Annotated in this window: 221 protein-coding genes, 3 tRNA genes, 4 pseudogenes and 1 riboswitch (2 of these 229 only partly in view); of the genes and pseudogenes, 73 read left to right on the top strand and 155 right to left on the bottom strand. The window is 70.9% G+C overall.

Translation table 11 applies throughout. The annotated features are described in order from the left end of the window. The 5 genes from OG505_RS31635 to OG505_RS31615 form a co-directional block, all read right to left on the bottom strand. Positions 1-237, bottom strand: the 5' end (the start) of a protein-coding gene (locus OG505_RS31635; RefSeq protein WP_405429608.1) for an ABC transporter substrate-binding protein. Its footprint begins 1,506 nt before the window's first position; 237 of the gene's 1,743 nt are visible here — the first part of the coding sequence; it begins with the start codon at positions 235-237; the stop codon falls past the left edge of the window. A gap of 146 nt (positions 238-383) precedes the next feature. Beyond that, entirely contained in the window at positions 384-1,370 is a 987-nt protein-coding gene (locus OG505_RS31630; protein WP_405429607.1) for an ABC transporter permease, read from the bottom strand. A gap of 10 nt (positions 1,371-1,380) precedes the next feature. Continuing rightward, positions 1,381-2,388: an ABC transporter permease gene (locus OG505_RS31625; RefSeq protein ID WP_405429606.1), complete on the bottom strand. Its 1,008-nt coding sequence runs from the start codon at positions 2,386-2,388 to the stop codon at positions 1,381-1,383. Then, positions 2,385-3,458, bottom strand: a complete 1,074-nt coding sequence (locus OG505_RS31620; RefSeq protein ID WP_405429605.1) for an ABC transporter ATP-binding protein — start codon at positions 3,456-3,458, stop codon at positions 2,385-2,387. Before OG505_RS31620 ends, OG505_RS31625 begins: the two co-directional genes overlap by 4 nt. Continuing rightward, a complete protein-coding gene (locus OG505_RS31615; protein WP_405434833.1) occupies positions 3,455-4,510 on the bottom strand; it encodes an ABC transporter ATP-binding protein in 1,056 nt (351 codons plus the stop codon). Before OG505_RS31615 ends, OG505_RS31620 begins: the two co-directional genes overlap by 4 nt. A 320-nt stretch (positions 4,511-4,830) precedes the next feature. On the opposite strand from OG505_RS31615, the gene OG505_RS31610 reads away from it, so the two are divergent. From OG505_RS31610 to OG505_RS31585, 6 genes are all read left to right on the top strand, one after another. Continuing rightward, the gene (locus OG505_RS31610; RefSeq protein WP_405429604.1) at positions 4,831-5,379 is read left to right on the top strand and encodes a Uma2 family endonuclease; all 549 of its coding nucleotides are present in this window, start codon (positions 4,831-4,833) and stop codon (positions 5,377-5,379) included. Positions 5,380-5,411: 32 nt separating this feature from the next. After that, positions 5,412-6,848 (top strand): TldD/PmbA family protein, encoded by a 1,437-nt coding sequence (locus OG505_RS31605; protein WP_405429603.1) that lies wholly within the window; start codon positions 5,412-5,414, stop codon positions 6,846-6,848. A gap of 102 nt (positions 6,849-6,950) precedes the next feature. Continuing rightward, positions 6,951-8,357, top strand: a complete 1,407-nt coding sequence (locus OG505_RS31600; protein ID WP_405429602.1) for a TldD/PmbA family protein — start codon at positions 6,951-6,953, stop codon at positions 8,355-8,357. A 246-nt stretch (positions 8,358-8,603) separates the two neighbouring features. Then, on the top strand, positions 8,604-9,410 hold the full coding sequence (locus OG505_RS31595; RefSeq protein WP_405429601.1) for a hypothetical protein: 807 nt from the start codon (positions 8,604-8,606) through the stop codon (positions 9,408-9,410). Positions 9,411-9,422: 12 nt separating this feature from the next. Beyond that, positions 9,423-11,351, top strand: a complete 1,929-nt coding sequence (locus OG505_RS31590; RefSeq protein ID WP_405429600.1) for a fumarate reductase/succinate dehydrogenase flavoprotein subunit — start codon at positions 9,423-9,425, stop codon at positions 11,349-11,351. Continuing rightward, positions 11,348-12,415, top strand: coding sequence for a succinate dehydrogenase/fumarate reductase iron-sulfur subunit (locus OG505_RS31585; protein ID WP_405429599.1), 1,068 nt, complete (start codon positions 11,348-11,350; stop codon positions 12,413-12,415). Before OG505_RS31590 ends, OG505_RS31585 begins: the two co-directional genes overlap by 4 nt. Positions 12,416-12,541: 126 nt before the next feature. Here the strand turns inward: OG505_RS31585 and OG505_RS31580 are convergent, their stop codons facing one another. Next, positions 12,542-12,982 carry a (deoxy)nucleoside triphosphate pyrophosphohydrolase gene (locus OG505_RS31580; RefSeq protein ID WP_405429598.1) on the bottom strand — a complete coding sequence of 147 codons (441 nt, stop codon included), beginning with the start codon at positions 12,980-12,982 and terminating at the stop codon, positions 12,542-12,544. Between the two features lie 183 nt (positions 12,983-13,165). On the opposite strand from OG505_RS31580, the gene OG505_RS31575 reads away from it, so the two are divergent. Next, the gene (locus OG505_RS31575; RefSeq protein ID WP_354857066.1) at positions 13,166-13,474 is read left to right on the top strand and encodes a 4a-hydroxytetrahydrobiopterin dehydratase; all 309 of its coding nucleotides are present in this window, start codon (positions 13,166-13,168) and stop codon (positions 13,472-13,474) included. Here OG505_RS31575 and OG505_RS31570 read toward each other — a convergent pair. Together OG505_RS31570 and OG505_RS31565 are read right to left on the bottom strand one after the other, a co-directional pair. Then, positions 13,461-13,874: a VOC family protein gene (locus tag OG505_RS31570; RefSeq protein ID WP_405429597.1), complete on the bottom strand. Its 414-nt coding sequence runs from the start codon at positions 13,872-13,874 to the stop codon at positions 13,461-13,463. The two genes, OG505_RS31575 and OG505_RS31570, sit on opposite strands and share 14 nt — an antisense overlap. Before the next feature lie 5 nt (positions 13,875-13,879). Next, positions 13,880-14,233, bottom strand: a complete 354-nt coding sequence (locus tag OG505_RS31565; protein ID WP_405429596.1) for a DUF1801 domain-containing protein — start codon at positions 14,231-14,233, stop codon at positions 13,880-13,882. Between the two features lie 113 nt (positions 14,234-14,346). Between OG505_RS31565 and OG505_RS31560 the strand changes: the two genes are divergently transcribed. The 4 genes from OG505_RS31560 (at position 14,347) to OG505_RS31545 (ending at position 17,268) form a co-directional block, all read left to right on the top strand. Next, positions 14,347-15,306 (top strand): LysR family transcriptional regulator, encoded by a 960-nt coding sequence (locus tag OG505_RS31560; protein ID WP_405429595.1) that lies wholly within the window; start codon positions 14,347-14,349, stop codon positions 15,304-15,306. Continuing rightward, positions 15,260-15,622: a PH domain-containing protein gene (locus OG505_RS31555; protein WP_030337500.1), complete on the top strand. Its 363-nt coding sequence runs from the start codon at positions 15,260-15,262 to the stop codon at positions 15,620-15,622. The genes OG505_RS31560 and OG505_RS31555 overlap by 47 nt, the downstream gene beginning before the upstream one ends. Before the next feature lie 231 nt (positions 15,623-15,853). Further along, entirely contained in the window at positions 15,854-16,585 is a 732-nt protein-coding gene (locus OG505_RS31550; RefSeq protein ID WP_405429594.1) for a class I SAM-dependent methyltransferase, read from the top strand. A gap of 281 nt (positions 16,586-16,866) precedes the next feature. After that, positions 16,867-17,268 carry a hypothetical protein gene (locus OG505_RS31545; RefSeq protein WP_405429593.1) on the top strand — a complete coding sequence of 134 codons (402 nt, stop codon included), beginning with the start codon at positions 16,867-16,869 and terminating at the stop codon, positions 17,266-17,268. Positions 17,269-17,502: 234 nt separating this feature from the next. On the opposite strand, the gene ychF is transcribed toward OG505_RS31545, so the two are convergent. The 3 genes from ychF to OG505_RS31530 form a co-directional block, all read right to left on the bottom strand. Further along, a complete protein-coding gene (gene ychF, locus OG505_RS31540; protein WP_405429592.1) occupies positions 17,503-18,588 on the bottom strand; it encodes a redox-regulated ATPase YchF in 1,086 nt (361 codons plus the stop codon). A gap of 69 nt (positions 18,589-18,657) precedes the next feature. Continuing rightward, positions 18,658-19,392, bottom strand: coding sequence for a Type 1 glutamine amidotransferase-like domain-containing protein (locus OG505_RS31535; protein WP_405429591.1), 735 nt, complete (start codon positions 19,390-19,392; stop codon positions 18,658-18,660). A 60-nt stretch (positions 19,393-19,452) separates the two neighbouring features. Then, positions 19,453-19,959 carry a hypothetical protein gene (locus OG505_RS31530; RefSeq protein ID WP_405429590.1) on the bottom strand — a complete coding sequence of 169 codons (507 nt, stop codon included), beginning with the start codon at positions 19,957-19,959 and terminating at the stop codon, positions 19,453-19,455. A gap of 139 nt (positions 19,960-20,098) precedes the next feature. Between OG505_RS31530 and OG505_RS31525 the strand changes: the two genes are divergently transcribed. The 7 genes from OG505_RS31525 to valS all read left to right on the top strand — a co-directional run bounded on the left by OG505_RS31525 (position 20,099) and on the right by valS (position 29,684). Continuing rightward, on the top strand, positions 20,099-20,608 hold the full coding sequence (locus OG505_RS31525; protein WP_405434831.1) for a SigE family RNA polymerase sigma factor: 510 nt from the start codon (positions 20,099-20,101) through the stop codon (positions 20,606-20,608). Next, entirely contained in the window at positions 20,605-21,102 is a 498-nt protein-coding gene (locus OG505_RS31520) for a hypothetical protein (protein ID WP_405429589.1), read from the top strand. Before OG505_RS31525 ends, OG505_RS31520 begins: the two co-directional genes overlap by 4 nt. A gap of 187 nt (positions 21,103-21,289) precedes the next feature. Continuing rightward, on the top strand, positions 21,290-22,762 hold the full coding sequence (locus tag OG505_RS31515; protein WP_405429588.1) for a DNA-3-methyladenine glycosylase 2 family protein: 1,473 nt from the start codon (positions 21,290-21,292) through the stop codon (positions 22,760-22,762). Further along, complete coding sequence (locus OG505_RS31510) at positions 22,759-23,268, top strand: methylated-DNA--[protein]-cysteine S-methyltransferase (protein WP_405429587.1); 510 nt, start codon at positions 22,759-22,761, stop codon at positions 23,266-23,268. The genes OG505_RS31515 and OG505_RS31510 overlap by 4 nt, the downstream gene beginning before the upstream one ends. Before the next feature lie 37 nt (positions 23,269-23,305). Further along, positions 23,306-25,186 (top strand): ABC transporter ATP-binding protein, encoded by a 1,881-nt coding sequence (locus OG505_RS31505; RefSeq protein ID WP_405429586.1) that lies wholly within the window; start codon positions 23,306-23,308, stop codon positions 25,184-25,186. Next, positions 25,183-27,063, top strand: coding sequence for an ABC transporter ATP-binding protein (locus tag OG505_RS31500; RefSeq protein WP_405429585.1), 1,881 nt, complete (start codon positions 25,183-25,185; stop codon positions 27,061-27,063). Before OG505_RS31505 ends, OG505_RS31500 begins: the two co-directional genes overlap by 4 nt. Before the next feature lie 56 nt (positions 27,064-27,119). Beyond that, complete coding sequence (gene valS, locus OG505_RS31495; protein WP_405429584.1) at positions 27,120-29,684, top strand: valine--tRNA ligase; 2,565 nt, start codon at positions 27,120-27,122, stop codon at positions 29,682-29,684. Between the two features lie 60 nt (positions 29,685-29,744). Here the strand turns inward: valS and OG505_RS31490 are convergent, their stop codons facing one another. From OG505_RS31490 to OG505_RS31470, 5 genes are all read right to left on the bottom strand, one after another. Beyond that, entirely contained in the window at positions 29,745-30,389 is a 645-nt protein-coding gene (locus OG505_RS31490; RefSeq protein WP_405429583.1) for a hypothetical protein, read from the bottom strand. A gap of 93 nt (positions 30,390-30,482) precedes the next feature. Further along, entirely contained in the window at positions 30,483-31,193 is a 711-nt protein-coding gene (locus tag OG505_RS31485; RefSeq protein WP_393052836.1) for an ABC transporter permease subunit, read from the bottom strand. Positions 31,194-31,197: 4 nt separating this feature from the next. Continuing rightward, entirely contained in the window at positions 31,198-32,109 is a 912-nt protein-coding gene (locus tag OG505_RS31480; protein ID WP_405429582.1) for an ABC transporter ATP-binding protein, read from the bottom strand. Further along, entirely contained in the window at positions 32,109-33,014 is a 906-nt protein-coding gene (locus OG505_RS31475) for an ABC transporter permease (protein ID WP_405429581.1), read from the bottom strand. Before OG505_RS31475 ends, OG505_RS31480 begins: the two co-directional genes overlap by 1 nt. Further along, entirely contained in the window at positions 33,007-33,921 is a 915-nt protein-coding gene (locus tag OG505_RS31470) for an ABC transporter ATP-binding protein (protein ID WP_405429580.1), read from the bottom strand. The genes OG505_RS31475 and OG505_RS31470 overlap by 8 nt, the downstream gene beginning before the upstream one ends. 238 nt (positions 33,922-34,159) lie before the next feature. Here OG505_RS31470 and OG505_RS31465 point away from each other — a divergent pair, with 238 nt between their 5' ends. The 4 genes from OG505_RS31465 (at position 34,160) to galT (ending at position 39,302) form a co-directional block, all read left to right on the top strand. After that, the gene (locus tag OG505_RS31465; protein ID WP_405429579.1) at positions 34,160-35,548 is read left to right on the top strand and encodes a glycosyltransferase family 2 protein; all 1,389 of its coding nucleotides are present in this window, start codon (positions 34,160-34,162) and stop codon (positions 35,546-35,548) included. A gap of 214 nt (positions 35,549-35,762) precedes the next feature. After that, positions 35,763-37,292 carry an adenylyl-sulfate kinase gene (cysC, locus tag OG505_RS31460; protein ID WP_405429578.1) on the top strand — a complete coding sequence of 510 codons (1,530 nt, stop codon included), beginning with the start codon at positions 35,763-35,765 and terminating at the stop codon, positions 37,290-37,292. A gap of 112 nt (positions 37,293-37,404) precedes the next feature. Further along, positions 37,405-38,229 carry a DeoR/GlpR family DNA-binding transcription regulator gene (locus tag OG505_RS31455; RefSeq protein ID WP_405429577.1) on the top strand — a complete coding sequence of 275 codons (825 nt, stop codon included), beginning with the start codon at positions 37,405-37,407 and terminating at the stop codon, positions 38,227-38,229. Beyond that, the gene (galT, locus tag OG505_RS31450; protein WP_405429576.1) at positions 38,226-39,302 is read left to right on the top strand and encodes a galactose-1-phosphate uridylyltransferase; all 1,077 of its coding nucleotides are present in this window, start codon (positions 38,226-38,228) and stop codon (positions 39,300-39,302) included. The genes OG505_RS31455 and galT overlap by 4 nt, the downstream gene beginning before the upstream one ends. Positions 39,303-39,643: 341 nt before the next feature. On the opposite strand, the gene OG505_RS31445 is transcribed toward galT, so the two are convergent. After that, entirely contained in the window at positions 39,644-40,861 is a 1,218-nt protein-coding gene (locus tag OG505_RS31445; RefSeq protein WP_405429575.1) for an NADP-dependent isocitrate dehydrogenase, read from the bottom strand. A gap of 138 nt (positions 40,862-40,999) precedes the next feature. On the opposite strand from OG505_RS31445, the gene OG505_RS31440 reads away from it, so the two are divergent. Next, positions 41,000-41,890, top strand: coding sequence for an MBL fold metallo-hydrolase (locus tag OG505_RS31440; RefSeq protein ID WP_405429574.1), 891 nt, complete (start codon positions 41,000-41,002; stop codon positions 41,888-41,890). Positions 41,891-42,048: 158 nt separating this feature from the next. Here the strand turns inward: OG505_RS31440 and OG505_RS31435 are convergent, their stop codons facing one another. Both OG505_RS31435 and OG505_RS31430 read right to left on the bottom strand, forming a co-directional pair. Then, positions 42,049-42,999 carry a malate dehydrogenase gene (locus OG505_RS31435; RefSeq protein WP_405429573.1) on the bottom strand — a complete coding sequence of 317 codons (951 nt, stop codon included), beginning with the start codon at positions 42,997-42,999 and terminating at the stop codon, positions 42,049-42,051. Between the two features lie 128 nt (positions 43,000-43,127). Continuing rightward, positions 43,128-43,988, bottom strand: a complete 861-nt coding sequence (locus tag OG505_RS31430; protein WP_405429572.1) for a bifunctional methylenetetrahydrofolate dehydrogenase/methenyltetrahydrofolate cyclohydrolase — start codon at positions 43,986-43,988, stop codon at positions 43,128-43,130. A gap of 445 nt (positions 43,989-44,433) precedes the next feature. On the opposite strand from OG505_RS31430, the gene OG505_RS31425 reads away from it, so the two are divergent. From OG505_RS31425 to OG505_RS31405, 5 genes are all read left to right on the top strand, one after another. Beyond that, a complete protein-coding gene (locus OG505_RS31425; protein WP_405429571.1) occupies positions 44,434-46,038 on the top strand; it encodes an ABC transporter substrate-binding protein in 1,605 nt (534 codons plus the stop codon). A 200-nt stretch (positions 46,039-46,238) separates the two neighbouring features. Beyond that, complete coding sequence (locus tag OG505_RS31420; protein ID WP_405429570.1) at positions 46,239-47,177, top strand: ABC transporter permease; 939 nt, start codon at positions 46,239-46,241, stop codon at positions 47,175-47,177. Between the two features lie 72 nt (positions 47,178-47,249). After that, positions 47,250-48,206, top strand: coding sequence for an ABC transporter permease (locus OG505_RS31415; RefSeq protein WP_405429569.1), 957 nt, complete (start codon positions 47,250-47,252; stop codon positions 48,204-48,206). Between the two features lie 7 nt (positions 48,207-48,213). Next, the gene (locus OG505_RS31410; RefSeq protein ID WP_405429568.1) at positions 48,214-49,251 is read left to right on the top strand and encodes an ABC transporter ATP-binding protein; all 1,038 of its coding nucleotides are present in this window, start codon (positions 48,214-48,216) and stop codon (positions 49,249-49,251) included. Continuing rightward, complete coding sequence (locus tag OG505_RS31405) at positions 49,235-50,269, top strand: ABC transporter ATP-binding protein (protein WP_405429567.1); 1,035 nt, start codon at positions 49,235-49,237, stop codon at positions 50,267-50,269. Before OG505_RS31410 ends, OG505_RS31405 begins: the two co-directional genes overlap by 17 nt. A 94-nt stretch (positions 50,270-50,363) precedes the next feature. On the opposite strand, the gene purH is transcribed toward OG505_RS31405, so the two are convergent. Further along, positions 50,364-51,935, bottom strand: coding sequence for a bifunctional phosphoribosylaminoimidazolecarboxamide formyltransferase/IMP cyclohydrolase (gene purH, locus OG505_RS31400; protein ID WP_405429566.1), 1,572 nt, complete (start codon positions 51,933-51,935; stop codon positions 50,364-50,366). Beyond that, a complete protein-coding gene (gene purN, locus OG505_RS31395) occupies positions 51,932-52,552 on the bottom strand; it encodes a phosphoribosylglycinamide formyltransferase (protein ID WP_405429565.1) in 621 nt (206 codons plus the stop codon). Before purN ends, purH begins: the two co-directional genes overlap by 4 nt. A gap of 207 nt (positions 52,553-52,759) precedes the next feature. Here purN and OG505_RS31390 point away from each other — a divergent pair, with 207 nt between their 5' ends. Beyond that, complete coding sequence (locus OG505_RS31390; protein ID WP_405429564.1) at positions 52,760-53,305, top strand: DUF4190 domain-containing protein; 546 nt, start codon at positions 52,760-52,762, stop codon at positions 53,303-53,305. A gap of 74 nt (positions 53,306-53,379) precedes the next feature. Here OG505_RS31390 and OG505_RS31385 read toward each other — a convergent pair whose 3' ends face one another. Further along, positions 53,380-54,699, bottom strand: coding sequence for a DUF6350 family protein (locus OG505_RS31385; protein WP_405429563.1), 1,320 nt, complete (start codon positions 54,697-54,699; stop codon positions 53,380-53,382). A 198-nt stretch (positions 54,700-54,897) separates the two neighbouring features. Between OG505_RS31385 and OG505_RS31380 the strand changes: the two genes are divergently transcribed. After that, the gene (locus tag OG505_RS31380; RefSeq protein WP_355247036.1) at positions 54,898-55,164 is read left to right on the top strand and encodes a DUF4190 domain-containing protein; all 267 of its coding nucleotides are present in this window, start codon (positions 54,898-54,900) and stop codon (positions 55,162-55,164) included. A 63-nt stretch (positions 55,165-55,227) separates the two neighbouring features. Here the strand turns inward: OG505_RS31380 and sucD are convergent, their stop codons facing one another. The 3 genes from sucD to OG505_RS31365 form a co-directional block, all read right to left on the bottom strand. After that, positions 55,228-56,115 (bottom strand): succinate--CoA ligase subunit alpha, encoded by an 888-nt coding sequence (gene sucD, locus OG505_RS31375; RefSeq protein ID WP_405429562.1) that lies wholly within the window; start codon positions 56,113-56,115, stop codon positions 55,228-55,230. Between the two features lie 2 nt (positions 56,116-56,117). Continuing rightward, on the bottom strand, positions 56,118-57,296 hold the full coding sequence (gene sucC, locus OG505_RS31370) for an ADP-forming succinate--CoA ligase subunit beta (protein ID WP_405429561.1): 1,179 nt from the start codon (positions 57,294-57,296) through the stop codon (positions 56,118-56,120). A gap of 455 nt (positions 57,297-57,751) precedes the next feature. Further along, complete coding sequence (locus OG505_RS31365) at positions 57,752-58,156, bottom strand: cobalamin B12-binding domain-containing protein (protein ID WP_393052800.1); 405 nt, start codon at positions 58,154-58,156, stop codon at positions 57,752-57,754. 441 nt (positions 58,157-58,597) lie between these two features. On the opposite strand from OG505_RS31365, the gene OG505_RS31360 reads away from it, so the two are divergent. Next, complete coding sequence (locus OG505_RS31360) at positions 58,598-59,305, top strand: M23 family metallopeptidase (RefSeq protein WP_405429560.1); 708 nt, start codon at positions 58,598-58,600, stop codon at positions 59,303-59,305. 273 nt (positions 59,306-59,578) lie between these two features. Further along, positions 59,579-60,346, top strand: coding sequence for a M23 family metallopeptidase (locus OG505_RS31355; protein ID WP_405429559.1), 768 nt, complete (start codon positions 59,579-59,581; stop codon positions 60,344-60,346). Positions 60,347-60,452: 106 nt separating this feature from the next. Here the strand turns inward: OG505_RS31355 and pcrA are convergent, their stop codons facing one another. Then, positions 60,453-62,858 (bottom strand): DNA helicase PcrA, encoded by a 2,406-nt coding sequence (gene pcrA, locus OG505_RS31350; RefSeq protein WP_405429558.1) that lies wholly within the window; start codon positions 62,856-62,858, stop codon positions 60,453-60,455. A 313-nt stretch (positions 62,859-63,171) separates the two neighbouring features. Between pcrA and OG505_RS31345 the strand changes: the two genes are divergently transcribed. Beyond that, complete coding sequence (locus OG505_RS31345) at positions 63,172-63,561, top strand: chorismate mutase (RefSeq protein WP_405429557.1); 390 nt, start codon at positions 63,172-63,174, stop codon at positions 63,559-63,561. Between the two features lie 133 nt (positions 63,562-63,694). On the opposite strand, the gene OG505_RS31340 is transcribed toward OG505_RS31345, so the two are convergent. The 8 genes from OG505_RS31340 to OG505_RS31305 form a co-directional block, all read right to left on the bottom strand. After that, positions 63,695-64,708, bottom strand: a complete 1,014-nt coding sequence (locus tag OG505_RS31340) for an ABC transporter ATP-binding protein (protein WP_405429556.1) — start codon at positions 64,706-64,708, stop codon at positions 63,695-63,697. Next, positions 64,701-65,729 carry an ABC transporter ATP-binding protein gene (locus OG505_RS31335; RefSeq protein WP_405434829.1) on the bottom strand — a complete coding sequence of 343 codons (1,029 nt, stop codon included), beginning with the start codon at positions 65,727-65,729 and terminating at the stop codon, positions 64,701-64,703. Before OG505_RS31335 ends, OG505_RS31340 begins: the two co-directional genes overlap by 8 nt. A gap of 25 nt (positions 65,730-65,754) precedes the next feature. After that, on the bottom strand, positions 65,755-66,714 hold the full coding sequence (locus tag OG505_RS31330; protein ID WP_405429555.1) for an ABC transporter permease: 960 nt from the start codon (positions 66,712-66,714) through the stop codon (positions 65,755-65,757). Then, positions 66,707-67,633 (bottom strand): ABC transporter permease, encoded by a 927-nt coding sequence (locus tag OG505_RS31325; RefSeq protein WP_405429554.1) that lies wholly within the window; start codon positions 67,631-67,633, stop codon positions 66,707-66,709. The genes OG505_RS31330 and OG505_RS31325 overlap by 8 nt, the downstream gene beginning before the upstream one ends. Before the next feature lie 149 nt (positions 67,634-67,782). Further along, positions 67,783-69,423: an ABC transporter substrate-binding protein gene (locus OG505_RS31320; RefSeq protein WP_405429553.1), complete on the bottom strand. Its 1,641-nt coding sequence runs from the start codon at positions 69,421-69,423 to the stop codon at positions 67,783-67,785. Positions 69,424-70,086: 663 nt separating this feature from the next. Continuing rightward, complete coding sequence (locus OG505_RS31315; protein WP_405429552.1) at positions 70,087-71,250, bottom strand: thioester domain-containing protein; 1,164 nt, start codon at positions 71,248-71,250, stop codon at positions 70,087-70,089. A 190-nt stretch (positions 71,251-71,440) separates the two neighbouring features. After that, positions 71,441-72,127, bottom strand: a complete 687-nt coding sequence (locus OG505_RS31310) for a response regulator transcription factor (protein ID WP_039906898.1) — start codon at positions 72,125-72,127, stop codon at positions 71,441-71,443. Between the two features lie 2 nt (positions 72,128-72,129). Then, positions 72,130-73,395 (bottom strand): PspC domain-containing protein, encoded by a 1,266-nt coding sequence (locus OG505_RS31305; protein ID WP_405429551.1) that lies wholly within the window; start codon positions 73,393-73,395, stop codon positions 72,130-72,132. Positions 73,396-73,554: 159 nt separating this feature from the next. Here OG505_RS31305 and OG505_RS31300 point away from each other — a divergent pair, with 159 nt between their 5' ends. The 3 genes and pseudogenes from OG505_RS31300 (at position 73,555) to OG505_RS31290 (ending at position 77,592) form a co-directional block, all read left to right on the top strand. Continuing rightward, entirely contained in the window at positions 73,555-75,507 is a 1,953-nt protein-coding gene (locus OG505_RS31300) for a PspC domain-containing protein (RefSeq protein WP_405429550.1), read from the top strand. Then, positions 75,504-75,687: pseudogene (locus tag OG505_RS31295) on the top strand (hypothetical protein); the annotation flags it as partial. The gene OG505_RS31300 and the pseudogene OG505_RS31295, both read left to right, overlap by 4 nt. A gap of 651 nt (positions 75,688-76,338) precedes the next feature. Next, the gene (locus tag OG505_RS31290; RefSeq protein ID WP_405429549.1) at positions 76,339-77,592 is read left to right on the top strand and encodes a phosphatidylserine decarboxylase; all 1,254 of its coding nucleotides are present in this window, start codon (positions 76,339-76,341) and stop codon (positions 77,590-77,592) included. A gap of 57 nt (positions 77,593-77,649) precedes the next feature. Here the strand turns inward: OG505_RS31290 and OG505_RS31285 are convergent, their stop codons facing one another. From OG505_RS31285 to OG505_RS31275, 3 genes are all read right to left on the bottom strand, one after another. Next, entirely contained in the window at positions 77,650-78,588 is a 939-nt protein-coding gene (locus OG505_RS31285) for a CDP-alcohol phosphatidyltransferase family protein (protein WP_405429548.1), read from the bottom strand. 348 nt (positions 78,589-78,936) lie between these two features. Continuing rightward, positions 78,937-79,827: an NUDIX hydrolase gene (locus OG505_RS31280; RefSeq protein WP_405429547.1), complete on the bottom strand. Its 891-nt coding sequence runs from the start codon at positions 79,825-79,827 to the stop codon at positions 78,937-78,939. 143 nt (positions 79,828-79,970) lie between these two features. Continuing rightward, entirely contained in the window at positions 79,971-80,921 is a 951-nt protein-coding gene (locus tag OG505_RS31275; RefSeq protein ID WP_357494390.1) for an NUDIX domain-containing protein, read from the bottom strand. 144 nt (positions 80,922-81,065) lie between these two features. On the opposite strand from OG505_RS31275, the gene OG505_RS31270 reads away from it, so the two are divergent. Next, positions 81,066-81,422: a PspC domain-containing protein gene (locus OG505_RS31270; RefSeq protein ID WP_405429546.1), complete on the top strand. Its 357-nt coding sequence runs from the start codon at positions 81,066-81,068 to the stop codon at positions 81,420-81,422. A gap of 7 nt (positions 81,423-81,429) precedes the next feature. Here OG505_RS31270 and guaA read toward each other — a convergent pair whose 3' ends face one another. Next, positions 81,430-82,986, bottom strand: coding sequence for a glutamine-hydrolyzing GMP synthase (guaA, locus tag OG505_RS31265; protein ID WP_405429545.1), 1,557 nt, complete (start codon positions 82,984-82,986; stop codon positions 81,430-81,432). 65 nt (positions 82,987-83,051) lie between these two features. Continuing rightward, on the bottom strand, positions 83,052-84,749 hold the full coding sequence (locus tag OG505_RS31260) for an FAD-dependent oxidoreductase (RefSeq protein WP_405429544.1): 1,698 nt from the start codon (positions 84,747-84,749) through the stop codon (positions 83,052-83,054). Between the two features lie 144 nt (positions 84,750-84,893). On the opposite strand from OG505_RS31260, the gene OG505_RS31255 reads away from it, so the two are divergent. Then, a complete protein-coding gene (locus tag OG505_RS31255) occupies positions 84,894-86,018 on the top strand; it encodes an LCP family protein (protein ID WP_405429543.1) in 1,125 nt (374 codons plus the stop codon). A gap of 104 nt (positions 86,019-86,122) precedes the next feature. On the opposite strand, the gene OG505_RS31250 is transcribed toward OG505_RS31255, so the two are convergent. Then, on the bottom strand, positions 86,123-87,583 hold the full coding sequence (locus OG505_RS31250) for a M1 family metallopeptidase (protein ID WP_405434827.1): 1,461 nt from the start codon (positions 87,581-87,583) through the stop codon (positions 86,123-86,125). Between the two features lie 107 nt (positions 87,584-87,690). Further along, complete coding sequence (locus OG505_RS31245) at positions 87,691-89,112, bottom strand: M1 family metallopeptidase (protein WP_405429542.1); 1,422 nt, start codon at positions 89,110-89,112, stop codon at positions 87,691-87,693. Between the two features lie 392 nt (positions 89,113-89,504). On the opposite strand from OG505_RS31245, the gene OG505_RS31240 reads away from it, so the two are divergent. Further along, entirely contained in the window at positions 89,505-90,626 is a 1,122-nt protein-coding gene (locus OG505_RS31240) for a sugar phosphate isomerase/epimerase family protein (protein WP_405429541.1), read from the top strand. Next, positions 90,623-90,811, top strand: coding sequence for a hypothetical protein (locus tag OG505_RS31235; RefSeq protein WP_405429540.1), 189 nt, complete (start codon positions 90,623-90,625; stop codon positions 90,809-90,811). The genes OG505_RS31240 and OG505_RS31235 overlap by 4 nt, the downstream gene beginning before the upstream one ends. A gap of 68 nt (positions 90,812-90,879) precedes the next feature. Here the strand turns inward: OG505_RS31235 and OG505_RS31230 are convergent, their stop codons facing one another. Together OG505_RS31230 and guaB are read right to left on the bottom strand one after the other, a co-directional pair. Next, on the bottom strand, positions 90,880-91,998 hold the full coding sequence (locus OG505_RS31230) for a GuaB3 family IMP dehydrogenase-related protein (RefSeq protein ID WP_405429539.1): 1,119 nt from the start codon (positions 91,996-91,998) through the stop codon (positions 90,880-90,882). Between the two features lie 27 nt (positions 91,999-92,025). Then, positions 92,026-93,588, bottom strand: a complete 1,563-nt coding sequence (gene guaB / locus OG505_RS31225; RefSeq protein WP_405429538.1) for an IMP dehydrogenase — start codon at positions 93,586-93,588, stop codon at positions 92,026-92,028. 194 nt (positions 93,589-93,782) lie between these two features. Here guaB and OG505_RS31220 point away from each other — a divergent pair, with 194 nt between their 5' ends. After that, positions 93,783-94,202 (top strand): DUF5319 domain-containing protein, encoded by a 420-nt coding sequence (locus OG505_RS31220; RefSeq protein ID WP_357494406.1) that lies wholly within the window; start codon positions 93,783-93,785, stop codon positions 94,200-94,202. 25 nt (positions 94,203-94,227) lie between these two features. On the opposite strand, the pseudogene OG505_RS31215 reads toward OG505_RS31220, so the two are convergent. Both OG505_RS31215 and OG505_RS31210 read right to left on the bottom strand, forming a co-directional pair. Continuing rightward, positions 94,228-94,434 (bottom strand): annotated as a pseudogene (locus OG505_RS31215) (response regulator transcription factor); the annotation flags it as partial. Between the two features lie 68 nt (positions 94,435-94,502). After that, positions 94,503-95,046: pseudogene (locus OG505_RS31210) on the bottom strand (helix-turn-helix transcriptional regulator); the annotation flags it as partial. A gap of 256 nt (positions 95,047-95,302) precedes the next feature. Here OG505_RS31210 and OG505_RS31205 point away from each other — a divergent pair. Beyond that, entirely contained in the window at positions 95,303-95,686 is a 384-nt protein-coding gene (locus tag OG505_RS31205; protein ID WP_405429537.1) for a WhiB family transcriptional regulator, read from the top strand. A gap of 166 nt (positions 95,687-95,852) precedes the next feature. Here OG505_RS31205 and OG505_RS31200 read toward each other — a convergent pair whose 3' ends face one another. The 3 genes from OG505_RS31200 to groES form a co-directional block, all read right to left on the bottom strand. Then, complete coding sequence (locus OG505_RS31200; protein WP_405429536.1) at positions 95,853-97,481, bottom strand: molybdopterin-dependent oxidoreductase; 1,629 nt, start codon at positions 97,479-97,481, stop codon at positions 95,853-95,855. A 125-nt stretch (positions 97,482-97,606) separates the two neighbouring features. Continuing rightward, positions 97,607-99,247, bottom strand: a complete 1,641-nt coding sequence (gene groL, locus OG505_RS31195; protein ID WP_405429535.1) for a chaperonin GroEL — start codon at positions 99,245-99,247, stop codon at positions 97,607-97,609. 70 nt (positions 99,248-99,317) lie between these two features. Beyond that, positions 99,318-99,632 (bottom strand): co-chaperone GroES, encoded by a 315-nt coding sequence (gene groES / locus OG505_RS31190; protein ID WP_030330046.1) that lies wholly within the window; start codon positions 99,630-99,632, stop codon positions 99,318-99,320. 258 nt (positions 99,633-99,890) lie between these two features. Here groES and OG505_RS31185 point away from each other — a divergent pair, with 258 nt between their 5' ends. The 8 genes from OG505_RS31185 to OG505_RS31150 all read left to right on the top strand — a co-directional run bounded on the left by OG505_RS31185 (position 99,891) and on the right by OG505_RS31150 (position 107,485). Continuing rightward, positions 99,891-101,087: a THUMP-like domain-containing protein gene (locus tag OG505_RS31185; protein ID WP_405429534.1), complete on the top strand. Its 1,197-nt coding sequence runs from the start codon at positions 99,891-99,893 to the stop codon at positions 101,085-101,087. 10 nt (positions 101,088-101,097) lie between these two features. Continuing rightward, positions 101,098-101,577: a Cys-tRNA(Pro) deacylase gene (gene ybaK, locus OG505_RS31180; RefSeq protein ID WP_405429533.1), complete on the top strand. Its 480-nt coding sequence runs from the start codon at positions 101,098-101,100 to the stop codon at positions 101,575-101,577. A 179-nt stretch (positions 101,578-101,756) separates the two neighbouring features. Continuing rightward, positions 101,757-102,851 carry a sugar ABC transporter substrate-binding protein gene (locus OG505_RS31175; protein WP_405429532.1) on the top strand — a complete coding sequence of 365 codons (1,095 nt, stop codon included), beginning with the start codon at positions 101,757-101,759 and terminating at the stop codon, positions 102,849-102,851. A gap of 115 nt (positions 102,852-102,966) precedes the next feature. Beyond that, positions 102,967-103,785, top strand: coding sequence for an ATP-binding cassette domain-containing protein (locus OG505_RS31170; protein WP_405429531.1), 819 nt, complete (start codon positions 102,967-102,969; stop codon positions 103,783-103,785). After that, positions 103,782-105,044 carry a sugar ABC transporter permease gene (locus OG505_RS31165; protein ID WP_405429530.1) on the top strand — a complete coding sequence of 421 codons (1,263 nt, stop codon included), beginning with the start codon at positions 103,782-103,784 and terminating at the stop codon, positions 105,042-105,044. The genes OG505_RS31170 and OG505_RS31165 overlap by 4 nt, the downstream gene beginning before the upstream one ends. A gap of 22 nt (positions 105,045-105,066) precedes the next feature. Beyond that, the gene (locus tag OG505_RS31160; RefSeq protein ID WP_405429529.1) at positions 105,067-106,248 is read left to right on the top strand and encodes an ROK family protein; all 1,182 of its coding nucleotides are present in this window, start codon (positions 105,067-105,069) and stop codon (positions 106,246-106,248) included. A gap of 19 nt (positions 106,249-106,267) precedes the next feature. Then, positions 106,268-106,576 carry a DUF1707 domain-containing protein gene (locus OG505_RS31155; protein ID WP_405429528.1) on the top strand — a complete coding sequence of 103 codons (309 nt, stop codon included), beginning with the start codon at positions 106,268-106,270 and terminating at the stop codon, positions 106,574-106,576. Positions 106,577-106,744: 168 nt separating this feature from the next. Continuing rightward, the gene (locus OG505_RS31150; protein WP_405429527.1) at positions 106,745-107,485 is read left to right on the top strand and encodes a DUF4142 domain-containing protein; all 741 of its coding nucleotides are present in this window, start codon (positions 106,745-106,747) and stop codon (positions 107,483-107,485) included. A gap of 22 nt (positions 107,486-107,507) precedes the next feature. Here OG505_RS31150 and OG505_RS31145 read toward each other — a convergent pair whose 3' ends face one another. Genes OG505_RS31145 through tsaB form a run of 4 tightly spaced genes read right to left on the bottom strand, consistent with a single transcriptional unit; the run spans position 107,508 to position 109,975 of the window. Continuing rightward, positions 107,508-107,762, bottom strand: a complete 255-nt coding sequence (locus OG505_RS31145) for a hypothetical protein (protein WP_039906914.1) — start codon at positions 107,760-107,762, stop codon at positions 107,508-107,510. Positions 107,763-107,776: 14 nt separating this feature from the next. After that, entirely contained in the window at positions 107,777-108,823 is a 1,047-nt protein-coding gene (gene tsaD / locus OG505_RS31140; protein ID WP_405429526.1) for a tRNA (adenosine(37)-N6)-threonylcarbamoyltransferase complex transferase subunit TsaD, read from the bottom strand. Then, positions 108,816-109,301: a ribosomal protein S18-alanine N-acetyltransferase gene (gene rimI / locus OG505_RS31135; RefSeq protein ID WP_405429525.1), complete on the bottom strand. Its 486-nt coding sequence runs from the start codon at positions 109,299-109,301 to the stop codon at positions 108,816-108,818. The genes tsaD and rimI overlap by 8 nt, the downstream gene beginning before the upstream one ends. Continuing rightward, positions 109,298-109,975, bottom strand: coding sequence for a tRNA (adenosine(37)-N6)-threonylcarbamoyltransferase complex dimerization subunit type 1 TsaB (tsaB, locus tag OG505_RS31130; protein ID WP_405429524.1), 678 nt, complete (start codon positions 109,973-109,975; stop codon positions 109,298-109,300). The genes rimI and tsaB overlap by 4 nt, the downstream gene beginning before the upstream one ends. Positions 109,976-110,452: 477 nt before the next feature. Between tsaB and OG505_RS31125 the strand changes: the two genes are divergently transcribed. Continuing rightward, complete coding sequence (locus tag OG505_RS31125; protein ID WP_405429523.1) at positions 110,453-111,157, top strand: helix-turn-helix domain-containing protein; 705 nt, start codon at positions 110,453-110,455, stop codon at positions 111,155-111,157. A 113-nt stretch (positions 111,158-111,270) separates the two neighbouring features. Here the strand turns inward: OG505_RS31125 and ung are convergent, their stop codons facing one another. The 6 genes from ung to OG505_RS31095 form a co-directional block, all read right to left on the bottom strand. Further along, positions 111,271-111,972, bottom strand: a complete 702-nt coding sequence (gene ung, locus OG505_RS31120) for a uracil-DNA glycosylase (RefSeq protein ID WP_405429522.1) — start codon at positions 111,970-111,972, stop codon at positions 111,271-111,273. Between the two features lie 76 nt (positions 111,973-112,048). Continuing rightward, complete coding sequence (gene tsaE / locus OG505_RS31115; RefSeq protein WP_355068245.1) at positions 112,049-112,531, bottom strand: tRNA (adenosine(37)-N6)-threonylcarbamoyltransferase complex ATPase subunit type 1 TsaE; 483 nt, start codon at positions 112,529-112,531, stop codon at positions 112,049-112,051. Next, entirely contained in the window at positions 112,528-113,631 is a 1,104-nt protein-coding gene (locus tag OG505_RS31110) for an alpha/beta fold hydrolase (RefSeq protein WP_405429521.1), read from the bottom strand. The genes tsaE and OG505_RS31110 overlap by 4 nt, the downstream gene beginning before the upstream one ends. Before the next feature lie 173 nt (positions 113,632-113,804). Further along, positions 113,805-114,926 carry an alanine racemase gene (alr, locus tag OG505_RS31105; protein ID WP_405429520.1) on the bottom strand — a complete coding sequence of 374 codons (1,122 nt, stop codon included), beginning with the start codon at positions 114,924-114,926 and terminating at the stop codon, positions 113,805-113,807. A 90-nt stretch (positions 114,927-115,016) separates the two neighbouring features. After that, positions 115,017-116,486 (bottom strand): NAD(P)H-hydrate dehydratase, encoded by a 1,470-nt coding sequence (locus OG505_RS31100; RefSeq protein ID WP_405429519.1) that lies wholly within the window; start codon positions 116,484-116,486, stop codon positions 115,017-115,019. 54 nt (positions 116,487-116,540) lie between these two features. Next, a complete protein-coding gene (locus tag OG505_RS31095) occupies positions 116,541-116,903 on the bottom strand; it encodes a holo-ACP synthase (RefSeq protein WP_405429518.1) in 363 nt (120 codons plus the stop codon). 173 nt (positions 116,904-117,076) lie between these two features. Between OG505_RS31095 and OG505_RS31090 the strand changes: the two genes are divergently transcribed. Together OG505_RS31090 and OG505_RS31085 are read left to right on the top strand one after the other, a co-directional pair. Further along, positions 117,077-117,373 carry a hypothetical protein gene (locus tag OG505_RS31090; RefSeq protein ID WP_405429517.1) on the top strand — a complete coding sequence of 99 codons (297 nt, stop codon included), beginning with the start codon at positions 117,077-117,079 and terminating at the stop codon, positions 117,371-117,373. Further along, positions 117,370-118,959, top strand: a complete 1,590-nt coding sequence (locus tag OG505_RS31085) for an alpha/beta hydrolase (protein WP_405429516.1) — start codon at positions 117,370-117,372, stop codon at positions 118,957-118,959. Before OG505_RS31090 ends, OG505_RS31085 begins: the two co-directional genes overlap by 4 nt. Before the next feature lie 107 nt (positions 118,960-119,066). Here OG505_RS31085 and glmS read toward each other — a convergent pair whose 3' ends face one another. Continuing rightward, entirely contained in the window at positions 119,067-120,980 is a 1,914-nt protein-coding gene (gene glmS / locus OG505_RS31080) for a glutamine--fructose-6-phosphate transaminase (isomerizing) (protein ID WP_405429515.1), read from the bottom strand. A 238-nt stretch (positions 120,981-121,218) separates the two neighbouring features. On the opposite strand from glmS, the gene OG505_RS31075 reads away from it, so the two are divergent. Both OG505_RS31075 and OG505_RS31070 read left to right on the top strand, forming a co-directional pair. Then, positions 121,219-122,151 (top strand): MmpS family transport accessory protein, encoded by a 933-nt coding sequence (locus OG505_RS31075; protein ID WP_405429514.1) that lies wholly within the window; start codon positions 121,219-121,221, stop codon positions 122,149-122,151. Between the two features lie 40 nt (positions 122,152-122,191). Next, positions 122,192-123,382 carry a pyridoxal phosphate-dependent aminotransferase gene (locus OG505_RS31070; RefSeq protein ID WP_405429513.1) on the top strand — a complete coding sequence of 397 codons (1,191 nt, stop codon included), beginning with the start codon at positions 122,192-122,194 and terminating at the stop codon, positions 123,380-123,382. Between the two features lie 29 nt (positions 123,383-123,411). Here the strand turns inward: OG505_RS31070 and glmM are convergent, their stop codons facing one another. The 9 genes from glmM to OG505_RS31025 form a co-directional block, all read right to left on the bottom strand. Continuing rightward, positions 123,412-124,770 carry a phosphoglucosamine mutase gene (glmM, locus tag OG505_RS31065; RefSeq protein ID WP_405429512.1) on the bottom strand — a complete coding sequence of 453 codons (1,359 nt, stop codon included), beginning with the start codon at positions 124,768-124,770 and terminating at the stop codon, positions 123,412-123,414. Positions 124,771-124,887: 117 nt separating this feature from the next. Continuing rightward, positions 124,888-125,364, bottom strand: a complete 477-nt coding sequence (rpsI, locus tag OG505_RS31060) for a 30S ribosomal protein S9 (RefSeq protein WP_357112444.1) — start codon at positions 125,362-125,364, stop codon at positions 124,888-124,890. 20 nt (positions 125,365-125,384) lie between these two features. Next, positions 125,385-125,828: a 50S ribosomal protein L13 gene (gene rplM / locus OG505_RS31055; protein ID WP_007465158.1), complete on the bottom strand. Its 444-nt coding sequence runs from the start codon at positions 125,826-125,828 to the stop codon at positions 125,385-125,387. Between the two features lie 209 nt (positions 125,829-126,037). Continuing rightward, positions 126,038-127,420, bottom strand: coding sequence for a nitrate/nitrite transporter (locus tag OG505_RS31050; protein ID WP_405429511.1), 1,383 nt, complete (start codon positions 127,418-127,420; stop codon positions 126,038-126,040). A 128-nt stretch (positions 127,421-127,548) separates the two neighbouring features. Beyond that, positions 127,549-127,842 (bottom strand): hypothetical protein, encoded by a 294-nt coding sequence (locus OG505_RS31045; RefSeq protein WP_151488090.1) that lies wholly within the window; start codon positions 127,840-127,842, stop codon positions 127,549-127,551. Beyond that, positions 127,832-128,089 (bottom strand): DUF6364 family protein, encoded by a 258-nt coding sequence (locus tag OG505_RS31040; RefSeq protein ID WP_405429510.1) that lies wholly within the window; start codon positions 128,087-128,089, stop codon positions 127,832-127,834. The genes OG505_RS31045 and OG505_RS31040 overlap by 11 nt, the downstream gene beginning before the upstream one ends. Positions 128,090-128,177: 88 nt before the next feature. After that, complete coding sequence (locus OG505_RS31035) at positions 128,178-128,873, bottom strand: class I SAM-dependent methyltransferase (protein ID WP_405429509.1); 696 nt, start codon at positions 128,871-128,873, stop codon at positions 128,178-128,180. 139 nt (positions 128,874-129,012) lie between these two features. Continuing rightward, the gene (locus OG505_RS31030) at positions 129,013-129,213 is read right to left on the bottom strand and encodes a DUF397 domain-containing protein (protein WP_139582589.1); all 201 of its coding nucleotides are present in this window, start codon (positions 129,211-129,213) and stop codon (positions 129,013-129,015) included. Further along, positions 129,204-129,971 (bottom strand): helix-turn-helix domain-containing protein, encoded by a 768-nt coding sequence (locus OG505_RS31025; protein WP_405429508.1) that lies wholly within the window; start codon positions 129,969-129,971, stop codon positions 129,204-129,206. The genes OG505_RS31030 and OG505_RS31025 overlap by 10 nt, the downstream gene beginning before the upstream one ends. 365 nt (positions 129,972-130,336) lie before the next feature. Between OG505_RS31025 and OG505_RS31020 the strand changes: the two genes are divergently transcribed. The 7 genes from OG505_RS31020 to OG505_RS30990 all read left to right on the top strand — a co-directional run bounded on the left by OG505_RS31020 (position 130,337) and on the right by OG505_RS30990 (position 138,546). Next, positions 130,337-130,615 (top strand): hypothetical protein, encoded by a 279-nt coding sequence (locus tag OG505_RS31020; protein ID WP_405429507.1) that lies wholly within the window; start codon positions 130,337-130,339, stop codon positions 130,613-130,615. Continuing rightward, positions 130,612-130,887, top strand: coding sequence for a hypothetical protein (locus OG505_RS31015; protein WP_139582586.1), 276 nt, complete (start codon positions 130,612-130,614; stop codon positions 130,885-130,887). Before OG505_RS31020 ends, OG505_RS31015 begins: the two co-directional genes overlap by 4 nt. Positions 130,888-131,026: 139 nt before the next feature. After that, positions 131,027-133,147, top strand: coding sequence for a molybdopterin oxidoreductase family protein (locus tag OG505_RS31010; protein ID WP_405429506.1), 2,121 nt, complete (start codon positions 131,027-131,029; stop codon positions 133,145-133,147). Further along, positions 133,144-134,583 carry an FAD-dependent oxidoreductase gene (locus OG505_RS31005; RefSeq protein ID WP_405429505.1) on the top strand — a complete coding sequence of 480 codons (1,440 nt, stop codon included), beginning with the start codon at positions 133,144-133,146 and terminating at the stop codon, positions 134,581-134,583. Before OG505_RS31010 ends, OG505_RS31005 begins: the two co-directional genes overlap by 4 nt. Next, positions 134,580-137,114: a nitrite reductase large subunit NirB gene (gene nirB / locus OG505_RS31000; protein ID WP_405429504.1), complete on the top strand. Its 2,535-nt coding sequence runs from the start codon at positions 134,580-134,582 to the stop codon at positions 137,112-137,114. The genes OG505_RS31005 and nirB overlap by 4 nt, the downstream gene beginning before the upstream one ends. After that, a complete protein-coding gene (nirD, locus tag OG505_RS30995) occupies positions 137,111-137,458 on the top strand; it encodes a nitrite reductase small subunit NirD (RefSeq protein WP_405429503.1) in 348 nt (115 codons plus the stop codon). Before nirB ends, nirD begins: the two co-directional genes overlap by 4 nt. Beyond that, entirely contained in the window at positions 137,458-138,546 is a 1,089-nt protein-coding gene (locus OG505_RS30990; protein ID WP_405429502.1) for a uroporphyrinogen-III synthase, read from the top strand. The genes nirD and OG505_RS30990 overlap by 1 nt, the downstream gene beginning before the upstream one ends. Positions 138,547-138,589: 43 nt before the next feature. Here the strand turns inward: OG505_RS30990 and OG505_RS30985 are convergent, their stop codons facing one another. The 4 genes from OG505_RS30985 to OG505_RS30970 all read right to left on the bottom strand — a co-directional run bounded on the left by OG505_RS30985 (position 138,590) and on the right by OG505_RS30970 (position 143,281). Continuing rightward, a complete protein-coding gene (locus OG505_RS30985) occupies positions 138,590-139,213 on the bottom strand; it encodes an ATP/GTP-binding protein (RefSeq protein WP_007465172.1) in 624 nt (207 codons plus the stop codon). Beyond that, positions 139,194-139,559, bottom strand: coding sequence for a DUF742 domain-containing protein (locus tag OG505_RS30980; RefSeq protein WP_007465174.1), 366 nt, complete (start codon positions 139,557-139,559; stop codon positions 139,194-139,196). The genes OG505_RS30985 and OG505_RS30980 overlap by 20 nt, the downstream gene beginning before the upstream one ends. A gap of 90 nt (positions 139,560-139,649) precedes the next feature. Further along, a complete protein-coding gene (locus OG505_RS30975) occupies positions 139,650-140,057 on the bottom strand; it encodes a roadblock/LC7 domain-containing protein (protein WP_007465177.1) in 408 nt (135 codons plus the stop codon). Further along, positions 140,054-143,281, bottom strand: coding sequence for a nitrate- and nitrite sensing domain-containing protein (locus tag OG505_RS30970; protein ID WP_405429501.1), 3,228 nt, complete (start codon positions 143,279-143,281; stop codon positions 140,054-140,056). Before OG505_RS30970 ends, OG505_RS30975 begins: the two co-directional genes overlap by 4 nt. A 446-nt stretch (positions 143,282-143,727) precedes the next feature. Between OG505_RS30970 and OG505_RS30965 the strand changes: the two genes are divergently transcribed. Then, a complete protein-coding gene (locus OG505_RS30965; protein WP_405429500.1) occupies positions 143,728-144,909 on the top strand; it encodes an ABC transporter substrate-binding protein in 1,182 nt (393 codons plus the stop codon). Between the two features lie 188 nt (positions 144,910-145,097). On the opposite strand, the gene OG505_RS30960 is transcribed toward OG505_RS30965, so the two are convergent. Then, positions 145,098-145,958 (bottom strand): ABC transporter permease, encoded by an 861-nt coding sequence (locus tag OG505_RS30960; protein ID WP_405429499.1) that lies wholly within the window; start codon positions 145,956-145,958, stop codon positions 145,098-145,100. A gap of 100 nt (positions 145,959-146,058) precedes the next feature. After that, complete coding sequence (locus tag OG505_RS30955) at positions 146,059-147,090, bottom strand: ABC transporter substrate-binding protein (protein WP_405429498.1); 1,032 nt, start codon at positions 147,088-147,090, stop codon at positions 146,059-146,061. 270 nt (positions 147,091-147,360) lie between these two features. Here OG505_RS30955 and OG505_RS30950 point away from each other — a divergent pair, with 270 nt between their 5' ends. The 4 genes from OG505_RS30950 (at position 147,361) to OG505_RS30935 (ending at position 152,610) form a co-directional block, all read left to right on the top strand. Further along, positions 147,361-148,143, top strand: coding sequence for an ABC transporter ATP-binding protein (locus tag OG505_RS30950; protein ID WP_405429497.1), 783 nt, complete (start codon positions 147,361-147,363; stop codon positions 148,141-148,143). Between the two features lie 5 nt (positions 148,144-148,148). Continuing rightward, entirely contained in the window at positions 148,149-149,099 is a 951-nt protein-coding gene (locus OG505_RS30945; protein WP_405429496.1) for an LLM class F420-dependent oxidoreductase, read from the top strand. Then, positions 149,096-149,404: a cupin gene (locus OG505_RS30940; protein ID WP_405429495.1), complete on the top strand. Its 309-nt coding sequence runs from the start codon at positions 149,096-149,098 to the stop codon at positions 149,402-149,404. Before OG505_RS30945 ends, OG505_RS30940 begins: the two co-directional genes overlap by 4 nt. A 77-nt stretch (positions 149,405-149,481) precedes the next feature. Then, on the top strand, positions 149,482-152,610 hold the full coding sequence (locus OG505_RS30935; protein ID WP_405429494.1) for a hypothetical protein: 3,129 nt from the start codon (positions 149,482-149,484) through the stop codon (positions 152,608-152,610). 123 nt (positions 152,611-152,733) lie between these two features. Here the strand turns inward: OG505_RS30935 and thiC are convergent, their stop codons facing one another. The 7 genes from thiC to thiE form a co-directional block, all read right to left on the bottom strand. Next, positions 152,734-154,326, bottom strand: a complete 1,593-nt coding sequence (gene thiC, locus OG505_RS30930) for a phosphomethylpyrimidine synthase ThiC (protein WP_405429493.1) — start codon at positions 154,324-154,326, stop codon at positions 152,734-152,736. 17 nt (positions 154,327-154,343) lie between these two features. Further along, positions 154,344-155,129, bottom strand: coding sequence for a bifunctional hydroxymethylpyrimidine kinase/phosphomethylpyrimidine kinase (gene thiD, locus OG505_RS30925; protein ID WP_405429492.1), 786 nt, complete (start codon positions 155,127-155,129; stop codon positions 154,344-154,346). Beyond that, complete coding sequence (locus tag OG505_RS30920; RefSeq protein WP_405429491.1) at positions 155,126-155,872, bottom strand: thiamine phosphate synthase; 747 nt, start codon at positions 155,870-155,872, stop codon at positions 155,126-155,128. The genes thiD and OG505_RS30920 overlap by 4 nt, the downstream gene beginning before the upstream one ends. Continuing rightward, positions 155,869-156,648 (bottom strand): thiazole synthase, encoded by a 780-nt coding sequence (locus OG505_RS30915; protein WP_405429490.1) that lies wholly within the window; start codon positions 156,646-156,648, stop codon positions 155,869-155,871. The genes OG505_RS30920 and OG505_RS30915 overlap by 4 nt, the downstream gene beginning before the upstream one ends. Beyond that, positions 156,645-156,845: a sulfur carrier protein ThiS gene (gene thiS / locus OG505_RS30910; protein WP_234583421.1), complete on the bottom strand. Its 201-nt coding sequence runs from the start codon at positions 156,843-156,845 to the stop codon at positions 156,645-156,647. Before thiS ends, OG505_RS30915 begins: the two co-directional genes overlap by 4 nt. Continuing rightward, positions 156,836-158,008 carry a glycine oxidase ThiO gene (gene thiO / locus OG505_RS30905; RefSeq protein WP_405429489.1) on the bottom strand — a complete coding sequence of 391 codons (1,173 nt, stop codon included), beginning with the start codon at positions 158,006-158,008 and terminating at the stop codon, positions 156,836-156,838. Before thiO ends, thiS begins: the two co-directional genes overlap by 10 nt. Then, positions 158,005-158,628: a thiamine phosphate synthase gene (gene thiE, locus OG505_RS30900; protein ID WP_405429488.1), complete on the bottom strand. Its 624-nt coding sequence runs from the start codon at positions 158,626-158,628 to the stop codon at positions 158,005-158,007. Before thiE ends, thiO begins: the two co-directional genes overlap by 4 nt. Further along, a riboswitch (TPP riboswitch) is annotated at positions 158,623-158,732 on the bottom strand. (Overlaps the previous gene by 6 nt.) 290 nt (positions 158,733-159,022) lie before the next feature. Here thiE and OG505_RS30895 point away from each other — a divergent pair. Continuing rightward, positions 159,023-164,872 carry a ThuA domain-containing protein gene (locus tag OG505_RS30895; protein ID WP_405429487.1) on the top strand — a complete coding sequence of 1,950 codons (5,850 nt, stop codon included), beginning with the start codon at positions 159,023-159,025 and terminating at the stop codon, positions 164,870-164,872. Between the two features lie 71 nt (positions 164,873-164,943). Then, positions 164,944-165,483: a hypothetical protein gene (locus OG505_RS30890; protein WP_405429486.1), complete on the top strand. Its 540-nt coding sequence runs from the start codon at positions 164,944-164,946 to the stop codon at positions 165,481-165,483. Positions 165,484-165,577: 94 nt separating this feature from the next. Here the strand turns inward: OG505_RS30890 and OG505_RS30885 are convergent, their stop codons facing one another. From OG505_RS30885 to OG505_RS30875, 3 genes are all read right to left on the bottom strand, one after another. Further along, positions 165,578-166,540 (bottom strand): aldo/keto reductase, encoded by a 963-nt coding sequence (locus OG505_RS30885; RefSeq protein WP_405429485.1) that lies wholly within the window; start codon positions 166,538-166,540, stop codon positions 165,578-165,580. Positions 166,541-166,607: 67 nt separating this feature from the next. Then, on the bottom strand, positions 166,608-168,287 hold the full coding sequence (locus tag OG505_RS30880) for an ABC-F family ATP-binding cassette domain-containing protein (RefSeq protein ID WP_405429484.1): 1,680 nt from the start codon (positions 168,285-168,287) through the stop codon (positions 166,608-166,610). Positions 168,288-168,328: 41 nt separating this feature from the next. Further along, the gene (locus tag OG505_RS30875) at positions 168,329-168,934 is read right to left on the bottom strand and encodes a class I SAM-dependent methyltransferase (RefSeq protein WP_405429483.1); all 606 of its coding nucleotides are present in this window, start codon (positions 168,932-168,934) and stop codon (positions 168,329-168,331) included. Positions 168,935-169,036: 102 nt separating this feature from the next. Between OG505_RS30875 and OG505_RS30870 the strand changes: the two genes are divergently transcribed. Continuing rightward, positions 169,037-170,089 carry a hypothetical protein gene (locus tag OG505_RS30870; protein WP_405429482.1) on the top strand — a complete coding sequence of 351 codons (1,053 nt, stop codon included), beginning with the start codon at positions 169,037-169,039 and terminating at the stop codon, positions 170,087-170,089. A gap of 71 nt (positions 170,090-170,160) precedes the next feature. Here the strand turns inward: OG505_RS30870 and truA are convergent, their stop codons facing one another. From truA to OG505_RS30580, 58 genes are all read right to left on the bottom strand, one after another. Continuing rightward, positions 170,161-170,991: a tRNA pseudouridine(38-40) synthase TruA gene (truA, locus tag OG505_RS30865; protein WP_405429481.1), complete on the bottom strand. Its 831-nt coding sequence runs from the start codon at positions 170,989-170,991 to the stop codon at positions 170,161-170,163. 71 nt (positions 170,992-171,062) lie between these two features. Next, complete coding sequence (gene rplQ / locus OG505_RS30860) at positions 171,063-171,623, bottom strand: 50S ribosomal protein L17 (protein WP_405429480.1); 561 nt, start codon at positions 171,621-171,623, stop codon at positions 171,063-171,065. 34 nt (positions 171,624-171,657) lie between these two features. Next, positions 171,658-172,680: a DNA-directed RNA polymerase subunit alpha gene (locus OG505_RS30855; protein WP_007465227.1), complete on the bottom strand. Its 1,023-nt coding sequence runs from the start codon at positions 172,678-172,680 to the stop codon at positions 171,658-171,660. 98 nt (positions 172,681-172,778) lie between these two features. Further along, positions 172,779-173,405: a 30S ribosomal protein S4 gene (gene rpsD / locus OG505_RS30850; RefSeq protein ID WP_007465229.1), complete on the bottom strand. Its 627-nt coding sequence runs from the start codon at positions 173,403-173,405 to the stop codon at positions 172,779-172,781. Between the two features lie 13 nt (positions 173,406-173,418). Beyond that, on the bottom strand, positions 173,419-173,826 hold the full coding sequence (gene rpsK / locus OG505_RS30845) for a 30S ribosomal protein S11 (protein WP_030329919.1): 408 nt from the start codon (positions 173,824-173,826) through the stop codon (positions 173,419-173,421). Positions 173,827-173,844: 18 nt separating this feature from the next. After that, positions 173,845-174,225 (bottom strand): 30S ribosomal protein S13, encoded by a 381-nt coding sequence (gene rpsM, locus OG505_RS30840; RefSeq protein WP_007465236.1) that lies wholly within the window; start codon positions 174,223-174,225, stop codon positions 173,845-173,847. A gap of 261 nt (positions 174,226-174,486) precedes the next feature. Then, positions 174,487-174,600, bottom strand: coding sequence for a 50S ribosomal protein L36 (rpmJ, locus tag OG505_RS30835; protein WP_089005225.1), 114 nt, complete (start codon positions 174,598-174,600; stop codon positions 174,487-174,489). A 90-nt stretch (positions 174,601-174,690) separates the two neighbouring features. Then, positions 174,691-174,912 carry a translation initiation factor IF-1 gene (gene infA / locus OG505_RS30830; RefSeq protein ID WP_007073013.1) on the bottom strand — a complete coding sequence of 74 codons (222 nt, stop codon included), beginning with the start codon at positions 174,910-174,912 and terminating at the stop codon, positions 174,691-174,693. A 352-nt stretch (positions 174,913-175,264) separates the two neighbouring features. Continuing rightward, positions 175,265-175,801 carry a DUF1707 domain-containing protein gene (locus OG505_RS30825; RefSeq protein ID WP_405434824.1) on the bottom strand — a complete coding sequence of 179 codons (537 nt, stop codon included), beginning with the start codon at positions 175,799-175,801 and terminating at the stop codon, positions 175,265-175,267. Between the two features lie 140 nt (positions 175,802-175,941). Further along, the gene (gene map / locus OG505_RS30820) at positions 175,942-176,793 is read right to left on the bottom strand and encodes a type I methionyl aminopeptidase (protein ID WP_405429479.1); all 852 of its coding nucleotides are present in this window, start codon (positions 176,791-176,793) and stop codon (positions 175,942-175,944) included. An 88-nt stretch (positions 176,794-176,881) separates the two neighbouring features. Then, positions 176,882-177,535: an adenylate kinase gene (locus OG505_RS30815; protein WP_007465256.1), complete on the bottom strand. Its 654-nt coding sequence runs from the start codon at positions 177,533-177,535 to the stop codon at positions 176,882-176,884. Beyond that, a complete protein-coding gene (gene secY / locus OG505_RS30810) occupies positions 177,536-178,864 on the bottom strand; it encodes a preprotein translocase subunit SecY (protein ID WP_405429478.1) in 1,329 nt (442 codons plus the stop codon). Positions 178,865-179,095: 231 nt separating this feature from the next. Next, positions 179,096-179,539 (bottom strand): 50S ribosomal protein L15, encoded by a 444-nt coding sequence (gene rplO, locus OG505_RS30805; protein ID WP_088987584.1) that lies wholly within the window; start codon positions 179,537-179,539, stop codon positions 179,096-179,098. Then, the gene (gene rpmD / locus OG505_RS30800; RefSeq protein ID WP_405429477.1) at positions 179,539-179,721 is read right to left on the bottom strand and encodes a 50S ribosomal protein L30; all 183 of its coding nucleotides are present in this window, start codon (positions 179,719-179,721) and stop codon (positions 179,539-179,541) included. Before rpmD ends, rplO begins: the two co-directional genes overlap by 1 nt. After that, positions 179,721-180,335, bottom strand: a complete 615-nt coding sequence (gene rpsE, locus OG505_RS30795) for a 30S ribosomal protein S5 (RefSeq protein ID WP_074314587.1) — start codon at positions 180,333-180,335, stop codon at positions 179,721-179,723. Before rpsE ends, rpmD begins: the two co-directional genes overlap by 1 nt. Before the next feature lie 33 nt (positions 180,336-180,368). Beyond that, a complete protein-coding gene (gene rplR, locus OG505_RS30790) occupies positions 180,369-180,746 on the bottom strand; it encodes a 50S ribosomal protein L18 (RefSeq protein WP_355068567.1) in 378 nt (125 codons plus the stop codon). Positions 180,747-180,754: 8 nt separating this feature from the next. After that, a complete protein-coding gene (rplF, locus tag OG505_RS30785) occupies positions 180,755-181,297 on the bottom strand; it encodes a 50S ribosomal protein L6 (protein WP_007465267.1) in 543 nt (180 codons plus the stop codon). 16 nt (positions 181,298-181,313) lie between these two features. Next, positions 181,314-181,721 carry a 30S ribosomal protein S8 gene (rpsH, locus tag OG505_RS30780; protein ID WP_007465270.1) on the bottom strand — a complete coding sequence of 136 codons (408 nt, stop codon included), beginning with the start codon at positions 181,719-181,721 and terminating at the stop codon, positions 181,314-181,316. Positions 181,722-181,837: 116 nt separating this feature from the next. Next, positions 181,838-182,023 carry a type Z 30S ribosomal protein S14 gene (locus OG505_RS30775; RefSeq protein WP_007073023.1) on the bottom strand — a complete coding sequence of 62 codons (186 nt, stop codon included), beginning with the start codon at positions 182,021-182,023 and terminating at the stop codon, positions 181,838-181,840. Position 182,024: 1 nt separating this feature from the next. Then, positions 182,025-182,591, bottom strand: a complete 567-nt coding sequence (gene rplE, locus OG505_RS30770) for a 50S ribosomal protein L5 (protein ID WP_074314595.1) — start codon at positions 182,589-182,591, stop codon at positions 182,025-182,027. Then, the gene (gene rplX / locus OG505_RS30765; RefSeq protein ID WP_172899047.1) at positions 182,591-182,911 is read right to left on the bottom strand and encodes a 50S ribosomal protein L24; all 321 of its coding nucleotides are present in this window, start codon (positions 182,909-182,911) and stop codon (positions 182,591-182,593) included. Before rplX ends, rplE begins: the two co-directional genes overlap by 1 nt. After that, complete coding sequence (gene rplN / locus OG505_RS30760) at positions 182,908-183,276, bottom strand: 50S ribosomal protein L14 (RefSeq protein WP_015619002.1); 369 nt, start codon at positions 183,274-183,276, stop codon at positions 182,908-182,910. Before rplN ends, rplX begins: the two co-directional genes overlap by 4 nt. A gap of 101 nt (positions 183,277-183,377) precedes the next feature. Further along, positions 183,378-183,656: a 30S ribosomal protein S17 gene (gene rpsQ / locus OG505_RS30755; RefSeq protein ID WP_053653938.1), complete on the bottom strand. Its 279-nt coding sequence runs from the start codon at positions 183,654-183,656 to the stop codon at positions 183,378-183,380. After that, the gene (rpmC, locus tag OG505_RS30750; RefSeq protein ID WP_007465283.1) at positions 183,653-183,889 is read right to left on the bottom strand and encodes a 50S ribosomal protein L29; all 237 of its coding nucleotides are present in this window, start codon (positions 183,887-183,889) and stop codon (positions 183,653-183,655) included. Before rpmC ends, rpsQ begins: the two co-directional genes overlap by 4 nt. After that, positions 183,889-184,314 carry a 50S ribosomal protein L16 gene (gene rplP, locus OG505_RS30745; RefSeq protein ID WP_121653126.1) on the bottom strand — a complete coding sequence of 142 codons (426 nt, stop codon included), beginning with the start codon at positions 184,312-184,314 and terminating at the stop codon, positions 183,889-183,891. Before rplP ends, rpmC begins: the two co-directional genes overlap by 1 nt. A 3-nt stretch (positions 184,315-184,317) precedes the next feature. After that, on the bottom strand, positions 184,318-185,187 hold the full coding sequence (gene rpsC, locus OG505_RS30740; protein ID WP_007465294.1) for a 30S ribosomal protein S3: 870 nt from the start codon (positions 185,185-185,187) through the stop codon (positions 184,318-184,320). After that, positions 185,187-185,645 (bottom strand): 50S ribosomal protein L22, encoded by a 459-nt coding sequence (rplV, locus tag OG505_RS30735; protein WP_007465297.1) that lies wholly within the window; start codon positions 185,643-185,645, stop codon positions 185,187-185,189. The genes rpsC and rplV overlap by 1 nt, the downstream gene beginning before the upstream one ends. Before the next feature lie 41 nt (positions 185,646-185,686). Beyond that, positions 185,687-185,968, bottom strand: coding sequence for a 30S ribosomal protein S19 (gene rpsS / locus OG505_RS30730; protein WP_007465299.1), 282 nt, complete (start codon positions 185,966-185,968; stop codon positions 185,687-185,689). A gap of 12 nt (positions 185,969-185,980) precedes the next feature. After that, the gene (rplB, locus tag OG505_RS30725; protein ID WP_007465301.1) at positions 185,981-186,820 is read right to left on the bottom strand and encodes a 50S ribosomal protein L2; all 840 of its coding nucleotides are present in this window, start codon (positions 186,818-186,820) and stop codon (positions 185,981-185,983) included. A 12-nt stretch (positions 186,821-186,832) separates the two neighbouring features. Next, entirely contained in the window at positions 186,833-187,135 is a 303-nt protein-coding gene (gene rplW, locus OG505_RS30720; RefSeq protein ID WP_088998352.1) for a 50S ribosomal protein L23, read from the bottom strand. Next, positions 187,132-187,782 carry a 50S ribosomal protein L4 gene (gene rplD, locus OG505_RS30715; RefSeq protein WP_234583436.1) on the bottom strand — a complete coding sequence of 217 codons (651 nt, stop codon included), beginning with the start codon at positions 187,780-187,782 and terminating at the stop codon, positions 187,132-187,134. The genes rplW and rplD overlap by 4 nt, the downstream gene beginning before the upstream one ends. Further along, positions 187,779-188,444 carry a 50S ribosomal protein L3 gene (rplC, locus tag OG505_RS30710; protein ID WP_030329888.1) on the bottom strand — a complete coding sequence of 222 codons (666 nt, stop codon included), beginning with the start codon at positions 188,442-188,444 and terminating at the stop codon, positions 187,779-187,781. Before rplC ends, rplD begins: the two co-directional genes overlap by 4 nt. Before the next feature lie 11 nt (positions 188,445-188,455). After that, a complete protein-coding gene (gene rpsJ / locus OG505_RS30705) occupies positions 188,456-188,764 on the bottom strand; it encodes a 30S ribosomal protein S10 (protein ID WP_007073037.1) in 309 nt (102 codons plus the stop codon). A gap of 350 nt (positions 188,765-189,114) precedes the next feature. Further along, positions 189,115-190,308 carry an elongation factor Tu gene (gene tuf / locus OG505_RS30700; RefSeq protein WP_405429476.1) on the bottom strand — a complete coding sequence of 398 codons (1,194 nt, stop codon included), beginning with the start codon at positions 190,306-190,308 and terminating at the stop codon, positions 189,115-189,117. Positions 190,309-190,520: 212 nt separating this feature from the next. Then, positions 190,521-192,617 (bottom strand): elongation factor G, encoded by a 2,097-nt coding sequence (fusA, locus tag OG505_RS30695; RefSeq protein ID WP_405429475.1) that lies wholly within the window; start codon positions 192,615-192,617, stop codon positions 190,521-190,523. 74 nt (positions 192,618-192,691) lie between these two features. After that, positions 192,692-193,162 (bottom strand): 30S ribosomal protein S7, encoded by a 471-nt coding sequence (gene rpsG, locus OG505_RS30690; protein WP_007465317.1) that lies wholly within the window; start codon positions 193,160-193,162, stop codon positions 192,692-192,694. Between the two features lies 1 nt (position 193,163). Continuing rightward, complete coding sequence (gene rpsL, locus OG505_RS30685) at positions 193,164-193,538, bottom strand: 30S ribosomal protein S12 (protein WP_393521886.1); 375 nt, start codon at positions 193,536-193,538, stop codon at positions 193,164-193,166. Positions 193,539-194,017: 479 nt separating this feature from the next. Then, the gene (locus tag OG505_RS30680; RefSeq protein WP_405434822.1) at positions 194,018-194,398 is read right to left on the bottom strand and encodes a hypothetical protein; all 381 of its coding nucleotides are present in this window, start codon (positions 194,396-194,398) and stop codon (positions 194,018-194,020) included. 556 nt (positions 194,399-194,954) lie between these two features. Then, a complete protein-coding gene (locus OG505_RS30675) occupies positions 194,955-195,323 on the bottom strand; it encodes a hypothetical protein (RefSeq protein WP_405429474.1) in 369 nt (122 codons plus the stop codon). 92 nt (positions 195,324-195,415) lie between these two features. Beyond that, positions 195,416-199,303 carry a DNA-directed RNA polymerase subunit beta' gene (locus OG505_RS30670; protein ID WP_405429473.1) on the bottom strand — a complete coding sequence of 1,296 codons (3,888 nt, stop codon included), beginning with the start codon at positions 199,301-199,303 and terminating at the stop codon, positions 195,416-195,418. A gap of 80 nt (positions 199,304-199,383) precedes the next feature. Continuing rightward, complete coding sequence (locus OG505_RS30665; protein WP_405429472.1) at positions 199,384-202,815, bottom strand: DNA-directed RNA polymerase subunit beta; 3,432 nt, start codon at positions 202,813-202,815, stop codon at positions 199,384-199,386. A gap of 573 nt (positions 202,816-203,388) precedes the next feature. After that, positions 203,389-203,772: a 50S ribosomal protein L7/L12 gene (gene rplL / locus OG505_RS30660; RefSeq protein ID WP_007465324.1), complete on the bottom strand. Its 384-nt coding sequence runs from the start codon at positions 203,770-203,772 to the stop codon at positions 203,389-203,391. 52 nt (positions 203,773-203,824) lie between these two features. Next, positions 203,825-204,373, bottom strand: coding sequence for a 50S ribosomal protein L10 (gene rplJ, locus OG505_RS30655; protein WP_405429471.1), 549 nt, complete (start codon positions 204,371-204,373; stop codon positions 203,825-203,827). 339 nt (positions 204,374-204,712) lie between these two features. Continuing rightward, entirely contained in the window at positions 204,713-205,402 is a 690-nt protein-coding gene (locus tag OG505_RS30650) for a hypothetical protein (RefSeq protein WP_405429470.1), read from the bottom strand. Then, entirely contained in the window at positions 205,399-206,253 is an 855-nt protein-coding gene (locus OG505_RS30645; protein ID WP_405429469.1) for an ATP-binding cassette domain-containing protein, read from the bottom strand. Before OG505_RS30645 ends, OG505_RS30650 begins: the two co-directional genes overlap by 4 nt. Positions 206,254-206,334: 81 nt before the next feature. Beyond that, entirely contained in the window at positions 206,335-207,051 is a 717-nt protein-coding gene (gene rplA / locus OG505_RS30640; RefSeq protein WP_405429468.1) for a 50S ribosomal protein L1, read from the bottom strand. A gap of 76 nt (positions 207,052-207,127) precedes the next feature. Further along, entirely contained in the window at positions 207,128-207,559 is a 432-nt protein-coding gene (gene rplK / locus OG505_RS30635; RefSeq protein ID WP_405429467.1) for a 50S ribosomal protein L11, read from the bottom strand. A 186-nt stretch (positions 207,560-207,745) separates the two neighbouring features. Next, complete coding sequence (gene nusG, locus OG505_RS30630; protein WP_234583445.1) at positions 207,746-208,468, bottom strand: transcription termination/antitermination protein NusG; 723 nt, start codon at positions 208,466-208,468, stop codon at positions 207,746-207,748. Between the two features lie 41 nt (positions 208,469-208,509). Continuing rightward, a complete protein-coding gene (gene secE / locus OG505_RS30625; protein ID WP_405434820.1) occupies positions 208,510-208,902 on the bottom strand; it encodes a preprotein translocase subunit SecE in 393 nt (130 codons plus the stop codon). A gap of 212 nt (positions 208,903-209,114) precedes the next feature. Continuing rightward, positions 209,115-209,187: transfer RNA gene (locus OG505_RS30620), tRNA-Trp, on the bottom strand. Between the two features lie 129 nt (positions 209,188-209,316). Next, positions 209,317-209,709 carry a MaoC family dehydratase gene (locus OG505_RS30615; RefSeq protein ID WP_405429466.1) on the bottom strand — a complete coding sequence of 131 codons (393 nt, stop codon included), beginning with the start codon at positions 209,707-209,709 and terminating at the stop codon, positions 209,317-209,319. A gap of 1 nt (position 209,710) precedes the next feature. Then, the gene (locus OG505_RS30610; RefSeq protein ID WP_007465337.1) at positions 209,711-210,157 is read right to left on the bottom strand and encodes a MaoC family dehydratase N-terminal domain-containing protein; all 447 of its coding nucleotides are present in this window, start codon (positions 210,155-210,157) and stop codon (positions 209,711-209,713) included. 125 nt (positions 210,158-210,282) lie between these two features. Beyond that, positions 210,283-210,450 (bottom strand): 50S ribosomal protein L33, encoded by a 168-nt coding sequence (gene rpmG, locus OG505_RS30605; protein WP_007073056.1) that lies wholly within the window; start codon positions 210,448-210,450, stop codon positions 210,283-210,285. Between the two features lie 132 nt (positions 210,451-210,582). Further along, positions 210,583-210,655, bottom strand: a tRNA-Met gene (locus OG505_RS30600). Positions 210,656-210,679: 24 nt separating this feature from the next. Then, a tRNA-Thr gene (locus tag OG505_RS30595) sits at positions 210,680-210,752 on the bottom strand. 93 nt (positions 210,753-210,845) lie between these two features. Further along, on the bottom strand, positions 210,846-213,371 hold the full coding sequence (locus tag OG505_RS30590; RefSeq protein WP_405429465.1) for a putative bifunctional diguanylate cyclase/phosphodiesterase: 2,526 nt from the start codon (positions 213,369-213,371) through the stop codon (positions 210,846-210,848). Positions 213,372-213,433: 62 nt separating this feature from the next. Next, the gene (locus OG505_RS30585) at positions 213,434-213,607 is read right to left on the bottom strand and encodes a hypothetical protein (RefSeq protein WP_405429464.1); all 174 of its coding nucleotides are present in this window, start codon (positions 213,605-213,607) and stop codon (positions 213,434-213,436) included. 415 nt (positions 213,608-214,022) lie between these two features. Beyond that, positions 214,023-214,262 (bottom strand): hypothetical protein, encoded by a 240-nt coding sequence (locus tag OG505_RS30580; RefSeq protein WP_405429463.1) that lies wholly within the window; start codon positions 214,260-214,262, stop codon positions 214,023-214,025. Positions 214,263-214,335: 73 nt separating this feature from the next. Between OG505_RS30580 and OG505_RS30575 the strand changes: the two genes are divergently transcribed. Beyond that, positions 214,336-214,749 carry a contact-dependent growth inhibition system immunity protein gene (locus tag OG505_RS30575; RefSeq protein ID WP_405429462.1) on the top strand — a complete coding sequence of 138 codons (414 nt, stop codon included), beginning with the start codon at positions 214,336-214,338 and terminating at the stop codon, positions 214,747-214,749. A 125-nt stretch (positions 214,750-214,874) separates the two neighbouring features. On the opposite strand, the gene OG505_RS30570 is transcribed toward OG505_RS30575, so the two are convergent. Both OG505_RS30570 and OG505_RS30565 read right to left on the bottom strand, forming a co-directional pair. Next, positions 214,875-216,227 carry a pentapeptide repeat-containing protein gene (locus OG505_RS30570; protein ID WP_405429461.1) on the bottom strand — a complete coding sequence of 451 codons (1,353 nt, stop codon included), beginning with the start codon at positions 216,225-216,227 and terminating at the stop codon, positions 214,875-214,877. Positions 216,228-216,376: 149 nt separating this feature from the next. Next, the gene (locus OG505_RS30565) at positions 216,377-216,616 is read right to left on the bottom strand and encodes a hypothetical protein (protein WP_405429460.1); all 240 of its coding nucleotides are present in this window, start codon (positions 216,614-216,616) and stop codon (positions 216,377-216,379) included. Positions 216,617-217,521: 905 nt separating this feature from the next. On the opposite strand from OG505_RS30565, the gene OG505_RS30560 reads away from it, so the two are divergent. Continuing rightward, the gene (locus OG505_RS30560) at positions 217,522-218,442 is read left to right on the top strand and encodes a pentapeptide repeat-containing protein (RefSeq protein WP_405429459.1); all 921 of its coding nucleotides are present in this window, start codon (positions 217,522-217,524) and stop codon (positions 218,440-218,442) included. A gap of 48 nt (positions 218,443-218,490) precedes the next feature. On the opposite strand, the gene OG505_RS30555 is transcribed toward OG505_RS30560, so the two are convergent. From OG505_RS30555 to OG505_RS30520, 8 genes and pseudogenes are all read right to left on the bottom strand, one after another. After that, the gene (locus OG505_RS30555; RefSeq protein WP_405429458.1) at positions 218,491-219,927 is read right to left on the bottom strand and encodes a tyrosine-type recombinase/integrase; all 1,437 of its coding nucleotides are present in this window, start codon (positions 219,925-219,927) and stop codon (positions 218,491-218,493) included. Then, entirely contained in the window at positions 219,924-220,109 is a 186-nt protein-coding gene (locus OG505_RS30550) for an AlpA family transcriptional regulator (protein ID WP_030329852.1), read from the bottom strand. Before OG505_RS30550 ends, OG505_RS30555 begins: the two co-directional genes overlap by 4 nt. Next, positions 220,106-221,860, bottom strand: a pseudogene (locus OG505_RS30545) (replication initiator). Before OG505_RS30545 ends, OG505_RS30550 begins: the two are co-directional and overlap by 4 nt. Next, a complete protein-coding gene (locus OG505_RS30540; protein WP_405429457.1) occupies positions 221,857-222,393 on the bottom strand; it encodes a DUF2637 domain-containing protein in 537 nt (178 codons plus the stop codon). Before OG505_RS30540 ends, OG505_RS30545 begins: the two are co-directional and overlap by 4 nt. Next, on the bottom strand, positions 222,390-222,578 hold the full coding sequence (locus tag OG505_RS30535) for a hypothetical protein (RefSeq protein ID WP_091402447.1): 189 nt from the start codon (positions 222,576-222,578) through the stop codon (positions 222,390-222,392). The genes OG505_RS30540 and OG505_RS30535 overlap by 4 nt, the downstream gene beginning before the upstream one ends. A gap of 3 nt (positions 222,579-222,581) precedes the next feature. Then, positions 222,582-222,848, bottom strand: a complete 267-nt coding sequence (locus OG505_RS30530) for a hypothetical protein (RefSeq protein ID WP_112726482.1) — start codon at positions 222,846-222,848, stop codon at positions 222,582-222,584. Continuing rightward, positions 222,845-224,440 (bottom strand): FtsK/SpoIIIE domain-containing protein, encoded by a 1,596-nt coding sequence (locus tag OG505_RS30525; RefSeq protein ID WP_405429456.1) that lies wholly within the window; start codon positions 224,438-224,440, stop codon positions 222,845-222,847. The genes OG505_RS30530 and OG505_RS30525 overlap by 4 nt, the downstream gene beginning before the upstream one ends. 175 nt (positions 224,441-224,615) lie before the next feature. Beyond that, on the bottom strand, positions 224,616-225,011 hold the full coding sequence (locus OG505_RS30520; protein ID WP_091402451.1) for a transcriptional regulator: 396 nt from the start codon (positions 225,009-225,011) through the stop codon (positions 224,616-224,618). A 986-nt stretch (positions 225,012-225,997) separates the two neighbouring features. Here OG505_RS30520 and OG505_RS30515 point away from each other — a divergent pair. Continuing rightward, positions 225,998-226,435, top strand: a complete 438-nt coding sequence (locus OG505_RS30515; RefSeq protein ID WP_405429455.1) for a hypothetical protein — start codon at positions 225,998-226,000, stop codon at positions 226,433-226,435. Here the strand turns inward: OG505_RS30515 and OG505_RS30510 are convergent. The 3 genes from OG505_RS30510 to OG505_RS30500 form a co-directional block, all read right to left on the bottom strand. Beyond that, positions 226,425-227,201 (bottom strand): glycosyltransferase family 2 protein, encoded by a 777-nt coding sequence (locus OG505_RS30510; RefSeq protein WP_405429454.1) that lies wholly within the window; start codon positions 227,199-227,201, stop codon positions 226,425-226,427. The genes OG505_RS30515 and OG505_RS30510 overlap by 11 nt on opposite strands. After that, complete coding sequence (locus OG505_RS30505) at positions 227,189-228,010, bottom strand: GntR family transcriptional regulator (protein ID WP_405429453.1); 822 nt, start codon at positions 228,008-228,010, stop codon at positions 227,189-227,191. The genes OG505_RS30510 and OG505_RS30505 overlap by 13 nt, the downstream gene beginning before the upstream one ends. A 149-nt stretch (positions 228,011-228,159) precedes the next feature. Further along, on the bottom strand, positions 228,160-228,268 hold the end of the coding sequence (locus tag OG505_RS30500; protein WP_112726490.1) for a precorrin-4 C11-methyltransferase. It continues 137 nt past the right edge of the window; 109 of the gene's 246 nt are visible here — the last part of the coding sequence; the start codon falls outside the window, past its right edge — the gene reads right to left on this strand; the stop codon is at positions 228,160-228,162.

Raw genomic sequence — 228,268 nt, 5'->3', positions numbered from 1 at the left:
CTGCGGGTCCAGGTGGGAGATCGGCGACTCCCGGATGATGGTGAAGGTGCCGCCCTTGGCGGCGCCGCTCACCTCGGCAGCCGGGCCCTGCGAATCCTTCGGGTCGGTCGCGATGACCCCGGTCTGCTGCCGATCGGTGTCCACAGTGGTGCCCTCGCCCGTGTTCTTCGAGCACGCACCCAATGCCACCACCAGAGCGATCGCGCCGCCTGCGGCAGCCACCACGCGTGGTCTCATGAAGTACCCCCTTCACCCATGTGCCGTGCGGTTTCGCCGGGGCGAGAACCGCCGACGTCCCGAGGATCGTAAGGAAGAAAACCTACGAGTTGTGTAACAGTTGTCGATAAATTTCGCCACCAGCCACCCGCCGGGCATCGGCCCGGTCAGCGCAGCCGGACCCGCGGGTCGATCGCCGCGTAGAGCAGGTCCACCAGCACGTTCGCCACCACCACGAAGACGGCCGCGATCAGCACGGTCGCCATGATGGTGGGCAGGTCGCCGGACTTCACCGCGTCCACCGCCGTACGCCCCAACCCCTGGATGCCGAACGTCGTCTCGGTGATCACCGTGCCGCCCAGCGCCCCGCCCACGTCCAGGCCGGCGATGGTCACTACCGGGGTGATCGCCGCGCGCAGCGCGTGCCGCCCGTACACCGTGGGTTTGGCCAGGCCCTTGGCCCGCGCGGTCCGGACGAAGTCCTCCGACAGCGTCTCCAGCATCTGCGCCCGCGACAGCCGGGCGTAGATGGCCGAGAAGAGGAAGGCCAACGCCACCCAGGCGAGCACCAGCCCACTGGCCCACTTCGCCGGATTGTCGAACAGGGACGTGTAGCTGGGCACCGGCAGCAGCCGCAGGTTGTAGACGAACACCAGCAGCAGCACCGCGCCCACGAAGTAGAGCTGCAACGAAGCACCGGTCAGCGAGAAGCCGATGGCCGCGCGGTCCAGCCAGGTGCCCCGGCGCAACGCGGACACCATGCCCAACCCCACCCCGAGCAGCAGCCAGAGGATCGCCGCCGGGATCACGATGCTCAGCGTCACCGGCAGCACCCGGGCGATGGTGTCCGAGACCGCCTCGTTGGAGACGTACGACCAGCCCAGGCAGGGGGCGTCACACCGGCCGCCCTGGGCGCTGCCCAGGTCACGACCGGTGACGATGCCCTTCATGTAACCGGCGTACTGGCTGATCAGCGGGTCGTTGAGGCCCAGGTCGTCGCGGACCCGCTCGAGCCGCTCCGGGTTGCAGTTCTTCGGGCACATGCCGGTCACGGGGTCACGCGGCAGGGCGAAGAACATCAGGAAGGTCAGCACGCTCACCGCGAACAGGGTCAGCGTCGCGGAGAACAGCCGCTTGATCAGAAACCGTGACATGAGTCCACCCCTACCGGGACGACTTCGGATCGAGCGCGTCCCGCAACGCGTCGCCGAAGAGGTTGAAGGCGAACACCAGCGCGAAGATCGTGATGCCCGGGAAGAACACGTACGCCGGGTCGGTCTGGAGGAAGTCCAGACTGCGGTAGATCATCCGGCCGAAGCTCGGCGTCTCGTCGCTGAGGCCGACGCCGATGAACGACAGCGCGGCCTCGCTGGTGATGAACTGCGGCACGGCGAGGGAGAACGAGACCAGGATCGGCGCCCAGATGTTCGGCAGGAGCTGCCGGAAGATGATGTGTCCCAGCCCGGCGCCGCTGGCCTTGGCGGCCTCCACGAATTCCCGCTCGCGCAGCGCGATGACCTGCCCGCGTACCAGCCGGGCCGTGCTGGTCCAGCCGAAGATGGCGAACACGGCGATCAGCACGCCCACTCCGAAGGCGGACGACACCTGCCCCCGCTCGCCGTAGAAGCGCAGCGTGATGGTGGGGGTGAGCGCCAGCGCGATGATCAGGAACGGCATCGCGAGGGTCAGGTCGGTGATCCAGTTGATCACCGCGTCGAGCCAGCCGCCGAGGTAACCCGCGAGCGCGCCGAGCACGATGCCGATCGTGGCGGTGATCAGCGCGGCGGCGAACGCGATGAACAGCGACGTCCGCAGCCCGTAGATCAACCGGATGAAGATGTCCCGGCCCAGCCCCGGCTCCAGCCCGAACCAGTGGTCCCCGGTGACACCGCCGACGTAACCCAGCGGCATGCCGAAGCCGTCCAGCAGGTTCTGGAACTGCTCGCGCGGCCCGATCCCGTAGACCATCTCGATCAGCGGGGCGGAAAGCCCCAGGAGCAGGAAGAACACCAGGAGTCCACCGCTGACCACTGCCGTCCGGTCACGACGCAGCCGAAGCCAGGCGAGCTGACCGGGCGAACGCCCGACGACGCCCTTGGTCTCGGGCCCGCCCGCGTCCGCGCTGGACTCGATCTCGGCGAGCGCCACACCCTCCACCGGGGACAGGCTCACGACGACACCTCCTCGACAGTCGCGTCAATCGCCCCGACGGCCGCCGCACTCTCCGGGCTCGTGCTGGCCACGTCCCCTTCGGGGCTCGATCCGGCCGTTTCCCCTTCCGGGAAGTGACACGCGGTGGCCTGCCGGCCGCCGTCGCGGGGCACCGGCGCCGGCTCCTCGGTGGCGCAGATGTCCTGCGCCTTCCAGCACCGGGTGCGGAACCGGCAGCCCGACGGCGGGTCGAGCGGGGTGGGCACGTCGCCGGTCAGCCGGATCCGGCCCGCCGGGCCGAGCTGCGTGACGTCCGGGATGGCCGAGAGCAGAGCCCGGGTGTACGGATGCTGCGGGCGCTCGTAGATGTCCGCCCGGTCGCCGATCTCGACGATCCGCCCCAGGTACATGACCGCCACCCGCTGGCAGAAGTGTCGGACCACGGCGAGGTCGTGCGCGATGAACACGAACGCGAGGCCCAGCTCCCGTTGCAGGTCGCGCAGCAGGTTGACGACCTGCGCCTGGATCGAGACGTCCAGGGCGGACACCGGCTCGTCGGCGACGATCAGCTTGGGCCGCAGGGCCAGCGCGCGGGCGATACCGATGCGCTGACGCTGGCCGCCGGAGAACTCGTGCGGATACCGGTTGTAGTGCTCCGGGTTCAGCCCGACCAGCTCCAGCAGCTCCTGCACCCGCGCCTTGATCCCACCCGGCGGCTTGATCCCGTTGACCTGCAACGGCATCGCCACGATCCGACCCACGGTGTGGCGGGGGTTCAGCGACGCGTACGGGTCCTGGAAGATGATCTGGAGTTCCTGGCGCAGCGGGCGCAGCTCCCGTCGCCCGGCGTGGGTGATGTCCCGCCCGTCGAACTCGATGCTGCCGGCGGTCGGCTCCAGCAGCCGCACCAGCATCCGGCCGGTGGTCGTCTTGCCGCAGCCGGACTCCCCCACCAGGCCGAGCGTCTCGCCGGGGCGCACGTCGAAGTCGAGACCGTCGACCGCCCGCACCAGGCCGGTGCCGCGCAGCCCCTGACGGACCGGGAAGTGTTTGGTCAGCCCGCGCACGCGCAGCAGTGGTTCAGCGGTCATCGGGCCACCCCCACGGATGCCACGTTCTCGGCGTAGATCGCGGCGCGTTCCTCGGCGCTCAGGTGGCAGGCCACCAGGTGGCCGTCGGCCCCGGCCGGGCGCAGCTGGGGCACCTCGGTGCGGGACCGGTCGCCGACCCGGTCGTCGTAGCGGCAGCGTGGATGGAAGGCGCAGCCGGTCGGCAGGTTGATCAGGCTGGGCGGGTTGCCGGGAATGGGCACCAGGTCCGCGTCCGCGTCGCCGTGCAGCGACGGCACGCTGGAGAGCAACCCCCAGGTGTACGGATGCTGCGGCGAGCGGAGCACCTGCTCCACGCTGCCGTGCTCGACGGCCCGCCCGCCGTACATCACCAGCACCTCGTCGGCGACCTGGCCGACGACGCCGAGGTCGTGGGTGATCAGGATGATCGCGGAGTGGAACTCGGCCTGGAGGTCGGCGAGCAGGTCCAGGATCTGCGCCTGCACGGTGACGTCCAGCGCGGTGGTCGGCTCGTCGGCGATCAGCAGCGCGGGGTCGTTGACCAGGGACATCGCGATCATCGCCCGTTGACGCATCCCGCCGGAGAACTCGTGCGGGTACGCCTCGAAGCGGCGGTCCGGCTGCGGGATGCCGACCCGGTCCAGCATGTCCACCGCACGCTGGCGGGCCGCGCGCCGGTTGACCTTCGGGTGGTGCACCCGGTACGCCTCGGCGATCTGCCGGCCGACGCTGTAGTACGGGTGCAGCGCGGACAGCGGATCCTGGAAGATCATCGCCATGTCCCGGCCGCGCAGCCGGCGTACCTCCTCGTCGGGCAGGCCGACCAACTGCCGGCCGTCGACGGAGATCTCGCCGGTGATGGTGGCCCGCTTGGGGTCGTGCAGGCCGAGGATGGCCAGCGACGTGACGCTCTTGCCGGAACCGGACTCGCCGACGATGCCGAGAGTGCGGCCCCGCTCGACGGCGAACGACACCCCGTCGACCGCGCGCACCACGCCGTCGGAGGTGTCGAACCGGACCCGCAGGTCGCTCACCCGCAGGTAGGCGTCCTGGTCGGAGCGCTGCGTCGGCACGTCGGAGCGCTGCGTCGGCACGTCGGAGCGCTGTGCCGGCACGGCGGGGCGGTCGTCCGGGTCCCCGGACGGCGACGGTTCCGAGCTGTCCACGGCCACCTCCCTCAGTGACGAAGAGAACTTACAACAAAGTCCCGAGGGTGAAAATAAGCTACAAAGTCGGCACGTGTCAGCGGGCCCGAGCGTAACGAGTCGGCATCGGCCCCGCACCCCCGTCACCTCGCCATCCACGCCCATTCATCTCGTGATCGCACGTCGGGTGCGACGATGATGGCAGCAGCGCCCGGGAGGATTCCCGCTGGCACGAGGTGGAGGTGACGATGACCGCGGCGGTGTTCAACCACGAAGGCCCGTGGACCGAAGAGGAGTACCTCGCCCTCGGCGAGACGCAGCAACGCGTCGAACTCTTCGACGGGAGCCTCCACGTGACCCCAGCCCCCACCCCCCGACACCAACGCATTTCCCGCAAGCTCGGCAACATCCTCGAGACAGCCTCCGAGGCAGCCGGCCTCGAGCTACTGGAGGCGGTGAACGTCCGACTCCGGCCCGGACGGATACCGATCCCTGATCTCGTCCTCACCAACCCGATCGATCTCGACGAGCTCACCATCGAGGCGACCGACGTTCAACTGGTCTGCGAAATCATTTCGCCGAGCAACGCGTCCACGGACAAGGTGCTCAAGATGCACTATTACGCGGCTGCCGGCATCGGGTGGTACCTGCTGGTGGAGCAGGAAACCGGCACGCTGCGCCTCTACCGGCGCCAAAACGGCCACTACGTCGAAGCGGCGGACGCAAAGCGCGGCGAGGTGTTGGAGTTGACCGAGCCAGTGCGGGCCACGATCCGGCCGGAGGATCTCGTCCCCTGACGGGTGTCGGTCGGCTGGCCTAGGGTCGGTCCATGACCGAGTTCGACGCGGCCGCCGCCGCCGTCCAGGCCGCCCTCGACGCGGGAGCGCGGTACGCCGACGCGCGGGTGATGCACCGCCGCTACGAGTCGATGACCGCGCGCAACGGCGACGTGGAGGAGCTGACCCAGGACGAAAGCATCGGGCTGGGCGTCCGGGCGCTGGTCGGCGCGAGTTGGGGCTTTTTCGCCGTACCCGATCTGTCGGACGCCGCCGCCCGCGACGCCGGCCGGCGCGCGACCCGGACCGCGATGGCGAGCGCGCGAGTGCCCGGCCCGTCGGTCGACCTGGTCGCGGTCGAGGCGGTCGCGGCGAGCTGGGCCTCGGACTGCCGGATCGACCCGCTCGGGGTGCCCCTGTCAGACAAGGGTGACCTGCTGGTCGCCGCGACCCGCACGATGGCCGAGCACGGCGCCGACCTGGCCGAGGGGCTGTACCAGATCTGGGACACCGCGAAGTGGTTCGTCTCCAGCGAGGGCCACCGGATCGACCAGCGGATCCGCGAGTGCGGCGGCGGCATCTCGGCCACCTCCATCGGTGACGGCGAGACGCAGCGGCGCTCCTGGCCCAGCTACCGCGGGCAGTACGGCACCACCGGCTGGGAGCTGGTCGAGTCGCTCGACCTGGCCGCGCACGCCGCGCAGATCGCCGAGGAGTCCCGGGCGCTGCTCACCGCGCCGCCCTGCCCGGCCGGCGAGACGGATCTGATCCTCGGCGGTGAGCAGTTGGCCCTGCAGATCCACGAGTCGGTCGGGCACGCCATCGAACTGGACCGGATCCTCGGCTGGGAGGCCGCGTTCGCCGGCACGTCCTGGCTGGACCTGACCCAGCTCGGCTCGCTGCGCTACGGCTCCGAGCTGATGAACATCACCATCGACCCGACGATCCCCGGCGCGCTGGGCAGTTTCGGCTTCGACGACGAGGGCTCCCCCGCGGTCAAGCGGGACGCGGTGCGCGACGGTCGCTGGGTGGGAGTGCTCGCCGGTCGGGACTCGGCGGCCGTGGCCGGCCTCGACTACGGCGGCAGCGTCCGGGCCGACGGGTGGGCCCGACTGCCGATGGTGCGGATGACCAACGTCGGCCTGGAACCCGGCCCGCACACCCTGGAGGAGATCATCGCGGCCACCGACGACGGCGTGTTGATGGATCTCAACCGGTCCTGGTCGATCGACGACAAGCGGCTCAACTTCCAGTTCGGCTGCGAGGTCGGTTGGGAGATCAAGAAGGGTCGCCGGGGGCGGATGCTGCGCAATCCCACGTACACCGGGATCGGCCCGTTGTTCTGGCGCTCGATGGACATGCTCTCCGGCGAGACGGTGCCCTGGGGGACGCCCAACTGCGGGAAGGGCCAGCCGGGCCAGATCGGGCACACCGGCCATCCGGCCGCGCCGGCCCGCTTCCGCAACGTCCGCGTGGGGGTGTCGGCGTGAGCGCAAGGAGTGAGCCGGGTTTGCGAGCCCCGCAGTCGCGAACGGAAGGTGGTTCCGCGTGAACGCCGTACGAGCCGCGCAGTCGCGACTGAAGGAGCTGCCGTGAGTGGGTCGACGGAGTTGGAGCTGGCCGGGCAGGTCATCGAGCTGGTTCGGCGTCTCGGCGGGCCGGCCGCGCAGGCCGAGGCGGTGGTGACCCGGGCAGACCTGGCGCTGACCCGGTTCGCCAACTCGGCCATCCATCAGAACGTCGCCGAGTCCACGATCGGCGTCCGACTGCGGGTGCACGTGGACGGACGCACCGCCGCCGGCAGCGGCAGCGTGGTCACCACCGACGGGTTGGGCGCGCTGGTGGAGCGCACCCTGGCGGCGGCGCGGCTCTGCCCGCCCGACCCGGGCTGGCCGGGGCTGACCCCGCCGATGCCCGCGCCGGACGCCCCGCCCGTCGACGAGGCCACCGCCCACGCCGAGCCGGACCAGCGGGCCGACCGGGTCGGCGCGTTCGTGGCCGCCGCCGGGGGCCTCACCACGGCGGGATACTGCCGCACCGCGCACCGCTCGTCCGCGTTCGCCAACTCGGCCGGGCACACCGCGTACGGTCGCTCGGCGGAGGCGGCGATGGACGGCATCGCCCGGCGCGACGGCGCGGACGGGGTGGCCCGACGCTGCGTCGACCGGCTGTCCGACCTCGACGGTGCGGAGCTGGGCGTGCACGCCGCCGCGAAGGCGCAGGCGGCGGCCGACCCGGTCGAGCTGCCGCCGGGGCGCTACGAGGTGGTGTTCGAGCCGGCCGCCGTGGCGGACCTGCTGCAGAACCTCTCCTGGTTCGGCTTCAACGGCAAGCGGTACGCGGAGCGGCAGTCCTTCGCCGAGCCGGGCGCGGCCCAGTTCGACCGACAGGTGACCCTGGTGGATGATCCGCTGGGCGCGTCGGGGCTGCCGTTCGACGCCGAGGGCACCGGCCGGCGGGCGGTGACCCTGGTCGAGGCGGGCACCACGCGGGCGGTCGCGCACGACCGCAGGACCGCCGCCGAGGCGGGCGCGCAATCCACCGGGCACGCGATCGCGGGGGCCGCCACCTGGGGCCCGATGGCCCGCAACCTGCGGCTTACTCCCGCGGCGGCGGGCCCGGCCAGCGCCGTGGGCCGGAGCACCACGGGCGCGGCGGCCGGCGCGGTGGTGGACACGGACACCGCGGCGCTGGTCGCCGGGGTGCGGCGCGGGCTGCTGGTCACCGATCTGTGGTACACGCGGGTGCTCGACCCGAAGAGCCTCGTCGTCACCGGGTTGACCCGCAACGGGGTCTGGCTGATCGAGGACGGCACGGTCGTCCGGGCGGTCCGTGACCTGCGGTTCACCGAGTCGTACCCCCGGGCGCTCGGGCCGGGCGCGGTGCTCGGGCTGGGCTCGCGGGCGGTGCGTCAACCGGACCGGGTGGACGGCACCTGGTGGGCGGCGCCGTCGGTGCGGCTGGCGTCCTGGCACTTCACCGGCGGCGCCTCCGGCTGACGTTCTCGACGACGCGCCGCAAAACCCGCGCGCTGAGGGCTTTTCCGCAGGCCAGACACACGGGACACTACCTTGCGCGGACTGCCCGCAGAGATCGGCGTAACGTGTGTCACTTAGCTGCGTCGGTCGATCCGGCGTGGTCGTTGGTGTGCGCATGACGTGGCAGCGGGTGCGGGTTCGCCGGTCCGCGTGCCGACCGGAGAAAGATCAGCCCGCCCGTACGGGCCCGTCGAGGAGACGACTCGAATGACTTCAACGGCAACGAGGCCGCGGAGAGCGCGGGCGCGCGCCGCCATCGCGGCGAAGACGTTGCGTACCGACCGCTGGTGGTTCGCCCCGCTGATCACGGTGATCGGGCTCAGCGCCTGGGTCGCGTACGCGACGGTCCGGGTCTTCATGCACGACTTCTACTGGGTCGCGGAGCACCACTACCTGACCCCCTTCTACTCGCCCTGCGTCACGGAGCGGTGCATCGAGGGCGCCTCGCACTTCGGCCGGTTCCTGCCGGGCTGGTGGATCATCCCGGACGCCGCGCTGACCCTGCCGTTCCTGCTGCTGTTCCGGCTCACCTGCTACTACTACCGCAAGGCGTACTACCGGTCGTTCTGGCTGTCGCCGCCGGCCTGCGCCGTGCCGGACGGCCACAAGGAGTACGGCGGGGAGACCCGCTTCCCGCTGCTCGGCCAGAACCTGCACCGCTACTTCTTCTACGCCGCCGTGATCATCTCGCTGATCAACTCCTGGGACGCGGTTCTCGCCTTCCACTCGCCGAAGGGCTTCGGCTTCGGGCTGGGCAACATCATCCTGCTGTTCAACGTGGTGATGCTCTGGGCGTACACGATCTCCTGCCACTCCTGCCGGCACATCATCGGCGGGCGGCTCAAGCACTTCTCCAAGCACCCGGTGCGCTACCGGGCCTGGACCTTCGTCTCGGCGTTGAACGTCCGGCACATGCAGCTCGCCTGGATCACCCTCGGCACCCTCGCGCTGACCGACTTCTACGTCATGGCGCTCGCGGCCGGCTGGTTCCCCGACCTGCGGTTCATCAACTAAAGGGCCCCTGACATGACCACTACCACTCGCATCGAACGACACCACTACGACGTCGTCGTCATCGGGGCCGGCGGCGCCGGCCTGCGCGCGGCCATCGAGGCCCGGCTCGCCGGCAAGAAGACCGCGATCATCTCCAAGTCGCTGTTCGGCAAGGCGCACACGGTGATGGCCGAGGGCGGCGCCGCCGCCGCGATGGGCAACGTGAACAGCCGGGACAGCTGGCAGGTGCACTTCCGCGACACCATGCGCGGCGGCAAGTTCCTCAACAACTTCCGGATGGCCGAGCTGCACGCGAAGGAGTCGCCGCAGCGGATCTGGGAGCTGGAGACGTACGGGGCGCTCTTCGACCGCACCAAGGACGGCAAGATCTCCCAGCGCAACTTCGGCGGGCACGAGTATCCCCGACTGGCGCACGTGGGCGACCGGACCGGCCTGGAGCTGATCCGCACCCTCCAGCAGAAGATCGTCTCGCTTCAGCAGGAGGACAAGCGCGAGTTCGGCTCGTACGACGCCCGGATCCGGGTGTTCTCCGAGACGACCATCACCGAGCTGCTGCTCGACGGCGACCGGGTCGCGGGCGCCTTCGGCTACTACCGCGAGTCCGGCGAGTTCATCCTCTTCGAGGCGCCGGCCGTGGTGCTGGCCACCGGCGGCGTCGGACGCTCCTACAAGGTCACCTCGAACTCGTGGGAGTACACCGGGGACGGGCACGCGTTGGCGCTGCGCGCCGGGGCGACGCTGATCAACATGGAGTTCCTCCAGTTCCACCCGACCGGCATGGTCTGGCCGCCCTCGGTCAAGGGCATCCTGGTCACCGAATCGGTGCGTGGTGACGGTGGCGTCCTGAAGAACTCCGAGGGCAAGCGGTTCATGTTCGACTACGTCCCCGACGTCTTCCGCAAGCAGTACGCGGAGACCGAGGAGGAGGCGGACCGCTGGTACACCGACCCGGACAACAACCGGCGTCCACCGGAGCTGCTGCCCCGCGACGAGGTGGCCCGCGCGATCAACAGTGAGGTCAAGGCCGGTCGGGGCTCCCCCGCGGGCGGCGTCTTCCTGGACATCGCGAGCCGGCGCTCGGCCGAGGAGATCCGCCGCCGACTGCCGTCGATGTACCACCAGTTCAAGGAGCTGGCCGACGTCGACATCACGGCCGAGCCGATGGAGGTCGGGCCGACCTGCCACTACGTGATGGGTGGCGTAGAAGTGGACCCGGACTCGGGTGCCGCCTTCGGCCACGTACGCGGTCTGTTCGCCGCCGGTGAGGTCTCCGGCGGTATGCACGGCTCCAACCGCCTCGGCGGCAACTCGCTGTCCGACCTGCTGGTGTTCGGCAAGCGGGCGGGTGGGCACGCGGCCAGCTACGCCGACGGGCTGGCCGCCCGGCCGAAGGTGGCCGTGGACGCGGTCGAGGCGGCCGTGGAGACCGCCCTGGCGCCGCTGCAACGGGACACCGGCGAGAGCCCGTACACCCTTCAGCAGGACCTCCAGGCGGTCATGGGGGATTTAGTCGGAATCATCCGACGCGAGGGCGAGCTGGCCGACGCGCTGGTGCGACTGGCCGAGCTGCGCGAGCGGGTGGCCAAGGTGAGCGCCGCCGGCGGCCGGCGCTACAACCCGGGCTGGCACCTGGCCCTGGACCTGCGCAACATGCTGGTGGTCTCGGAGTGCACCGCGAAGGCGGCGCTGGAGCGGCAGGAGTCGCGCGGCGGGCACACCCGCGAGGACTATCCGGCGATGGAACCGAAGTGGCGGCAGGTCAACCTGGTCTGCTCGCTGGACGGCGACAGCGTACGGCTGACCCGCAAGCCGCTGCCGAAGATGCGGGCGGAGCTGATCAGCCTCTTCGACCGGGCCGAGCTGGCCAAGTACCTCACCGACGAGGAGCTCGCCGACTTCGACGCTTCCGTCGCCGACGCTGGAGAGGCGGACAACCGATGAGCGCGAAGCGTCAGTTCCGGATCTGGCGGGGCGACGAGACTGGCGGCGACCTGCAGGATTACATGGTCGAGGTGAACGAGGGCGAGGTCGTCCTCGACGTCATCCACCGCCTCCAGGCCACCGACGCGCCCGACCTGGCCTGCCGGTGGAACTGCAAGGCCGGCAAGTGCGGCTCCTGCTCGATGGAGATCAACGGCAAGCCGCGGCTGGGCTGCATGACCCGGATGTCGACCTTCGGCGAGGACGAGACGGTCACGGTGACCCCGCTGCGCACCTTCCCGGTCATCCGGGACCTGGTCACCGACGTCTCGTTCAACTACGAGAAGGCGCGGGAGACCCCGGCGTTCGCCCCTCCGGCGGACGTCGCCCCGGGCGACTACCGCATGCAGCAGGTCGACGTCGAGCGCTCGCAGGAGTTCCGCAAGTGCATCGAGTGCTTCCTGTGCCAGACCGTCTGCCACGTGATCCGCGACCACGAGGAGAACAAGCAGGCGTTCTCCGGCCCGCGGTACTTCATCCGGGCAGCCGAGCTGGACATGCACCCGCTGGACGCCCGGACCGACCGCAAGGAGTACGCGCAGGCCGAACAGGGCCTCGGTTTCTGCAACATCACCAAGTGCTGCACCGAGGTCTGCCCCGAGCACATCAAGATCACCGACAACGGGATCATCCCCATGAAGGAACGCGTCGTCGACCGCAGGTACGATCCCCTTGTGTGGCTTGGTAGCAAGATCTTCCGTCGGGGCGAGACGCCCCAGACCAGCGTGACCACCGCCCGTCAGGGCTCGGCGACGTCGTCGGGTGCGACCCGGGGCGGGGTGCACTCGCACGCGGGTGGCTCGCACGACCAGCGGGCCGAGGCGCAGGCGCAGTCCGGCGTCAACTGGGACCGGGAGGTGCCCCACCCGACCGCGCCGGCGGTGGACGACCGGGGCAGGCTGCCGCTGACCGAGCTCACCTTCGACCGGGCCGCCGCGCCGTCGCCGTTCGGCGACGACGTGACCTTCCCGCTGCCTCCGGAGCACCTCAACTTCGCGCACCCGGATCAGGACGACAAGCACTGAGCACGACCACCCGAACGGGGGCCCCGGCTGCCGCCGAGGCCCCCGTTCACATACCCCCACCCCCCGCCCCGTTGATCATGAAGTTATTGCCCTAGCGACCGGCGTGTCGCCGCAATAGCTTCATGATCAACGAGCGAGGAGGCGGGGGCGCAGGGCGGCGACGATGGGTGCGTCGGCGGGGAGCCAGGTGACCGAGTCCAGCTCGTCGGCGGCGAGCCAGCGCAGCGCCTGGTGCTCCAGCGCCAGCGGCTCGTCGTCGTGCAACAGGCGGGCCGCGTACACCTTGAGCACCGAGCGTCCGTGCGCCATCCGGACGTTGCGGCCGACCCGGTCGCCGACCTCCACGCGTACGGCCAACTCCTCGGCGCACTCCCGGATCAGCGCCTCGGCCTCCCCCTCCCCCGGCTCGACCTTCCCGCCGGGGAACTCCCACATTCCGGCCACCTCGGGCGGGGCGGAGCGCGCACACGCGAGCACCCGTCCGTCCCGGATGATCGCCGCTCCCACGATCACCTTCGGGTCCCGTCGTTCGGCCTGCCCGCCGCCATTAGCCCGTTCGGTCTGCACGGGCGTCCAGGGTGCCAGATCAATCGGCGGTTTGGGTACCGACGCCATCCGCTAGGCCAATAGAACACGGAAGTGTGGGCGTGGACACCTTTACCGAGCGACGACAGACTAGAAGGCACCGACAAGACACGGGATGGCGACGATTTGGCCACAAGCCGGCAACGGCGCTTGGGGGGTGCGGTGATGCGCGTGCTGTTCAACAGCCGAGCCAAGCACGACTACCTGTCCGACGCGTTGACCTTGCTAACCGGTTGGACGCGGGAGGGTGAACAGATCCGGCGGACGCTCGTGATCGACGATACCCAACACGCGGCGCTGACTGAACGGGTCAAGGTCGTCGCCGACGCTCTGCACCTGCGTCCCGAGATCAGCCGCCGGTCCGACAGCACCCAGATCCGGGTCGGGCACGGCAACGACGAGCCGCTGACCGAGGGCGAGGTCCTGCTGGCCGCCCGCATCGAGGACGCCTACCGCGCGGTCACCGAGGCCTGAGGGCCGCGTCCCGGACCACCTCCGCATCCTGGGGATACCAGCGCAGCTCCACCGAGTTGCCGTCCGGGTCCCGCACGTAGATCGAGGTCGCCACACCGCGGGCACCGAACCGGCTGACCGGGCCGGCCGACACCGTGAAAGCCCCCGAGTCGATCACCTGCGCCCAGTCCAGTGGTGCCACCACCAGGCAGAAATGGTCCAGGTTCGCACCCTGCCGGTCACCGCGGACGAGGTCGATGATGCTCTCCGGGCCGATCCGCGCGGACGGAAACGGTGCGGTGCCGGCCCGCCACTCGTCGACCCGTACGGGTTCCAGCCCGAGCCGGCCGCAGTAGAAGTCCAGCGCCCGCTCCACATCGGCGACGGTCAGCACCAGATGGTCGAACCCGGTAACCCGCACCGTGCTCACTCCTTTTCCAACGTGGCCGCGGCGTGGAGCCAGTCGGTGAACAGCGCCGGGTCGACGTCCGCAAGCTCGTGCAGCTTCACCGCCGCCATCGCCCGTGCGCCGGGCACCAGTCGCCGGGACGGATCGGTGATCTCCTGCCCGCGCCACAACCCGAAGGTGACGTCCGTCCGGTACGCCTTGAGCAGGCAGACCGGACGCAGTCCTGGCCGGTCGCCCAGGCTCCAGACCGGGTGGCCGTGCCACATCGCGCCGGTCGCCCCGGGCAGGGCCGCCGCGATGACGGGTGTCAGCTTCTCCCCGATCTCGCGCAGCGGGCCGGGCAGGCCGGCCAAATAGTCGTCGACGGTCATCGCGTAGCCCTTCGGTCGGTGGTTTGTTGCCGTTGACGATCCGCCAACGGGGGACGCCGACCAAGACCTCATACCGCTACGATCGTTGCCCTCAGGTCAACGGTGGGAGTCAGGTGCTGGAGCGGTACGAGATCGAGACGTTCCTGACCCTCGCTGAGGAGCTGCACTTCGGCCGGACCGCCGAGCGGCTGGGCATCAGCACCGGCCGCGTCAGCCACGTGATCAAGAAGTTGGAGCGCCAGATCGGTGCGCCGCTGTTCGCCCGGACCAGTCGCGTCGTCCAGCTCACCCCGATCGGGCGGCAGCTCGCCGACGACCTGGCCCCAATGGTGGCCGGGATCAACGAGGCGGTCCGACGTGCGGTCGACGCCGGGCGGGGCATCACCGGGACACTGCGGGTCGCGTTCCTCGGCGAGTGGACCGCGCCGGTGCTGCTGCGGGCGGTTGCCCTGTTCACCGAGCGACACCCCGACTGCCAGGTCGAGGTGCACGAGGCGCAGCTGTCCACCACCCGTTCCGGTTTGCTGGACGGCTCGACCGACGTACTCATCGCCTCGTTCCCCTTCGACGAGATGGCCGCCGGTCCGGCGCTGCTCTCCGAGGACCGGGTGCTGGCGGTCGCGGCGGGCCATCCCCTCACCCGGGAACGGTCCGTGTCGCTGGAGGTGCTCGCCGACCACCCGGTTGTGCAGTACCCGACCGTGACCTCGGTGGAGTTCAAACGGGACCGCACACCGGAGCACACCCCGTCCGGCCGACCGGTGCCGAAGGGTCCCTGCGGGAACACCTTCTCCGAGATGTTGTCGCTGGTCGCACTGGGCCGGGGCGTACTGCCGGTGGGCGAGCACACGCGGCGCTACTATCCCCGCCCCGACGTGGCGTACGTGCCGATCCACGACGCGCCGCCGATCAAACGAGGGCCGGTCTGGCTGCCCAGCAACACCACTTTCCGGGTACGCGAGTTCGTCCGCGCTGCGGCCGACGCGAACGCCGGCCCGTTGGCACCGGCTTTCTACCCTGGATCACATGGCGAACATCGCGTACGACCGCAAAGAGCAGGTCCAGCAGATTGAGAGTGGCCTCCTCGAAGGCGAGCAGATCATCGCCGTCTACGACGCCGTCGGCACCGGCACCGGGTTCATCGGGCTGACCGACCGCCGCGTGATCATCCAGGACCGGTCCTTCGTCGGGAAGCGGTTCGCGATCACCAGCATCCCGTACTCGAAGATCACCAGCGTGAGCGTGGTCAGCAACAAGTCGTGGGGTGGATCGTTCTTCTCCACCGGCGCCATCGCCATCCACGTCGGCACGCACACCTATGAGGTGGAGTTCCGCGGCGCGCAGAAGAGCCACCACGTGCACAACGTGATCCTGCACCACATCTCCTGACCCTGCGACCGTGGGCCCGGCGGGCGAAATTGCCTTGCCGGGCCCACGGCGTCTCTGGTGTCCTCGGTCCACAGCCGCGCGAAAGGAGCAGCCGACATGCCCCACTCGACGAAGTCCCTCCGACCCGACCTCATCCGATCCGAGGAATCGAGACTTCGTGAGCAGAACTGCTCCCCTGATCCCGGCGCTGCGGTGCGCCGCTGACCTTTTGACCCGAACCGGAGGCCGCTGATGTCGGTCTTCGACGATCCCGGCCTCTTCGGCCGGTTGTGGTCCGCCGGCTACGACAGCGGGACCAATCCCGATCCCCTGCCGGCCGTGGACTTCCTGGCCGATCTGGCCGACGGCGGCCCGGTCCTCGAACTGGCGATCGGCACCGGCCGCGTCGCGCTGCCACTGGCGGAGCGTGGCCTCAGCGTGCACGGCATCGAGGGGTCCGAGGAGATGCTGGCGCAGATGCGGGCCAAGCCCGGCGGCGACCAGATCCCCGCGGTCGTCGGCGACATGGCCGACGTAAATGTGCGGGGCCCGTTCCGCCTGGCGTACCTGGTCTTCAACACGCTGTTCAACCTGGTGGACGCCGAGCGGCAGGCGGACTGTTTCCGCAACGTCGCCCGGGTGCTGTCGCCGGGCGGAGCGTTCGTCATCGAGACGTTCGTACCCGACCCGCGCAGCTTTGACGCCGATGAGCAGGTGCAGGTCCGCGAGGTGACCGAGGACTCGGCGACGATCCGACTGCACCGGTACGACCGGCCGGCGCAGCGGTTCATCCGGCAGACGATCACCTTCGACGGTGACGGTGTGCACCTGAAGCCGTTCGCCATGCGCTACGCCTGGCCGCACCAGATCGACGAGATGGCGCGGCAGGCCGGGCTCCGGCTCACCGAGCGGTACGCCGACTGGCACCGCCGACCGTTCACCGCGGACAGCCCTTCGCACATCTCCGTCTACCGCGCGGAGTAGCGGCGGTACAGCGTGCGGCGTCCCGGCCCACTGTCGGTGAGCATCGCCGGGCCAGGTCACGCGATCTCAGCGGCCATCCTTTCTGGTTGCTTGCCGACGAACGATCGCGCGGAGTCGGCCGGACCAAACAAAGGCGGAAACCGCTGGGCTCATTCATTCGGATCCACCAACAGAACCCCTGGTCAAGCCATGTTTATCGATCCGTTACCAAGAGCGGACTTCGTAGACACAGCGCGACCTATACGGTCAAACTTAGAACACGTACAGATAAGGAGTAATTCATGAGGAAAGCAACGGCGAAGCGACTCGCAGCGGCGGGTGGGGCATTCACACTCGCGTTTTCCGGCATTCTTTCTATCGCGGCACCGGCATCCGCAGCGGTCGAATCCGTGCCGAGCGCAGCGGCGAACGAGACGGGCGCCGTACTGACGGACGTCGGAATCATGGCCTCATGCTCGGACTGGACGCCGCATATGAGGCGAGTCATCGTCGGTAGCGCTGCGGTACACACCAGCTATTCGGGGTCGTCCCCGGTGATCGCCCACTGGAAGTCCAAGACGCTTTTCCGTATCGACAAGCGCTGTGTGAACGATGCCGGAAACCTGTGGTGGCACTCCGACTGCTGCACCGGCGTCAAGGGCTGGATCTGGAACGACTACACCGAGTTCGCCCACTACAACTAACAGCGTCCACCGATAGGCGCAGCAACGACGGGGTGATCAGGTAACAGCGCAGGTGATCACCTGCGATTGGCCGCACACCCGAAGGTGAAGTGGTCGGGGCGACAAGGTGGAACGTCCTGCCGGACATCCAACCTTGTCGCCCCGGCCCCTCGGGTCTTGGTCCCACCCTCACCTCGCGCCTGGCGCGGATCGAAAGGCAGTCCGCGCCGCAGTCCCTGCGGCAACGAGCTGGATTCAGACGTTGAAACGGAACTCCACCACGTCGCCGTCCTGCATGACGTACTCCTTGCCCTCGATGCGGACCTTGCCCGCCGCCTTGGCCGCCGCCATCGAACCGTGCTCGACCAGGTCGTTGTAGGAGACCACCTCGGCCTTGATGAATCCGCGCTGGAAGTCCGAGTGGATGACACCCGCGGCCTCCGGCGCGGTGGCGCCGACCGGGACGGTCCAGGCGCGCGCTTCCTTGGGGCCGGCCGTGAGGTACGTCTGGAGCCCGAGCGTACGGAAGCCGACGCGGACGAGCTGGTTGAGGCCGGGCTCGTTCTGCCCGATCGACTCCAGCAGCTCGCGGGCCTCCTCCTCGGGCAGGTCCACCAGCTCTGATTCGATCTTGGCGTCCATGAAGACGGCCTCGGCGGGGGCGACCAGGGCACGCAGCTCGTCGAGGAACGTCTCGTTGGCCAGCTCGGCCTCGTCGACGTTGAAGACGTACAGGAAGGGCTTGGTGGTGAGCAGGTGCAGCTCGCGCAGGTGCTCCAGCTCGATCTTCGCGGCGGCGGCCCCGGAGTAGAGGGTGGTGCCGCCGTCGAGCACCTCGATCGCGGCCTTCGCGGCGGCGACCGCAGCGGCCCGGTCCTTGCGGAGCTTGGCCTCCTTCTCCAACCGGGGCAGCGCCTTGTCCAGGGTCTGCAGGTCGGCGAGGATCAGCTCGGTGTTGATCGTCTCGATGTCGTCGGCCGGGGAGACCTTGCCGTCGACGTGCACCACGTTCGGGTCGGAGAAGGCCCGGACCACCTGGCAGATCGCCGAGGCGTCGCGGATGTTGGCCAGGAAGGCGTTGCCCCGCCCCTGCCCCTTCGACGCGCCCCGGACCAGGCCGGCGATGTCGACGAACGACACCGGGGCGGGCAGCACCTTCTGCGAGGAGAAGATCTCGGCCAGCTTGCCCAGCCGCTCGTCGGGCAGCCCGACCACGCCGACGTTGGGCTCGATGGTGGCGAACGGGTAGTTCGCCGCCAGCACGTCGTTCTTGGTCAACGCGTTGAAAAGCGTGCTCTTGCCGACGTTGGGCAGGCCGACGATGCCGATGGAAAGACTCACGACCGGCCAGCTTACGCCGGTGCCGACCGGGCCGGTCCAGGCGGCTCCGATCTGGCCGCGCGCCGATGCTCAGCCGAGCAGGCGTGGGGCGATGACCGCCTCGCGGACGCTGCCGTCCGCGCCACGGCTGACCTCGTACGTCGAGACGCCCTCGCGGTCGGCGACCGCCTCGACCAGCCGGGTCCCCCGGTAGATGAGGCCGACCCCGTCGTCGGTGCAGTGGCTGGTCGGCAGCCTGCCGTCGCCGACCAGTTCGTGCATCGACGGGCGGCGCTGGGCCTCGCTGTCGTAGTGCACGCCGTTGCCGTACGGCAGCCAGCCCAACGCCTCGGTGAACCCGCGCAGGCGGGGGCCGAAGCTGTCGGTGGCGCCGCCCACGTGCCAGCAGATCGAGCCGGCCGAGACGCCGGCCAGCACCACGCCGGCCTGCCAGCACTCGTGCAGGATCTCGTCGAGCCCGTGCACCCGCCAGATTGCGACGAGGTTGGCGACGCTGCCGCCGCCGACCCAGATCACGTCCTGGGCGAGCAGGTGGGCGCGGACGTCGTCGACGTTCGGCATCGGGAACAGCGCGAGGTGCGACAGGCGGAACCGGGTGTCGGCGAACGCGCCGAAGACGGCGGCGAACGAGGTGGGCTGGTCGCCGACGGCCTGCCCGAGGTAGCAGATCCGCGGCTGCGGACCGGCCTCGGCCAGCTCGGCGGCCAGCTCGAAGATCGGGCCGGGGCGCAGGTCGGCCGGGCCGCGGTCGCCCCGGAAGAAGCCCATGCTGGTGGCGAGGATGGTCGGGTCGCTGGCGGGCATCGGGGCGTCCTTCCGTCGGGGCGGTACCGCGTCATCCTGCCGCAGCCACGGGGAAGCCGGTCACGCGCCCGCGTGCCGGCCGCTGCGCTGGCGGGGCACCTCGACCTCCGGCCAGTGGCCCTCGGGCGGCCGGTCGGCCGGGGGCAGTTGCGCCGCGGCGGCACGGGGCAGGGTGAACCGGTCGGCGGCGGCCGGGCCGGCCGAGAACGACTCGCGCAGCATCCAGCGCACCTCGTCGGCCGTCCAGCCCAACTCGGCCCGCGCGGCGATCTCGCGCACCAACCGCCGACCGACGCGGGTGTCGTCGTCGTAGAAGCGCATGCACCAGTGGTGGGTCCACATCCCGAGCGCGCGCAGGCCCGCGTCGTCGAGTGAGCCGACCAACCGGCCACAGGCGGTGTCGGCGAAGACCTGCTCGGGGTCGGCCGCCCGGTCCCGTTCGATGGCGCCGACGGCGGCCGGCGCGACGGCCCGCATCCGGCGGTAGAAGGACTGTGCCACCGCGCGGGGCAGCGGCGGGAACGCGCCCGGTGTCGACGCCGCCGCCCAACCCGCCACGCTCGTCATGTCCCGCATCCCTTCTTCAGTTGGTGGCCGGACGGTACCCGTCACGACCGACACTCTCGGGCCGGAAAAACACCCCGGATCGCGGATAGCGACGATGACCTGGGGCGTCTGTATGGGTGACAACGAAACGGGGTGGTGGGTGGACGAGGACGAACGCGCTCGGCTGGCCGAGTTCGTCAGCAGCCGGACACCGGCGCTGATGCGGGTCGCGTACCTGCTGACCGGGGACCGCAACGCCGCCGAGGACCTGTTCCAGTCGGCGTTGGCGCGGACCATCCCGAAGTGGGAGACCATCCGACACGCCGATCCCGAGGGATATCTGCGCGTGGTGATGTACCGCGAGCAGATCAGCTGGTGGAGGCGACTTCGCCGACGGCGGGAGACACCGCTCAACCCGGCCGACGAGCCGGTCGGCGCCGACCCGAGCGGTGGCTCCGACGTACGGCTGGCGATGCGTGCCGCGCTGCGCCAGCTGCCACCGGCACAGCGGACGGTGGTGGTCCTGCGCTACTACGAGGACCTACCCGAAGCCCGGGTGGCCGAGCTGCTCGGCTGCTCGGTGGGCACCGTGCGCAGCCGTACGCATCGGGCGGTCGAGCGGCTGCGCGACCTGCTGCCGGAGATCGAGTTGCTGGAGGTACGGCGATGATCGATCCCATCGAGAGCCTCATCCGATCCACCCTCACCGACCTGGCCGAGGAGGCACCGATCGTGCATGACCAGTTGAACCGAGCGGAAGGGCGGGTCCGCAACAGACGCCGCGCCACGGTGACGATGGGGGCGGTGGGCACGCTCGCGGCGATCCTGATCGCGGCTCCGATCGCCCTGGCCGCGAGCGGCTCGGACGGGCCTCCGCCAGCCGTGCCGAGCCCAGCGGGCCCGGCGGCCGTACCCAGCCCGCCCGGCGTGCCGAGCCCGCCCGACCTACCGGCTACGGGGCCGTTGCCGGCGACCTCGAACGAGCCGGGACTCCCCGGCGTGCCGAGCAGGCCGGACCAGCCCGCCCCGCCGGGTGTCCCAGGCCAGCCGGACGAGCAGGGGCCGACCACGGGTGGTGCGCCGGGCGTTCCGAGCCCGCCGGCCCCCCCGACGATCAAGCCCACCCCGCCCGGGCCGATCACGGGGCCCAGCCCCGCGAGGTGATCGGGTCCGGTCCGACCGAGGTGATCTCCACGCCTCGGTCGGACCGGCCCGAACGCCCTCGTCGGCGAGTGGTCGGACGGAGATTGCGGTCACTACGACCGGACACATGTCCCCGACCGTGCGGGGCGCACGCCGAGGTCCGATTCCCGCCAGTCGACGGTGCACCGAGCGAGGCATCATCGGTGACGTGGAGATGGACTTCGAGCGGTGCTACCGGGCGGTGGACAGCCGTGACCAGCGGTTCGACGGCTGGTTCTACACCGGCGTGACGTCCACCGGCATCTACTGCCGGCCGTCCTGCCCGGCGACCACCCCCAAGCGGCAGAACGTCCGGTTCTTTCCGTCCGCCGCCGCCGCGCAGGGGGCCGGGCTGCGCGCCTGCCGCCGCTGCCGGCCGGACGCCGCGCCCGGCTCGCCCCAGTGGGACGTCCGCGCCGACGTGGTCGGCCGGGCGATGCGGCTGATCGCCGACGGGGTGGTCGACCGGGACGGCGTGCCCGGTCTGGCCGCCCGTCTCGGCTACACCGAACGGCACCTGCACCGGATGTTGCGCGCCGAGATGGGTGCCGGACCGCTCGCGCTGGCCCGGGCCCAGCGGGCGCAGACCGCCCGGATCCTGATCGAGACGACCGGCCTCGGCATGGCCGAGATCGCGTTCGCCGCCGGGTTCGGCAGCGTGCGGCAGTTCAACGACACGGTCCGCGAGGTGTACGCGAGCGCGCCGTCCGAGCTGCGGACGGCCCGTGGCCGGCATCCGGCGGCGATCGGGGCGGGAACCATCACGCTCCGGCTGGCGTACCGTCCGCCGCTGCACGCCCGGGCGCTGCTGGACTTCCTCGCGGTGCGCGCGCTGCCCGGGGTGGAGGAGGTTCGCGACGGGACGTACCACCGGGGGTTGCGGTTGCCGCACGGCGCCGGCCAGGTGGCGTTGACCCCGGCGGACGGGCACGTGGCGGCGACGCTGCGCCTTGCCGACCTACGTGACCTCGCGCCGGCGGTGGCCCGCTGCCGGCGCCTGCTCGATCTGGACGCGGACCCGGTCGCGGTCGACGCCACGCTCGCGGCGGACCCGGCGCTGACCCGGGCGGTGGCCGCCGAGCCCGGCATCCGCGTCCCCCGCGCAGTCGACGGCTTCGAGATGGCCGTCCGCGCGATCATCGGCCAGCAGGTCTCCGTCACCTCCGCGAGAACAACCCTCACCCGCCTCCTGGCCGCCCGCGTTGATCATGAAGTTGTTGCCTCCGACGACGGCGTGTCGCGACTACAACTTCATGATCAACGGACTGACCTGCGGGGGTTTCTCAGCCCTGAGGAGGTTCTGGCCCTTCCGGACGGCGCGTTTGGGATGCCCGTTCGGCGGCGGGAGACCATTCGTGGGCTCGCCCTCGCCGTGGCGGACGGGACGGTGGACCTGGCGCCGGGTGGTGACCGGGAGGAGACCGTACGGCGACTGCTCGCGCTGCCCGGCATCGGCCCGTGGACCGCCAGTTACCTCGCCATGCGCGCCCTCGGCGACCCGGACGTCCTCCTCGACACCGACCTCGCGATCCGCCGCGGCGCAGCAGCGCTCGGCCTGCCCGAGGAGACCCTCACGGCGCACGCCGAACGGTGGCGCCCCTGGCGGTCCTACGCCACGATCAGACTCTGGAGAGCGGCATGAGCATCGACAGCACCGTGCTGACCACCCCGACCGGCCCGCTGAGCATCCTCGCCGGCAGCGACGGCGAGGTCCTGGCGGCCGGTTTCACCCCGGACCCGGCGGCGCTGCTGCCCCTGATCCACCCGACCCTGCGGGCGCCGCTGCGGCAACGCGCCGACCTCGGGCCGGCGACCGCGGCCGTCCGGTCCTACCTGGACGGCGACCTCACCGCCATCGACTCGGTGCCGGTACGGCAACACACCGGCGGCGAGTTCATGGCGCACGCCTGGCAGGTGCTGCGGGAGGTTCCGCCGGGCACCCCGGTCACCTACACGGGGTACGCGGCGCTGGCCGGCCGGCCACCGGCGGTGCGCGCCGCTGCGGCGGCCTGCGCCCGCAACGCGGCGGCGCTCTTCGTGCCCTGCCACCGGGTGCTGCGCACCGACGGCACGCTCGGCGGCTACCGCTGGGGGCTGGACGTCAAGAAGTGGCTTCTCGGTCATGAGCGGCGGTTGACGGGAAGCTGACAGCAGCATCGACACCTATTGACGCTACCGTCGGGTAGTGCCTGTGGAGAGCGACGGCGATCGGGCCGCCCCGGTCGCCGCGGGCCGCCACCCCGTGCACAACCTCTGGCGGCTGCGCCGCTACCTGCGCCCGTACGCCGCCGAGTTCACCTGGTTGCTGGTCGCGGGCCTCGCCGGCACGGCCGCCGGGATCGCCGTACCGCTTGTGGTGCAGCGCGTGGTGGACGGGCCGGTGGCCCGGCACGAGCCCGCCGGCCTGCTCCAGCTCGGCGGCCTGGCGTTGCTGCTCGGCGTGGTCGAGGCGGTGCTCATCTTCATCCGGCGGTGGGTGCAGTCCTCCTCGGCGGTGGGCATGGAGGCGGCGCTGCGCGCCGACGTCTACGCGCACCTGCAACGGCTCCCGGCCAGCTTCCACGACCGCTGGCAGTCCGGCCAACTGCTCTCCCGGATCACCAGCGACCTGTCGGTGATCCGCCGGTTCCTCTCGTTCGGTGTCTTCTTCCTGGTGCTCAACCTGACCACCTACGTGGTGGTGGTCCTGCTGCTGATCCACCTGCACGCGGCGCTCGGGCTGCTGGTCGCGGCCAGCGCGGTGCCACTGCTGCTGATCACCCGCCGCTTCGGCCGGCACTACCACACCGCGTCCCGACGGATGCAGGACCAGCAGGGCGACGTGGCGACGCTTGTCGAGGAGACCGCGCAGGGTCTGCGCACCATGAAGGCGTACGGCCGGGGGCCCGAGCTGGCGGCCCGCTTCGCCGCCGGGACCCGGACGCTGCACGACACCGGCGTGGGCAAGGGCCGACTGCTGGCGAACACCGCGGCGCTGCTCGACCTGGTGCCCAACGTGACCCTGGGCGTGGTGCTGGTGGCCGGGGCTGCCGCCGCCGCGCAGGGCGTGCTCACCATCGGCGAACTGGTGGCGTTCGCCAGCCTCCAACTGATGCTCATCTGGCCGGTGCAGTCGCTGGGCTGGATCATCGCCAACGGTCAGGAGGCGGCCACCGCCGCGGACCGCATCCAGGAGGTGCTGGACACTCCGCCGCAGATCGTGGACGCTCCGGACGCGCGCACGCTGGCCCGCGACGCGGTCCACGGCCGGCTCCGCTTCGAACGAGTCGACTTCCGCTACCTGGGCGCCCCCACCGCCGTACTGCACGGAATCGACCTGACCATCGAACCGGGCGAGACGTTGGCCCTGGTCGGGGCCACCGGCTGCGGCAAGAGCACGCTGCTCTCCCTGGTGCCCCGGCTGCACGAGGTGACCGGCGGCCGGATCACCCTGGACGGGCACGACCTGCGCGAGCTGCGGCTGGCCTCGCTGCGCCGACTGGTCGGGGTGGCGTTCGAGGAGCCCACGCTCTTCTCCATGTCGGTGCGGGAGAACCTCACCCTGGGTCGACCGGACGCCGACGACGAGGAGGTCCGGGCGGCCCTCGCGCTGGCCCAGGCCGATTTCGCGTACGACCTGCCGTGGGGTCTGGCCACCCGGGTGGGTGAGCAGGGGTTGTCCCTCTCCGGCGGCCAGCGGCAGCGGTTGGCGTTGGCGCGGGCGGTCCTCGGCCGACCGGCGCTGCTGGTGCTCGACGACCCCCTGTCCGCCCTCGACGTGCACACCGAGGCGCTGGTGGAGGCGGCGCTACGGCAGGTCCTGCGGGCCAGCACCGCGCTCCTGGTGGTGCACCGGCCGTCGACGATCGCGCTGGCCGACCGCGTCGCCCTGCTCGACCGTGGACGGATAACCGCGATCGGTCGGCACTCGGAACTGCTGGCCAGCGTGCCCGCCTACCGGGCGTTGCTCGCCGCCGAGCCGCCGCCCGCGCAGACGGCCGGGACCACCGGCCCGGAACCGGGGCGTATCGGGCCGGCGGGACCCGGCGCGTCCACTCCGGACGGCTGGGGGCTGGTGCGCTCGTGAACTCCCCCCAGCAGGTCGACCCGCCTCCCGCCGAGGAGCCGGAGCTGACCCGCTGGCGGGGAACGGCCACCGACCCGGAGGCCGACCGGAGCCGGGCCGAGGAGACCACCCCGGAGGCGGTGGCCCGGCTGCGCCGGCACAGCCGGGCCCTGCTGGCTGATCTGCTCCGCCCGCACCGAGGGCGGCTCGCCGCGGCGGTCGGCCTGCTGCTGGCGCAGAACGCGGCCGCGATGGCCGGTCCCTACCTGGTCATGGTCGGTATCGACCGGGCCATCGCGCCGCTGCGCGCCGGGAACGCGGCCCCGCTGGCCGCCGTCGCCGGTGCGTTCGCCGTCGCCGCCGTGACCGAGTACGCGGCCCGCCGCGGTTTCCTGACCCTCTCCGCCCGGATCGGCCAGGCGGTCCTTCTCGACCTGCGGCAGCGAGTGTTCGGGCACTTCCTGCGACTGTCGGTGGGCTTTCACGAGCGGTACACGTCGGGCCGGATGGTGTCCCGACTCACCAGCGACCTGGACTCGATCGCCGAACTGGTCGACGGTGGGATCGACAGCCTGGTGCTGGCCGCGTTGTCGATCCTGTCAGTGGCCGCGATCCTGCTCTGGCTGGACCTGCCGCTGGCCGCGGTGACGCTGTTCGCGTTCCCGTTCCTGTTCTACCTCTCCCGCTGGTTCGCGCGGGCCTCGGCCGGCGCGTACCGGCGGACCCGGGAGGCCGTGGCGCTGGTCATCGTGCACTTCGTCGAGTCGATGCGGGGCATCCGAGCGGTGCAGACGTTCCGCCGGGAGCCCCGCAACCAGCGAATCTTCGTGGCGCTCGGGGACGACTACCGGCGCACCAGCCTGCACACGTTCCGGCTGATCGCCACGTACTCGCCGGCGATCAAGCTGATCGGCAACGCCACCGTCGCGGTCGTGCTCTGCTACGGCGGATGGCGGGTGCTCGGTGGGCGGACCGAGGTCGGAGTGCTCGCCGCGTTCCTTCTCTACCTGCGCCGCTTCTTCGAGCCGATGCAGGAGCTGAGCCAGTTCTACAACTCGTTGCAGTCGGCGACGGCGGCGCTGGAGAAGCTGGCCGGGGTGCTCGACGAGCGGCCCGCCGTGGCCGAACCCGCCCGGCCGGTATCGCTGCCGACCGGCCCCGGTCACGGCGAGCTGACCTTCCGGGGCGTCTCCTTCGGCTACCGCGCCGACACGCCCATCCTCGCCGGGCTGGACCTGACCGTGCCGGCCGGGCAGACGGTGGCGCTGATCGGGTCGACCGGCGCGGGCAAGTCGACGATCGCCAAGCTGGTCGCCCGGTTCCACGATCCGGACGCCGGCGCGGTCCTGCTCGACGGGATCGACCTGCGCGAGGCGGCCGACGCCGACCTGCGCCGGGCGGTCGTGCTGGTGACCCAGGAGAACCACCTGTTCAGCGGCACCGTGGCGGAGAACATCCGGTTCGGCCGGCCGGACGCCGACGACGTCGACGTGCGGGCCGCCGCCGAGGCGATCGGCGCGCACGACTTCATCGCCGCGCTGCCCGAGGGGTACGCGACGCAGGTGCACCGGCGCGGCGGCCGGCTCTCCGCCGGGCAGCGGCAACTGGTCGCGTTCGCCCGGGCGTTCCTGGCCGATCCGACCGTGCTGATCCTCGACGAGGCGACGTCGTCACTGGACGTGCCGACCGAGCGGCTCGTGCAGCGGGCGCTCGGCACCATCCTGCGGGACCGGACCGCGTTGGTGATCGCGCACCGCCTCTCCACTGTGGAGACCGCTGACCGGGTGCTCGTCCTCGACGGCGGGCACGTCGTCGAGGACGGCCCACCCGCGGTGCTGGCCGCCACCGACGGTCGCTACGCGGCCCTGCACCGGCAGTGGCGCGACTCGCTCGTGTAGAACCGGCGATGCGCAAGTCCGTGGCTCGACACCCTGCTGATGCCTACGATCGGCAGATGACCGATACGGCGAGGACGGCCCGCGCCGGCGTTCCCGAGCGTCCAAATCTGGACGGGCTCGAGGAGCGCTGGGCGCACCGCTGGCAGGAGGACGGCACGTACGCGTTCGACCGCTCGAAAAAGCGTGTTGACGTTTACTCGATCGACACCCCGCCGCCGACCGTATCGGGCGAGCTGCACATGGGGCACGTCTTCTCGTACACGCACACCGACACCGTCGCCCGCTACCAGCGGATGCGCGGCAAAGCCGTGTTCTACCCGATGGGCTGGGACGACAACGGCCTGCCCACCGAACGTCGGGTGCAGAACGTGTACGGGGTGCGCTGCGATCCGGCCCTGGCGTACGACCCGGTGTGGCGGCCCCCGGCCACCCCGGTCGACGAGGCCGCGCGCCGCAACCCCACCCCGATCTCGCGGCGCAACTTCATCGAGCTGTGCGAGCGGCTGACGGTCGCCGACGAGCAGGTCTTCGAGGCCCTCTGGCGGCGGCTCGGGCTCTCGGTGGACTGGTCCCTGACGTACACGACGATCGGTCGGGTGGCCCGCGCCACCAGCCAGCGGGCGTTCGTGCGCAACCTGCTGCGCGGTGAGGCGTACCAGGCGGAGGCGCCGACGCTGTGGGATGTCGGCTACGCCACCGCGGTCGCCCAGGCCGAGTTGGAGGACCGGGAGCGCCCCGGCGCCTACCACCGGCTGCGGTTCACCGGGCCGGGCGGGCGCGAGGTGCTCATCGACACCACCCGGCCGGAGCTGTTGCCGGCCTGCGTCGCGCTGGTCTGCCACCCCGACGACGAGCGGTACGCCGACCTGGTGGGCACGACGGTGCGCAGCCCGCTGTTCGGCGTCGAGGTGCCGGTGCGCGCCCATCCGCTCGCCGACCCCGCGAAGGGCACCGGCATCGCCATGGTCTGCACGTTCGGCGACCTTGCCGACGTGACCTGGTGGCGGGATCTCGACCTCGACACGCGGGTGGTCATCGGCCGCGACGGCCGGCTGGTGCCGGAGCCGCCGGCCGGGGTGCCCGCGGCGCCGTACGCGGCGCTGGCCGGGCAGACCGTCAACGGCGCCCGCCGGGAGATCGTCGGGATGCTCACCGACGCCGGTGACCTGATCGGCGAGCCGCGCCCGATCACCCACCCGGTGAAGTTCTACGAACGCGGCGACCGGCCACTGGAGATCGTCTCGACCCGCCAGTGGTATCTGCGCAACGGCGGGCGGGACGCCGACCTGCGGGCGACGCTGCTGGCCCGGGGCGCGGAGCTGCACTGGGTGCCGGCGCACATGAAGCACCGCTACGACAACTGGGTGGGCGGCCTGACCGGGGACTGGCTGGTCAGTCGGCAGCGCTTCTTCGGGGTGCCGGTGCCGGTGTGGTACCGGCTCGACGACGCTGGCGAGCCGGACTGGACCCACCCTCTCACGCCCGACGAGTCCGCGCTGCCAGTCGACCCGTCCAGTGATCCGGCGCCCGGCTACGACGAGTCGCAGCGCGGCCAGCCGGGCGGTTTCCTCGGTGACCCGGACGTGCTGGACACCTGGGCCACCTCGTCGCTGACCCCGCAGATCGTCGGTGGCTGGGAGACCGACCCGGCCCTGTTCGCGCAGGTCTTTCCGATGGACCTGCGCCCGCAGGGACAGGAAATCATCCGGACCTGGCTGTTCGACAGCGTGGTCCGATCGCACTTCGAGCACGGGGTGCTGCCCTGGCGGGACACCGTGCTGTCGGGCTGGATCCTCGACCCGGACCACAAGAAGATGGCCAAGTCCAGGGGCAACGTGGTCACACCGCTGGCGCTGCTGGAGCAGCACGGCTCGGACGCGGTGCGCTACTGGGCGGCCAGCGGCAAGCCCGGCATGGACCTGGCCTTCGACCCGGCGCAGATCAAGGTCGGCCGGCGGCTGGCCACCAAGCTGCTCAACGCGTCGAAGTTCGCGCTCGGCCTGGGCGCCGGGGACGCGTTGCGGGCGGTGGCGACCGCCCCGCTGGACCGGGCCATGCTCGCCGAGCTGGGCACCGTGGTCAGCGCCGCGAGCAGCGCCTTCGACTCGTACGACCACACGGCCGCGTTGCAGGCCACCGAGGCGTTCTTCTGGCGCTTCTGCGACGACTACATCGAGTTGGTCAAGGAGCGGGCGTACGGCGCCGGAGCGGCGGCCGACTCGGCGCGGGCCGCGCTGGCCTGCGCGCTGTCGGTGCAGCTACGGCTGTTCGCCCCGGTGCTGCCGTACGTCACCGAGGAGGTCTGGTCATGGTGGCGGTACGGGTCGGTGCACCGGGCGCCCTGGCCCACCACCTACGAGGTGGCCCGGACGATCGAGGGGACGCCAGAGCCGGCGCTGCTGCGGCTCGCCGGTGACGCGTTGGGCCAGGTGCGGCGGGCCAAGTCGGAGCGGAAGCTGTCCATGAAGGCGGAGGTGCCGCTGGCCGAGGCACTGGGCCCGGCGGCGCTGCTGGAGCAGCTCACCCTGGTCGCCGACGACCTGCGGGCGGCCGGCCGGATCGGCAAGCTCGACCTGCTGCCCGACCGCACCCCGGAACTCGTCATCGCCTGCGCGTTCTGAGCCGCAAGGAAGGGCCCCTTCTTAACGCCTGGTGTATAGGAAGGGGCCCTTCCTAACAGCTCACCAGCCGCGCAGAAAGCGCAGGCCGAGCAGGATGGCCGCCACGGCGGGGCCGACCAGCAGGGTGATCGCCTGGAGCCGGTACGGCATCCGATGCCGGGTCAGCTCGCCCGCGTTACCCAGCACGATCGCCCCGGCCAGCATCAGGAACACGCCCCACCAGCCCGTCTTCAGGTCGACGAGACGGATGTGGATCAGTTGCAGGGTCACACCGAGCAGCGCGCCGGTGAGCGCGAGCAGCGCCACCGCGCGGTGCAGGCCACGGGCCAGCGGGTGGGCGGCCCGCCAGCCGTACGTGCCGGCGACCGCCAGGCAGGGCAGCACCACCAGCAGCGGCCAGCCCTTCCCCATCGCCCCGAACATCAGCAACGCGCCCACCACGAACACCAGCGTGCCGACGCAGGCGATGACGTACCCGGCGAAGGCCCGGCCGCCGCCCCGGGCCAGCAACGGCCCGCCGCTGGCCGCGATCAGCGCGGCCGGGATCAGGATGAAGACGGCCCACCAGTGGAACCGGCCGCTGCCCTGGGCCGCCGTCGCGACCGTCGCGCACGCCAGACCGGCGACCGCCAGGCTGGTGAGCCACGGCCGGCTGCTCCGGGAGTACGGCTCAGCCAACGATGTCCACTCCGCTTCGACGCTCACACCCACGAGCCTGGGCTTCGGCACCCCGTCCGGTCCATCCGGCCAGCCCTACCCGTCGCGGGGGGCTGGCCGGAACCGTACCCCGCACCTGCCTCAGCTCGTCTCGCCGGCCACGCTGAACGAGCGCAGGCGGTCGATCGCCAGCACGGTGAAGCCGACGCTGACCAGCGCGGTCATCACGGAGGCGACCGGCACCGACACGGTGGTCTCCAGCAGTCCGCTGGGGGCGAGCCGGTCGGCGAGGGCGATCACGTACTGCTGGATGGAGAGCACCTTCGTGCCGCTGACGAAGTTGCCCAGCAGCCCCTCCCAGATGAGCACGTAGACGAGGCCGAGCAGCACCGGACGCCGGGTGACGAGGCTGAGCGCGAGGAACAGCGCCGAGTACGCCAGCGCGCCGAGCGCCGCCGCGAACGCCAGGGCCAGACCGAGGCGTACCGAATCGGCCAGCACGCCCGCGACGTAGAGCGGCACCGCGACGGTGGCCGCGGTGACCCCGGCGGCGACCGCGAGCTTCGGCAGCACGATCTGCCAGCGCGGCAGCGGCTTGGTCAGGATGTGCACGACGGTGCCGTCGTCGATCTCCGCGCCCAGCACGCCGGTGCCGATGATCAACGCAACCACCGGCAGCACCACCGCCAGGCCGAGGCCGACCAGCACCGGCGGCCCCCACTGGCCCGGGTCGACGCCCAGCGACCGGCAGAGGATGGCCAGCCCGAGCAGCACCAACGGCAGCGGGAGCAGCAGCAGGAACCGACGCCGGCCGAACAGCCCGCGCGCGGTGATCCAGGTAATGGTCGACATGTTCTCAGGCCTCCACCAGGTAGGAGAAGACGCTCTCCAGGGACTCGTCGGACGGCACCAGTTGGCGCACCCGGATGCCCTGGTTCAGGGCGATCCGGGGCAGCGCCCGGGTGAAGGCGCCGTAGTCGCCGGCGCGTACGGTCAGGCCGGTCCGGTCCAGCTCGACGCCACTCACCGACGCCTCGGCGATCAGGGCCACGGCCAGCGCCCGGTCGTCGGTGGAGCGCACCGCGAAGACGTGCGGGCGGTTGGTCATCAGCCGACGGATGGTCCGGAAGTCACCGGAGGCCGCCAGTCGACCGGCCACCATCACCTGCACCGTCCCGGAGACCTGCTCGACCTCCTCCAGGATGTGCGAGCTGAACAGAATCGTCCGGCCGGCGTCGCCGAGGGTGTGCAGCAGATCCATCATGTGCAGCCGCTGGCGCGGGTCCATGCCGTTGAACGGCTCGTCGAGCAGCAGCACCTGCGGGTCGTGCACCAGCGCCGCGGCCACCCGGGCCCGCTGGCGCATGCCCTTGGAGTACGTGCCGATCCGGCGGTCCTGCGCCGACTCCAGCTCCACCAGGTCGATGGCCCGTCGCGCCGCCGCCGCCGGGTCGGCCAACCGGTGCAGCTTCGCGCTGGCGAGCACGAACTCGTACGCGGTCAGGAAACTCTGCACCGCCTCCCGCTCGCTGACCAGCCCCAGCCGGCGGTAGACGTCGGGATTGCGCCAGGTCGGCTCGTCGTCGAGGGTCACCGTGCCGCGCGACGGGGCGAGGAACCCGGCCATCATGTGCAGCAGCGTGGTCTTGCCGGCGCCGTTCGGACCGAGCAGACCGGTCACGCCCGGCCCGAGGGCCATGCTGATGTCGTTGACGGCCACCACGTTGCCGTACCACCGGGACACCCCGGTCAGGCTCAGCGTGCTCATCAGGAGGCGACCTTCCGGTAGCGGGCCAGCAGGAGGGCTGTCGCGCCGGCGACCAGCAGCACCGCGACCAGGGCGTAGACCGGGCCGAACCCGCCGATCATCATCTCGCCCGGATCGCCCTCGACCAGCAGGTCACCCAGCGACCAGATGCCCACCCCCTGCACCAGCGTGGAGGGCGAGGCGAGCCCGGCCAGTTCGTTGGCCGTATGCGACGGCAGGATGCTCAGCACCCCGACGATCGGCGTGGTCATCAGGAAGACCGCGACCACCCCACCGGCGGCGAAGGCGCGCTTGCCGGTCAGCGAGGCGACGAGCAGCCCCACCGAGGCGAAGACGACCGCCCACAGCCCGGCGTAGAGCAGGCCGGGAAGCAGGTCGAGCAGCTCGTTCCACACCCCGCGCATGCCCTGCTTGGTGGTGAACGCGGCACCCAGGAACATCACCAGCTGCGGCCCGCCGAGCAGCAGCCAGAGGCCGGTGACCAGCGCCAGCAACTTGGCGAGCGCGTAGTCGGCGCGCGGCAGCGGTCGGGAGAAGTACAGCGGCAGCACACCGCTGCGCAGGTCCCGGGAGACCAGCTCCGGCGCCGCCACCGCGACGAAGAACAGGACCAGCCAGCTCATCGCGTCGGCGAACTGGGCGTACGTGGCGACCGGCTCGCCGAGCTGGCTGCGTACGGCGGCCAGGGCCACCGCGACCAGGGTGACGATGCCGACCACCAGCCACGGGAAGATCTTGGCCTTGGCGCTGCGCCCGAACCCGAAGATGGTGCGCAGCCCGTGCAGGTAGAGCGCGCCGAAGACGTGCCGGCGGCCCAACCGTGGACCCTCGTAGCGCTGATAGCCGATGTCGTGGATGACGCCGGTCGGTGTGGGCCGCACGGCGGCGGATGACAGCTCAGGCATGGGTGAGCTCCCTCGTGGCGAAGAGTTCGGCCACCCGGTGCCGGCGCTGGTCCAGCCGGTGCAGAGGCAGGTCCAGTTCGGCGACCGCGCCGAGGATGAGGTCGTAGGTGCTGTCGTCGGCGAGCGGCACGAGCAGCAGCCGGCCGTCGCGCGCCACCGGCAGGTCGAGCGCCGCGAGCCGGGCGGCCAACTCCTCGGCGCCCTCGCTGACCTCGACGGCCAGCACGTCGGTGGCCGAGGTCATCGCCGAGATGTGATCCGCCCGCAGCAGCCGGCCACCGTCGATGGCGATCAGCGTGTCGCAGATCCGCTCGACCTCGCCCAGCAGGTGTGAGCACACCAGCACGGAGATGCCGAACTCGGTGCCGATCCGGTGCACCAGCGCCAGCATCGCGTCCCGACCGGCCGGGTCCAGCCCGTTGGTCGGCTCGTCGAGCAGCAGCAGGTCCGGGTCGTGCACCAGCGCCTGGGCCAGCTTGACCCGCTGCTTCATGCCGGTGGAGTAGCCGCCGACCGGGCGGTAGCGCTCCTCGTAGAGCCCGACGTGGCGCAGCGCCTCCGAGGCGCGCTCGCGGGCCGCGGTGCGCGGCAGGCCACTCATCCGGCCGAGGTGGGTCACCAACTCGGCGGCGGACAGGTCCGGTGGGAGGCAGTCGTGCTCGGGCATGTAGCCGACGCGGGCACGGACCGCCGCCGGTTCGGTGGTCGGGTCGATGTCGAGCACCGAGACCTGACCGCTGGTCGGGGCGATCAGGCCGAGCAGAATCTTGATCAAGGTGGATTTGCCGGCGCCGTTCGCGCCCACCAGGCCGATGATCCCGGGCTCGACGGCGACGGTGAGGTCGGCGAGCGCGGTGACCCGACCTCCGTACGTCTTGGTGAGCGACTGGGTCGCGATCAGTGTCACGACGCCAGCGTAGGGAGTCGATGCCCCCCACCGACACCGGCGCGCCCCCGGTGCTCCCCTGATCCTCGCGGCGGCCCACCCCTAAGGTCCGCCGCCGGCAACGATGAACGTTTGCGCCGGTCGTGCGTTCGACCAGACTCCGCTGCCGGAAAGACCCCTCCCGGGTGGCACGATTCACTTCCCGTTCACCGGGCAGTGTTCCGGGGGATATTCGACCGCCAAAGCGGGAAGGATCGTGATGGTCGAGGTTGGCGTCCCCAAGGTGAGTGTCGTGGTGCCCGCGTACAACTGCGGCCCGCACATCGAGAAGCTGGTGGCGTCGCTGCTGCGCCAGTCGCTACCGGCCGACGAGTTCGAGGCGATCTTCGTCGATGACGGGTCCACCGACGACACGGGCAAGCGGCTGGACGAGCTTGCCGCCAAGCATCCGCACATCCACGTGGTGCACATCGAGAACTCGGGCTGGCCGTCGCGCCCCCGCAACCTCGGCATCGAGCGGGCCCGCGGTGAGTACGTCTTCTTCGCCGACGACGACGACTGGTTCGCCGACCAGGCGCTCGAACGGCTCTACGACTGCGCGAAGACGTACGACGCGGACCTGGTGATCGGCAAGATGGCCGGGCACGGGCGCGGTGTGCCCCGGGAGCTGTTCCACAAGAACCGCTTCGAGGCCACCCTGGCGAACGCCCCGCTGATCGACAGCCTGACCTGCCACAAGCTGTTCCGCCGCTCCTTCCTCAACGAGCACGGGCTGCGGTTCCCCGAGGGCGGCAAGCGGCGGCTCGAGGACCACTCCCTGGTCGTACGGGCCTACTTCCTGTCCCGCCGCACCTGCGTGCTGTCCGACTACACCTGCTATCACCACGCGCAGCGGGCCGACGCCCGCAACGTCACCGCGGCGCGGCTGGAGCCGTCGAGCTACTTCGCGAGCGTGCGCGACGCGCTGGACATCGTCGACGCCCACACCGAACCGGGCCCGCTGCGCGACCGCCTGCACCGGCGGTGGCTGCGCAACGAGATGATCAACCGGCTGCGCGGCAAGCGGCTGCTGGAGGCTCCCCACGACTGGGTGGACCAGGTCGCCGCCGAGATCCAGAAGATCATCCAGGAGCGGTTCGCCCACGGGGTCGCCGCCGGCCTGCCGCCGCTGCAACGGGCCGTGGCGTACCTGGCCGAGCGGGGACGGGTCGAGGACCTGCGGCGGCTGGCCCGGTGGGAGTCGGGCATCGCCGGGCACGGCCGGATCGACGAAGTCCAGCCGGACCAGTACGCCGTCACGGTCACCGTTGCCGCCGAGCTACGCTCCGCGGACGAGCCCATCGGGTTCCGCGCCGACGACGGGCGCGACGTGCTGGTGCTTCCGGTCGGTGAGATCTCCCCCGACGTGCTCGACTCCACCGCGCAGGTCCGCAAGGCCCGCCTCGACGTGGTCGCCCGCCGCCGGGAGACCGGCGACGAGATCTTCCTGCCGGTGCAGTTCCAGACCGAGCGGGTCGCCAGCCCTGCCGGTGCGGAGACCGTCCACCTGGTGCACCGCGCGACCACCACGATCGACTTCCGCGCCCTCAACGGCGGTCGTACGCGGGGTAGTTGGCTCCTCAAGGCACGGATCACCAACGCCGGGTGAACCGAGGACGCGCGGCTGCCGCTGCTCTTCATCTGCCCGGCCGACGGCGCGCGTCCGCGAATCCGCGACGAGCGGAAGGTCTGGAACTGGCTGCGGTCGGCGGTGGGTCGCCGGGTCCGCCGCTGAGCCGACCGTCCGGGTCGTGGAGTGGCGGCCTCGACCGATCGGCGGTCGGCTGCGAAACTGTGTGCCGGTCAGCGAGTGGGGGGTGTGGATGAGCAACGGCTGGGTGCTGCCCGACGAGGTGCTCCGGGACGCGCCGGCGTACACGCCGCGTCCCGGTGAGCTCGCGGATCTGGAGCTGCTGCTGACCGGCGCGTACGCCCCCCTGACCGGCTTCATGACCCGCGCCGACCTGGTGTCGGTGAGCCGACGCGGCCGGCTGGCCGACGGCACGCCGTGGCAGGTTCCGGTGACCCTGCAGGTGCCGGCCGCGCTGGCGCAGGGCTTCGACCCGCGCGACCCGGCCCGCCGGGCCCTGGTGCTGACCGACGGCGAGGGGGCGCCGGCCGCCGCCCTGGACGTCGCGGACGTCTGGCCGGTACGCGAGGGCGTGGCGGGCCTGGGTGGCCAGCTCCGCCGGCTCGGCGAGGGCGGTCACGGCCCGTTCCAGCGGTTGCGGCGCAGCCCGGAGGAGGTCCGCGCGCTGCTGCCGCCGGGTCGGGTGCTCGGGGTCATCGCCGACCGTCCGCTGCACCGACCGCAGCTCGCCCAGATCGCGCACGCCGCCCGCACCCTGGCCGCGCACCTGCTGGTGATGATCCCGGTCGGCGAGGGCGGTGTCGGCGGGCTCGCACCGGAGGCGCTGGTGCGTACGATCTTCGCCGCCCGGGACCGGATGCCCCCGGCCACCCTGGTAGCCGTGCCGCTGTCGCACCGCCGGGACGAGATCAGCGACGCTCTGCTGCGTGCGCGCGTCTCCGCCGCGTACGGGGTCACCCACCTGCTCTCGACCGGGGACATGCTCTCCGGCGCCGGGCTGCGGGTGCTGGTGCCGCGCGAGCTGGCGTACGACAACCGGGACGGGCAGTGGCGCTGGCGGGAGGACATCCCGCCGCGTAACCGCCGCCTCGCGCTCACCCAGGACGAGATCGACGACCTGCTCGACCGGGGCTTCCCGCTGCCCGAGTGGCACACGCCTCCGGCGGTGGCGAGGGAGTTGGCCCGGGCCCGGCCGCCGCGCCGGCACCGAGGGCTGGTGGTCTTCCTGACCGGCCTCTCCGGTTCCGGCAAGTCCACCATCGCCCGCGGGCTGGCCGACGCGCTGCGGGAGAGCGGCGACCGGACGGTGACCCTGCTCGACGGTGACGTGGTACGGCGGGAGCTCTCCGCCGGGCTGGGCTTCAGCAAGGCCGACCGGGATCTCAACGTCCGGCGGATCGGCTGGGTGGCGGCCGAGATCGCCCGGCACCACGGGGTGGGCATCTGTTGCCCGATCGCCCCGTACGCGGCGGCCCGGGCGACGGCGCGGGAGATGGCTCTGGCCGCCGGGGCGGGCTTCGTGCTGGTGCACGTCGCGACGCCGCTGGAGGTGTGCGAGCAGCGGGACCGCAAGGGCCTGTACGCGCGCGCCCGCGCCGGTCTGCTCACCGGCATGACCGGCATCGACGACCCGTACGAGGAGCCGACGGATGCGGACCTGGTGCTCGACACCACCCACCTGAGCGTCGCGGACGCGGTGCAGGCCGTGCTGCACCACCTGACCGAGAGCGGCTGGGTGGAGTTGAAGATCCAGTCGGCCTGAGGCGTCGTTCCACCCCTTTCCTTCCGCCGGTTCCAGGCACGCGCTAGTGTTCATCTTTGTTGGAACACGTTCGACCGCGTGAGAGTACGTGGACCCCTGGGAGGCACGGCGGATGCTCGCTCAGCAGCGGCAGTCGGCCATCCTGGATCGGGTCCGGTCCTCCGGCGGCGTTCGAGTGACCGACCTGGCGACCGAGTTCGGCGTCTCCGACATGACCATTCGCCGCGACCTGGAGGCCCTGCACGAGCGCGGCCTGCTGGCCAAGGTGCACGGCGGCGCCACCGCGGCCGGCCCCAGCTCGACCGACGAGCCGGGCTTTGACGCCAAGTCGGTTCGTCAACTGCCGGAGAAGGCCGCGATCGCGGACCGGGCGGCGCGGCTCGTCCGGCCCGGTGCGGCGGTCGCCCTCTCCGCCGGCACGACCACCGCCGAACTGGCCCGCCGCCTGGTGGACGTTCCCGGCCTGACTGTGGTGACCAACTCGCTGCCGGTGGCCGAGATCCTGCACGGCGCAGGCCGACCCGACCAGACGGTGGTGCTCACCGGCGGCGTACGGACACCGTCGGACGCGCTGGTCGGCCCGCTCGCGGTCGGGGCCGTCCGGCGGCTGCACCTGGACCTGCTCTTCCTCGGCGTCCACGGGATCACCGAGCGGGCCGGCTTCACCACCCCGAACCTCATGGAGGCGGAGATCGACCGGGCGCTGGTGGCCGCGGCGGACCGGCTGGTGGTGCTCGCCGACCACACAAAGTGGGGCACCGTGGGCATCTCCTCGATCGTCGAGCTGGCGGCAGCCCACGTGCTGGTCAGCGACGAGGCGTTGCCTCCGCCCGCACGACGGGTACTCGGCGAACAGGTGGGCGAATTGATCATGGCAAGGGCAACAAGGGCGGGCCGCGCGACGCGCACGCCGACGAGTGAGGAGACGGCGACGTGAAGCGCACCGCGATCGACCTGGCCGACGGCCGGGAGCTGATCTACTTCGACGAGAACGACGACGCCGTCCGCGACCAGCCGGACCGCCGTGACCTGCCGCCGCCGCCACCCGCGTCGCAACTGCGCTACGACCCGCTGACCGACGAGTGGGTGGCCGTGGCCGTGCACCGGCAGACCCGCACCTTCCTCCCGCCGGCGAACGAGTGCCCCCTCGACCCGTCGGCGGGCGACCGGCTGACCGAGATCCCCTCGCCGGACTACGACGTGGTGGTCTTCGAGAACCGGTTCCCCTCGCTGAGCGGCCGCGTCGCCGACGAGCCCGGGGAGATCACTCCCTTCACGCCGGTCCGGCCGGGCGTGGGCCGGTGCGAGGTGGTCTGCTTCACCTCCGACCACAACGCCTCCTTCGCCAGCCTCCCGCCGCGTCGCGTCCGCACCGTGCTGGACGCGCTCGCCGACCGGACCGAGGTGCTCGGCGAGCTGCCCGGCGTGGAGCAGGTGTTCTGCTTCGAGAACCGGGGCGTCGAGATCGGTGTCACGCTGCACCACCCGCACGGGCAGATCTACGCGTACCCCTTCGTGACGCCGCGCACCCGGGCGCTGCTGGCCGCGGCCCGCCGGCACGCCGAGCGGACCGGCGGGGGCAACCTGTACGCGGACGTGCTGGCCGCCGAACGCGCGACCGGCGAGCGGGTGGTCACCGAGAACGACCACTGGACGGCGTTCGTGCCGGCGGCGGCCCGCTGGCCGTTCGAGGTGCATGTCGCGCCGCGGCGCGTGGTGCCGGACATCCCGGCGCTCACCGACGGCGAACGGGACGCCTTCGGGCCGCTCTGCCTGGATCTGCTGCGCCGCTTCGACGGCCTGTTCGACATGCCGATGCCCTACATCGCGGCGTGGCACCAGGCACCGGTGCGGATCGACCGCGAGCTGGGCCACCTGCACCTTCAGCTGTTCAGCATCCGGCGGGCAAAGGACAAGCTGAAGTACCTGGCCGGCTCCGAGTCGGGGATGGGCGTCTTCATCAACGACATCTCCCCCGAGCGCGCCGCCGAGCTGCTCCGCGCCGCCTGAAGGAAGGGCCCCTTGTTAACGCCTCGTGCATAGAAAGGGTCCCTTCCTAACGCCTGCCGCGCGCGAGAACAAGCGCGCGGGGAACAGGGCGCGGGGGGCCCGGGACAGGGCCCCCCGCAGGGAAGGGACGGCTGGCTGTGCTCGACACAGCCGGGAAGGCTGGCTGATCGGCACGCATTCCGCGGTCGACCGCGGTCAACCTTCCTCGGACGCGACTGGCATCTCGTCCACCCTGGTCAACGAGGCGCACGAGGCCGGGTGACGCCGCAGGTGTGTCAGCCGGCAGACACGCCGGAGCCCGCCGGCGGGTGCCGACGGGCTCCGATGCTGGTGCGGTCGAATCAGGCGGCGAGACGGCGGGCCAGGTTCTCGTCGAGCGCGTTCATGAACTCGTCGGTGGTCAGCCACGGGGCGTCGCGCGAGATGAGCAGCGCGAGGTCCTTGGTCATCTGGCCGCCCTCGACGGTGTCGATGATGACCTGCTCCAGGGTGTTGGCGAACTCGGTGACCGCCGGCGTGCCGTCCAGCTTGCCCCGGTGGGCCAGGCCCCGGGTCCAGGCGTAGATCGACGCGATCGGGTTGGTCGAGGTCTTCTCGCCCTTCTGGTACTGCCGGTAGTGCCGGGTGACAGTGCCGTGCGCGGCCTCGGCCTCGACGGTACGGCCGTCCGGGGAGAGCAGGACCGAGGTCATCAGACCCAGCGAGCCGAAGCCCTGCGCCACGGTGTCGGACTGCACGTCACCGTCGTAGTTCTTGCAGGCCCAGACGTACCCGCCCTCCCACTTGAGCGCGGCGGCGACCATGTCGTCGATGAGCCGGTGCTCGTAGGTGAGGCCGGCGGCGTCGAACTCCGCCTTGAACTCGGTCTCGAACACCTCGGCGAAGATGTCCTTGAACCGGCCGTCGTACGCCTTGAGGATGGTGTTCTTGGTCGACATGTAGACCGGGTAGTTGCGGTCCAGGCCGTACCGGAACGAGGCCCGGGCGAAGTCCCGGATCGACTCGTCGTAGTTGTACATGCCCATGGCGATGCCGCCGCCGGGGAAGTTGGCGACCTCCATCTCCATCGGCTCGCCGCCGTCGGCCGGGGTGTAGGTGATGGTCACCGTGCCCGGGCCGGGGACGACGAAGTCGGTGGCCTTGTACTGGTCACCGTGGGCGTGCCGGCCGATGATGATCGGCTTGGTCCAGCCGGGGACCAGCCGCGGCACGTTGGACATGATGATCGGCTCGCGGAAGACGACGCCGCCGAGGATGTTGCGGATGGTGCCGTTGGGCGACCGCCACATCTTCTTCAGGCCGAACTCCTCGACCCGGGCCTCGTCCGGGGTGATGGTCGCGCACTTGACGCCGACGCCGTGCTCCTTGATGGCGTTGGCGGCGTCAATGGTGACCTGGTCGTCGGTCTCGTCGCGGTACTGGATCGACAGGTCGTAGTAGTGCAGGTCGACGTCGAGGTAGGGCAGGATCAGCTGCTCCCGGATCTGCTTCCAGATGATCCGGGTCATCTCGTCGCCGTCGAGCTCCACGACCGGGTTGTTTACCTTGATCTTCGCCATCGGCCGGCGCTCCTCTCGGGGGACACGTGCTCAAGCAGTACGAGCGTACTGCAATTAGACCGGCAGCCCTCAGCCGGCCTCGACCGACCGGTGAAAACCGGGCTGCACGCCACAGCAGTTCCCTGACACCATCGCTCGATGCCACTGAGCCGCACCCTCGGGTCTATCACGGTTACCGCGCTCACCGACGGCGAGGGCGCCTTCTTCCAGCCCCGCGAAGAGGCGTTTCCGCACGCCACAGCGGCCCAGTGGGAGGAGGCCGACCGCCGCGACCCCGCCTCGGTCACCGCTGACGGGCGGTGGTGGCTGCCGTTTCGCAGCTTCGCGATTCGCTCGGGTGACGGGCCGGTCATCCTTGTCGACGCCGGGATCGGCCCGACCGACGCACCCGCTGCGAGCTGGGCGCCGGTGCCCGGTCGGCTGCCCGCCGAACTGGCCGCCGCCGACATCGACCCGGCCGACGTCGACACGGTCGTGCTGACCCACCTGCACAGCGACCACATCGGCTGGGCGGTCACCGGCACACCGGGCCGGCCGTACTTCCCGAACGCCAGCTACCTGCTCCAGCGCACCGAACTGGAGGCGGCGAAGACGATCAACCCGGGGCTACCGGCCGGGCTGGTCGCGCCGTTGCGCGCCGCCGGCCAACTCCGGGTGGTCGACGGCGAAACAACCCTGACCCCTGCGGTACGACTGCTGCCCACTCCCGGGCACACCCCCGGCCACCAGTCGGTGCTCCTGACAGCGGCCGACGAGCGGATGCTGCTCACCGGTGACCTCCTGGTGCACCTGGTGCAACTGATCGACCCCACCCTGGCGTACGCCCACGAGGAAGACCCCGACGAAGCGCGCGCCTCCCGCCTGACCGCCCTGCGCACCCACTCCCCCACCGTGCTAGCCACCCCCCACCTCTCCACCCCGTTCACCCCCACCCCCAACCCCTCACCCTTCCCCCTCCCCTCCCCACCCCACCCCCACCTCGTCGATCATGAAGTTATTGCCCCGACACGGCGCGTGAGTGAGCAATAACTTCATGATCACCGGGAGTGGGGCCGGTGGGCCGGTGGGCCGGTGGGCCGGTGGGCCGGTGGGCCGGTGGGCCGGGTTGATCATCGGGGCGGGCGGGGTGGAAACGTAGGAGGGCGCGTCGGCTCTGCCGACGCGCCCTCCTACGGGTTGGGTACGGATTACATGCTGGAGATGTCGCCCTGCTTGGCGCGGACGGCCTCGGCGGCGGCCAGGAGGCTGGCCCGCTCGTCGGCGTCCAGGTCGGTCTCGACGACCCGACGGACACCGTCGGCGCCGATCTCGGCCTCGACACCCAGGTAGACGCCGGAGATGCCGTACTCGCCGTCGACCCAGGCGCAGACCGGCATGACGTCGCCGGAGTCCTCGGCCACGGCCTTCGCCATCCGGGCCGCGGCGGCGGACGGGGCGTAGTACGCCGAACCGGTCTTGAGCAGCGCGACCACCTCGGCGCCACCGTTGCGGGTCTTGACGACCAGCTCCTCGATCTGCTCGGCCGGCATCGCCTCACGCAGCGGCTTGCCGTTGACGGTGCTCTTGGACGGCACCGGGACCATGGTGTCGCCGTGCGAGCCCAGGGTCAGCGTCCGGACCGACGCCACCGGCACGTTCAGCGCCTCGGCGACGAAGTTGCTGAACCGGGCGGTGTCGAGCATGCCGGCCTGGCCGAGCACCCGGTTCTTGGGGAACTGGGTGGCGATCTGCGCCAGGGCGGTCATCTCGTCCAGCGGGTTGGAGACGACGATGACGACGGCGCTGGGGGCGTACTTGGCCACGTTCTCGGCGACCTGCCGCACGATCTTGGCGTTGGTCTCCAGCAGGTCCATCCGGCTCATGCCCGGCTTGCGGGGCAGGCCAGCGGTGATGACGACGACGTCGGAGCCCTCGATGGCCTCGTAGCCCTCGCCGTTCGGGCCGGTGGTCACCCCGACGACCTTGGTTTCGAAGCCCTCGATGGCCCGCGACTGGTTGAGGTCGAGCGCGAGGCCCGCGGGCTTGCCCTCCACGATGTCGGTGATCACAACGGTGTCGAAGACGTCGTACTCGGCCAGGCGCTGTGCGGTGGTGGAGCCGTAGAAGCCAGCCCCGACGACAGTGACCTTCTTACCCATGGTCGTCCCACTCCCTGATACCAGTCGGTTTTCCGGACCGTATCAGCCATCCTGGCACCGATCCGGCCAGGGGCGGACAGTTATGACCGGACAGACACGAACGGCACTCGTTGGGCAGCGTCGACGCGTCAGCCGCGCTCGGCGCGCTCCACGACGTTGGTCAGCAGCATCGCGCGGGTCATCGGACCGACGCCGCCGGGCATCGGAACCAGCGCGCCGGCCGTCTCGGCCACCTCCGGGTTGACGTCGCCGGTGTAGCGGCCCTTGCCGTCCGGGCCGATCACCCGGGTGATGCCGACGTCCACGACGACCGCCCCCGGGTTGATCATGTCGGCGGTCAGCAGCCCCGGTACGCCGGCCGCGACGATGACGATGTCGGCGGCCCGGGTGTGCGAGGCGAGGTCGAGGGTGCCGGTGTGGCACAGGGTGACGGTGGCGTTCTCGCTGCGACGGGTGAGCAGCAGGCCGAGCGGACGGCCGACGGTGTTGCCCCGGCCGACGACCGCCACGGTGGCGCCGCGCAGCGCCACGTCGTGGCGCCGGAGCAGCTCGACGATGCCGCGCGGGGTGCAGGGCAGCGGGCCGTCGTAGCCGAGGACGAGGCGGCCCAGGTTGACCGGGTGCAGGCCGTCGGCGTCCTTGGCCGGGTCGATCAGCTCCAGCACACGCTGGGTGTCCAGGTGGGCGGGCAGCGGCAGCTGGACGATGTAGCCGTGGCACGCCGGGTCGGCGTTCAGCTCGGCCAGGACGTCGTCGACCTGCTGCTGGGTGGCGTCGGCCGGCAGCTCCCGGCGGATCGAGGCGATACCCACCTCGGCGCAGTCACGGTGCTTGCCGTTGACGTACGCCTGGCTGCCCGGGTCGGCCCCGACCAGGACCGTGCCGAGCCCGGGGGTGATGCCGCGCTCCGCGAGAGCCTTCACCCGTATCCGCAGCTCGTCCTTGATCTCCGCCGCGGTCGCCTTGCCGTCCAGAAGCGTCGCCGTCACCACCAGATCGTCTCATGTCCGGCACCTGCCGTTCCGGAGACCTCATCGCGGCCGGCCACCGAGGCCCCGTCATTCCGCCAACGGTAACGATGAGTTACGTGTCTATCATCACTGTGAGTGACACTGGGCGCGACTCGTCACCGCGAAAACGGTCGCAAACCGGGAAGCGGGTCGGGACCGGACAACCCACCGAAGGGGATCGAGTCCCTCCCAGAAGGCGACAGGACTCTCGGCCCTCGTGGACGAATGCGCAGGCCAGAAACGTGCGTCCGGTTTGGGGTAGCACGCGGGACCGCGCCCTGCAAGGAATGCGTCCTCGGACCGTTACGCGCCCGCAACCGCGCCGTTGTCGACGGCCGGTACGCGACCTACCGTTGCCGCTTGTTGCGCAGCGTAAACCCAGCGTCGGGCTTGACTGCGCAGCGTGAGGAGATGAGGAGGCTCAATGCGAGTTCGTAGACTCGCTGCCTGGACCGCCCTCCCGCTCGCGGTGACGCTGGGCCTTGCGGCCTGCGGCAGCGGCGGAAACGGCGGATCCGGCAGCAGTGACCCCAACGCGGCCGTCAGCATCCAGATCGGCGAGCCGCAGCACCTGGTTCCGACGAACACCACCGAAACGTCGGGCGCGCAGGTGCTCGCCGGCCTGTTCAGCCCGCTCGTGGACTACGACGCGCAGAACAAGCCGTACGAGGTCGCGGCCGAGTCGGTGACGTCGCCGGACAACAAGGTCTGGACGATCAAGCTCAAGGACGGCTTCACCTTCCACAACGGTGAGAAGGTCACGTCCGAGGACTACGTCAACGCCTGGAACTACGGCGCGTACGCGCCCAACGGCCAGGGCGGCGCCTTCTTCTTCGAGAAGATCGCCGGCTACCAGGACGTCCAGGGCGAGAAGCCGAAGGCCCAGACGATGTCCGGGCTGAAGAAGGTCGACGACCTCACCTTCACCGTGACGCTGTCCGAGCCGTACATCGACTTCAAGACGATGCTCGGCTACACCGCGTTCTTCCCGCTGCCGGACGCCGCGTTCTCGGCCCCGGGCGTGCTCAAGGACTCGTACGAGCAGGCGCCGATCGGTCAGGGCCCGTTCAAGATGAAGGGCACCTGGCAGCACGACTCCAAGATCGACCTCGAGCGGTACGACGCGTACCCGGGCGAGAAGCCCAAGGTGAACGGCGTCGAGTTCCGGGTCTACCAGCAGCTTTCCGCGGCCTACGCGGACGTCCTGGGCGACAACCTGGACGTGCTGCCCACGATCCCGACCGAGAGCCTGAGCAACGCCCCGACCGACCTGGGCGACCGGTACCAGACCAGCCCGATGTCGTCGTTCCAGTTCCTCGCGTTCCCGACGTTCGACAAGGCGTACAGCAACCCGGACGTGCGTAAGGCCATCTCGATGGCGATCGACCGGGACGAGATCACCACGTCGGTCTTCAAGGGCTCGCAGCAGTCGGCGCGCTCCTTCGTCTCGCCGGTCCTGCCGGGCTACCGGGAGAACACCACGGGCGCGGCCGGCGAGTTCAACCCGACCGAGGCCAAGAAGCTCTACCAGGCCGCCGGTGGTCCGTCGAAGATCGTCATCTCCTACAACGGCGACGGCGGTCACAAGGACTGGGTCGACGCCACGGCCAACCAACTGAAGGCCAACCTGGGCGTCGAGGTCGTCGGCTCGGCCGAGCCGAAGTTCGCCGACCTGCTGACCAAGGTCGAGAAGAAGCAGTCGGTGGGTGTCTTCCGGTTGGGCTGGGTCATGGACTACCCGACCATGGAGGACTACCTCGGCCCGCTGTACACCACCAACGGTTCGTCGAACTACTACGGCTACAGCAACCCGGAGTTCGACAAGCTCGTCAAGGAGGGTTCCGCGGCCAAGACGCAGGACGAGGCGATCGTCAAGTACCAGCAGGCGGAGGACATCCTGGCCAAGGACATGCCGGTGATCCCGCTCCGCTTCGGCGAGAACGTGTTCGGCCACTCGTCCAAGGTCAAGAACGTCGAGATGGACCTGTTCCAGCGGGTCAACCTCGTCAAGATCGAAGCGGCCAGCTGAGCTGACCATGGTGCGGGCCACCCGGGCGACGATGCTCGGGTGGCCCCGGACCGCGCTGTCCCGGGCCGGGCCGCTCACGCGGACCCGGCGTCAGTGGCGCCGGCGTCCCCCGGGCCCGACGGAACGTCTCGGATATATCGGGTACGACCAGAGATGCCGTCCTGCGACCCTTTCGCATATTTCCGGAGAGACTGCTAAGCATGTTCCGCTACATCTTGCGGCGCCTACTGCAGATGGTCCTGGCGTTCTTCGGGACCACCCTGATCGTCTACGCGCTGATGTTCGCCGGCCAGGGCGACCCCATCCAGGCCCTCGCGGGCGAACGACCGGTGACCGCAGCCCAGCGGGCCTACCTGACGGAGAAGTACCACCTGGACGCCACCGGCGTCGGCGGCTTCTTCTACCGCTACTTCGACTACGTCAAGAACCTGCTCCAGGGCGACCTCGGCCAGTCACTGACCGGCCGCCAGATCGGCGATATCCTGCAGGCCGCCTGGCCGGTCACCGTGAAACTCGCGCTCATCGCGCTCGCCGTGGCGATCATCGTCGGGGTCACCGCCGGTGTGGTGGCCGGCATCCGCCGGGGCAGCATCTTCGACAACTCGACGCTGGTGCTGACCCTGCTGGTGCTGGGCATCCCGACCATCGTGCTGGCGCCGCTCGCGCAGTATTTCCTGGGCGTCAAGTGGCAACTCTTCCCGCCCACCGCCGGCTCCCAGCCGACGTTCTACGCGCTGCTGCTGCCGGGCATCGTGCTCGGCTCGCTGTCGCTGGCCACCGCGCTGCGGCTGACCCGTACCTCGGTGGCGGAGAACCTCCGCGCCGACTACGTCCGCACCGCCCGATCCAAAGGCCTGGTCAAACGCCGCATCGTCACCGTCCACGTGCTGCGCAACTCGCTCATCCCGGTGGTCACCTTCCTCGGTGTGGAGCTGGGCAACCTGATGAGCGGCGCGATCATCACCGAAGGCGTCTTCAACATCCCCGGCATTGGCTTCAACCTCTTCCGCGGCATCCGCACCGAGGACGGCCCCCTGGTGGTGGGCATCGTCAGCGTGCTCGTCGTGGTCTACCTGGTCTCGAACCTGGCGGTGGACGTCCTGTACGCCGTACTCGACCCGAGGATCCGCTATGCGTGAGCGCAGCGAACGAATCATCAGCGCAGCGTGCCTGGGCTCTCCTGCCGGCATCGAATGCAGCGGGGTGCCGGCATGAGTGACTTTGAAACCGTGGCGGCCACCGAGAACCAGGCCGCTCGCCGTGGGCCCTCGGGCGAGCCCGGCGCACCGAACCAGATCGGCGCACCGCAGAAGCCGCGCAGCCTGGCCGGGGACGCCTGGCGCGACCTGCGCCGCAACCCGATCTTCTGGGTCTCGCTGACACTGGTCGTCATCCTCACACTGATGGCTCTGGCCCCCGGCGTGTTCACCACCAACAACCCGAGGGACTGCCTGCTCTCCCGGCAGCACGCCGGGCCGTCCGGCGGAGCCATCTTCGGGTACGACTTCCAGGGCTGCGACACGTACTCCCGGGCGGTCTACGGCACCCGTGCTTCGCTGCTGGTCGGCGCGCTCGCCGCGCTCGGCACCGGGTTGATCGCGCTTGCGGTCGGCATGCTGGCCGGGTACTTCGGCCGTTGGGTCGACGCGGTGCTCTCCCGGGTGATCGACGTGGTGCTCGGCATCCCACTGCTGCTGGCCGCGATCGTGCTGCTCAAGCGAGTGTCCAGCCACAGCGATGCCGCCCGGATCGCCGCGGTGATCTTCGTGCTGGCCGTCCTCGGCTGGACCACGGCGGCCCGCGTCGTCCGCTCCTCGGTGATCACTGCCAAGGAGCAGGACTACGTGGCGGCGGCCCGGATGCTCGGCGCCGGCAACGGTCGGATCATGTGGCGGCACATCCTGCCGAACTCACTGGCCCCGGCCATCGTGGTGCTGACCATCGCGCTCGGCTCGTTCATCGCGGCCGAGGCCACGCTCTCCTTCCTGGGCATCGGCCTGAAGGCGCCGACCATCTCGTGGGGCCAGGACATCGACACCGGCCGGATCCACATGCGGGAGGCGGCGACCCCGCTGATCGTCCCGTCGGCCTTCCTCGCGCTGACCGTGCTGGCGTTCATCATGCTCGGCGACGCGATCCGTGACGCCTTCGACCCGAAGCTGCGGTGACTCTCTGATGACCCACTCCACCGTCGAACCCACGCCCGCCTCCGCCACCCCCGAGGGCGGCCACCTGTTGGAACTGAAGGATCTGCACGTCGAGTTCCGGACCAACGAGGGCGTGGCCCAGGTCATCAACGGCGTGTCGTACCACCTGGACGCCGGGGAGACCCTCGCGGTGCTCGGCGAATCCGGCTCGGGCAAGTCAGTCACCGCCCAGGCGATCATGGGCATCCTGGACACGCCGCCCGCGTTCGTCCGCTCCGGCCAGATCCTCTACCGAGGTCAGGACCTGCTCACGGCATCCGAGGAGCAGCGCCGGCAGGTCCGCGGCAAGGAGATCGCGATGATCTTCCAGGACGCGCTCTCCGCGCTGAACCCGGTCTTTCCGGTCGGCTGGCAGATCGGCGAGACGCTGCGCCAGCGCTCCGGCATGTCCCGGGGCGACGCTCGCCGCCGGGCCGTCGAGCTGATGGACCTGGTCAAGATCCCGGGTGCCGCCAAGCGGATCGGCGACTACCCGCACCAGTTCTCCGGCGGCATGCGGCAACGCGTCATGATCGCCATGGCGCTGGCGCTGGACCCGAAGGTGCTGATCGCCGACGAACCCACCACCGCGCTCGACGTCACCGTGCAGGCCCAGATCATGGACCTGCTGGCCGACCTGCGCCGCGACCTCAACATGGCGATGATCCTGATCACCCACGACCTGGGTGTGGTCGCCGGCGTCGCGGACCGGATCGCGGTCATGTACGCGGGTCGCATCGTCGAGCACGCCGACGTCCGCTCGCTCTACAAGGCGCCGGCACACCCGTACACCAAGGGTTTGTTGGAGTCGATCCCGCGGATGGACGTCCGCGGCCAGAAGCTGTCGACGATCAGGGGTTTGCCACCGAACCTGATGCGCATCCCCTCCGGCTGCCCGTTCCACCCCCGGTGCCCGTACGTGCAGCAGGTCTGCCTGGACGTGGTGCCGCACGACCTGGTCCTCGGCGACGGCCGGACCAGCGCTTGCCACTTCGCGCAGGAGGTTCGTGATGACAGCGCCCGCTAGCTCCACCAAGGTCCGGGGCGAGACCATCCTCTCCGTCGACAATCTGGTGAAGCACTTCCCGATCAGTCAGGGTGTGCTGTTCCAGCGGCAGATCGGCGCCGTCAAGGCCGTCGACGGCGTGAGCTTCGAGCTGCGCCGGGGCGAGACGCTGGGCGTGGTCGGCGAATCCGGCTGCGGCAAGTCCACCCTCGCCCGGCTGCTCATGCGGCTGGAGACACCCACCTCCGGGCGGGCCACCCTGGAGGGCAGGGACCTGTTCGAGGCCTCCGGCGGCGAACTGCGCCGGCTGCGCCGCAACATGCAGATGGTCATGCAGGACCCGTACACCTCGCTGAACCCGCGGATGACGGTCGGCGACATCATCGGTGAGCCGTTCGAGATCCACCGCGACGCCGCGCCGAAGGGCAGTAAGCAGAAGCGGGTCCAGGAGCTGCTGGACGTCGTCGGGCTCAACCCGGAGCACATCAACCGGTACCCGCACCAGTTCTCCGGCGGTCAGCGTCAGCGCATCGGCATCGCCCGCGCGCTCGCGCTGCGGCCCGAGATCATCGTCTGCGACGAGCCGGTCTCCGCGCTGGACGTCTCCATCCAGGCCCAGGTGATCAACCTGCTGGAGCAGCTCCAGGACGAGTTCGGGCTGTCGTACATCTTCATCGCCCACGACCTGTCCGTGGTGCGGCATATCGCCGACCGGGTGGCGGTCATGTACCTCGGTCGGATCGTCGAGATCGGCACCGAGGACGAGATCTACGAGCGCGCCACCCACCCGTACACCCAGGCGCTGCTCTCGGCCGTGCCGGTGCCGGACCCGGAGGTACGCGACCAGCGCACCATGATCCGGCTGGTCGGCGACGTGCCCAGCCCGGCCGACCCGCCGAGCGGCTGCCACTTTCGCACCCGCTGCTGGAAGGCCCAGGACATCTGCGCGGTCGAGGACCCAAAAACGGTCCCGAGGGCGGCGGACCCGCACCCGTCCGCCTGCCACTTCGCCGAACTCCGCTCCCCAACCACGGCCTGACCCCCGGCCCTCCGCCGGTTGATCATGAAGTTATTGCCCTGCGGATCGGCGTGTCAGGGCAATAACTTCATGATCGACGGGGTGCCGACGAGGGTCAGTGGAAGAAGTGGCGGGTTCCCGTCAGGTACATCGTTACGTTGGCCTTCTTGGCGGCTTCGATGACTTCTTCGTCTCTGATCGAGCCGCCGGGTTGCACGATGGCGCGGACGCCGGCGTCGATGAGGATCTGCGGGCCGTCGGCGAACGGGAAGAACGCGTCCGAGGCGGCCACCGAGCCGCGGGCGCGGTCGGCGCCGGCGCGGCTGACCGCGAGCTGCGCCGAGTCGACCCGGTTGACCTGACCCATGCCGACGCCGACGGTCGCGCCGTCCTTGGCGAGCAGAATCGCGTTGCTCTTCACCGCGCGGACGGCCCGCCAGGCGAACGCGAGGTCACGCAGCAGCTCCTCGTCCGCGGCCTCGCCGGTCGCCAACTGCCAGTTGGCCGGGTCGTCGCCGGAGGCGTCCACCCGGTCGGCGACCTGGGTCAGCACGCCACCGGTCACCGGCCGCCACTCGAGGTTCGCCGGGGTCCAGGCCGGCGCGCGCAGCAGCCGGATGTTCTTCTTGCCCTGCAACACCTCGACCGCGCCCTCGTCGAAGCCGGGCGCGACGACCACCTCGGTGAAGATCTCGGCCACCTGCCGGGCCAGCTCGACCGAGACCGGGCGGTTGACCGCGATCACGCCGCCGAACGCCGACACCGGGTCACAGGCGTGCGCCCTGCGGTGCGCCTCGGCCACGTCCGCGCCCACCGCGATGCCACACGGGTTGGCGTGCTTGATGATCGCCACGGCCGGCTGGTCGGCGAAGTCGTTCGCGGCCCGCCAGGCGGCGTCCGCGTCGACGTAGTTGTTGTAGGACATCTCCTTGCCGTGCAACTGCTCGGCCTGGGCCAGCCCCGCCGGGGCGTCCGGGTCCGTGTAGAGCGCGGCCGGCTGGTGCGGGTTCTCCCCGTAGCGCAGCACCGTCGACTTGCGCAGCGCCGACCCGGCGAACGCCGGCCAGGAGTCGTCGGCCGGGGCCAGCTCGCGGGCGCACCACTGGGCGACGGCCACGTCGTACTCGGCGATGTCGGCGTACGCGCGGGCGGCGAGCGCGCGACGCTGGGCCAGGGTGAACCCGCCCTCGTCGAGCGCGCCGAGCAGTGCCGGATAGCCGGCCGGGTCGGTGAGCACCGCGACCGAGGCGTGGTTCTTGGCGGCGGCTCGCACCATGGCCGGGCCACCGATGTCGATCTGCTCCACGCACTCCTCGACACCGGCGCCGGAGGCGACGGTCGCCTGGAACGGGTAGAGGTTGGAGACCAGCAGGTCGAACGCGGCCACCCCCAGCTCGTCGAGCTGGGCGACGTGGGTGTCCTTGCGCAGGTCGGCGAGGAGACCGGCGTGCACCTTCGGGTGCAGGGTCTTCACCCGGCCGTCGAGCACCTCGGGGAACCCGGTCACCGTCTCCACCGGCGTCACCGGCACCCCGGCGGCGGCGATGGCGCCCGCCGTGCTGCCGGTAGAGACGATCTCCACACCGGCCGCGTGCAGGGCCTGGGCCAGCTCGACCAACCCGGTCTTGTCGTAGACGCTGACCAGCGCCCGCCGAATCGGGCGACGTCCGTCCTGAGTGGGACTCACGGAACCGTGACCTTCCTTCCGGTGATGGTCCAACCTTCGCGGACCAGACGGCCGACCTGCTCGACGAGTTGGCGCCGCTCGGCTTCCTTGATGCGCTCGGTGAGCGCGTCCACGTCGTCGTCATCGAGCACCGGCACCGCGACCTGCGCCACGATCGGCCCGGTGTCCATGCCGGCGTCGACGAAGAAGAGCGTGGCCCCGGTGAGCTTCACGCCGTAGGCGAGGGCGTCGCGCGGGCCGTGGATGCCGGGGAACGCCGGCAGCAGGGTGTTGTGGGTGTTCAGATAGCGGTCGCCGAAGGCGGCGAGGAAGTGCGGGCCGACCAGCTTGAGGAAGCCGGCGGAGATGACCAGGTCGGGCTGGTGCTTGGCGACGTGCGCGGTGAGCGCACGGTCCCAGTCCTGGCGGCTGTCATGGTCGCGGACCCGCTCGACGAAGGTCGGCACCCCCGCGGCCACGGCACGGTCCAGGCCCGCGATGCCGTCGCGGTCCGCGCCGACCGCGACGACCTGTGCGCCGTACGCGGGATCGGCGGCGGCGTCCAGCAGGGCCTGAAGGTTGCTCCCGGAGCCGGAGACGAGGACGACGATGCGGGCGGCGGACGCGGGCTCGGTCACCGGGCCACCCTATCGGGCAGGTCAGGATGCCCCTCGGTTGGGCGCTTCGCCGATCTGTGACAGTGACCGACGGGCAGAGTGCACAGTTATCGGGGATAATGCGCGGTATGTCGTCACGCTGCTGTGCTGTGCCTGAGGTGGTCTGACCGCGATCATGGATGGGAACAACAGCAGCAACTGACGGAACCAGTCCAAGGAGCTTCTCGAATGCAGCCCGGCAACCCCGGTCAGGACCCGTACGGCCAGCAGCCCAACCAGGATCCGACCGCACCCCAGCCGCCGCACGACCCGTACGCCCCGCCGCCGGCCGCCCCGTACGGCCAGCAGCCCACCTCGGGTCAGCCCTACGGCCAGCCCACCTCGGGCCAGCCGTACGGCCAGCAGCCGGCGGCTCCGTACGGCCAGCAGCCGCAGGACCCGTACGGCCAGCAGCAGCCCTACGGTGGCGCCCCGACGTACCCGAACGCCGGTTACCCGCAGCAGCAGGGCCAGAACAACACCCTCGGCCTGGTGTCGATGATCCTCGGCATCGCGTCGATCCCGCTGATCTGCTGCCTCTACCTGGGCATCCCGGTGGGTATCGCGGGCGTGGTGACCGGTTACCTCGCGAAGCAGAAGGTCGCCCAGGGCCAGGCCAGCAACGCCGGCCAGGCCAAGACCGGCCTGATCTGCGGCGCGGTCGGCGTCGGCCTGGGCATCCTGCTGTTCATCCTCAGCATCGTGGCGAACGTCAACCTGCCGACCGAGCCCTGAGAAAACCCTGCTCCGACGGGGCGCTCCGGATCCGTCCGGGGCGCCCCGCGCCGTCTCCGCACCACGTCGACCGGTCAGGTTCCGGGGCGTACTGGCGGTGGTTGAGCGGCGCGCGGGCTCCGGGCGAGCACCCGGGTGGCGGCGGCGCCGAGCAGCGCGCCGACCGCGACGACACCGGCCGCCACCGCGCCGACCTGCCAGGCCACCGGCCCGAGCTGCGCCAGCCGCCCCGCGCCGAGCGGCCCACCGGAGGCCGCGGCGGCGACGCCGAGCAGCACGCCGGCCACCGGCCCGGCCAGCGCCGCTGACGCCAACAGTTCCACCCAGCGCCGCGGCGGCCGCTCCGGCCCGGCGGACCGGGCCAGCCGGCGGGCGAGCAACCAGCCGGCGACCATCCCGGCCAGCACCGGCACCGCGAGCAGCAGGGCGCCGAGGCCGTCCACCGGGCCGCGCGGCAGGCCAGCGAGCAACGGTACGGCCGGCAGCGCGCCGACCGACACCTCACTGGTGCGCACGGCCGTGTCGACGCCGACCGCGAAGCCCGGCCCGAGCAGATAGCTGGTCGACCAGACCGCGGCGTTCGGCGCGTACGCCACGCTGACCAGGGTGATCCCGGCCTGCCCGGCCACTCCGGTCCGGTACGCGCCGATCATGTCCGCGGCGTCACCGCCGCCCATGGCCACGGCCAGGCCGGCCGCGCCGGCGCCCGCCCCGAGCAGGAGGAGCGCGGCCACCAGCCCGGTGCGTACGCCGTCGCGCAGCGGGCCGGGTATCCGGGTGACGAGCAGCCGGGTCACAGCGGTGATCCGGATCGCGCCGACCAGCGCGCCGAGCGTGCCGACCACCGCGAACGTGGCCGCCGCCCGCACCGGAGAGACCTGCGGCCCGCCCGCGCCGATCAGCACCGCGGCGAGCGCGCCGAACAGCGCGTACGCCAGACCGACCGTTGCGGCGGCGATCAGCGCGCGGCGCGGTGAGCGGGTGTCGCGGGCGCCGATCGCGCGGCTCACGTGCACGCCGGCCCGGGTCAGTCGCCAGAGCGCGAGCACGGTGAGCGCCAGCGGGGCGAGCCCGAACGGGCCCGCCTCGGTGTGCAGCGGCACCCCGTGCCCCACCAGCCAACCGGCCAGCGCGGTGCGCAGGGTGCCGCCCAGCGTGGTGGAGTCCGCGCCGAGCTGGACCAGGCCGAGCACGATGGCGACCGGCAGGTACGAGGTGAGAGCCGCCCCGGCCGCGGCCACCCCCGCGGCGACGGCGAGCGGCGCACGCCCACGCGGCGACCCACCGGCACGCGGCGCGGGAACCCGCCGACGGGGCGCGGCGCGGTCGACCGGCCGGTCGTCGGCGCGCACGCCGCCGGCACGGCTGGGTGGGTCAGGGGTGACGGGGGACATCCGCTCTACTCTGGCACGTCGCGCGGGCGGTGGCAGTCCGTTAACCCGCCCCGGAGGGCGGCGAGTTGGGCGAACCGGGGCCGGATCCGCCCCGTCGGGTCTAGCGTCGGGCCAGAGGGGGTGGCCGTCGCCGCCGCCCGGGTCTCGCTCGCCGGTCGCGGCCCGGGGCCCGCCGCCCACGACCGCCCGGAGGTAGCCGTGACGACCGCATACCCACCGCCCCCACCACCGCCGGCCAGGGGACGCGACCGCACCACGCTCTGGGGCGTGCTGGGCATCGTCCTCGGCCTGATCTGTTGCGGCATCCTCGGCATCATCTTCGGCTACCTGTCACTGCGCGACGCGCGGCGCAACGGCCAGTCGCCGGTTCTCGGCTACCTCGCCATCGCGTTCGGCGTGATCAACATCATCGGCGGCTCGATCCTGCGTCTCACCGGCAACTACCCGTTCTGGAACAACGACTGATCCAGCGGTACGACGAAGGGGCCGACCAGAACCGGTCGACCCCTTCGGTGTTGCCGTCCCGGCTCAGTTGCCGGACATGATCTCCCGCATCAGCTTCGCGGTCTCGGTCGGCGTCTTGCCGACCTTGACGCCGACGGCTTCGAGCGCCGCCTGCTTCGCCTCGGCGGTACCGGCCGAGCCGGAGATGATCGCCCCGGCGTGACCCATGGTCTTGCCGGGGGGCGCGGTGAAGCCGGCGATGTAGCCGACCACCGGCTTGGTGACGTTGCCCTTGATGAACTCGGCGGCCCGCTCCTCGGCGTCGCCACCGATCTCACCGATCATCACGATGGCGTCGGTCTCCGGGTCGGCCTCGAACGCCTTGAGGGCGTCGATGTGCGTGGTGCCGATGATCGGGTCACCGCCGATGCCGACGCAGGTGGAGAAGCCGATGTCACGCAGCTCGTACATCATCTGGTAGGTCAGCGTGCCGCTCTTGCTGACCAGGCCGATCCGGCCGGAGCCGGTGATGTCGGCCGGGATGATGCCGGCGTTGGAGGCGCCCGGCGAGGCGATGCCGGGGCAGTTCGGCCCGATGATCCGGGTCCGCTCGCCCTGCGCGAGGTTGTACGCCCAGAACGCGGCGGTGTCGTGCACCGGCACGCCCTCGGTGATCACCACGGCCAACGGAATCGCGGCGTCGATCGCCTCGACCACGGCGGCCTTGGTGAACTGCGGCGGCACGAAGATGACCGTGACGTCGGCCCCGGTCTCGGCCATGGCGTCCGCCACGGACGCGAAGACCGGCAGCTCGGTGCCGTCGAAGTCGACCTTCTGGCCCGCCTTGCGCGGGTTGACGCCGCCCACCACGTTGGTGCCGGCGGCGAGCATCCGCCGGGTGTGCTTGGAGCCCTCGGAGCCGGTCATCCCCTGAACGATGACCTTCGAGTCCTTGGTCAGCCAGATAGCCATGATCAGACCCCCGCAGCTGCCAGCTCGGCGGCCCGCTCGGCCGCGCCGTCCATGGTGTCCACCCGCTGTACGAGCGGGTTGTTCGCGCCGTCCAGGATCGCCCGGCCGGCCTCGGCGTTGTTGCCGTCGAGCCGGACGACGAGCGGCTTGGTGACCTTCTCGCCGCGCTGCTCCAGCAGGGCGAGCGCCTGGATGATGCCGTTGGCGACCTCGTCGCAGGCGGTGATGCCGCCGAAGACGTTGACGAAGACGCTCTTCACGGCCGGGTCGGAGAGCACGATCTCCAGCCCGTTCGCCATCACGGCGGCGCTCGCGCCGCCGCCGATGTCGAGGAAGTTGGCCGGCTTGACGTTGCCGTGCCGCTCACCGGCGTACGCGACGACATCGAGGGTCGACATGACCAGACCCGCGCCGTTGCCGATGATGCCGACCTCGCCGTCGAGCTTGACGTAGTTGAGGTCCTTGGCCTTGGCGGCCTGCTCCAGCGGGTCCACGGCGGCCTGGTCGACCAGGGCCTCGTGGTCCGGGTGCCGGAACGCGGCGTTCTCGTCCAGCGTGATCTTCGCGTCGAGCAGCAGCAGCCGCCCGTCGCCGTTCTTCGCGAGGGGGTTGACCTCGACCAGGGTGGCGTCCTCGGCGACGAACGCCTGCCACAGGCCGACGGCCACTTCGACGACCTGGTCGGCGACCTCGGCCGGGAAACCGGCGGCGGTGACGATCTCCCGCGCCTTGGCCTCGTCGACGCCGGTGTTCGCGTCGATCGGCGCCTTGACCACGCGGTCGGGGGTCTCGGCGGCGACCTGCTCGATGTCCATACCGCCGGCCACGCTGGCGATGCAGAGGAAGGTGCGGTTCGCCCGGTCGAGCAGGTACGAGAAGTAGTACTCCTCGGCCACGTCCGCCGTCACCGTGATCATGACCTTGTGGACGGTGTGGCCCTTGATGTCCATACCGAGGATGTCGGTGGCGCGGGCCACCGTCTCCTCGGCGCCCTCGGCCAGCTTGACGCCGCCAGCCTTACCTCGGCCGCCGACCTTCACCTGTGCCTTGACGACCACGCGACCGCCGAGGCGATCGGCGATCGCTCGGGCCTCTTCCGGGGTAGTGGCGACGCCGCCGGCCAGCACGGGCAAGCCGTGCCGCTCGAACAGGTCCCGCCCCTGGTACTCGTACAGGTCCACGATTGCGCGTCCCGTCCCGTCTCCGCGGCGCGCCGTCGCGCCGCCACCAGCGTTCAGAAAACAGTTTGACGCCTGTCATCAGTTGAAACAGGCCATTGGCGGCAGCCTAGCGAGGTAGGCACCGCCGGCAACCGAGCGGGTGCACGGTGTGCGGTAATGCACAACTCAGTGTCGAGTGGGGCGGATTCCGGCCGCGCCGTGGCGGGCATCAATCGTCCGGACGATGTTGGCGAGGGTCCGTAACCCGCCCGTCGGGGCGTCGTTGAGTCAGGTGTCGGCGCGCTGAGCAGCGCAAAGACGGGATACGGCCGATGCCCTGTCGGTCGAGGGGTGGCGGCGGGGCATCGTGCATAGAGGGGCCGGACGTGTGAGGGGTGCGTCCGGCCCCTCCCCCGTGCCCAGATTCGGTCGGCGCAGCGGACCGGCGTGGCCGGCTCGGCGCAGCGGACCGGGTCTCAGGCGACCGGCTGCGCGACGTTCTGCCGGACCCACTCGACGATCGCCTGCGTGGTGGCGCCCGGCGTGAAGATCTTCGCGACGCCCAGCTTCTCCAGCTCGGGGATGTCGCCGTTGGGAATGATGCCGCCACCGAACACGACGATGTCCCGGGCGTCGCGCTCGGCCAACAGCTCCAGCACCCGACGAAAGAGCGTCATGTGCGCGCCGGAGAGTACGGAGAGACCGACGGCGTCGGCGTCCTCCTGGATGGCCGTCTCCACGATCTGTTCGGGCGTCTGGTGCAGGCCGGTGTAGACGACCTCCATCCCCGCGTCGCGCAGGGCACGGGCGACGACCTTCGCGCCACGGTCGTGGCCGTCCAGACCTGGCTTCGCGACGACGACCCGAATACGAGAGCTCATCAGCGCACACCTTTCACCGGCTCCACGGCCTTCACCTGAACGAACGGTAACTCGCCCGGCCGGGGCCGGGAAATCCGGGCTGGAAACACGTCCAACATTTCTGCCGCGCCCGGACACGGCCGTCGGCACCGTCGATCGAGGCCGCCGCACCGGGGCCCCGGCGTCAAGCCGGACGACTCCGCCGAATCGGTCACGCTCGGCGACGAACGGATGGTTACGGGGGCACCGTTCGACGGCACGATGCATGACAATCTCTGACGCAAACGGACAGATCGACACGCCAATTCGGCGCTCTGGCTTGTGGGTCGCCTGGTGGTTGGCTAACGTGTCCACGGTTGTCATCAGGTCCATGGACGGGTGACGACGCGGTCGGCAGACGTTCATTTGAGCTTCACGGACGTCCCACCGACCGCTTCGGAACCCCGACAACGGAGGGTGTGCGTGCGCCAGCGCCTGTCGTCTGAGCCCGATCGATATCGCGGTCGCCGCCGCGTACCCACCCCCCCGCGCAGCCGTTACGCGGCCGTCGTCACCACCGCCTTCGTCGGCGCGGGCATCGTCGCGCTGGGCGCGTCGGCCCTGCCCGACGCCAAGGACGTCAGCCCGACCGTGCTCGACGAGCTCAAGCAGGCGTCGATCACCAGCCAGGACGTCGCGGCCCGTGCGGACAACGCCGAGCGCGCCTCCCGGGACAGCCGCACGAAGGAAGCGGTCGAGCCCGAGGTCTGGATGCTGCCGCTGCAGGGCTACGACTTCAACTCCCCGTACGGCATGCGGTGGGGCAAGCTGCACACCGGGGTCGATCTGGTCGTCCCCGAGGGCACCCCGTACGTGGCGGTCCACGACGGTCTGGTCACCAAGGCCGGCTGGTTCGGCGGCTACGGCTACGCGGTGATCGTCCAGCACGCCGACGGCAGCGAGGCCATCTACGGTCACTCCTCCGCGCTCAGCGTCAAGGAGGGTCAGCAGGTCAAGGCGGGCGACCAGCTTGGCCTGGTGGGCCAGACCGGCCACGCCTACGGCACCCACCTGCACCTTGAGCTGCATGTCAAGGGCGCGCCGATCGACCCCGTTCCGTACCTGCAGGAGCGCGGAGTGGACATCAAGCTGCAAGTCGAGGCAATCTACAGCGAGGTAGCGGGTTCCTGACGCTGGGTACTGCCCGTTGACCGCCCGGATCTGCTGATCCGGGCGGTTTTTTCGGCTCGGCCCGCGACTGATGTCTGCTGGATCACAGGACGGACTGTGACCGACCGCACGGCACGGCATGATCACTTTTCCGGACGGACCGCTTCAGACCGGCGCATACCAGGTCAGCCGGCCTGCCGCCCCCGGTTCGGACGCGCGGTCCCGGACGGTCGTCCCGCTCGGCCCGACACCAGTATTTCGAGGTCAAGTGCCCCTCGACTGTGAAGGTCCGCCGTGCAGGAAGACAGCCCCGTCCAGAACGAGAACACCCCCGACACCACCGTCGAGCAGCCGCGACGTGCCCGCCGGCGGAACCGCCTCATCGTGGTCGGCGCGGTCGCGCTGGTCGCCCTCGGCCTGGGCGGGGTCGCCGTCGCCACCTCCGGCCCCGACCGGCCGGCGTCCACCGCCGTCTCGCTCGACGCCCAGTCCCGCGCCGAGGCCGCCAGCCGGGCCGACCGCTCGGCCCGTGAGTCGAGCGCGCCGGCGTCGGCGTCGGCCAGCCCGACCGTGAGCCCGTCGACGGCCAGCGCCAGCCCGACACCGACGAAGACGGCCACCGCCAAGCCGAAGCCGAAGCCGAAGAAGACCACCAGGCCGACGGCCGCCTGGGTCGACCCGATGCCGGGCGCCTCGGTCACCTCCTGCTACGGCCCGCGCTGGGGCACCCTGCACGCCGGGATCGACCTGGCGCTGCCCTCGGGGACCCCCATCCGCGCTGCGGCCGCCGGCACAGTCACCCAGGCCGGCGACGCCGCGGACGGGTACGGCAACTCCGTCTTCATCGACCACGGCAACGGCTACCTGACCCACTACGCCCACCAGAGCCGCATCGCGGTCACCGTCGGGCAGGCGGTCAAGGCCGGCCAGGTCATCGGCTACGAGGGCGCCACGGGCGACTCCACGGGCCCGCACCTGCACTTCGAGGTGCACCAGGGCATGTGGAACCAGATCGACCCCGCGCCGTTCATGCGCGCGCACGGCGTCGACCTGGGCTGCTGATCCAGCCCTACTGCGCCGATCTTGCACTTGCTGTCCCGACACAAAGGGCATACCACCCATGTTGACGACCGGAACTGCAAGATCGGCGCAGTAGCGGCGCGGTGGGTCAGAGCTTGTCGACCGGGGCGTGTCGCAGGACCAGCCACATGGTCTGGTCGCCGAAGTCGATCTGCGCGCGGGCGCCCGGGCCGTGCCCCTCCACGGCGAGCACGCGCCCCAGCCCGTAGCGCTGGTGGTTGACCCGGTCGCCGGCGGCCACCTTCGGCCCCTGCGGCAACTCGCTGGCCGTGGTGAGGCGGCTGCCGTCCACGCCGAGCCGCTGGGCCAGCTGCGCCGCCTTCGGGGTGCCGCCGGTGAAGGTGCCCCGACCGCCGGGCGCACGGTCGGCACGGCCGCCGACGCCGCCGCCCCCGCCGGCCCACGAGGTGTACGACCCCTCGGTGCGCTCCCAGCGCACCAGCTCCGGTGGCAGCTCCTCGAGGAACCGCGACGGCGGGTTGTAGGACGGCTGCCCCCAGGCCGAGCGGGTCACCGCCCGGGAGAGGTAGAGCCGCTGTCGGGCGCGGGTGATGCCCACGTACGCCAGTCGGCGCTCCTCCTCCAGCTCGCGGGTGTCGCCCAGCGAGCGCAGGTGCGGGAACACGCCGTCCTCTAGCCCGGTCAGGAAGACCACCGGGAACTCCAGGCCCTTGGCGGTGTGCAGCGTCATGAGGGTGACGACGCCCTGGTGATCGGGGTCGTCGGAGGGGATCTGGTCGGCGTCGGCCACCAGCGCGACCTGCTCCAGGAAGCCCGCCAGGGTGGCCCGGTCCCCGTCGGCGCCGGTCGCCTCGATCCGCTCGGTGTACTCCCGGGCGACGCTGACCAGTTCCTGGAGGTTGTCCACCCGGCCCGCGTCCTGCGGGTCCAGGCTCTCCTCCAGCTCGGTGAGGTAACCCGAGCGGGTCAGCAGGGCCTCCAGCACCTCCTCCGGAGTGCCGGTCTCGGCCAGCTCGCGCGCGCCGTCGAGCAGCGCCACGAAGTCGGCGATGCCGTTGGCCGCCCGGGTGGAGATGCCGGGCGCCTCCCGGGCCCGGCGCAGCGCCGCGCCGAAGGAGATCCGATCACGGCTGGACAGTGCCTCGACGCACGCCTCCGCGCGGTCGCCGATTCCCCGGCGGGGGGTGTTCAGCACCCGCCGCAGGCTCACCGTGTCGTCGTCGTTGACCACCGAGCGCAGGTACGCGAGAGCGTCGCGGACCTCCTTGCGCTCGTAGAAGCGCACCCCGCCGACCACCTTGTACGGCAGGCCGGCGCGGATGAACACCTCCTCGAAGACGCGGGACTGGGCGTTGGTGCGGTAGAAGACCGCGACGTCACCGGGGCGTGTCTCGTCGGCGTCGACCAGCCGGTCGATCTCCCGGCCCACCCAGTCCGCCTCGGCGTGCTCGGTGTCGGCCACATAGCCGACGATCCGCTCGCCGTCACCGGCCTCGCTCCACAGCCGCTTCGGCTTGCGGGAGGTGTTCCGGTCGATCACCGCGTTGGCCGCGTTGAGGATGGTCTGGGTGGAGCGGTAGTTCTGCTCCAGCAGGATCGTCCGCGCGTCGGTGAAGTCCCGCTCGAACTCCAGGATGTTGCGGATCGTCGCGCCCCGGAACGCGTAGATCGACTGGTCGGCGTCACCGACCACGCACAGCTCGGCCGGCTCCAGCCCGTCGGTGCCGGAGACCAGCTCCTTGATCAGGACGTACTGGGCGTGGTTGGTGTCCTGGTATTCGTCGACAAGCACGTGCCGGAACCGCCGCCGGTAGCTCTCCGCGACGTGCGGGTGGGACTGGAGCAGGTGCACCGTCGTCATGATCAGGTCGTCGAAGTCCAGCGCGTGCGCCTCGCGCAGCCGGCGCTGGTACAGCGTGTACGCCTCGGCGAGCGCCCGCTCGTTGGGCCCGCTGGCCCGCGCGGCGAACTGCTCCGGGTCGACCAGCTCGTTCTTGAGGTTGGAGACCTGGGCGGCCAGACCACGCGCCGGGTAGCGCTTCGGGTCGAGATCCAGCTCGCGGGTGACCAGCTGCATCAGGCGACGGGAGTCGTCCGCGTCGTAGATCGAGAACGTCGATTTGAGGCCGGCGTGCTCGTGTTCGGCGCGCAGGATGCGGACGCACGCCGAGTGGAACGTCGACACCCACATCAGTCGGGCCCGTGGGCCGACCAGAGCGGCGACCCGCTCCTTCATCTCGCCGGCCGCCTTGTTGGTGAAGGTGATGGCGATGATCTCACCGGGATGCACGTCCCGTGCGGCGAGCAGGTAGGCGATCCGGTGGGTGAGCACCCGGGTCTTGCCGGACCCCGCGCCGGCCACGATCAGCAACGGGGAACCGGCGTGGCTGACGGCGTCGCGCTGCGGCCCGTTCAGCCCGGCGAGGAGCTGCTGCGGATCGAGGCGGACGGGGGCCGACCCGGGCCGGTGCGGACGGGCCGGCGCGGACTCCGGCGCGGGCGGGGACGCGGGAATGTCGAAGAGAGGATGCATCGCGTGCCAAGTCTATGCCGCCAGCCGGACACTTCCCGACCGCGCCGTCCGCCAGGCCGGGCCGCCGTGCCGGTGCCGGAAGCACACGAGCGGGCCGCCCTTTGCGCCGGAATCCTTGCGCGCCGGCCACCGGCGTGGGCATACTCGACGGCGTGATCGCTGCGCGCTACTACTTTTACTACGGCACCGGGAGTCCGGCTGCCGTAGGTCGCGCCTGATCGACAGACCTGCGAAAAGCCCCGGGCTCCTGGAGTCCGGGGCTTTTTCCGTCCCGGGTTCCGGGCACCGGGCACCACAGCACGAGAGGTACCCGATGATGACAGACGTGGTGGAGCAGAACGGTGGCCCGGCCGGGCCGGGGACGGGACAGCCCTCGCCGAGCGGGAGCGTGCCGGAGGTGGTGCCTTCGGTGCGCAGCGGCGACCCGTCCGAGGCACGGACCGGCACCGTGGAGCCGACCGCCGCTGCGCGGATCGTGCAGATCAGAGAACGGATCGACGAGATCGACCAGGCGTTGATCGCGCTCTGGCAGGAGCGGGCCGCGCTGTCGCAGGAGGTCGGGGCGACCCGGATGGCCTCCGGTGGCACCCGCCTGGTGCTCTCCCGCGAACGGGACATCCTGGAGCGCTTCCGGCTCGCGCTCGGCGCCGACGGCACCCAACTGGCGCTGCTGCTGCTGCGCGCGGGCCGCGGGCCGCTCTGAGGCGCCTCGGCGGGCCGCCGGTGGGGTCGGAGTCGACCGGCGGTTCGGGAGCGTGTCGGCCCGCTCAGCGGGCCCCGGACAGACGAAACCGCCTGCCGTCGTCGTGGTGACGTCGGCAGGCGGTTCCGGTGACTCACACCTCGTGGGTGGCGACGATCTCGCGCCGCTCCGCGAAGTGGCAGGCGCTCGGGTGGTCCGAGTCGCGCCGGATCTCCAGCAGCGGGACCTGCTCGGCGCAGACCTCCTGCGCCTTCCAGCAGCGGGTCCGGAACCGGCAGCCCGAGGGCGGGCTGATCGGCGACGGCACGTCACCCGTGAGCCGGATGATCGTCTTGTTGTTCCGCTGGGTCGGGTCCGGCACCGGCACCGCCGAGAGCAGCGCCTGAGTGTACGGGTGGGTCGGCCGCTCGTAGATCTCGTCCTCGGTGCCGATCTCGACGATCTTGCCGAGGTACATCACCGCGACGCGGTCCGAGAGGTGGCGGACCACCGACAGGTCGTGGGCGATGAAGATGTACGAGAGCCCCAGCTCGCCCTGCAGCTTCTCCAGCAGGTTCATCACCTGGGCCTGGATGGAGACGTCCAGCGCCGAGACCGGCTCGTCGCAGACGATGATCTCGGGCCGCAGCGCGAGCGCGCGGGCGATGCCGATGCGCTGACGCTGACCGCCGGAGAACTGGTGCGGGTACCGGTTGATGTGCTCCGGGTTGAGCCCGACCAGGTCGAGCAACTCCCGGACCTTGGCCCGGCGGCTGCCCTTCGGCGCCACCTCGGGGTGGATCTCGAACGGCTCGCCGAGCAGGTCACCGACCGTCATCCGCGGGTTCAGCGAGGTGTACGGGTCCTGCATGACCAGCTGGATCTGCCGGCGCAGGCGCCGCAACGCCGGACCGGAGAGCTTGGAGGTGTCCTGACCCTTGTAGACCACGCTGCCGGCGGTCGGCTTCTCCAGGTTCATCAGAACCCGGGCGAGGGTCGACTTGCCGCAGCCGGACTCGCCGACCACGCCGAGCGTCTCGCCGGCCCGCAGGCCGAACGAGACCCCGTCGACGGCCTTGACCTGGCCGACGGTCTTCTTGAACACCACGCCCTGAGTGACGGGGTAGTGCTTGACCAGGTCACGGACCTCGAGGATGTTCTCAGACACGGTTCACCAGCTCCTCGGCGAAGTGGCAGGCGCTGGCCCGGGCGGGGCCCACCTGGAGCAGCGGGGGGATCTTCTCCCGGCACACCGGCTGAGCCATGGGGCAACGCGGGTTGAACGGGCAGCCCGGCGGGATGTTCATCAGGTTCGGCGGGAGACCCTTGATCGTCCGGAGCTGCTGCCCCTTCTCGTCGAGGCGCGGGATCGAGTCGATCAGACCCAGCGTGTACGGGTGCGCCGGCTTGGCGTACAGGTCGTACACGTCGGCTTCCTCGACGATGCGGCCCGCGTACATGACCGCGATCCGGTCCGCGACGTCGGCGACCACGCCGAGGTCGTGGGTGATCAGGATCATGCCCATCTGCCGCTCACGCTGAAGCTCCGCGAGCAGGTCCATGATCTGGGCCTGCACGGTCACGTCGAGCGCGGTGGTCGGCTCGTCCGCGATCAGCACCTCCGGGTCGAGCGCCAGCGACATCGCGATCATCGCGCGCTGCCGCATACCGCCGGAGAACTGGTGCGGATAGTTGTTGAAGCGCCCCTTGGCGTTCGGGATCTTGACCTGGTCGAGCATCTCGATCGCGCGCTTCTTGGCCTCCGCGCGACCCATGCCCCGCCGGACCCGGAACTGCTCGGCGATCTGGAACCCGACAGTGAAGACCGGGTTCAGCGCGGAGAGCGCGTCCTGGAAGATCATCGCGATGCCCTCGCCGCGGAGGCGACGGCGCTCCTCGTCGGACATGCGCAGCATGTCCTTGCCGTGGAAGCGGACCTGCCCGCCGGTGACGAAGCCGGGAGGCGTGTCGAGGATGCCCATGATGGTCTGCGCCGTGACGCTCTTACCGGAGCCGGACTCGCCGAGCACGGCGAGGGTCTCCCCCGCGTCGACGTGGTACGTGACTCCGTTGATGACCTTTGCGATGCCGTCCCGGGTGCGGAACTCCACCCGCAGATCGTCGACCTCGAGCAGTCGGCCGGAGGGACGTCCGGACCCGCCGGGTCCCGGCGCGGACTGCTCGGACACGAGAATGTCGGACACTGGATCTCCCCTAGCGGAGTTTCGGATCGAGGGCCTCGCGGACCGCTTCACCGAGCATCACGAAGCTCAGCACGGCGGCGACGAGGAACGCGGCGGGGAAGAAGACAAGCCCCGGTGCGACCCGGATGAAATCCTTACCCTCGCTGATCATGATGCCCCAGGACACCACCGGCGACTTCAGGCCAACACCCAGGAACGACAGGGTGGCCTCGGCGCCGATGAACGAGCCGACCATGATCGTGCCGTAGACCAGCAGCGGGGCCAGGCAGTTCGGCAGCAGGTGCTTGAGGATGATCCGGCCGGTGCCGGCACCCAACGCGCGGGCCGCGATGATGTAGTCGGCATCCCTGGTGGCGAGCACCGAGGAGCGCATCAGGCGCATCACGACCGGCCAGCTCAACACGATCAGCGAGATCGTCACCAGGCCCATGATCTCGGCCTTGCTGTTGTTGCTGCCGGAGCCGTTGAACGTGGTCAGGATGACGATCGCACCCAGCACGAACGGAACCCCGAAGAAGACGTCGCCGACCCGGCTGAGCAGAGCGTCCACCCAACCGCCGCGGTAGCCCGCGATGATGCCCATGGTGCCGCCGACCAGCAGGGTGCCGATCACGGAGAGCACGGCGACCACGATAGAGGCACGCGCCCCGTAGATGACCCGGGCGTAAACGTCCTGGCCCTGCAGGTTGTACCCGAACCACGCGTCACCGGACGCCTTGTTGAGGCTGCGCTCCAAAGTGCCGTAGCTCGGATCTTCCTGCGCGAACAGTTGCGGGAAGGCCGCCATCAGCAGGAAGATCACGATGATCGTCGCGGAGATCCAGAATAGCGGCTTGCGGCGCAGGTCCCGCCAGGCGTCACCGAGCAGGCCGCGCGGCTTCTCGTTGCCCTGCGGCCCGGGGGCGGCGGGGGTCTCGGTCGGCTGGGCGGACGGGGTGCTGACGATCGAAGCGGTACTCGGGTCACTCATAACGGATCCTCGGGTCCAGGGCGGCGTAGAGCAGGTCGACCAACAGGTTCATCAACAGATAGACGACCACCAGTACGACTACGATGCCAACCACGGTAGCGCTTTCCTTGGTGACGATCGCGCGGTAGACCTCGCGGCCGATTCCGTTGATGCCGAAGATGCCCTCGGTGACGATCGCGCCGCCCATCAGTGCGCCGAGGTCGGTGCCGAGCAGGGTGACGACCGGGATGAGCGAGTTGCGCAGCAGGTGCACACCCACCACCCGCCGCATCGGCAGGCCCTTGGCGATCGCGGTGCGCACGTAGTCGGCGCGGCGGTTCTCCGCGATGCTCGTGCGCGCGACCCGGGCGATGTACGCCACTGACGCGCTACCCAGCACGAAGCCCGGCACGATCAGCTCAGACCACCGCATCTCGGAGGAGACGGTCGGCTTGATGATGTGCCACTGCACGCCCAGTAGCCACTGCAGCACGAAGCCGACGACGAACACCGGCAGCGCGAGCAGGAAGAGGGTCGAGACGAGGACCAGGTTGTCCAGGAAGCCGTTGCGGCGCAGACCGGTCAGGATGCCGGCGCCGAGGCCGATCACGGCCTCGATGGCGAGCGCGACCAGGGCGAGCTTGAGCGTGTTGGGGTACGCCGTGGCGATGATGTCGCCGATGTCGCGCTGCGAGAACGTCTGGCCGAAGTCGCCCTGGAGCAGGTTCTTCATGTAGTTGCCGTACTGCACGAAGACGTTCTGGTCCAGGTGGTACTTCTCGGTCATGTACGCCATGTACTGGTCCGGGCAGCGGCGCTCGCCGCACTTGCCGGCGAACGGATCGCCCGGGACGGACCAGACGAGCCAGTAGATCAGGAAGGTCGAGCCGATGAAGACGGGCACGAGTTGGAGCAGCCGTCTCAACAGATAACGGCCCATGGGGTGGTCCTCCAGACAGGGGGCGCGTCGGACGGCCGACACGGTGGTGACAACGTGGCGAGTGGAGTGCTGTGGCATCCACTCGCGGAACGGCCCCGGGTCGGGCTCACCGGTTGTGGCGAGCCCGACCCGGGGTCAAACCGTTCGGATCAGAGCTCGACCGAGGTGATGTCGAGTTCGCCGACGTTGTTCAGCTCGAGCTTCTTGATCTTCTCCGAGTGGCCGGACTGCTGGCCGTAGAAGTAGACCGGGATGCTCGGGACGTCCTGGTCAACCAGCTCGACGGCCTTGGCGAAGGCCTCGTGCGAAGCCTCCAGGCTCGGCGCGGCGCTGGCCTGCTTGGCCAGGGCGTCGACCTCGGGGTTGCTGTACAGGCCGTCGTTGGACGAGCCACCCTTGACGAAGAGCGGGTTGACCCAGTTCTCCACGTCCGGGTAGTCCTGCTGCCAGGCGGCACGGTACGGGCCGGTCATCTTGTGGGCGTTGATGTTCTGGCGGAACACCGCGAAGGTCGGGACGCCCTCGGCCCGCGCGTCGATGCCGAGGTTGGTCTTGACCTGCTGCGCAACCGCGTCCATCCAGTCCTTGTGGCTGGAGTCCGAGTTGTAGTAGAAGACCATTTCGCCGGTGAAGCCGCCGGCCTCGGTCAGCAGCTGCTTGGCCGTGGTCGGGTCGAACTTGCAGGCGGTGCAGTTGTCCGGCTTGGCGCCCGGGGTCAGCGGGTTCGCCCAGCTGTTGGCCGGCTTGCGGGTGCCGAAGAAGATCTTGTCCGAGATCTCCTGCCGGTTGATCGACAGCGAGACCGCACGACGCAGCTTCGGGTCCTGGAAGCGCTTGTCGTAGATCGGGAACGCGATGAACGCGGTCGACGGCGTGACGGTGTTCAGGCCGCGGTCACCGAGGTCGGTCTTCCACTTGTCGCCGGCGAGCGCCGAGGTGGGGACGACCTCCATGAAGTCAAGGTTGTTGGCCAGCAGGTCGGCGTAGGCCGCCGTCTCGTCCTGGTACAGCTTGACGTCGACGTCCTTGATCTTCATCTTGTCGCGCAGGCTGTAGTCGTCGAAACGAGTCAGCTTGATGAGGACGTTGTCCTGCCACGACACGAACTTCACCGGGCCGTTGCCGATCGGCTTCTTGCCGAACTCCTCGGGCTTCATGGTGAAGAACGCGTCCGGCAGCGGCATGAACGCGGCGTAGCCGAGCTTGGTCGGGAAGACCGCGGTCGGGGCGGCGAGGGTGACCTCGAAGGTCTGCTCGTCGATGACCTTCAGACCGGACAGCTCCTTGGCCGTCGGCTCCGGGGCCTTCTTCGGGCCGTCCGGGCCATCCGGGTCCTCGGTGTAGGTCTTGTCGAAGCCCGCGATGTCCGAGAAGAAGGTGCCGTTCTGCGCGCCGTTCGGCGAGTACGCGGCCCAGTTCCAGGCGTCGACGAAGTTCTTCGCCTTCACCTCGGTACCGTCGTGGAACTTGGTACCCTTCTTGATCTTGATCGTGAAGACCTTGGAGTCCTTGGTGTCGATGGACTCGGCCAGCGCGTTGCGCGGGGCCCCACCGTCGTTGGGGTACTCGACCAGGCCGGTCCACAGCCAGTCGATGACCTTGCCGCCGCCGGTCTCCGTGGTGTTCGACGGAACCAGCGGGTTCTCCGGCTGGACGCCGTGGATGACGATCGAGCCATCCTTGCTGGCGGCGGCGTCGCCGTCGCCGTCACCGCTCGAGCAACCGCTCGCGACAAGCGCGGCAGCCGCGCTGAGCGCGATCGCGCTCGTCGCCCGCTTCGAGACTCTCATTCCGAGGGGCCTCCTCTTTCTAACCTGGTTCCGTCGTGGGTTTCACGCACGTTTGGGGGGTGACACCGCCCGACCACCCCGGGGCGGGGGTCGCCGGGACCACAGGGAAGTTTGGGACACCCCTGATGTTCCGATCCGCCGGGCTCCCCCACCCGACGAGGCACGACCCTACGCAGGCGACACAGCCACGAACCCGCCGGGAACAGCGGAGGTCGTGGTCGTGGGCCGTACGGAGTGCCACACACCGAGGGTGAGGTGCTGCCACTGTGACACCCACTGGCCTCTTCCGTGAAGGTGCCGTTATCAAGCCGTTAGTTGCCCGCCACGTTGCCGATACTTGAAAAATGGTCATAAAACGGTCGGGGTGGGTCTCTCCGGCCTGGAAGTACATGACCTGCTGGGACGCTCGCGCCCCGCCCAGGCTCGGCTTCTGTGAGCTTTTTCGCTTGACGACCACCCGGTCCGACGTCTGTCGCGGGCTCGACTTTCTTTGCCCGTCCGGACGAGGTCGACGTCGGCTGCACGGGCACCATGGCCGGCTGGGTGGACGAGGGTGCCGCAGACGGTTTTCTGATCATCAAGGAGCGACCGCGGCGGCTGCGACGACACCGGCCCCGGCGCCGCCTGGAGGCGGGGCCGGGGCCGGTGGTGTGGCGGGATGGATCAGGCGGTGAAGCGGACCTTGCGACGACGCACCAGAAGGACGGCCACCGCACCCGCGGCGAGCAGCAGCAGACCGGCGGTCGCCGCCGCCGCGATCGGCGAACCGGTCAGCGGCAGGCCGCCACCGTTGCTCGCCGGCGAGGTGGACGGGGCCGGGCTGGCCGGCTGCGCAGAGTCCGACGGCGTGGCCGACGGGGTGGCCGGCGAGGCCGACGCGCTCGGGGTCGACGTCGAGGTGGCCGGCGGCGGCGTGGGAACGGCGGTGAAGGTGGCCGATACCTGGGTGGTGACGGTGGCGCCGGTGCTGCCGCCGAGGATCAGCTTCTGCGCCTTCTTCGGGCCGGTGAACAGGAACACCCGGCCGAAGGAGACCGAGTCCTGCGCGGTCAGGGTCACGTTGACCGTGCCGGCGCCCTCGGCGGCCAGCCAGAACTGCCCGCCGTTGGTGGTCGTGGTGACCGACTTGCCCTCGGCGTCGACGGCGGTGCCGCCGGTGGCCACCACCGTGATGACGCCCGCCGGGCCCTTCACCGTGAACGGACCGGCCTTGCCGCCGACGGTCGCCGTGGCGCTGGCCGGGTCGACGGACAGCTCGGCACGCGGCTCCGGCTGGTCGGTGGCGCTGTTGACCAGGTAGTCACGAACGCCCTGGATCACGGCGTACTGATCGCGGGCGAGCAGACCCTTCTCCCAGGCGCCCAGCTCGATGCCGTCGCTGAAGTGCCAGACGGCGGTCTGGGTGCCGAAGTAGAGCAGCGTCTCCAGCTGCTTCTTACCGATCTTCGTCTGCACGCCGGCGGCGGCGAGGAGCTTGGTGGAGTCGGCGTTCGGGTAGCCGTGGGTGAGCACCCACTGGACCTTGCCGAGGTTCTGCACCTCGGACTCGTCCCAGCTGCCCTCCTCGTACTTGCCGTCGAGCTTCACGTTCGTGTGGTAATCGATGCAGAAGGCCGGCACCAGCTTGCCGTCGATCTTCAGAGCGAGCGCAGACGTGGTGCGCGTCTTGCCGTCGAGCTTCAGGGTGACCTGGCTGCCCTCGACCGCCTTGGCCACACCGGTGGCCGGAGCCGCGGCTGCGGCACCCGCGACGCCGAGCGCCAGCGCACCGCCGGCGACGGCCGCCAACGCGACCCGCGCCCAGTGTCGTCCTCGTTGTCCCAACATCAAGAGTGTGTACCTCTCCCCCAGGGGTGACCCGCGACCGCGGGCACGCGTGAGCCGCCGCCTCCGCGGGATGCCAACACCCACGCGCGGAAACGGGACCGGGGCAGTATGGGACGACGGGTGATCGTTTGTCAGCCCCACCCAGCGGCATCCGTGGCATCTGCCCGAAATGCCGGGGCGGAGGAATAGATCACACGAGCCGGCGGTCCGCCGCCCAGCGGGACAGTTCGTAGCGGTTGGACATCTGGAGCTTGCGCAGCACGTTCGACACGTGCGTCTCCACCGTCTTGATGGAAATGAACAGCTCCTTGGCGATCTCCTTGTACGCGTACCCCCGGGCGAGCAGGCGCAGCACCTCCCGCTCCCGGTTGGTGAGCTGGTCCAGCTCCGGGTCGGCCACCGGGGCGTCCGGCCGGGCCGCGAAGGCGTCCAGCACGAACCCGGCGAGCCGGGGGCTGAACACCGCGTCACCGTCGGCGACCCGACGGATCGCCGCGGCCAGCTCGTCCGGGGAGATGGTCTTGGTGACATAACCCCGGGCGCCGGCCCGGATCAACCCGATCACGTCCTCCGCCGCGTCGGAGACGCTCAGCGCCAGGAACTTGACCTGCGGATGGCTGCGCCGCATCGCCTCCAGCACGGCGCGGCCACCGCCGTCGGGCATGTGGACATCGAGCAGCACCACGTCCGGACCGGTGGCGGCGATCCGGGTGACCGCCTCGGCCACCGTGCTCGCCTCACCCACCACCTCGACGTGGGCGCCCAGCTCGGCACGCACCCCGGCGCGGAACATCGCGTGGTCGTCCACCAGGAACACCCGCAGGCGTTCCGGGCGGCTGGTCGCCGGGTCGAGGTGCTCCATCGGCTGCTCGGCCATGGTCATTTGTTCCTCTCCGCTGCGGACGAGTCCCGGGAGATCGGCAGGATCAACCGGACCTCGGTCCCCTCCCCCGGGCCGGACCGGATCTCGGCCCGTCCGCCGTGCCGCTTCATCCGTCCGATGATCGAACCGCGTACGCCGTGCCGGTGGTCCTCCACCGTATCCGGATCGAAGCCCTTGCCCCGGTCCCGGACGAAGACGCTGACCTGATCGGGCTCCACCTCGGCGTAGAGCGACACGGTCTGCACACCGGCGTGCCGGGCCGCGTTCACCAGCGCCTCCCGCGCGGCGGCGACCAGCGCGCCGACCTTCTCGTCAGTCTCCCGGTCGCCCACCACCACGGTCTCCACCGTGATCGCGAAGGTGTCCTCGACCTCGGCGGCGGCCTGCTCCAGGGCGGCCGCGAAGCGCTCGCTCGGTGACGCCGTGGGCTTGTAGAGCCAGTTGCGCAGCGAACGCTCCTGGCCTCGGGCCAACCGCTGCACCGTCTTGACGTCACTGGCGTTGCGCTGGATGAGCGCCAGCGTGTGCAGCACCTGGTCGTGCACCATCGCGGCCAGCTCGGCCCGCTCCTGCTCGCGGATGCGCCCCTCGCGCTCCGCGCGGAGCTGGCTGTACGTCCGCCAGAGCACCGGCGCGGCGACCACGCCGACCCCGGCCAACCCGACCAGCGCGAAGATCACCCCGTTGATCACCGCGTCGAAGTTCTGTGCCGGCGAGTAGACCGCCGCGACACCGATGATGCCGACCGCGACCAGCACCCCGCCGCCGATGAACCGGAGCACGAAGGCCCGCCGGTCACTCTCCTCGACGACCGCCCCGAGCCACGGGACCGGCATCGTGTCGCCCCAGCGCCGTCGCCGCTCGGGCGCCGACTGGTGCCAGATGACCCCGGCACCGACCGCGATGATGGCCACCAGCCAGCCGGCGGTGCCCGCCGCGCCGACCGAGTCGAAGACCATCACCTGGATCAGCAGGACACCGAGCCCGATCCCGACGAACGGCAGGAGCTGGGCCACCTCGCGTCGGGGCGGCACGGCGGTGTCACCGGGGCGCAGCGGCACCACCGCCCAGAAGGCCGCGTAGAGCAGCAGTCCGAGCCCGCTCAGCCCGAGCAGCACCATGAACGCGACCCGCACGCGCAGCACCGAGATGCCGAGGTGGTCGGCGATACCGGCGGCGACGCCCGCGGCCATCCGATGCTCGGGGGCGCGGTAGAGGCGCGGAGGCGGGGTCACGGTGCTGATCGCAGGCTCCCTGGTCACGGTGGCGGGCTGTCCGGAGGTCGGTGAGTCCGATCGTCACACGCCGCGGTGCTCGCCGACCACGGGGACGCCCCCGACATCCCGGCCGCTCGGATCTCAGGGTGGGGTCAGGGTCGGGTCCTGAGGTCGTTCGGGCGAAGCGGGCAGCAGGATCGAGGCATGACCGAGGAAGCTGCCCCGCCGCCCCGCCCCGGGTCGGCACAGCCGGGCGGTTCAGCACCGCCCGCACCAGCCGGGACGCCCGCCGACTGGACCGAGCCCACCACGTTCGGCCCGCCCGCCGGCACCGGCCCGGCCGCCGAACCGACACCCGGCGCGTACGAGCCTCCCAGCGCGACCTACGCGCCCGGCGCCGGCCACGCGCCGGGCACGGGGCCCGGCGCCGGCTACGCACCCGGCACGGGCTACGGGCCCGGCACGGGCTACGGGCCCGGCACGGGCTACGGGCCCGGCGCCGGCACGACCGGTGCCGGCTACGGGCCCGGCGGTGGCGCGGGTACGCCTCCGGGGCCCGGTGGGCCGGGGCCGTCCGTGGGGCCGCTGGGCGGCACCGGCTTCACCTCGCGGTACGGGCTGGTCCGGCCGCGTGACGGCCGTTACCTGGCCGGGGTCTGCGCCGCGATCGGACGAGCCACCAACACCGACCCGGTGCTCTGGCGGGTGCTGCTCGCGGTGCTCGGGTTCTTCGGCGGCATCGGCATCCTGGTGTACGTCGCCGCCTGGCTGATCATCCCGAACGAGGGCGACACGGCATCCCCGGTGGAGTCGATGCTGGGGCGCGGCCGTTCCAGCATGTCCCCGGTGACCGTGATCGTGCTGGGCATCCTGGTGGCGGCCAGCTTCGGCTACATCGTCACCGACGCCTTCCGGGCGGTGCTGCTCGGCGCGGCCATCCTGATCGGCGGCGCGTTGCTGCTCAACCGGGACAGCCGTGGACCACAGCCCGGCGTCCCGGGTGGACCGGTGCCGCCCACCCCGACCGGTACGCCACCCGGGCCGGTCCCGCCGGTCGCGTGGCCCGCCCCGACGCACGGCGCGGTGCCGTCCACCGGGCCGCTGGCGACCGCGCCGTTGGCGGGTGACGCTCCGGCGTACACCGCCGCGGCGCCGGGTGCGACGTCGAGCGCGCCCGTCCACGGCACCCGACCGTCCACCGCCCCGCAGCCGTTCGTCGGCGCACAGCCGGTGTCCGGGGCGGCGCTGTCGTCCGGGGCGGGGCCAATGTCCGGGCAGCCGGCCGGTGCCTCGACGGGACCGCAGGAGGCCACCTGGCCGGCACCCGAGCAGAACTGGCCGGGCAGCGGCACGGCCACCGAGGTCACTCCCACCACCGGCTGGCCGTCGGCGCCGGTGACACGCGTGGCCGCCGGTCCGTCCGGCTACCCGGTCTCGGCGACGCCGGGCGGGTACCGCCCACCGTTTGCGCCACACGGTCCGTACGCCGCGCCGGCACCGGCCGCGTACCCGCCGCCCAAGCCACCGAAGCCGCCGAAGCGGCCCCGGGAGCGTTCGCCGCTCGGCGCGGTGACCTTCTCGCTGATCTTCCTGGCCCTCGGCGTCGTCGCCCTGCTCGACCTGCTGGACGTCTTCGCCGTCAGCGCCTCGGCGTACTTCGCGGCCGCGTTGGCGACGATCGGGCTGGGGCTGCTGGTCGGCACCTGGTTCGGTCGGGCCCGCTGGCTGATCGCGCTCGGCCTGGTGACCGCCGCGGCGCTGGGAACCGCCACGGTCGCCGAATCCTACGACCGCATCCGCGGCGTGGACGGCGCGGTCACCTGGGCGCCCACCGACTACCGCGACCTCGCCGACCGCTACGAGAACAGCTTCGGTGACGCCGTGCTCGACCTGCGGGGCATCGACTTCACGAAGCAGGACAGCCAGGTGACCGTCGCGATCAACTTCGGTCAGGCGACCGTTGTCGTCCCGCCGAACGTGGACGTCACCACCGTGGCCGACGTCAACGCCGGCGACGCCACCATCTTCGGCAACCGTTCCGGCGGGATCGACGGTCGCCTGCGGGAGTCCACCGACCTGGGCGCGGACGGCCCCGGCGGCGGAAAACTGCGCCTGTACATCCACGTCAATGCCGGCAACCTGGAGGTGACCCGGTGAAGGCTCACCGTACGGACCTGCTCTCGTTCGCCTTCGGGCTGGTGTTCCTGGCGTTGTCGGCCTGGTGGCTGCTCGCCCAACTGCTCGGGCTCGCGCTGCCGCCGGTCGGCTGGTTCCTGGCCGGCGCGCTGATCCTGATCGGGATCTTCGGCCTGGTCGGCGCGTTGCGCTCCGGCCGACCCGGCCGCCCGGAGCCGAACGACGTCGCCGAACCGGCCACGATCGCGGCCCAGCAACCCGGCACGCCGACCTCGGCGTCCGCGCCGGTCACGACCGCCGCCGAGCCCGGCGTGCCGACCTCCGGGGTGCCCGCCCCGACCTCCGGAGCGGGCGTTCCGGCGTGGACCGCCGAACACTCCCCCTGGGATGCTTCCCTGCCGGGATCGACGTCAGAGGTCCCGACCGTGGCCATGCGGGCGCCGGAGGCGTCAACCGCCGAGATGCGGGTGCCGGAGGCGTCGACCGCCGAGATGCGGGCACCGGAGGCGTCGGCGGACGCCATCCACCCGGCCTGGCTGGCCCACGGCGCGTCGGAGCCGCAGGTTGCGCCGGTCTCCGGCCAGCCCGGCGACGGGACCGACGAGCCGACCCGCCCCGACCACCTCAGCACGGCGACCGGCGACGATCCGGCGGACGAGCGGGAGGGCCGACGGCGGGAATCCTGATCCGGCTGCCTGCCCGCAGCGGCCCGCACCACCTCCACGGCGGTGCGGCCGGCGCGGACAGGCGCATATGCTGACCGTGGAGATCTCGCCTCCGCCGGCCGGCCCGTCCCCGCCATGGCGGCCCCGCCGCGATTCCCGTCTCTACCCCGTCAGGAGCCCGCCCGACATGACGCAGTCCCCCGCCGTGCGTACCACCGGCCGGTCCGGTCCGGTCCGCATCGGCGAGCGAGCCGCCCGTACCCTCGTCACCGAGCTGGCCCGGATGAACGACCCGAAGGCCGCCCTGCTGGTCGGCGCGAGCCCGGAGTCCGCGGTGCTGGCCGCGGCCATCGAGGCGTTGCTCCCCGGTGACCAGCTCACCGTGGTGCCCGCCGACTCGTCCGGCGCCTCCGTGCTCCGCGAGCACGTCACCGCCCAGGGCCGATGGGTCGCCGACCGCGTCCGGGTGGTCGACTCGCTCGCCGACGCCGAGGCCGCCGCCGTGGTCATCGCCGGCGAGGCGTTCATCGGCACCGCCGAGGAGACCCGGAGCGGCATCGACGGGTTGTCCAAGTACCTGACCGACGGCGGCGTGCTGAGCGTGGCGACGACCGCGACGCCGGGCCGGACGACCGGCGCGGCCACCGAGCTGGCCCGCCACGACGCCCTCTACGGCGTCGGCGGGGACCTGGTGCTGCGGAACACACCGCCGGTACGGGTCTACCGGCTCCGGTTCACCCCGGCCAGCCCGGCCGCGGCCGACCGGTTGGCCCCGGCGTACCGGCCGTCGAGCGTGCCGCTGACCCGGGGAATGCACATCGACTCCAACGGGGTGGCCGCGGCGGGCATCACGCTGGGTCTGGCGGCGCTGGCCCGGGTGGCGCGTCCGTCGTCCAGGTTGTGGCTGCTGCCGGCGCTGGCCGCCGGGCCGGTCGCCGCGTTCTTCCGCGATCCCCAACGGGACGTCCCGGAGGACCCGAACGCCGTGGTGGCCAGCGCGGACGGCAAGGTTCTGTCGGTGCAGCGCCTGCACGACGAGCGTTTCGGCGACGGCGAGTGGCTGCGCGTCGCGGTCTTCCTCTCCGTGCTGGACGTGCACGTCAACCGGGCTCCGGTCGCCGGCAAGGTGGTGGACTACTTCGTCGCCGACGGCGGCTTCGTCAACGCGATGAAGCCAGACGCCGAGCACAACGTCGCCGCGTACACCGTCCTGGACACCAGCCGTGGCACGGTGGTGGTCGCGCAGCGGACCGGCCTGATCGCCCGCCGCATCGTGCAGCGTGCGCCGATCGGCGCGCTGCTGGCCAAGGGGGAGCGCTTCGGGCTCATCCGGTTCGGCTCGCGGACCGACGTCTACCTGCCGGCCGAGGCCGCGGACCCGTTGGTGGGGCCGGGCGACAAGGTGGTCGGCGGCTCCACGGTCATCGCCCGCTGGCGCTGACGCCGAGACGCGAAAAAGGGGCGCCGCTGTCCGCGGCGCCCCTTTTCGTGTGTCGGATCAGGCGGTACGACGCTGGCGCAGCCAGAGCACCGGCCCGCTGACCAGGTAGCCCACCACGATCAGGGCGAACGTGAGCCGGATGTCGACGAGCGCGCCGACCACCGGGGCCAGCCAGAGCCACGGCGGCAGCTTCACCAGGCGCGCGAGCTTGGCGTACGGGAAGCTGGACACCATCGCGAAGGCGAGCAGTGCCACCCCGGCGACCAGCACCAGGCCGGGCACCGGCAGGCCGATCGCCACGGTCACGGCGAGCACGGCCGCGGCCATGGTGGTGGGGACACCGCAGAAGAAGCGGCCGTCCTTCGGCGAGACGTTGAAGCGGGCCAGCCGGATCGCCGCACACGCCGCGACCAGGGCGCAGGCCACCGCGGCCGCAGCCGTCGACACGGAGCCGGCGAGCGAGGCGTAGACCACCACCGGCGCGGCGAGGCCGAACGAGCACATGTCGGCCAGCGAGTCCATCTGAGCGCCGAACGGGCTGGCCACGCCGAGCCGGCGAGCCAACGCGCCGTCGAGGCCGTCGAAGCCGACGCAGGCGATCAGGCAGAGGGCGGCGATGCGCACCTCGCCCTGCATGGCGAGGAAGATGGCCAGCATGCCGAGCATGAGGCTGGCCAGGGTGCAGGCGTTGACCAGGCCGAACTTCATCCGGCGGGCGACGGTGCGCTCGCCGGGCAGCAGTGGGATCGACCGGGACGACGCCTCGTCGGCGTGCGCCATCGGCGGCAGCGCCGGGCTGACCGGCATGACCGCCTCGATCTCGGCCCGATTGACGCCGAGCGACGGGCGGCTGAGCCGGTCCAGGCCGTAACGGCGGCGCTGGCGGTCGGCGTACCGGTGCTCGGGCAGTGTCACGTCGGTGGTCCGCAGGTCGTCGTCACGGCGACCCACCCGGACCAGCAGCACCTGGCGGGCGAACGTGCTGCTGCGGCGCAACGGGCCCGCCCAGCGACGCCCTGCGGGGCGCGGACTGTCAGTCGTACGACGCCGGCGCCATGGGGCTCTCGGCACGTTTCCTCCATCACCGGATCGGCTTGCCGCCGTTTTGGGGCGGGTGTCCGGCTGTCTCGTGCCGGACCTTGCGTGGCCCGGCAGCCGCTTTGCGGAGTACACCATCGCATAGGGGAACGGGGCTTGGCGATAGCTGCCGGCGGTACTTATATCTAGTGCAAACCGCGCGAACCGCCTTGTTATTCCCATCCCGGGCTTGATCGCCCGTTTCCTCCACCATTCCCGTCTCCGACTGTACCGGAGGGTCCCCAGCTCGGCTCGCCGAGCCGGAGGCTATCGACCCAGCTGTCCGATTGCCGAGGCAGCGATGCCGGTCAGCGGCAGGTCAGCGGTCTCGGCGATGGTGAACCAGCCCGCCCGGGCGGTCGAGCCACCGGCCGACTCGGTCACCATCGCGTCGGTGGGTACGTCCACCAGGACCCGATAGATCACCCGGACGCCGTGCCAGTCCAGCGGACGGCCCTCCGGGCCGAGCGCGGCCGGGTTGTGCAGGTTGTCCACGCCGAGCAGTTCGACCACCCGGCCCACCTGACCGCCCTCCTCGACCAGCTCACGGAGCAGCCCGATGGTCGGCTGCTCGCCGTGATCGGTGCCACCGCCGGGCAGGTGCCACTTGCCGGCCCCGGGATAGCCGTCCGCGATCTGGGTGAGCAGGATCCGCCCGGCCGGGTCGGTGACCAGCCCGTACGCCCCGAAGCGCAGCCGGCGATCCGGGTGCAGCGGCGGGAGCGGCTCGGCGGACGGGTGCGCGTCGGCAGGGAGCGGGGTGACCGGCAGTCCGAGCAGTTCGGCGCTGAACGGCGTCAGCGGCAGCTCCACCGCGTCCTCGGGGCTGACCCAGCGAGCCTCGGTCGTGCCGTCTCCGGTGTCGCCCGGCGCGTCGCCGTTCACGGTCATCTCGAACAGCAACCGGTCGGTGTGCAGCGAGACGCCGTCCTGCGCGAGGGGGCTGACGTCCGCGACCACGGCCCGCAACCGGCCCACCGACACGGTCCGCCCGGTCTGCTCGCTCACCGTGCGCACGACCGCACGCTCGGGATGCTCGGCGTGCGCGACCGATCCCCCAGGCAGCGACCAGAGGGCACCCACCGGCTCCCGAACAACCAGAATCCGCCCCGATGCCGACAACAGACCGTAAACAGCAACCCGCCGCACCAGCTCCACAACCAGCCCCCTGCTCCCCCGCACCCGCCCCCAAGCCGGTGATCATGAAGTTATCGCCGTTCATCTCGGCGTGTCCCGACAATAACTTCATGATCGCCGCAAGGAGGGCACCCGGGGGTGGGGGTTGGGGGGTGGGGCGGGGGTTAGGTTAGTTGGGCTGCTTGGACTGCTTCTGCCGTTACCTCGGTCAGGCGGTCGGTTCCGAGGGCACCCAGCTCCTCGCGGGCGAACCAACGGGCCTCGCAGGTGGAGCCACCGACGTCGGTGATCGTCGGCGCGTTGGGCTCGTCGACCACGACCCGATAGAAGGCGCGTACGCCGTGCCAGTCGATCGGGTAGCCCTCCGGGCCGAGCGAGGCGGCGTCGCGGTGGCTCGCCACACCCAGCAGCTCGACGAGGCGGCCGGCCTGGCCGGTCTCCTCCACCAACTCTCGGATGAGCGCCGCGCCGGGCTGCTCGCCGTAGTCGGTGCCGCCGCCGGGCAGGTGCCAGCAGCCGGCGCCCGGGTAGCCGTCGGAGATCCGGGTGAGCAGCACCCGACCGGCCGGGTCGGTGCACACGGCGTACGCGGCGAAGCGCTGCGCCCGGTGCAGCCCATCCGGGCCGGGCACCGCGTAGAAGGAGGGGAACTCGGGCACCTCGTCGGGCACCACGTCGGCCGAGGAGGCGGGCAGGCCGAGGGCGCGAGCCGTGAACGACCGCAGCGGCAACTCGCGGGCCTCGTCGAGCGTGTACCACCGGGCCAGGTCGGTGGGGCGTTCGCCGACCCGGTCGGCGAGGGTGCCGCCACGCACCGCCACCCGGTAGATCAGCCGGTCGGTGTGGATGGTGATGCCGCGCTCGGGCAGCGCCCGCATGTCGGCGAGCACGTCGGCCAGGCCCGAGACGGCGACCGAGAGGCCCGTCTCGGCGGCGGTCTCGCGGACGACGGTGTGGTTCGGGTCTTCACCGTGGTCGACCGCCCCGCCCGGCAGCGACCAGGTGCCGGGGGTGCCGGAGCGCTCCGATGCGCGGACCAGCAACACTCGGCCGTCTGAATCAGCACAAACTGCGTATGCCGCGATCCTGCGAAGCGGCTCCAGCAAGGTGGTCACGGGACCAAATTCTCCCCGGGCCGGGTTGCCGGGACGGAAAAGAGTCGGATTCCTGACTCTTCGCTACCCGCTCAGGGATCGGTCAGGGTAAGGATCCGGGCGGTCACCGAGGGCGGGTCGGGCACCGGCGCGGACCGTGGAGACATGACACCCACCGCCGCTCCGCACGCCCCGTACAAGCAGCTCCGGCGACCCACCACCGACCGCATGGTGGCGGGGGTCGCCAGCGGCCTCGGCCGCTACTTCGACGTCGACCCCACCCTGGTCCGGGTGATCTTCGCGGTCACCGGCCTGCTCACCGGCGGGCTGGCACTGTTCGCGTACCCGATCATGTGGTTCCTGATGCCCGAGGAGCCCACCGGCGCGCCGGCCTGGCCGCACCCGGCGGGCGCCGCGCCGCAGCCCACCGCCGGGCCCGCGCCCGGCGGACCGCAGCAGGGGTACGCCCCGACGCCGCCCTACCCGCCGACGACCCCGCCCCACACGCCGCCCGCCGCGTGAGCCCCGGTCACTCCCACTCGATGGTGCCCGGCGGCTTGCTGGTGACGTCCAGGACCACCCGGTTGACCTCGGCGACCTCGTTGGTGATCCGGGTGGAGATCCGGGCCACCACGTCGTAGGGCAGCCGGGACCAGTCGGCGGTCATCGCGTCCTCGCTGGAGACCGGGCGCAGCACCACGGGATGCCCGTAGCTGCGCCCGTCTCCCTGCACGCCGACGCTGCGCACCTCGGCGAGCAGCACCACCGGGAACTGCCAGACGCCCCGGTCCAGACCGGCCGCGGTCAGCTCCTCGCGGGCGATCAGATCGGCGCGGCGCAGCAGGTCGAGGCGCTCGCGGTCGACGGCGCCGATGATCCGGATGGCCAGGCCGGGGCCGGGGAACGGGTGCCGCCAGACCATCGCCTCGGGCAGACCGAGTTGGAGGCCGAGCGCCCGGACCTCGTCCTTGAACAGGGTGCGCAGCGGCTCGACCAGGGCGAACTTCAGATCCTCCGGCAGGCCGCCGACGTTGTGGTGACTCTTGATGTTGGCGGTGCCGGTGCCGCCACCGGACTCCACCACGTCCGGGTAGAGGGTGCCCTGGACCAGGAACTCCACGTCGCCGTGCGAGGCGATCTCGCGGGCGGCGGCTTCGAAGACCCGGATGAACTCCCGACCAATGATTTTGCGCTTCTGCTCCGGATCGGTCACTCCGGCCAGCGCGCCGAGGAACCGGTCGGCGGCGTCGACGACCTTCAGCTTGATGCCGGTGGCCGCCACGTAGTCCTTCTCGACCTGCTCGGCCTCACCCGCGCGCAGCAGCCCGTGGTCGACGAACACGCAGGTGAGCTGGTCACCGACCGCCCGGTGCACCAGCGCGGCGGCGACCGCCGAGTCCACCCCGCCGGAGAGGCCGCAGATGACCTCCTTGTCACCGACCTGGGCGCGGATCCGGGCGACCTGCTCGTCGATGATGTTCTCGGGCGTCCAGGTCGGCTCGATGCCGGCGATGTCGTACAGGAAGCGCTGGAGCATCTCCTGGCCGTGCGCCGTGTGCCCGACCTCCGGGTGGAACTGCACGCCGGCCCGACGCCCGGCCACGTCCTCGAAGGCCGCCACCGGCGCGCCCGCCGACTCGGCGGTGACCGTGAAGCCCTCGGGGGCCTCGGTGACGCAGTCGCCGTGGCTCATCCAGACCGGCAGGTCCGCCGGCAGGTCGCGCAGCAGCACACCCGGCTCAAGGAGGCGGGGGCGCAGCGGCGTGCCGCCGTACTCGCGGTTGCCCGTCCGCGCGACGGTGCCGCCGAGCGCCTGGGCCATCGCCTGGAAGCCGTAGCAGATGCCGAAGACCGGCACGTCGGCCGTGAACACACCGGCGTCGATCTGCGGGGCGTCCGGCGCGTACACGCTGGCCGGACCGCCAGAGAGGATGATCGCGGCCGGGTTCTTCGCCAGCATCTCGGCGACCGGCATCGAGTGCGGCACGATCTCGGAGTAGACCTTCGCCTCGCGGACCCGGCGCGCGATGAGCTGGGCGTACTGGGCTCCGAAGTCCACCACGAGGACAGGGCGAGGCAGGCTCATGTGCACAAAGCCTACCGACAGTCACGGCCGCCCCCGGCACCGGCTCGCCCGCCGCCCCGCCGGGGTCAGGGGCGTAGCGCGGCCGGGGCGTCCGCCGGCACCGCCGGCTGTCGGGGCGGCACCGCGTCGAGTCGCCGGTACGGATCCCCGAGCGCCGGGCGGGGGTCCTCCTCGCCCCTGTTCGGCCAGAAGGACATCGCCCGTTCCGCCTGTGCGGTGATCGTCAACGACGGGTTCACGCCCAGGTTCGCCGACACGGCCGCGCCGTCCACCACGTGCAGCCCCGGATGGCCGTACACCCGGTGCCAGGGGTCGATCACCCCGTCGGCTTCGGTGGCGCCGATCACCGCCCCGCCCAGGATGTGCGCGGTGATCGGGATGTCGAACGGCTCGGTGAGCGAGCCGCCGGGCGTACCGCCGATCTCCTCGGCGAGCAACCGGGTGGCGGTGTTGCCGGCCGGGATCCAGGTCGGGCTCGGCGTGCCGTGGCCGGGCCCGGTGACCAGCCGACGACCGAACACGCCGCGCCGCCAGCGGGTGGTCAGCGAGTTGTCCACCGACTGCATCACCAGGGCGATCACCGTCCGCTCCGACCAGCCGCGCACGGACAGCATCCGGGCTGCCAGCCCCGGCTGCCGGACGATGCTGCCCAGCCAGCGCCGAACGCGGTGCGGGCCGCCGTCGACCAGCAGCGACTGGAGCAGCCCCATGGCGTTGGAGCCCCGCCCATAGCGGACCGGTTCGATGTGGGTCTGCGGATCGGGGTGGAACGAGCTGGTGATCGCCACCCCCTCGGTGAAGTCCAGCCGCTCGGACCGAGCCCGCCGGCGGTCCACCGAGGCGCCCAGGATCGCCTCCGAGTTGGTCCGGGTCAGCTCGCCGAGGCGGGGTGAGAGCAGCGGCAGGGCGCCGTCGGTCTTCATGCCGTGCAGCAGCCGTTGGGTGCCGAGCGCCCCGGCGGCGAACACCACCTGGTCGGCGTGGATCACCTGCCGCCGTCGGCGCAGCCAGGCGCCGGTGCGCTCGGTGTGCACCTCGTGCCCGCCGTCGGCGGCCGGTCGGACGGCCGTCACCGTGGTCAGCGGGTGCACGGTGGCGCCCAGCCGCTCGGCGAGCCACAGGTAGTTCTTGACCAACGTGTTCTTGGCCCCGTGCCGGCAGCCGGTCATGCACGAGCCGCAGTGCAGGCAGCCGGTGCGCTCCGGGCCGACGCCACCGAAGTACGGGTCGGCGACGCGCTGGCCGGGGCGGCCGATGTGCACGCCGACGGGGGTGGCGTGGAAGGTGTGGCCCACCCCCATCCGGTCGGCCACCGCCCGCATGGCGCGGTCCGCGCCGGTGTCCATCGGGTACGTCGTGACGCCGAGCATCCGCTTCGCCTGGTCGAAGTGGCGGGCCAGCTCGTCGCGCCAGTCGGTGATGTCGCGCCACTGCGGATCGGTGTAGAACGCCGGCAGCGGCTCGTAGAGGGTGTTCGCGTAGACCAGCGAACCGCCGCCCACTCCCGCGCCGGAGAGCACGAGCACGCCGCCGCCGGACCGCCGCTCGGCGGGGCGGAGCAGGGTGAGCCGCTGGATGCCGTAGCAGCCCAGCTTCGGCGCCCACAGAAACCGGCGGGCCCGCCAGGACGTCTGCGGGAACTCGTCGTCGGCGAAGCGGCGGCCGGCCTCCAGGACGCCTACCGAGTAACCCTTCTCGGCCAGGCGGAGCGCCGTGACGCTGCCGCCGAAGCCGGACCCGATGACGACCACGTCGTACCGCATGGACGCATCATTACCCGTCAGTAGCGCTCGCGCCAGCGGCAGTTTTCGCGCGATCATGCACCGGCCGACCGACCCGGCGTCTCCCGGCCGCAACCCGGAGCACCCGTCGGAGCGTTGTGCCGGATACGGGTGGAAGGAAACAAGATGAACCTGGGGTCGATGGAGCCGCGCCGGCGGTGGCTGGTGCTCGGGCTGGCCGCCCTTGCCGTCGTCGCGCTGATCGCCGGCAGCGCCGTGGTGATCACCCGGCTGACCGGCGGCGACTCGCCCGCCGGCACCCCGGTGGCCGGCTCGCCGAGCCCGTCGCCGGTCGGCACGCCCCCGTCCACGCCCAGCCCGAGTGGCCCGCCTCCGGGCGCGAACATCACCGGCCCGCTGACGCTGCTGCTCGTCGGGGTGGACACCCGGGTCAGCGTGCCCGGCTGGGAGCCGCACTCCGACGCCGTGCTGGTGCTGCACGTGCCGAAGGGGCTGGGCCGGGCGTACCTCTTCTCGCTCCCCCGCGACCTGCTGGTGGACATTCCGGCGTTTCCGAAGGCCGGTTACAAGGGTGGCAGGACCAAGCTCACCCACTCGATGAGCTTCGGCAGCCGGGTGCCGGGCAAGCCCAAACAGCCGAGCACCGCCCAGGGGTACGAGCTGCTGCGCAGCACGGTGAGCGGATACACCGGCCTGCGGATCGACGCCGGGGCGGTGCTCACCTTCTCCGGGTTCGACCGGCTGGTGAACGCCCTCGGCGGGGTGGACATCTACGTCGACCAGCGGGTCGCCTCGCTGCACCGCAAGCCGGACGGCAAGTACCGGGACAGCGCCCCCGGCGGGTACACCGGGCCGCAGCAGGTCTACGAGAAGGGCGAGCGGCACCTCAACGGGTGGCAGGCGCTGGACTACGCCCGGCAGCGCTACATCACCGGCGGCGACTACGCCCGCCAGCGCCACCAGCAGCAGCTCGTCCGAGCGCTGACCCGCAAGATCCTCGATGAGGGCCTGGCCCGGCAGCCGGAGCGCGTCGACCAGGTGGTCGCCGCGCTGGGCGACACCCTGATCTACGTGGGCGGCAATCGGATCGTCGACCTGGCGTACGCGCTCAGCGGGGTGCCGGAGAACAAGTTCGTGCTGGTCGGCCTGCCCGGTTCGGGTGTCGGCAAGGGCAGCGCCTACCGGGGCGAACAACTCACCAGTGCGGGCCGGACGTTCATCACCGAACTCCGGGCCGGCCGCGCGGACGCGTACCTCGCGGCCCACCCCAAGCTGGTCGTCAAGACCTGACCCCGCCCGCCCCAGCCCCCCGATCTTGCACTTTCGGTCGACGATTGCGCCGCACTCACCCCTTTTGCCGGGGCAGAAAGTGCAAGATCGCGGGGAGTGGGGGGTCAGAGCTTCTTGGGTGGGGCGGGCTTTTTGGTGCCGTTGAGCCACGCCTCGAAGAGCGCGTCGAGCTGCTTGCCGGAGACCCGCTCGGCGAGGGCCACGAACTCGGCGGTGGTGGCGGTCCCGTTGCGCTTCTCCGCCGCCCAGGTCTTGACGATCTGGAAGAACGCCTTGTCGCCGACGGCCACCCGCAGCGCGTGCAGGGTCATCCCGCCACGCTGGTAGACCGACTCGCTGAACAGGTCCTTCATCCCCGGCTTGCCCGGCGGGGTCTTCCACACCGCGGCCGGCACCCGCGCGTAGCGGATGTCGAACGCCTGCTTCGCGGTGTACTGCTTGGTGTGCTCGGCCCACAGCCACTCCGCGTACGTCGCGAAGCCCTCGTTGAGCCAGATGTCCTCCCACTTGGCCAGCGCCACGCTGTCGCCGAACCACTGGTGGGCCAGCTCGTGGGCGACCACCTCGGTGTTCTCGCCACGCCGGAAGAAGCCGGCGGAGTAGACCGGGCGGCTCTGCGTCTCCAGCGCGTACCCGATGCGGCTGTCCGAGACGACCACGCCGCCGTACGCGTCGAACGGATACGGCCCGAAGACGGTCTCCAGGTAGTCGGCCACCTTGACGGTCTGCGCGATCGACGCGTCCGACGCGCCCTTGGCCACCTTCGTGGTGACGGCGCTGTAGACCGGCTTTCCCTTGTGCTGGCCGGTGGTGATCCGGAACTTGCCGATCACCACGGTGCTCAGGTAGCTGGCCATCGGCGACTTCTCCGACCACTTCCAGGTGGTCCAGCCGTCCTTGGTGGTGTTGCCGCCCGGCACGCCGTTGCTGACGGCGGTCACGCCCTGCGGGACGGTGATCTCGAAGTCGTACGCGGCCTTGTCGGACGGGTGGTCGTTGACCGGGAACCAGGTGCTCGCCGACTCCGGCTGGCCCAGCGCGATCGCGCCGTCGGCGGTGTGCAGGAACCCACCCTCGCCGAGCACCTCGTTCTTCAGCGGCTTCGGCACGCCCTCGTACACGATCTCCGCGACGAACCCGTTGCCCGTGATCAGGCCGGCCGCCGGCTTGATGACCAGCTCGTTCTTGTCCCGGCTGTGGGTGGCCGGTGCGCCGTCCACGGTGACCGTCTTGACGGTCAGACCGGCCAGGTCGAGGTTGAACGTCGACAGGTCCGCCGTCGCCGTGGCCTGCACGGTCGCCGTACCGCTCAACTGGTCCTTCGCCGGGTCGTAGCGCACCTTCACGGTGTACTTGCCGACGTCGTACCCGCCGTTGCCGTAGGTCGGGAAGTACGCGTCGCCGACGCCGGCCGCCCCGGCGGTGAAGGCCCGCGACGGCGTCGGGGACGCGCTCGGCGTCGGGGCCGCGGCCTCCTTCGTGGACGAGTCGCATCCGGACAGCACGAGCGCCCCGGTCACCAGCAGACCGGCACCCACCCGCAGCCTGCGCCGCGTTCCCCGCATCACGAACCCTCCCCGTACGCCCGGTGCGGGGGGCCTCGCCACCCCGCGCGACCGGCGCTCCTGCCCAATCGCAGGCGGCAGCCTATCGACAGATGATCACGGGGCCGTCACGGCAGGGTCGGTGCCGCTCCGCCCACCAGCCACGCGTCGAAGAGCGGCCGTAGCTGCCGGTCGGCCACCCGCTCGGCCAGCGCCACGAAGTCCGAGGTGGTGGCGGTGCCGGACGCCCGCTCGGTGGTCCAGGTGCGCAGGATGCGGAAGAAGGTGTCGTCACCGACCGTCCGGCGCAGCGCGTGCACGGCGAGCGCGCCGCGCTTGTAGACGGCGGTGCCGAACATCCGCTCCCGTCCCGGCTCGACCGACGGCTGGGACCAGTCGGTCGACGCGTACTGCAACTCGAAGTTGCGCTGCGCGGTCCGGCCGCCGTCGTGCTCCTCCCACAGCCACTCGGCATAGCTGGCGAAGCCCTCGTTGAGCCAGATGTCACTCCACCGGCGCAGGGACACGCTGTCACCGAACCACTGGTGGGCCAGCTCGTGTGCCACCACGTCGGGATTGGGATGGTCGTCGGTGAAGAAGGCGGGCCCGTAGACCGGCCGGGACTGGGTCTCCAACGCGTACCCGACCCGGTCGTCGGCGACCACGATCCCGCCGTACGAGTCGAACGGGTACGGGCCGAAGCGGCTGGCCAGGAAGTCCACGATCTCGCCGGTGCGGGCCAGTGAGCCGGCAGCCCCACCGTTCGCCGGCAGGCTCGCCGCTACCGCGGTGACCAGCGGTCGTCCGGCGTGCTCGCCAGTGACCACCCGATAGTTTCCGATCACGAGGGTGCTCAGGTAGCTCGCCATCGGGGTGCGCTCCGACCAGCGCCAGGTGGTCCACCCGTCGGCGCTGCTCTTCGGCCCGGGCACCCCGTTGCTGAGCGCGGACAGTCCGTCCGGGACGGTCACCGCGATGTCGTAGCTGGCCTTGTCCGACGGGTGGTCGTTGACCGGGAACCAGGTGGCCGCGGAGTCGGGCTGCCCGAGAGCGATCGCCCCGTCGTCGGTGTGCAGGAAGCCGCCGCTGCCCAGCTCACCGTCGGTCACGGCGGTGGGCACCCCCGCGTAGTCGACCGCCACGGTGAAGGTCCGGCCGCGCGGAAGCCGGTCGCGCGGGGTCACCACCAGCTCGCCGTCGTCGCGGCGGTGCTCGGCGCGCTCGTCGGCGACGGTGACCGCGCCGACGTTCAGGCCGACCAGGTCCAGGTTGAAGCGGGACAGATCCTGGGTGGCCGTCGCCGTGATGGTCGCCCGACCGGTGAGCCGGTCGGTCTTCGGGTCGTAGCGGACGTCCAGCCCGTAGTGCGTGACGTCGTAGCCGCCGTTGCCATGGCCCGGCACGTACGGGTCGCCGACGTCCGCGGCGCCGGGTCGGAACCCGTCGTTGTCGTCGCCCGTGCAGCCGGCGGCGGTCAGCGTGACGGCGCAGGCCAGCGCGGTGCAGGCGGCCAGCCGACGGCGGAACGGTGTCCGTCCGGTCCGGACCATGCACGACTCCTTCGTCCCTCGGTCACGACGAGCGTAGCCAGCGTCACCGGACCCGACGCCCATATTGACGATCATCGGTTACTTTCGCTGAAACAAACAAAAGTTCGTGCTGATCGACGCTTTCTTTTGGCTTTGGCCGAGGTTAGTGTCTCCCTCCAAGATGTAACGCGCTTGGAACGTTCAAGCTAATCGTGTCCATGGACGGGACCGGCGTCCCACACCACCACGCCGCGGCGACGGCGTGGAACTGCCCCTTCGACTCGCGGTACCCGGGCACGCCCTTGGCCTCACCGGGGACGCGGATCGGGCGCTCGGCGGCGCCCGCGACCTGACCCTCGTCGCACCTCTGCTGATCGTCGTCGACGGCCACCACCGTCGCGAAAGGTGGAACAATGCCAGATCACACCGCACCCAACGTCCCCTCTGCCGGCCGGCTCAGCCGCCGCTCCCTGCTCGCCGCGTCGGCCGGAGCCGCCGCCGCGCTCGGCGCCGCCGGCCTGCCGGTCCTCGCCACCGGCACCCCCGCGCTCGCTGACCCCAAGGACAAGGGCAAGAGCAAGCTGCGGGTCGAACCGCTGATCCCGTCGAAGAACCGCGGCATCATCCTCTACAGCGTCCGGGACCGGATCACCGCCGCCCCCGACGACAGCGGCGTGCCGTACGGCTTCGAGCGCGTCCTCGCCCGGCTCGCCGAGATCGGGTACAAGGAGATCGAGTTCGCCGGCTACACCCAGAGCACCGAGATCCTGGGCCGGCAGATCACCCCCCGCGAGATCCGCAAGATCCTCGACGACAACGGCCTGGTCGCCAACGGCACGCACGCCTCGATCCAGGCGGCCACGTTCCAACAGCAACTGGACATCGCCGAGGAACTCGGCATGAAGAACATCGGCACCGGAAGCGACCCGACCAACAGCGCGTACAAGGCCGACTGGGACGCCGCCGCCGACACCTGGAACGAGTTGGGCCGGCAGGCCCGCGCCCGGGGCCTGCGGCTCTACACGCACAACCACGACGTCGCGTACAGCTTCCTGCTCGACTCCGGGCCCCTCGACGCGCAGGGCCGCCCCACCCGCTCGTCGGGCATCCGGCGGCTGGAGTACTTCTTCGGCAAGACCGACCCCCGGTACGTCTTCTTCGAGTTCGACATCTACTGGGGCTACGTGGCCCGCTACAAGCACCAGAAGTACGTCGACCCGGCCGGACGCGAGCAGACCGACCTGTTCGATCCGATCCTCAACGTGGCCGACCGGACCACCCGGTTCCCGCTCTTCCATGCCAAGGACGGCGACCGGGACACCAGCGTGCCCAACGGCCACCAGATGACCCCACTCGGCGAGGGCGACATCAACTTTCAGCAGTTCTTCCAGACCATCGGCGAGCCGGACTTCCACCACGCCAACTGGGAGATGGACACCGCCCCCGGCGGCACCGCCAACCGGGCCCAGTCGCTGGACTTCGCGGCGACCAGCTACCGCAACATGTCGGACCTGACCATCTACCTCAAGAAGTGACCTCCGGCGCGGCCAGCGTCCGTCCGACGTCGGCCGCGCCCCACCCCGCCGGCCGGTCCAGCACCGCGGTGCCGGTGAACCAGCCGGCCGGAGCGCACCGGCTCTACCTGGTCTACCGCGCCGTACCCGGCGGCCCGACCAGCGGTTTGAGCAACCTGAACTGGGTGGAGTTCACCGAGGGCTGACACTCCCGGTACGACGAAGGCCGGCCCCGCACCATGCGGGGCCGGCCTTCCGGCGTCTGAACGACAGGTCAGCGGTCGAGGACCAGGCCGACCTTCTGGAACTCCTTGAGGTCGCGGTAGCCGCACTTGGCCATCGCCCGGCGCAGCCCACCGAACAGGTTGAGCTGGCCGTCGGCCTCGTCCGCCGGGCCGAAGAGCAACTGCTCCATCGACCCGATCGGCTCGCCGGAGACCTCGAACGCGCCACGGGGCAGCGACGGGTGACTCGCCGCCGAGTGCCACCAGGCGCCACCGGCCGGCGCCTCCTCGCAGAGTGACAGCGGCTCGCCGAGCATCACCGCGTCCGCGCCGCAGCCGAGCGCCTTGGCGATGTCACCGGAGGTCTGGATGTCACCGTCGGCGATCAGGTGCACGTACCGGCCGCCGGTCTCGTCGAGGTAGTCCCGACGGGCCGCCGCGGCGTCGGCGATCGCGGTGGCCATCGGCACCCGGATGCCCAGCACCGACTCGGTCGTCGACCACTCGTCGCCGCCGATCCCGACGATCACGCCGGCCGCGCCGGTACGCATCAGGTGCAGCGCCGTCTTGTAGTCGGTGCAGCCGCCGACGATCACCGGCAGGTCGAGGTCGGCGATGAACTCCTTGAGGTTCAGCGGCTCGTCGGTCGTCGACACGTGCTCGGCCGACACGATGGTGCCCTGGATGACCAGGATGTCCACGCCGGCGTCCAGGATGACCGGGGCCAGCGCCAGGGTGTGCTGCGGGGACACCCGCACCGCCACCGTGCCGCCGCCGGCGCGCAGCTCGCGGACCCGCTCGGCGATCAGATCCGGGCGGATCGGCTCGGCGTACACCTCCTGGAGCCGCTTGGTGGCGCGGGCCTCCTCGTCGAGGCCGGCCAACTCCTCCAGCACCTTCGTCGGGTTCTCGTAGCGGGTCCACAGCCCCTCGACGTTGAGCACGCCGAGACCGCCGAGCTGACCGAGCCGGACCGCCGAGGACGGGCTCATCGTGGCGTCCGAGGGGTGCCCGACACAGGGGATGCCGAACGGGTACGCGTCGAGCTGCCACGCGGTCGAGACGTCGTCGACGTCCCGGGTCCGGCGGCTCGGCACGATGGCGATGTCGTCCAGGTGGTAACCGCGCTGCGCGGTCTTGCCCAGCCCGATCTCGACCACGTCACGCATGGGGGACTCCAGGTTGTTGGGGGATGGTCAGCGGGAGTGGTAGTTGGGCGCCTCGACAGTCATCTGCACGTCGTGCGGGTGGCTCTCCTTGAGCCCGGCCGCGGTGATCCGGATGAGCTGACCGCGCTCGTGCAGCTGGGCGATGGTCGCCGCGCCGCTGTAGAACATGCCCTGACGGAGACCGCCGGCGAGCTGGTGGACCACCTGCGCGAGCGAGCCGCGGTAGGGAACCTGACCTTCGATGCCCTCCGGGATCAGCTTGTCATCCGAGCTGACGTCGCCCTGGAAGTAGCGGTCCTTGGAGTACGACTTCTGCGCGCCGCGGGTCTGCATCGCGCCGAGCGAGCCCATGCCCCGGTACGACTTGTACTGCTTGCCGTTGATGAAGATCAGATCCCCGGGGCTCTCCTCGCAACCGGCCAGCAGGCTGCCGAGCATCACCGAGTCGGCGCCGGCCACCATGGCCTTGGCGATGTCCCCGGAGTACTGCATGCCGCCGTCGCCGATCACCGGCACGCCGAGCGGCCGGCAGGCCCGGGCCGCCTCCATGATCGCGGTGATCTGCGGTACACCGACCCCGGCCACGACCCGGGTGGTGCAGATCGACCCGGGGCCGACCCCCACCTTGACCGCGTCCGCGCCGGCCTCGGCGAGCGCCCTCGCGCCGGCGTACGTGGCCGAGTTGCCGCCGATGACCTGGACCTGGGTCTCCCGCTTGAGTCGGGAGATCATCTCCATGATGGCCCGGCTGTGGCCATGGGCGACGTCGCAGACGATCACGTCGACGCCGGCGTCGATCAGGGTCCGGCCCCGCTTGTACGCCTCGTCGCCGAAGCCGATCGCGGCGGCGACCCGCAGCCGACCCGAGTCGTCCTTGCTGGCGAGCGGGAACTGCTCGCTCTTGGTGAAGTCCTTGACGGTGATCAGGCCCCGGAGCCGACCGTCGGCGTCCACGAGCGGGAGCTTCTCGACCTTGTGCCGGCGCAGCAGCTCCAGCGCGTCGGGCTTGCTCACCCCGACTGGCGCGGTGATCAGCGGAGTCCGGGTCATGACCTCGTGGACCGGGGTGTTCAGGTCGGTGACGAAGCGCATGTCGCGGTTGGTGATGATGCCGACCAGCTTGCCGGCGGCGTCGGTCACGGGCAGCCCGGAGATGCGGAACCGGCCGCAGATCACGTCCACGTCCCGCACGGTGTCCTCCGGTGAGCACGTCACCGGGTTGGTGATCATGCCGGACTCGGAGCGCTTGACCAGGTCGACCTGCTGGGCCTGGTCCTCGATCGAGAGGTTGCGGTGCAGCACGCCGATGCCACCCTGCCGGGCCATGGCGATCGCCATCCGGGCCTCGGTCACGGTGTCCATCGCGCTGGAGACGAGCGGGAGTGCGATGTCGATCTCGCGCGTCAGTCGGGTGCCGGTGTCGATGTCGTGCGGCGCGATGTCCGACTCGGCGGGCTGGAGCAACACGTCGTCGAAGGTGAGCCCGAGCGGGATGACCCGCGCCGAGCCGGCCGGCAGCTCCGGCAGGTGGCCGCCGATCTCGCCGGGGTCGGCCCCGGTCAGCTGGTCGGCGCTGGGCGAATTCTCCACGATTGCTCCCATGAGCTGCTCGGACGGGCTTCAGCGAGGTGGCGCGCGGGCACCGGCGCACGCCGGGCTGACGGCATGTGCGTTCATCGTACCCACTGAGCTGCGCCGCCCCGGTCGGTGCCGGCGCGGGTCCGCGAGGCCACCAGGAGCGGCGCGGGGACGCGGGGCGCGGGGGTTGGGTCTACGGTGAGGGGGTGCACGACGAGCCCATCGACCCGTTCAACGGCGACCCGGCCGACCCGACCGCGGGCCTGGACGACCCGGGCGACGACGCGACGCCGGATCCGCTGACCGACGTCGAGCGGCAGGATGTGCTGGAGGACCTCGCCGACCTGGAGATCTACCAGGCCCTGCTGGCGCCCATCGGGGTGCGCGGGCTGGTCATCGAATGCGAGGACTGCCGGGAACCGCACTACTTCGACTGGGACCTGCTGCGGGGCAACCTGCGGCACCTGCTCAACTCGGGGCGGCCCCGGGTGCACGAGCCGGCGTACGACCCGGATCCGGACCACTACGTCACCTGGGACTACGCCCGTGGATACGCCGACGGGGTGCACGACACCCTGACCGAGGGCACCGAGGACGAACCGGGCACCGCTACCACCGCCGAGTGACCGCTGGCTGACCCCGCCGCCGGTGTCAGGAGACCAGGCCGGCGCGGAATCCGGCGGCGACCGCGTGGGCGCGGTCCCGGGCGCCGAGCTTGCGGAACAGCCGTCGCGCGTGTGTCTTGACGGTGTCCTCGGACACGAACAGCTCCCGGCCGATCTCCGCGTTGCTCTTGCCCTCGGCCATGCCGAGCAGCACCTGGAGTTCCCGTTCGGTGAGCCCGATCGACGCCCGGTTGGGGCGGGCGCTCGGGGCGGGCCGGTTCGGGTCGGTCTGGCCGGCGGCCGACCCGTCGGTCGCCGATTCGACCTCGTCGTCACCTCGCTGCACCGGCACCGACGGCATGCCCGGCGACCCGTCGCCGGGCGCGGCCGTCCAGCCGGGTTCGGCGGAGCCGCGCACCGATGGCGCGGAGCGGCCCGACCCACCGACCGCGGCGGTGTCCCGGGCCGGGTCGGTGACCCGCTGCCGGGAGGCTCGGCCGGGCGCGGTGAGCAGCAGCAGGGCCTTGGCGACCGCGCTGGTCAGGTCGTGGTCGGCGTTCTGGATGAGACCCCGGGCGCCGGCGCTGATGGTGGCGGCGGCGGCCTCGGACTCCTCGGCGCCGAGCAGCAGGACCGCGGCCTGCGGCGCGCGGGCCAGCACCCGGCGGACGAACCCCGCGCTGTCCGGCCGGGTGAGAGCCGTGTCAGCCAGGACCACGTCCGCCGGCCGCTCGGCGAGTCGCAGCATCACCTCGGGATCGGAGACGGCGGTACGGACGATCGCGGACAACCCCAGCCGGGCGGCAGCAGAAGTGAGGTGCTGAGCCGCGAGCGGTGTCCGAACGCACACAAGAACGGTACGCACTGTGGTGGTCTCCTCTCCGCACACGAGCAGACCATGACGGCGTCGGCTGGGGAGGGGGTTCCCGGCAATCATCTGAACTTTTCCGACAGATGGGGCAAAAGCCGCAAGTTGCCAGACGTTTTGGATCACACACGTGTGAGCCGACGACAGCCCGGGTACCGGGAGGGCCAGGCCGGGAACGGTGCGCCTGCGCGGCCCGCCGCCCGGAAGCCGGCCACAAGAATTCTCGCGGTGCCGCGCGGGAGGAGGGGTGCTGATGTCGAACGTACGTAGACTGCCCGGACCCATCGTCGATCTCTGGGACTGGCAGCGGCTCGGTGCCTGCCGGGGCCGGGACAGCGCCCAGTTCTTCCACCCGGACGGGGAGCGAGGCTCCTCCCGACTGCGCAGGGAGTCCACCGCCAAGTCGGTCTGCCGCGCCTGCCCGGTCCGGGCCGAGTGCGCCGCCCACGCCCTGTCGGTCCGCGAGCCGTACGGCGTGTGGGGCGGCTTCAGCGAGTCGGAGCGGCTGCGCCTGCTCGCCGTCGGCTGGGAGGACCTGGCCGACCGCCGACAGATCCGGGTCGACGTCGCCCGCCTGGAGGCGCGACTGGGCCGCCCGCACAAGTCGACGGTCCCGGCGCAGCGCAACGTCGCCTGACCCGGCACCCACCCCGAACACCGCGAACCGCGCCCCCGCCCAGCGGGAGCGCGGTTCGCCACGTCCCCCCACCCCACCCCGAGAAGCCCCGTCGATCATGAAGTTATTGCCCCGACGCGCCGTCCATCGGGGCAATAACTTCATGATCACCAGAGGGGGCGGGGGGTTAGCGGACGTTTACTGGGACCGTGTGCCAGCCGGTGGCGCCGTCGGGGGCGACGCTCTGGGTGCGCTCGGTCTGGGTTTCGCCGGTCGCGTCCGTTGCCCGGACCTGGAGCCGGTGCTCGCCCGGCGTGGCGTCCCAGCGCCAGGACCACTGCACCCAGGTGTCCACCGACACCGTCGGCGCCAGCTCCGCCTCCTGCCAGGGGCCGTCGTCGACGCGTACCTCGACCCGGCTGATGCCCCGGTGCTGCGCCCAGGCCACCCCGGCCACCGTCACCGGACCGGCGGTCAACCGGTTCCGCCGTCGCGGCGCGTCGATGCGCGACTGGGTCTTGATCGGGCCCTGGGCGGACCAACCGCGCGGCACCCAGTACGCGTCGAAGTCGGCGAACCGGGTCAGCTCCAGCTCGGTCACCCACTTGCAGGCCGACACGTAGCCGTAGAGGCCGGGCACCACCATCCGGACCGGGAACCCGTGCTCAACCGGCAACGGCTCGCCGTTCATGCCGATCGCCAGCAGCGCGTCCCGTCCGTCGCGGAGCGCGGCGGTGGGGGTGCCACAGGTCCAACCGTCGACCGAGCGGCCGACGACCTGGTCGGCGTCCTCTTCCGGCTGCACCTCGTCCAGCAGTTCCCGCAGGGGTACGCCCAGCCAGCGGGCGTTGCCGATCAGGTCCCCACCGACCTCGTTCGAGACGCAGGCCAGCGTGACGTACCGCTCGACCAACGGCCGGGCCAGCAGATCGGCGTAGCTGTAGGTGCGCTCGGTGCCCACCCGGCCATGGATGCGCAGCCGCCAGGTCTCCGGGTCCACCTGCGGCACCACCAGGGCGGTGTCGATCCGGTAGAACCCGAGATTCGGGGTGACGTACGGCGCGAGCTGGGCCAGCGACAGGTCCGCGCCCGCCGGCACGGCCGGTGCGGGGACGACCGGCGCGGGCAGTCGGATCGCGTCCCGGGCGGCGGACACGCCGCGCCGCCCGGCCAGCCAGCGCCCGCCGAGACCGGCCACGGCGGCCGTGCCGAGCAGCACCCCGGTGCCGGTCAGGAACCGCCGCCGCGACTCCGGATCGACAGTCGCGGTCGGCGCGGCGGGGGTCACCGGGATCGGCAGGCCCTCCGTCGGCCCGGCGGGCGACACCGGCGGCGGGGTTGCCGAACGCGGGGCGGTGGGTGGGGTCCAGGGCCAGGGGTCCAGCTCGAACGGGCCGGCGATGAACAGCCAGAGCACCAGGGCGCCGAGCCCGCCGCCGACCAGTGACGGCAGCGCGTCGAAGACGTCCGCGCCGGGGCGGGTCAGCGCGGCGGCCACACCGACGGCGCCGAACGCCGCGATGCCAGCCAGGCCCAGGCCCAGCCGGCGGACCGCCAGCACCCCAAACAGCGCGGCGAACCCGCCCAGCAGCAGGGCCGTTCCGGTCAGCAGGGCGATCTTGTCGGCAGTGCCGAAGACGTCGATGGCGAACTGCTTGAGGGGCTCGGGGACGGCGTCGACGACCACCCCGCCCACCGCGACCAGTGGCGCCGACCGGGGGCCGGTCAGCACCGCCACCGGCTCCGCGATCCCGATCGCGACGGCGGCGGCGGTCACTCCGGCCAGCGCGGCGTACCGCCGCGACGTGGTGCTCATCGGCCCAGTGTGCGCGTCCGTCTCGCCGGGTCGCCAACCATGTCAGCGCTTGGTAATGATCGCGGAGACGAACCGGGGCACACCGCCGTACGACGGTGTGCCCCGCAACGGGTGTCGCTACCGGATCAGAAGCCCGGGCCGTGCTGGTGGCCGTGACCGTGGCCGTGCCCACCGGCGGCGGCCGGCTCGGCCTGCTCCGGCTTCTCCACCACGAGGCTCTCGGTGGTGAGCAGCAGACCGGCGATCGAGGCGGCGTTGGTGACCGCGTTGCGGGTCACCTTCACCGGGTCGATGATGCCGGCCTTAGCCAGGTCGACGTACTCGCCCTTGGCGGCGTCGAGGCCGTTGCCCCACTGCATGCCGGCGACCTTCTGCGTCACGACGTAGCCGTCGTGACCGGCGTTCTGCGCGATCCAGCGCAGCGGCTCGACCAGCGACTTGCGCACGATCGAGACGCCGACCTTCTCGTCACCGGTGAAGCCCAGGTCGTCGTCGAGCACCGGAAGGATCTGCACCAGGGCGGCGCCGCCGCCGGGCACGGTGCCCTCCTCGACCGCGGCCTTGGTCGCCGCGATGGCGTCCTCGATGCGGTGCTTGCGCTCCTTCATCTCGACCTCGGTCGCCGCACCCACCTTGATCACGGCGATGCCGCCGGAGAGCTTCGCCAGCCGCTCGGCCAGCTTCTCCCGGTCCCAGTCGGAGTCGGAGGCCTCGATCTCCTTGCGGATCTGCGAGACCCGGTCGTCGACATCGGCCTTCTGGCCGCCACCGTCGACGATCGTGGTGTTCTCCTTGTCGACCACGACGCGCCGGGCGCTGCCGAGCACCTCCAGGCCGACCTGGTCGAGCTTGTAGCCCAGCTCCGGGGCGACCAGCTCGGCGCCGGTGGAGATCGCGATGTCCTGGAGCATGGCCTTGCGCCGGTCGCCGAAGCCCGGGGCCTTGACCGCGCAGACCTTGAGGGTCTTGCGCAGCGAGTTGACCACCAGGGTGGAGAGCGCCTGACCGTCCACGTCCTCGGCGATGATCAGCAGGGGCTTGCTGTTCTGCAGGACCTTCTCCAGCAGCGGCAGCAGCTCCTCGATCGCCGAGATCTTCTGGGTGGTGACCAGGATGTACGCGTCCTCCAGGACGGACTCCTGACCCTCCAGGTCGGTGACGAAGTTCGGCGAGATGAAGCCCTTGTCGAACTGGAGACCCTCGGTCACGTCCAGCTCGGTGGTGAGCATCGAGCCCTCCTCGACGGTGATGACACCGTCGCGGCCGACCCGCTCCATCGCCTCGGCGATCAACTCGCCGATGGTGGCGTCCTGCGCGGAGATCGTCGCCACGTTCGCGATCGACTTCTTGTCGGCGACCTCGACGGCCCGGCCGAGCAGTGCCTCGGAGACCTTGGCGGCCGCCGCGTCGATGCCCCGCTTGATGCCTGCCGGGTTGGTGCCGGCGGTCACGTTGCGCAGGCCCTCACGGACCATCGCCTGCGCCAGCACGGTCGCGGTGGTGGTCCCGTCGCCGGCGACGTCGTTGGTCTTGGTCGCCACCTCCTTGACCAGCTGCGCGCCGAGGTTCTCGTAGGGGTTGGTGAGCTCGATCTCCTTGGCGATGGTCACACCATCGTTGGTGATCGTCGGCGCACCGAATTTCTTGTCCAGGACGACGTTGCGCCCGCGCGGGCCGAGGGTGACCTTGACCGCGTCTGCGAGGGCGTTGACACCATGCTCCAGCAGGTGCCGGGCGTCGTCCGAGAAGCTCAGGATCTTCGCCATGAATGTCCCTTCGAAGCGACGCTGCCCCGGCCCGGCGAGCCGGACCGGGGCAGCGACACTGATCGGTTGCTTACTTCTCGATGACCGCGAGGACGTCGCGGGCGGAGAGCACCAGGTACTCCTCGCCGGCGTACTTGACCTCGGTGCCGCCGTACTTCGAGTAGAGGACGGTGTCGCCGACCTGCACGTCAACCGGAACCCGGTTGCCGTTGTCGTCGACGCGCCCCGGGCCCACAGCGAGGACGGTGCCCTCCTGCGGCTTCTCCTTGGCGGTGTCGGGGATCACGATGCCCGACGCCGTGGTGGTCTCAGCCTCGTTCGCCTGGACCACGATGCGGTCCTCGAGCGGCTTGATCGCAACCTTGGTCGCGGTAGTCACGGGCATACCCTCCTGGGGTACTGGTTTCGTTGCTGGCCAGCGGGGCTGACCAGCGTCAATTGCCTCATGCCACCGGGCGGGGCCGTCGTCGCGGGTGCCGGTCCGCCTGGCGTGCGCACCCGGGTCGCGAGACCCGGAAGCTGGCACCCTCAGGGTGAGAGTGCTAATCGCAGGTTATTCCGTGGCTAGCACTCCGTCAAGGAGAGTGCCAGCGCGTCGCGCCCCGCCAGCCGGCATTTCCGGCTCGGCCGGGAGAATGGCCGGGTGGATCTCGAACAGCTGGCGGCGCTGCGTACCCCCGAGGGGTTGGCCGCGCTCACGGCGGCGGCCGGGCTGGCCGGCGGTGATCCACTGGCGGCGGCGTCGGCCCTGCGTGCCGCGGGGGTGCCGCCCGCGCTGGCCGCGGCGGCGCTCACCCAGGCCGAGCTGCGCCACCGGGCCGTCGGCAAGTTCGGCCCGGTCGCCGCCGGGATGTTCCTCACCCGGGCCGGGCTGGAGCAGGCCACCCGCCGGGTCGTCGCCGAGCGCCGCGCCGAGCGCCTGCGCGCGGCCGGCGTACGCACGCTGGCCGACCTCGGCTGCGGCCTCGGCGCCGACGCGCTCGCCGCCGCCCGCGCCGGCATCCGGGTGTACGCAGTGGAGGCCGACCCGGTGACCGCCGCGATGGCCGCCGCCAACGCCGCCGCCGCGGGGCTGGCCGAGCTGTTCACGGTCGAGTGCGGCGACGCCACCGCGTTCGACGTCTCCCGGGTCGACGGGGTCTTCTGCGACCCGGCCCGACGCACGAGCGGCACCGGTCGGCGGATCTTCGACCCGCGTGCCTACTCGCCGCCGTGGGACTTCGTCACCGGGCTGGCGGAGCGGGTGCCGCGCACGGTGGTGAAGGTGGCGCCGGGACTGGACCACGCGCTCATCCCGGCCGGCGCGGAGGCGGAGTGGGTCGGCGTGGACGGCGACCTGGTCGAGGCCGCGCTCTGGTGTGGCGAGCTGGCGGAGGTGCCCCGCCGCGCCACCCTGTACCGCCAGCGGGGCGCCGAGACCCACCGTCACCAGCTCACCGGCTCGGGTGCCGCCGAGGCGTCGGTCGGGCCACCGCGCCGCTACCTGTACGACCCGGACCCGGCGGTGGTCCGCGCACATCTCGTCGCCGAGCTGGCCGACCAGCTGGACGCCACGCTGGGCGACCCGAGCATCGCCTACCTCTACGCCGACCGGCCGACCCGCACCCCGTACGCGCGCTGTTTGGAGATCACCGACGTGCTGCCGTTCTCTCTCAAGCGCCTGCGGGCGTTGCTGCGCGAGCGGCGGGTGGGCCGGGTGGAGATCCTCAAGCGGGGCTCCGCGCTCACCCCGGAGCAGTTGCGGCGGGATCTGCGGCTGGCCGGCGACCAGGCGGCGAGCCTGGTGCTCACCCGGACCGCCGGGGCACCGACCGTGTTGGTCGGCCAACCGGTCCACTAGCGTCGTCGGTGTGGCGGGACAGGGCACTCCGGCGACGGCGCTGCTGGCCAAGCGTCAGATCGCGTATCGCACCCATCCGTACCGGGTCTCCCCGGACGCGCCGAACTACGGCGCGCTGGTCGCCGAGGCGCTCGGTGTGGCACCCGAGCGGGTGTTCAAGTCGCTGGTGACCGAGGTCGACGGCGCTCTGACCGTGGCTGTCGTCCCGGTCACCGGCGAGCTGGACTTCAAGGCGCTCGCGGCGGCGGTGGGCGGCAAGCGGGCGGCGATGGCCGACCGGTCGGTCGCCGAGCGGGCCACCGGCTACGTGCGCGGCGGGATCAGCCCGCTCGGGCAGCGCCGGCGCCTGCCCACCGTGCTGGACGAATCCGCGCTGGATCTGCCGACGATCTACGTCTCGGCTGGTCGACGCGGTCTGCAACTCGAACTGGCCGCGGCGGACCTGGTGGCGCTCACCGACGCCCGCACCGCGCCGTTGCAGACCCGCTGACGGCTCTCGTTACGTCGACTCTCCCGTGGGATACGCGGGGAGTAACAGTCGCGTTGCTGAATTGTTATCGCTTCCAACAAACTTGGCACCTGCGCGGTCTTGTGGGACCAGTGTGACGCGCAATACGTTGCCGGACGCAACAAAACAACACCTCCCCCACCTCCGAAAGGACCCTGCACATGCGTAAGGGGATCCTCACCATCGCCGCCGTGGGCCTGCTCGCGACCGGCGGTTTGACCGCCTGCGGCGACGACTCCGGCTCCGACAAGCCCAGCTCCACCAAGACCCCCAAGATCGGCGTCATCCTGCCGGACAGCAAGTCCTCCGCCCGGTGGGAGACCGCGGACCGCAGGTTCCTGGAAGAGGCGTTCAAGGCCGCCAACGTCAAGTACGACATCCAGAACGCCCAGAACGACAAGAGCGCCTTCCAGACCATCGCCGACCAGATGATCACCAGCGGCGTCACCGCCCTGATGATCGTCAACCTGGACTCCGGCACCGGCAAGGCCGTGCTCGACAAGGCCAAGTCGCAGGGCGTCGCCACCATCGACTACGACCGGCTCACCCTCGGCGGCTCCGCCCAGTACTACGTCAGCTTCGACAACGAGACCGTCGGCAAGCTCCAGGGCGAGGGTCTGGCCAAGTGCCTCACCGAGAAGAACGCCAAGAACCCGGTCGTGGCGTACCTGAACGGCTCCCCCACCGACAACAACGCCACCCTGTTCAAGGCCGGCTACGACTCGGTGCTCAAGCCGAAGTTCGACGCCAAGGAGTACGTCAAGGGCCCCGAGGACTCCGTGCCGGAGTGGGACAACACGCAGGCCGCGACGATCTTCGAGCAGCAGCTCACCAAGGCCAACGGCAGGATCGACGGCGTGCTGGCCGCCAACGACGGTCTCGGCAACGCGGCCATCTCGATCCTGAAGAAGAACAAGCTCAACGGCAAGGTGCCGGTGACCGGCCAGGACGCCAGCACCGAGGGCCTGCAGAACATCCTCGCCGGTGACCAGTGCATGACCGTCTACAAGGCCGTCCGCGAAGAGGCGAAGGCCGCCTCCGACCTGGCCATCGCGCTCGCCAAGGGCGAGAAGAAGGACACCGGCCAGACGGTGAAGGACCCGGAGGGTGGCCGCGACGTCCCGTCGGTGCTGCTCACCCCGAAGGCCATCTACAAGGACAACATCAAGGACGTCATCGCCGACGGCTACGTGACCAAGGAAGAGGTCTGCACCGCGGCGTACGCCAAGGCCTGCACCGAAGCCGGCATCAGCTGACCGACGCCGCAGTACCCGCCGGGACGACCACCGCCGCCCGGCACGGGAGCACACCTCCCGTGCCGGGCGGCGCCCGCCGGACGGGCCCCGACCCTCCCTTAAGAAGGAGACCCCCGTGTCCGCGACCCCCCTGCTGGAGCTCCGCGGGATCGACAAGAGCTTCGGTCCCGTCCAGGTGCTCCGCGACGTCGCCCTGACCGTCCACCCGGGCGAAGTGACCGCTCTGGTCGGCGACAACGGCGCCGGCAAGTCGACCCTGGTGAAGTGCATCAGCGGTATCTACCCCACCGACGCGGGTGAGGTCCTGTTCAACGGCGAACAGGTGCACATCGGCAGTCCCCGCGACGCCGCCGCCCTCGGCATCGAGGTCGTCTACCAGGACCTCGCGCTCTGCGACAACCTGGACATCGTGCAGAACATGTTCCTCGGCCGGGAGAAGCACAGCGGCATCGTCCTGGACGAGCCGAGCATGGAACAGCTCGCCGCCGAGACTCTGGCGGGGCTCTCCATCCGTACCGTCACCTCGCTTCGCCAGCACGTGTCCAGCCTCTCCGGCGGTCAGCGCCAGACCGTGGCCATCGCCAAGGCGGTGCTGTGGAACAGCAAGCTCGTCATCCTGGACGAGCCGACCGCGGCGCTCGGTGTGGCACAGACCGCCCAGGTCCTCGAACTGGTCCGTCGCCTCGCCGACAACGGCCTGGCCGTGGTTCTCATCTCGCACAACATGAACGACGTCTTCGCCGTCTCCGACCGGATCGCCGCGCTGTACCTCGGCCAGATGGTCGCCCAGGTGAAGACCACCGACATCACTCACGCCCAGGTGGTTGAGCTGATCACCGCCGGGCGCTCGGGCGGGCTCGGCCTCGCCACCGACCCGGGCGGCAACGGCGACGGCCCGCAGCCGGCCGACTCGATCTCAGGAGGCGTCCGATGACCACCACCGCCGTGCGCAAGGACGGCCCGGCGGCCGTCACACCGCCGCCGACCGTCGCCAGGCACGCCCGCAACTACCTCAGTCGGGTACGCGGTGGCGACGTCGGCGCATTGCCGGCCGTGCTCGGTCTGATCGTGCTCTGCACCGTGTTCGCGGTCATGCGGCCGTCGTCGTTCCTGTCGGCCGGCAACTTCGCCAACCTCTTCACCCAGGGCGCCGCGGTCACGCTCATCGCGATGGGTCTGGTCTTCGTGCTGCTGCTCGGCGAGATCGACCTCTCCGCCGGATTCGCCAGCGGCGTCTGCGCGGCGGTGCTGGCCAACGTGGTCACCGTGCTCGGCTACCCCTGGTGGGTCGCCGTGCTCGCCGCGATCGCCACCGGCCTGGTCATCGGCACCAGCCTCGGCATGCTCGTCGCGAAGGTCGGTATCCCGTCCTTCGTGGTCACCCTCGCCGGCTTCCTCGCCTTCCAGGGCATCGTGCTGCTGCTGGTGAAGGAAGGCACCAACATCTCCGTACGCGACAACACGCTTGTCGCCATCGCCAACCGCAACCTCACCCCCGCCCTGGGCTGGGCGTTCGCCATCCTCGCGGTCGTCGGCTACGCGGCGGTGCAGCTGCTGCGTCACCGCAACCGGGTGGCCCGCGGCCTGATCACCGACCCGATCGCCGTGGTGGCGCTCCGGATCGCCGGGCTCGCCATCATCCTCGGCACGGCCGTGTACGTCCTCAACCTGGAGCGCAGCCGCAACGTCCTGATCAGCTCGCTCAAGGGCGTGCCGATCGTGGTGCCGGTCATCGCGGTGCTGCTGGTCGTCTGGACCTTCGTACTCCAACGCACCAGCTACGGCCGGCACATCTACGCCGTGGGCGGCAACCGGGAAGCGGCCCGCCGGGCCGGCATCGGCGTCGACCGCATCCGGATCTCGGTCTTCATGATCTGCTCGTCGATGGCAGCCGTCGGAGGCATCGTGGCGGCCAGCCGGGCCAACTCGGTCGACCCGAACACGGGGGGCAGTAACGTACTGCTCTACGCGGTCGGCGCGGCCGTCATCGGCGGCACCAGCCTCTTCGGCGGCAAGGGCCGCGTCCTCGACGCCATCCTCGGCGGCGCGGTGGTCGCGGTCATCGAAAACGGAATGGGCCTGATGGGGTATAGCGCGGGAGTCAAGTACGTGGTCACCGGCGTCGTGCTGCTGCTCGCCGCCAGCGTCGACGCGCTCTCCCGCCGCCGCGCGGCAGCCACCGGCACCCGCTGACCGCGCGGAAGGTAGCACCAGCATGCGCCCGGCACCCAGCCAGGAGGAGGTCCGGAGGCAGAACCTCGGGGCCCTGCTGCGGCACGTGCACGTCCACGGGGCGACCACCCGGGCCGAACTCACCACCGCGCTGGGGCTGAACCGGAGCACCATCGGCGCGCTCACCGCCGACCTGGCCGGCGTCGGGCTGGTCAGCGAGGGAACGCCGAAGGAGACCGGCCGGGCCGGACGACCGTCCATTGTCGTCCGGCCCGAGTCGGCCCGGGTGTACGCGTACGCGTACTCCGTCGAGGTGGACCGGCTGCGCGCCGCCCGGGTCGGCCTGGGCGGCGCGGTGCTGGACCGCCGGGAGCTGGACCGACCACGCGGACTGCTGGCCGCCGAGACCGCGCCGCTGCTCGCCGGTGCGGTCAAGGAGATGCAGCAGGCGGTGCCCGCCGACGCGATCTGCGTCGGCACCGGCGTCGCGGTCTGCGGGATGGTCCGCCGCGAGGACGGCCTGGTCCGGCTCGGCCCCACCACGGGTTGGGTGGACGAGCCGATCGGCGCCGCGCTCGGCGCCGAACTGGGCCTCGACGTGCCGGTCACGGTCGGCAATGTGGCCGACGTGGCGGCGTTCGCCGAGCACGCCCGGGGGGTCGCGGCCGGCTGCGACAACGTCATCTACCTGTACGGCGACGTTGGCGTCGGCGCCGGCATCATCGCCGGGGGGCGCCGGCTCACCGGACACGGCGGGTACGGCGGCGAGGTCGGCCACATGAAGGTGGTCCGCGACGGCATGCCCTGCGAGTGTGGCGCCCGGGGCTGCTGGGAGACCGAGATCGGCGAGCACGGCCTGCTGCGCGCGGCCGGACGATCCGACGCCCGAGGCCGCGACGCGCTGCTGGCCGTCTTCGACGCCGCCGACCGGGGGGACGCCCGCGCCCAGACGGCGGTACGCCAGGCGGGTGACTGGCTCGGCTTCGGGGTGGCCAACCTGGTCAACGTCTTCAACCCCGAGATGGTCATCTTCGGCGGCACCATGCGCGACCTCTACCTCGCCGCGGCCGCCCAGATCCGCAGTCGACTCAACTCCAACGCCCTCGGCGCCTGCCTGGAACACGTCCGGCTGCGCACCCCCACACTGGGCGAGGACGCGCCCCTGATCGGCGCCGCCGAACTGGCCTTCGAACGGCTCCTCGCCGACCCCCTCGACGTGGGCTGATCCGCGTACCCTGTCCGGCGTGGATGTCGAGCTGCGCGCCTCCGACGACGACCGCCACCGGGTGGTCGCCGAGCTGCACCGGCACACCACCGAGGGCCGGCTCACGCTGGACGAGTTCGACGAGCGGGCCGGCGCGGTGTGGACCTCCCGTACCCTCGGCGACCTGGCCGCGCTGACCCGGGACCTGCCGGCCCTGCCCGACCCCGCCGCCGCGATGGCCGGCGGCGGTGACCCGATCGAGCACGGCCGCCGGGAGCTGCTGGTGCTCTTCGCCGTCGCCGCGCTCACCCTGCTGCTGCTCGGCGGCTTCCTCGCCGTCACCCGCTGATCCGCGCCGCGCGGAGGGCTCCGGCTCGTCCACCGCACACATTTCCGCGGGGCGTACGGATGAACTGATCGGGCGATCAGTCCGTACCAGTGGGCGGACGGGCGGTCGGCAGGATGCGGCTGCCCGGTCCAGACGCGTTTCGGTCGGGACCGAGGAGGCACCGCAGACATGGCACCGCTCAGATCCGCCCGTCGTCGGCCGGGCAACCGGATGCACCGCGCGGCGATGTTGCTCATCGCGATCATCGCGGGGGTCGGTGTCCTGCCCGGAGTGGCCATCGCCGCCCCCGCCGGCGGGCAGCAGCTCAACGCCGCCGACATGACACTGCTCAACGGTGTGCGGTTGGCCGGGCTGTGGGAAATGCCGGCCGGCCAGATGGCCGCCGAGAAGGGGCAGTCGGCGAAGGTCCGGGAAATCGGTGCGGGCATCGCCAACGAGCACCAGAAGCTCGACCAGCTCGTCGTGGACGCCGCCAACAAGCTCGGCGCGACCATCCCCACCGAGCCGACCGCCGAGCAGAAGGGCTGGCTGGCCGAGATGCAGAAGGCCTCCGGCGCCCGGTTCGACCAGATCTTCGTCACTCGGCTCCGGGTGGCTCACGGCAAGATCTTCCCGGTGATCGGCGCGGTCCGGGCCAGCACCCGCGACGCGACCGTCCGCAAACTCTGCGAAGACGCCAACGGATTCGTGATGCACCACATGCAGATGCTGGAGAGCACCGGGCTGGTCCGCTGGCCGGAGCTGCCCCCGGCGGCGCTGCCCGCCCCCGGCCAGGACGGGCTGCTGGCCGCCGCCGCGGCGAACACCGGCCCGCAGGTGGGGGTCAGCAGCACCGTCATCTGGCTGGTCTTCCTCGCCGCGCTCGGCACCGGCGGGATCGCCACCTACCGGATGCTGCGCCGCAGCTGAACCACCCGTCTGGTGGCCCCCGTCAGCGGTCCACCTGGGTGAAGTCCCAGGAGTGCGGGGCGCGGGCCACCAGCAGGGCGGGTGGATCGGGCAGCGGACGCGGGCTGCTGCGCCACTTGGAGATGACCACGACGCGGTGGTCGGTGGAGGAGAAGACCTCGCTGGACACGTGCAGAGGGTCGTGCTCCAACTCCGGCAGGGCGGTGTCGCACACCCAGGTGATCAGGTCCGCGACGCCGTACGCCTCGGCGCGCGCCTCCCACATCCGCACGATCATCTCCGGCGCCCCCGTCACACGCTGACCGTTGTCAACGGCAGCGCCGAGTCGGCCGGCAGGTCCAGCCGGCTCGGCGCGACCCCGGCGGCGACCAGATGCGATCCGAGCGCGGCCACCATCGCCCCGTTGTCGGTGCACAGCTTCGGCCGAGGCACCCGCACCCGGATGCCGTACTTCTCGGCCCGCTGCTCGGCCAGCACCCGCAGCCGGGAGTTCGCGGCCACTCCGCCGCCGATCACCAGCGTCTCGATCCCCTGCGCCCGGCAGGCGGCGAGCGCCTTGCTGGTCAGGACGTCACAGACGGCCTCCTGAAAGGACGCGGCGACGTCGGCCACCGGCACCGGCTCGCCGGCGCGCTGCCGCGCCTCGACCCACCGGGCCACCGCCGTCTTCAGCCCGGAGAACGAGAAGTCGTACCGGTGGGCGGCGAGATCCTTGGCGGCGGTGAGGCCCCGCGGGAACGCGATCGAGGCGGCGTCACCGGCGCGGGCCTCCCGGTCGATGGGCGGGCCGCCCGGGAACGGCAGACCCAGCAGTCGAGCGACCTTGTCGAACGCCTCACCGGCCGCGTCGTCGATGGTGGCGCCGAGCGGGGTGACGCCCCGGGCCAGGTCGTCGACCAACAGCAGCGACGAGTGCCCGCCGGAGACCAGCAGCGCGATCGCGGGTTCCGGGAGCGGGCCGTGCTCCAGGGTGTCCACCGCGACGTGCGCGGCGAGGTGGTTGACGCCGTACACCGGCTTCTCGGCCGCCAGCGCGTACCCCTTGGCGGCGGCGACGCCGACGAGCAGCGCGCCGGCCAGACCGGGCCCGGAGGTGACCGCGATGGCGTCGATGTCGGCGAGGGTGACACCGGCCTCGGTCAGCGCGCGCTGCATGGTCGGCACGATGGCTTCCAGGTGAGCCCGGCTGGCCACCTCGGGCACCACGCCCCCGAAGCGGGCGTGCTCCTCGACGCTGGACGCGAGCGCGTCGGCCAGCAGGGTGTGCCCGCGTACGATGCCGACGCCGGTCTCGTCGCACGAGGTCTCGATGCCCAGGATCAGCGGTTCGTCAGCCATGGTCGTGTGGTCCGTCCCCGGTCGGCTCGGCGTCGCGCCGCATGACCAGCGCGTCGGTGTTGCTCGGTTGGTAGTAGCCGCGACGCACCCCGATCGGCTCGAACCCGTACATCGCGTAGAGCCGCTGGGCGGCGACGTTGTCCACGGCGACCTCCAGCAGGGTGCTGCGGGCGTCCCGCCGGGCCGCCTCGGCGAGCAGCTCCTCCAGCAGGGCACGCCCGACGCCGCGGCGCTGGACGTCCCGGCGGACCGCGATGACCTGCACCCACACCTCGTCCGGTGGGGCTCCGGCGAGCCCGGCATAGCCGAGCAGGGCGCCGTCGGTGTCGGTGGCGACCCGGTAGTGGTGCCTGTTGGCCAGCTCGTTCCAGAACATCGCCGGCGACCAGTGTTCCGCGCCGAAGAGGTCCACCTCGATGGGCATCGCCTCGTCGATGTGCCACCAGCGGAACGGGTCGAGCCGTACGGTCGTGCTCACGGCAGGACCGGTTTGCGGCCGGTGGCCGCCACGGCGTCCGGACGGCGCAGATAGAGCGGGGTGAGCCGCTCACCGGGTGCGCCGGCCCGGATCCGCTCGGCGGCGAGCTGCGCCAGCACGGTGGCCTCCGGGTAGCGCGGCTCGACCCGGACCGGCAGGTCCAGGGCTTCGGCGTACCGGTGTGCCCCGTCGCCGACCGCGACCGTCGCCCCCAGTTCCCGGGCGCGGGCGGCGGCCACCGCCGGGGTGGACACCTCGGGCCCGACGATCCGCTGACCGGCGCCGTCGTAGACGGCCCAGTACAGCTCCTTGCGGCGGGCGTCGCTCGCGGCCAGCACCGGCTCGCCGGCCACCGCCGGGTAGCCGATGCCGTCCAAGGAACAGACGCCGTACGTCGGAACGCCGAGCACCTGCCCCATCGTGGCGGCGGTGACCAGGCCGACCCGCAGCCCGGTAAACGGCCCTGGGCCGAGCCCGGCGACGATGGCGCCCAGGTCATGCGGGCGCGCTCCGGCATCGGCGAGGACCGCGTCAACCTGGGGCGCGAGCAGTTCACCGTGCGCGCGGGCGTCGACCGTGCACCGGTGCGCCCGGGACGTCACGCCGTCCGCCGAGATCTCCACCAACGCTGCGGTCACCGCGGGGGTCGAGCTGTCCACCACGAGTACGAGCACGGTTAGCCAGCCTAGCGGCCCCGCCACCGCCGCCCGGCCACGCCCCGCCCCCGCCCCCTGCCTGCCTGCCTGCCTGCGCCCAGGGTCAGCCGTCCTGGCCGTCCTGGCCGCGCTCACCGCCCTGGCCGTCCTGGCCGCGCTCACCGCCCTGGCCGTCCTGGCCGCGCTCACCGCCCTGGCCGTCCTGGCCGCGCTCACCGCCCTGGCCGTCCTCAATCGATCTTTGCGGGACGTCACCACTCGGCCGGAGGCCACTTGTCCTGATGAGCGGTATACCTGTGAGTCATATTTATGACTCACAGGTATACCGCTCATCAGGGAATGACCCACCCGACGGCGCCGGGTCGCCGAGCCGCCAGGTCGCCGAGCCGCCGAGCCGCCGGGTCACCGAGTCGCCGGGATCTCGGACCCAGGCCACGCAGTCGTAAATCCGGCTCAGCGGTTTCTCCACGGCGATGGACGGGCCACCATGTCGGCATGCCGCCCACGCGCCTCGCCACCCTGCTCGGCAGGGCTGTCCGTCAGCAACGGCACCTGCGTGACCTGACCCAGTCCGAGCTGGCCGAGGCGGCGGGGGTCACCCAGGCGGCTGTTGCCCGGATCGAGAGCGGCAGCCGCGCCGCCAGCATTCCGGTGCTGGAGCGCTTGTTCGCCGCGATGGACGTGCAGATGGTGGTCGAGGTCGAGCCGCTGGAAGCGCACCTCGACGCCCGCATCGGCGAACTGGCCGCCCGGCCGATCGCCGAACGCATCGACGAGCTGGGCCTGGATGAGACGCTGGACCGACTCACCGACTTTCCGCAGGTGCTCACCGGCAGCACGGCGGCCCTGTTGCAGGGCGCGCCGGTGCCGGTGGACGCCGTGGAGATCGCCCTGCGCTGGCAGGACTCGAAACGGTTCACACGCTGGCTGGAGACGAACTACGGCCAGCGGTGGAACGCCCGCTGGGGCGAGTTCGGCGGGGTGTGGCTGGAGCCGGAGGAGCCGGGCGAGCACCGGTGGTCGACCCGGTACGGCGAGATCAGGGCGACCATGTGCGACGAGCTGCCCGAGACGATCGAGGTGCGCCACGGCGGGCGCGACTATCGGGTGGTGCCGGTGGTCGAGCTGGAGCTGACCGAGCCGCGGGCCGCCGAACTGCTGCGCCGCTACCGGGCGCGGCAACTCGCTGCCGAGGGCTGACCCGCGCGGCGAAGGGCCGCGCGGTCTCGCCGGGTGCACGGCCCGCACCAGAACAACAAGCTGCCAGCGCGGCCCGCGCCATTGAGCAGGCGGCGCGGCCCGGGCCGCAGGGGTCAGCCGGCGGTGCGCTCCCAGTCGATGGTGGGGCGGCCGGCGTCGGCGAGCGCCTTGTTGGCCGCGTTGAACGGGCGACTGCCGAGGAAGCCGCGCGGGTTCATCGGGCTGGGGTGACCGGCCTCCAACACCACGTGCTGCGGGCTGGTGACCAGGGCCGCCTTCTTGCGCGCGTAGCCGCCCCAGAGCAGGAAGACCACCCGGTCCGGTGCGGCGTCCAGCGCCCGGATCGTGGCGTCGGTGAACTCCTCCCAGCCCGAGTTGGCGTGCGAACCCGGCGTGGCCTGGCGCACCGTCAGCACCGCGTTGAGCAGCAGCACGCCCTGCGCGGCCCAGCCGTCGAGGTTGCCGCTGCGCGGCTTGGCCACGCCCACGTCCTCGCCCAGCTCCTTGAAGACGTTGCGCAGCGACGGCGGCACCGCCACCCCCTCGCGGACGCTGAAGCTCAACCCGTGGGCCTGCCCGGCGCGGTGATAGGGATCCTGCCCGAGGATCAGCACCCGGGTGCTCTGCGGCGGGCAGAGCCGGTACGCCGAGAAGAGATCCTCCAACGGCGGGAAGACGGTCTGCGTCGCATACTCCCGGGCGACGAACTCGGCCAGCGCGGCGGTGCGGGCCGGATCGAGGTGCGGGGTGAGCACGGCACGCCACTGCTCCGGCAGCAGGGCCAGCAGATCCAGGGCGGGGGCGTCGTCGGGCATCAGGAACCTCTTCCAGCGCGGGTCGGTCCCCCGCACTCTAGGCACCCGGTCCGACAGCGCCGCGCCGACACAGGCCCTAACTCAGCTCGGCGAGCCGTCGGGCCCAGTCGCCACCGACCGGCTCCAGCTCGACGATCCGGGTGTCGTCGTCGCGGCGGTCGATACGGACCCGCAGGTGCGCGTCGACCAACTGCTCCACCAGGCCCTCACCCCACTCCACCACGGTCACCGACTCGTCCACCGAGGCGTCCAGGTCCAGGTCGTCGATCTCGGCACGGGGGTCGCTGGCGGCGCCCAGCCGGTACGCGTCGGCGTGCACCAGGGCCACCCGACCACCCCGGGCCGGATCGGGCCGGTGCACTCGGGCGATCACGAACGTCGGCGAGGTGACGTCGCCGAGAACGTGGAGCCCGGCGCCGACGCCCTGGGTGAGCGCGGTCTTGCCGGCCCCCAGCGGACCGGTCAACAGCACCAGGTCACCGGCCCGCAGCAGCCCGGCCAGCCGGCGGCCGAACTCCCGAGTGTCCTCGACGGTCGGCAGTTTGACGACGAAACTCACCGGTCCTCCATGCTCTCCAGTGACTCGAGGAACCGCGCCAGCGCGGCGTTGACCTCGTCGGCGTGCTCCAACATCACCACGTGACCGCTGTCTTTGATCTTGATGAACTCGGCGTGCGGCAACCGCCGGACGATCTCCTCGGAGTGTGTCACCGGAGTGATCATGTCCTTGTCGCCGACGACCACCAGCACCGGCGCGTTCGCCAACGCGGCCAGCGCCGGGAAACGCGAGTGCGTGGCCAGCGTCCGCAGGTAGCGGGTCACCGTGTCGGCGGAGGTCCGGGAGTTCATCGTCTCCACGTACGACACCAGCGCCGGGCTGGGCTTGCGGGTGCCGAAGCCGTATTTGCGGGTGAGCAGCCAGGCCACGTTGGACGTGGACTTACGGGCCTTGTCGATGACCGGACCGCCGTACCGGGTGGCGTTGCTGACCATGTAGAGCACCGGGCCGCCGACCCGGCCGAGCAGCGCCGGCGCGACCAGCTTGGTCTCCGCGATCAACCCGCCCGAGGTGGCCATCAGCACCGTGCCCACCACCCGGTCACCGAACAGCTCGGGAAACAGCTCGGCGAACGCCATGATGGTCATGCCGCCCATCGAGTGGCCGACCAGCACCAGCGGCCCCTCCGGGGCGGTCCGGTCGATCACCTGGCGCAGCGTCCGGCCGAGCACCGCCAGGTCGTACTCCCCGGTCTCCAACCGGCCGGACCGGCCGTGACCGGGCTGGTCGTACGCCACGACCCGGTAGTCACCGCGTGCGGCGAGCATCTGGCGCTGGAAGTGGAAGGTGCCCATGTCCAGGCAGAAGCCGTGCACCAGCACCACCGTCGGATGCCCCGGCGTCGGGCGGGTCGGCTCGACCACCTCGACGTGGATGTCGGTGCCGTCCGGCAGCTCCAGCCGGAACGCCTCGTCGTACCGCTGCTCGTCGAACCTCTCGTGCGCGTAGCGGTCGGCCGGGTCGGCCTTGAGCCGGCGGACCAGGGTCCGTTCGGTCGCGACGCCGGCGGCCAGGCCGGCCGCCGCCACCCCGACCGCGGCGCCGACCAGGCCGGCGACCCGGCCGGCGGCGGTCCGCGGACGCGGGATGCGGTACGTCACGGCGTCACCATTGTTCGCGACTGCGGGGCTCGCAACCCCGGCTCACTCCTCACGCTCACGGCGCCACCATTGTTCGCGACTGCGGGGCTCGCAACCCCGGCTCACTCCTCACGCTCACGGCGTCACCATTGTTCGCGACTGCGGGGCTCGCAACCCCGGCTCACTCCTCACGCTCACGGCGAGCGCTCGCCGTCGTAGACGCGCGGCACCCGCGTGCTGCCGAACCGGGTGACGATCTCGTAGTTGATCGTGCCGACCGCCTCGGCCCAGTCGTCGGCCGTCGGCTCGCCGTCGGCACCGCTGCCGAACAGGGTCGCCACGTCGCCGTCGGCCACCGGGTCGTCGCCACAGTCGATCACGAACTGGTCCATGCAGACGCGCCCCGAGATCGTCCGCCGCGCACCGGCGAGCTGCACCGGCCCGGTGTTGGACGCGTGCCGGGGCACACCGTCGGCGTACCCGAGGGGCACCACGGCGAGGTTCGCGTCCGCCTCGGTCGTGTAGGTGTGCCCGTAGGAGACGCCGGTGCCGGCGGGCACCCGCTTGGTGAGCATCACCCGGGCCCGCGCGGTCATCGCCGGCCGCAGCCCGTACGTCTCGCCGGCCACCGGGGACAGACCGTAGATGGCCAGCCCAGGACGGACCAGGTCGAAATGCGTGTCGGGGCGGGTCAGGGTGGCCGCCGAGTTGGCGAGGTGCCGCCAGCGGGGGCGCAGCCCGGCCCGCTCGACCATGGCCAGCCCCTCGTGGAAGACGGCGAGCTGCCGGTCGATGGTCGGATGACCGGGCGTGTCCGCGTACGCGAAATGGCTCCACACACCGACCACCTCGGCCAGGCCGTCGGCCTGCGCCTTCGCGGCGGCGTCGAGCAGCGCCGGCCAGTCGGCGACGGTGGCGCCGCCCCGGGACAGCCCGGTGTCGATCTTCAGGTGCAGCCGGGCGGGGCGCTCGGCGCGCCGGCTCGCCTCGACCATCTCGTCGAGTTGCGGCAGGCTGGCGGCGGCGAGGTCCACCCCGGCGCTGACCCCCTCGTGCAGCGGCAACCCCGGCGCGAGCAACCAGGCCAGCACCGGCGCGGTGATCCCGGCCCGGCGCAGCGTGAGCGCCTCGTCGAGGGTGCACACGCCGAGCCAGTCGGCCCCCGCGTCCAGTGCCGCGCGGGCGGACGGGAGCATGCCGTGGCCGTACCCGTCGCCCTTGACCACCGCCATCAGTTCGGCGGTGGTGCCGGAGCGGAGCCGACCCACGTTCTCGCGGATCGCGTCAAGATCGACTCGTACCTCGGCCTGCCACATACGCCCAGCCTACTTTCCGCCCTGATCCGGTTGGGCGGCGACGCACGGCCCGGTCCGCTGAGCCGGCCAACCGGCCCCGAACAGCGACGATCAGCCCAGCCGGGCGATGACCGGGCGCAGCGCGGTCGCCACGTCGGGCGCGGTCACCGGACCGCCGCGGGCCGCCTCCCGACCGGCGAGCCCGTGCAGGTACGCGGCGGAGGCCGCCGCCCGGTCCGCCGGCACCCCGGCCGCCAGGAGCGAGCCGAGCAGCCCGGCCAGCACGTCGCCGGTGCCGCCGGTGGCCAGCGCCGGGGTGCCGGTCGGGTTGACGTACGCCCGGCCGTCCGGCGTGCCGATCACCGTGCGGTCCCCCTTGAGCAGCACCACCGCGTTCATCCAGGCGGCCAGCCGCAGCGCGGCCCCGACCCGGTCGGCGCCGGGCTCCTCCCCGCACAGCCGGGTGAACTCCCGGTCGTGCGGGGTGACCACGATCGGCGCGTCCCGGCCGCGCAGCCGGTCGGCGAGCGAGCCGTCCACCAGCAGGGTCAGCGCGTCCGCGTCGAGCACCACCGGCACCGGGGCGGCCAGGACGGCCCGCAGCTCGGCCGCCGCGTCGTCGCCGGTGCCCAGCCCCGAGCCGCACACCCAGGCCTGCACCCGGCCGGCGTCGGCGACCCGCCCGGTGGCGATCACCGAGGGGTGCTGGTGCAGCACCTCGGCCCGAGCGCCACCGGCGTAGCGGACCAGCCCCGTTGGCCCGGCGAGTGCCCCGCCGACGGAGAGCACCGCCGCGCCCGGGTACGTCGCCGAGCCGGTCGCCACCCCGACCACACCCCGGGTGTACTTCTCCGACGCCGCGCCCAGCTCCGGCCACCACTGCACGACGTCGGACCACTCGGTGACCCGCAGCGCGGGAGTGCCCCGCAGCCAGGGCCGCAGCCCGATGTCGACCAGCTCCACCTGCCCGGCCAGGACGGCTGCCGGTCCGACGACCAGGGCGGGCTTCAACGCGCCGAAGGCCACCGTCACGTCGGCGCGGACCGCGGCGGGCCGGCCGGACGCGGTAAGCGGCACGTGCCCGGTGTCCACCACAACCCCGCTCGGCACGTCCACGGCCAGCACGGTGGCCCGAGCGCCGTCGCGCCCGCGCAGGTCGTCGAGGCGCTGGGCCACCTCGTCCGCGCTCGCCCGCAGCCCGCCCGCGCCACCGATCCCGACGATGCCGTCGAGGACCAGGTCGACGGGGCCGACCGGGCGGTCGACCAGCCGACCACCGGCGGCGCGCAGCGCGGCCAGCCCCGCGGCGTGCGCCCGCCCCGGGGTGAGCAGCAGGGCGGACACCTCGACGCCCCGGCGGGCCAGCCGTTCCCCGGCATAGAGGGCGTCACCGCCGTTGTCGCCGGAGCCGACGAGCAGCAGCACCCGGCCGCCGTACACCCCGCCCCGCTCGGCGAGCAGCAGAGCGGCCCGGCGGGCCAACCCGGCGGCGGCCCGCTGCATCAGCGTGCCCTCCGGCAGTGTGCCCTTCAGCCCCGCCTCGGCCGCCCGTACGTCAGCCGCCCGCCACACCGCTCTCATGTCACCGTGCCCCATTCCGCTCGCGAGTGGGCCGCCACGGCCACCCGGCCGACATCACCGTTCCGCGACCACCATCGCCGACGCGATCCCGCCGTCGTGCGACAGCGAGAGGTGGTTGATCCCCCGTTCGACGGCCGCCGCCGCGACGGTGCCCGAGACGGTCAGCCAGGGTCGACCGGCCTCGTCGGGCACGATCTCGCAGTCGTGCCAGCTCAGCCCGGCCGGGGCGCCGAGCGCCTTGGCGACGGCCTCCTTCGCGGCGAACCGGGCGGCGAGCGACTCGGGCGAGCGTGGGGTGCCGGGGCGGGTGGCCCGCTCGGCCGCGGTGAAGAGCCGGTCGGCAAGCAGCGGCGTCCGCGCCAGGGACCGGGTGAACCGGTCGACCAGGACGACGTCGATGCCGACAGCGACGATCACCAGACCACCCTACCGGCGGCCGAGGCGGCAGATTAGCCGTCGGGCCCGCCGTGGGCAACGCCTGTGGACACACCGGCGTACGACCGCGGCCGGCTGTCCACAGGGCACTCCGACACGGCCCGCCCCTGCCTAACGTCAGCGCGTGGATGCCGATCGTGCACGGGGGTGGGGTCATGACCGAGGAGCCGTTCGCCGTCCGGCCGCAGGAGCTGCGCGCCGTGGCCGGTGCGCTCGACGACGAGGCGTACCGGTTGGCGTGGGGCCTGGCCGGAGCGCTCGGCCTGCTGGTGCCGGCACCGGGTTGGCGGGCCGCCACGGCTCTGGCGGGGCTGGAGTCGGCCGCGCACGAGTGGTTCTGCCGGCTGGGAGCGGACGTGGCGGCGACCGCTGGTGGTGTCCGGGCTGCCGCCGAGGCGTACGAGACGGTGGACGACCGGGCTGCCGGCCGGTTCGCCGTCCTGCCCCGGTGAGCGGCGTCGGCTATCGGCAGCTCTGGGCCGCCGATCCGGGCGGCTGGCGGGCGGCCGGGGCGGCCTGGGCCGGGTTGACCGGTCCGGTCGAGCGGCACGCCGGCGAGCTGGCCGGTTCCGCCGGGCGGTTGCGCAGCGGCTGGTCCGGCCCGGCCGCGGTGGCGGCGGACGCTCGGCTGGGCGGTCTGCGGGGCGAGGTGACCTCGGTGACGCCCGCGCTGATCGAGGCCGATCAGGTGCTGTCCGAGCTGGCCGGGCGCCTGGTGGTGGCGAAGGCGCGGCTCGCCGAGGCGGTCGCCCGGGCCGAATCGGCCGGCCTGGTGGTGGATCGGTCCGGTGCGGTGCACGTCGATCCGACTCGTCCCCGCCCGACCGAGCGGGCCGGCGCGGCGCAAGCGGGCGCGGGGGCGGCTCTGCGGGGCGCGCTGGAGTTGGCCGACGCGGCGGACCGGCAGGCCGCCGACCGGTTGGACGAGCTGGCCCGGGCCGCCGGCACCGGTTGGGCGTCCCCACCGCCGCCCGGTCGACCGGCCTCCGGGGCGACGCCGGCGCTGGTGCGCGCCTGGTGGTCCGGGTTGACCCCGGCGCAGCGACGGTGGCTGGTCGGGCACGAGCCGGCCCTCGTCGGCGGCCTGGACGGGGTGCCGGTGGCCGCCCGCGACCAGGCCAACCGCCTGCTCCTCGGTGCGCGGCGCGCGGAGTTGCTGGCCGAACGTCGACAGTTGCTGGCCCGGGTGCCGCCGGGGCCGCTCGCCTCGCTGCGGCTGCGCGGGGTGGCGGCGCGGCTGGCCGGCCTGGACGCGCTCACCGAGCGCCTGGCGACCGGGGAGCCGCGGGCGTACCTGCTCGGGCTGGACCCGGCCGGTGAGGGTCGGGTGGTGGTGGCGCTCGGCGACCCGGACCACGCCGACCGGGTGCTGACGTACGTGCCGGGAATGACCGCCGGGCTGGACGACGCCCCCGGCGAGTTGGGTCGAGCGGCCCGGGTGCTGGAGCGCTGCGCGACGCTCGCGCCGGGTGAGCGCAGCGCGGCGGTGCTGTGGCTGGACTACGACGCACCGGACTTCCTGACCGAGGCGGCGTCGGCCGGCCAGGCCCGGGACGCAGGCGGGGCGCTGCACCGCTTCCAGGAGGGGTTGCGCGCCACCCACGAGGGGCCGCCGGCACGGCAGACCGTGCTCGGGCACAGCTACGGGTCGCTGGTGGTGGGCATCGCCGCCCGGGAGCACGGGCTGGCGGCCGACGCGTTGATGTTCGTCGGCTCACCGGGGGTCGGTGCGGCGCACGCGGCCGAGCTTGGCGTACCGGCCGCAGAGGTGTGGGCCAGCAGCGCTCCGGACGACGTGATCCGCCTGGCCCGGCCGGTGGACGAGTTGGGGCGTCGGGCCCTGCTGGGCGCCGCTCCGCTCGCCGCCGTGCTGGGGTGGCCGGATCGGACGGGCCACGAGCTGTGGTTCGGTCACGACCCGGCCGACACCGGGTTCGGCGGTCGGGTGTTCCCGAGCGGTCGCGGCGGGCACACCGGCTACTGGGAGCCGGGCAACCCGGCGCTCGACGGGATGGCCCGCGTGGTGCTGGGCCGTTGACGACGCCCCGGACACCGCTGGGCCGGCGCCGGGTCGGCACCGCTCACCCCGACGGGGCCCCGGACACCGCGGGTGCGGTGCGCCGGGGCCCCGGACGTGGGCGGCGACTACTCGACGGTGACCGACTTGGCCAGGTTGCGGGGCTGGTCCACGTCGTGCCCACGGGCGGCGGCGATCTCGGCGGCGAGCACCTGCAGCGGCACCGTGGTGACCAGTGGGGCCAGCAGGGTCGGCGTACGCGGCACGTAGATCAGGTGGTCGGCGTACCGGACGACGGCCTCGTCGCCCTCCTCGGCGATCACGATGGTCCGCGCGCCGCGCGCCCGGACCTCCTGGATGTTGGAGACGACCTTGTCGTGCAGCATCCCGCGGCCCACTGGCGACGGCACCACGCAGATCACCGGGGTGCCCTTGTCGATCAGTGCGATCGGACCGTGCTTCAGCTCACCGGCGGCGAAGCCCTCGGCGTGCATGTACGCCAGTTCCTTCAGCTTCAGCGCGCCTTCCAGGGCCACCGGGTAGCCGACGTGCCGGCCGATGAACAGCACGGTGGGCTCGGACTTCAGGTCCCGGGCCAGCTCGCGGACTCCCTCGATGCGGTCCAGCAGCTCACGCAGCTTGCCCGGGATCTCCTGGAGCTGGGCCACGACCGCGCCGACCTCGTCGGCGAACTTGATCCCGCGCACCTGCGCCAGGTGCAGGCCGATCAGGTAACAGGCGACGACCTGGGTGAGGAACGCCTTGGTGGAGGCGACGGCGATCTCCGGCCCGCCGTGCGTGTAGAGCACGGCGTCGGACTCGCGGGGGATGGTCGAGCCGTTGGTGTTGCAGATCGCCAGCACCCGGGCCTTCTGCTCCTTGGCGTGGCGCAGCGCCATCAGCGTGTCCATCGTCTCGCCGGACTGCGAGATCACCACGATCAGCGTGGAGCGGTCGAGCACCGGGTCGCGGTAGCGGAACTCACTGGCCAGCTCCACCTCGCAGGGGATCCGCGTCCAGTGCTCGATGGCGTACTTGGCGACCATGCCGGCGTGGTACGCGGTGCCGCAGGCCACGATGAAGATCTTGTCGACGTCGCGCAGATCCTGGTCGCTGAGGCGAACCTCGTCGAGGGCGATCTCACCGGTCTCGGTGAGCCGGCCGAGCAGCGTGTCGGCGATGGCCTGCGGCTGCTCCTCGATCTCCTTGAGCATGAACCAGTCGTAGCCACCCTTCTCGGCGGCCGACGAGTCCCAGTCGATGTGGAAGTCCTTGCCGCTGGCGGGCTGACCGTCGAAGTCGGTGATCTCGATGCTGTCGCCGGTGATCAGGACGATCTGGTCCTGACCCAGCTCCACGGCCTCCCGGGTGTGCTCGATGAACGCGGCCACGTCGCTGGCCAGGTAGTTCTCCCCTTCGCCGCGGCCGACGACCAGCGGCGAGTTGCGCCGGGCGCCGACGACCGCGCCGGGCACCCCGGCGTCGACCGCGAGCAGGGTGAACGCGCCCTCCAGCCGCTGGCACACGACGCGCATGCCGGCGGCGAGCAGCTGCGGACCGTCCGGCTGGCCGGCGGCGCGCAGGTCGGCCAGCGCGGCGGAGAGCAGGTGCGCGGCGCACTCGGTGTCGGTGTCGCTGGTGAACTGGACGCCGTCGGCCTCCAGCTCGGCGCGGAGCTTGGCGAAGTTCTCGATGATGCCGTTGTGGATCACCGCGACGCGCCCGTCGGGGGCCAGGTGCGGGTGGGCGTTGCGGTCGGTCGGCCCGCCGTGGGTGGCCCACCGGGTGTGCCCGATGCCGGTGGTGCCGTCGCCGATGCCGATGGGGCTGGCCGCGCAGGAGGTCGGGTCGTCGGCGGCGCGCTCGGAGAGCACCTTCTCCAGGTTGGCGAGCTTGCCGGCCTTCTTCTCGGTCAGCAGCTGGTCGTCGCAGACGATCGCCACGCCCGCCGAGTCGTAGCCCCGGTATTCCAGCCGCCGCAGCCCGTCGAGCACGATGCCCAGTGCCGGGCGCACGCCCGCGTATCCCACGATTCCACACATGGCCCGCAGCCTAACCCAGTTTCGCTCAGCATGGGTGCTCGAAAGTCGGCTAAACAAGCATGGAATTTGAGCGATCGGTGCTGGGCGGGCCGCAATGGGACGAGTGTCACGGGACCGGTCGCGGTGCCACCGACCCGACGGGGTTGCGGACGGCCAGCGGGTACGACAGTCTTCCGGCGGGCTCGGGCTGCGCTCCCCCGGCCCGTTGGCCCCATACCCACTCCCGCCCGGAGCAGCCATGTCCGACGCGCCGCCGCCCGAGGCGTCCCCGACGCCACCCTCGGAACCAACCCCGACGCCGCCGGATCCGACTGCGGGACAGCCGCCGACGACGCCGTCCGACTGGGCCGCGCCGGGCCCCTTCCCGACGCCCGATCCACTGGCTCCGGGCCAGCCCTGGGCGCCCCCATCGCCGTGGACACCCGCGTCGCCCTCCGCGCCGTGGACGCCCGATCCCACCGGAACCTCGTGGACGCCCACCGCGGCGACCCCCTGGCCACCACCCCCGTCGCCGGAGCCCACCCCGGCCGGCCACCCACCGTCGGGCTACCCATCGTCGGGTTACCCACCGCCGGGCTATCCGCCACCCGGTTACCCGCCGCCCTATCTCTATCCCGGCTATCCGCCGGCCGGCCGTCCCTCCGGCGGCAACGGTCGGGTGGTCGGGATCGTCGTCGCGGTCGTCGCGGCGCTCGTCCTCGCCGTCTGCGGCTGCTTCTGCGTGGCCGGGCCCCTGCTCGGCCAACTGCTTCCGGACACGGTGGCCGAGGACCCGTACGACACCGGCCCCTTCGACGACGACGGTTGGCCGCCGAGCGTCGCGCCCGAGCCCACCGCGCCCGACAGCCCCACGGCGGGCCCCACCAAAAAGCCGATCACGGGCCCGACGTCGGGCCCGGCCCCGGTGACGGTGGTCTACGAGGTCACCGGAGCGGGCAGGGCGGACATCGCGTACTTCGACGCCGAAAGCGATCTCATCCACGTCGACGGCGCGAAACTGCCCTGGCGCATGACCATCCGCACCAACGGTCAGAGCAGGGTCATGGTGGAGGCCAGGTGGTCCGACGACCGTGAGAGACCGCTCGACTGCACCGTCACGGTCACCGGCGCCGGAAAGCCCGTGACGAACAAGGCCCAGGGAACCTGGGCTACCAGCTGCGAGCCCGAGTGAGGCTGGGGTTGCGCCGGCGGGTGCCCGTAGGCTGGCGCAGGTGACGACGAGCACCGATGTCGACCCGCTGGTGGCCCGGATGCGGCCCTTCGGCACGACGATCTTCGCCGAGATGTCCGCCCTCGCCGTACGGACCGGGGCGGTCAACCTGGGCCAGGGCTTCCCGGACACGGACGGGCCGCCGGAGATGCTGGCCGCCGCCGCCGAGGCGCTGCGCGGCGGGCACAACCAGTACCCGCCCGGCCCGGGGATACCCGCCCTGCGCGCGGCCGTCGCGGCCCATCAGCGGCGGTTCCACGACCTGTCGTACGACCCGGACGGCGAGATCGTGATCACGGCGGGCGCGACCGAGGCGGTGGCGGCCAGCATCCTCGCGCTGTGCGAGCCGGGTGACGAGGTGGTCTGCTTCGAGCCGTACTACGACTCGTACGCCGCCTCGATCGCGCTGGCCGGCGCGGTCCGGCGGCCGGTCACGCTGCGTCCCGCCGCGGACGGCCGGTACGCGTTCGACCCGGCGGCCCTGCGGGCGGCGTTCGGGCCGCGTACCCGGCTGGTGCTGCTCAACTCACCGCACAATCCGACCGGCAAGGTGTTCACGCCGACCGAGCTGGCGCTGGTGGCCGAGCTGTGCCAGGAGTACGGCGCGTACGCGGTCACCGACGAGGTCTACGAGCACCTGGTGTTCACGGACGCGTCCGGTCCACACGTGCCGCTGGCGGCGCTGCCCGGGATGCGGGAGCGGACGCTGCGCATCTCGTCGGCCGGCAAGACGTTCTCCTGCACCGGTTGGAAGATCGGCTGGGCGAGCGGCCCGGCGGCGCTGGTCTCGGCGGTGCTGCGGGTGAAGCAGTTCCTCACCTACGTCAACGCCGCCCCGCTGCAACCTGCGGTCGCCGTGGCCCTGGCCCTGCCCGACGACTACTACACGGGTTTCCGCGACAGTCTCCAACAGCGGCGTGACCAGCTCGTGGTCGGCCTCACCGACGCCGGGTTCGAGGTGCTGACGTCGGAGGCGACGTATTTCGTCACCGCCGACATCACCGCTCTCGGCGGCCGAGACGGGGTGGAGTTCTGCCGGTCGTTGCCGGAGCGCTGCGGCGTGGTGGCGGTGCCCACGCAGGTCTTCTACGACGACATCGAGGCGGGCCGGCGGCTGGTCCGGTTCGCGTTCTGCAAGCGCCCGGAGGTGCTGACCGAGGCGGTCACCCGGTTGCGCGCCCTGACCCGCTGACGCGCCGGCGCAAGCCCCGGTTCACTCGACTACGGCCCGGCGGGGCTGGCGGTGCGCACCAGGGCGGCGATCCGCTCGGCGACCTCGCGGGCGGTCGCCTCGGTGGCGGCCTCGACCATCACCCGGACCAGGGGCTCGGTGCCTGACGGGCGCAGCAGCACCCGGCCGGTCTCGCCCAGCTCCGCCTCGGCCCGCTCGACCTCGGCGCGGACGGCCGGCGCGTTGGCCCCGACGGTCCGGTCGCCGACCGGCACGTTGATCAGCACCTGCGGCAGCTTGGTGACCACGGAGGCCAGCTCGGCGAGGGACTTGCCGGTGGCGGCCATCCGGGCCATCAGGTGCAGGCCGGTGAGAACCCCGTCGCCGGTGGTGGCGTGCGCGGGCATGACGATGTGGCCGCTCTGCTCGCCGCCGAGCGCCAACTCCGAGGCGCGCAGCTCCTCCAGCACGTACCGGTCGCCGACCTTGGTCTCGATCAGCCGGATGCCCTGCGCGGACATCGCCAACCGAAGGCCGAGGTTGCTCATCACGGTGGCCACCAGGGTGTCCCGGGTGAGCGTGCCGGCGTCGCGCATGGCCAGCGCGAGGATCGCCATCACCTGGTCGCCGTCGACCTCGTCGCCGTCGGCGGTGACCGCCAGGCAGCGGTCGGCGTCACCGTCGTGGGCGATGCCCAGGTGGGCGCCGTGCTCGACGACGGCCTCGCGGAGCGCCTCGATGTGGTTGGAGCCGCAGTCGTCGTTGATGTTCAGCCCGTCGGGCTCGGCGTGGATCGCGATGACCTCGGCCCCGGCCTCCCGGTACGCGACGGGGGCGACCTCGGCGGCGGCGCCGTTGGCGCAGTCGACGACGACCTTGATCCCGTCGAGCCGGTGCGGCACGGTGCCGATGAGGTGCTGGACGTAGTGGTCCGCGCCGTCGAGCAGGTCGTGCACCCGGCCGACGCCGGCGCCGACCGGCCGGTCCCAGGCGGTGGTGGCGTTCGTCTCGACGGCCGCCTCGATCCGCATCTCGATCTCGTCGGGCAGCTTGTGCCCGCCGGCGGCGAAGAGCTTGATGCCGTTGTCCGGCATGGGGTTGTGCGACGCGGAGAGCATCACCCCGAGGTCGGCCTTCGCCTCGGCGGTGAGGAACGCCACGGCCGGGGTGGGCAGCACGCCGACGCGTACCACGTTGGCGCCGGCGCTGGTCAGCCCGGCCACGACGGCGGCTTCCAGCATCTCGCCGCTGGCCCGGGTGTCCCGGCCGACCACGGCGAGCGGCGGGTGGCTGCGGTCCGTCTCGGCCAGGGTGTGCGCGGCGGCCACGGCGAGTGCGAGCGCCAATTCGGGGGTGAGATCCGCGTTCGCCCGCCCGCGTACGCCGTCCGTGCCGAACAACCGACCCATACCCGCCAACCTCCGATGAGCACTACCGAGAAGGAGAAAACGGAACGGCCGGCCCGCCTCCCCGGTCGAGGGGAGGCGGACCGGCCGTCCGTCAGAAGTACAACGCGCTGGGAAAGATCAGCGCTTCGAGTACTGGGGAGCCTTACGGGCCTTCTTGAGGCCGTACTTCTTGCTCTCCTTGACCCGGGCGTCCCGGGTCAGGAAGCCGGCCTTCTTGAGGGCCGGGCGGTCGTCCGGCTCGTTGACGATCAGCGCGCGGGCGATGCCCAGCCGCAGCGCACCGGCCTGGCCGGTGGTGCCGCCGCCACGCAGGTTGGCGATGATGTCGAACTGCTCGAGCTTCTCGGCGGTGACCAGCGGGTCCTTGATGAGCTGCTGGTGCACCTTGCTCGGGAAGTACGCCTCAAGATCCTGGCCGTTGCAGGTGATCTTGCCGGTGCCCGGGACGATACGGACCCGGACGATGGCCTCCTTGCGGCGGCCCACGGTCTGGATCGGCCGGTCACCACGAGGCGCGCGGGCGACGGGCGCCGGCGCCTCGGTGGCCTCGGGAACCTCCGGGGCAACCTCGGTCTCGGTGGTGATGTCGGTCATGCTGCTTCCTTCGCCCGCGCTCACTGCGCGATCTGCTTGATCTCGAACGGCACCGGCTGCTGCGCGAGGTGCGGGTGCTCGGCACCGGCGTAGACCTTCAGCTTCTTGATCAGCTGACGGCCGAGCTTGTTGTGCGGGAGCATCCCCTTCACGGCCAGCTCGATGGCCCGCTCGGGGCGCTTGGTCAGCAGCTCGTCGTAGCCGACCTGCTTCAGACCACCCGGGTAACCCGAGTGGCGGTAAGCGACCTTGGTCTGGCGCTTGTTGCCGGTCAGCGCAACCTTGCCCGCGTTCACGATGACGACGAAGTCGCCCGTGTCGACGTGCGGCGCGAAAGTCGGCTTGTGCTTACCACGCAGCAACGTGGCGGCGTGGGTGGCCAGGCGGCCCAGCACGACATCAGAGGCGTCGATGACGTGCCACTGACGCTCGATCTCACCCGGCTTCGGGCTGTACGTACGCACAGGTCTACCTTGTCTCGTCGTCGGTCTGGGGTCGCGCGCCGAGGTGACCAGATCTAGCAGGCCGGACCAGCGCGCACGAACGACCAAGCGTACCTGATAGGGCACGCCTCTGGATGTCGTACAACAGCAGGCAACGATACCCGGCGCCCCATCGGCAGGTCAAAACGGGGGTGGGATGCCGCGCGGCGACGCGCCGGCCATGACCCGGATCACACCCCGGCGAGCCGGTGGGACCCCGGACACCGGTAGACGAACCAGGTCACCGCGAAGCACAGCGCGTACCAGCCGATGAACGCCAGGTAGGCGGCATCGGCGTTGCCGGAGCCGAGGAACGACTGGCGGAAGGCGATGTTGACCAGCACCCCGCCGGAGGCGCCGATCGCGCCGGCGATGCCGATCAACGCGCCGGTCATCCGCCGCGCCCACCGGGCGGCGGCCTCCGGGTCACGCGTGCCGGCGGCCACGGCGTCGGCCGCCCGGGCCCGGAAGATCGCCGGGATCATCTTGTACGTGGAGCCGTTGCCGACACCGGAGAAGACGAAGAGGGCGAGGAACCCGGCCAGGTAGAGCCCGAACGAGCGCTCGCGGGCCGCGTACAGCACCGTGCCGGCGCCGATCGCCATCGCCACGAAGTTCCAGAAGGTCACCCGGGCGCCGCCGAGCCGGTCGGCGAGGTGGCCACCCAGCGGCCGGATCAGCGAGCCCACCAGCGGCCCGAGGAAGGTCAACCAGGCGGCGTCGACGGGGGTGGGAAACCGCTCGGCGAACTGGAGCTGGAGCACCTGGCCGAACGCGAAACCGAACCCGATGAACGAGCCGAAGGTGCCGATGTAGAGCAGCGACATGGTCCAGGTGTGCGGGTCCCGGGCAGCCTCGCGCAGCGCCCCGGGCTCGTTGCGCGCGCCGGGCACGGTGTCCAGCCAGCGGGCCGCCGCCAGCGCGGCCAGGACGATCAGCGGCAGGTAGACCGCGGGCACCAGACGGGGGTACGCGGCGCCGGCGGTGGCGAGGACCGCCAGCCCGACCAGCTGCACCGCGGGCACCCCGAGATTGCCGCCGCCGGCGTTGAGCCCGAGGGCCCGCCCTTTGAGCCGGGACGGGTAGAACAGGTTGATGTTCGCCATCGAGGAGGCGAAGTTGCCGCCGCCGACGCCGGTGAGGCAGGCGAGCACCATCAGCGTGGAGTAGGACACCCCGGGTTCCAGGAGCACCGTCATCGGCACCGTCGGGACCAGCAGCAGCAGCGCGCTGATGGTCGTCCAGCGCCGCCCACCGAAGCGGGCCACGGCCAGGGTGTACGGCAGCCGCAGCACCGCCCCCAGCGCGGCCGGCACGGCGGTGAGCAGGAACTTCCCGGCCGGGTCGATGCCGTACGCGGGGCCGAGGAAGAGCACGGTCACCGACCAGAGGCTCCACACGGAGAAGCCGACGTGCTCGGCGAAGATCGACACCCAGAGGTTGCGGCGGGCGATGGGCGCGCCGGTCGTACGCCAGAAGTCGGGGTCCTCGGGCCGCCAGTCGTCCAGCGGGCGCCGACGCCCGGCGACGGCAGGTGGCTCGGCGGTGACTGCGGTGGTGGTGAGCGTGCTCACGGCGGCTCCTCCTCGTCGATGCGACGAGAAGGAACGCTAGGAAAGCGGGGTTACCTGGCAGTGCCCGTCACGGGTCGGCCCGGAAACGGCTACCGCACCACGGGCCGGCGGCGATGGTGAGGCCCGGCTCAGAGCTGCTGGAGGATGCGCAGGGCGCGGCCGACGCGGAGCATCGTGTCGGTGTCGGCGACGTCCACGCAGTCGGTGAACCACTTCTTCATGGGCGAGGAGATCCGGTCGGGCATCACCACGTACCGGCCCATCGACACGGCGAGCGGCGAGTCCCGCAGCAGCGACTCCTCGACCACCTCGACCACGATCACGATGGGCACGTCGGTGGAGTTGTAGACGTCCGAGCTGATCACGAGCCCGAGGCGTTCCCGGGCGCCCTCGATACGCCAGACCTCGCCCCTACGCAGCACGCCGCCGTCCGTTGGAGAACAGGTCGTTGACCATGCCCACCTCGCGGGCGTCGGCGAGGGCGGCGGACTCCAGGTCGAGGCCGGCACGACCCACGGCGGCGGCGTGCGCGGTGAAGACCTCGCGCAGCGCCTTCTCGCGGGCGGCCTGGTCCATCCACGCCGAGAGCGACAGCCCTTCGCGCTTGGCGAAGCGTCGGGCCTCCTCGATCGTCTCGTCGGTGAACGAGAGAGTCACCTTGGCAGTCATGCCGAAGAGATTACCCACCGGTGTGACCACCAGTCATCCCGCGCCCATCGACTCGCCCCGGGACGGCGAAACGTACATTCCGCCGGGATTACCCGGCCCGGCCGCCGAACACCGCGAAGCGCCACTCCTTGAAGTAGCAGTCGACGTCGACCAGCCCCGCCTCGGCGAGCCACCGGCACTGGTCGGCCACTGTCGCCGGGCGGTCGTGGCGCATCCGTTCCCGGGCGGCGGCGATCTCCTCGGGAGGCGAGCCCAGCTCGGTGATCCGAGCCGTCCACACCTCGTCGTAGCGTCGATCCAGGGCCGGCGTCGGGGCGGCCACCTGCTCGGCGTTGACGAACACCCCGCCGGGCGCCAGCGCCGTGGCGGCCCGCCGGTAGAGCGCGCGCTTGCCGTCGTCGTCCAGGTGGTGGATCGCCAGCGCGCTGACCACCGCGTCGTACCGGCCCGGCGGCAACTCGTCCGCCAGGTCGGCCCGGACCGTTCGGTGTGGCACGGACCGCGCGTTCAACTGGTCGGCGGCGCGGGCGAGCATCGCCGGCGCGGCGTCCACCAGGGTCAGCCGGACTCCGGGCACCGCCGCGGCGAGCAGCAGGGAGAGCAGGCCGGTCCCCGCGCCCAGATCCAACACCTCGGGGGTACGGCCGGCGGCCAGCGCGGCGCGCAGCGGCGGCGCGGCCACCTCGACGGCGGTGCCGTAGAACGCGTCGAAGCAGGGCACGAGCCGTCGGCGGGCCTCGTCATAGGTACCGGCCACCGCGTCGAAGACGTCCGCCACGCTCATCGCAGTCTCCCATAATTTGAGACATGTTTCCCACATTATAAGCACTCTACGACGAACGGCCCTGATCCGGGACACACGAAAGACCCCCGGCTCCTTGGGATCTCAAGGAAACCGGGGGCTGACTGAGTTGCTGCGCTGGTTAGCCGACGGGGCCGATCGCCTTCGCCAGGTCGACGAAGCCGGCCCATGCCGCCGGTCCGAAGGTCAGCGTCCCGCCGTCACGGTCTTTGGTGTCGCGGACGAGGACGATGCCGGGGAGGTTGTCGGCGACCTCGACACACGAGCCGCCGTTGTTTCCGCTCTTCGTGCTTTTACGCCACTGCGCGCCGGTCAGGTCCATGATCCCGCTGCTTTCGTGATCAGGTCGAGGGACTGTTGACGGGAAAGAGCCTCGCTTCTGATGCGCTCCCATCTGCGATTCAGCGTAGCAACGTCCGCAGCTCCATTTACGATCTGCGCTCGCACCTGGCTGTCGATATGTGCGACCTGCTCGCCGTCGGGCAACTCGGCCACGATGAAGCCCCCGCCAAGGCCCGGATACATCCCGACGTCCTGCGGCACGACGAGCACCTGCACGGCGGGCAAGACCGCGCACTGAGCAAGGTGGCCCACCTGCTCACGCATCAGCGGTCGATCGCCGTATGCCGACTGGTACAGGACCAGTTCGTGAACGACTGCGACCAGCAGGGGCGGGCGTTCACGGCGGAGAATGGCCTGTCGGTCGATGCGGGAGGCGACCACATCGTCAACCTCGCTCGTCGTCAACGCTTCGCCTACCAATGTCGCCCGCGCGTACGCCTCGGTCTGCAAGAGGCCGGGCACCCACGTGTGCTCGAACCAGCGAATCGCGAGGGCTTCGCGTTCCCAGTCGACCCACTCGCGCAGCCATTGCGGCTCGCGCCTTCTGAGGACATCCGGCCAGAGGTCCCCAACGTCCCTCCCGAGGAGCGCGGCCAGCTTGGCGCGCCGACGGGGCTGCGGCACGCGTCCCGGGCTTATCCACCGTGCGGCCGTCTTCGGATCAACGCCCGTCTGAGCTGCCAGACTTTCGGCTGTCTCGCCAGCTTCGGCCATGGCCGCCTGAAGTGCATGATTCATCCTGCCTCCAGATGAACGTCCCGAACATCCCCCGAGAATAGAACAACGTCGTGTACTGGTCCCGTCACCGACGGCACGGTGGTCGACAGACGGCGCGGCCGGCAGGGACCCGAGACCCGGCGGACGCGTTCGCGCCGGGGCCGCATCTGCCCCGTCGACAGCCGAGGGGGAGCACCGTGCCGGACGAGCCACCCGATCGGAAGCCCGATCGGAAACCCAAGCCGAAGCCGCAGTCGGAAACTGGCCCCGCGGCCGTCGCCGGGCATGCCCTGGCCGCCGGGGACCGTCGTTCCATCCTGGCCGGTGAACCGACTCGACCGCATCCCCGCCTGCCGACGGGTGCACGCACCGGCGGGCCCGCGCGGATGCCACGCGCGGGTGACGTCCTGCACCTGACCCGCGCCGCGAGTGTGCAGTTCCTGCGCCCGATCTTCGTCCGGGTGATTCGCGTTCTCGACTGGCCGACGTACGACGGATGGCTGTGGATTGACGGTTACGAGCTGGCCGCGAACGGCGACGCGGTCGCGCGCCGGTCCCTGTTCGTGATGCCCGCGGGCCTGATCTGGTCGGACGTGCCCGCGCGGGCGGCCCGTCGGTCGACCACGCGCACGCCCGTCAAGCGAGGTCCGGTGCGGGTCGGATGACCAGACGCCCTCGCCCGCACCAGCCGATGCGCCCGGCGTGGCTCTGCCGTAACTGCGCCGCTCCCTGGCCGTGTTCGCCGGCTCAGCTTCACCTCGCGACCGAGTTCTACGGCCACTCGATCGCCCTGGCGTTCTACCTGGCAGCGAACATGCAGGACGCGCTTGACGACCTGTACTCGCTGGGCGTTCGCCCTGATCTGCGGGCACATCACGCCCGGTTCCTGGGCTGGCTGTCCCTGACCCGCCGCCCCCGCCGCGCCGACTTGCGCTGACCGTCCCAGGAGATGAAGCCCGGCGGCGCCATCACCCACCCGTCATGTTCGCTGCGCCGGTGCGGTGTGAGCCCCACTTGACAGGACCGAAACAGAAGAGACCCGGACCGGAAACCGCCCGCCGGCACGCTTTCGGGACATGACAGACGGTGCACGGCCGGCAACTCGACCGGGGCGAACCCCCCGGGAGGTGGCGACGCACTGCCCGTACTGCGCCCTTCAGTGCGGGATGACGCTGCGCGAGGACGACACCGGGGTGAGCGTGCTCCCCCGCCAGTTTCCCACCAACCGGGGCGGGCTCTGCCAGAAGGGCTGGACGTCCGCCGACCTGCTCGACCACCCGGACCGGCTGACCGCCCCGCTGCTGCGCGACCCGGTCAGCGGCGAGCTGCGCCCGGCGACCTGGGACGCCGCGCTGGACCGGATCGCCACCGGCCTGCGTGCCATCGGGGACAGCTCCGGTCGGGACGCGGTCGCCGTCTTCGGCGGCGGCGGGCTGACCAACGAGAAGGCGTACGCGTTGGGGAAGTTCGCCCGGGTCGCGCTGCGCACCCGCAACATCGACTACAACGGACGGTTCTGCATGTCCTCGGCCGCCGCCGCCGGGCTGCGCGCCTTCGGGGTCGACCGGGGGCTGCCGTTTCCGCTGGCCGACCTCGGCCGGGCCGACACCCTGCTGTTGGTCGGCGCCAACCCGGCGGAGACCATGCCGCCGCTGGTGCGTTGGCTCACCGAGCAGCGCCGGGGCGGCGGCCGGCTCATCGTCGTCGACCCCCGCGTCACCGCCACCGCCCGCCAGGCCGACCTGCACCTGCAACCGCTGCCCGGCACCGACCTCGCCGTGGCCAACGCGCTGCTGCACATCGCGCTCACGCAAGGGTGGGTCGACCAGGCGTACGTCACCGAACGGACCAGCGGCTTCGACGCGGTCCGCCGCAGCGTCGCCGCCTGGTGGCCGGCCCGCGCGGAACAGCTCTCCGGCGTGCCGGTGGCCGACCTGGAGGCGACCGCCCGCGCGCTGGGCACCGGCGGCCGTGTGATCATCCTGACCGCGCGCGGCGCCGAGCAGCACGCCAAGGGCGTCGACACCGTCACCGCGTACGTCAATCTCGCTCTCGCTCTGGGCCTGCCCGGCCGCGAGGGCTCGGGGTACGGCTGCCTCACCGGCCAGGGCAACGGTCAGGGCGGACGAGAGCACGGGCAGAAGGCCGACCAGCTCCCCGGCTACCGCAGGATCGACGACCCGGCGGCCCGGGAACACGTCGCCGGTGTCTGGGGCGTGCCGGCCGACGACCTGCCCGGCCCGGGCGTGCCGGCCTACCAACTGCTCGACTCGCTCGGCACCCCCGACGGCCCCCGGGCGTTGCTGGTGTTCGGCTCGAACCCGGTGGTCTCCGCTCCCCGGGCGGCCCGGATCGAGGGCCGGCTGCGCGACCTCGACCTGCTGGTCGTCGCCGACCTGCTGCTCTCCGAGACGGCGGCGCTGGCCGACGTGGTGCTGCCCACCGCGCAGTGGGCCGAGGAGGACGGCACGATGACCAATCTGGAGGGCCGCGTGCTGCGGAGACGGGCGCTGCGCCCGTCTCCGCCGGGCGTCCGGACCGACCTGGCCATCCTCGCCGACCTGGCGGCCAGGATGGGCGACGCCGCGACGGCGGCGGCGCGGTTCCCGACCGACCCGGCCACCGTCTTCGCCGAGCTGCGCCGCGCCTCCGCCGGCGGGGTCGCCGACTACGCCGGCATCGACTGGGCCCGGATCGACGACACGGACGGTGTCTTCTGGCCCTGCCCCAGCGAGGACGGGCCGGACACGCCACGGCTCTTCACCGACCGGTTCGGCACCCCGGACGGTCGGGCCCGATTCCACGCCGTGGACCACCGGCCCGCAGCCGAGGAGGTCTGCGCCACGTATCCTCTGCACTTCACCACCGGCCGGGTGCTCGCCCAGTACCAGTCCGGCACCCAGACCCGCCGGGTGGCCGCGCTGCGCCGCGCCGCGCCCGAGGCGTTCGTCGAGCTGCACCCCGACCTGGCGGCCCGGCTGGGCATCGACGACGGCGACCCGGTGCGGGTCACGTCCCGTCGGGGCGAGCTGCACGCGCCGGCCCGCCTCAGCTCGGGGATCCGACCGGACACGGTCTTCGCACCGTTCCACTGGCCCGGCGCCGGCCGGGCCAACTCGGTGACCAACGACGCGGTGGACCCGATCTCCGGGATGCCCGAGTTCAAGATCTGCGCGGTCCGGGTGGAGAAGGCATGACGGCCCGAGTGGTGATCGTCGGCAACGGGATGGCCGGTGCCCGGCTCGCGGCCGAGCTGCACGCCCGCGAGGGAGACCGGAAGGTCACCGTGCTCGGGGCGGAGCCGCACCGCGCGTACAACCGGATCATGCTCTCCACGCTGCTGACCGGCCGGATCGCCGAACCGGACGTGGAGCTGACCGAGGCCGCCGGGCACGGCATCGACAGGCGCCCCGGCGTGCCGGTGACCGCGGTGGACCGGTCCGCCCGCGAGGTCCGCACCGGCGACGGCGAACGGATCTCCTACGACCACCTGGTGCTGGCCACCGGCGCGCGGGCGGTGGTGCCGCCGCTGCCCGGCCTCGACCCGACCGACCTGCCGCAGCGGGTCGTTCCCTTCCGGACCCTGGACGACTGCCGCCGGATCCTCGCCGTCGCCGACGGGGCCCGCAGCGCGATCGTGCTCGGTGGTGGGCTGCTCGGCCTGGAGGCCGCCCGCGGCCTGGCCACCCGAGGGCTCGCCACCACCGTGGTGCACCACACCGGGCACCTCATGGAGCGGCAGCTCGACCCCGCCGCCGGCGCGGTGCTCGCCGGCACGCTCGCCGGGCTCGGCGTCACCATCCAGCTCGCGGTCCCGGCGACCGGAGTCGTCGCCGACGACACCGGCGTCCGCCTCGACCTGGCCGACGGCCGGTCGCTGCACGCCGACCTGCTGGTGCTCTCCTGCGGCGTACGCCCGGACACCGCCCTCGCGCAGGCCGCCGGGCTGACCGTGCGGCGCGGCGTGGTGGTGGACGACCGGCTGCGCACCAGCGACCGGAGCGTCTCGGCGATCGGCGACTGCGCCGAGCACGACGGCGCGCTCACCGGGCTTGTCGCACCCGCCTGGGCCCAGGCCCGGGTGCTCGCCGACGTGCTGACCGGCACCGACCCGCTGGCCCGCTACCGACCCCGGCCGGTGGTGACCCGACTCAAGGCGGCCGGAATCGACCTGGCCGCGATGGGCGACGCCGCGGGCGGCGGACCGGGCGAGGAGCTGACCTTCGCCGACCCCGCCCGGGGCACGTACGCCCGCCTGCGGATCCGCGACGAACGGCTGATCGGCGCGATCCTGCTCGGCGACAACCCGGCGGTCGGCACGGTGATCCAGCTCTTCGACCGGGGTCACCCGGTGCCGGCCGACCGGCGGGCCCTGCTGCTGGGCCGGGCGCTCGGCGGGGCCGGTGCGGCGCCGAGCGCGTCACCGGCGCTGATGCCGGACGCGGCCGTCGTCTGCCAGTGCAACACGGTGACCAAGGGAGCGCTGGTGCGGTGCTGGCGCTCCGGCGCGCGGACGGTCGACGCGGTGGTGGCGGGAACCCGGGCCGGCACCGGATGCGGCGGATGCCGGGATGCGGTCGGCGGCATCGTCGACTGGCTGTCCGAAGCGGAATCGGTGGAGGTGACGCGATGAGCGGTCAGGACCTGGTCGTCATCGGCAACGGCATGGTGGGGCAGCGCTTCGTCGACGCGCTGCGCGCCCGCGACCCGCAGAGCCGCTGGCGGGTGACCGTGCTGGCCGAGGAGGGGCGTCCGGCGTACGACCGGGTGCGGCTCTCGGCGTACTTCGACGGGGTGAGCGAGGACGAGCTCAACGTGCACACCCCGCACGACGGCGTGCGGCTGCGCCTCGGTGAGCCGGCCACCGCCATCGATCGCGTCCGGCGGGTGGTGACCACCGCCATGGGCGAGTACGGCTACGACGCGCTGGTGCTGGCCACCGGGTCGTACCCCTTCGTGCCGCCGGTGCCCGGCGCCGACCTGCCCGGCGTGTTCGTCTACCGGACCCTGGACGACCTGGCGGCGATCCGGGCGTACGCGCGGGGCCGGCGGGTCGGCGCGGTGATCGGCGGCGGGCTGCTCGGGCTGGAGGCGGCGAACGCCCTGCGCCTGCTCGGCCTGAGCACCGACGTGGTCGAGTTCGCGCCCCGGCTGATGCCGGTGCAGGTGGACCAGGCCGGCGGTGCGATGCTGCGCCGCTACGTCGAGGAGCTGGGTGTGCGTACCCACCTCGGGGTGGCCACCACCGCGATCCGTGCCGGCGCCGACGGCGCGGTCGACGCCCTGGAGCTGTCCGACGGCCGCGTGGTCGACGCCGAACTGGTCGTGGTCGCCGCCGGCATCCGGCCCCGCGACGAATTGGCGCGGGCCGCCGGCCTGCCGCTGGGTCCGCGCGGCGGGGTGCTGGTCGACGGGACCTGCCGCAGCGCCGACGAGCACGTCTGGGCCGTCGGCGAGTGCGCGGCGGTCGACGGCACCTGCCACGGCCTGGTCGCCCCCGGGTACGCGACGGCCGAGGTGGTGGCCGACCGGCTGGTCGGCGGCGCGGCGACCGTCCCGGGCGCGGACACCGCCACCAAGCTGAAACTGCTCGGTGTCGACGTGGCGTCGTTCGGCGACGCGCACGGCACCACCGAGGGCTGCCTGGACGTCACGTTCACCGACCCGGCCACCCGGGTGTACGCGAAACTGGTCCTCTCCGACGACGCGCACACCCTGCTCGGCGGGGTGCTGGTGGGTGACGCCAGCGCGTATCCGACGTTGCGGGCCAGTGTGGGCGGCCCGCTGCCGGCCGCTCCGCTGGCGCTGCTCGCCCCGGACGGCGGCGGCGCGGACGCCGGAGCGCTGCCCGCCACCGCCCAGGTCTGCTCCTGCAACGCGGTCACCCGCGGGGACGTGGACGACGCCATCGCGGGCGGCTGCGCGGACGTGCCGGCGTTGAAGGCGTGCACACGGGCGGGCACGAGCTGCGGCTCCTGCGTGCCGATGCTGAAGCAGCTCCTGGACGCGGCCGGGGTCGCGCAGTCCATGGCGCTGTGCGAGCACTTCGACGTCAGCCGGCGGGAGCTGTTCGAGATCGTCCGCGTCCGCGGCATCCGCACGTTCTCCCGGCTGGTCGCCGAGCACGGTCGGGGGCGCGGCTGCGACATCTGCAAGCCGGTGGTGGCGTCGATCCTCGCCTCGCTGGGCAGCGGGCACGTGCTCGACGGCGAGCAGGCGTCGTTGCAGGACACCAACGACCACTTCCTGGCCAACCTGCAACGCGACGGCAGCTACTCGGTGGTGCCCCGGATCCCCGGCGGCGAGATCACCCCGGAGAAGCTGATCGTCATCGGCGAGGTCGCCCGCGACTTCCAGCTCTACACGAAGATCACCGGCGGGCAGCGAATCGACCTGTTCGGGGCCCGGGTGGAACAGCTGCCGCAGATCTGGCGGCGCCTGGTGGACGCCGGTTTCGAGTCCGGCCACGCGTACGGCAAGGCGCTGCGCACGGTGAAGTCCTGCGTCGGCGAGACCTGGTGCCGGTACGGGGTGCAGGATTCGGTGGGGCTGGCCGTGGCGCTGGAGCTGCGCTATCGCGGGCTGCGCGCGCCGCACAAGCTCAAGTCGGCGGTCTCCGGTTGCGCGCGGGAGTGCGCCGAGGCCCGCAGCAAGGACTTCGGCATCATCGCCACCGAGACCGGCTGGAACCTCTACGTCGGCGGCAACGGCGGCTTCCGACCCCGCCACGCCGACCTGTTCGCCTCTGATTTGTCAACAGAAGCGCTGATTCGAATAATCGATAGATTTTTAATGTATTACATCCGCACCGCCGACCGGCTGCAACGCACAGCCGGGTGGATCGAGGCCATGGACGGTGGCCTGGACCACCTGCGCGCGGTGATCGTGGACGACTCGTTGGGGCTCTGCGCCGACCTGGACGCGGCGATGGCCCGGCACGTGGCGTCGTACTCCGACGAGTGGCGCGACGTACTGGACGACCCGGAACGGCTCCGCCGCTACACCTCCTTCGTCAACGCCCCCGACGTGAGCGACCCGTCGATCACCTTCGCCGTGGAACGCGGCCAGCCGGTGCCGGCACGCGCCCTGACGACCACCCGTCCCGAGCCGGCCGACACCCGCCGGCAGCCCGTCTCACTCGGCCTTCCGGAGGTACGGCGATGAGCCACACGATCACGCTCGACTGGACCGCTGTCTGCCCGCTTGACCGGCTGGAACCGAACCGGGGCGCCGCCGCCCTGGTCGACGGCGCGCAGGTCGCCCTCTTCCACACCGTCGACGGGCTGTTCGCGATCGACAACCGCGACCCGGTCTCCGGGGCGTACGTGCTGTCGCGGGGCATCGTGGGCAGCCGCGGCGGCGTGCCGACGGTCGCCTCCCCGCTGCACAAGCAGGTGTACGACCTGCGCACCGGGGAGTGCCTGGACCTGCCCGGGATGACCGTGGCCCGGCACGACACGCGCTGCCACGACGGGATCGTCGAAGTGCGGTTGCGACGGGAGGGCTGATGCGGGAAGAACTGGCCGGCTTCACCATCGGGGTGACCGCCGACCGGCGGCGCGACGAGTTGGCCGCGCTGCTCGAACGCCGGGGCGCCCGCGTGGTGCTCGCCCCGGCGCTGCGGATCGTGCCGCTGTCCGACGACACGGAACTGCGCGAGGCGACCCGCGCCTGCCTGGACCAGCCACCCGACATCCTGATGGCCAACACCGGCATCGGGATGCGCGGCTGGCTGGAGGCGGCCGAGGGCTGGGGGCTGGCCGAACCACTGCGTTCGGTGCTCGCCAGCTCGTACGTCGTCGCGCGGGGCCCCAAGGCACGCGGCGCGATCCGTGCGGCCGGGCTGCACGACCAGTGGTCACCGGCGTCGGAGAGCTGCGACGAGGTGGTCGATCACCTGCGCCGCCGTGGCGTGGCCGGGCAGGTGATCGCCATGCAGCTGCACGGTGAGCGGCAACCCGAGTGCACACTCGCGCTGGAGGCGGCCGGCGCCACGGTGATCGAGGTGCCGGTCTACCGCTGGGCGCCGCCGACCGACCCGGCGCCGCTGCACCGCTTGATCGACCTGATCGCCGGCCGGCTGGTGGACGCGGTGACGTTCACCTCGGCACCGGCGGCCGAGGCGCTGCTGCGGGCCGCCGGGGACCGTACCGAGGCGGTGGTGTCCGCGCTCCGCAGCGACGTGCTGGCCAGCTGCGTCGGCGCGGTGACCGCCGAGCCGTTGCTGCGCCACGGGGTGCCGGTGAGCGCTCCCGGGCGGGCCCGGCTGGGCGCGTTGGTGCGGACCATCGTCGACGAGCTGCCCCGCCGGACCGTGACGTTCAAGGCCGGCGGGCACCTGCTCACTCTGCGGGGGCACGCGGCGGTGATCGACGGCGAGCTACGCCCGCTCGCTCCCGCCCCGATGGCGGTGCTGCGGGCGCTGGCCCAGGTCCCCGGCCGGGTGCTGTCGCGCACGGCGCTGCTGCGGACCCTCCCCCGGGGCGCCGACGAGCACGCGGTGGAGATGGCGGTGGCCCGCCTGCGGGCCGGCCTACGCGCGCCGCGCGTGGTGCAGACCGTGGTCAAGCGCGGCTACCGGCTCCGGGTCGACTGACGCGTCGCGGCCGGCCCTGGTGTGCCGGCCACGACGCGGCGGTTCAGCCGACCGGCGTGGGAAAGCCCCGACCGTGCTCGGCCTGGAGCCGGAGCATGGCGTGCTCGACCACCGTCACCAGCACCTGCTTGACCGAATCCCGGTGCCGGGCGTCGGTCATCACCAGCGGCACCTGCGGCGAGATGGCCAGCGCCTCGCGAACCTCCTCCAGCTCGTACTGGGGGGCGCCGTCGAACCGGTTCAGCGCCACCACGTACGGCAGGTTGCGGTTCTCGAAGTAGTCCAGCGGGGCGAACGCGTCGGTGATCCGGCGGGTGTCCACCAGGACGGCGGCACCCACCGCACCTCGGATGATCTCGTCCCACATGAACCAGAAACGGGTCTGACCCGGCGTACCGAACAGGTACAGGATCAGGTCCTGGGCCATGGTGATCCGGCCGAAGTCCATGGCGACCGTGGTGGTCTCCTTGCCCGGCACCTTGGACGGGTCGTCGATGCCGACACCCGCGGCGGTCATCACCGCCTCGGTCGTCAGCGGCGTGATCTCGGAGATCGAGCCGACGAGGGTCGTCTTACCGACGCCGAAGCCACCCGCGACGACGATCTTCGCGGAGACGATTCCCCGGCTCGGCCGCCCCCCAGCGGGGTCATAGCCTGCGAAGTCCACTTAGCACCCTTCCAAGCAGTTCCATCCGCTCCTCGAACCCCTCGGCGGGAGCAGCAGTGTGTAACGTCAGCAGGCTCTCGGCCACCATGTCGGCGACCAGCACCCGGGCGACGCCCAGCGGCATCCGGGTGTACGCGGCGATCTCCGCCAGCGACTGTGCACGGCCCTCGCAGACCGTGGCGATGCGGTGCTTGTCGTGCCCCGCGAAACGGGACTCGGCAACCTGGGTGGGAGAGGCGGTGAGGACCGCCTCGAGGGCGATGTCCTGCCGGGGCTCGGTACGACCACGGGTGACCGCGTACGGACGCACCAGAGCGCCGCGCGGGTCAGCGCGCCGTTGGTCCATCCACGATCACCTCCTCGTCCCCAGCGGAGCCGGCCACACCGCCTCCCATCCCTGTACCGGCGCGCGGTCCGCGCGCCGGGTCTTGCGGCGCTACGAACGCACCGCGTCCCTCGGCAGCGGCACCAGCGCGGCACCGACCCGCTCCACCAGCAGCGCCATCTCGTAGCCCACCTGGCCCACATCGCAGCTCCGCGCGGCCAGCACGGCCATCGACGAGCCGTCGCTGATCGACATGAGGAAGAGGTAACCGCTGTCCATCTCGATGACGGTCTGCAACACCCCGCCCGCGCTGAACATCCGGGCCGCGCCCTCGGTCAGGCTCACCACGCCGGAGGTGATCGCGGCGAGTTGGTCCGCCCGGTCCCCCGGCAGGTCCCGGGAGGACGCGAGCAGCAGCCCGTCGGCGGACACCGCCACCACGTGGGCGATGCCCGCCACGCTGTCGGCGAAGTTGGTGAGCAGCCAACCCATGTCCTGCATGGCAGCTGGCCTGTTCATCGGCTCTCCTTGGTCGAGGTGCTGTTCAGGTCCGTGCCGGCCGTCCGACCACGCTGCACACCGCGGTGGTAGGCCGACAACAGGCCGCGTACTTCATCGGGGGTCCGCCGGCTGCGGTCCCGGCCACCCTTCGGTTCGATGCCACCCGGCACGAGCTGTGCCTGCGGCACCCGCTTGGGCAGACCCGAGCGGGTGGTGCCGGCGGCGGCCGGCTCGGCGGCCCGGCTGGCCAGCGACCAGCCCTCGTCGGCCGCCGTCCGCCAGGCGTCCGGGTCCGTGGCCGGCGGGGGCGTGCTCGGCGTGGCAGCGGGGGCGGGGGCGGGGGCCGCTACCGGCGCCGTCCGGGCGGCCGGCGGCGGGGTGTACGACGGCGGTGGTTTCGGCGTCGAGGCGCCACGACCGCCGGTGCTCACACCGCCACGACCGCCGGTGCTCACACCACCGAATCCGTCCATGCTTCCCACGCTCTGCGCTCCCGTGCCCTCGGAACTGCCCGGGGTGCGGGTGGGCAGTGGCGGTCGGGCCGGCGCGGTCGCCGGCGCGGACGCGGTGGCCGGTTGACCGCCGTTGGCCGCCCGTGGGCCGGCGTCAGCGGGCGCGGGCGGTGTGTCGAACTGCGGCCGGGTGAAGATCGCGGTGGCGTCGTCGCCGTGCGACCGGAACCAGACCGCCTCCATCTCCCGGAAGATCGGCGCCTCGGCGGGGAACTCCGGCCGGGTGCTGACCGGTGCGGCGGGCGTCGGCGGCGTGGCCGGTGCGGCCGGTGCGGCGGGCTGCACGGGCGGGGCCGGCGTTGCGGGCGGCGCCGGCGGGGCGACCACTCCGGGACCGGCGACCGGCCCGACGGGCAGCACCGGCGCGCTCCGACCGTCCGTGGTGTCGGCCGTCGAGCCGCGTCGGGGCAGCGCGTCGATGGTCGGGTACGCCACGGTCGGGCTGCCCACCGAGGTGCCCGCGCCGTTGCTGTACGCCGGGCGGGCGGGCGGGACCGGGGTGGCCGGCGCGGCGGCGGGCGGCACCGTCGGGCGGGCCCCGGTGTAGCCGCCGGCCTGCACGGTCGCGGTGGTGTCCCGCGCGTCGACCGGAGACTGCCACTGCGCGGGCGCCGGGGCGCTGGTCCGCCACTGGTCGGGCAGCGTCGCCGCCGCGGTGGTGGCGGCGTACGACTCGGCGTGGTTGACCGGGGTGAGCGGCGTCTGCTCGACCGCCATCGGCTGGCGCGGACGGGTGAGCACCTGCTCGCGGCCCCGGCTGCTGGGCAGGAGCACGGTGGCGGCGGGCAGCGTCACCTGGGCGACGGTGCCGCCCTCCACGTTGCGACGCAGCTCCACCCGGATGCCGTAGCGGGAGGCGAGCCGGCTCACCACGGCCAGACCCATCAACCGGAACGCGGCGACGTCCACGCTCGGCGGGGCGGCCAGCCGGCGGTTGAGCGAGTCGAGCTGCTCGTCGGTGAGGCCGAGCCCGCGGTCCTCGATCTGGATCAGGACGTAGTCGCGGATGCGGCGACCGTCGGCGACGACCGTCGTGTTCGGCGGCGAGAACCGGGTGGCGTTGTCCAGCAGCTCGGCGACGAGGCGTACCACGTCGTTGACGGCGTGCGCGGCCACCGAGATGTCGGTGTCGACGGTGCCGAACTCGATGCGGTTGTAGAGCTCCACCTCGGACTGCGCGGCGCGCAGCACGTCCACGACCAACGCGTCGTCGCGGCGCGGTACGGCCGAGTCGGCACCGGCGAGGACCAGCAGGTTCTCGTCGTTGCGGCGCATTCGGGTGGCCAGGTGGTCCAACTCGAAGAGCTGGGCCAGCCGCTTCGGGTCCTCCTCGCCGCGCTCGATCGCGTCCAGCTCGCCGATCATCCGGTCGACCAGGGTCTGACTGCGGCGGGCCAGGTTGAGGAACATCGCCGAGACGCTGGTGCGCAGCGCGGCCTGCTCGGCGGCGACCCGCACCGCCTCCCGGTGGACGACGTTGAAGGCCAACGCCACCTGACCGACCTCGTCCCGGCTGTTCAGCTGGATTGGGTCCCGGACCTGGCGGACGATCTCGTCCACGCCACCGTCGCCCACGCTGCCCATGTTCTGCAGGCGCTGCACGGCGTCCGGCAGGTCGTGGTTGGCCACCGAGAGCGCGCCCTCGCGCAGCCGGCGCAGCGAGTGGTTCAGCGACCGGGCCAGCACCACGGCCAGCGACACGGCGATGATCAGGGTGAGCAGCACCAGGATCGACTCGACCACGGCCTGCCGGATGACGTCCGAACGCGCCTGGTCGGCCTGCTCGAGCAGCCGGTCCTGCAGTTGGGTCTCGGCCCAGCGCATCAGGTCGTTGACCGCGCCGATGGCGGCGGTGGCGTCCTGCGCGCTGACCAGCGGGCGCTGCCCGACGGAACGGGTGATGTCGGTGGCGACCCGGTCGGAGAGGCCGACCGCGTCACCGGAGACGGTGCTGTCGACGAGGGCCCGCTGCACGGGGTCAGCGGCCAGCGAGAAGGCGACCAGCGCCTCCTGCTGGCTGGTCAGCGTGGCCACGAAGGAGGAGAACTGCTCCGGGTCGAGCTGGCCGGCGGTCAGCGCCGTGAAAGCGACCGCCTCCTCCTCGGCGACTGCCGCCTTGGCGCGGGCGAACGCGGCGACCGCGCGACGGCTGTCCGACAGGCTCTCCTCACCGGGCAGCTGGGCCAGCCCGTCGCCGTAGGCGACCAGGTCGGTGAGGATGACGCCGTAGCGCAGCACCGCCTCGGCGACCGCCATCTGCCGGCGGTCCAGCACCTCCTGGCGGGTGCCGTCCAGGGTGGACAGGTGGTCGTCGATCGCCGCCAGCCGGTCCCGCAACGCCGCCGGCACGTCGCCGATGCGGCCCCGCTCGGCGTTGTACCGCTCCACGCGCTGCTGCGTCTGGCGCACCCGCAGGTTGTACGCGTCGGCGGGCTGCTGGGGAGCGGCCAGGTAGGCCGCCGCGGCCATCCGCTCGGCGTGAAGATCCTGGGTGAGCGCGCTGACGTCGATGGAGAGCGCGGTGAGCGACCGGGCCCGGGTGGCGTCGTAGGCGCCCTCGCCCACCGAGATGAGCCGGACGGTGGCCAGCGCGATAACGGCGGCCACCGGAACGACCAGAATCAGCGCCAGCTTGGACCGGATCCGGGCGTCCCGCAGTCTCGGCAGGCGCCGGCGCGTACGCCGAGCATTCTCGCCGAGCGCGGGCAGGTTCGTCGGTCCGGTGCTCACGACATCGCCTCCGTCGTTTCTTCCCCGCCTGGCCCGCCGAGCCGTGCCGTAAGCGGAGGGGACCACGCGCGGCACGGCCGCGATTTCATCAGAGATGATCGTGTTTGGGAAGGCGCAGTGAGGCAGGAAACGGTCGGACGGCGCGGAACCCGTGATCCGGTCAACTGATACCTTCATTTCCGCAAGCCCCTGAACAGGGCATGTAACTCCAGAGTGGTCACGCGTGTGTGCAAAGTGAGCTTTTGCAAACATTGCGTTACCCCAGCATGTGGGATGACCGTCCCGAGAATGCAACCGGGGTCCGCGCTTGACCACAGCGCCGGCCATTGGCAAGGTTTTGCAGGCTTCGCGCACACACCGTACGGCAGAGGAGATCCCGTCCTCCACTGAGGACGGATTAGCGGCGGTGACCGGGCAGCGCCCGCGCCCGCACCTGGAGGACTGAGTTGAGCCCCATCCGCTCCGCGACCATCGCGGCGCTCGCATCGGCCGTAGTGGCCACCACGCTCACCGGCTGCCAGTTCGGCGGAGCGGAGCAGGACACGAGTCCGATCGTGATCGCCGCGGATCTCGAACTGTCCGGGGCTGCGGCCCCGAGCGGTCAGACATACCAGCGGGCCCTGAAACTCAAGGTCGAGCAGTTGAACTCCTCCGGAGCACTGAACGGCCGGAAGATCGATCTGAAGGTCAAGGACAACCGTTCCGACGCCGCCGAGTCACTTCGCAACATCGCCGACTTCAGCAGCGATTCCCAAGTCAGCGCCATCGTCATGGGTGGCTGCAACGAATGCGCGGTCGGCGCGGTCGGCATCATCAACGACAAGCGGATTCCCACCATTGCGCTCGCCGCTTCCGGTGCGATCGCCAGCCCGGTCGCCGAGCGGCACTACGTGTTCAAGCTCGGCCCGAACGCGGCGGACAGCGCCGCGGCGCTCACCACCGAACTGCGTCGCAAGAACGTCCGCAAGGTGGGCCTGCTCGCCAGCAACGACGACTACGGCCGGGAAGGCGTGCTCGCGCTGCGCCGCGAACTGACCAAGGCCAGCATCAAGGTGGCCGGTGAGGAGTCGGTGAAGATCACCGACACCGAGGTCGGCCAGCAGGTCGACAAGCTCGCCAAGCTCAAGCCCGACGCGCTGGTCGTCTGGACCCCGCCGGAACAGGCCGCGCTGGCCGCGACCAGCGCCCAACAGGCCGCGTTCCGGGGGTCGCTGTTCTTCGACGCGGGAGCGGCCGGCGATCTCTTCCTCGGTGCCGCCGCCCGAGCCACCGAGCGGGCCACGCTGATCTTCACCCAGACCATGGTGATCGACGACGTGATCGCCACCACCCCGGCGAAGGCGGCCCGGCGGCAGTGGTTCCAGGACTACACGGCCCGCTTCGGCGGCTACAACGGGGCCTCGTCCTTCGCCGCCGACGCGATCCAGCTGATCGCCGACGCCGAACTGCGGGCCGGCGGCCCGGCCGGGAAGGTCGACCGGGACGGCATCCGCGACGTGCTGGAGACGTCCCAGATCGACGGCCTCTCCGGCCCGATCCGCATGACGCCCGACAACCACTCCGGTCTCATGCCGCAGGCGCTCACCACGCTGGTCGCCCGCAACGGGCGCTGGCGTTTGGCGGGGTAGCCCGGCTCGTCGTGCTCGGCGTTGGGGCTGTGGCCTACCGTGCCCGACTCCGGACGGTCAGGCTTGATCCCTGCGCCGGGCATGGTAGGCCACAGCCCTCCCGCGTCACCGTCATCGGAACGGGCCGGCCTCCTTCGTGGGGGCCGGCCCTTCGCGTTGCCTTTGTTGTTCAGCTCTGCCGATCGGGGTTAGCGGCTGCTGGTGGTTTCTCTTACCCAGGGCAGCGCGAACCGCTCGACGAGCACGAGCGCGGAGTAGAGCAGGATGCTGACCAGCGCCACCAACATGATCGCCGCCCAGCCGGTGGCGGTGTCGCCGACGCCCGCGTACTGAATGATCACGTAGCCCAGGCCGCTCTCCCCGGCCTGGAACTCACCGATCACCGCGCCGATGGCCGCCAGCGGCATGGCCACCTTGAGCCCGACGAAGATCTGCGGCAGCGCCGCCGGGAACCGCACCTTGCGGAACGCCTGCCAGCGGGAGGCGTTCCACGAACGCACCAGCTCGGCCAGGTCGGCCGGCGTGGTGGTCAACCCCGTCGCGGTGGACAGCACGATGGGGAAGAAGCAGAGCAGGAACACCATGGTCAGGATCGGCTTCTGGCCCCAGCCCAGCGCCACCACCAGCAGTGGGCCCAGGGTGATCTTCGGCACGGCGTTCACCGCGACCAGCAGCGGGGTGAACATCCGTTCGACCGTGTGGGAGCTGGCCAGGGACAGTCCGATCAGGACACCCGCGGCGGCTGACAGGACGAAGCCGACCAGGATCTCCAGCAGGGTGGTCCCGGTGTGCTCCAGCATCTGGGCGGGCTTGTCGACGAACGCGGTGAGCACGTCCCCCGGCGGCGGCAGGGCGGCCGGGTGGACCAGCTCCAACCGGGCGATCAGCCACCAGGCGGCCAGGGCGACCACGAGACCGGCCGCGGGCAGCAGCGCCGCCCCGGTCCCCGCGCGCAGGTCGGCGCCCCGACCCGCCCGACGCGCCTCCGGTCCGGCGCCCGGGGATGGGGGCACCGTCACCGCCGGCTCGGCTGAGCGGACGTCGGTCATCTTGTCCTCCTCGTAATTCGCCGGCCACGGGGACCGACGAGCGACGGGGGTACGTCCCGCCGGATCCGGCGGGACGTACCCCCTGGTGACGACCGGACGATCAGGCCTTCGGCGCGAGGCTGAAGTCGATGATCTGCTCGGGGGTGATGTTCTGCTTGAGCGCGCCCGCGCCCTGCAGGATCGCGATGCTCTTCGCGACCCGGCCGCTGTCCAGCGTGCCGATCGCGGTGCCGGAGTTGCCGGAACGCACGTACGCGGCCATCAGGTCCAGCTCGGCGGCGGCTGCTGCCGGGTTGGCGGCGTCGACGTTCTTCTTCAGGATCTCGCCGGCCTCCTTGGAGTTCGCCAGGCTGTACTCCAGACCCTTGAGCAGCGCCGCGGTGAACCGCTTCACCATCTCCGGCTTCTCCTTGGCGATCTTCGAGGAGGTGATCAGCACGTTGCCGTAGAGGTCCTGCATCACGTTGCTGTACGGCAGCATGACGGCCTTCTTCTTGGCCACCGCCTCGATCGTCGGCTGGCCGACGACGAACTGGCCGATGCCGTCCACCGACCCGCTGGCCAGGGTGCCGATCAGCGCCTGCGCCTCACCGTTGACCCAGGTCACCTTGCTGGCGTCCACACCGGCGAGTCGGGCGTACGTCGGGAACAGGTTGCGGACCACGGAGCCGGGGGTATCGGCGAGCTTCTTGCCCTCCAGGTCCTTGGGCGAGTTGATGTTCTTGCCCTCGACGGTGGCGATGCCGGCCATCGTGCGCTGCTGGATCGCGGCCACCGCCGTGAAGTCCTTGGCCTGGCCGTTGCCGAGCTGGAGCAGACCACCGGTGAGGTCGATCGGCCCGAAGTCCGCCTGGCCACCGACGACGGTCTGGATCACGCCACCGGTGCCCTGGCCGGCCTTGATGTCGACGTCGAAGCCGGCCTCCTTGAAGAAGCCCTTGTCCTTCGCCACCCAGGCGTAGGAGTCACGGCCGAAGTTGCCGAAGGAGGTGAGGTAGGTCACCTTCTCCAGCGCTCCGTCCTTGCCGCCCTTGGCGTCGTCGGACGAGTCCGACCCGCTGCTGCAGGCGGAAACAAGGGCGAGGGCGGTGGCCAGCGCGGCCGCAGCGACCGTACGGGTCAGCCTTCTCATCAGTGCACCATGTCCTTTCCGACCGGGGCCGCAGGCCACCGGAGGGGGTTGTCGCGACAGTACCGGCGTGAGGGGTAGAAGCCGGGCACCGCCATCGTGAGGGGACTCTTCGCGGGCACAGCGTACGAGAAACCCACAGTTGCGACGCCAGGCGTATCGGGTTGCGGAACGGATACAACATGACGACCACCCCGGACGGTGCGATATGCCAACGAGGCAGCTAGCCTTTGTCGGATTCCTGACCGTCCACCTAGCGGAGGTACGCCGCAGATGATCCGACTGTCCGGGGTGTCGCGTACCTTCGAGGGCCGATCCGGCCGGGTCGAAGCCCTTCGCGGCATCGACCTCGACGTCGCCGAGGGCGAGTTCGTGGCCGTGCTCGGGCGCTCCGGCTGCGGGAAGTCCACCCTGCTGCGGCTGATCGCCGGGCTGCTCCCGCTGACCTCCGGCGAGATCACCGTGGCCGGTACGCCGATCACCCGGCCCCGCCGCGACATCGCCATGCTCTTCCAGAAGCCGGCGCTGCTGCCGTGGCGCAGCGTGCTGGACAACGTCCTGCTGCCGGTGGAGATCTTCGGCTGGAGCCGCGCCAAGCACCGCGAACGGGCCCGGCAACTGCTCGACGTGGCCGGGCTTTCCGGGTTCGAGAAGCGGCTGCCGCACGAACTCTCCGGTGGCATGCAGCAGCGGGTGTCGCTGTGCCGGTCGCTCATCGGCGAACCCCGGGTGATGCTGATGGACGAGCCGTTCTCCGCGCTCGACGCGCTCACCCGCGAGGAACTCTCCGGCGAACTCCAGCGCGTGCACATGGAGAACAAGCCGTCCATCGTCTTCGTCACCCACTCGATCGACGAGGCGGTGCTGCTCGCCGACCGGGTGGTCGTGCTGAGCCCCCGTCCCGGCCGGATCCGCAAGGTGGTCGAGGTGGCCATCCCCCGACCCCGCACCCTGGGCCGCAACGCCCATCTCGCCGACGTCGCCCGGGTCAGCGCCGACCTGCACGAGCTGTTGATGGAACGCGACCAGCCGGCCGCCGCCGGCGTGGAGGGATGAGGAACATGCGGGTGTCGGTCTTCACCGAGCCCCACCGCGGCGCCGACTACGACACCCAGCTCCGGTTCGCTCGACTGGTCGAAGCCGGCGGTTACGAGGGCTTCCTCCGCGCCGACCACTACCAGTCGATGGGCGCCGACCCGGGCCTGCCCGGCCCGACGGACGCCTGGCTGACCCTCGCCGCGCTGGCCCGCGAGACCCAGCGGATCCGGCTCGGCACCCTGGTCACGTCGGCGACCTTCCGACTGCCCGGCCCTCTCGCCGTGCTGGTCGCGCAGGTTGACCAGATGAGTGGCGGCCGGGTCGACCTCGGCATCGGCGCCGGCTGGTACGAGCGCGAGCACACCTCGTATGGCATCCCGTTCCCGGCCGTCGGCGAGCGCTTCGACCGACTGGCCGAGCAGCTTGAGGTGATCACCGGGCTGTGGGCCACCCCGGTGGGCGAGACGTACAGCTTCACCGGTGACCACTACCGGCTGGTGGACGCGCCCGCGCTGCCCAAACCGGCGCAGGTGCCCGGCCCGCCGATCATCGTGGGCGGGCGCGGTCCCAAGCGGACCCCCGAACTGGCCGCCCGCTACGCCGACGAGTTCAACATGCCGTTCAAGTCCGTGGCCGAGACCGCCGGGGCGTACGACCGCGTGCGGGAGGCGTGCGACCGCGTGGGTCGGACGGAGGCCGGCCGAGCCCCGCTGGTGCTCTCCGCCGGGATCGTGGTGGCCATCGGCCGCACCGACGCGGAGGCCGCCCGTCGGGCCGCGCCACTGCACGAGAAGAGCGCGCTGCCACCGGAGGACCCGGTGGTCGGCTCGCCCGCGCAGCTCGTGCAGCGGATCGGCGAGTTCGCCGAGATCGGCGCCACCCGGGTGCACCTGCGCATGACCGACCTCGACGACCTCGACCACCTTGAGCTGATCGCCGCCGAGGTGCTTCCCCAACTGGACGGTGAACGATGACGGACGTGACCGACGGCACCGAACTCGGGCCGGTGGGCCAGGAGATCGTGTACGAGAACGACCGGGTCCGGGTCTGGCACATCCGCCTCGAACCGGGCGAGCGGCAGCCCCTGCACCGGCACGACCACCCCTACCTGGTGGTGGCGATCCAGGGCGCGAAGAACGTCGTACAGACCATCGACGGCACCCGGATCGACGCCGACGAGCCCGCCGGCGGGGTCGTCTACCGGGACCCCGGCGCCGTACACATGCTCACCAATGTCGGGGACACGACATACCTGGCCCGACTGGTCGAACTCAAGTAGACCCGCCGGGCGCGCCTCGCCGCGCCGCGCGGCGCGCCGGTGGCGATCGGGTGTACCAGGTGCGTAACGTGCCGGACATGGCCTTTCGGACCTGGGGCAGACTACTGCTCACGGCGCTCGGGGTGAGCGTGCTGGCCGGAGCCGGCCAGCTCGGCGTCGCGTACGGCTTCGGCATCGTCCGACTCACCGGCGCCTTCACCGGCACGACCGTCAACCAGTGGCCGGCCCAGCTCGTCTGGGTGGGCTGGTTCGCCGCGAACGCCGCCGTCACCGGCGCCGTCCTGACCGGGCGTCTGGCCCGCCGGGACACCCCGCCGGCAAGCACCGGCCGGCAACTGGCCATCGGCGGCGCGGCCGCACTCGGCGCCACCGCCGTGGCCCCGCTCTGCATGCAGCCCGCCCGAGCCGCCGAGTTGATCTCGGTGGATCCGGTCTGGGCGGTCGGCATCTGCGCCATCCTCGGGGCGGTCATCGGAGCGGGCGCGGCCGTCGCCGTGCTGTTCCGACCGGAACTGGGCTGGAACATGGCGGCCGTGGCCGGGGCGGTCTGGCTGCTGGCGTTGATCTCCGTCCTGCCGTCGCTCGGCACCGCCGGCCCGCTGCCCACGGTCCGACTCGGCGTCCTCGAACCGAGCTGGCTGAACGATGCCGCCGCACAGCGGCTGGCGCTGCTCCTGCTGCCCGTGGTGGCGCTGCTCGCGGGCGCCGCCACCGCCGGGTTGGCCCGCTGGCGCGGCCAGGTTCCGCTGGTCAGCGGGGCGACCGGGGTGGCCGGTCCGGTGCTGGTGGCATTCGCGTACCTGACCGCCGGCCCCGGCGACGCGGTGGACCGCTACCAGACCACCCCCTACTACGGCGCGCTGATCGCGGTCCTCGCCGGCGCCCTCGGCGCCGCGGCCGCAGCCCTGCTGCGCTGGCCCGTCGGCGCCCGCACCGCCGATCCCCAGGCGATCGTGCCGACCGACATCCTGCGCCCGCTGCCCGCCGGCCCGCCCCTGCCGGGCGCCGAAGCGGCGAGGTCGACGGGTCCGGCCGACGACCACCGTGACTCCGAGCCCACCGCCGACGCGGCCCCCACCGGTGGGCAACTGGCCGACACCGGTCCGGGTCCGCACGCCGCCGAGGACACCGCCACCGTACGCACCGTCCCCGCCCACTGGGACTGGCCGGCGACCACGGCGAGCGGCCAGCACGGCACCGTCCCCACCGACGCGACGCCCCCGGGGCAGGCGCCCCGGCCGGTCGGTCGCCGCCAGCACGCCGACACCACCCTGGACGCGCCGACGGCGGGCACCCCGAGCCAGGACGCGCTCCACACGGGCGGGCAGCATGACCGCGCGACCAACCCGTCGGCCCCCGCCTCCTGGCTGACCGACCCGACCGGCGAGTTCACCGCCGGGCGACAGTCGACCCCGTCGAGCCGGGACGGTGACGCCCTCGGCGCCGCCGACCCGACCCCTGCCGTCCCGGCGTCCACCGCTGCGGCGTCCACCGCTGCGGCCGGCGACACCGGGGTCGTCGTCCCGACACCCCGCGCGGACGCCGACGACCCGACCGGCAAGACGACGACCACGGCCGGCGGGGGCGAGCGAAGCAGCGACAACACGACGACCAGCGACCCGGCGACCCCGGGCACGCCGGGCACGCCGAGCGCGGGCACGCCGAGCGCGGACGACGCGGCCACGCCGGTCGCGAGCAACGCGACCACGCCGGTCGCGGACGGCGCAGGCACGACGGTCGCGAGCAACGCGACCACGCCGGTCGCGGACGGCGCAGGCACGACGGTCGCGGGCAACGCGGGAATGCCGAGCGCGGGCAGCGCGGCCACGCCGAGCGCGGGCAGCGCAGCCACGCCGAGCGTCGGCGACGCGGCCGCGCCGAGCACGGGCGACGCGAGCGACGGCACTGCCGACGCACCCGCGCCCAAGCCGCGCCGTACCCGCAAGCCGAAGTCCACCCCCGCCGACGTCACTTTGGGCACGACCGCCGAGGGCACGGCGGCAGCCGCCGGATCGGCCGGTGGGCGCACCAGGCGACCGGCCCGGTCCGGCAGGGCCACCGACGTGACCGGCGCCGACTCCGTAGGCCCCAGCGACCACGCTGCTCCCCCGCCCGACCGGGACGCTCCCCCGCCCGACCGGGACACCGAGCCCGGCCAGGGGAGTCAGATCGGCGGCAAGGATCCGCAGGAGCAGGCCGTCGGGACCGGTGCAGAGAGCCGGCGCGACGGGTCCGCCAGCACCGATTCGGCGGTCACCACCGCCCCGGTTGGGGATCCCGCACCTGTCGAGGGGTCCGCGACGGGCCGCGCCGAACAATCCGCGGCCGGCGGCGCTTCGTTGTTCGGCGGGGCGACAGCCGACGGCCCGGGGACCGACCGGTGGACCCCGACGGCACCGGCCTGGCCGGTCACCTCGGCGTGGACCGCCGCACCGGGCACGGGGACGGCCGACCCCGAACCGTCCGCTTCGGATGCTCCCGTCCCGGCAACCGAGTCGACCGACTGGACGCCCCGCTTCCGGCACCGGGCGCCGCTGCCGGACCTGAGCCGCGCCAGCACCTGGGACGCCTTCAACACCACTCGACGGGCCGCCGCGTCGGATCGGACGACCAGCACGGCCGACCAGAGCGCCAGCACTCCCGACCAGGGCAGCCCGACAGGTCCGACCATCAGCACACCGGACCAGGACAGCCCGACCGCCGCCACGTTCGACGGGGGCCGGTCGACGGGCCGCGCCGCCAGCACCACGGGCCAGGGCAACAGCACGACAGACCAGCCCGGCAGCACGACGGACCGGGCCGGCGGCACGCGCGGCCGGGTCGGCGAGGCTACCGGCACGCCCGCCTCGGCGGGATCTCTCGCGCCGCCGTCGGCCGGTCCGGGCATACCCGAGCAGGGCGGCGCATCCGGCACCGCCGGCAGCGACGGGCCGGACAGCGACGCCGGGCGGGCCGCGCCGACGTCCATTGACGACGCGGAGCAGCCCTCCCGGCGGGGACGGCTCGGTGGCCTGTTCCGGCGCAACCGGGCCCGGGCCGACGAGGAGAATCGGCCCGGCGCGGATGCGGCAGAGCCACTGGCCACGCAGGACGAGGAGTTCGTCGACTGGGTCGCCGCGCTCGGCAAGCCGATCGCGGACAACGAGCCGGAGCAGGAGAACGGCCGTCGCTCGCTGCGCTCCACCGGCCGTCACCACCGCGACTGACCCACCTGACGACAGTTCGGGACACCGACCCCGTGCGATCGACTCGGGTTCCCTGAATCCGGGCTGTCCACCGCGCCGGGACACCCCGACTTCAGTGAACCCGAGTCGATCAGGCCGGACCGGTCAGGCGAGCGGCAGGTAGACCTTCCCGCCGCCGGAGACGAACTCGGCCGACTTGTCCTTCATGCCGCGGGCCGCGTACTCCTTGAGCTCTTGGGTGATCTTCATGGAGCAGAACTTCGGGCCGCACATCGAACAGAAGTGCGCCGTCTTCGCCGGCTCGGCGGGCAACGTCGCGTCGTGGTACGACCGCGCCGTCTCCGGGTCCAGCGAGAGGTTGAACTGGTCCTCCCAGCGGAACTCGAAGCGCGCCTTCGACAGCGCGTCGTCCCACGCCTGCGCGCCCGGGTGCCCCTTGGCCAGGTCCGCCGCGTGGGCCGCGATCTTGTACGCGATCACGCCCGCCTTCACGTCGTCCCGGTCCGGCAGGCCGAGGTGCTCCTTCGGGGTGACGTAGCAGAGCATTGCGGTGCCGAACATGCCGATCATCGCGGCGCCGATGGCCGAGGTGATGTGGTCGTACGCGGGCGCGATGTCGGTGGTCAGCGGGCCGAGCGTGTAGAAGGGCGCCTCGTGGCACCACTCCTGCTGGAGGTCCACGTTCTCCTTGATCTTGTGCATGGGCACGTGGCCGGGGCCCTCGATCATCACCTGCACGTCGTGTTCCCAGGCGATCTTCGTGAGCTCGCCGAGGATGCGCAGCTCGGCGAACTGCGCCTCGTCGTTGGCGTCGGCGATCGAGCCGGGCCGCAGCCCGTCACCGAGCGAGAACGTCACGTCGTAGCGCGCCAGGATCGCGCACAGCTCGGCGAAGTTCGTGTAGAGGAAGTTCTCCTCATGGTGGGCCAGGCACCACGCCGCCATGATCGAGCCGCCGCGGGAGACGATCCCGGTGACCCGGTCCACGGCCAGCGGCACGTACGGCAGCAGCACCCCGGCGTGCACCGTCATGTAGTCGACGCCCTGCTCGGCCTGCTCGATGACGGTTTCCCGGAAGACGTCCCAGCTCAGCTTGACCGGGTCGCCGCCGACCTTCTCCAGGGCCTGGTAGATCGGCACCGTGCCGATCGGCACCGGCGAGTTCCGCACTATCGCCTCACGGGTCTCGTGGATCCGCTTGCCCGTGGACAGGTCCATCACGGTGTCGGCGCCCCACCGGGTGGCCCAGGTCAGCTTCTCCACCTCCTCGGCGACCGACGAGCTGACCGCCGACGTGCCGATGTTGGCGTTCACCTTGACCAGGAACGCCTTGCCGATGATCGCCGGCTCGCACTCCGGGTGGTTGACGTTGAGCGGCAGCACCGCCCGGCCGGCGGCGATCTCGGCCCGCACGAGTTCCGGGTCGACGTTCTCCCGGATCGCCACGAACTCCATCTCCGGCGTCACCACGCCGGCCCGCGCGTACGCGAGCTGGGTCGGACGACGTCCGTCCACACCGGCGAGCGGCGTACCCGCACCTCGTACCGGCGCCACGTCACCTCGCTCCGCGATCCACGGGCCCCGCAACGCGGGCAACCCCACCGACGGGTCCGCTCCCGGGCCGGACGTGTCGTAGAGCCGCACCGGCGGATGGTCGCCGGTCAGCGCCACCTCGGCGAACGGCACCCGCACATCCGGCCGTGACCCCTCGACGTACACCTTGCCTCGTGCCTGCATGACAACCTCCCTGGTGATCAGGCGGACCAGCCGAAGTGATCCAGCGGCCCGCGCCCCGCGCCCAGCTCCCAACCCCGCGCGCCGGTCAGCGCGCGGAGCACGTACTCCTTGGCGGCCCCCACCGCCGCCGGCACCGGATCGCCCAGCGCGAGCCGCACGGCGATCGCCGCCGAGAACGAGCACCCGGTGCCGTGGGTGTGCCGGGTGTCCACCCGTGGCCCACGCAGCAGGGTCGTGACGCCGCCCCCGTGCAGCACGTCGACCGCTTCGTCTCCGCCCAGGTCACCGCCGGTGACCACCACGTGCTCCGGGCCGCCGGCAACGAGGGCCTCCGCGGCGACGACCATCCCGGCCAGGTCGTCCACTGCGCGTCCGGTGATGGCCGCGGCCTCCGCGCAGTTCGGCGTCGCCACCCGGGCGTACGGAAGCAGCCGCTCCACCGCACCCACCACACCGAGCCGGTGGCCGCTCGTGGCGACCAGCACCGGATCGACGACGAGCTGGGGCAGCCGGCCGTCCCGGGCGGCCCGGGCCACCACGTCGGCGACGGCGGGTGTGCCGAGCATTCCCGTCTTGACCGCGCCCACGGTGAAGTCGGCGAGCACGCTGTCCAGCTGCTCCGCGACCGTGCGCGGCGGCAGCGGCAGGACGGCGTCGACACCTCGGGTGTTCTGCGCGGTGACCGCCGTGAGGACGCTGGTGCCGTACGCCCCGAGCGCCGCGAAGACCTTGAGGTCCGCCTGGATGCCAGCGCCGCCGCCGGAGTCGGAGCCGGCGATGGTTAGCAGTGTGCTCGGGGTCATGTTGCCTCTTTGGTTGCGGTTTGGGGCTGCGGCCGACCGTGCCCACTCCGGGCGGTCAGGCTTGATCCCTGCGTGGGCACGGTCGGCCGCAGCCCCCGTCGTGGGGACCTGGCTGCCCCCGTGCCGGCTGGTAGGAGCTTGGGGGTGACCGCCTCCTGAAAAGCGCTGCCGAGCTTGGCGGCTGTTTCGATGGGGTCTTGGGCTCGCATGAGTGCGCCCAGCACTGCCACTCCGCTGGCTCCTGCCTCGACGCAGGCGGTTACCTGTTCCGGTGTCTCCACTCCCCCGAGGGCCAGGACGGGCACCGGGCTGGCCGCGACGAGCGCGCGCAGCCCTTCGACATGCAGGGGTGGGCCGTAGCCGGGTTTGGATTTTGTCGGCCAGACTGGGGAGACGGTGGCGTAGTGCTCGGTGGTCAGGCGGTTCAGCTCCGCCACGCTGTGGCAGGAGCGGCCGACCAGTTGGTGGGGCGGCGGCGGGTACGGGCCGGCGGCCGGCAGGTGGACGGCGTCGCCGCCGAGCGGGTCGGGGCCGGCCACGATGAGGGTCCCGCCGGCGGCGGCGAGGATCGCGCGCAGGTCGACCGCGAGGGCGACGCGCTCGGCGCGGGGCAGGTCCTTCTCCCGCAGCACGACCCAGCGCACTCCCCCGACGACGGCCCCCGCCACGACCCGTTCGAGACCGTCCCTGGCGACCAGCCGATCGGTCAACAGGACGACCCTCGACGGCACCAACCCCGTCACAGGTCTGGTCTTCCCTCGTCGGGAGTGGACGGCAGGGCGTGGAAGCGGCGGGCGATTCGGCCCGCGCCGGCGGCCAGGCGGCCCGCTTCGACCGCGTACCGCATCGCCGTGGCCATGCCGACCGGATCGGCGGCCCGGGTCACGGCGCTGGCCAGCAGGACCGCGTCGCAGCCCAGCTCCATGGCCAGGGCCGCGTCGGATGCCGTGCCGATGCCCGCGTCCAGGATCACGGGTACGTCCACGCTCTGGCGGATCAGCCGGATGTGGTGCGGGTTGCCGATGCCGAGCCCCGAACCGATCGGGGAGCCGGCCGGCATCACCGCGGCACAGCCCACGTCGGCGAGGCGGCGGGCGAGCACCGGGTCGTCACTGGTGTACGGCAGCACCGTGAAGCCGTCGGCGACCAGCTCCTCGGCGGCGCGGAGCAGTTCCACACCGTCGGGCAGCAGCGTCCGCTCGTCGCCGATCACCTCCAGCTTGACCCAGTCGGTGTCGAACGCGTCGCGCGCCAACCGGGCCACCTTCACCGCCTCGGTGGCGGTGTGGCAGCCGGCGGTGTTCGGCAGCAGCCGTACCCCGCACCGGTCCAGCAGGTCGAGCAGCCCTCCGGCGGTGCCCGGGGCGGTGTCCACCCGGCGCAGCGCCAGCGTGACCAGCTCCGTGCCGGACGCCCGGATCGCCTGTTCCAGCACGTGCAGGTTCGCGGCCCCGCCGGTGCCGAGGATCAGCCGCGACGTGAAGGCCACCCCACCCAGTTCGAACGACATGCCACTCACCCGCCCTGCGCGGCGGTCAGCACCTCGACGCGGTCACCGTCGCGCAGCACCGTGCCCGGCCAGCCGGCCCGGGGCACCACCTCGCCGTTGACCGCGACCGCGACGCCACGCTGGTGCGGGGCGACGTCGCGGACCAGGTCGGCCACCGACGCGCCGCCGGGGACGCTGCGCCCGGCCCCGTTCACCGTCAACTCCACCGGTCCTCCTCGGTCGTGGGTCCAGGTCCGCTCAGGTCGCCCGCCCCGGGCCGCGCCGCGCCGCCGGTCCCGGTCGACGCGACGGCGAACCGGTCCGCGCCGAAGGGCGCGAGCAGCGGGTCGGGCACGCCGGTGGTCACCAGGTCGGCGATCTTCTCGGCGGTGATCGGGGTGAGCACGATGCCGTGCCGGTGGTGTCCGGTGGCGGCCAGGACCTCGGGCCGGCCGGGCAGCGGCCCGAGGATCGGGGCGTTGTCCGGCGTTCCGGGCCGTAGCCCGGCGACCGCCTCGACCAGGTCGTACTCGGTCAGTTCGGGCAGCAGGTCGACACCGGCGCGCAGCAGCCGCAGCACCGCGCCGGTGGTGACGCTGGTGTCCGCGCGCTCCTCGACCGTCGCGCCGAGGACCACCTCGCCGTCGGCGCGGGGCACCAGGTAGACGTGCTCGCCGTCGGCGTACCCCCGGATCACGTGCCGGAAGCCCGGCGCGACGCCGCCGGGCGCGCGCAGCCGGAGGATCTGGCCCTTCACCGGCCGCACGGGCAGGCCGGTGAGCGCGGTGGCCCCGCAGCCGGCGGCGACCACGGTGACCCCCGCGTCCACGTCGGACAGCCGCCGGACCGGCCGCGGCACGAGCACCGCGCCGGCCCGCCGCGCGGCCGTGCGCAGCGCCGGCACCAGCAGCCGGGGATCGACCTGGTGGTCGGTGGGCGCGAGCGCGCCGCCGCGCACCCGCGGGGCGAGCGCCGGTTCGCGGTCGCGCAGCTCGCTCGGGCGCAGCGGCGTCACCGGCAGACCCAACCCCTGTTGGTACGCCCAGAGCCGGCGTGCCTCGGCCAGGTCGTCGCCGGTCAACCCGACCATCAGGGTGCCCTCGGTCCGGTAGCCGATCTCGGTGCCGCTCGCCTCGGTCAGCTCGGCGGCGAACCCGGGCCACCGGGCGGCGGACGCCACCAGCAGCTCGGTCAGCCGCCGCTCACCGAAGTACGCCTCGGCGACCGGGGAGAGCATGCCGGCGGCGACGGCCGACGCCCCCGACCCGGGGGCCGGGTCGTGCACCGCCACCCGTAGTCCGCGGGTGGCGCAACGCCAGGCGATCGCGAGCCCGATCGGCCCCGCGCCCACCACCGCCACGTCCACGGCAGGGGCGGCCGATCCGGTCACGCCAGCGCCCGGAGCAGCTCGGCGGTGGCGCCGGCCGGGTCAGCGGCGTCGGAGAGCGCACCGACCACCGCCACCCCGTACGCTCCGGCGGCCCGCATCGCCGGCACCCGGTCGGCGGTCACCCCGCCGATCGCGATGACCGGCACGTCGACGGCGTCGGCGACGGCGCGGACGCCCGCGGGCCCGATGGGATCCGGCAGGCCGCTCTTGGTGCTGGTGGCGTGGCACGGGCCGACGCCCAGGTAGCTGGCCCCGGCGGTGACCGCCTCGACAGCCGTCTCCGGCGCGCGTGCGGTGGCGCCGAGCACGCCGGTCGGGCCGAGCACGTGCCGGGCGGCGGCGACCGGCAGGTCGCCGGCCCCGACGTGCCCACCGGCGGCGCCCACCGCGAGCGCCACGTGCAGCCGGTCGTTGACCAGGCAGGTCGCCCCGTACGGCACGCAGAGCGCCAGCACCCGGCCCGCCAGGTCGTACGCTTCGCGGTCGGTCGCGGAGTCCTCCACCCGGACCTGCACGACGAGGTCGGCGCGGGCCGCCGCGAGGGCGGCCCGGACCACGGTGAGTGGGTCACGCCCGGGTCGGGTGTCGGTGATCAGATGCAGTCGTCCAAGGGACGGCACGGCAACGCTCCTCCCTGCGCCGGCATTACCCGGATCAGGTTCGACGGTCGGGGGCTGTCAGCCCCCCTCTCAGCCCGGTACACCGGGCTCCCGTGGGTTACTTGCGTGTCACCGTACGACAGTTCCGCCGGTCTGCCAAGGGAGGGCCCGTCGGCCGGGTACGGCTCCGTCGATGGGGTACTTTCTCCGGTCCTGTTCGGATTGTCGCCGGCCGTTGCAGAACCGTTACCGGCCGGCATCTTGCCCGACATGGATACACCAGAATTAATTTGTTCAGCGATTCGACAAAATGCCGGCGGGGACGCCCTGGCACGGCGTCTCCACCGGCTCCATCCGGGACGGTCTTCGGCAGCCGGCCCCCGCGATTCCTGTCCACCGCGACATTGGAGGCGGCGTGTCCCGTTCTCGTCGTACCCGTTTACCACTCACCGCTACCCTGCTATCCCTCGCGCTCGTCTCGACGACCCTGCTCGGGTCGCCGGCGCAGGCGGCTCCGGCCGCAGCGCAGATCCCGGCGCGAGACGTGCCGGTCGCGGCTCCGCTCTCCCAGGCGGCGCCGAAGGCACCGAAGGCCGCAGCGGCCGACCCCTACTCCGTCCTGGTCTTCTCCAAGACCGCCGGCTTCCGGCACGACTCCATCCCCACCGGCATCGCCGCCATCCAGCAACTCGGCGCGGCCAACGGGTTCACGGTGGACACCACCGAGGACGGCGCCGCGTTCACCGACGCCAACCTCGCCAAGTACAAGGCCGTGATCTGGCTCTCCACCACCGGTGACGTCCTCGACGCCGACCAGCAGGCGGCCTTCGAGCGCTACGTGCGGGCCGGCGGCGGTTACGCCGGTGTCCACGCCGCCTCCGACACCGAGTACAGCTGGGCCTGGTACGGCGACCTGGTCGGCGCGTACTTCGCCAACCACCCGCAGAACCAGCAGGCCACCGTCAAGGTGGAGGACCACGCCCACCCGTCCACCGCCGACCTGCCGGACCGCTGGTCCCGGTTCGACGAGTGGTACAACTTCCAGACCAACCCCCGGCCGGACGTGCACGTGCTGGCCAGCCTGGACGAGAAGAGCTACACCCCGGGCGCCGGCGCGATGGGCGCCGACCACCCGACGGCGTGGTGCCAGGACTACGACGGTGGCCGCTCCTGGTACACCGGCGGCGGGCACACCCGCGAGTCGTACGCCGAGCCCGAGTTCCTCAAGCATCTGCTCGGCGGCATCCAGACGGCGGCCGGCGTGGTCGACGCCGACTGCGGCGCCTCGAAGACCTCCAGCTTCGAGAAGATCACCCTGGACAGCAACACCAGTAACCCGATGGAGCTGGACATCGCCCCCGACGGGCGGGTCTTCTACATCGAGCGCGACGGCCGGGTGCAGATCATCAAGCCGGACACCGGCAACACCGTCACCGCCGTCGACCTGGACGTCTTCACCGGCAACGAGGACGGCCTCATCGGCATCCGGCTCGACCCGGACTTCGCCACCAACAAGTGGGTGTATCTCTACTACGCCCCGAACGACGGCGTCACGCGCAACCTGCTGTCCCGGTTCACGGTGACCGGCGACACCATCGACCCGGCGAGCGAGAAGCAGGTGCTGCGGGTCGACACCCAGCGCAACACCTGCTGCCACGCGGGCGGCAGCATGACCTTCGACAGCGCCGGCAACCTCTACCTGGCCACCGGTGACAACACCAACCCGTTCGAGTCGAACGCGTACTCGCCGCTCGACGAGCGGCCGGGCCGTCAGGACTACGACTCGCAGCGCACCTCGGCCAACACGAACGACCTGCGCGGCAAGGTGATCCGGATCCACCCGGAGGACGACGGGTCGTACACCGTCCCGGCCGGCAACCTCTTCGCGCCGGGCACCGAGAAGACCCGTCCCGAGATCTACGCGATGGGCTTCCGCAACCCGTTCCGGATCGGCACCGACCCGAAGACCGACACGCTGTACGTCGGGGACTACGGGCCGGACGCCAACGCGGACAACCCGAACCGGGGCCCCCGCGGTCTGGTCGAGTGGAACGTCGTGACCCCCGGCAACTACGGCTGGCCGTACTGCACCGGGACGAACGAGGCGTACAACGACTACACGTTCCCGTCCGGCCCGAGCGGGCCGAAGTTCGACTGCGCCGCGCCGGTGAACAACTCGCCCAACAACACCGGTCTGACCAACCTCCCGCCGGTCGTCCCGGCCACCGTCGACTACGGCTACGCCGGTGACGCGCGGTACCCGGAGATCGGTGGCGGTGGCGCCCCGATGGGCGGCCCGGCCTACCGGTACGACGCCAACCTCAACTCCACCCGCAAGTGGCCGGCCTACTACGACGGCAAGGCGCTGTTCGGCGAGTGGAACCAGAACAAGATGTACACGATGCAGATGACCGCCGACGGCAAGTCGTTGGTGGACATCAACCAGCTGCTCCCCGGGATGAAGATGATCCGGCCGATGGACTTCGAGTTCGGCCCGGACGGCGCGCTCTACCTGATCGAGTGGGGCACGGGCTTCGGCGGCAACAACGACGACTCCGGCATCTACCGGATCGACTACACCGCCGGCGACCGCGCACCGATCGCCGCGGCGTCCGCCAACCCCACCTCGGGGCCGGCGCCGTTGACGGTCACCTTCTCCAGCGCCGGCTCCCGGGACCCGGACGGCGGCGCGCTCACCTACGCCTGGACCTTCGGCGACGGGCGGACCTCCACCGAGGCCAACCCGACGCACACGTACGCCACGGCGGGCAACTACACCGCCCAGCTCACCGTGACCAACCCGAAGGGCCGTACCGCGGTGGCCAACGTGCCGGTCACCGTGGGCAACACCGCACCGACGGTGAGCATCGAGTTCCCGCCGGACGGTGGCTTCTTCAACTGGGGTGACCAGGTCCGCTACACGGTCAAGGTGACCGACCCCGAGGACGGGCAGATCGACTGCGCCCGGGTGAACCTCCAGGTGCTGCTCGGTCACGACGAGCACGCCCACCCGCTGGAGCAGCACACCGGCTGCACCGGCACGGTGCAGACGTCGCTCGCCTCCGGGCACGGCGCCGAGGCGAACGTCTTCGCTGTCTTCGAGGCCACCTACACCGACAAGGGTGGTGCCGGCGGCGCGGGTGCGCTCACCGGCCGGGACATCGAGATCCTGCAGCCCAAGCAGAAGCAGGCCGAGTACTTCACGGCCACCGGACGGGTGCCGGGCAGCACCGGCGGCGGAGACGCCGGCGTGCAGCGGGAGGCCGGGGCCGACACCGCCGGTGGCGGCCAGAACATCGCGTTCATCGAGGACGGCGACTGGTGGTCGGTCGTCCCGGCGGACCTGACGAACATCACTGAGATCCGGTTCCGGGCCGCCTCGGCCGCCGCTGGCGGTCGGATCGAGGTCCACGCGGGCGCGGTCGACGGACCGGTCGTGGCCACGGCCACCGTTCCGGCGACCGGCGCGTGGCAGACGTACACGGATGTGAGCGCGCCGGTCACCGGTGCCGCGAGCGGCTCGCTGTACTTCGTGGCCCGCGATCCGAACGGCGGGACGGGCTCGCTGTTCAACGTCAACTGGATGGACTTCGTCGGCCGCGGCGTCACCGAGAACGGGCCGCCGGTGGTCACCGCCACCGCGACCCCGGCCAGCGGCACCGTGCCGGTCACCGTCGCGTTCGACGGCACGGCCACCGACGCCGAGGGCGACACCCCGCTGACGTACGCCTGGGACTTCGGTGACGGCGGTACGGCGTCCACCCTGGACGCCAGCCACACGTACACCAGCGTCGGAGCCTTCACGGCCACCCTCACGGTGACCGACAGCAAGGGCGCCAAGGCGTACGCCACGGTGCCGGTGCGGGTGAACGCTCCGGACACGTCCTGCCTCGGGGCGCGATCGGACGACTTCAACGGCAACACGCTGGACAAGAGCCGGTGGACCACAGTGGTCCGGGAGAACCAGCTCTACTCCCTCAGCGGCGGTGCGCTGAAGCTGCCCACCTCGGTGGGTGACCTGTACGGCGCTCGCAACGACGCCACCAACCTGGTGCTCCAGGCGGCGCCGACCGGCGCCTGGACGATGACCACCAAGGTCACTCTTCCGGTGACGGCCAACTACCAGCAGGCCGGCCTGCTGGTGTACGGCGACGACGACAACTACGCCAAGGTGGACCTGCTCTACAACGGCAGCCGTCGGGTGGAGTTCATCCGGGAGACGGCCGCGACGCCGCGCAACGACGCTGCCGACAGCGCCGCCGCGCCGGCGGGTGACACCGTGTACCTGCGGATCACCAGCGACGGGACGAACCTGACCGCCGCGTTCTCGGGCGACGGGCAGACGTTCACCCCGGTCGGCCGCTCGGCCGCGCTCGCCGGCATCACCAACCCGCGGATCGGGGTCTTCGCGCTCAACGGAGGCACCGAGGCGCCAGTGGTGGACGCCGCGTTCGACTCGTTCGTGGTCACGCCGGACGCTCCGGCCGGCCCGGTCGACCCGTCGGACGAGTTCACCGGCACCACGCTGGACAAGTGCCGGTGGGACGCCATCGTGCGGGAGGACCCGAACGGTTACCGGGTCACCGGTGGCGCGTTGCGGATCGACGTGCCGAACGGTGACATCTACGGCACCGACAACACCGGGCCGAAGAACTTCATCCTCCAGACCGCGCCCTCGGGCGACTGGACCCTGGAGACGAAGGTCGACGGCAGCCTGCTGAACGAGCAGTACCAGCAGGCCGGTCTGCTCGTGCAGGCGGACGACGACAACTACCTGAAGTTCGACTTCATCGCGGACAACCAGGCCGGCCAGACGGTGACGCGGCGGATCGAGTTCCGCAGCGAGGTCGGCGGCGTCGTTCAGAGCCCGCAGCCGGAGGCGACCAGCCTCACCTCGGCGGTGTGGCACCTGCGGCTGGCCCGCAGCGGCAACACCTTCACGGCGTCGTACTCGGCCGACGGGACGACCTGGACCACGCTGGAGGCGTTGACCAACAGCGCGGTCGGGGCCACCCCGAAGGTCGGTCTGTTCACCCTCGGCGCCAACCAGACGGCGTCGAAGACGGCCTCGTTCGACTACTTCCGGCTGAGCACCAAGGTGGTCACCGACGAGACCGCTCCAGTGACGACGGCGGCGGTGTCCGGCACCCCCACCGAGGGGTGGTACACCGGGCCGGTGACGGTCACCCTGACCGCCGCCGACGAGGCCGGCGGCAGCGGACTGGCCGGTACGGCGTACCAGCTGGACGGGGCCACCACCTGGACCGACTACACCGCTCCGGTGACGGTCAGCGGGGACGGCGAGCACGAACTGCGGTTCCGCTCGACGGACCAGGCGGGCAACGTGGAGTCGACGAAGACCGTCTCGGTCAAGATCGACGCCACCGCGCCGGTCACCACGGCGACGTTCGCTCCGGCGAACGACGCGGGCTGGCACAACGGGACGATCCCGGTGGTGCTGACCTCGACCGACGCCGGTTCCGGGGTCAAGACGGTCGAGTGGTCGCTGGATGGCGGCGCGTGGACGCCGTACTCGAAGCCGGTCGCGGTGACCGGTGACGGGCAGCACGAGCTGCTGTACCGCTCCACCGACAAGGCGGGCAACGCCGAGACGCTCAAGTCGGCGATCCTGAAGATCGACGGCACCAAGCCGACGCTGCTGGTCTCCGGTATCGCCGACGGCCAGCTCTACGGGGACAGCCAGGACGTTCGGGTGTCCTGGCAGGCCGTCGACCCGACCTCGGGCATCGCGACCGTGGTCGGCCAACTGGACGGCAAGGCGTACGCCAGCGGCACCCTGCAGGCCATGTACGAGCTGCCGCTCGGCCTGCACGAGCTGACCGTCACCGCGACCGACAAGGCCGGCAACACGACGACCTCGGCGGTCCGGTTCTTCGTCACCACCTCGTTCCGGGACATGCAGAACCTGCTGGACCGGTTCAAGGCGACGGGGCGGCTCTCGGCCAAGGCCCACAAGGATCTGACGAACAAGCTCGACGCCGTCCGTAAGGCCGAGGCGGCGGGCAACGACAACAAGGCGCTCAAGGAACTGACCGCCTTCCGGAAGCTCGCCGCGGACACCAAGCTGGTGACCGAGGCGGAGGTCCGGGACGTGCTGATCCGCGACGCCGACGCCATGACGGTGCGGCTCGGCGGGACGCCGGCCAGCAACGCCGGGGTCAAGGCGAACGACGGCAAACCCGTCAAGGGTGCCGGGCGACTGAGTGGCGACGTCACCCGGCTCGCTCCGGGCCGCCAGCTCTGATCCGACGAGGCCCCTCCCCGACACCATGGTGTCGGGGAGGGGCCTCCCTCATCCGTAGTGAGGAGATGCCCGTGACGGGTATCCGCAAGGTGGTGGCCGCCGTGTTCGCCGGGCTGGTCCTGACCCTGCTCTCCGCTGCCCCGGCAGCCGCCCAGGCCGACAAACTCAAGCTGACGGTGGCCGGCGACGGCGCTGAGGGGGTCACCATCCAGGCCACGTACGCCGATGGCCGTCGGCTGGACAGGGTGGTGCGGTTGGTGCTCACCGCCACCGGCCCGGACGGCCAGCGGGTCGGGCCGGTGCAGCTGGAGCCACAGCCCGAGGGGCAGGGTTTCTACAGCAGCGGGCCGGTGCTCTCCACCGGCACGTGGAAGGTGACGGTGAACTCCCCCGCTCCGCTGCAGAGCGGGGCCACCGCCACGGTGCAGGCCCGGGCGGCGCAGTCACCCCCGGCTCCCAAGCCGGTCGCGGTGACTGCGGACGGGACCGGCGACCGCGGGGCGGCCGCCGGCTGGTGGCCGTTCGCCGCAGCCGGCCTCGTGCTGGTCGCCGCGGCGATGGGGGTGGCCATGCTGTTCGGCCGCCGCCGCGCCTCCACGCCGACCGACTGACCGACCGGCGCTCCGGCGCCACAGCAACGACCGGGCCGGGCCGCGACGAGCGGCCCGGCCCGGTGTCGTTCAGGCGACCACGCGCCCGCCGCGCTCAGAGGATGGCGCGCAGCGCCGCCAGGTCGTCGTCGCTGGGCTCCCAGGTGCCGGCGGCGGCGTTCGCGTGCACCTGCTCTGGCGTGGTGGCGCCGGCGATCACCGAGGTCACCGCCGGCTGGGCGGCCAGCCCGCCGATCGCCACCTGGAGCATGGTCAGGCCCCGCTCGTTCGCGTACGCCTCGATGGCCTCGATGGTGTCCCAGTCGGCCGCGGCGAGCCGCTGCGCGTACCGGCCACCGCCGGAGAGCCGGCTGCCGGCCGGCGGCTGCTCGCTGCGCCTGTACTTGCCGGTGAGCAGGCCGTTGGCGAGCGGGAAGAACGGCAGCATGCCGAGGCCGAACCGCTCGCAGGCCGGGATCACCTCGGCCTGGACCGAGCGCTCCAGCAGGCTGTAGTGGTTCTGGGCGCTGATGAAGCGGGACCGACCGTTGGACGAGGCGACCCAGTCCGCGTCGGCGATCTGCCAGCCGGCGAAGTTGGAGTTGCCCAGGTAGCGCACCTTGCCGTCACGGACCAGGTCGTCCAGGGCCGCGAGGGTCTCGTCGATCGGGGTGCCCGGGTCGGGCTCGTGCATCTGGTACAGGTCGATGTGGTCGGTGCCGAGCCGGCGCAGCGACGCCTCGACCGCGCGGGCGATGTAGCGCCGCGCACCTCGCGCGCCGTGGTCGGGCCCGTTGAGGCCGTTCATGTCCATGCCGAACTTGGTGGCCACCACCACGTCGTCCCGGCGTCCCTTGAGCGCCTGCCCGAGCAGCTCCTCGGAGGCGCCCTGCGGCTCGCCGTAGATGTCGGCGGTGTCGAAGAGGTTGATCCCAGCGTCCAGGGCGGCGTCCACGACCGCGCGGGTGCCGTCGAGGTCGAGCTTGCGGCCGAAGTTGTTGCAGCCGATTCCGACGACGGACACTACGAGCCCGGAGTCGCCCAGCCGGCGATAGGTCATGTCAGTCACGAGATCCACCCTATGCCCAACGAAGGAAGGGCCCCTTACTAACGCCTGGCGTTAGTAAGGGGCCCTTCCTTCGTTCTCAGCCCACGTCCCAGACCGGTTCCGGGGTCTCCACCACCTCGCTGTCGCCCCGGAACAGCACGAACCGGTCGAAGGAGCGGGTGAACCACCGGTCGTGGGTGACCGCCACCACCGTCCCCTCGAACGCGTTCAGGCCCGCTTCGAGCGCTTCGGCGCTGGCCAGGTCGAGGTTGTCGGTGGGTTCGTCGAGCAGCAGCAGGGTCGCCCCGGACAGCTCCAGCAGCAGCACCAGGAACCGGGCCTGCTGCCCGCCGGAGAGCGTGCCGAAGCGCTGGTCGCCCTGTGCGGCCAGCTCATATCGGCTGAGCACCCCCATCGCCGCGTGCCGGTCCATCCCGGTGCGGTGGTCGTCACCCCGCCAGAGGATCTCGACGAGCGTCCTGCCCATCAGCTCCGGTCGGTCGTGGGTCTGGGAGAAGTGCCCGGGACGGACCCGGGCGCCGAGCCGGACGCTGCCGTCGTGCGCCACCGGGGCGAGCGCGCCCGCCCCGTCGACCGGCCCGTTCGCCGGGTCGGGATCGGTGCCACCGCGGGCGAGCAGCCGCAGGAAGTGCGACTTGCCGGTGCCGTTGGCGCCGAGCACCGCCACCCGGTCGCCGTACCAGACTTCCAGGTCGAAGGGGAAGGTCAGGCCGTCCAACTCCAGCTGGTCGCAGATGACCGCGCGCTTGCCGGTCCGCCCGCCGGTCAGCCGCATCCGGATGGCCTGGTCCTTCGGCGGTACGGGCGGCGGCCCGGCCTCCTCGAACTTACGCAACCGGGTCTGCGCGGCCTGGTAGCGCGAGGCCAACCCGTCGTTGTACGCCGCTTTCTGCTTGTACATCAGCATCAGCTCGCGCAGCTTCTGGTGTTCTTCGTCCCAGCGCCGGCGCAGCTCGTCGAGACGGGCGTGCCGGGCCACCCGCGCCTCATGCCAACTGGCGAAGCCACCCGGGTGCATCCACGCGCTGCCGCCCTCCACGGCCACCACCCGGTCGGCGCTCTGGGCCAGCAGCTCGCGATCGTGCGAGACGTAGAGCACCGACTTGGTCGATTCGCGCAGCCGCGCCTCCAGCCAGCGTTTGCCGGGCACGTCGAGGAAGTTGTCCGGCTCGTCGAGCAGCAGCACCTCGTCCGGGCCGCGCAGCAGCAACTCCAGGGCGAAGCGCTTCTGCTGGCCGCCGGAGAGGGTACGCACCGGCCGGTCCCGGACGGTGTCCCAGGGCTGGTTGAGCACGATGGTCGCGACGGTGTCGAAGAGCACCTCGGCGTCGTACCCGCCGGCCTCGCCCCAGGCGCCGAGCGCGTCGGCGTACGCCAGCTGGGCCTTGCCCGCGGCGCTGCTGAACTTGCCGCGGACCTCGGCCGCCCGCATGGCCGCCTCGGTCTCGGCGAGCCGGCGGCCGGCGTCGCGCAGCGGCGGCGGAGCCAGCGACTGCGCCAGGTCGGCCAGGGTCGTCTCGTCGCCGATCATGCCGATGAACTGGCGCATCACGCCCAGCCCGCCGGCCCGCGCGACGGTGCCGGTACGCACGGGCAGGTCGCCGGCGACCATCCTCAGCAGCGTCGTCTTTCCCGCGCCGTTCGGCCCGACCAGAGCGACCTTGCTGCCCTCCCCGACCCGGAACGACACGTCGGCGAAGAGTTCCCGACCGTCGGGCAGGATGTGCCCGACCGCCGCCACGTCCACGTATCCCACGCCGGGATCCTGCCCCAGAAAGGGCCGGGAGGGACATCCAATTACCGGGTGACCCGCAGCACCCGGAAACCCTTCTGGCTGGCGTGCCGCTCGACCTGCCAACCCTGGTCGACGATCCAGCGGTGCAGTGAGTCGCCGCCGAGGTGGCGGGCGACGACCAGCCAGCCGACGCCGTCCGGGGCGAGTCGGGGTAGCCAACGCAGCAACAGCTCGTGCAACTCGTCCTTGCCGATGCGGATGGGCGGGTTGGACCACAGCTGCGCGAACCGGAGGTCCGCCGGCACGTCGTCCGGTGCGCTGGCGCGGACCCGGTCGGCGGCGCCGATCCGGGCCGCGTTGGCGGCGGTCAGCTCGCGGGCACGGGCGTTGACGTCGACCGCCCAGACGGTGGCCGCCGGTGCCAGGTCGGTCAGCACGCAGGCGATCGGGCCGAACCCGCAGCCGAGGTCGAGCAGGGCACCGGCGGTGTCGGCGGTGGGCAGCTCGGCCTTGCGCAGCAGCACTGCGGTGCCGGGGTCGAGGCGGCTGGCGGAGAAGACACCGCCGGCCGAGACGAGTTGGTAGTCGCGGTCGGCGACGGAGAACTCGACTTCGCGCGCCGGCGCGTCGCTGGCGGGCTGCGCGGTGAAGTAATGGTCGCCGGTCACGCCGGCAATTCTCGCATCGGCCCGGGCAGGCCACGACACGGCCTGCAGCCGCATTCTCCAATATTACCCCCTAAAGGTACAATAACTCCTACTCTGGGCGACATGGTGTATCGGTACGAGTCCGAAGAGGACGCATTCGAGGACCCGGAGCACGGGTCCGACCTGGCCGTGCTCGACGCCGGTCCGCCTCCGCCGGCCGGCCCCTCACCGTCCCGCTTTCCCCCTCCGTCGTTGCCCCGGCCCAACCAGCTGATGCTGCCGTCGACCCAGCCGCCGCCGGTCACCCGCGTCAGCACCCCGGTCGCGGCCCCGCGCAGTCAGGTCTACACGTCCGCCCAGCCGGTGGAGTCGCCCGCACGGCGCGGCGGCGGGCGACTCTGGCAGGTGCTGGTCGGCGGTGCGGCCGTCCTGGTCCTGCTCGCGCTCTGCGGCCTGGGCGCCGCCGCGCTGCTGGTGGACAACGACCCGACGCCACAGGCCACCCCGACGTACCAGCCGAACGTCGCCGCGTCCGCCTCCGCGCAGCGGCAGGGTCTCGACTCGCGGGACACCGACCAGGCGCCGCTCACCGCGAAGGAACTCTTTCCCGGCAAGGAGGTGAAGCTCGCCGACGGCCAGAGCGCCTACGAGATCCTCAAGACGCACTCCAGCGGCAGTTGCGCCGTCGCCGCCACCGACGAGGTGGCCGATTTGCTGGTCCGGCTCGGCTGCAACCAGGTCGTCCGGGCGACGTTGCGGGCTCCCGGCGGCGACCACCTGGTCACCGCCGGCCTGTTCAACCTCACCGACAAGGTCAGCGCCGAACGGGCCCGGGACCGGATCCGGCAACTCCTGGATGACCGGCAGGGCCGGTTCCGAGGGCTGTCCGCCGGCGACGAGACCGACGTCCTGGCCACCGCCCCGGCACGGGTCGGTTGGCAGGTCCGGGGCCATTACCTGGCGTACGCGCTGGTGGTCCGCACGGACGGAGCCGCGGTCAAGTCCGGCGACGCCAAGATCCGGGAGATCCTGTTCGACATGATCGAGGCGCACCTCACCCGGGGAGTCCTGCAACGGCGGGCCGACAGCGGCACGGCCGGACAACCAACGGCAGCGCCGACCGAGGGCAGCGGAACCCAGAGCGGCAGGGACGACGGCGACCTGCCCGGAGACTGATCCGCACCTCCGCCCGGCGGGTGTGCCGCCAACCGGTGGCACACCCGTCGTCGTCCGCGGCCCCGACCGCCTCAGCCTTCGACGGGTACGCGCAGGCGGCGCGTCAGGTCCGCGCGGCGGGCGTAGTCGGCCGGGTCGGCCGGGTAGCCGACCGCGACCAGGGTGAGGCCGTGCGCCGGGGCCACCGTCACCTCGCTGGAGCGCTCCTGCCGGTTGAGCAGGCTGCCCGGCCACTGGACCGCCCGACGGCCGTCACCGGCCGCGAGCATCGCCCCCACGAGGCTGCGGACCATCGCCTGGCAGAACGCGTCCGCCTGCACGGTGGCGACCAGGATTCCGTCCGGGTCGCGCCGCCAGTCCAGCCGGGTCACCTCGCGCAGCGTCGTCGCATTCTCCTTGCGCCGGCAGTACGCGGCGAAGTCGTGCTCACCGACCAGACCCGCCGCGGCGGCGTTCAGGGCGGTCAGGTCCAGCGGTCGCGGCCAGGCCAGCACCTCGTGCCGGCGTAGCGGCTCGGCGCCGTACGGGGCGTCGGTCACCCGGTACTCGTAGCGCCGGAAGGTGGCCGAGAAGCGGGCGTCGAAGTCGACCGGCACCTCCGACATCGCCCGTACCCGCACGTCGGTGGGGAGCAGCCGCGCGAGCCGGCGCAGCAGCCGCCCCTCATGCTGCCGCCACACCTGGGCGGGAAGGTCCAGGTGGCAGACCTGCCCGCTGGCGTGCACCCCCGCGTCGGTGCGACCCGCGACGGTCAGACCGGTCGCCGTGCCCGCGCCGAGGACCAGGTCCAGGGTCTCGACGAGCACCCCGGCGACGGTCCGCCGGGTCGGCTGGGGCGCCCAGCCGGAGAAACCGGCGCCGTCGTACGAGACGTCCAGCCGCAGCCGGATCCGCTCGTCCACCTCGTACCTCCTGTTACGGGTCGGGCCCGACACCCCGAAAGGGGTGCCGGGCCCGGAAACGATGCCCGAGGTCAGGCCTTGTTCTCCTCGGTGGCGAGGTCGCTGTCCTCGCGCGCCTCGGCGGTGTCACCGGATGCCGACACCGGCGCCTCGGAGTCCTGGTCGGCCGGGGCCGACTTCGGGGCCTCCTCGGCCGGGGCGAGCGCCTCGACCTTGTCCTGCTGCGCGGCCTTGCGGGCGGCGGTCTTCTTGTTCACCTTCGGCTCGGCGACCTGAAGCTCCTCCACCAGCTCGATGATCGCCATCGGCGCGTTGTCACCCTTGCGCGGACCGGTCTTCACGATCCGGGTGTAACCGCCGGGGCGGTTGGAGTACCGGGGCGCGATCTGGTCGAACAGGGCGTAGACAACGTCCTTGTCCTTGACGACACCCAGCACCCGGCGCCGCGAGGCGAGGTCACCGCGCTTGGCCTTGGTGATGAGCTGCTCGGCCAGCGGACGCAGCCGACGGGCCTTCGTCTCGGTGGTCTGGATCTTGCCGTGCTGGAACAGCGCGGTCGCCAGGTTGGCGAGCATCAGCCGCTCGTGCGAGGGGCTGCCGCCGAGGCGGGGGCCCTTGGTGGGCGTGGGCATTTTTGGTGCTCCTCAGTTGTGGCGGCAGCGCGGACTAGAGCTGCTCGGTCTCGCGGTAGTCGTCGGTGTCGTAGTCGGCCTCGCCGAAGGTGTCCACGACGTGCGCCGGGTCGAAGTTCGGAGCCGAGTCCTTCAGCCCGAGACCCATCCCGGCGAGCTTCATCTTGACCTCGTCGATCGACTTCTGACCGAAGTTGCGGATGTCGAGGAGGTCGGCCTCGGTACGCCCGATGAGCTCACCAACGGAGTTGATGCCCTCGCGCTTGAGGCAGTTGTAGGAGCGGACGGTGAGGTCCAGCTCCTCGATCGGCAGAGCGAGGTCCGCCGCCAGCTGGGCGTCCTGCGGGGACGGCCCGATGTCGATGCCCTCGGCGGTCTCGTCCAGCTCCCGGGCCAGCCCGAACAGCTCCACCAGCGTCGAACCGGCGGAGGCCAGCGCGGTACGCGGGCCCATCGACGGCTTGGTCTCGACGTCGATGATGAGCCGGTCGAAGTCGGTGCGCTGCTCGACGCGGGTCGCCTCGACGCGGTAGGTCACCTTCAGCACGGGCGAGTAGATCGAGTCGACCGGGATGCGGCCGATCTCGGCGCCGGACTGCTTGTTCTGGGCAGCCGTCACGTAGCCCCGGCCCCGCTCGACGGTCAGCTCCATGTCGAGCCGGCCCTTGCCGTTGAGGGTCGCGAGCTTGAGGTCCGGGTTGTGCACCGAGACGCCGGCCGGGGGCTGGATGTCGCCCGCCGTCACGTCGCCCGGGCCCTGCTTGCGCAGGTACATGCTGACCGGCTCGTCGTGCTCGGAGCTGACGCACAGCTCCTTGATGTTCATGACGAGCTCGACCACGTCCTCCTTGACACCGGGGATCGTGGTGAACTCGTGCAGCACGCCGTCGATCTTGATCGAGGTGACCGCCGCACCCGGGATCGACGACAGCAGCGTGCGCCGCAGCGAGTTGCCCAGGGTGTAGCCGAAGCCCGGCTCGAGCGGCTCGATGGCGAACCGCGACCGGGTCTCGTTGATCGACTCCTCGGAGAGGGAGGGTCGCTGGCTGATGAGCATGTTGTCTCTTCTCTTCCGGGACGCCCGCTATTTGACGTCCACGACACAAACTGTTCCGGTGGCCCGCCCCGAAGGGCGGGCCACCGCAACGAGCCCGACTACTTGGAGTAGAGCTCGACGATCAACTGCTCCTGGACCTGCGTGTCGATGACCTGCCGGGCCGGGAGGGAGTGCACGAGCACCTTCATCTGGCTGGGGATTGCCTCCAGCCAGGCCGGCACCGTCTTCGAACCGGCCTGAGCCTGCGCCACCACGAACGGGGTGAGCTCCTTGCTCTTGCCCCGGACCTCGATGATGTCGTGCTCCTTGACGCGGTACGACGGGATGTCGACCTTCTTGCCGTTCACCGTGAAGTGACCGTGCTTGACCAACTGGCGGGCCATGTCCCGCGAGTGGGCGTAGCCGGCCCGGTAAACGACGTTGTCCAGCCGCGACTCGAGGATCTGCAGGAGGACCTCACCGGTCTTGGCCTGCTTGCCAACGGCTTCCTCGTAGTAGCCACGGAACTGCTTCTCCAGCACGCCGTAGACACGGCGGGCCTTCTGCTTCTCGCGGAGCTGGAGCAGGTACTCCGTCTCCTTGGTGCGGCCGCGGCCGTGCTGCCCGGGCGGGAACGGCCGGGACTCGAACGGGCACTTCGGGCCATCGCACTTGCTGCCCTTGAGGAACAGCTTCATCTTCTCCCGCCGGCAACGGCGGCAGTCTGCACCGGTGTAACGAGCCATCTCTCTCTACCTCTCAGACCCGGCGACGCTTCGGCGGACGGCACCCGTTGTGCGGCTGCGGGGTGACGTCGGCGATCTGCCCGACCTCGAGGCCCACGGCCTGCAGCGAACGGATGGCGGTTTCCCGGCCGGAGCCGGGGCCCTTGACGAACACGTCGACCTTGCGCATGCCGTGCTCCATGGCGCGACGCGCGGCAGCCTCGGCGGCCAGCTGCGCGGCGAACGGAGTCGACTTGCGGGAGCCCTTGAAGCCCACCTGGCCAGCGGAGGCCCAGGAGATGACCGCACCGGTCGGGTCCGTGATGGACACGATGGTGTTGTTGAACGTGCTCTTGATGTGCGCCTGCCCGTGGGCGACGTTCTTGCGTTCCTTGCGCCGGACCTTCTTGACAGCGGCTCCGGCACGAGCCTTCGGTGGCATAAGTCTGTGCGCTCCTAGTTACTTCTTGCCGGGCTTCTTCTTGCCGGCGACGGTCCGCTTCGGGCCCTTGCGGGTCCGTGCATTGGTCTTGGTCCGCTGGCCACGCACGGGCAGGCCCCGGCGGTGCCGGATGCCGGCGTAGCAGCCGATCTCGACCTTGCGGCGGATGTCAGCGGCGACCTCGCGGCGCAGGTCGCCTTCAACCTTGTAGTTGCCCTCGATGTGGTCGCGGAGCTGCACGAGCTCCTCGTCCGTGAGGTCCCGAGCGCGCTTGTCCGGCGAGATGCCGGTGGCGGCGAGTGTCTCCAGGGCGCGGGTGCGACCGACCCCGAAGATGTAGGTGAGCGCGATCTCCATCCGCTTCTCGCGGGGGAGATCCACGCCGACTAGACGTGCCATGTGCGGGCGTACTCCTCGTGATGTGTGGCGGAGGTGTGGACCCGTCCCATCCCGCTACCGGCCGTCCCGTCTTTCCGACGCTGTCAGCGCCGGCGACCGGGATCGGTCGCTGCCCGAGCGGGCCCCGGCCTCCGACCGGGGGTCAACCACGATTGAGTACGCGCTGCGTACCGCTCGCGGCTGGGACGAGCTGTTGATGTGCTGCCTGGATCTGCGGCCCGGACCGATCCGACCGGCCGTTTCACGACCGGTGGGACTGGTTCAGCCCTGGCGCTGCTTGTGGCGCGGGTCGGCGCAGATGACGATGACCCGGCCGTGCCGGCGGATCACCTGGCACTTGTTGCAGATCCTCTTGACGCTCGGCTTGACCTTCACGGTTGCCTTACTTCCCATCTGGCCCGGGGACGCGCGATGCGCGAGACCGGACGTCGAAGACGGACAGGGACTTCCCGGCCGCCGTCAGGACTACTTGTAGCGGTAGACGATGCGCCCGCGGGTCAGGTCGTACGGCGAAAGTTCGACGACGACCCGGTCCTCCGGCAGGATGCGGATGTAGTGCTGTCGCATCTTGCCGCTGATGTGAGCCAACACCTTGTGGCCGTTCGCGAGCTCCACCCGGAACATGGCGTTCGGCAGGGGCTCGATGACCCGACCCTCGATCTCAATGGCTCCGTCTTTTTTCGGCATGTCCTCCGCTGTCCTGACGTCGATTGCTCCGGGCGGCCCACAACGTCTTACACGGGAAACTGACCATGATCAGAAGCCCGCGCCAGCCGCGGCTCCGGACTCCCACCGAAGCGCAGGGTGGGCATGCCGGAGTGGACGCTGTGCGCCGAACAGAAAGTGTACGCCGACCTGCACGCCGTCGCCAAACCGGCCACCCACGGCAGCCTCGCGTCGGCCCCCGCTCCCCCGCCCAGCCCTCCGATGATCTCCGCAGACCCGCGCTCCACCGAATATCGATCATGAGACTGTCGGGTCGCAACACCGCGATCGACGACACCAAGTCCATGATCATCGACTGCGGGGCTGGAGTGGGTCAGGTTCTGGGTCCGGGGTCTTCTGACCCCTCGGTGCGCAACTCCCGGCGGCGCTCTCGCTTGGCCCGCTTGCGCTCCCGCTCGATCGCCTGGCGGCGGGGCTCTCCCCCAACCAGCCCGCCGACCGTCCGGAGCACCAGCGCCGCGCCCCAGGGCCCGGCCACCCACGCCGGCCAGAAGTAGAGCAGTTCCTGGCTCAGCAGCGAGGTCACGCCCCAGACGGTCACCACGATGGCGACCACCCGCACGTACGGCAGCCACACCTCGGCCAGCCAACGAATGACGTGGCCGCGCCGGAGCGAGCCGAGCCGTCCGACGGGTGGCTCAGCCGGCGCGCTGGCTGGCCGCAGGGCCGAATGCTCCGGCGGTGCCACCGGGGGCAGATCGGTGAGCAGGGCGTCCAGCTCGGCGTACGTGCGCGCCGCGTAGGCACGCTGCACCCGCTCGTCGTACTCGTGCAGGTCCAACCGCCCCTCGCCGAGGGCGGCCCGCAAGCGGTCGGCCACCACCTCACGGTCCGCGTCCGCGGCTCGCATCCCGTCGCGCCCGTCCATGCCGGCAAGCATGCCACCGCCGCGCCAGTCCGCCCGACCTCCGACACTGGTTGATCATGAAGTTGTTGCCAACCTCACCGGCGTGTCAGGGCAACAACTTCATGATCATCGGACGGGATGGGTCAGGGGGTTCTGGTTTCTGCGGGTTGGCGGGCGGTGACCAGGTCACCCAGTCGGGCGCGGCCCCCGTCGAAGGCCGTGAGCACCCACACACCGTCGGGCAACAGCGCCATCGAGTGCTCGACGTGCGCCGCGACCGACCCGTCCCGGGTGACGACCGTCCAACCGTCGGCCAGTTCGACCGTACGCGGGGACGCCATGGTGATCATGGGCTCGATCGCCAGCGCCATACCGGGGACCAGACGCGGCCCCTTGCCCGGCCGGCCGTGATTGAGCACGTGCGGGTCCTGATGCATCTCGGTGCCGATGCCGTGGCCGCCGTAGCCGTCGACGATGCCGTACCGGCCGCCCTTGCGGACCGCCGTCTCCACGGCGTACGAGATGTCGGTGAGCCGCCCCTTGCCACTGGCCGCTCCGCGCGCCGCGGCGGCGATGCCCGCCCACATCGCGTCCTCGGCGACCTCGGCCATCTTGAGCAGCGCCGGGTCGACGTCGCCCACCCCGACGGTGATGGCCGAGTCCCCGTGCCACCCGTTGAGCACCGCGCCGCAGTCGATCGAGATGAGGTCGCCCTCGGCGAGCACCTGCTCCGGCGAGGGGATGGCGTGCACGATCTGCTCGTTGACCGACGAGCAGATCGACGCCGGGAAGCCGTGGTAGCCCTTGAAGGACGGGACGGCGCCCGCCTCGCGGATCGTCGACTCGGCGATGGCGTCCAGATCCGCCGTGCTCACGCCCGGGGCCACCGCCTCGCGCATCCGGCGCAGGGCCTCGGCGACCACGAGCCCGGCCGCACGCATCTTCTCGATCTGGTCAGGGGTCTTCAGCTGGATGTCCAGCTGGGGACGACGCATGGAGCGGTTACCTTTCGTGGCTATTCAGCGGGGCACGTCTCGCGTACCCCGCTGTTCGCACTCTATCCACGGCGGCGCGGGGAGAACCTCAGCCGCCGTACGACCGCAGGGCGTCGATGGCCCGGGTGGTGACGTCCTCCACCGGGCCGGTGGCGTCGATCCCGACCAGCTTGCCCTGGGCGCCGTAGTAGTCGACCAGAGGCGCGGTCTTCTCGCTGTATTCCCGCAGGCGGGTGGCGATGGTCTCCGGCTTGTCGTCGTCGCGCTGGAACAGCTCGGCGCCGCACCGGTCACAGATGCCCGGCCGGGTGGTGGCGTCGAACTCGACGTGCCAGATCTTGCCGCAACCCCGGCAGGTGCGCCGGCCGGAGAGCCGCCGGATCACCTCGTCGTCGTCGACCACCAGCTCCAGGACCAGATCCAGGGCGGTGCCCAGATCGGCGAGGAGCTTGTCCAGAGCGGCGGCCTGCGGAGTCGTCCGCGGGAAGCCGTCGAGCAGAAAACCCTCGCTGGCGTCCGGCTCGGCGAGCCGGTCCCGGACCATGTTGATGGTGACCTCGTCCGGAACCAGCTCGCCTGCGTCCATGTAACGCTTCGCCTCGACGCCGAGCGGCGTGCCCTGGGTGACGTTCGAGCGGAAGATGTCTCCAGTCGAGATCTTGGGTACCGACAGGTGCGCGGCGACGAACTCTGCCTGCGTGCCCTTACCCGCACCCGGCGGGCCAACCAGAACGAGTCTCATCTACCGCAGGAACCCTTCGTAGTTCCGCTGCATGAGTTGGCTCTCGATCTGCTTCACGGTCTCCAGACCGACGCCGACCATGATGAGCACAGCGGTGCCACCGAACGGGAAGTTCTGGTACTGCTGGCTGTCCAGCCAGATGAAGAAGAAGTTCGGCAGGATGGAGATGATGCCGAGGTAGAGCGCGCCCGGCAGGGTGATCCGGCTGAGGATGAAGTCCAGGTAGTCGGCCGTCGGCTTGCCCGGCCGGATACCCGGCACGAACCCGCCGTACTTCTTCATGTTGTCCGCGACCTCGGTCGGGTTGAACGTGATCGAGACGTAGAAGTACGTGAAGAAGATGATCAGCAGGAAGTAGACCGAGATGTAGATCGGGCTGTTCGGAGCGACCAGGTTGTTCTGGATCCACGCCTGGGCCTTGCCCGGGTTGTTCTGGTCGAAGAACTGGAGCGCCAACTGCGGGAGATACAGCAGCGACGAACCGAAGATGACCGGGATGACACCCGCCTGGTTGACCTTCAGCGGGATGTAGGTCGAGGTGCCGCCGTACATCCGCCGGCCGATCATCCGCTTGGCGTACTGCACCGGAATCCGACGCTGCGCCTGCTCGATGAAGGTGACCGCGGTGATGACCACCAGAACCAGCGCGATGACGAGGGCGAACTTGCCCCAGCCCTGGCTGGTCTTGATCTGCCAGCCCTCGCCGGGCAGCCGGGCCGCGATCGAGGTGAAGATCAGAACGGACATGCCGTTACCGACGCCCCGGTCGGTGATCAGCTCACCGAGCCACATGACCATGCCGGTGCCGGCGGTCATGGTGGTCACCAGGACGGACAGGGTCAGCCAGTCCGGGATGCCGGTGCCCTCGGGGATGATCGGGAACTGGTCGCAGCGATTCTGGAACAGCTGCCCCGAGCGGGCCAGGGCCACGAAAGCCGAGGCCTGCAGCACGCCGAGACCGAGCGTCAGGTAGCGGGTGTACTGCGTGATCTTCGCCTGGCCGGCCTGGCCCTCCTTGCGGAGCTGCTCCAGACGCGGGATCACGACGGTCAGCAGCTGCAGGATGATCGACGCGGTGATGTAGGGCATGATGCCCAGCGCGAAGACCGAGAGCTGGAGCAGCGCCCCGCCGGAGAAGAGGTTGAGCAGATTCAGCGGGCCCGTCGTCGCACCAGAGATGGAGTCGAGGCACTTCTGCACGTTGCCGTACGAGACGCCCGGGCTGGGGAGCGTGGCACCCAGCCGGTAGACCGCAATGATGCCTACTGTGAACAGCAGCTTCTTGCGCAGGTCAGGCGTACGGAACGCACTGAGAAAGGCGGACAGCAACTTCTTCCTCCTGCGCGAGGCGGGCCGCCGGTGAACCCTGGCGGGTGGGGGTGGATCACGGGCGAGTGCCCGCAATCCATGGCTGGGATGGGACTCTAACAGCCCTGTCCCGCTCCGGGCAGGTGTGCCCGGCTACATAAACCGAATCCGATATTACCGGGCGCACACGCCCCAGGCAGACCTAGGCGCCCGCCAGTTACTCACAACTGACGGGCGCCGAGGTCGTACGCCTTACAGCTCGGTGACAGAGCCACCGGCGGCGGCGATCTTCTCCTTGGCCGACGCGCTGAACGCGTGCGCCGACACCTGGAGCGCCACCCCGCCAAGGTCCCCGGTGCCGAGGACCTTGACCGGGTGACCCTTGCGGACCGCGCCGGCCTCGACCAGCTCGAGCGGGCCGACCTGGCCGCCGTTCGGGAACAGCTCGGCGAGCCGGTCCAGGTTGACCACCTGGAAGACCACCTTGAACTTGTTCTTGAAGCCCTTCATCTTCGGCAGGCGCATGTGAATGGGCATCTGCCCACCCTCGAACGCCGCCGAGATGTTCTTGCGGGCCTTGGAGCCCTTCGTACCGCGACCAGCGGTCTTGCCCTTGGAACCCTCACCACGACCCACACGGGTCTTCGCGGTCTTGGAACCGGGCGCCGGGCGCAGGTGGTGCACCTTGATCGTCATTACTCGACCTCCTCGACCTTCACGAGGTGGTTCACAGTGAAGATCATGCCGCGGATCTCGGGCCGGTCCTCCTTGACCACCACGTCGTTGATCCGCTTGAGACCGAGCGAACGCAGCGAATCACGCTGGTTCTGCTTGGTCCCGATGTTGGATCGGACCTGGGTGACCTTCAGACGTGCCATCAGTGCGCCACCCCCGCACGCGACGCCAGCATGGCGGCCGGCGCGACGTCCTCCACCGGCAGGCCACGACGCGCCGCGACCTGCTCGGGGGACTCAAGCCCCTTCAGGGCCGCCACGGTGGCGTGCACGATGTTGATCGGGTTCGACGAGCCGAGGCTCTTGGAGAGCACGTCGTGGATCCCGGCGCACTCCAGCACGGCGCGCACCGGACCACCGGCGATGACACCCGTACCGGCCGAGGCCGGCTTGAGCAGCACGACGCCAGCGGCGTCCTCACCGGTCACCGGGTGCGGGATCGACTGACCGATCCGCGGGACCTTGAAGAAGTGCTTCTTGGCCTCCTCGACGCCCTTGGCGATCGCCGCGGGCACCTCCTTGGCCTTTCCGTAGCCCACGCCGACCGTGCCGTCGCCGTCGCCCACGATCACCAGGGCGGTGAAGCTGAAGCGACGACCACCCTTCACGACCTTGGCGACGCGGTTGATCGCGACGACCCGCTCAAGGTGCGGGGTCTTCTCGACGGGCGCGTTTCCGCGGCCGCCCTCACGGCGGTTGTCGCGGCGACCACCCTCGTTGCCACCGGACCCGCCGCCACGGCGCTGTTGACCTGGCATCAGCAGCCTTCCTTATCTCTCGTGACGGGGTTGTTAGAACTCGAGCCCGGCTTCGCGGGCGGCGTCGGCAAGCGCTGCGACCCGCCCCGCGTACCGGTTGCCACCGCGGTCGAAGACGACCTTGGAGACGCCGGCGGCCTTGGCCCGCTCGGCGAGCAGGGCGCCCACCTTGCCGGCGAGGGCGCTCTTGTCGCCCTCGGCACCGCGCAGCGAGGAGTCCAGGGTCGACGCAGACGCCAGGGTGTGACCCTTGGTGTCGTCGACGATCTGGGCAACCATGTGCCGCAGCGAACGGGTGACGACCAGGCGCGGACGCTCGGCCGTACCGCTGACGTTCTTGCGGACGCGGAAGTGCCGACGCGCACGCCCAACGGCGCGCTTGGCGGCGACGCCGCGGCGGCGCTTGAGCAGCGTGGCGCTCACTTCTTACCTGCCTTTCCAGCCTTGCGGCGGATGACCTCGCCCTGGTACTTCACGCCCTTGCCCTTGTAGGGCTCCGGCGGACGGATCTTCCGGATGTTGGCGGCGACCTCACCGACCTGCTGCTTGTCGATGCCGGCCACGTGGAACAGGGTCGGTCGCTCCACCGTGAAGGTGATGCCCGCCGGCGCGGGAACGACCACCGGGTGCGAGAACCCGAGCGCGAACTCGAGGTCCGAACCCTTGGCGGTGACCCGGTAACCGGTGCCGGCGATCTCCAGGCTCTTGCGGTAGCCCTCGGTCACGCCGACGATCATGTTGGCGACCAGGGTACGGCTCAGGCCGTGCAGCTCCTTGGCCTTGCGCTCGTCGTTCGGGCGGTTGACGTTCAGCTGCCCGTCCTCCGCGCGCTCGACCGTGATCGGGTCGGCGATCGTGTGCTGGAGCTCGCCCTTCGGGCCCTTGACCTTGACGGTCTGCCCGTCGATCGTGATGTCGACGCCGGCTGGTACCGGGATCGACTTACGTCCAATTCGCGACATTTCTACCAGTCTCCCGTTACCAGACGAAGGCGAGGACTTCCCCGCCAACACTCCGCTTGCGGGCCTGCCGGTCGGTCAGCAGCCCCTGGGACGTCGAAATGATCGCCACGCCCAGCCCACCGAGCACCCGCGGGAGCCCGTCCGACTTGGCGTACACCCGGAGACCGGGCTTGGACACGCGCTTGATGCCGGCCAGGCTCCGCTCCCGGTTCTGGCCGTACTTCAGCTCGACGACCAGTCGCTTGCCGACGGCGCCCTCCTCGGGCTCCTCGACCGACCAGGTGGCGATGTAACCCTCGGCCTTCAGGACCTCGGCGATGTTCGCCTTGATCTTGGAGTAGGGCATCTTCACCTGATCGTGGTACGCCTGGTTGGCGTTACGCAGACGCGTGAGCATGTCTGCGATCGGGTCGGTCATCGTCATGGATTTCGTCAGCCTTTCTCGCCGGGGTTCCCGGGGCATCAGCCCCGGGCCTACGGCGAAGAGCAATACCTAATCGGTGCAGGAGTTCCCGGCCGGCAGCCGGGACGCGGTCGCCCTTACCAGGAAGCCTTGGACACACCCGGCAGCTCACCGCGGTGGGCCATCTCCCGGATGCAGACCCGGCAGAGCCCGAACTTGCGGTAGACCGCCTTCGGACGCCCGCACCGCTGGCAGCGGGTGTACGCGCGAACCGAGAACTTCGGCTTCGCGGCCGCCTTGAGGATCAGCGCCTTCTTGGCCATCTCAGTTCTCCTTGAACGGGAAGCCCAGGAGCTTGAGCAGCGCCCGGCCCTCGTCGTCGGTCGTGGCGGTGGTGACCACCGTGATGTCCATGCCCCGCTGGCGATCGATCCGGTCCTGGTCGATCTCGTGGAACACCGACTGTTCGGTCAGGCCGAACGTGTAGTTCCCGTGCCCGTCCAGCTTGCGCCCGTCCAGACCGCGGAAGTCGCGGATACGCGGCAGCGCGATGGACAGCAGCCGGTCCAGGAACTCCCACATCCGGTCGCCGCGGAGGGTCACCTTCGCGCCGATCGGCATGCCCTCGCGGAGCTTGAACTGCGCGATGGACTTGGTCGCCCGCCGCACCTGCGGCTTCTGGCCGGTGATCGTGGCGAGGTCACGGACCGCGCCGTCGATCAGCTTGGCGTCGCGAGCAGCCTCGCCGACACCCATGTTGACGACGATCTTGACCAGCCGCGGCACCTGCATGGGGTTGCCGTAGCTGTGCTGCTCACGCAGCTGGGCCACGATCTCGTTGCGGTACCGCTCCTTGAGGCGCGGCATGGTCTTTTCGGTAGCCGTGGTCATCACAGGTCCTTACCGGTGCTACGCGCGATGCGGACCTTCTGGCCGTTGTCGTCGATCCGGTAACCGACGCGCGTCGGCTTGCCGTCGGAGTCCAGGACCTGCACGTTCGAGACGTGGATCGGGGCCTCCTGGGTGACGATGCCGCCGGTCTTGGCGCCACGCTGGGTGGTGCTGATGCGGGTGTGCTTCTTGACCCGGTTCACGCCCTCGACCAGGACCTTGTCCTGCCGCGGGTAGGCCTGAATGACCTTGCCCTTGGCACCCTTGTCCTTGCCGGCGATGACGACGACCGTGTCGCCCTTCTTGACCTTCACGGTCACAACACCTCCGGCGCGAGGGAAATAATCTTCATGAACCGCTTGTCCCGCAGCTCCCGGCCCACCGGGCCGAAGATGCGGGTACCGCGCGGGTCTCCGCCGTCCTTGATGATGACGGCGGCGTTCTCGTCGAAGCGGATGTACGAGCCGTCCGGCCGCCGCTTCTCCTTGGCGGTGCGGACGATGACCGCCTTGACGACGTCGCCCTTCTTCACACCGGCACCCGGGATCGCGTCCTTGACCGTGGCCACGATGACGTCGCCGATGCTCGCGTAGCGCCGACCGGAGCCACCGAGAACCCGGATGCACAGGATCTCCCGAGCACCCGTGTTGTCGGCGACGCGCAGTCGCGACTCCTGCTGAATCACGTCTATCTCCTATGTCTGCCGGTTCTCCGGCCGCCCTAGCGGCCGGCCGGAGCCTGGCGGAACCTACGCCCGACGCAACGCCGGGCGAGCTCGAGCCTTCGCTACTTGGCCTTTTCCAGGATTTCCACGATCCGCCAACGCTTGGTGGCGCTCAGCGGCCGGGTCTCCATGATCAGGACCCGGTCGCCGGTGCCGGCGGCGTTCTGCTCGTCGTGCACCTTCAGCTTGCTGGTACGACGCATGATCTTGCCGTACAGCGCGTGCCGAACCCGGTCCTCGACCTCGACCACGACGGTCTTGTCCATCTTGTCGCTGACCACCAGGCCCTCGCGAACCTTGCGGCGCGCGCGGGTGGCGTCAGTGGTGGTGTTCTCGGTCATGATGCAGTCACCTCAGTCGGCGCGGCCGAGAGCCCCAGCTCGCGCTCGCGCATGATCGTGTAGATCCGGGCGATCTCCCGACGGATGACCTGCAGCCGCCGGTTGTTGTCCAGCTGCCCGGTTGCGGCCTGCACGCGGAGGTTGAACAGCTCCGCCTTGGCCTCCCGCAGCTTCGTGACCAGCTCCTCCTCGGAGAGCTCACGCAGCTCGGTCGCCTTAACGCCCGCTGCCATCAGGATTCACCCACTTCGCGCGTAACAATGCGGCACTTCATCGGGAGCTTGTGGATCGCGCGGCGCATGGCCTCTCGCGCGATCTGCTCGTTGGGGAAGGACATCTCGAAGAGAATCCGACCCGGCTTGACGTTGGAGACCCACCACTCCGGCGAACCCTTACCGGAACCCATCCGGGTCTCGGCAGGCTTCTTGGTGAGGGCCTGGTCCGGGAAGATCGTGATCCAGACCTTGCCGCCACGCTTGATGTGACGGGTCATCGCGATACGCGCCGACTCGATCTGGCGGTTGGTCACGTACGCCGGCTCGAGAGCCTGGATCCCGAACTCGCCGAACACCACCCGGTTACCACCCTTGGACGCGCCACTGCGGTCCGGGTGGTGCGGCTTGCGGAAGCCCTTCGGGGGCTTGCGCGGCATCAGCATCTGTCAGCCCTCCTGCTGCGTTTCTGCCGGAGCAGCCGCAGCCGCGACAGCAGCGCTGTCGACCGGCTCGCCACTCGGCGTCTCGGCCTGCTGCGCGATGGTGGTCGCAGCAGCCCGACCGGCCTCGGTGCCACCAGCGGTCGTGCCGGACGAACCGGACCGGCCACGGCGCGGACGCTCGGGACGGTCGCCACGCTCACCACGGCGCGGGCGCGACGGACCGGCCTCGGCCGGAGCCTCCCGGCCCGGAACCGCGTCGCCCTTGTAGATCCAGACCTTCACGCCGATCCGGCCGAAGGTGGTACGGGCCTCGAAGAAGCCGTACTCGATGTTGGCCCGCAGCGTGTGCAGCGGAACCCGGCCCTCGCGGTAGAACTCGGTCCGGCTCATCTCGGCGCCGCCCAGGCGACCCGAGACCTGAACCCGGATGCCCTTGCAGACCGGGTTCTTCATGGCCGACTGCATGGCCTTGCGCATCGCCCGACGGAAGCTGACCCGGCTGGACAGCTGCTCGGCCACGCCCTGCGCGACGAGCTGAGCGTCCGACTCGGGGTTCTTCACCTCGATGATGTTCAGCTGGACCTGCTTGCCGGTGAGCTTCTCGAGCTCGCCGCGGATCCGGTCGGCCTCCGCACCCTTACGGCCGATGACGATGCCCGGCCGGGCGGTGTGGATGTCGACGCGGACGCGGTCGCGGGTGCGCTCGATGTCGACCTTGGAAATCCCGGCACGCTCGAGGCCCTTGGACATCATGCGGCGGATCTTGACATCCTCGCCGATGTAGTCCTTGTAGAGCTTGTCCGCGAACCAACGGGACTTCCAGTCGGTCGAGATGCCGAGCCGGAACCCAGTGGGGTGAACCTTCTGACCCATTACTCGGCGTCCTCCGTCTTGCTCTGCGCTTCGGCCGGTGCGGCCTCCGTGGCCGGGGCGGCCTTCTTCGCCGCGGCCTTCCTCGGCGCTGCCGGCGCGACCGCCTCGACCGCCACGGTGATGTGGCAGGTGCGCTTGCGGATCCGGTACGCCCGACCCTGTGCCCGCGGCTGGAACCGCTTCATCGTCGGGCCCTCGTCCACGAACGCCTCGCTGACGAGCAGCGCGTCGGGGTCCAGCCGCTCGTTGTTCTCCGCGTTGGCGATCGCGCTAGCGAGCACCTTGTACACCTGCTCGCTCGCAGCCTGCGGCGCGAACTGCAGCACCGTGAGCGCCTCCTTCGCGGGCAGGCCGCGGACGAGGTTGACCACCCGGCGCGCCTTCATCGGCGAGATGCGCACGTGCCGCGCAACCGCCCGCGCGCCCGGAAGCACCGGAGCGTCGCCCTTTCCTGGCATCGCTGTAACCCCTTGTTCCCTCTATCCGTATGCCCGCGGCGTCAGCGCCGACGGCTCTTCCGGTCGTCCTTCTCGTGACCCTTGAACGTGCGGGTCAGCGCGAACTCGCCGAGCTTGTGCCCGACCATCGCCTCGGTCACGAACACCGGGACGTGCTTGCGTCCGTCGTGCACCGCGATCGTGTGCCCGAGCATCTCCGGGATGATCGTCGAGCGCCGCGACCAGGTCTTGATCACGTTCTTCGAGCCCTTGTCGTTCTGCACTTCCACCTTCTTGAGCAGGTGGTCGTCTACGAACGGGCCCTTCTTGAGGCTGCGAGGCATGTCTTATCTCCCTCAGCCGCGCTTACGCGTGGCGTAGCGGCGGCGGACGATCAGCTTGTCGCTCGGCTGGCCCTTACGGCGGGTGCGGCCCTCGGGCTTACCCTGCGGGTTGACCGGGTGGCGACCACCGGAGGTCTTACCCTCACCACCACCGTGCGGGTGGTCGACCGGGTTCATGGCGACACCACGGACGGTCGGGCGCTTGCCCTTCCACCGCATACGGCCGGCCTTACCCCAGTTGATGTTCGACTGGTCGGCGTTGCCGATCTCGCCGACGCTCGCGCGGCAGCGCACGTCCACCCGCCGGATCTCGCCGGACGGCATACGCAGGGTCGCGTACGCGCCCTCACGGCCGAGCAGCTGGATGCCGACGCCGGCGGAACGGGCCAGCTTGGCCCCGCCGCCCGGACGCAGCTCCACGTTGTGGATCGTGGTACCGACCGGGATGTTGCGCAGCGGCAGGTTGTTACCCGGCTTGATGTCGGCGCCCGGACCGGACTCGACGCGGTCGCCCTGCTTCATGTCCTTCGGCGCGATGATGTACCGCTTCTCGCCGTCGGCGTAGTGCAGCAGCGCGATGCGCGCCGTGCGGTTCGGGTCGTACTCGATGTGAGCGACCTTCGCCGGCACGCCGTCCTTGTCGACCCGCTTGAAGTCGATCAGACGGTACTGGCGCTTGTGACCGCCACCGTGGTGCCGCGTGGTGATCCGGCCGTGGGCGTTACGCCCGCCCTTCTTCGGCAGCGGAGCCAGCAGCGACTTCTCCGGCGTGGACCGGGTGATCTCGGCGAAGTCGGCGACGCTGGAGCCACGTCGGCCCGGCGTCGTCGGCTTGTACTTACGGATAGCCATTGTCTACACCCCTCAGCTGACCGGGCCGCCGAAGGCCTCGATACGGTCACCGTCAGCCAGCTTCACGATCGCCCGCTTGGTCGCCTTGCGCTGACCGAAGCCGGTCTTGGTGCGCTTGCGCTTGCCCTGGCGGTTGAGCGTGTTGACCGTCAGGACGCGGACGTCGAAGATCTGCTGGATAGCGATCTTGATCTCGGTCTTGTTCGCGTCCGGGTGCACCAGGAAGGTGTACCAGTTCCGGTTCAGCTCGCTGTAGCTCTTCTCCGAGACGACCGGCGCCACGATGATGTCGCGCGGGTCGGCGATCGTGCTCACTTGCCACCCTCCTCGGTGGTCTCGGCGGGCACGCCCAGGAACTCGTCCAGGGCGTCCTTGGTGAAGACCACGTCGTCGGCCACCAGCACGTCGTACGTGTTCAGCTGGCCGGACTCGATCAGGTGCACCCGCGGCTCGTTGCGCAGCGACACCCAGTTCAGCTCGTCGGTGCTGCTCAGCACGACGAGAACCCGACGGGCCTCGGTGAGCTTGGTCAGCGTGGCCAGTGCGGCCTTGGTCGACGGCTTCTCGCCCGAGACGAACGCCTCGACGACGTGCACCTGCCCGGCGCGGGCCCGGTCCGAGAGGGCACCGCGGAGCGCGGCGGCCTTCATCTTCTTCGGGGTCCGCTGGCTGTAGTCGCGCGGCACGGGACCGTGCACCACGCCACCGCCGGCGAACTGCGGCGCGCGGATCGAGCCCTGCCGGGCGCGACCGGTGCCCTTCTGCTTGTACGGCTTCTTGCCGCCACCGGCGACCTCGCCGCGGGTCTTGGCCTTGTGCGTGCCCTGTCGGGCCGCCGCGAGCTGGGCCACCACGACCTGGTGCATCAGCGCGACGTTGGCCTGCACGTCGAAGATGTCAGCCGGCAGCTCGACGGAGCCGCTGGTGCTGCCTTCGACGGTGCGCACGTCAACGGTGGTCACTTGGCCGCACCGCCCTTCTTCACCTTGCTCTTGGCCGCGGTACGGACCAGAACCAGCGCGCCCTTGGGACCAGGAATGGCACCCCGGACGAGCAGCAGGTTGTTCTCGGTGTCGACCGCCTGGACGGTGAGGTTCTGCACGGTGTAGCGCACGCCACCCATGCGGCCGGCCATCCGGGTGCCCTTGAAGACACGACCCGGAGTGGCGCAGGCGCCGATGGAACCGGGCGAGCGGTGCTTGCGCTCGACACCGTGGCTGGCGCGCAGACCGTGGAAGCCGTGCCGCTTCATCGGGCCGGCGTAGCCCTTGCCCTTGGTCTTGCCGGTGACGTCGATCGTGACGCCTGCCGGGAACTCCTCGACCGTGACCTCCTGGCCCAGCGAGTACTCCCCGGCGTCCGTGGTGCGCAGCTCGACGATGTGCCGGCGCGGCGCCACGTCCGCCTTCGCGTAGTGCCCGCTGATCGGCTTCTTGACCTTGCGCGGGTCGATCGTGCCGTACGCCAACTGGACCGCGGAGTAACCGTCCTTCTCGGCGCTACGAACCTGGCTGATGACGCACGGGCCGGCCTCGACCACGGTCACGGGAACAACACGGTTGTTGTCCCAGACCTGGGTCATGCCGAGCTTGGCGCCCAGGATCCCCTTGACTTGCCTGTCCATTTGTCCGGTCCCTACAGCTTGATCTCGATGTCGACGCCAGCCGGCAGGTCGAGGCGCATGAGCGAGTCGACCGTCTTCGGGGTCGGGTCGATGATGTCGATCAGCCGCTTGTGCGTGCGCATCTCGAAGTGCTCGCGCGAGTCCTTGTACTTGTGCGGCGAGCGGATAACGCAGAAACGGTTGATCTCCGTGGGCAGCGGCACCGGGCCCGCGACCTGCGCCCCGGTGCGCGTCACCGTCTCGACGATCTTCCGAGCCGAGGAGTCGACGACCTCGTGGTCATAGGCCTTGAGCCGGATGCGGATCTTCTGTCCCGCCATGGTGGCTTCTGTTCCTTCTCTCGATGCCGCTGTGTTGCGGGCGCCTGTACCGGCTGGCACAGGCCCACTTCGCCGACCCCCGCGGTCGGGCGTGTCGCGCCCTCGGGCCGGGCTCCGCCCCGTGGTTCCGGAGTGGTGCTGACCGCGCGGTGGGTCAAGGCGCCGATCGCATTACCGCGACCTGAACGCCGTGCGAGGGTGGTTGGCGACTGGGCCGCCAACCACCCCACGCTCGACTGTCTCGCCACCCGGAGGTTCAGCGAAAGCCGAACACAGGCGACGAACCGTCGTTACGCAACCTGACTAGTATGCCGCACGACCGGCGGCGGGTCTAATCGGGGTTACCTAGCTCACTTGATGATCTTGGTGACGAACCCGGCGCCGACGGTGCGGCCACCCTCGCGGATCGCGAACTTGAGGTTGTCCTCCATGGCGATGGGCTGGATCAGCTTCACCGACATGGTGGTGTTGTCACCCGGCATGACCATCTCGGTGCCCTCGGGGAGGGTGACGACACCGGTGACGTCCGTGGTCCGGAAGTAGAACTGCGGACGGTAGTTCTGGAAGAACGGGGTGTGCCGGCCGCCCTCCTCCTTGGAGAGGATGTAGACCGTCGCCTCGAACTCCGTGTGCGGGGTCGTGGTGCCCGGCTTGACGACCACCATGCCGCGCTCGACGTCCTCGCGCTTGATGCCACGCAGCAGCAGACCGACGTTCTCGCCCGCGCGGGCCTCGTCGAGCAGCTTGCGGAACATCTCGATGCCGGTGCAGACCGTCTTCTGCGACTTCTCGCGGATACCGACGAGCTCCACCTCCTCGTTCGGCTTGAGCACGCCACGCTCGGCGCGACCGGTGACGACGGTGCCACGACCGGTGATCGTGAAGACGTCCTCGATGGGCATGAGGAACGGCTTCTCGGTCTCGCGCTCCGGCTGCGGAATCGCGGTGTCGACCGCGGTCATCAGCTCCATGAGCTTGCCGGCCCACTCGGGGTCGCCCTCGAGGGCCTTCAGCGCCGAGACCCGGACGACCGGCAGGTCGTCACCCGGGTACTCCTGCGAGGAGAGCAGCTCACGGACCTCGAGCTCGACGAGCTCCAGGAGCTCCTCGTCGTCGACCATGTCGCTCTTGTTGAGCGCCACGACGATGTACGGCACACCGACCTGACGGGCCAGCAGCACGTGCTCGCGGGTCTGCGGCATCGGGCCGTCGGTCGCCGCGACCACCAGGATCGCGCCGTCCATCTGCGCGGCACCGGTGATCATGTTCTTGATGTAGTCGGCGTGGCCGGGGCAGTCGACGTGCGCGTAGTGCCGCGCCTCGGTCTGGTACTCGACGTGCGAGATCGAGATCGTGATGCCGCGGGCCTTCTCCTCCGGCGCCTTGTCGATCTCGTCGAACGGCGTGTACGGGTTCAGGTCCGGGTACTCGTCGTGCAGGACCTTGGTGATGGCCGCCGTCAGCGTCGTCTTACCGTGGTCGATGTGACCAATGGTGCCGATGTTGACGTGCGGCTTAGTCCGCTCGAACTTAGCCTTCGCCACTGGTGTCCTCCTGTGGACTTCTTGGTTCGTACGCCCGGCGCGCCGGTCGGCGCTTAGGACTCTGTCGACAGCCTTTCCGGCCTGACGGCCGGAGAGCCATTGTGGGTTCTGCGGCGATGAAGCCTACAGGCCCGGTCTCACGCGATCCGATCGTGGTGGTCGCGGGTGGGTGAACCATCCCGCGACCAACCACGAATCACCTGCTCAGGGCTTTACTCGCCCGTTGCCTTGGCGATGATCTCCTTCGCGACGCTCTGCGGAACCTCGGCGTAGGAGTCGAACTGCATGCTGTAGCTAGCCCGGCCCTGGGTCTTCGACCGCAGGTCGCCGACGTAGCCGAACATCTCCGACAACGGCACCAGAGCCCGGACGATGCGGGCGCCGCTGCGCTCCTCCATCGCCTGGATGATGCCGCGGCGGGAGTTGAGGTCACCGATGACGTCACCCATGTTCTCCTCAGGAGTGGTGACTTCAACGGCCATCATCGGCTCGAGCAGTGCGGGATCGGCCTTGCGGGCCGCGTCCTTCATCACCATCGAGCCGGCGATCTTGAATGCCATTTCCGACGAGTCGACCTCGTGGTACTGGCCGTCCAGCAGGGTCAGCTTCACACCGACCAGCGGGAAGCCCGCGAGGATGCCGTACTGCAGCGCATCCTGCGCACCGGCGTCCACCGACGGGATGAACTCCCGGGGGATCCGGCCGCCGCTGACGGCGTTGGCGAACTCGTAGGTCGGCGAGTCGTTGTCCAGCGGCAGCGGCTCGACGCTCACGATCACGCGGGCGTACTGGCCGGAACCACCGGTCTGCTTCTTGTGGGTGTACTCGACCTTGTCCACCTTGCGGCGAATGGTCTCGCGGTATGCCACCTGGGGCTTGCCGACGTTGGCCTCGACGTTGAACTCGCGGCGCATCCGGTCGACCAGGATGTCCAGGTGCAGCTCACCCATGCCGGAGATGACCGTCTGACCGGTCTCCTCGTCCAGACGGACGCGGAAGGTCGGGTCCTCCTCGGCCAGCCGCTGGATCGCGGTGCCGAGCTTCTCCTGGTCAGACTTGGTCTTCGGCTCGATCGCCACCGAGATGACCGGCTCCGGGAAGGTCATCGACTCCAGGATCACCGGGTTCGCCGGGTCGGAGAGCGTGTCGCCGGTGGTGGTCTGCTTGAGACCCTGCACCGCGATGATGTCGCCGGCCTGCGCCGACGGACGCTCTTCCCGCTTGTTGGCGTGCATCTGGTAGATCTTGCCGATCCGCTCCTTGCGGTCCTTGGTGGAGTTGACCACCTGGGAGCCGGATTCGAGCAGACCGGAGTAGACCCGGACGTAGGTGAGCTTGCCGAGGTGCTTGTCCGTCTGGATCTTGAAGGCCAGCCCGGAGAACGGCTCCGACTTGGACGGCTTCCGAATCAGCGGGGTCTCGCCGTCGGTGGCCGTACCCTCGATGGCCGGAACGTCCAGCGGCGACGGCAGGAAGTCGACCACGGCGTCGAGCATGGGCTGAACGCCCTTGTTCTTGAACGCCGAGCCGCACAGCACCGGGTTGGCCTTGCCGCCGATGGTGGCACGCCGGATGGCCGCCTTGATCTCCTCGACGGAGACCTCCTCGCCTTCCAGGTACTTCTCCATCACCGAGTCGTCGACGTCGGCCAGGGTCTCCATCAACTTCTCGCGCCACTCGGCCGCGGAGTCGGCCAGGTCGGCCGGGATCTCCTCGATCGCGTAGTCGTCACCCTTCTGGGTCTCCCCACGCCAGGTGAGCGCGCGCATGCCGATCAGGTCGACGACGCCGATGTGGTCGCCCTCGAGCCCGATCGGGATCTGGAGCACCAGCGGGGTGGCGTTGAGCCGGTCGATCATCATCTGCACGCAGCGGAAGAAGTCGGCCCCGGTCCGGTCGAGCTTGTTGACGAAGCACATCCGCGGGACGTTGTACTTGTCGGCCTGCCGCCAGACGTTCTCCGTCTGCGGCTCCACCCCGGCGACACCGTCGTAGACAGCGACCGCACCGTCCAGGACCCGCAGCGACCGCTCGACCTCGACCGTGAAGTCGACGTGGCCGGGCGTGTCGATGATCTGGATCGTGTGGCCCTTCCACTCGCACTTGGTAGCAGCGGAGGTGATGGTGATACCACGCTCCTGCTCCTGTTCCATCCAGTCCATGACGGCGCCACCCTCGTGGGTTTCGCCAATCTTGTACGTGATGCCGGTGTAGAACAGGATCCGCTCGGTGGTGGTGGTCTTACCGGCATCGATGTGCGCCATGATGCCGATGTTGCGTACGTTGGCGAGCGCGTCTGCGGCGGCCACTTCAATCCCTACTTATCGTCGTCTCGACACAACTGGTGGCGGTTCCGGCGCCGGTCGGCGCCGGAACCAGGGTGTTACCAGCGGTAGTGCGCGAAGGCCTTGTTGGACTCGGCCATCTTGTGCGTGTCCTCGCGTCGCTTGACGGCGGCACCGAGGCCATTGCTCGCGTCGAGCAGCTCGTTCATCAGCCGCTCGACCATGGTCTTCTCGCGCCGGGCGCGGGAGTAGGTGACCAGCCAGCGCAGACCCAGGGTGGTCGCCCGGGTGGGGCGAACCTCGACCGGAACCTGGTAGGTGGCGCCACCGACACGACGGCTACGCACCTCGAGGGTCGGCTTGACGTTGTCCATCGCCCGCTTGAGGGTGACGACCGGGTCGGTGCCGGACTTCTCGCGGCAGCCCTCGAGGGCCGCGTACACGATCGACTCGGCGAGCTGACGCTTGCCGCGGAGCAGGATCTTGTTCACCAACTGGGTGACCAGCGGCGAGTTGTACACCGGGTCAGCGACCAGCGGCCGCCGCGGAGCGGGTCCCTTACGCGGCATGTCAGCTCTTCTCCTTCTTCGCGCCGTAACGGCTGCGCGCCTGCTTGCGGTTGCGGACACCCTGGGTGTCCAGCGAGCCGCGGACGATCTTGTAACGCACGCCGGGGAGGTCCTTCACCCGGCCGCCGCGAACGAGCACGATCGAGTGCTCCTGCAGGTTGTGACCGACGCCCGGGATGTAGGCGGTCACCTCGATCTGGCTGCTGAGCTTCACACGAGCGACCTTGCGCAGCGCGGAGTTCGGCTTCTTCGGAGTGGTGGTGTACACGCGGGTGCACACGCCGCGCCGCTGGGGGGACCCCTTGAGCGCCGGGGTCTTGGACTTGGTCGTCTTGGCCTGACGGCCCTTTCGGACCAGCTGCTGGATGGTGGGCACCGGGTTTCTCCGCTCCCTTCGGCCGCTGCACGCGACCGCGCCGTCTGCTCGTTAGCCGGCCTGATGACCGGCTCTCCTACATTCCGACCAGGGTCACCTTGCGGTGGCCCCGGCACCCGCGGTCGGGCGTGTCGCCCCACTCACGGTCCCGGTGCGGACGCTTTCGCAGGCGTACCGGGTGGTTTCTGTCACCGGCACGCGGATCGCCCCGCCCCGGATCTCTGGTTTGTCGTGCGACCGTCCGGAATCCGGATCCAGCGCACGCACGAGTTGCCCGGGCACGCCCGGGCACAAGGGGAAAGAGTACCTACCACAGCCGCCCAGGTCAAAACGGAATGGGTCGGCGACTGTCTCACACTCGCCGGCCGGATCTCGTCCCGCCTCGTCGCCCGCGATGGGCACCTACAGACACAAGTGTACCGGCTTCCCCGCCGGGCCACCCGTCGCCCCCGGTCAGGCACCGCAGACCGGTGCCCGGCCTACGTCAGGGTGATCAGCAACGCCAGACCCAGACCCAGCAGGCTGAGCAGCGCACCCGCCGCGCCGCAGCTGATGCCCGCCACCGCCAGCCCGCGCCCGGTGAACCGTACCGCCGACGGCGCGGCCGGCCGGCCGATCTGCCGCCGGGCGAGCAGACCGGTGACGATCGCCGCCACCCCCGCCAGCACCCCCAGCACGGTGAAGGCCCCGGAGGCCCAGACGCCACCGTCGTTGCCGAACGCCACCCCGAAGCAGATCACCAGGAGCGAGACCAGGATCGACGCGATGCCCGCCACCAGCGCCCCGGTCGCCAGTCCGGAGGTGACCGGCGGCACATCCAGGTGCACCACGCCGAACGGCGTGCCGGGCACCGCCTCCACCCGCTTCGGCGGCCGCCGCTGGTCGTCGGTGGGCGGCGGCACCGGTCGGGCTGGAGCCACACCCCACCCGGACGACTGGCCCGGTGCCGGATGGCCCCACCCCCCGGGCGCACCAGGCCCAGACGGCTGACCCCAGCCCGTCGGCGCACCAGGCCCCGCCGGCGGCTGACCCCAGCCGGGCGGGAGCGGCGCCCCGGAAGCGGGATGGGGCTGGCCGTGCCCGGGCGGAAAGACCCCACCCCAATCGGCCGTGGGCCGACCCCACGCGGGCGCGGGCGGCGCACCCCAGCCCGACGGCGGCGTACCCGGATCGGGGACGTCGGCGGGTGGGGCGGGCTGCCCGTCCTGATCGGGTTGTGCCCGGTCGTGCGGTCCGGAGGGGGCCGGGCTCGCGGCCGGCGCGTCAGGATGCCCCGCCGGCTCATCCGCCGGGGGCCGCGCCGGTTCCGTCACGAGGTCCTCCTGTCGACAGGGCCGCCAATCGCCGCGCGGCGGACACCGGCCAGGCTACCGCCGGAAGCGGCGCCGTTCGCGCTGGGCGTGGCCGGTGCAACGGTCAGTCCATGTTCGCCGGGTAGTCGTGGCCGAACGGCGTGCCAGCCAGCCGAACCACCCCGATCACCCCGGCGACGACCACGCTGACCGCGACCAGCACCAGGCCGGTCCAGGCCAACCGCTCCCCCCGCCGAAGCCAGACGCCGCCGGTCAGGAAACCCCCCGAGGCGTACGCCTCCCGGCGGGCCTGCCGGGCCAGTTGCAGCGCCACCGTCGCCGGCACCACCCCGCCGATGAACAGCCCGGTCAGCATGCCGAGCAGCCCCAGCGCGAACACTGCCCGCGCCTTCGTGGCACGGGCCGGGTCCGGATCCAGCGGGTGGCGCAGGCCCTGAGACGCGACGGACACCTGTCCGGGTGCGGTCGTCATGCCTCCATCATGCCCAACCCGGTCGACGGGCGGGTCGGACCGGACACGACGAGGCCCCCGGCAGGTGCCGGGGGCCTCGTCGGTGTCGGTGCTTAGCGGTACGACCCGAAGTCGAAGTCGTCCAGCGGCACAGCCTGCCCGCTGGCCGGCCCGAACCCGTAGTCGGTCTCCGGGTAACCGGTCATCGAGTAGACCTTGGCCTTGGCCTCCTCGGTCGGCTCGACCCGGACGTTGCGGTACTTGCTGATGCCCGTACCGGCCGGGATGAGCTTACCGATGATCACGTTCTCCTTGAGGCCGACCAGCGAGTCGCTGCGCGAGTTGATCGCAGCGTCGGTCAGCACCCGGGTGGTCTCCTGGAAGGAGGCCGCGGAGAGCCAGGAGTCGGTGGCCAGCGAGGCCTTGGTGATACCCATCAGCACCGGACGGCCGGCGGCGGGCTCGCCACCCTCCGACACGAGTCGGCGGTTCTCCGACTCGAACAGCGCCCGGTCGACGAGCACACCCGGCAGGAACTCGGTCGAGCCGGAGTCGATGACCGTCACCCGCTTGAGCATCTGGCGGATGATGATCTCGATGTGCTTGTCGTGGATGAGCACGCCCTGCGAGCGGTAGACCTCCTGGACCTCCTGGGTCAGGTGGACCTGGACCGCACGCGGACCGAGGATGCGCAGCAGCTCGTGCGGGTCGATGGTGCCCTCGGTGAGCTTCTCGCCGACCTCGACGTGACCGCCGTCGTGGGTACGGAGCTTGACCCGCTTCGAGATCTTGTCGTACACGATCTCTTCGCTGCCGTCGTCCGGCACCACGATGATCTTCCGCGAGCGCTCGCCGTCCTCGATCCGGATCCGGCCAGGGGTGTCGGCGATGGGCGCCTTACCCTTCGGGACCCGAGCCTCGAAGATTTCCTGGACACGCGGCAGACCCTGGGTGATGTCCTCACCCGCGACACCACCGGTGTGGAAGGTACGCATCGTCAGCTGCGTGCCCGGCTCACCGATGGACTGGGCGGCGATGATGCCGACAGCCTCGCCGATGTCGACCGACTTGCCGGTCGGCAGCGAACGGCCGTAGCAGGCCGCGCAGACGCCCAGCTTCGACTCGCAGGTGAGCACGCTGCGCACCCGGACCGTCTCCACGCCAGCGGCGACGATCTTGTCGACCCCGATGGAGTTGATGTCCTGGCCGCGCTCGGCCACCACGGTGCCGTCCGGCCCCTTGATGTCGTCGGCCAGGGTCCGGGCGTGCACGCTGGTCTCGGCGTGGGTGTGGACGACGAGCTTGCCGTCCAGCTTCTCGCCGATCTGCATCGGGATCGCCCGGTCGGTGCCGCAGTCCTCCTCGCGGATGATCACGTCCTGGGAGACGTCCACCAGACGACGGGTCAGGTAACCCGAGTCGGCGGTCCGCAGGGCGGTGTCCGCGAGACCCTTACGGGCACCGTGCGTGGAGATGAAGTACTCCAGCACGGACAGACCCTCCCGGTAGCTGGCCTTGATCGGCCGCGGGATGATCTCGCCCTTCGGGTTGGCCACCAGACCACGGATCGCCGCGATCTGCCGGAGCTGGAGCAGGTTACCGCGGGCACCCGAATTGATCATCTTCCACAGTGGGTTCTCCTGCGGCAGCGCGGTGTCCATCTCCTTGGCGACCTCGTTGGTCGCCTTGGTCCAGATCTCGATGAGTTCGCCGCGACGCTCCTCGGCGGTCATCAGACCACGCTGGTACTGCTTGTCGATCCGGTCGGCTTCCTTCTCGTACTTCGCCAGGATCTCCGCCTTACGCGGCGGAGCGATGACGTCCTCCATGCCGATCGTCACGCCGGACCAGGTGGCCCAGTGGAAACCGGCCTCCTTGAGCCCGTCCAGGGTGGCGGCCAGCGCCACCTTGGGGAAGCGCTCGGCGAGGTCGTTGACGATCGCGGAGAGCTGACCCTTGCGGATTTCGTAGTTCACGAAGCGGTAGCCCTGCGGCAGCGTCTCGTTGAACAGCACCCGACCCAGGGTGGTCTCCACGGTCAGCGGGTCACCCTCGACCCAGCCCTCCGGGGCGGTCCACTTCTCGGCACCGGCGCCATTGTCGACCTCGGTCACGCCACGCAGGCGGATCTTCACCGGCGCCTGCAGGTGCAGCTCGCCGTTGTCGAACGCCATCCGCGCCTCGGCGTCCGAGCTGAACGCCCGGCCCTCGCCCCTCTCACCGTCGGTGAGGTGGGTGAGGTGGTAGAGGCCGATGACCATGTCCTGCGTGGGCATGGTGACCGGCTTGCCGTCGGCCGGCTTGAGGATGTTGTTCGACGACAGCATCAGGATCCGCGCCTCGGCCTGGGCCTCGGCGGACAGCGGCACGTGCACCGCCATCTGGTCACCGTCGAAGTCGGCGTTGAACGCGGTGCAGACCAGCGGGTGGATCTGGATCGCCTTGCCCTCGACCAGCTGCGGCTCGAAGGCCTGGATGCCCAGCCGGTGCAGGGTCGGCGCCCGGTTGAGCAGCACCGGGTGCTCGCCGATGACCTCTTCCAGCACGTCCCACACGACCGGGCGCTGACGCTCGACCATCCGCTTGGCGGACTTGATGTTCTGCGCGTGGTTGAGGTCGACCAGCCGCTTCATCACGAACGGCTTGAACAGCTCCAGCGCCATCTGCTTGGGCAGACCACACTGGTGCAGCTTGAGCTTCGGGCCGACCACGATGACCGAACGGCCGGAGTAGTCGACGCGCTTGCCCAGCAGGTTCTGGCGGAACCGGCCCTGCTTGCCCTTGAGCATGTCGGACAGCGACTTGAGCGGGCGGTTACCCGGACCGGTGACCGGCCGGCCGCGACGGCCGTTGTCGAACAGCGCGTCGACGGCCTCCTGGAGCATCCGCTTCTCGTTGTTGACGATGATCTCGGGTGCGCCGAGGTCGATCAGTCGCTTGAGGCGGTTGTTCCGGTTGATCACGCGGCGGTACAGGTCGTTCAGGTCGGAGGTCGCGAAGCGGCCACCGTCGAGCTGCACCATCGGGCGCAGGTCCGGCGGGATGACCGGCACGCAGTCCAGCACCATGCCGAGCGGCGAGTTGCGGGTGTTCAGGAACGCCGCCACGACCTTGAGCCGCTTGAGCGCCCGGATCTTCCGCTGACCCTTGCCGGACCGGATGGTCTCCCGCAGGCTCTCGGCCTCGGCGTCGAGGTCCATGTTCTGGACCAGCGCCTTGATCGCCTCCGCGCCCATGGAACCGGTGAAGTACTCACCGAACCGGTCGCGCAGCTCGCGGTAGAGCAGCTCGTCGGTGACCAGCTGCTTCGGCTCCAGCTTGCGGAAGGTGTCCAGCACCTCGTCCAGGCGGTCGATCTCGCGCTGGGCCCGGTCGCGGATCTGGCGCATCTCGCGCTCTCCGCCCTCCTTGACCTTGCGCCGAACGTCCGCCTTGGCACCCTCGGCCTCCAGCTCGGCCAGGTCGGCCTCGAGCTTGGCGGCCCGCTTCTCGATCTCCGAGTCGCGGCTGTTCTCGGACTGCCGCTTCTCGGCCAGGATCTCGTTCTCGATCGTCGAGAGGTCACGGTGACGCGACTCGGCGTCCACGCTCGTCACGACGTACGAGGCGAAGTAAATGATCTTCTCGAGATCCTTGGGAGCGAGGTCCAGCAGGTAGCCCAGCCGACTCGGAACGCCCTTGAAGTACCAGATGTGGGTCACCGGAGCGGCGAGCTCGATGTGCCCCATCCGCTCACGACGGACCTTGGAGCGAGTCACCTCGACGCCGCAGCGCTCACAGATGATGCCCTTGAACCGGACGCGCTTGTACTTACCGCAGTAGCACTCCCAGTCCCGCTGCGGACCGAAGATCTTCTCGCAGAAGAGCCCGTCCTTCTCCGGCTTCAGGGTGCGGTAGTTGATCGTCTCAGGCTTCTTGACCTCGCCGTGCGACCACTGACGGATGTCGTCAGCGGTGGCGAGACCAATGCGCAGCTCGTCGAAGAAGTTGACGTCGAGCACTCTGTCCCCTATGTCGTCGTCTGTACTGCTAATTCTCGGGTGGGGTCGGGGGCCGGCTCGCCGGCCCCCGACCGCTCACCTCAGACCTCTTCGACCGAGCTCGGCTCGCGCCGGGACAGGTCGATGCCCAGCTCCTCGGCGGCCCGGAACACCTCGTCGTCGGTCTCGCGCATTTCCAGGGCCACACCGTCGCTGGAGAGCACCTCAACGTTGAGGCACAGCGACTGCAGCTCCTTGAGCAGCACCTTGAACGACTCCGGGATGCCCGGCTCCGGGATGTTCTCGCCCTTGACGATGGCCTCGTAGACCTTCACCCGGCCGAGCACGTCGTCGGACTTGATCGTGAGCAGCTCCTGCAGGGCGTAGGCAGCGCCGTACGCCTGCATCGCCCAGCACTCCATCTCACCGAAGCGCTGACCACCGAACTGCGCCTTACCACCCAGCGGCTGCTGCGTGATCATCGAGTACGGACCGGTCGAACGAGCGTGGATCTTGTCGTCGACCAGGTGGTTGAGCTTCAGGATGTAGACGTAGCCGACCGCGATCGGGTCCGGCAGCGGCTCGCCGGAACGACCGTCGAACAGCTGCGCCTTGCCGGTACGCCCGATCAGCTGCTTGCCGTCCCGGTTGGGCAGGGTCGACTCGAGCAGACCGGAGATCTCCTCCTCGCGGGCACCGTCGAAGACCGGGGTGGCCACGTTGGTGTCACCCTCGGACTCGTGTGCGTCGATCGAGCGGAGCTGACGCTTCCATTCGGCGTCGTCACCATCGACCTTCCACCCGGTCTTGGCGACCCAACCGAGGTGGGTCTCCAGCACCTGGCCGATGTTCATCCGGCTCGGCACGCCGAGCGGGTTGAGCACGATGTCGACCGGGGTGCCGTCCTCAAGGAACGGCATGTCCTCGATCGGCAGGATCTTCGAGATGACACCCTTGTTGCCGTGCCGGCCGGCGAGCTTGTCGCCGTCCTGGATCTTGCGCTTCTGGGCGACGTAGACCCGGACCAGCTCGTTCACACCCGGCGGCAACTCGTCGCCGTCCTCACGGGAGAACGTGCGCACACCGATGACCGTGCCGGTCTCGCCGTGCGGCACCTTCAGCGAGGTGTCCCGAACCTCACGCGCCTTCTCACCGAAGATCGCGCGGAGCAGCCGCTCCTCCGGGGTCAGCTCGGTCTCACCCTTGGGCGTGACCTTGCCGACCAGGATGTCGCCGGGGACGACCTCGGCGCCGATCCGGATGATGCCGCGCTCGTCGAGGTCAGCGAGCATTTCCTCGCTGACGTTCGGGATGTCGCGGGTGATCTCCTCCGGACCGAGCTTGGTGTCCCGGGCGTCGACCTCGTGCTCCTCGATGTGGATCGAGGTGAGCACGTCCTGCTGCACGAGGCGCTGCGACAGGATGATCGCGTCCTCGTAGTTGTGGCCCTCCCAGCACATGAACGCCACCAGCAGGTTGCGTCCGAGCGCCATCTCGCCCTCGTCGGTGCACGGACCGTCGGCGATGACCTGACCGGCCTCGACGCGGTCGCCCTCGAAGACCACCGGCTTCTGGTTGACGCAGGAGCCGGCGTTGGAGCGGCGGAACTTGTGCAGCAGGTACGTCCGGCGGTGACCGTCATCCTGGTGGATGGTGACGTAGTCGGCGCAGAGATCCTCGACCACACCGCCGACCTCGGCGACCACCACGTCGCCAGCGTCGACCGCGGCCCGGTACTCCATGCCCGTACCCACGAGCGGCGCCTCGGCCTTGACCAGCGGCACCGCCTGGCGCTGCATGTTCGCGCCCATCAGTGCCCGGTTGGCGTCGTCGTGCTCGAGGAACGGGATCATGGCGGTCGCGACCGAGGTCATCTGCCGGGGCGAGACGTCCATGTAGTCGACGGCGCCGGGGATGACGTCCTCGGTCTCGCCGCCCTTACGACGGCAGAGCACCCGGTCCTCGGCGAACGTGCCGTCCGCCTTCAGCCGCGCGTTGGCCTGGGCCTTGACGAACCGGTCCTCCTCGTCCGCGGTCAGGTAGTCGATCTGGTCGGTGACCCGGCCGTCGATGACCTTCCGGTACGGCGTCTCGATGAAGCCGAACGGGTTGACCCGGGCGAAGGTGGACAGCGCGCCGATCAGGCCGATGTTCGGGCCTTCCGGCGTCTCGATCGGGCACATCCGGCCGTAGTGGGACGGGTGCACGTCGCGGACCTCGAAGCCGGCCCGCTCCCGGGACAGACCACCCGGGCCGAGCGCGCTCAGCCGACGCCGGTGGGTCAGGCCCGCCAGCGGGTTGGTCTGGTCCATGAACTGGGACAGCTGCGACGTACCGAAGAACTCCTTGATCGCCGCCACCACCGGGCGGATGTTGATCAGGGTCTGCGGGGTGATCGCCTCGACGTCCTGCGTGGTCATCCGCTCGCGGACGACCCGCTCCATGCGGGAGAGGCCGACCCGAACCTGGTTCTGGATCAGCTCGCCCACGGTGCGCAGACGACGGTTGCCGAAGTGGTCGATGTCGTCGGCCTCGTAGCCGTCCTCACCGGCGTGCAGCCGGCACAGGTACTCCACGGTGGCGACGATGTCGTCCTCGGTCAGCGTGCCGGTGGTGATCGGCACCTCGACTTCGAGCTTCTTGTTGAACTTGTAACGCCCGACCTTGGCGACGTCGTACCTCTTCGGGTTGAAGAAGAGGTTGTCGAGCAGGGTCTGGGCGTTCTCGCGCGTCGGCGGCTCGCCAGGGCGCAGCTTGCGGTAGATGTCGAGCAGCGCCTCGTCGGCGCCGGCGATGTGGTCCTTCTCGAGCGTGGTCATCATCAGCTCGGACCAACCGAACCGCTCACGGATCCGCTCGGCCGACCATCCGATGGCCTTGAGCAGGACCGTGACGGCCTGCCGACGCTTGCGGTCGATGCGAACGCCGACCGTGTCGCGCTTGTCGATGTCGAACTCCAGCCAGGCACCCCGACTCGGGATGACCTTGACGCTGGAGAGGTCGCGGTCGGAGGTCTTGTCCGGCTGCTTGTCGAAGTAGACGCCCGGGGACCGGACGAGCTGGCTGACCACGACGCGCTCGGTGCCGTTGATGACGAAGGTGCCCTTGGGCGTCATCATCGGGAAGTCACCCATGAACACCGTCTGGCTCTTGATCTCGCCAGTGGTGTTGTTGGTGAACTCCGCGGTCACGAAGAGCGGAGCGCAGTAGGTCAGGTCCTTCTCCTTGCACTCCTCGATCGAGGCCTTGACCTCGTCGAAGCGCGGCGCCGAGAAGGAAAGTGACATGGTGCCGGAGAAGTCCTCAATGGGACTGATCTCTTCAAGGATCTCCGCGAGACCCGAGCGTGCGTGCGGGTCGTCCGCCGACCGGCCCTGCCAAGCCTCGTTGCCGACGAGCCAGTCGAAGGACTCGTTCTGGATGGCAAGGAGGTTGGGGACCTCGAGGTGTTCGGTGATCCTGCCGAATGAAACTCGGCGGGGAGCGAATGCGCTCGACGTACGACTGGTCTTCGCAGGGCGGGAAGCTGCCAAGATGCGTCCTTCCGAGGACCGGTGCTGCAGAACGGCTGGTACGCGTGCACTCCAATGACCCCACCAGAAATATCCGTAAACGGACATTTCCGAGCAGGGGTCAAGTCGGAAGGCAGCGCAAACTAGCAGTGTAGCCGAGAGGCTAACCGCTGTCCAGCCCACCCCGCAGGTCGTTCGCGGAACGCGCCTCGGCCCCCGTAAACCGGGGTCTGCCGGGCCGCTCAGAACGCAACGTCCCCACTGGGCCGCTCGGGTTGCCGCGGCCGATGGTGCGGCCGCTGTCATTACCCACGTCGTGGCCGTCGCAAGCGCGGTGTCTTGCTGGTGTTCAGCGTGCCTGGCAGCCCGGGGCCGCGTCAAGGGCCGGTATCCGGGTCGTCGGTTCTTTCCCACCTGCGGGCGACCGGGGCGGCTCGTCCCCAGGTCTCGCATCGACCATCGAAGCCCAGCTCAGGACGGTTGTCGCCCGGTCCACGAAACACGGCGGGCAGCGATCCGTGTCGGATCACCGCCCGCCGCGGCGCGATCGTGTCCCGGCTCACTGAGCCGGGCACGCGCAGGTGAAACGTCAGGTCACTTGAGGGTGACCTTGGCGCCCTCACCCTCGAGCTTCGCCTTCGCCTTCTCGGCGGTCTCCTTGTTGACCTTCTCCAGGATGGCCTTCGGCGCGGACTCGACCGCGTCCTTGGCCTCCTTGAGGCCCAGGCCGGTCAGCTCACGCACGACCTTGATGACCTGGATCTTCTTGCCACCGTCAGCCTCGAGGACGACGTCGAACTCGTCCTTCTCCGGCTCGGCCTCGGCGGCGGCCGGGGCGCCACCGGCGGCGGCAACCGCGACCGGAGCCGCGGCGGTGACCTCGAAGGTGTCCTCGAACTGCTTCACGAACTCGGAGAGCTCGATCAGCGTCATCTCCTTGAACGCGTCGAGCAGCTCGTCGGTGCTGAGCTTCGCCATGTCTGGCGTCCTTTCTAAAGGTTGTCTAAGAACGTCGTGCGTCGAGGCGGCCTCAGGCCGCCTCGGCGCCCTCCTGCTCGCGCTTCTTGTCCGCCAGGGCGGCCGCCGCGCGGGCGGCCTTGGAGAGCGGAGCCTGGAACAGGGCCGCGGCCTTGCTCAGGTTGCCCTTCATCGCGCCGGCCAGCTTGGCCAGCAGCACCTCGCGGGACTCCAGGTCGGCGAGCTTCGTGACCTCGGCCGCGGAAATGGCCCTGCCCTCGAAGACACCGCCCTTGATGACGAGCTTCGGGTTGGCCTTCGCGAAGTCGCGAAGCCCCTTCGCCGCCTCGACGACGTCGCCCGAAACGAAAGTCAGCGCGGTAGGACCGGTGAACAGCTCGTCGAGGCCGTTGATGCCCGCGTCCGTCGCGGCACGCTTCGCCAGCGTGTTCTTCGCGACCGTGTAGCTGGTCTCGGCACCGAGCGTGCGCCGAAGCTGGGTGAGCTGGGAAACCGTCAGACCGCGGTACTCGGTCAGCACGGTGGCGCCCGCGTTGCGGAAGCTCTCGGTCAGCTCAGCGACGGCCGTGGCCTTGTCGGCCCGGATCGGCTTGTCCGCCATGTCCCTCCTCTCTCGTTACTCGAGGCTGGTCCCCGACACGGCCGAAGCCGGAGCGGGGGCGGAGGCAGCACGACAACGAAAAGCCCCGGCGCAGGGCGCACGGGGCGAGGGCCGGCGGATCGTCACGGTCGGCGGACCATGCTCACTGCCGAGTTACGCTTGCCGCCCTACGCGGGTCGCCCGTTGTCGCGGGACCTTCGACCGTGCCGGAGCACGGTGACCAGCGGTCTCTGGGTGGTTCCTCATCCATGGAAACACGGATGACGGTTGAAGAGTACGCGCCCCCACTACCAGCGCCAAATCGCCCCCGGTGAGCCGGCTCACACCGGCCGTGGCTGGTCAGCCCTGGGCCCGCCGCCGCCACAGGTAGCCGACGGTGACCGCCGCGGTCCACGCCAACGCCCAGAGCGTGAGCCCGAGCAGGGTCAGCGCGGCGGCGTCACCCGCGGTCGTCCGCGCGGTGGCCATGATCGGCGGCACCAGCCAGGGCGCCACCGAACCGCGCAGACCGAGCGCCACCGCGCCGACACCGCCGAGCGCCAGCACCGCCACGCCGTACGCGGCCCCGCCCACCGACGCCCGGCTGGCCAGCGCACCGAGGGCAACCGCCGCGGGTACGGCCAGCAGGTGCGCCCACAGCCCCAGCGCGATGCCGACCGGCACCGACCGGTCCCCCGGCTCGACCGGGCCGGTGACCCCGCCCACCAACCAGGGGAAGAGCAGCGCGACCGCAACCGCGACCAGCGCCGCCACGCCGGCGGCCAGGAGTCCGGCCAGGCGTTCGCGGGCCACCCCGATCGTCACCTGGGCGAGCCGGCGCTGCACGTCCGGCTCGATGTCCAGCAGGATCCTGGTCTGCCAGGCGAGCACCGGGAAGAGCACCACGGCCGAGACACCGTACGCCTCCGCAGGCTGGGACCGGCCGCCGCCGTAGAGCGTGCCGAGCACGACGAGACCCGCGAGCAACGGCGCCAACGCTCGACCGGTCCGCAGGAAACCCGCCAGCCGCATCCGCACCAGGGCGCTCACCGGGCCTCCCCCGCTGCCTGCTCGATCGCGCCCGCGCCCTCGGGCTGGTGGAGAGCCGGCTCACCGGCCGGCCGCAGCGGTGCAGCCGCGGGCCCGGCCTGCGGTGCGGTGGTGGAGGTGTCGGCGCGTACCCGAAGAATCTGGTGGCCCTCGGCGCGCAACCGGGCGACGGTGCTGGCGACCCGCGCGGCCGGCACCGCGACCTCGACCACCGCGATGGCCTCCTCGTCGGTCGGCGCGGTCTCCTCGGTCAGCGAGCCGGCGGCCACCGACCAGCGGCGTGCGGCCGGCAGCCGGACCGTCTCCCCGCGGTGGTCGCTGACCAGGACCGTGCCGCCGTCGGCCAGCACCTCGTCGATCAGCTCGGGAACCAGCTCGCGGGTCGCGGCGTCGAGGCCCTCCCACGGCTCGTCGAGCACCAGCAGGCCGGGCGGTCGCAGCATGGCCTGGGCGAGACCCACCTTCTGCGCGGTGCCCTTGGACAGCTCCGGAAGCCGCACCGAGCTGAACGCGCCCAGGCCGAGCCGCTGCGTCCAGGTGGTCACCGCCTCGTCGGCGGCCGACCGCCCCAACCCGGCCACGCGGGCCATGCCGGTCAGGTAGCGGGAAACGGTGAACGGCTGGTCGGCCGGGAAACGCTCCGGGACCCAGCCCACCCGGGCCGGCCGGTCGACGACCCGACCCCGGCCCGGCCGCAGCACCCCGGCGGCCACCTGGAGCAGCGTGGACTTGCCCACCCCGTTGCGGCCCAGGACGACCGCGACCTCACCCGGACCGATCCGCACGTCCACGCCCCGCAGCACCCACGGACCACGCCGGTGGTACCGCAACCAGACGTTCTCCAGCCGCATGCGGTCGAGCTTGCCACACCACAGACGCGCCGGGGCGCCGCCACGATCGTGGCGGCGCCCCGGTACGAGCGAGCTGTCGGCTCAGGCCTCGGCCTGGTCCTCGCGGAGGTTCTTCACCAGGTTCGGGTCGACCGGAACACCCGGGCCCATGGTGGTGGTGAGGATGACCTTGCGGAGGTACTTGCCCTTGGCCGCGGACGGCTTGGCGCGCAGCACCTCGTCGAGCACCGCCGCGTAGTTGTCCACCAGCTGGGTCTCCGTGAAGGAGGCCTTGCCGATGATCAGGTGCAGGTTGGAGTGCTTGTCCACCCGGAAGGTGATCTTGCCGCCCTTGATGTCCTGCACCGCCTTGGTGACGTCCATGGTCACCGTGCCGGTCTTCGGGTTCGGCATGAGACCGCGCGGGCCCAGGATCCGCGCGATCCGGCCGATCTTGGCCATCTGGTCCGGCGTGGCGATCGCCGCGTCGAAGTCGAGCCAACCACCCTGGATGCGGGCGACCAGCTCGTCGGTGCCCACCTCGTCCGCACCCGCCGCGGCGGCCTCCTCGGCCTTCGCGCCACCGGCGAACACGATCACGCGGGCGGTCTTACCGGTGCCGTGCGGCAGGTTGACCGTGCCGCGGACCATCTGGTCCGCCTTGCGGGGGTCGACGCCGAGGCGCATGGCGACCTCGACCGTGGCGTCGAACTTGACGTTGGTGGTCTCCTTGGCCAGCTTCACGGCCTCGGCGGGGGTGTACAGCTTCGACCGGTCGATGACGTCGGCGGCCTTGCGGTAGCTCTTGCTGCGCTGCATTGCTGATTACTCCTGTGGTCTCTGGCGGGCCGCTCGGCGCGGCCCTCCCACGATCGGGTCGTCGGCAGGGCCGACGTCAGTCGTTGACGGTGATGCCCATCGACCGGGCGGTGCCGGCGATGATCTTCTCGGCCTGGTCCACGTCGTTGGCGTTGAGGTCGGCCATCTTCTTCTCGGCGATCTCACGCAGCTGGGCGCGGCTGACCGAGCCGACCTTCTCGCTGTGCGGGACGCCGGAACCCTTCTGCACACCGGCGGCCTTGATCAGCAGCCGGGCGGCGGGCGGGGTCTTCAGCACGAAGGTGAAGGACCGGTCCTCATACACGCTGATCTCGGCGGGGACGATGTCGCCCCGCTGGGATTCGGTCTGCGCGTTGTAGGACTTGCAGAACTCCATGATGTTCACGCCGTGCTGGCCGAGCGCGGGGCCGACCGGCGGCGCCGGCGTGGCCTGGCCCGCCGGCAGCTGAAGCGTGAACGTCTTGACGAGCTTCTTCTTCGGAGGCATGTCACTTCCTGGGGCTTGGAGCAGGGAAAATGCGGCTGACGCCACCGCGAGGGCGCGCACGGTCAGCGCGACGCGACAACGGCGACGTTCAAGGGTAGCGCAGGCCGCAGCCCGCTCGTCCGCCGAGGTCGAGCGGGAGGGCGAACGCCGACGTCGGCGGCGGGACGACCCGCCGCCGACGACCGGTCAGATCTTGGCGACCTGGTTGAAGTTGAGCTCCACCGGGGTCTCCCGACCGAAGATCGACACCAGCACCTTGAGCTTCTGCTGGTCGGCGTTGATCTCGCTGATCGTGGCCGGCAGCGACGCGAACGCGCCGTCGGTGACGGTGACCGAGTCGCCGACCTCGAAGTCGAGGACCTTGATCTCCGGCTTGGCCTTCTTCTGCTCGGTCTCGACGGCCGGCGCCAGCCACTTCAGCACCTCGTCGAGGGAGAGCGGCGCCGGCCGGTCAGCCCGGTCGGTCGCGCCCACGAAGCCGGTCACGCCCGGGGTGTTGCGGACACACGAGTAGGACTCGGCGGTCAGCTCCATCCGGACGAGGATGTAGCCCGGGAAGACCTTGGCCTGGATCTGGGAACGCTTACCGTTCTTGACCTCGACCTCTTCCCGGGTCGGCACCTCGACCTGGTAGATGAAGTCCTCCATGTCGAGGCTCGTGATCCGGGTCTCGAGGTTGGTCTTCACCTTGTTCTCGTAACCGGCGTACGAGTGCACCACGTACCAGTCACCCGGGGCGTAGCGCAGCTTCTGCCGCAGCTCGGCGACCGGGTCGTACTCCTCGTCCGGCGCGGGCTCGGTGGTGGGGAACTCCGGCTCGCTGGCGGCCTCAACCGACTCGTCACCAGCCGCCGTCGCGACCGTGGACTGCTCGTCCACCGGTCCGGCGGTCTCGTCGTACTCAGGCACGCTCGCTCACTTCCGTCACTATCGGCTCTGGAGGCAGCCGGTCAGTCCGAGTTGCCGAAGACAAACAACACGACCTTGGCGAACCCGTAGTCCAGCAGGGCCACGATCGTCAGCATCACCGCGACGAACGTCACCACCACTCCGGTGTAGGTCAGCAGCTCCTTGCGCGTCGGCCAGATGACCTTACGCAGTTCGGCAACGACCTCGCGGAAAAACCGGGCGATGCGGCCGAACACGCCCACCCGACCGGTTTCCGACCTCGTGGTCGGTCGGCTGTCCGCCGATTCCGCCCGGGCGCGGGACCGCGTCGCGGTGCCTCCCCGGGAAACCGGCTCGTCCGCGCCGGAGGCGTCGTCGTCGGCTACGTCGTCGACGATCTCGTCGTCCAGACGATCGTCGCCGGCGTCCTCGCCGCGCCGCTTGTTGTCGGCCACTTCGCCCTCCGTCGCGGAATCTCGGGTCGCACGCCGGGTGGCGTGCGCGGCGCTGGTCACGCCGGCCGGGCCCAACCGTCCCGCGACGGGCCGCGGCCGGTGGATCAACCGGGGTGCCCGAATGCCTCGGACCCACCCCGCCGATGCCACCACCACGGGCCGGACGCCGCCTTGCGGCGGCGCGACCCACGGGAACGGTCAGGCCTGAGGCGCAGGGGTGACAGGACTTGAACCTGCAGCCTGCGGTTTTGGAGACCGCTGCTCTGCCAATTGAGCTACACCCCTGTGCGGCAACACTCGCCCCACGCGGTCACAGACGACCGTGCAGGGGTCACTTGCCCCACGGCGGACCAGTGTACGGGTAGGCACCCGACTTTCCCAACCGGTCTCCCCGCCACGCGTGGCGGACCCGGTTCAGCGCGCGGTCCGGATGGTCGCCCGTGCCTGCGAGAGCACCTTCTCCCCCAGACAGGTCGCGGTCACATCGAGCCGGGTGAGACCCTCCTCGGTCACCTCACGGACCCGCGCCGTCACCTCGATCTCGGTCCCCTGGTCGTCGTCCGGGACCACCACCGGCCGGGTGAACCGAACCCCGTACTCGACCACCGCGTCGGGCGCCCCGGCCCACTCGGCGACCGCCCGACCGACCAGGGCCATCGTGAACATGCCGTGCGCGATCACCCCGGGCAGCCCCACCTTCGTGGCGACCCGGTCGCTCCAGTGGATCGGGTTGAAGTCACCCGAGGCGCCGGCGTAGCGGACCAGGTCCGCCCGGGTCACCCGGAACGTCTTGGCTGGCAGCTCCATCTCAGCCCTCCCCGCGGATGACGTACCGGGCCCAGACGGCGACCACCGGTTCACCGGCGACCGTGCTCACGTCCGTGCGGGTGGTCAGAAAGCCGTGCCCGCCCCGGTTGCTGACGTCCTCGATGGTGTTGGTGCAGACCAGCTCGTCGCCCGCGACCACCGGCCGGGTGTACGCGAACCGCTGGTCGCCGTGCACCAGCCGGCTGTAGTCCACACCCAGGGCCGGGTCCTCGATGATCTGGCGGCTCGCCGCCATGGTGACGATCACCGGGAAGGTCGGCGGGGCGACCACGTCCGGATGGCCCAGCGCCTGCGCCGCCACCGGGTCGTGGTGAGCCGCGTCGGTGGCGCCGATGGCCGTGGCGAACTCACGGATCTTTTCTCGGCCCACCTGGTAGGGGGCGGTCGGCGGATACGTCCGGCCGACGAAGGAAGGGTCCAGAGACATGCCGCGAACCTACACGGGAAGCACAATCGCCGATCTGATCGGCAGGCTGCGGCTGAGCCGCGCCGTACCGGTCAGATCGGCGATTGGAAAGGCCTCGTCAATGGCCGGCGTGTGCCGGCCATTGATCAGCGGGTCTCGCGGTGAACCGTGTGCCGGCCGTCGCGCGGGCAGAACTTCTTCAGCTCAATGCGGTCGGGGTCGTTCCGGCGGTTCTTGCGCGTGATGTAGTTGCGCTCCTTGCACTCCACACACGCCAAAGTGATCTTCGGCCGGACATCGGTAGCCTTCGCCACGGCGGAGTGCCTTCCTCGCTAACGGAAACAACTACGACGCGTCAGCCTAGACGCTGACTGCGCGGACATGCAAAGTGGGCGCCAGTGGCGCCCATCTCCACGACCACCGGGAACGAGCCCGGAAGACGAGAGTAGCGGTGGCCGGACTTGAACCGGCGACACAGCGATTATGAGCCGCTTGCTCTGCCATCTGAGCTACACCGCCGCGGTGGGTCCAGCTGAACCCTCGAGCCCCCTTACGGAATCGAACCGTAGACCTTCTCCTTACCATGGAGACGCTCTGCCGACTGAGCTAAGGGGGCCTGCGCGATCTCCCCGTGGGGCGCGCAGAAGTAAGAGTACACGGCCCGGCTCGGCAGGTGAAATCGGATCCCCGGTGATCGTCTACGCCCAGCTCAGGGCACGACACGCAGGCGCGGAAGCTCCCCGCCGGAGATCGTTTCGGGGTCGACCTGAGCGCCGAACCAGGCCGCCAACCGCTCGTACGGCAGCGGTCGACTGAACAGGAAGCCCTGGCCGATCTCGCACCCGATGTCCTGAAGGAGCTCCAGGGTCAGCTCACTCTCCACACCCTCGGCGACCACAGCCAGGCCGAACTGCTGGGAGAGCGTCACCACCGCGTTCACGATCGCCAGGTCCCCCGGATCGGTCGCCATGCCCTGCACGAAGGACCGGTCCACCTTCACCTCGTGCACCGGCAGCCGGCGCAGGTGGGCGAGGGAGGAGTCACCGGTGCCGAAGTCGTCCACCGACAGCCGGACGCCGAGATCCCGGAGCCTGCGCAGCGTCGGGATCGGCCGGTCCGTGCCGTCCAGGACCCCCGACTCGGTGATCTCCAGGGTGAGGCGCTGCGCCGGCACCCCGTACTCGGTCAACAGCTCCTGCACCCGGTCCGGGAAGTGCTCGTCGGTGAGCGTACGGGCGGCGAGGTTCACCGCGATGGGCAGCGGCTGGTCGGCCTGGGCCCAGTCCCGGCTGCGCCGCAACCCCTCGCGGAGCACCACCTCGGTGAGCCGGCTCAACTGGCCGGTGTGCGCGGCCACCGCCACGAAGTCCTCGGGAGCGACGGTGCCGTGCGTCGGGTGCTCCCACCGGGCCAGGCACTCGACACCGACCAGGCGCCGGTCCCGCAGGTTCACCTTGGGTTGGAAGTAGACCTCCAGCTCGTCCTGGTCCAGCGCGCGGCGCAGGTCGCCGGCGAGCCCCAGCCGACGCAACGACCGGGACTCCAGAGCAGGGTTGAACAACTGCACGCTGCCGGGCACCGACTTGGCGGCGTTCGCCGCCAGATCGACCCGGAGCAGCAGGGTCGCGGCATCGCTGCCATGATCCGGGTGTACGGCCACCCCGACGGCCGTGTTCACGTCGAGGGTGAGCGCGTCGAAGACCATCTCGTCGCGGATCTGATCGCGCAGTTGACCGGCCAGCTCCAGCGCCGCGTCGGCGTTCTCCAAGCGCAGCGTCACCAGGAACTCGTCGCCGCCGACACGGCCGATCAGGGCGGACGACGGCGCGCTGGCCCGCAGTCGGTTCGCCACCTCGATGAGGACCTTGTCCCCGGCCGCGTGGCCGAGGGACTCGTTGACCTGCCGCAGCCCGTCGACGTCGAAGAGCAGCAACGCCACCACCTCGTCGGGCGCCCCGATCTTGACCGACTCGTCCAGCGCCGCGGTGACCCGCCGCCGGTTGGGCAGGCGCGTCAGGGTGTCGTGGTACGCGTCGTGCCGCAGGCGGTCGACCAGCCGGGAATTCTCCAGCGCGACCGCCGCGTGCGCCGCCACCGTCTCGAAGATGGGGATGTCGCCGGGGGCGAAGTGCCCGATGTCGCTGAGCCGGTTGGCCACCTCCAGGGTGCCGATCACGGCCTGCCCGGAGCGCAGCGGCACGACGATCACGTCTTTGATCTCGCGGGCGCTGATCTCGCTGCGCAACGCCCCCTCGTCACCCAGCAGGCGCCCCATCGACAGAGTCTTCGCCAGCTCCCGCGTCCGCTCCCGGAGGATCAACGGGGTTGGGGCGACGTCGAGCAGCCCCGGCGTGTCGACCCGGGCCGTCAACAACACCTCCGGGTGCCGACCCTGGGCGGGGAGCCACAGGGTCGCCGACTCCGCCTGCATGAGGGCACGGACCCGGTCGAGCAGAACGTCGGCGAGCGCCGCGTCGGCGCCGCTCGTGGTGATCAGCCGGGCCAGGTCGTACATCCCGGTCAGGGTGCGGTGCTGCCGGAAGAACTGGGCGTAGGACCGGTAGACCAGGGCGAGCGCGGCGAAGAGGGCCGCCAGCAGCAGCGCCGACCACCAGGTCTTGCGCAGGGCGATCAGCACGAGGAGACCGACGGACGCGTTGATCGAGGTGGTGAGGAACACCGACGGCGTCGTCCGCAGGGCCTCCCGGCCGGCCTGCCAGCCCTGCAGGAGCACGTGCACGCCGACGACCGAGACGAGACTGACCAGGGTGATGGTGTTGACCGCGAGGAAGAGACTGACCCACGTCCCGGGGCCCACGTCGTGCAGCGGGGGCAGCCGCAGGAGCAGGACGCCGGCCAGCGACGTCGCAGCCGCGGCCCTCGCGACGTTGAACCAGAACTTCGCCGGCGGGAAGCGCTGCGTGGCGCTCCAGAACAACGAGGCGAGCGTGTAGATCAGGACCACCGTCAACGGCGGCAGGAAGAACAGCGCCACCACGAGTGGAATCTCGGTGAGCGTCACGCCCACGGACTGCCGTCGGACGACGAAGTTCAGCACCGGAATGCTGATGCCGGCCATCGCCAGGAAGATGAGGAACGCCAGGCCCCAGTCCCCGTAGGGATGGTCCGAGATGACGCTGATGGCGGTGCAGCAGAGGATGGCGAACAGGGCCAACGGACCGGTGATGAGCCAGGCGTGGTCCGTGGACTTGCGCCGTTGGTCACGCCTGGCCATACCGCTCCCTCTGAATGACGCCGCCCGTCGGGGCTGCCCTTACGGGCGACGACCCCCGGGAGTTACCGGGAGACGTTCACGCCCCAGACAACGTCGCCCAGACCGGCGCCCCAGACGACATCGGTCAGCTGGGCGTGACCCGAGCCAGCGAACGCGTCCGAGCCGAACGATCCACCGAGGACGGCGGCGAGCAGGAGGAGCGAGCCGAGCAGTCGGCCCAGCCTTCGACCAGACATGTTTGCTCCTGTCGGGGAAGTGTCACGGGGATGGTGGAGATTCCACGATCGTGCCACACGGTCGGTACGCAGAAAAGCGGTGAGGGTCGTCCCCGTCCGAGCGTTGACGAGGTTGCGCCCTTCGGCCCACTCCGCCTCGACGGGCCGGGCCAGATCAGGGCCCCTTCCTGCGACATCAACGCTTCACAGAGCGCTTGATACGACCTACAGCACAATTCACCCAGGCACCCGGGGCATCTGCCGATCCTGTCGCGCCCGATCACTCTTCGTGACGGATGTGATGGTCTGGAAGCGCGCCAACGCAAGCCCAGACATCGACCACCATACCTTTTCAGCCGCCAGACACAAGGACGCGGACGCGAGCAAATCGCCATCCTTCGCCGCCGGCGGCCCTGCCCTCATCGACCGGGTGGCCTCACCGCAACATGTCGACCGTGCCGGTCTCCGGGTCCACCGCGAGGGACACCCTGCGCAGACGGCCCGAATTCGGCAGGTCGCGGCGAAGGAAGTCGACGACCAGCTGCGTCTTCGCTCCGTCCGGGGTCACCACCGATGCCTGCCGGACACCGCCAACCTCCCACGCCTTATTCCAGGTGGAACCGAGTCGCCTGGCGAACTCCACGATGGCGAGTTGCCGCGCACGCTCCAGTTCCATGAGCGGAAGCGTCCCGCCCGACGTCCCGTCCCTCAAGGCCCACGACCCCAGGACGCGGATTAGCCTGACCGCCGTGGTCACCATCGAGCAGCTTGAGCGTGACGGATGGCCGGATCCCGGTCCCGACGCCTCGTTTCTCGTGACACGCTGCGCGGCACTGCGACGCAAGCCGCTGGCTGATTTCACGATCGAGGACCTGCGCATCATGCTCGGGCAGGAGATCGGCGTGTCAGCTCTGCTGCCCCTCGCCGTACAGGTCGTCCTCCGCGATCCACTGGCGGAAGGCGACTACTTCCCCGGCGACCTGCTCACCAACGTCCTGCGGCTCCCCGACACAGCCTGGTCGCACCTGCAAGCCGAACGGAAGCTCCTGGCAGCGGCTCTGGCCGAACTCGTCACCAAGGCCCCGTTCGCCGACCCTGACCTTCGGCCTCGCGACCCAGACCGACTGCTTCGCGACGCGATCGTGCGATTCGTCGGTCGGTGAGAGCGGGTCTCCCGATCGGACAGTGGCCGGGGGCAGGCCCTTTGACCAGCACGGACGTTGATCACCAGCGGTCCGGGGAAGGGCGGTCCAGCCAGCAGCCCACCATCTGCCCACGCCCACAGGCTTCACTTCTTCGGCAGGGTCAGACCGTCCGGAGGATGCCCGAGGAGCCCATCATCGAATTTCGGCGGGACCTGGAAGCTCGCCGTGCGAAAGGAAACTTTCCCACCACAGAAAGTCACGTAGTTGAAGAACACCTCCCCACCGCTGAAAATGGTTCCCTCAAAAGAAACTTCCCCACCACTGAACCTCGCCCCGCTGAAGAGGACGGACCTATCATTGGACGCCGGGTGCACGAAGGAAACCTGCTCGCCAGTCACCCAAGTCACGTGGACAACCTTCCCGCCGCTGGGAAGCGCCACTCTGTCGAAGAACACCTGCCCACCACTGAACGTCGCCCGGTCGAAGGACACCTTCCCACCACTGAACCTCGTAAGGCCGAAGAACACCTCCCCGCCGCTGAACGCCGCACCACTGAAGGAGACTTCTCCGCCGCTGAACGCCGCACCACTGAAGGAGACTTTTCCGCCGCTGAACGCCGCACCACTGAAGGAGACTTTTCCGCCGCTGAACGCCGCACCGCCGAAAGACACGTCCCCACCAATGAACGTTGCACTATCGAAGTAGATGTCCCCGGCACTGAACCTCGCCCCCGAGAGGTCCCCGCCATCAAAGACTGCGCCAGTAAAGTCGAAGTCGTAGCCGCACCAGGAGGCCGCGTCGTCTTCGGCAAGGCGTAAGTGCCGCCCAACGAGGCGGATAACGGTATGACGTACCTCCCGCTCCTCGCGAGCGGCTCGGTCTTTGTCCGCATCCCTTATCGGCACCTGGTCCTCATCTTGCGTCGCCGTCTCGCTCGAAGCGTCTGGGGGCGGGGTGTAGGGCATGCGGATGTAGGCGCAGAGGACATCGATGCAAGTCTGCCGTCCTTCCCGCCAGTCATCAGCAAGGCCTGCCATGGCGTAGACACCTGCCAGGCGTACGGCTCCCTTTTCCGAACCGAGCTGCTCAGATGCCTTGGCGAAGCGTTCGTTGAATAGCCGGACACCATTGCGGTCAGTCTCAATCTTTGCCCGCTCGTCGGCCGCTTCAGCGAGAGCCTTGGTAACCTCGGCGCGCAGATCAGCAGCGTGCGCCAACTGGTGAGCGAATTCGGCCAGCGCGTTTGCGTGCTCCGCTACTCGCTGCCGCCGGTAGGCGACCACCAAGGCGGCGACACCGCCGATCCCCGCCACAACTGCGAATACAAGTTTCAAGAGATCGAATAGCGTGGCCACAGTGACGGTTGCGTCACGTTCGAAACTAGGCCAGGCGGCGTACCAGAACGCCGCAGCGATCAGCCCTCCGACGAGCAGCAAGGCCACCACGACTGCCAGAGCGATTGAGCGGCGGATGCCCCAGAGCCGCAGCTCCGGCACTGAGCTATCTGTGGCTGGGATGGAACCAACCGTGACACGGGCCTCGGGCCGGGCTAGGCGCGGCGATTCGGGCAACTCCACCCTCTCCTTCTAGCGCACGGCGTCCACATCAACGCTCAACACGGCGCCTGCGACCAGTAGCCAGGACGTCATCCGAGGGCGTCGCCGATCTTCTCGTTCATGGTGTCGTCTCCTCCGTCGATGCAGTTGGCGTAGACCCGGAGCAGGACGGCAACGCCGTGGCCCAGGCGCCGGGCGACCTCGGTCGGCGGAACGCCGGCATTCAGCCACAGCGAGGCCGCCGCGTGACGTAGGTCGTACGGAGGGCGTACGAGGGGTGAGGCGACCTGCGCTTCCGTGAGCGCCCTCTCCCGGGCGAGCTCCACCACCGGTGATAGACCGATTCGGAGAGCGGCCCGCCGTGCAGGCCCCGGAGGAACCGACCGTCCGGGCCGACCCCGTGATTCTCGACGTGCGCGCACAGCAGCTCGACGAGCCGGGGCGGGATCGGCACGGTTCGGGTTTCCTGCCGCGCCCGGTGCTTGAGCCCGCGTCGCTCATGCGACCCACCATCATCCGTCCAGTGCGACCAGGCACGCGGAGAAGTGCCCGCGAGCACCAGGCGGCCCCATCGGTATTCGATCTTCTCGTGGTCGCAAGAGGCCGAAGACTTGACCTCCTCGATGCCGGGCATGACGCCGCGGGCATCGACCTGGGCGCCGAAGCGAACGACGTGCACCGGTTTCCGCGTCCGGGTCGACCAGTCGTCGACGGCTGGACTCAGCCGGACTCGGCTAGATCAACGACAACGGCCCCTGATCAGCATCTCTGCTGGTCAGGGGCCGTGTCTGCACCTGGTGGCGGGTAGAGGATTCGAACCTCTGTAGCTTTCGCGACGGATTTACAGGGCGTCAGCGATCTTGCTGCTCATCCGACGCCTGACCTGCCCACACTTTGCACCTGGTGGCGCCCGACCGGCGGACTGCCCACGATCCGCCCATGGGAGCGTGCGTGCTCAGCAGCAGAGTTGTGCGCGTGAAGTCCAATAGAGGACGTGCCAACGATCCGAGATCGAATCATCGCTGCCAGTACCGGATGGCGTAATGGCGGTGTTCCGTCTGTCACCCCGCCCTCCCGTAGGGCGAGAACCCCCGGCCGCCCGACGACGGCAGTCACGCACCGGAGGCTTGTCAACCGCGTGCAGCCCTCGCGGTTGGAACTCGCGCCAGTTGCGCCTCTTGAGCTGAAACCCGACCCCTGGCAACGGCTGCTCGCTATCGGCAGCCTCCTCTCGGTGATCATCCTCGGCATTGGCCTGTACATCACCAATGCAGCCAACCGAGACCAGCAGGAGGCCACCCGCCGACAGCAGGACCTTGCGGCAGCAGGACAGATCGCAGACCGCTTCACCCAAGCCATCGATCAGCTCGGGCAGCCAGGTTCGGACAAGATCGATGTACGCCTCGGGGCGCTGTATTCCCTTGAACGCATCATGCGTGACTCCGCCGTCAATCAGCCTGCGGTCGTGGAGGTTATGGCCGCCTTCGTTCGGGTGCACGCCCCTGCGTCTGAGGCAGATCCCAGAGCACCAACCGCGAGCCCACAAGCTCTTAGGTTGCCTGCGACACCCGTAGACATCCAGGCTGCCGTGACAGTGCTTGGTCGTCGCAACAGAGACTTTGATCATTTACCCGACGGCCTCAACCTCGTTGCCACGAACCTAGGTGGAGCGAACCTCACGAACGCCAAATTGAGCAGCGCAAGGCTCGACGACGCGGATCTCCGGTACGCCTCGATAGGACAGGCACAGCTCAGTGACGCCTTCATGGGCAAAGCTAATCTGTACGGCTCAGCGCTCGACCAAGCCGATCTGAGCCGCGCCATCCTGATCAGCGCCGACCTCAGGTACGCCCACATGTGGCAAACCAATCTGACCAGCGCCATCCTGATCAGGGCCGACCTCAGGAACACCCAGATGCAAGGCACTGATCTCACCCGGGCGGATCTTCGGAGCGCCGACTTGCGAGGTGCCGATATGTACGGTGCCACGCTGGCAATGGCGGACTTGACTGGCGCGGACTTGCGAGGAGCAGTGAACCTCACGAACGACGGTGTCCGTTGCGCCAAGATGGACGATCGAACCCAGCTACCAAATGGGATCGTCCGGCCCGGTCGTCTTGACGACCTAGATCTTGAAGCCTGCAGGTTCAGGTAGATTGTCCGTATCACAACGGCTCATCTTGCTTCTGGTGCTGGTCTTGGCTCATCCGAGGGCGTCGCCGATCTTGTCGTTAATGGTGTCGTCTCCCCCGTCGATGCAGTTGGCGTAGACGCGGAGCAGGACGGCGACGCCGTGGCCCAGGCGCCGGGCGACCTCGGTCGGCGGGACGCCGGCATTCAGCCAGAGCGAGGCCGCCGCGTGCCGCAGGTCGTAGGGTCGGCGGACGAGCGGCGAGGCGACCTGCGATTCGGTCAGCGCCTTCTCGCGGGCGAGCTTCCACCACCGGTCGTAGACCGACTCGGACAGCGGCCCACCGTGCAGGCCCCGGAAGAACCGACCGTCCGGGCCAACCCCGTGATTCTCGACGTGCGCGCACAGCAGCTCGACGAGCCGGGGCGGGATCGGGACCGTCCGAGTCTCGGCCCTCCCCCGGTGCTTGAGTCCGCGCCGCTCGTGCGAACCGCCGTCATCGGTCCAGTGCGACCCGGCGCGCGACGAGGTGCCGGCGAGCACTAGGCGGCCCCAGCGATATTCGATCTCCTCGTGGTCGCAGGACCGGGAAGGCTTGACCGCCGCCAGGTCGTCGAAGTCGGCCCCGCAGTCGGCGCACCGGCCGGCAAGGTCGCAGTCCTCCCGCCGTAGGTCAGCGGCTTCCGAGGGACGCATTCCCGCGTAGTAGAGGCAGCCGAAGAACGCCGTGACCTTGTCGGCGCGTTTGCCGAGAGATTTCACCGCCTCCAGCAGTGTGGCGACCTGGGCCGGGTTTGCCACCACTCGCCGGTCAATGGACTGGGCGACCTCGGGCGCGGTCCATTGCACCCGGTCGACCGGGTTGGAGGCAATCAGCTCCAGCTCGACGGCGTACCCGAGCACGTTGTAGAAGGTGGCCCGCTTCCGCTGGACGGTTGAGGCAGCCGCGGGCTTGCCGTCGAGGCGTACGCAGAGGCTGTCGAGGACGCGGCGGACCATCGCGGGCGAGTCCAGTTCGACGACCGGAAAAGACGCGGTTTCCAGCCAGGCGAGGGCCGCCGCATGGTCGGCCGGGATCTCGTCGGACCAGCGGCGGGGGTTGAGGCCGTAGAGGTACAGCGCCTCGCGGAGCAGAGCGTCAGTGGGTCGGCCCCGCTTTGTCGGCCGGGTCAGGGTCACCGTGATAGAGGTCAGCGCCTCGACGATTGAGCGCCGGGTCTTGGCCGCCGCCCGGGGCCACTTCATCTCGACGTAGGCGCGGCTGTGGGCGTACCAGGTGGTGGGGTTCTTGGTTCTGGCCTCGGAGACCGGGCGGCCGGTGGCCGGGTCGAAGGGCTCCCCCGCGTTGGCCGCCTGGACCAGCTCGGCGCGGAACGAGTGCGCCAGGGCCTTGGTACGGAACATGTCCTCGAAGCGTTGGCCGCTCACCGCCCAGCGGACCCGCCACGGCCGAGCCTTCCGGTCAGCGCGCTTACCAATCTCCCATATCTGGACCTCGTAGCTCTTCATGCGGCGTCCTGCTCCAGGTCGCCGAGCCACCGACCGAGCGCCGACCGGCGGACCCGCAGCTGCCCGTTCGGGAGCTTGATCACCCGTGGCCCCTTGCCGGTCTGCCGCCAGTAGAACCAGGTCGAGCGCGGTACGCGCAGCTCGGCGAGCACTTCCGGCACGGTCAACAACTCCTCGTTCACTGCCTTCCCTCCCCGTCGTGCTGTGCGCTGTGCTGAGTTGCCGAAAGATCTGAGGACCCTTGCGCGGCCCGGTCCTTAGCGGCGAGCACTTCGGACCGCCAGCGGGCGCGTTCGCTGATCGAGCGCATGAGCCGGTGGGTCATCGGGCCGACGTCGGGGTCGTCGGGTCGGGCAAGCTCCCAGGCGTGCCGGACTCGTTCGGTGGTGTCGCCCTGGTCGTCGACGAGCTGGGTGCCGTCGGTGGTGACGCCGAGCAGCGCCCGGACCCAGGCCCGAACGTCGTGCTTGTGGTCGGCGAGGGTCTTGCCGGACCAGTCGCGGGAGATGAGGATGCGCCGGCCGCCGATGCCGAGGGTGTCGCGCTGGTGGACCTTGCCCTTGCAGCGGCCGGGCTTGAGCTTGGCGTGTGCCTTCTTGGGCTGGACGCCGTAGAGCAGCCAGTTGGCGCACCGGTCGGTGCAGGGCGTGAGCTGGAGTTGCTGCCAGAGCCGGTCGAGGTGCTTGCGTTGCCGGTCGGTGGTGGCCTTGTGGCAGTCGCCGGTGTGTTTGGTGATGTATTTCGTGACGTACCGGATGGTGCGCTCGGCGTCGGCGGTGCCGGGCATGACGCCGCGGGCGTCGACCTGGGCGCCGAAGCGGACGACGTGCACGGGTTCGGCGTCCGGGTCGTCGTCGATGGCGTCGAGGGCTTCCGTCCAGGTGGTCAGCGGCTCGTGGGTGTCCGGGTCGACCCATGCCGTCGCCTGCTCGTCCCAGATCGGGAGCCGGTCGAGGGTGTAGCGCTGAACGGCGACCGAGGGCCACCACACCTGGTGATAGGTGGCCGCCGCCACTGTTCGGAGCACGTCGCGAGGGATGGTGCCGCGGATGGCGAAGTGCGCGTGTGGGGCGAGGCGGCGTTGCGGCTCGACGCAGCCGGCGTACTGGACGTTCCAGCCCTCGCACCGTCGGAGGTTCTACCAGAACCGGTCGAGGAGCCGGGGGAAGTGCACGGCGTCCCAGGCGGCGCGGCGGTAGTCGTACCTGGCCGGGTTGACGGGGGTGCCGTCGGGGCGGACCGGGCCGTACGAGTCGAGGGTGAGGGTGAGCCACATCGACGGTTGGTAGGTGGCGCCGTCCGGGGCGGTGTAGGTCTTGCCGACGGTGCGCCGTTCGACCTTGCGCCGGGGCAGTTCGGGGGCGTCCTGGCGCCGCTTGGTGGAGCGCTTGCGCCGTGGGCCGGGCTCGTCGTCCTGGTCCTCGTCGTCGGTGGCGTGTGGTGGTCCGACGCGCCCGCGCAGGCCCTCAGCGGTGATGGCTTCCTCTACCTCGCGGATTGCCTCGTCGAGGTCGGTCACCTGGTCCCACTGGGCGGCGCGGACGGCCTCGTCGCGGGAGAACTCCAGGTGTGCGCGGAACAGGATCAGGGACTTCTGCGCCTCGGTTGCGGGTTCCGGGCCGGGTAGTGGCTCGTCGTCGCGGTGCCAGCCCTCGCGGATCTGGGCTTGCCGTAGCCGGCGGTTCTTCTTGGCGCATGGCGGGCACTTGTCTTCGCGGGTGGCGCCGCAGGGCAGGTCGATGACTTCGGTCAGTCCGGTGTCGAGGTCGGTGCGGCGCATGGCGAGCGGGCGGACGCAGACTCCGTACTCGATGGCGATGTCCTTGAGCACGTCGATCGAGCGGGGTAGCGCCATGCGGGCCGCCCGCGACCCCGGCCGAGGAGCGACCGGGGTCGGGGCGGCTTCGAGGCCGGGCAGGGTTGGAGCCGTCATCGGATGATCCCGACGACCTGGGGCCGGTTGGGCTGGACAGCCCTGATCGGAGGCAGCACCGCGGCTGATGCCGGCGGCATCACCGGAGCCGGCGGCGCGGGTTCGACCGGCTGCGGCTCGTCGTACCAATCGCCCTGCGGCTGATCGGGCTCCGGTGCCGGCGGGGTGGTGGGTGCGCTGGACAGAACGACCTTGACCAGGGCGAGGAAGGCCAGCGAGGGCACCGCCGCGACGATCCAGCCCCAGACGGAGGGCTCGGCTTCGGCGACCTGGGCGGCGAGGGAGAGCAGTGCGAACGCGATCAGGAGTACGCCGACCAGGCCGACGGATCGGCCATCTTGGCGACGGGCGCGGATTTCCAGGCCGAGGTAGATGGCCATCAGCTCGACGGCTACCGCGTTGGCCCAGCCGATCCAGTCGGGCTGGCCGTGGGCGACGGTCAGGTCGTGAACGTGGGTGAAGGCGGCGGCGCCGGCCATGGTGCCGACGGCGAGCAGGATCAGCACCCGGATGCCGGATTCAGCGCGGATCATCGGCCGCTGCCGTTGTCGCGGACGGTCAGGGTGATGCAGATCTGTTGGCCGTTGAGGTCGCGGCGGCGGTTGACCATGTGCGCCAGGCCGTGCAGGGCGCCGGCGAGTCGGTCCGGGGAGCCGTTGAGTTCGATGTGCAGCGGCTTGAGGCGGTGGGTGCCGAGGAAGAAGCTCTTGAGGGACATCGGTTACCTCCGGGCCGGGGCGACGCGGGTACGGATGTGCTCGGGTGGCTCGCCGAGGGAGGCCACCGCTTCGGAGAGGCAGCGCCACAGCGCCCACGCCTCGTCGGGGGTCAGGTACATGCGGCGCCGGCCGCCGCCGACGGCGAGATACACCGGGTACGGATCAGGCCGGGTGGGGTCGACGCGGACGGACACCGCCGTGCTGGTGGCGCCGTCGGTGCCGGGGGCGCGGAGCCGGTAGAAGGTTCGTCCGTCGGTCGGGGCGGTCACCGCGGCTCACCCCCGTCGGTGTCCCGGTCGAGGATGTTCAGCAGCGAGTCGGGCAGCAGCGGTCCGCGGCGCTGCCGGGGCAGAGGCGGGCGGGTCGGTTCGGTGGCGGTTTCCCGGCCGACCTGGGCGAGGATGTCCGCCGCGTCGGCCGGTGCCGGGTACTCGGCGGCCAGCTCCCGGATGTGGTCGTCGGAGATGTACGAGAAGCGGACCCGGGCTGGCTCCGGGGTGCCGTCGAGGATCACGTAGCCGACGCCCTTGGCCCAGCGGGGCATCTGGTCGGCGAGGGCACCCCGGTTGCGGACACCGTCACCCAACACGAGGTCGACCTGAGTGGCCTCGGTCAGGCCGAGCGCGATTCGGGTCGGGAACAGGTCCCGGAACGGCAGCACCTCCTTGCGGGGGTCCTGCAACGCGGCCACCACCAGGACGCCGACGCCGGCACCCTGCGACAGCAACAGCCCGAGCGACCCTGCGATGCGCTTACGAAGGTCAACGTCCTGGAGGTACGCGGTCAGTGCCGCCATCTCGTCGATGACGACCACGACCAGGGGGTCAGCCGGGGTCGGAGTGTGGACCCGCACCGCGCCGGCAAGCCGGGTCTGCCGCTCCCGCATCACCGTCACGGCCTCGTCGAGCAGGTCGGCCATGGCCTCGAACGACTTGCAGGCGAACCGGGCGAACAGCGGCCGACCCATCGCGAACTCCATGCCGCCCTTGGGGTCGATCACCCAGAGCCGGACCAGCCCGGAGGAGATCCCACCGGCCAGAACGCGGACCAGCGACCACAGGACCGAACCCTTCCCAGAGCGGGTGGCGCCGCCGATCAGGACGTGCGTGGCGAGCAGGTGCAGGCACCAGTGCCGCAGGTCTTCCCGTCGAGCCAGGGGTAGCGCGGTGAAGTCGGGCACCGACGGGACGTCGAACGGGTCGACCAGGGTGCGCAGCGCATCCGTGCGGACCACCACCAGGTAGACCACCGACGGCCGGTCCCGCAACCGCAGCCGGTCCACCGCGCCCAGGACCAACGCCCAGTAGCCCGACCGGATCGGCGGGTCATCGGGGCGCTCGGAGTAGACCCGGGCGTGCCGCCGGCCGAAGGCGTACGCCAGGTTCGCCGTTGCCTTCTGGAACTCCTCCGGTGTCTGGCCGCGGACCATGCGGATGGTCAGAACGTCGAGCGCCTGATCCGAGCGGACCCGCAGCAGCTCCGGCAGGACCGTGCGATGGTCGTACACCTTGGCCAGGCCGCAGAGGGTCATGGCCTCACGCCACGCCCGCCGGTAGACGAAGAGCTGACGGAACCGGCCGAGGATCGGACCGGCGCACCAGGTCCACCAGGACGACTCGTGCCGCCACCGCCACAGCGCCGACACGGCGGCGGCCAGGACCACGGGCACGATCACGCCGGACCGGCCGAACTCGCGGTAGAGGCTCACCCCAGCCACGACCAGCCCGACGGCGACCGGGTGGCGAAGGCACCACCACAGGCCCCGCCACAGCCACCGCAGCACCAGGCCGAGAGCGATCAGCCAGACCGGCAGCTCCAGCCGGCGCGGCCGGATCACCATCAGGTCACCGGCGGTGGTCATCACGACCTCGCCACGTGGCCGGCGCATCACCGCGCACTCGCCACTGTGGGCCGCCGCAGGACGGCAGGCATACCCTTGGACATGTCACTACCTCTCTCGACAGAGCAGGGGAAAGAGACAGAGGGCGGGGCTGCCGTCCGCCAAGACCTGACAGCCCCGCCCCCACCAGATGCGGCTACTGCGCCGCCTTCGTCGCCACGCCCGCCGGGGCACGCATCCCGGTCGCCCGCAGCGAATACGCCATCCGACCGTTGTTGCCCACGTACGGCGTGACGGTCATGCCGTCGAACTCCACGGCCTCGAACAGGCCGCCCGTCGGCGGCACCGGCTGGTAGTCCGCCGAGATCTTCACCGTCGTCTCCCGGGACCGCTTCCCCAGCTCCGGATCCAGGTCCATCACCCGGACCTGCCACACCCGCTGGCCGGTCAGCTTGTCCTTCGCCGGGCTACGCCGGCCGGTCTTCTCGTCGTAGTCCTCGACCTCGCCCAGCGACTCGGGCACCAACGCGCACCCCGCCGGGAACACGTCCTCACACCGCACCGCGAACCTCGTACCGCCGCGCAGAGCCATCGCTCAACCTCCAACTTGTTAACTTGTCTGCCAAGTCGCGTCCAAGGTAGACGGCGCTTGGCAGACAAGTCAACAAGTTGCGCGATTCCTGGCCCGAGAGTCAGGGCCAGCAACGACGAGCACTGCGGGAGGAGTGCTTCCGACTCGTGAAGCCCATCGGCGGTCACCGGTCCTGTGCGCCACGAGCTGGCAGGGGCGCCAAGGGGAAGACTCGGCCAGAAGCTCGCTCCGAGAGGAGGGCTAGTGAGCTCCCCATAGCGCCCGTACCTCTAGCTGTACACCAATACAGGTCGGACGAGACCGTGGCTGGCGGCGAACAGAACCACCGTCCGCCGGTTAGTTGCACGCCATACTCGATAACTTTTACTACTTCCAATACGGCGCGTATGACATCTACCTATCAGGGTTCGTGTGTAAGTTGGTGCACGAACCGAAGGTTAGGTTGTGATTGTTAGTTGCGTTGAACGTTCAGCGCAACGCGAAGCGACGATCGCGGCCTGCGCCAACGGTCGGAACGAAGGAAGCCCCCGCAGCGGCCCGGGCAAGGACAAGCTGCGGAGGCGTTCCAACCGCCGAGGGGGATGAGTTCGGTCTAGAAGACGGACTCATCCTCCTCGGAGCCGGCCCCAGACCAGGCAGTGGCCAGCACCAGCAGCCTGATGATCAAGAAAATTAACTCGATCAGGGAGCCGGCTCCGGCCCTTCCGGGCACCCGTTGCCGACCGGACCCGCGCTTCCCGCGAGCCCGGTTTTTCTTGCTCGACATCACTCGACCTCCTCTAGGTTCGGAGCGGCCTTATCGCCTTCTGAACGTGCGACGATGGCCGCCCTGCCCACCAGAGGTAATCGGTGAACTGCCATCGGTGATGTTAGACCGCTGTGGGCTCATGAATGGCGTGACGCGCTGGCGAGATCCGTGTTCGACCAAAGCTGGACGCCCGCAAGTCGGCATGGGTAGAGGGCTTGCATACGGGTACTGCTGCGCCATGAGCAGCAGTAAGGAATCAGTAGACGAAATTCACTCACGCCCTACGGGTGTCGATGACACCACAGTGGAAGCGTTGGGAGAGCTGAGCAAGGCACTGGAGACCGTTCACCGGGTACGCGGACACCTGTACTCGGCGCACCAGCTCATCGGCGGCGCGGATCTCACCCTTGACCGGGTGGTGAAGTTGCTCCGCGAGGCCGGACACGATGGGATGGCCGACCGGGTCGAGCAGGAGCTGTTGGGTCGCAACGTGCTGCCGGGCCGGTGGACGTTCCAGATCGTGGAGGAGTTCGACGACGGCTACTACGCCGCGTTCCAGGAGATCGAGCGGGACGCGCGGGAGAAGCTGGCCGGCGGACGGCGGCACATCTTTGAGGCGGAGATGAAGGAGCGGCGGCGATCCCACGGGTTGCCGGGGCACGAGGCTACGCCGTAGCGCTGCCGTCGAAGCCGTTCGGGATCATCGAGGTCAGGGCGTTTGCTCGGGCCTCGATGATCCTCATCCGCGCTTGATACTCGGCTGGCTCCCGGTGTGCAGCCTGGCTGGTGACTTGGCCGGGCCACTTGCGGTAGAGCAGGCCGTATTCGCGGGTGAAGTAGCCGTCGCTGACCGCGTTGGCGGCGAGCAGGAGGCCGGTGTCCTCGGAGGCGGGCAGGGCCATCCAGCCGCCTAGGGCGAAGACGAGATCCCGCCGCAGGCACAGGGTCGCCGGGTGCACCGATGCCCGGTAGTCGTTGGCCTTCCAGAACGTCAGGACCGAACCGCGGTCGATGACCCCGCCGGCTGGGTCCTTGTCCCATCCGGCGGTGGACCCGTCGGGCAGCAGGTCGAGTACCCGCGAGGTTGTCCAGCCGATCTGCGGGTGCGCGTCAAACGCGGCGATGTCCCGGGCGAGTGCGCCGGGGGTCAACTGGTCGTCGGCGTCCAGCACCTTGATGAGTTGCCCGGAGACGCGGGAAAGAGCGAGGGTACGGGCAACACCAGGCCCACCGGGACGGCCGGTGCCGAGACTGATCCGGGGATCGCCGGGCAGCGCGTCGACCAGGGCGCCGGTCTGCCCGTCCTCCTGGACGAGCCATTCCCAGTCCCAGCCGTCAGGCATCTCCTGCTTGGCCAACGACTCGTAGGCGCCAGGCAGGTGCTCGATGCTGGGCGCGTGGACCGGGGTGATGACCGAGACGAGCTGCGTCAAGTTTTCCACCGCTGGAGTTTGTGGGAGTAGACGAGCTCGGTCCGGTCGCCCGGCATCACCACGTCGGCGACCTCGACTATTCGGCCGGTGGTGTCGGTCGACGTCTTCCGCACGGTGAGCACGGAGACACCCGGGTCGATGTCCAGCAACTCGGCCTCGTCCGGCGACGGCGGACGGGCGCGGATCTCGTCGTCAATCCGGGCCAACTCGATGCCGAGCGTGTAGAGCTGGTGCTGCGTGCCGCCCGGCCACGGCTCCTTGCCCGCGTCGAGCAGGTCCGGGTTCGCGGCCACCAGGTCATACGGCAGGTAGGAGTACGACACCGTCAGCGGCGCGTTCTCATGCCGCGACGACGTCCAGTAGACCCGGCGCAGCAGCCAAGTGCCCGGCTCGACCTGCAAGGCCGCTGCCATCTCCGCATCAGCCTGCACCCGGGAATACTCGGCGTGGAACTTCAGATCGTCGACGGTCAGGCCGGTGTCGTGCTCGGTGGCACCAGTCTTCAGCCGCTCGTCCTCGTCGAGCAGGACGCGATCCTTCTCCCACTGGTACCGCTCGGTGTTGCGACGGCGCACCCGCTGGCGAGGTGCCCGCACGTAGGTGCCGCGCCCCTGCTCGGCCCGGACCAGGCCCCATTCGCGGAGCTGCCGGATGGCGTTGCGGACGCTCGTGCGCGACAGGCCCGAGGTGTCGGCCAACTCGGTCTCACTGGGCATCAGAGTGCCGGGGGCAAGTTCACCGCTCACGATCTTCGCCCGCAACTCTTCTGCGAGTTGCAGGTAGCGAGGGCGCCAGTCCCGGCCTTGCACACCGGTCACCGTACCCCCTAGACGTTCCAACGTCTGCCAGGTGGTCCCGCCGGCGGGCCGTTCGGGAACCGGAGGCACCGCTACTGCAGCTCGCGGCGAGCGCGCAGGACGCGGGCCGGGAGTACGAGGAACGGTTACGCCCCGAGGGCTCTCGGCGTTCACCGCGTCTCTCCGGCCCGCTCGCCGCCATCTGCCGGCGTCAGCATCTCCAACTGGGCGTAGACCAGTTCGTCAATGAGCCGGTCCACCTGCGCAGACGACAGGAGT

Origin of the sequence: Micromonospora sp. NBC_00617 (genome assembly GCF_045161355.1) — a bacterium.
In the GTDB taxonomy this organism is placed as follows: domain Bacteria; phylum Actinomycetota; class Actinomycetes; order Mycobacteriales; family Micromonosporaceae; genus Micromonospora.
Note: the sequence above shows the minus strand (reverse complement) of the source record. Positions and strands in the feature narration are given on the sequence as shown.

What these genes read in the sequence shown, in the direction of transcription:
- OG505_RS31630 (WP_405429607.1), bottom strand. Translation starts at nt 1,370, where the DNA reads ATGTCACGGTTTCTGATCAAGCGGCTGTTCTCCGCGACGCTGACCCTG.
- OG505_RS31620 (WP_405429605.1), bottom strand. Translation starts at nt 3,458, where the DNA reads ATGACCGCTGAACCACTGCTGCGCGTGCGCGGGCTGACCAAACACTTC.
- OG505_RS31610 (WP_405429604.1), top strand. Translation starts at nt 4,831, where the DNA reads ATGACCGCGGCGGTGTTCAACCACGAAGGCCCGTGGACCGAAGAGGAG.
- OG505_RS31605 (WP_405429603.1), top strand. Translation starts at nt 5,412, where the DNA reads ATGACCGAGTTCGACGCGGCCGCCGCCGCCGTCCAGGCCGCCCTCGAC.
- OG505_RS31595 (WP_405429601.1), top strand. Translation starts at nt 8,604, where the DNA reads ATGACTTCAACGGCAACGAGGCCGCGGAGAGCGCGGGCGCGCGCCGCC.
- OG505_RS31590 (WP_405429600.1), top strand. Translation starts at nt 9,423, where the DNA reads ATGACCACTACCACTCGCATCGAACGACACCACTACGACGTCGTCGTC.
- OG505_RS31585 (WP_405429599.1), top strand. Translation starts at nt 11,348, where the DNA reads ATGAGCGCGAAGCGTCAGTTCCGGATCTGGCGGGGCGACGAGACTGGC.
- OG505_RS31575 (WP_354857066.1), top strand. Translation starts at nt 13,166, where the DNA reads ATGCGCGTGCTGTTCAACAGCCGAGCCAAGCACGACTACCTGTCCGAC.
- OG505_RS31565 (WP_405429596.1), bottom strand. Translation starts at nt 14,233, where the DNA reads ATGACCGTCGACGACTATTTGGCCGGCCTGCCCGGCCCGCTGCGCGAG.
- OG505_RS31555 (WP_030337500.1), top strand. Translation starts at nt 15,260, where the DNA reads ATGGCGAACATCGCGTACGACCGCAAAGAGCAGGTCCAGCAGATTGAG.
- OG505_RS31550 (WP_405429594.1), top strand. Translation starts at nt 15,854, where the DNA reads ATGTCGGTCTTCGACGATCCCGGCCTCTTCGGCCGGTTGTGGTCCGCC.
- OG505_RS31545 (WP_405429593.1), top strand. Translation starts at nt 16,867, where the DNA reads ATGAGGAAAGCAACGGCGAAGCGACTCGCAGCGGCGGGTGGGGCATTC.
- OG505_RS31535 (WP_405429591.1), bottom strand. Translation starts at nt 19,392, where the DNA reads ATGCCCGCCAGCGACCCGACCATCCTCGCCACCAGCATGGGCTTCTTC.
- OG505_RS31530 (WP_405429590.1), bottom strand. Translation starts at nt 19,959, where the DNA reads ATGACGAGCGTGGCGGGTTGGGCGGCGGCGTCGACACCGGGCGCGTTC.
- OG505_RS31520 (WP_405429589.1), top strand. Translation starts at nt 20,605, where the DNA reads ATGATCGATCCCATCGAGAGCCTCATCCGATCCACCCTCACCGACCTG.
- OG505_RS31510 (WP_405429587.1), top strand. Translation starts at nt 22,759, where the DNA reads ATGAGCATCGACAGCACCGTGCTGACCACCCCGACCGGCCCGCTGAGC.
- valS (WP_405429584.1), top strand. Translation starts at nt 27,120, where the DNA reads ATGACCGATACGGCGAGGACGGCCCGCGCCGGCGTTCCCGAGCGTCCA.
- OG505_RS31485 (WP_393052836.1), bottom strand. Translation starts at nt 31,193, where the DNA reads ATGTCGACCATTACCTGGATCACCGCGCGCGGGCTGTTCGGCCGGCGT.
- OG505_RS31480 (WP_405429582.1), bottom strand. Translation starts at nt 32,109, where the DNA reads ATGAGCACGCTGAGCCTGACCGGGGTGTCCCGGTGGTACGGCAACGTG.
- OG505_RS31475 (WP_405429581.1), bottom strand. Translation starts at nt 33,014, where the DNA reads ATGCCTGAGCTGTCATCCGCCGCCGTGCGGCCCACACCGACCGGCGTC.
- OG505_RS31465 (WP_405429579.1), top strand. Translation starts at nt 34,160, where the DNA reads ATGGTCGAGGTTGGCGTCCCCAAGGTGAGTGTCGTGGTGCCCGCGTAC.
- cysC (WP_405429578.1), top strand. Translation starts at nt 35,763, where the DNA reads ATGAGCAACGGCTGGGTGCTGCCCGACGAGGTGCTCCGGGACGCGCCG.
- OG505_RS31455 (WP_405429577.1), top strand. Translation starts at nt 37,405, where the DNA reads ATGCTCGCTCAGCAGCGGCAGTCGGCCATCCTGGATCGGGTCCGGTCC.
- OG505_RS31445 (WP_405429575.1), bottom strand. Translation starts at nt 40,861, where the DNA reads ATGGCGAAGATCAAGGTAAACAACCCGGTCGTGGAGCTCGACGGCGAC.
- OG505_RS31440 (WP_405429574.1), top strand. Translation starts at nt 41,000, where the DNA reads ATGCCACTGAGCCGCACCCTCGGGTCTATCACGGTTACCGCGCTCACC.
- OG505_RS31435 (WP_405429573.1), bottom strand. Translation starts at nt 42,999, where the DNA reads ATGGGTAAGAAGGTCACTGTCGTCGGGGCTGGCTTCTACGGCTCCACC.
- OG505_RS31425 (WP_405429571.1), top strand. Translation starts at nt 44,434, where the DNA reads ATGCGAGTTCGTAGACTCGCTGCCTGGACCGCCCTCCCGCTCGCGGTG.
- OG505_RS31420 (WP_405429570.1), top strand. Translation starts at nt 46,239, where the DNA reads ATGTTCCGCTACATCTTGCGGCGCCTACTGCAGATGGTCCTGGCGTTC.
- OG505_RS31415 (WP_405429569.1), top strand. Translation starts at nt 47,250, where the DNA reads ATGAGTGACTTTGAAACCGTGGCGGCCACCGAGAACCAGGCCGCTCGC.
- OG505_RS31410 (WP_405429568.1), top strand. Translation starts at nt 48,214, where the DNA reads ATGACCCACTCCACCGTCGAACCCACGCCCGCCTCCGCCACCCCCGAG.
- OG505_RS31405 (WP_405429567.1), top strand. Translation starts at nt 49,235, where the DNA reads ATGACAGCGCCCGCTAGCTCCACCAAGGTCCGGGGCGAGACCATCCTC.
- OG505_RS31390 (WP_405429564.1), top strand. Translation starts at nt 52,760, where the DNA reads ATGCAGCCCGGCAACCCCGGTCAGGACCCGTACGGCCAGCAGCCCAAC.
- OG505_RS31385 (WP_405429563.1), bottom strand. Translation starts at nt 54,699, where the DNA reads ATGTCCCCCGTCACCCCTGACCCACCCAGCCGTGCCGGCGGCGTGCGC.
- sucD (WP_405429562.1), bottom strand. Translation starts at nt 56,115, where the DNA reads ATGGCTATCTGGCTGACCAAGGACTCGAAGGTCATCGTTCAGGGGATG.
- OG505_RS31365 (WP_393052800.1), bottom strand. Translation starts at nt 58,156, where the DNA reads ATGAGCTCTCGTATTCGGGTCGTCGTCGCGAAGCCAGGTCTGGACGGC.
- pcrA (WP_405429558.1), bottom strand. Translation starts at nt 62,858, where the DNA reads ATGCATCCTCTCTTCGACATTCCCGCGTCCCCGCCCGCGCCGGAGTCC.
- OG505_RS31345 (WP_405429557.1), top strand. Translation starts at nt 63,172, where the DNA reads ATGATGACAGACGTGGTGGAGCAGAACGGTGGCCCGGCCGGGCCGGGG.
- OG505_RS31330 (WP_405429555.1), bottom strand. Translation starts at nt 66,714, where the DNA reads ATGAGTGACCCGAGTACCGCTTCGATCGTCAGCACCCCGTCCGCCCAG.
- OG505_RS31325 (WP_405429554.1), bottom strand. Translation starts at nt 67,633, where the DNA reads ATGGGCCGTTATCTGTTGAGACGGCTGCTCCAACTCGTGCCCGTCTTC.
- OG505_RS31320 (WP_405429553.1), bottom strand. Translation starts at nt 69,423, where the DNA reads ATGAGAGTCTCGAAGCGGGCGACGAGCGCGATCGCGCTCAGCGCGGCT.
- OG505_RS31315 (WP_405429552.1), bottom strand. Translation starts at nt 71,250, where the DNA reads ATGTTGGGACAACGAGGACGACACTGGGCGCGGGTCGCGTTGGCGGCC.
- OG505_RS31310 (WP_039906898.1), bottom strand. Translation starts at nt 72,127, where the DNA reads ATGGCCGAGCAGCCGATGGAGCACCTCGACCCGGCGACCAGCCGCCCG.
- OG505_RS31300 (WP_405429550.1), top strand. Translation starts at nt 73,555, where the DNA reads ATGACCGAGGAAGCTGCCCCGCCGCCCCGCCCCGGGTCGGCACAGCCG.
- OG505_RS31290 (WP_405429549.1), top strand. Translation starts at nt 76,339, where the DNA reads ATGACGCAGTCCCCCGCCGTGCGTACCACCGGCCGGTCCGGTCCGGTC.
- OG505_RS31270 (WP_405429546.1), top strand. Translation starts at nt 81,066, where the DNA reads ATGACACCCACCGCCGCTCCGCACGCCCCGTACAAGCAGCTCCGGCGA.
- guaA (WP_405429545.1), bottom strand. Translation starts at nt 82,986, where the DNA reads ATGAGCCTGCCTCGCCCTGTCCTCGTGGTGGACTTCGGAGCCCAGTAC.
- OG505_RS31260 (WP_405429544.1), bottom strand. Translation starts at nt 84,749, where the DNA reads ATGCGGTACGACGTGGTCGTCATCGGGTCCGGCTTCGGCGGCAGCGTC.
- OG505_RS31255 (WP_405429543.1), top strand. Translation starts at nt 84,894, where the DNA reads ATGAACCTGGGGTCGATGGAGCCGCGCCGGCGGTGGCTGGTGCTCGGG.
- OG505_RS31250 (WP_405434827.1), bottom strand. Translation starts at nt 87,583, where the DNA reads ATGCGGGGAACGCGGCGCAGGCTGCGGGTGGGTGCCGGTCTGCTGGTG.
- OG505_RS31245 (WP_405429542.1), bottom strand. Translation starts at nt 89,112, where the DNA reads ATGGTCCGGACCGGACGGACACCGTTCCGCCGTCGGCTGGCCGCCTGC.
- OG505_RS31240 (WP_405429541.1), top strand. Translation starts at nt 89,505, where the DNA reads ATGCCAGATCACACCGCACCCAACGTCCCCTCTGCCGGCCGGCTCAGC.
- OG505_RS31230 (WP_405429539.1), bottom strand. Translation starts at nt 91,998, where the DNA reads ATGCGTGACGTGGTCGAGATCGGGCTGGGCAAGACCGCGCAGCGCGGT.
- OG505_RS31205 (WP_405429537.1), top strand. Translation starts at nt 95,303, where the DNA reads ATGTCGAACGTACGTAGACTGCCCGGACCCATCGTCGATCTCTGGGAC.
- OG505_RS31200 (WP_405429536.1), bottom strand. Translation starts at nt 97,481, where the DNA reads ATGAGCACCACGTCGCGGCGGTACGCCGCGCTGGCCGGAGTGACCGCC.
- groL (WP_405429535.1), bottom strand. Translation starts at nt 99,247, where the DNA reads ATGGCGAAGATCCTGAGCTTCTCGGACGACGCCCGGCACCTGCTGGAG.
- groES (WP_030330046.1), bottom strand. Translation starts at nt 99,632, where the DNA reads ATGCCCGTGACTACCGCGACCAAGGTTGCGATCAAGCCGCTCGAGGAC.
- OG505_RS31175 (WP_405429532.1), top strand. Translation starts at nt 101,757, where the DNA reads ATGCGTAAGGGGATCCTCACCATCGCCGCCGTGGGCCTGCTCGCGACC.
- OG505_RS31165 (WP_405429530.1), top strand. Translation starts at nt 103,782, where the DNA reads ATGACCACCACCGCCGTGCGCAAGGACGGCCCGGCGGCCGTCACACCG.
- OG505_RS31160 (WP_405429529.1), top strand. Translation starts at nt 105,067, where the DNA reads ATGCGCCCGGCACCCAGCCAGGAGGAGGTCCGGAGGCAGAACCTCGGG.
- OG505_RS31150 (WP_405429527.1), top strand. Translation starts at nt 106,745, where the DNA reads ATGGCACCGCTCAGATCCGCCCGTCGTCGGCCGGGCAACCGGATGCAC.
- OG505_RS31145 (WP_039906914.1), bottom strand. Translation starts at nt 107,762, where the DNA reads ATGATCGTGCGGATGTGGGAGGCGCGCGCCGAGGCGTACGGCGTCGCG.
- tsaD (WP_405429526.1), bottom strand. Translation starts at nt 108,823, where the DNA reads ATGGCTGACGAACCGCTGATCCTGGGCATCGAGACCTCGTGCGACGAG.
- OG505_RS31125 (WP_405429523.1), top strand. Translation starts at nt 110,453, where the DNA reads ATGCCGCCCACGCGCCTCGCCACCCTGCTCGGCAGGGCTGTCCGTCAG.
- ung (WP_405429522.1), bottom strand. Translation starts at nt 111,972, where the DNA reads ATGCCCGACGACGCCCCCGCCCTGGATCTGCTGGCCCTGCTGCCGGAG.
- alr (WP_405429520.1), bottom strand. Translation starts at nt 114,926, where the DNA reads ATGTGGCAGGCCGAGGTACGAGTCGATCTTGACGCGATCCGCGAGAAC.
- OG505_RS31100 (WP_405429519.1), bottom strand. Translation starts at nt 116,486, where the DNA reads ATGAGAGCGGTGTGGCGGGCGGCTGACGTACGGGCGGCCGAGGCGGGG.
- OG505_RS31090 (WP_405429517.1), top strand. Translation starts at nt 117,077, where the DNA reads ATGACCGAGGAGCCGTTCGCCGTCCGGCCGCAGGAGCTGCGCGCCGTG.
- glmS (WP_405429515.1), bottom strand. Translation starts at nt 120,980, where the DNA reads ATGTGTGGAATCGTGGGATACGCGGGCGTGCGCCCGGCACTGGGCATC.
- OG505_RS31075 (WP_405429514.1), top strand. Translation starts at nt 121,219, where the DNA reads ATGTCCGACGCGCCGCCGCCCGAGGCGTCCCCGACGCCACCCTCGGAA.
- glmM (WP_405429512.1), bottom strand. Translation starts at nt 124,770, where the DNA reads ATGGGTCGGTTGTTCGGCACGGACGGCGTACGCGGGCGGGCGAACGCG.
- rpsI (WP_357112444.1), bottom strand. Translation starts at nt 125,364, where the DNA reads ATGACCGACATCACCACCGAGACCGAGGTTGCCCCGGAGGTTCCCGAG.
- OG505_RS31040 (WP_405429510.1), bottom strand. Translation starts at nt 128,089, where the DNA reads ATGACTGCCAAGGTGACTCTCTCGTTCACCGACGAGACGATCGAGGAG.
- OG505_RS31035 (WP_405429509.1), bottom strand. Translation starts at nt 128,873, where the DNA reads ATGAGCGTGGCGGACGTCTTCGACGCGGTGGCCGGTACCTATGACGAG.
- OG505_RS31030 (WP_139582589.1), bottom strand. Translation starts at nt 129,213, where the DNA reads ATGGACCTGACCGGCGCGCAGTGGCGTAAAAGCACGAAGAGCGGAAAC.
- OG505_RS31025 (WP_405429508.1), bottom strand. Translation starts at nt 129,971, where the DNA reads ATGAATCATGCACTTCAGGCGGCCATGGCCGAAGCTGGCGAGACAGCC.
- OG505_RS31020 (WP_405429507.1), top strand. Translation starts at nt 130,337, where the DNA reads ATGCCACGCGCGGGTGACGTCCTGCACCTGACCCGCGCCGCGAGTGTG.
- OG505_RS31015 (WP_139582586.1), top strand. Translation starts at nt 130,612, where the DNA reads ATGACCAGACGCCCTCGCCCGCACCAGCCGATGCGCCCGGCGTGGCTC.
- OG505_RS31010 (WP_405429506.1), top strand. Translation starts at nt 131,027, where the DNA reads ATGACAGACGGTGCACGGCCGGCAACTCGACCGGGGCGAACCCCCCGG.
- OG505_RS31005 (WP_405429505.1), top strand. Translation starts at nt 133,144, where the DNA reads ATGACGGCCCGAGTGGTGATCGTCGGCAACGGGATGGCCGGTGCCCGG.
- nirB (WP_405429504.1), top strand. Translation starts at nt 134,580, where the DNA reads ATGAGCGGTCAGGACCTGGTCGTCATCGGCAACGGCATGGTGGGGCAG.
- nirD (WP_405429503.1), top strand. Translation starts at nt 137,111, where the DNA reads ATGAGCCACACGATCACGCTCGACTGGACCGCTGTCTGCCCGCTTGAC.
- OG505_RS30990 (WP_405429502.1), top strand. Translation starts at nt 137,458, where the DNA reads ATGCGGGAAGAACTGGCCGGCTTCACCATCGGGGTGACCGCCGACCGG.
- OG505_RS30980 (WP_007465174.1), bottom strand. Translation starts at nt 139,559, where the DNA reads ATGGACCAACGGCGCGCTGACCCGCGCGGCGCTCTGGTGCGTCCGTAC.
- OG505_RS30975 (WP_007465177.1), bottom strand. Translation starts at nt 140,057, where the DNA reads ATGAACAGGCCAGCTGCCATGCAGGACATGGGTTGGCTGCTCACCAAC.
- OG505_RS30960 (WP_405429499.1), bottom strand. Translation starts at nt 145,958, where the DNA reads ATGACCGACGTCCGCTCAGCCGAGCCGGCGGTGACGGTGCCCCCATCC.
- OG505_RS30955 (WP_405429498.1), bottom strand. Translation starts at nt 147,090, where the DNA reads ATGAGAAGGCTGACCCGTACGGTCGCTGCGGCCGCGCTGGCCACCGCC.
- OG505_RS30950 (WP_405429497.1), top strand. Translation starts at nt 147,361, where the DNA reads ATGATCCGACTGTCCGGGGTGTCGCGTACCTTCGAGGGCCGATCCGGC.
- OG505_RS30945 (WP_405429496.1), top strand. Translation starts at nt 148,149, where the DNA reads ATGCGGGTGTCGGTCTTCACCGAGCCCCACCGCGGCGCCGACTACGAC.
- OG505_RS30940 (WP_405429495.1), top strand. Translation starts at nt 149,096, where the DNA reads ATGACGGACGTGACCGACGGCACCGAACTCGGGCCGGTGGGCCAGGAG.
- OG505_RS30935 (WP_405429494.1), top strand. Translation starts at nt 149,482, where the DNA reads ATGGCCTTTCGGACCTGGGGCAGACTACTGCTCACGGCGCTCGGGGTG.
- thiC (WP_405429493.1), bottom strand. Translation starts at nt 154,326, where the DNA reads ATGCAGGCACGAGGCAAGGTGTACGTCGAGGGGTCACGGCCGGATGTG.
- thiD (WP_405429492.1), bottom strand. Translation starts at nt 155,129, where the DNA reads ATGACCCCGAGCACACTGCTAACCATCGCCGGCTCCGACTCCGGCGGC.
- OG505_RS30870 (WP_405429482.1), top strand. Translation starts at nt 169,037, where the DNA reads ATGGTGTATCGGTACGAGTCCGAAGAGGACGCATTCGAGGACCCGGAG.
- rplQ (WP_405429480.1), bottom strand. Translation starts at nt 171,623, where the DNA reads ATGCCCACGCCCACCAAGGGCCCCCGCCTCGGCGGCAGCCCCTCGCAC.
- OG505_RS30855 (WP_007465227.1), bottom strand. Translation starts at nt 172,680, where the DNA reads ATGCTCATCAGCCAGCGACCCTCCCTCTCCGAGGAGTCGATCAACGAG.
- rpsD (WP_007465229.1), bottom strand. Translation starts at nt 173,405, where the DNA reads ATGGCTCGTTACACCGGTGCAGACTGCCGCCGTTGCCGGCGGGAGAAG.
- rpsK (WP_030329919.1), bottom strand. Translation starts at nt 173,826, where the DNA reads ATGCCACCGAAGGCTCGTGCCGGAGCCGCTGTCAAGAAGGTCCGGCGC.
- rpsM (WP_007465236.1), bottom strand. Translation starts at nt 174,225, where the DNA reads ATGGCACGTCTAGTCGGCGTGGATCTCCCCCGCGAGAAGCGGATGGAG.
- infA (WP_007073013.1), bottom strand. Translation starts at nt 174,912, where the DNA reads ATGCCGAAAAAAGACGGAGCCATTGAGATCGAGGGTCGGGTCATCGAG.
- OG505_RS30825 (WP_405434824.1), bottom strand. Translation starts at nt 175,801, where the DNA reads ATGCGAGCCGCGGACGCGGACCGTGAGGTGGTGGCCGACCGCTTGCGG.
- map (WP_405429479.1), bottom strand. Translation starts at nt 176,793, where the DNA reads ATGCGTCGTCCCCAGCTGGACATCCAGCTGAAGACCCCTGACCAGATC.
- OG505_RS30815 (WP_007465256.1), bottom strand. Translation starts at nt 177,535, where the DNA reads ATGAGACTCGTTCTGGTTGGCCCGCCGGGTGCGGGTAAGGGCACGCAG.
- rplO (WP_088987584.1), bottom strand. Translation starts at nt 179,539, where the DNA reads ATGACGATCAAGGTGCACCACCTGCGCCCGGCGCCCGGTTCCAAGACC.
- rpmD (WP_405429477.1), bottom strand. Translation starts at nt 179,721, where the DNA reads ATGGCACGTCTGAAGGTCACCCAGGTCCGATCCAACATCGGGACCAAG.
- rpsE (WP_074314587.1), bottom strand. Translation starts at nt 180,335, where the DNA reads ATGCCAGGTCAACAGCGCCGTGGCGGCGGGTCCGGTGGCAACGAGGGT.
- rplF (WP_007465267.1), bottom strand. Translation starts at nt 181,297, where the DNA reads ATGTCGCGAATTGGACGTAAGTCGATCCCGGTACCAGCCGGCGTCGAC.
- rpsH (WP_007465270.1), bottom strand. Translation starts at nt 181,721, where the DNA reads ATGACGATGACCGACCCGATCGCAGACATGCTCACGCGTCTGCGTAAC.
- OG505_RS30775 (WP_007073023.1), bottom strand. Translation starts at nt 182,023, where the DNA reads ATGGCCAAGAAGGCGCTGATCCTCAAGGCGGCCGCGAAGCCGAAGTTC.
- rplE (WP_074314595.1), bottom strand. Translation starts at nt 182,591, where the DNA reads ATGACCACGGCTACCGAAAAGACCATGCCGCGCCTCAAGGAGCGGTAC.
- rpsQ (WP_053653938.1), bottom strand. Translation starts at nt 183,656, where the DNA reads ATGACCGAGAACACCACCACTGACGCCACCCGCGCGCGCCGCAAGGTT.
- rpmC (WP_007465283.1), bottom strand. Translation starts at nt 183,889, where the DNA reads ATGGCAGCGGGCGTTAAGGCGACCGAGCTGCGTGAGCTCTCCGAGGAG.
- rplP (WP_121653126.1), bottom strand. Translation starts at nt 184,314, where the DNA reads ATGCTGATGCCGCGCAAGCCCCCGAAGGGCTTCCGCAAGCCGCACCAC.
- rpsC (WP_007465294.1), bottom strand. Translation starts at nt 185,187, where the DNA reads ATGGGTCAGAAGGTTCACCCCACTGGGTTCCGGCTCGGCATCTCGACC.
- rplV (WP_007465297.1), bottom strand. Translation starts at nt 185,645, where the DNA reads ATGCCAGGAAAGGGCGACGCTCCGGTGCTTCCGGGCGCGCGGGCGGTT.
- rpsS (WP_007465299.1), bottom strand. Translation starts at nt 185,968, where the DNA reads ATGCCTCGCAGCCTCAAGAAGGGCCCGTTCGTAGACGACCACCTGCTC.
- rplB (WP_007465301.1), bottom strand. Translation starts at nt 186,820, where the DNA reads ATGGCTATCCGTAAGTACAAGCCGACGACGCCGGGCCGACGTGGCTCC.
- rplC (WP_030329888.1), bottom strand. Translation starts at nt 188,444, where the DNA reads ATGGACAGGCAAGTCAAGGGGATCCTGGGCGCCAAGCTCGGCATGACC.
- rpsJ (WP_007073037.1), bottom strand. Translation starts at nt 188,764, where the DNA reads ATGGCGGGACAGAAGATCCGCATCCGGCTCAAGGCCTATGACCACGAG.
- rpsG (WP_007465317.1), bottom strand. Translation starts at nt 193,162, where the DNA reads ATGCCGCGTAAGGGACCCGCTCCGCGGCGGCCGCTGGTCGCTGACCCG.
- OG505_RS30675 (WP_405429474.1), bottom strand. Translation starts at nt 195,323, where the DNA reads ATGACGACCGCACCCGGACAGGTGTCCGTCGCGTCTCAGGGCCTGCGC.
- rplL (WP_007465324.1), bottom strand. Translation starts at nt 203,772, where the DNA reads ATGGCGAAGCTCAGCACCGACGAGCTGCTCGACGCGTTCAAGGAGATG.
- rplJ (WP_405429471.1), bottom strand. Translation starts at nt 204,373, where the DNA reads ATGGCGGACAAGCCGATCCGGGCCGACAAGGCCACGGCCGTCGCTGAG.
- OG505_RS30645 (WP_405429469.1), bottom strand. Translation starts at nt 206,253, where the DNA reads ATGCGGCTGGAGAACGTCTGGTTGCGGTACCACCGGCGTGGTCCGTGG.
- rplA (WP_405429468.1), bottom strand. Translation starts at nt 207,051, where the DNA reads ATGCAGCGCAGCAAGAGCTACCGCAAGGCCGCCGACGTCATCGACCGG.
- rplK (WP_405429467.1), bottom strand. Translation starts at nt 207,559, where the DNA reads ATGCCTCCGAAGAAGAAGCTCGTCAAGACGTTCACGCTTCAGCTGCCG.
- OG505_RS30615 (WP_405429466.1), bottom strand. Translation starts at nt 209,709, where the DNA reads ATGGAGCTGCCAGCCAAGACGTTCCGGGTGACCCGGGCGGACCTGGTC.
- OG505_RS30610 (WP_007465337.1), bottom strand. Translation starts at nt 210,157, where the DNA reads ATGTCTCTGGACCCTTCCTTCGTCGGCCGGACGTATCCGCCGACCGCC.
- OG505_RS30590 (WP_405429465.1), bottom strand. Translation starts at nt 213,371, where the DNA reads ATGGCCAGGCGTGACCAACGGCGCAAGTCCACGGACCACGCCTGGCTC.
- OG505_RS30585 (WP_405429464.1), bottom strand. Translation starts at nt 213,607, where the DNA reads ATGTCTGGTCGAAGGCTGGGCCGACTGCTCGGCTCGCTCCTCCTGCTC.
- OG505_RS30580 (WP_405429463.1), bottom strand. Translation starts at nt 214,262, where the DNA reads ATGGAACTGGAGCGTGCGCGGCAACTCGCCATCGTGGAGTTCGCCAGG.
- OG505_RS30555 (WP_405429458.1), bottom strand. Translation starts at nt 219,927, where the DNA reads ATGAAGAGCTACGAGGTCCAGATATGGGAGATTGGTAAGCGCGCTGAC.
- OG505_RS30540 (WP_405429457.1), bottom strand. Translation starts at nt 222,393, where the DNA reads ATGATCCGCGCTGAATCCGGCATCCGGGTGCTGATCCTGCTCGCCGTC.
- OG505_RS30535 (WP_091402447.1), bottom strand. Translation starts at nt 222,578, where the DNA reads ATGTCCCTCAAGAGCTTCTTCCTCGGCACCCACCGCCTCAAGCCGCTG.
- OG505_RS30525 (WP_405429456.1), bottom strand. Translation starts at nt 224,440, where the DNA reads ATGACCACCGCCGGTGACCTGATGGTGATCCGGCCGCGCCGGCTGGAG.
- OG505_RS30520 (WP_091402451.1), bottom strand. Translation starts at nt 225,011, where the DNA reads ATGGCTCTGCGCGGCGGTACGAGGTTCGCGGTGCGGTGTGAGGACGTG.
- OG505_RS30515 (WP_405429455.1), top strand. Translation starts at nt 225,998, where the DNA reads ATGAGCAGCAGTAAGGAATCAGTAGACGAAATTCACTCACGCCCTACG.